The following is a 230,686-nucleotide window of genomic DNA, read 5'->3' as shown; positions in this document are numbered from 1 at the left end:
ACTATAACCAGTTGAAACCCTTCAGCGGCGCGGTCGCGGGCAAGGTCGTCAATGTCGATGGCGACCCCGATATCGGCGCCCCGCCGGAACTCGCCTTCTTCCCCAACTGGATGGCCGACCAGGCCCAGCAATACCGCAACAAGCTGACCGATCCGGCCTATGACAAGCCGACCGACGGGCTGGAATCACTCCGCGCCGCCGCCGAACAGGCTGCACTGACCGGCGACCATGGCCAGGCCATGAACAAATACGAGGCCGCGGTCTCGGTCCTGCCTGACGACGGCCAGCTTTGGCTCGGTCTGGCGCGTGAAACGCTTGCCATACAGCCGGCCAGCGGCACCTCCGAATCCTACAATCTGCCGGTCAAAGGCACCTCCGCCGCCATCAACGCCTACAAATTGCTGCGCACCACCAAGACCCGCGCCGAAGTGCTGGCGCTGCTCGGCAACGGCCTCGACCGCCGCGATCTCTACCGTCCGGCCCTGCAGGCTTATGAAGCCAGCCTCGCGCTGGTCAGTTCGCCGGCGGTCAAGGCCGAATATGAGGATCTCAAGGCCCGCAAGGGCTTCCGCGTCATCGATCACTCGATCGACGCCGACACCAGCGCGCCGCGCATTTGCGCGCAGTTTTCCGAGGAGCTGGTGAAGACCGGCGTCGACTACGCCCAGTTCGTCACCGTCGACAACCAGCCGCCCAAGGGCGTCGAGGCCAAGGACAAGCAGATCTGCGTCGAAGGCCTGGAGCACGGCCAACATTACGAAGTGACCTTCCGCGCCGGTCTGCCGGCCGCCATTGGCGAGGTCACCGCCGCTCCGGTCGTGCTGTCGATCTATGTGCAGGACCGCGCGCCGTCCGCCCGCTTCACCGGCGACAGCTTCGTGCTGCCCGCCGGCGCCCGCCGCGGCATCCCGGTCGTCACCGTCAACATGAATGCCGCACAGATGAAGCTCTACCGCATCGGGGATCGTTCGCTGGCGCAGCTTCTGTCCGGCTATCAGTTCCTGAAGCAGCTCGACGGCTATGATATCTCCAGCATTTCCGACCAGATGGGTGAGCCGGTCTGGCAGGGGCAGCTCGATATCGCCAACGACCTCAACAAGGACGTCACGACTTCGTTCCCGGTCGACGAAGCCTTGCCGCAGCGCAAGCCCGGCGTCTACGTGCTGACCGCGCAAGCGGTAAATGAAAATGACGAGGACAATTACAATTCGCTTGCCACGCAGTGGTTCGTCGTCTCCGACATCGGCCTGTCGACCTATACCGGCCAGGATGGCCTCAATGTCTTTGCCCGCTCGCTCGGAACCGCCAAGCCGATCGCCGGCGCCGAACTGACGCTGCTGGCCAGGAACAATGAAATCCTCGGCACAGCCACGTCGGACGCCGAAGGCCATGCTGTCTTCAACCCCGGCCTGACGCGCGGCGACGGCGGCATGGTGCCGGCCGTTCTGATGGCCAAGCAGGGCGACAACGATTTCGTCTTCCTCGACATGGGCCGCGCCGGCTTCGATCTGTCCGATCGCGGCGTCGCCGGACGCGCCGCACCGGGCGCGCTCGATGTCTATGCCTGGACCGAACGCGGCATCTACCGCGCCGGCGAGGATGTGCATGTCGCAGCCCTTGCCCGCGACGGCGCCTCCAAAGCGGTGGAAAACCTGCCGCTGACCTTCATCTTCACCCGTCCCGACGGCGTCGAGAACCGCCGCATCGTTGCCGATGGCGTCTCGGCCGGCGGCTATGCCGTCGACCTGCCGCTGGAAGCCAACGCCATGCGCGGCACCTGGACGGTGTCGATCTATACCGATCCCAAGCAGGCGGCCGTTTCCAGCCAGATGTTCCTGGTCGAAGACTTCGTGCCGGATCGCATCGAGTTCGACATGAAGTCCGACAAGCAGGAGATCGCCCAGGGCGAAACCGCCAACATCGACATTGACGGCCGCTTCCTCTATGGCGCGCCGGCCGCCGGCCTCGCGCTCGAAGGCGAGCTGACGCTGTCGACGGCGCGCGACTGGGACCGTTTCGCCGGCTATTCGTTCGGCCTTGCCGACGAGCAGTCGGCCGAGCCTTCGGTCACCCCGTTCACCGGTCTGCCGGTGGTCGGCGACGACGGCAAGGCGACCTTCCCGGTCACGGTCGACCAGTTGCCCGCGACCACCAAGCTGGTCGACGCCAAGGTCACGGTTCGCATGCGTGAAACCGGCGGCCGCGCCATCGAACGCTCGCTCAACATCGGCATCCGCCCGCAAGGCCACATGATCGGCATTCGTCCGGATTTCGCCGACAATGAGGTGCCGCAGGGCGGCACCGCCAAGTTCAGCCTCATCGCGGTCGACCCCGACGGCAAGCGCGAGACGCTGAAGGGCGCGCAGTGGTCGCTGGTCAAGGTCGAACGCAATTACCAGTGGTACCGCAACAACAACTCGTGGAACTACGAACCGGTCACCTTCACCAAGTCGATCGCCAACGGCCAGGTCGATCTCAGCGCCGATGCCGAGGCGACCGTGACGATGCCGGTCGACTGGGGCCAGTACCGGCTCGAGATCGAGACTGCCGATCCCGAGGGCCCGGCGACCAGCTATGAGTTCGACGCCGGCTGGTATGTCTCCTCGACCTCCACCGAAACGCCTGATGGGCTCGAGATCGCTCTCGACAAGGACAGCTATGCCGTCGGCGACGTGGCCAAGCTGAAAGTGTCGCCGCATTTTGCCGGCGAACTGCTGGTCACCATTGGCGCCGACAAGCTGCTCAAGACCGTCACGGCAACCATGCCGGCCGGCGGCAGCACGGTCGACATCCCGGTCGGTGACGACTGGGGCGCCGGCGCCTACATCACCGCAACCCTGTTCCGGCCCGGCGATGCGCAGGAAACCCGCATGCCGGCGCGCGCCATCGGCGTAAAATGGCTGACGGTCGACCCAGGCTCGAAAAAGCTCGCCGTCACCCTGACGCCGCCGGACAAGACGATGCCGCGCCAGCAGCTGTCGATCCCGGTTTCGGTCGCCGGCGTAGCGCCGGGCAGCAATGCCTATGTCACGGTCGCTGCCGTCGATGTCGGCATTTTGAACCTCACCAACTACAAGGCGCCGGATCCGGAGGGCTGGTATTTCGGCCAGCGCATGCTCGGGCTCGAAGTCCGCGACATCTATGGCCGTCTCATCGACGGCTCCCTCGGCACCACCGGCAAGCTCAGGACCGGCGGCGACGGCGCCTCAATGCAGCCGCAAGGCAGTCCGCCGACCGAAAAGCTGGTCGCCTTCTTCTCCGGCCCGGTCCAGCTCGACGCCGACGGCAAGGCGAGGATCGACTTCGACATCCCGCAGTTCAACGGCACCGTGCGCGTCATGGCCGTCGCCTGGACCAAGGAGGCCGTCGGCCATGCCACGACCGATGTCATCGTGCGCGATCCGGTGGTGATCACTGCCGGCCTGCCCCGCTTCCTGGCGCCTGGAGATGCAGCTATCATGCGGCTCGACGTCGCCGACACCGACGGTCCGGAGGGCGACTATGCCCTGTCGATCGCCACGACCGGCGACCTCTCGACCGGCGACAAGCCCTTGCCCGAAAAGCTGACGCTGGCCAAGGGCAAGCGCCAGACGCTGACCGTGCCGCTGATTGCACAGACGGCGGGCAATGCCTCGATCACCATCAAGCTCGCCCATGGCGACGGCACCGCCGTCGAGCAGACGCTGTATGTTCCGGTGCGTCCGGCGCAATTGCCGGTCACCACCCGTCTGGTCGTCGACCTCAAGGGCAATGGCGGCTCGCTGCGCGTCGACAAGGAGCTGCTCGCGGCAAGCCTGCTCGACGGCGCCTCGATCAGCGTCGGCGTTTCGCAGGCTGCGGCCTTCGACGTGCCGTCACTGCTGATGATGCTCGACCGCTACCCCTATGGTTGCGCCGAGCAGACCACCAGCCGCGCCATGCCGCTTCTCTACGTCAACGATCTGGCGTCCGGCGTTGGCATGCAAAGCGATCCCGAACTGCACGGCCGCGTGCAGGCCGCCATCTACAAGGTGCTGAGCTACCAGGCTTCGGCCGGCAGCTTCGGCCTGTGGGGTCCGGGCTCCGGCGATCTGTGGCTCGACTCTTACGTCACCGACTTCCTGACCCGGGCGCGCGAGCAGAACTACGACGTGCCGGCCCTGGCGATGAGCCAGGCGCTGAGCAATCTGCAAAACTCGGTCGGTTACGACCAGGACGTCCAGGATCGCGGCAGCGAAATCGCCTACGCGCTCTATGTTCTGGCCCGCAACAAGAAGGCCTCGGTCGGCGATCTGCGCTACTACGCCGACACCAAGCTCGAAGCCTTCTCGAGCCCGATGGCCGTCGCCCAGTTGGCGGCGAGCCTGGCGCTCTACGGCGACGCGCAGCGTTCGGAAGCAACCTTCCAGACGGCGCTGCAACTGGCCAAGTCGACCACCGAATACGACTACTACCGGTCCGACTATGGCTCGCGGCTGCGTGATGGCGCCGCGATCCTGGCGCTCGCCGCCGAATCGAAGCCGGTGCCGACCATCGTGCCGGAGCTGATCCGGCTGGTGGCAAGGGAACGCGCCGATGCCCGCTGGACCAGCACGCAGGACGAGTCCTGGATGCTTCTGGCGGCCCGCGCGCTGAAGTCGGGCAACGACTCGATCACGCTCTCGGTCAACGGCGCGCCGCATGCAGGTGGATATTCCAACCACCTCAGCGGCACCGACATTGCCGACAGCCCGCTGACCATCGCCAACACCGGCGCCACGCCGCTGCAGGCGGTCGTCACCACGGTCGCCTCGCCGGTAGAGCCCTTGCCGGCCGGCGGCGACGGCTTCACCATCGACCGCACCTACTACAAGCTCGATGGCACCGAAGCCAACGTCACCGAGGCGACGCAGAACGAACGCTACGTGGTCGTGCTCAAGGTTTACGAGCAGAACCGCTGGCCTTCGCGCCTGCTGATCACCGACCTGTTGCCGGCCGGCTTCGAGATCGACAATCCGGGCCTTGTCTCCAGCGCCCAATTGTCGAACTTCACCTGGCTGGCGCAAACGGACGCAGCCCATCTCGAATTCCGCGACGACCGTTTCGTCGCGGCATTCAATCCCAATGACGGCGATGGCGACCGCAACATCATGCTGGCCTACGTCGTGCGTGCGGTAACGCCGGGCACCTATGCCCATCCGGCAGCCACGGTGGAGGACATGTACCGGCCGCAATATTCGGCCCGCACCGCCACCGGCATGATGGAGATCAAGGCGCCGTAAGGCGCCTTGACGAAGATGAACACGCCGATGTCCGCGACCATCTCCTTCTCCCCGCTATGCGGAGAGAAGGAGCCGGCAGGCGGATGAAGGGCACCACCATGCTCTCCAGAAAATTTCTCCGTCGAACAGGCATCGCCGCCGCCTCCCTCGTCGGCTTTGCGGCGATCGCTGCCGCTTCTCTCTGGGAACTCGACCGCGCTTTTCCGCCGCCGCTGCCCGGAAGGCTCACCGTCTCCACCGAGGTCCAGGACCGCGACGGCCAGCTGTTGCGCGCCTTCGCCACGCCGGACGGTTACTGGCGGCTCGACACTCATCTCGACCAGGTCGACAAGCAGTTCGTCGACATGCTGGTCACCTATGAAGACAAGCGCTTTTGGGACCATGATGGCGTCGATGTGCTGGCGCTGGCGCGCGCCGCCGGCCAGTTCGCCACCAGCGGCCATATCGTCTCCGGCGGCTCGACCCTGTCGATGCAGCTTGCCCGGCTGATCGAGCCACGCGAAAACCGCAGCCTCGGCTCGAAGATCAAGCAGATGCTGCGTGCCATCCAGATCGAGCGGCGGCTGTCTAAGCAGGAGATCCTCGAACGCTATTTGACGCTGGCGCCTTATGGCGGCAATCTCGAAGGCGTGCGCGCCGCGTCACTCGCCTATTTCGGCAAGGAGCCGAAGCGGCTGACGGTCTCGGAAGCCGCCCTGCTGGTTGCGCTGCCGCAATTGCCGGAAAAGCGCCGGCCCGACCGCAATCTCACCATCGCTCATGCCGCCCGCGACCGCGTGCTGACCCGCATGGTTTCGGCAGGCCTGCTTGGCGAGCGCGAGGCCGCGCGCGCCGCCCTCGACGATGTCTCGGGCCTGCGCCGCAAATTGCCGGCGCTGGCGCCGCACGCCGCCTACGCCATGCTGCCCAAGGCCGTGCCCGGCAAGCCACTGCAGCTTACGATCCGCAAAAGCGTCCAGCAAGGGCTGGAACAGGTGGCGCGCGATGCCGCGATCAAGCTTGGCCCGCGCCTGTCGGTCGCCATGGTGATGGCGGACGCACGCACCGGCGACATTCTTGGCGAAGTCGGCTCGGCCGATTTCTTCGATGCCAGCCGCTCCGGCTGGATCGACATGACCAGGATCGTGCGTTCGCCCGGTTCGACGCTGAAGCCGTTCATCTATGGCCTCGCCTTCGAGCAGGGGCTGGTGGCGCAGGAAATGCTGATCGAGGACAGTCCGGTCGATTTCGGCGGCTACCGGCCAAAGAATTTCGACATGGGCTATCAGGGGGATGTCTCGATCCGCCAGGCGCTGCAGCTGTCGCTCAACGTTCCGGCGATCCGCGTGCTCGACTCGGTCGGCCCGGCACGGCTGATGGCGCGCTTCCGCCAGGCCGGCGTCAGCCCGGTGCTACCGGTCAACGAGGCGCCGGGCCTCGCCATCGGCCTCGGAGGCGTCGGCGTAACGCTGCGCGATCTCGTCCAGCTCTATACCGGCCTGGCCAATGGCGGCAAGGCAAACACGCTGCATGACGGCACCGAGCCGGCCAACGACGAGCGCGCCACCGCCACCATCCTCGACGCCCAGGCGAACTGGCAGATCACCGACATATTGTCGGGCGTAAAGCCGCCTGAGGGCGCCTTGCAGCGCGGCATCGCCTACAAGACCGGCACGTCCTACGGCTATCGCGATGCCTGGTCGGTCGGCTTCGACGGCCGCTACGTGCTGGGTGTGTGGGTCGGCCGCGCCGATGCCGGTGCGGTGCCCGGCCTGTCCGGCTATGTCTCGGCCGCCCCCATCCTGTTCGAGGGCTTCGTCCGTTCAGGCCTGACCGCCGTCCCGTTGCCCAGCCAGCCGGCCGGCGTCGTCAAGGCCAGGCGCGAAGACCTGCCGGTGACATTGGCGCGCTTCGGCGCCGGCGCCGACGGACTGGTGCAGGCAGGCCCGACGGAACCGGCGCCAACGATCATTTTCCCGCCCAACGGCGCCCGCGTCGATCTCGCCACCAATTCCGCCGAGGCCTCGCCGCTGGTGCTGAAACTGCAAGGCGGCCGCGCGCCGTTCCGCTGGCTGGCCAATGGCAAGCCGCTCGTCGGCATCGACCGCCGCCGCACTGCGACCTGGCTGCCCGACGGCGCCGGCTATTCGACGCTCACCGTCATCGACGCCGTGGGACGCGCGGCAAGCGTGAAGGTGTTCGTTGAATAGATGGCGCCAAGCGATTCAGGGGATTGGGCTTCTTCGCCCGAGACGCGGCGCGAGGCACCCCCCTCTGGCCTGCCGGCCATCTCCCCCGCAAGGAGGGAGATTATTCGCCTCGCTGCCTTCGCCAATCTCCAACGGTCGAGTAGTAAGCGCGAGGTCCAAACCGCCAATCTCCCCCCTTGAGGGGGAGATGCCCGGCAGGGCAGAGGGGGGTGCCTCGCGCTGTCCTTCGTTGGCAAGCTTCATGGCGGCAACGCTGATGATCCTCGTTGCACCCCCCGCCCACGCCGATCCCCTGCCCGCCGGCTTCGTCCGCCTGGCCGATGTCGATCCCTCGATCCGCCAGGACATCCGCTATGCCGGCCTGGAAAATTTCCTGCATCGCAAGGCCGATGGCTACGACGCCCCAGTCTGCATCCTCACGAAGCAAGCTGCGCAAGCGCTGTCCGGCGTGCAGAAAGCGCTCGCCGCCGACGGCCTGACGCTGGTCGTCTTCGACTGCTACCGCCCGGCCCGCGCCGTTGCCGACATGGGCAAATGGACCAGAGAGGGCGGCCCGCCCGATCCGCAATGGTACCCTCTGGTGCCGCGCGGCGACCTCATCGCCAAGGGCTATATCGGCGAATTGTCCACCCATTCGCGCGGCTCGACCGTCGATGTCGCCATCGCCCGCAGCGACGGCAAGAACAAGTCATCCGCCGCTTGCGGCGCGGCCGGCGCCGGCACGCTCGGTTTCGGCACCAGCTTCGACTGTTTCGACCCGGCAAGCGAAACCGCCCATCGCCCATTGGCGGCAGAAGCGGCGGCAAACCGCAAAAGGCTGCTCGACGCCATGCGCGCCGGCGGCTTCAAGAATTATGCGCGCGAGTGGTGGCACTACACGCTTCGGGATGAGCCGTATCCAAAGCTGCGCTTCGATTTTCCCATCACTGCGGGCTGAACCGCCCGGTGCTACACCGAGCCTTCCCTCGCTCGGCCTTGCTTCTGCGCTGTCAGCTCCTAGATAGCGTCAAACCGGCCGGATTCGGGTTAGACCAATATGAGGAAAATATTTCCTTCCGAAACCCAATATCGGCGAAAATTTCCTTCGGGGGGACAAAAAATGCAACGTTGAATGCATCTAATTTCTATCAATTCGATAGAGTTCAGCCGTCATCAACGGAGGCGGAAATGACCAAACCTCATTTCAAGAAACTGCTCGGCGCACTGGTCGCCACATCGATCCAGTTCGGCACGCTCGGTTTCGCGTTTGCCGATACGACCATTCTGAACGTGTCCTACGACCCGACACGCGAACTCTACAAGGCCTATGACGAAGCCTTCGTCGCACACTGGAAGGCCGAGACCGGCGAGACGGTCACCATCCAGCAATCGCATGGCGGCTCCGGCGCCCAGGCCCGCGCCGTGATCGACGGCCTCGATGCCGATGTGGTGACGCTGGCGCTCGAAGGCGACATCAACGCCATCGTCACCAAGTCGAAGAAGATCAACCCGGACTGGCGCAAGAAGTTCGAGAACAATTCGGCGCCTTACACCTCGACCATCATCTTCCTGGTCCGCAAGGGCAACCCGAAGGGCATCCACGACTGGAGCGATCTGGTCAAGGACGGTGTCCAGGTGATCACGCCGAACCCGAAGACGTCGGGTGGCGCCCGCTGGAACTACCTTGCCGCCTGGGCCTATGCCAACGCCAATGATGGCGGCGACGAGGCCAAGAACAAGGAATTCGTCGGCAAGCTCTACGCCAATGCTCCGGTGCTCGACACCGGTGCGCGCGGCTCGACGGTCACCTTCGCGCAAAAGGGCATCGGCGACGTGCTGATCGGCTGGGAAAACGACGCCTATCTGGCGCTCAATGAATTCGGAGCCGACAATTTCGAGATCGTCTATCCCCCGACCTCGATCCTGGCCGAGCCGCCGGTGGCGATCGTCGACGCCAATGTCGATGCCAAGGGCACCCGCAAGGTCGCCGAAGCCTATCTCGGCTGGCTCTATTCCAAGGAAGCCCAGACGATCATCGCCAAGAACCACTATCGTCCGGCCAAGCCCGAGCTGGTGGATGCGGCTGACATTCCGAAGACGCCCGAAATCAAGCTGATCTCCATCGACGATCCGCTTTTTGGCGGCTGGAAGAAGGCACAGCCTTATCATTTCGGCGATGGTGGTATATTCGACCAGATCTACAAGCCGGCCCAGTAGGATTTAGATCAGGACGACATGACCATAGCACCCGCCAAGGCGGGGTGGCGATTCAGACAGCCGAGTGTCATTCCGGGTTTCGGATTGACGCTCGGCTTCTCGCTTGCCTACCTCACGCTCATCATCCTCATCCCCCTGTCGGGCCTGATCTGGCGCTCGGCAGCCCTCGGCTGGACCGATTTCTGGGCGATCGCCACCGACCGCCGGACCATCAACGCACTCGAAATCAGCTTCGGCACAGCCTTCATCGCAGCCGCCGTCAACGTCGTCTTCGGCACGCTCGTCGCCTGGGTGCTGGTGCGCTACCGCTTCCCCGGCCGCCGCGTCGTCGACGCCATGGTCGACCTGCCCTTCGCGCTGCCGACCGCGGTCGCGGGCATTGCGCTGACCACTCTTTATGCGCCCAATGGCTGGATCGGCCATCTCCTGGCGCCGCTCGGCATCAAGGTCGCGTACACGCCGCTCGGCATTGTCGTGGCGCTTGTCTTCATCGGCCTGCCGTTTGTCGTGCGCACGGTGCAGCCGATCATGGAGGAGATCGACAAGGAAGTGGAGGAGGCCGCTGCGACGCTCGGCGCCAACCGCTTCCAGATCATCACCCGCATCCTGTTTCCCGGCCTGGCGCCGGCCATCATCACCGGCTTCTCACTCGCTTTCGCGCGCGGCGTCGGCGAATACGGCTCGGTCATCTTCATCGCCGGCAACCTTCCCTACAAGTCGGAGATCGCACCGCTTCTGATCGTCATCCGGCTCGAGGAGTACAATTATCCGGCGGCCACCGCGATCGCGGCGATCATGCTTTTGCTGTCGTTCGTGATGCTGCTGGTCATCAACCTGGCGCAGTCATGGAGTCGCAAGCGCTATGGCTGACCCCGAGATCAAATCCTACGAACCGCATCACGAGAGCCGGTCGGCGGCGGTGACCGAAAGCCGGCCGGTGCGGCTGCTGCTGATGGCGGTGGCCTTCGCCTTCCTCGCCATCTTCCTGCTGCTGCCGCTGATCATCGTCTTCCACGAGGCGCTGGCGAAAGGCATTGGCGCCTACACGGAATCGCTCTCCAATCCCGATACGCGCTCGGCGATCCGGCTGACGCTGCTGGTGGCGGTGATCGCCGTTCCGCTCAACGTCGTCTTCGGCATTTCGGCTGCCTGGGCGATCGCCAAGTTCGAGTTCAAGGGCAAGGCTTTTCTAACCACGCTGATCGACCTGCCCTTCTCGGTCTCGCCGGTCATTTCCGGCCTGGTCTATGTGCTTTTGTTTGGCGCTCAGGGACTGTTCGGTGAATGGCTGAAGGCGCACGGCATCCAGATCTTGTTCGCCGTGCCCGGCATCGTGCTCGCGACCATCTTCGTCACCTTCCCCTTCGTTGCCCGCGAACTGATCCCGCTGATGCAGGAACAGGGCAACGGCGACGAGGAAGCCGCGCTCTCTCTGGGCGCCAATGGCTGGCAGACCTTCTGGTACGTGACGCTGCCCAACGTCAAATGGGGATTGCTCTACGGCGTGCTTCTGTGCAACGCCCGCTCGATGGGCGAATTCGGCGCGGTCTCGGTCGTGTCGGGCCACATACGCGGGCTGACCAACACCATGCCGTTGCATGTCGAAATCCTCTACAACGAGTACAACGCCGTCGGCGCTTTTGCCGTCGCTTCGCTGCTTGCCGGCCTGGCGCTGGTCACGCTGGTCTTGAAAACACTTCTCGAGATGCGCTACGGCGCCGAGATCGCCGCGACGCGCGGGCACTGACTAAATGCATATCGCCCAAGACTGGGAACCGGTTTTGGGACAACGACATGCACCAAATTACTGAGGGATCTACATGGAAGTTCGCGTTGCCAACGTACGCAAGGAGTTTGACCGGTTTCCGGCCCTCCATGACGTATCGCTTGACATCAAGTCGGGTGAGCTGATCGCGCTGCTTGGGCCATCCGGCTCCGGCAAGACGACGCTGCTGAGGCTTATCGCCGGCCTGGAGCGGCCGACGCGCGGAAAGATCTTCTTCGGCGACGAGGACGCCTCGCACCGCTCGATCCAGGAGCGCAATGTCGGCTTCGTCTTCCAGCACTATGCGCTCTTCCGGCACATGACGGTCGCCGACAATATCGGCTTCGGCCTCAAGGTGCGGCATGGACCGTCGCGACCACCGGCGGCCGAAATCCGCCGACGCGCCTCCGAACTGCTCGATCTCGTTCAGCTTTCCGGCCTGGAAAAGCGCTATCCGGCGCAACTTTCCGGTGGCCAGCGCCAGCGCGTGGCGCTCGCCCGGGCCATGGCCATCGAGCCCAAGGTGCTGTTGCTCGACGAGCCGTTCGGCGCGCTCGATGCGCAGGTGCGCCGGGAACTCCGCCGCTGGCTGCGCGAGATCCATGACCGTACCGGCCACACCACCGTCTTCGTCACCCACGACCAGGAAGAGGCGCTCGAGCTTGCCGACCGCGTCGTGGTGATGAGCCAGGGCCGCATCGAGCAGGTCGGCTCCGCCGACGAGATCTACGACACGCCGAACTCGCCCTTCGTCTACTCCTTCATCGGCGAATCGAGCATGCTGCCGGTCAAGGTTGAGAATGGCGAAATCTGGCTCGCCGACCGTCCGATCGGCGTGTCGGCGCCGCACGCACCCGAGGGCGATGCGACGCTGTATTTCCGCCCGCACGATATCGAACTGCTCGACGGCTGCAGCGGCTGCATCGCCGGCACGGTCGCGGCCAGCCGCCGCGTCGCCGGCACAAGACGCGTCGAACTGGAAATCGGCGGCGAGCGCCAGCGCGTCGAGATCGAACTGCCTGTGGACCATCCTGCGGCGCAGAAGAGCCGGGTGGCGTTCAGGCCAAGGCGCTGGAAGCTTTTCCCGGCGGCATAGACATCGATCCGGCGCTACTCCAGCCAGTTCTCGAGCGTCAGGCCCTTGATCCGACGGAACTCAGCGGTGTTGGCCGTCACCAGTGTCGTCCCCAACACACAGGCATGGGCAGCAATGAAAAGATCATTGTGGCCGATTGGCTGGCCTCTGGCCTCCAGCTCGGCACGAAGTGCTCCGTATTCGTTATCCATCGGCACATCGAGCGGCAGCACAGGTAACTCGGCGAGCAATTGCTCGACCTTGGCGAGCAGCTTGGCCGATCCCTTGCGGGCGCAGCCATAACGCAGCTCCGAGGCGACAACGATGCTGGTGCACAGGGCACCGTCTCCCGCGCGAACCGCCGTACTGGCGGCTTTGCCGGCCGGATTTCGGATCATGTCGCTGATGATGTTCGTGTCCAGCATGAACCGCATCAGAAGATGTCCTCGGGCCCCACGGGCGCATCATGAATCTCGGGAAAGTCGTCTTCAGGACCAAGCGGCGGCTCTTTCGCCCATTGGGCAAGGAGCGCGACGAGGCCGGGTTTGCGGACCGGCTCGATGATCAGCCGGTCGCCATCGCGGCTGATCAGGACCTTCTCGCCAGGCAGCTCGAATTCGACAGGGATGCGAACCGCCTGACTGCGGTTGTTGCGAAACAACTTCGCCTCCCTGGGCGGTGGTATCGAGTGACGGTGCTGCGGCATGGCAGCCTCCCCTGTCTGTTCCACTTGTATATGCCATTTGTATATGCCATTCGGCTTCGAATTGCAAACCACAGAAAACCCCAACGCACCGGCATTTCGCCTGGAATGAATTTTCGCCGATAACCTGCTTCAGCGATTTCTTTTTCGCTGCAACGCCATACGTCTGCCCCGTGTGCCTCGCAGTACACCCTCCGGCCCGGCTATGTTCTGGCAACGCATTGCACATCGGAGCCTGTTTTCATGAAGCGTTTTTTGCTAAGCGTCGCCACCGGCCTGGTCCTCGCCTCTTCGCCGGCCTGGTCGGCCGACAAATTGCTCAACGCTTCCTATGATGTCGGCCGCGAATTGTTCGCCCAGGTGAACAAGGCTTTCGTCGCCGGCCATCCGGGCGTCACCGTCGACCAGTCGCATGCCGGCACCTCGGCGCAGGCGCGCGCCATTGCCGAAGGCCTCGGCGCCGATGTCGTCACCTTCAACCAGGTCACCGACATCGACTTTCTGGTCAAGAAAGGCCTCGTCTCCGCCGACTGGCAGAAGGATTTCCCCGACAACGCCTCGCCCTTCTATTCGCTCCCATCCTTTCTCGTCCGCGCGGGCAACCCCAAGCGCATCAAGGACTGGAACGACCTCGTGCGCGACGACGTGCAGGTGATCTTCCCCAACCCCAAGACCTCGGGCAATGCGCGCTACACCTATCTGGCCGCAACCGCCTACGCCAAGGAAGCATTCAAGGGCGACGACGCCAAGGTGAAGGAGTTCGTCACCAAGCTGTTCAACAACGTGCCGATCTTCGACACCGGCGGGCGCGCCGCCACCACCACCTTCGTGCAGCGCGAGATCGGCGACGTGCTGATCACCTTCGAGTCGGAAACGCGCGGCATCCGCAAGGAGTATGGCAACGACAAGTTCGAACAGGTCACGCCAACGGTCAGCCTGCTCGCCGAATTCCCGGTGGCGATCGTCGACAAGGTCGCCGACGAGCACGGCAGCCGTGACCTCGCCAAGACCTATCTCGACTTCCTCTACACGCCCGAGGGCCAGACCATCGCGGCTGAAAATGGCCTGCGCGCCCGCAACGCTGAAGTCTCGGCAAAATACAAGGCCGACTTCCCCGATGTCCGCCTGCTGACGGTGGAAGACGTCTTTGGCGGCTGGGACAAGGTACAGAAGGAGCACTTCGCCGCCGGCGGTCTGCTCGACCAGACCTATGGCAGCCGCTGATATCAGCAGCGTTCGACCTCACCTCACAAGAAAGCCGGCGCTTTGCCGGCTTTTTCGTTTTCGCGCGCCGACAAACGGCTTTCAGGCGGAGTCTGTCGCGATCGGCGAAAAACGTTACAAAGAATGAACGCCTTTGTGCCTAACGTCTCAACCGGGCGGCTTGTTCTACGCGAAACCGGGTTGTTCAGGCGAAACGTCATGATTTGCACACAAACAACCGCCAGATGCGGGTGGTTGGGGTTTTCATGAACTGAAGCGGGCATGCTTACCAAAAAAGGCAAATACGGCCTCAAGGCCCTCGTGCATCTTTCCGGCCTGCCGGTCGGCCAGCTTGCATTCGTCAACGACATCGCGATCGCCAACAACATCCCGAAGAAATTTCTGGATGCCATTCTGGGCGAGCTGCGCAATGCCGGTTTCGTCCTCAGTCGCAAGGGCAAGGAAGGCGGTTATCGCCTCGCCCGGCCGGCTTCCGAAATCAAGATCGGCCACGTCGTGCGCGTGCTGGACGGCCCGCTCGCTCCCATACCCTGCGCCAGCCGCACGCAATACCAGCGCTGCGAGGATTGCGACGAGGCGACCTGCCAGGTCCGGCACATGATGCTGGAAGTGCGCCAGGCGATCGCCGAAGTGCTGGACAATCGCAGCCTCGCCGCCATGCGCGACGCCGACAATGATGATTTTCCGGTCGAGCTGACATCGCAGATCTAAATTAGAGCATGGTCCCGAAAAGTGGGAACCGGTTTTCGGACAAGATCATGCTCAAATGAGAGTCCTCAGACCAGGCCGAGCTTGCCGGCCAGGCCGACGCGCTGGATCTTGCCTGTGGGACCCTTGGGTATCTCCTGAAGAAACAAGATGTGGCGCGGCACCTTGAACTCGACAATGCGGCTGCGCGCGAAATCGCGTATCTCATCGGCGTCGGCGATGGCGCCCTCGGCCAGCACGATAGCCGCACCCACCTCCTCGCCGAGCATGGCATGCGGCACGGCGAAGGTCACCGCCTGCGCCACCAGCGGATGATCGAGCAGCACATTGTCGACCTCGAGCGGCGAGATCTTTTCGCCGCCGCGGTTGATGATCTCCTTCAGCCGCCCGGTGATCTTCAGATCGCCATCCTCGTCGATGAGACCCTGGTCGCCGGTGCGGAACCAGCCATCGCTGAAGGCAGCTTCATTGGCCACCGGATTGTCGAGATAGCCATCATGGATGTTGGCGCCGCGCACCGCGATCTCGCCCTTTTCACCCGCCGGCAGGATCGTCCCCTTGTCGTCCAGGATCGTCACCTGCGGACCCGCAGGCAGGCCGACCGAGCCTGGCTTGCGGCGTGCCGGCGGCAGGCCGTTGGATGTCATCTGGTGCGCCGCCTCGGTCATGCCATAGGCCTCGACCACCGGACAGCCGAAGACGCGCTCGAGGTCGCGGAACACGGTGTCGGGAAGCGCTGCCGAAGACGAGCGGATGAAGCGCAGCCGCGCAGCCGCGATGGTTTCGCCATTGCGGGCGGCGCGCGCCAGGATCGCCTGATGCATGGTCGGCACCGCGCTGTACCAGCTCGGCCGGAAATCGCCCAGCCAGCCGTAGAATTTGAGCGGGTTGAAGCCCGGCGTGCAGACAACAGCGCCGCCGACTGCCAGCTGTGCGCTGAGCGCCGCCATCAGCCCGTGAATGTGGAACAGCGGCATCACGTTGAGACACATATCGTTTGCCGACAGCGCCAGGGTGCTGGCGATGTTGGCCATCGATGCCTGCAGATTGCGCTGCCGCAAGCCGACGATCTTCGGCCGCGCCGTGGTTCCCGATGTGTGCAGGACAAGCGCGAAATCGTCGGGCCCGTTGAGCTGCACCTTGTCGCGGCGTGCCTCGCCGGCAGCCGCAAGTTCGGCGTCGCCCAAGAGGAGAAACTCGCCGGCCTTGGCGCCGTCAGTCACGACGACGTCGAGCACCGCAATGCCGAGCCCCTTTGCGGTGTTGCGCGCGGCATCGCCCATGCCTTGTCCGCACAGCAGCAGCTTCACATCGAGATCGCCGAGATAGAAGCGGAATTCGTCTTCGCCGTAAGCCGGATTGAGCGGCGCAGCCGTCGCCAACGCCGAGACCGCCAGGAAACAGGCCGCCATTTCCGGGCCGTTGGGCAAGACGATGCCGACGGCCGTGCCGCGGGCAACGCCACGCCTGGCGAGATCGCCGCAGAGCTTGTCGACAAGATTGGCGAGGCCGGCAAAGCTCAGGGATGGCCGGTCCGGCGCCATCAGCGCCACAGCAGCCGGCTGCCAGGGCTCCAGTTGAGGAAGTGCTACCGATAGGGCCTGTTTCAAGTTCGAACCCTGAATGGCGTTCACCATGGCCTTGCCGGCGCCGATTGCGCGCCCGTGGCAGACGCAGTAAAGCGATTTCCGGACGCACGCAAGAACAGGTGGACACCGATCGGATGAGGCTGCCGTGGCTGGGAAAATCCCGGAAAGCCGACCGGACACCATCGTCCGCCGTCATTTATCATACGGAAATCATCGCCGACATCCTGGTGCCCCAACGCGCCGAGAATGTTCGCTTCTTCAGCCGCAAGCTGGTCCGCGCCGGCAAGTTGCGCACCTTCAACAACAGGGATTTCCGCGAGCTGCTGCTGGCCGCCTTCTATCTCGGGGTCGCGGCATTGCTGCCGGTCAATTGGTGGGCCGCGATCTGCAGCCGCGTATCGGGACTGCGCCTCAAGCGCCACATCCGCAAGGATTTCGTGCGCTACGCCGCCGCGACGCGCGCCGTGCTCGGCAATGGCATCGATGCGCAAAGGCAGTTCAGGGCCTTGCTCTGCGCCAACCACCGTCGGCGTCTGCTGCTTGCCGCGCATCTCATCGGCCGCCGGTGGTCGCCTGATATCCGGCTGGAAGGCCTGGAAGGTCTGGAAGCGGCGCTGAAGCGCGGCCACGGCGCTATCATCTGGTGCGATCAGTTCACGGCCCAGACCATAATCGGCAAACGCGCTCTCCATGAAGCCGGAATCGAGACACACCAGCTCAGTGTCAGGGCTCACGGCATATCCGATTCGACCTTCGGCTTGCGCTTCCTGAACCCGCCGATGGTTCGGGTCGAGAACCGTTTCCTGAAAAGCCGGATCGTGTTCGACCGCAGCGACGCCTACCAGGTCACCGGCCGGATCCAGAAGATCCTTGGCAGCAACGGCGTGGTGTTGGTGACCAACACGGTGCATGCCGGCTCGACATTCACCGAAGTCGGCCTTGGCGAGAGCGGCTGGACCCACCTCGCCTCGGCGCCGACGAATTTCGCTGCCAGAGGCAAGGCGGCGCTGTTTTCCATGTCGACCTTCGAGACCGATCCGTTCCGCCAATACCGCGCCGTCCTAAGTCCCGAACTGGTGCCGGCCCCGGCAGAGGCCGGCGAGCCCGCGACCAGAGCCGGCGGCGCCAAGAACACGGCGCTTCAGGCCGAGTACATATTGCTCAAGCGCGACCGCTTGCTGGAGGCGTTGAAACTCTATCCCGAGCAAATGATGGTCTGGTCAGGCCATGACCGGTTCACCGAACGGCCGGAAACCGCCTTGCCCGACGAGGGTGGTTCATGATTTTGCGCCGGCCAGCAGGCTGGCAACGGCGGTGACGATCTCAGCCACTGGAAGTGTGGCGTCGGCCGTCAGCGCCCGCTCGTCGGCGCCAGGCGGTTCAAGGATGGCGAACTGGCTTTCGACCAGGCTTGCCGGCATGAAATGCCCCTTGCGGCTGGCGACACGCTGCTTGGCGGTAGCGGGATCGATCTCCAGATAGATGAAAACGATATCCCGGCGGAAGCCGCGCAGACGATCGCGGTAGCTGCGCTTCAGCGCCGAGCAGGCGGCAACCACGCTTTGGCCGCTGCCGGTCAGGTCGGCGATCCGCTCGCCGATGGCATCGAGCCAGCCCTCACGCAGTTGATCTGTGAGCGGCTCACCGCTCGCCATGCGGGCGACGTTTTCGGGCGGGTGCAGCCTGTCGCCCTCGACAAAGACGGCCCCTTCCTCTGCTGCCAATGCTTTGCCGACAGCCGACTTTCCGCAGCCGGCGACGCCCATCACCACAATGGCCCGAGGCACTGAGCCGGTAGCGCCCATTGGCGCCTGTGCCGTCTCTTCGTCCACGGTCAGCGGCTTGCCGGCGCGCGGCCGTAGAGCAGGAGCATGGCGACGATGACCAGGCCATAGACGATCTGCCGCCCCGCCTCCGGCATCTGCATGACCGAGAGTATGGACTGCAGGAGGGTGATCAGAATGACACCGGCGACGGTGCCGAGATAGGAGCCGCGGCCACCCAGGATGGAGGTGCCGCCCAGAACCACGGCGGCGATCGACGGCAGGAGATAGGCATCGCCCATCGATTGCGCCGCCTTGGAGGCATAGCCGGCGAGAAGCACCCCGCCAAAGGCGGACAGCCCGCCTGAGATAGCGAAGGCGATCATCACCACGCGCCTTGTATCGATGCCGGAGAGATAGGCGGCACGCTCGCGGTTGCCGATGCCGTAGACGGTGCGGCCGAAGCTGGTGCGGGACAGCACGAACACCATCGCAGCGCCAATCAGCGCCCAGATGATGACGGCGTTAGGCACGCCAGGAATGGTAAAACCTGTCGCAAGATAGCGCATGGCGCCGGTGGCCGAATCCTGTGGCGAGTAGCCGCCGGTATAAACGACCATGAGCCCTTGCGCGACAGCGTTGGTGGCGAGCGTGATGATCATCGAGGGTATGCGCAGATAGGCGACGCCAAAGCCGTTGACGATGCCGATCAGCACCCCGCAAAAGATGCCGAACGGGATGGCCAGCGCCACACCGATCGGGCCATAGGCGGCAGCCGCACACGCCATCATCGCGCCCGCCGCCACCGCCCACGGCACCGACAGGTCGATTTGGCCTAGCAGGATGACCAGCATCATGCCTGTGGCGATGACGCCGAGGAACGAGGCCACCTTGAGCTGCTGCAAGAGATATTCAGGCGACAGAAAGCTCCTGGAATAGAGGCTGCCTAGGAACAGCAACAGCACGATGCAGGCGAAGGCCGTCAGCACCGCCGGATCGGCGCGGCGGATGAATTTCGGCACGCGGCCGGCGATACCGCCCAATGTCGTTTCGCTCACAGGAACCACTCCAGCCGGTTGCGGACCCGAAACAGCGCAAACGCGCCAAGGCTGACCGCGACCAGCAGGATCACGCCCTGGAACAGCGGCTGCCATAGCGGGTCGAAATCGAACACGAACAACAGGTCGCCGATGGTGCGGAAGGCCAGCGCGCCGAAGATGGCGCCGATGGCGCTGCCTTTCCCGCCGAACAGCGAGACGCCGCCCAGCACCACCGCGGCGATCGAAAACAGCGTATAGGCGTTGCCGCTGGCATAGGCTGCATCGCCGGTATAGGTGAAGAAGGTCAGGAACAGTCCGCCGATCGCGGCCAACAGGCCTGCGAGCGCGTAGGCAGCGAACTTGCCGCGCCTTATCGGCACACCGGACATGTAGGCCGCCGTCTCCGAGGATCCGGCCGCATAGGCCGCGCGCCCGAGCACCGAGCGGCTGAACGGTACCCAGACCACGAGCACGACGGCGAGCAGCACGACCAGGCTCGCCGGCACCACGCCCAACAGGCGTCCGGTCAGCGCGTCGGCGAGACCTTCGTTGACCGAACCGCCGGGAAACGGCCTCAGCAGCAGCGCGATGCCGAAATAGACCGCACCCGTGGCGATCGTGGCGACGATCGGCTGCAGGCGGCCGTAGATGACGATGGCGCCGTTGATCGCTCCGCAAAGGAGCCCGGTGCCGAGCACGGCGATGACGCCGAAAGCGGTCTCGAGGCCGGTGCCGATGACCAGCCAGGAGGCGAGGCAATTGGTCAGCGTGAAGATCATGCCGACGGAGAGGTCGATGCCGGCGGTGATCACGACCAGTGTCTGCGCCATGGCGACGAAGGCGAGCAGCACGCCCTTGTTGGACGCCGTCTGCACGACATTGGCGGTGAAGCCCGCCGGATGGTTCGAGGTGTAGATGACGAACATGACAATGAATATGCCGAGTGCCATCAGTGTTCCGCGCTGCTCGGCCAGCCAGTAGCGCCACTCTTTCACGCGTCCGCTCCCTGTCTTGCGCCGGCATCGTCTCTCGCGCCGTCATCGCCGTGGATGTTGAGCGCGCTTGCAATGAGCGCCCGCTCGGTGATCTCGGCCCCGACCAGCTCGCGCTTGACCGCGCCGTCATAGAGCACCAGCACGCGGTCGCAGCAGCCGATCAGTTCGTCATAGTCGGTCGAATAGAACAGGATCGCCGCCCCCGCATCCGCCAGCTTGCGCATCAGTTGATAGAGTTCCTGCTTGGTGCCGACGTCGATGCCGCGCGTCGGATCGTTGAGCAGGATGATACGCGGCTGGCGCATCAGCCATTTGGCGATGACCACCTTCTGCTGGTTGCCCCCCGACAGCGCACCGACCGGAATGTCGAGGCCGCCCGTCTTGATCGCCAGCAGCCCGACCATGTCGTCGATCAGCCGCTGTTCGGCGGCGCGGTCGATGATGCCGGCCTTGGACAGCCGGTCTAGGGCGGCAAAGGAGAGGTTCTCGCGCACCGTCATCGGCAGCATCAGGCCTTCGGTCTTGCGGTCCTCCGGGATCAGCGCCATGCCGATGCGGTCGTCGCGCGCCGCTTGGGGGCTGGCGATCGAAACAGGCTTGCCGTCGATAAGGATCTGGCCGCCGAGGCCGCGCAGCACACCGAAAAAGGCAAGCAGCAATTCGCGCTGGCCCTGGCCGTCCAGGCCGCCAAGGCCGACGACCTCGCCTGCCCCGACCGTCAGCGAGACATTGTCCAGCCGGTCCGTCCAGGACAGCTTGCGCGCCTCCAGCACAGGAACGGCGGCGGCTGCGGTGCGCGCGGGTTTGGGCGGGAAAATATGGCTGTATTCGCGCCCGATCATCAGTTCGACGACTTCGTTGTCGCTCTTTGTGCCTGCCTTGTAGCTGGCGACATTGCGGCCGTTGCGAAACACCGTGCAGTGGTCGGCAAGCTCGGCGATCTCGTTCATGCGGTGCGAAATGTAAAGCAGCGCCAACCCTTCCGAGCGCAACCGCTTGAGCACGCTGAATATCCTGGCGACGTCCGTCGCGGTCAGCGCCGAGGTCGCCTCGTCGAGGATCAGGATGCGCGGCTTCCTGGCCAATGCCTTGGCAATCTCGACCATCTGTCTTCTTGAAAGCGGAAGATCCTTGACCAGCGCCAATGGATGGATATCGGCCGCACCTGCGCGTGCCAGCGCATCCTCGGCAATGCGGCGCTGCGCCTTGCGGTCGATCATGCCGAAACGCTTCGGCGGATCGGAGATGACGATGTTGTCGGCAACGCTGAGTTCGGGAACCAGCGACAGCTCCTGGAAGATGCAGACGATGCCGGACTTGTTTGCAGCAGCAGGCGAAGCGAACGTCACCTCGCCGCCGTTCAGCATCATGCGGCCTTCGTCGGGCGCGACGACGCCCGCCATGACCTTGATCAGCGTCGATTTGCCGGCGCCGTTTTCGCCGAGAATGGCGTGGATGCTACCGGACGCGACCGAAAGCTCGGCCTTTTCCAGCGCCCGCACACCACCATAGCGCTTGGATATGCCTTCCATCCGGAAGAGCGGAACCGCACCGTCCATCGGCCCTCCCGAGGCAGTTTGACTTCAAGGGATATCGAGTGGCCGGCGCCGCGGAGATCCCGCGGCGCCGGATATGCCGCCTATTGGTCAGCCCTATTGGTCAGCTTTGGTCTGGCCCATGATTTCCTGCGCGGTGAAATTGATGCCGCAGGTCGGGAAGGAATTGCCGACGAAGAAATTGTCGGACTGGTCGGGGAAGAAATCCTGACCGGCCTTGAAGTTCGGATCCTCGACGATCGCCAGCGGCAGTTTCACCGCCTGCGGCACGACGTTGCCTTCGAGCGCGGCAATCGCCGTCTTGATGGCGACCGCGACCTGCGCCGGACCGGTGCCGGCCGATGAGCATTTCAGCCCGTCACCGGCATGTGCCGCGCAGAACTTGCGGAAACCGTTCTCGGTCTCCCCGCCGAACGGCACGAAAGCATGCTTGGCATCGATCATCGCCTGCACGATGCCGGTGTCGCCGCCTTGCCCGGTGATGCCGTCGAACGGGCCGTTGGTGGCAATGGCGTCGGCCGTGGCTTTCTGCGCCACGCCGTCGTCCCATTTGCCGACCACCTCGGTGACGTCCCATTTCTTGCCGGAGGCATCGAGCGCTTCATGGATGCCGTTGTGACGGTCGGTGTCCACGGAAGTTCCGGCAACGCCGCGCACTTCGAGCACCTTGCCGCCATTCGGCACATGGCCGACCAGCCATTTGCCCCACAATTCGCCAAGGCCCTTCTGGTCGACATTGACGTTGATGGCGTCCTTGGTGTCGAGAATATTGTCGAAGGCGACGAGGATGACGCCAGCTTCCCTGGCGCGCTTGATGACCGGCCCGAAAGCGGTCGGGTTCTGGGCGTTGACGACGATCGCGTCATAGCCGGAATCGATGAAGTTGTTGATCGCCGAAATCTGAGCCGGCACGTCCTCGCCGGTCGAGACGACCTTGAATTCCTTCAGTTTCGCGGCGACCTCCGGCTGGGCCGCATAGGCCTTGGCGGTCTGCACCATCTGGATGCGCCAGGTGTTGGCGATATAGCCATTGGCGAGCGCGATGCGGTATGGGCCGTCTTTCTTGGGGTACTTGAAGAACTGCGTATCGGCCGCCCAGGGCGCAAAGCAATCCGGCTCAGCCGACGGTCCCTTGACAACTTCCGGGTCGGCCATGGCCGACGAACTCAGCATGACGAATGCAGTGGCGGCAACGATGCCACCAACAAGTGACTTGATCATCGATATTCCTCCCAGTTGTAGTTTTGTTTGCTGCTGCTTGTTTATTTGATGCTGTTTGTCGTGGTGTGTTTTCCACGCCTGCCGAAGGCCCTCCAGCCTGGCCGGCGCCACGTCTCAAGGGCCCGAAGCCGGCCCGATCCCCTCCCCCTCGCCGCTTCACAGGCGAGAAACGAAACTAGCATATTATACATAATAAACAAGCATGAGCTGTTGCTTATGTATAATAAACAGGGGCGGCCTTTCATCAAAACGTCTGCCCGACGAAAATGGTAGCGCTACCATGACGTTGTGTAAAGCACCATTTGCTGAGGCAGCCAAAGCGTGTTCAGCGTGCGGTGCTCTCGCGGGGCTTGAGTTCGAAACCGAGATCGACGACCCGCTGCTCAGGCCTTCGTCCTGCGATCGCCGCCAGCGCCATGGCGACAGACCGACGGCCGATTTCATAGCGAGGGGTGCGGATACTGGTGAGCGGCGGGAACGCCGCCTGCATCATTTCGAGGTCGTTGAAGCCGACAATGCCGATTGTTTTCGGCACGTTGAGCGCGGCGCTATGGCATTCGAACAAAACGCCGAGCGCGATGTCGTCATTGTTGCAGAAAACGCCGTCGAGCGCCGGCATCTTGGCCAGCGCATCGCGAAGCAGCTCGCGGCCGAGCGTCACGCTGGACAGTAGCGGAGTGGTGGTGACGAGCCGCGGGTCGAACAGGCCGGCCTTCTCCATTGCCGCGCGATAGCCGGCAAGCCGCCGCTGCGAGCGCGGGTCCATGCGTGCGCCGATGAAGCCGATCCGCCGGCAGCCCGCCTCGATCAGATGCTCGGTCGCGGTGCGGCCGCCGTCGAAATGCGAGAAGCCGACCAGCATGTCGACCGGATCGGGCCCGGTCTCCATCACCTGCACCACCGGGCAGCCCGCGCTCTCCAGCAGCTTTCGCGAGGTCGGCGTCTGGTCGATGCCGGCCACGATCAGCGCCGCCGGGCGCTGCGGTGCGAACACCTGCAGCAGGCGCTCCTCCTCGAGGCCGGAATAATGGGTGTTGCCGAGCTGGACGCGGAACGGGCCGTCCGACAGGCTGTCATAGATGCCGCGCACCACTTCTGCGAAGACGTTGTTGGTCAGCGACGGCACCAGCACGCCGAACACATCGGCGCGCGCCGAGGCCAGTGCCCGTGCATTGGGATCCGGGACATAACCAAGTTCGTCGACAGCGGCCTGGATCTGGCGCCGCAGATCCTGGCTGACGCGTTCCGGTTCGCGCAGCGCCCGCGACACGGTAATGGCGCCGACGCCGGCCTTGCGCGCCACATCTGATAGGGTCGGGCGGCCGCCCCCACGACGCGAGCGCGGCTTGGTCATGGACATCCTCCACGTGCCAGGCCCCGGCCGCTGCGCCCTTGCGAAACCATGTTCAGCTTTTCCACTGCCACCATGCCAACCGGCTGCTGCCGCACCCACTCGCCTGCTGGCGTCGCGCAGCCAATCGCCCTTGTCAAGCAACAGGGCAATCCTGCCTTCCTAAGCCATCAGGGCAGCACTGCGTTTTGCTTTCCACAGCAGCAGCCCGATGGCCACTATGTTCAGCAAGTTCCACGCGATCCCGTTGAGGAACGCGGCGGCGTAAGAGCCGGTCAGGTCGTAGATCCAGCCCGACATCCAGCCACCGATCGCCATGCCGAAGATGGTCGCCATCATGACGATGCCGATACGCTGGCCGGCCTCCCTGGCGGGCAGGTATTCGCGCACGATGATGGCATAGCAAGGCACGATGCCGCCTTGCGACAGGCCGAACACCAGCGACACGACATAGAGCGAGGCAAGCCCATCGAACGGGATGTAAAACAAAAGCGACAGGCATTGCAGCACGGAACCGATAAGCAGGGTTTTCACGCCGCCGATGCGGTCGGCGACAAAGCCGGAGGCGAGCCGGCTGACGACACCCGCCGCCATCATGATCGACAGCATGTCGGCGCCATGCGCAATGCCGTAGCCAAGATCCATGCAATAGGCGACGATGTGCACCTGCGGCATCGACATCGCCACGCAGCAGCCGAGACCGGCAACGATCAGCAGCACCTGTAACGCCGCCGGCGACAGCGAAATCGACTGCACTGGCCGGCTTCCGGGCGAACCGGCGGCAGCCGCCGCCGGAGCAGCGCGCCGCAACAACAGCACCAGTGGCACCATGGTGACCAGGCAGAAGACACCGATGCCGGCATAGGTGAAGCGCCAGCCTTCCGCCTTGATCAGTGTCGGCATGATGGTTGGCCAGAGCGCTCCGGCGAGATAGTTGCCAGCCGCCGCAGCTGTGACGGCGACGCCGCGCCGACGGTTGAACCAGTGCGAGATGTCGGCGATCAGCGGCCCGAAGATCACCGATGTGCCGACACCAATCAGCACGCCCTGGGCAAGGGTGAATTGCAGGATAGAGGTCGACAGCGCGGCGAGCAGCAGGCCGGCGGCGAGAGCCACCGAGGATAGCAGTGCCGGGATCCAATACCCCATGCGATCGACCGCGCGGCCAACCAGCACATTGCCGGCGGCGAAGCCGACCATGGTTGCGGTGTAGGGCATCGATGCCGCGGCGCGGTCAACGCCGAACTCGGCCTGCACGGCCGGCAGCACGACGACGACGGCCCACATGCCGACCGCACCGATCGTCGCCAGCAGCATGGAGATGGCAAGCCGCATCCAGGCGTAGCTGCTGTCGATGCCGGGGCTATCCGCCTGATTGGCGACGATCGGGGTCAAGGCGTTTCCTGTTTACGGTCCTGGGAAGTCGACCGTTGTGTCGCCACTATCGGCGCATTCACCGCGACGGGCAGCGCCACAGGGCCATGATCCGTGGCTCCAGCGGCCCGGCGACTTTCTCGGGAACCGGCGGCGGCCTGCTCGAGTTTTTGCGACAGGAAGGAGTTTGTCATGACCGCGAAAAAGAAATGGTCGGCCGAGGTGACCGAGCACAGCGATGCGATGGACCTCGAGGACCACATCTTCGAAGCCGACGACGCCAGGAAGATCGCGGCCTCGCTCAAGCGCTCGGCCGAGCACAGCGACCGCCGCAAGGCCGAGCCGTTTCAGTCGGCCATGTCGATGCTGAATTTCTACATCAACCGCGCCGGCAAGAACCTGCCGCAGGCGCGCCGGAAAGTGCTCGAGGACGCCAAGGACGAACTGCGCGCGGCCTTCGGAAGGCCGCAGCAGGATTAATGCATGTCGCTCAAAAGTGGCGCCGGTTTTGAGACAACGACATGCAAAGACCTAAGCGCGTCGACTTAGTCCGTTCAAACGGGACGCGCTTTAGCGCTCCCGATTGGCTCTACCAAATTCACCTCAACTGGACCTAGTGACAGGTCCTCTTTCCCCTCAGTTTGCCGGCCTCGGCTTTGTGTTTCCCCGAGCCCTTTGAAGTAGCGGCATGACGGTCAAGATCGGCATCAATCCCATCACCTGGAGCAATGACGATGTTCCCGCACTCGGCGGCGATACGCCGCTCGCGACATGCCTGTCGGAAACCAGGCAGGCCGGCTATCGCGGCACCGAACTCGGCGGCAAATTCCCCAGGCGAAGCGACGAGCTTGGACCGATCCTGTCTTCTTACGGACTGGAACTCGTCTCCGGCTGGTATGACGGCCGCATTCTGGACCGCACGGTCGACGAGGAATTCGCCGCCCTCACCTCGCATCTGACCCTGCTGCGCGACCTCGGCGCCAAGGTCGTCGTCTATGCCGACACCTCGCGCGGCCGTCATGACGGCATTTTCGCGCCGATCTCACAGCGTCCGCGCCTCGCTGACGGCGAATGGACCGCCTATGGCGAGAAGCTGACCGAACTCGCCGACCGCATGGCTGCCTTCGGCGTCGGCATGGCTTTCCATCACCATATGGGCACGATCGTCGAGAGCGATGACGAGGTCGACAGGCTGATGGCCGCAACCGGCAAGAGCGTCGGCCTGCTGTTCGATACCGGCCATTGTCTGTTCTCAGGCGGCGACCCGGCCTCCCTCCTGAACCGGCATCTCGACCGCATCGTGCATTTCCATTGCAAGGACGTCCGCGCGGCCGTGCTGGAGAAGGCACGGCGCGAGGACATGAGTTTCATGGCGGCAGTGATGGAAGGAATCTTCACCGTGCCCGGCGATGGCTCCGTCGATTTCCTGTCGCTGCTGCAGCCTCTGGCCAGCCATGGCTTCGAAGGCTGGATCGTCGTCGAGGCCGAGCAGGATCCGGCCAAGGCACACCCCTTGACCTATGCCACGAAAGGTTACGCTTCGCTTCTCAAAACGGCCTGCGCGGCCGGGTTCGACGTGGCAATACGAGACATGGCCTAACCACCGCCGGGGGGCTGGTGGTTGGGCCGGTTGGGCGCGCGCCTCGGTAGGGGTAGCGACGCGAAAGCGCCCGGCGATCCGCGCCGCCGCCCTCCCTTGGCGGCGCGGATCGCACAGTTCTTGGCATCGAAATTTTTGCCCCCGAGTTGCCGGCCCGGCGTTTCCAGCTTGAGGCTGGGGACGAGGCATGCCTTGATGCAGATGGAGGAGCGACATGGCATTCGAGGCGGCACTCGGCATGGAACGGCTTTGCACCATCCGTGAGATCGCCGAGAAGGCGGAACTCGGCGCGGCAACCGTTCACCGCGCGCTGAAGAACAGCCGCGAGGTCCGTCCCGAAACCAGACGGCTGGTGCTGGAGACTGTCTGCCTGCTTAACGAAGAGAAGATCGCCCGCGCCGCCAGGTTGGTCGGAGACTAGCTTGGCCGACCATATGCGCCTTTCCCTCGACATCATGTCGGTCGACCGCGGCTCGGACGAACCGATGCACCGGCAGATCTACGGCGCCTTGCGGCGCTTCATCCTCGACGGCCAGATCCAGCAGAACACGCTGCTTCCTTCGACACGCTCGCTGGCCGAGGATCTCAAGGTCGGCCGCAACACGGTGATCGCCGCCTACGACCAGCTGCTCGCCGAAGGGTTTATAGAGGCGCGCGCCGGGTCCGGCACCTGGGTGGCGCCGATCCAGCAGAAACGCCCGCCGGCCGCGCTGCGCGCCGGCCTCGCCGCCCCGCAAAAACTCTCGCGGCGCGGTCAGACCATCGTCAACGGCCCGCAGCCGCCACGCAATGCCGGCGTCATCAACTTCCATCCGGGCGTGCCGGAATCGGCATCCTTTCCCTTCACCATCTGGTCGAGCCTTCTGGTGCGCAATGCGCGCAGCCGCGATGAGAATTTGCTCGGCTATATCTCCTTTGCCGGCCATCCCGGCCTGCGCCAGGCCATCGCCTCGACCATAAGCCTGTCGCGCGGCATCAATTGCACCGCCGACCAGGTCATCATCGTCACCGGCGCGCAGGCAGCACTCGACCTCGCTTCGCGCGTGCTGATGGACGAAGGCGACCATGTCTGGATGGAGGAGCCCGGCTATCTCGGCGCCAAGAGCGCCTTTCTCGCCAGCGGCGCGCAGCTTGCGCCCTTGAAGGTCGATCGCCTTGGATGGCATCTCGCAGACCCAGAGCTGCCGCCGCCGCGCCTGATCTATGTGACGCCATCCTGCCAGTGGCCGTTCGGCACCATCATGCGCATCGAGGAACGGCTGCAGCTGCTCGACATCGCCGAGCGCCACGGCGCCTGGATCGTCGAGGATGATTATGACGGCGAGTACCGGTACCGTGGCCGGCCGGTACCGGCGCTGCGCGGCCTCGATCACGCCGACCGGGTCGTCTATATCGGCTCCTTCGGCAAGACGCTGATCCCGGCGCTCCGCATCGGCTATCTCATCGTGCCGCGCGAACTGTCGGTCCCCTTCGACCGCGCCGTCTCGATCACCGGCCAGTTCGCGCCGCTGATCCTGCAGGCGACGGTCAACGACTTCATCACGCAAGGCTATTTCGCCACGCATCTGAAGCGTATGCGCCGGCTCTATGCGCGCCGGCAGGCCAATTTCGTAAAACTGTGCCAGGAGCATCTGGCCGAATGGCTGACTGTGACCGAGAACGATTCCGGCATGCAGCTGCTGGCCAGTTTTATCCGACCCTACAAGGACAGCGACGTCGTCGCCGCTGCCGTCAAGGAGGGCCTCGACGTGCAGGGCATCTCGATCAACTACCATTCGAGCGAGCCGGAACACGGCCTGCTGCTCGGCTATGCCGCGATGGACGAACGCCAGATCCTGCGCGCAGTGCTGGCGCTGCGCGCCGCCTTTATGCGACTGGACCGGCAATAAGCCGGTCCAACGCGGCTCTTCAATTCACGCTGTCGAATTTCTGCAGGTCCACCGGTGCTGCCTTGCGCACCTCGACATCGTCCAGCGAGGCATTCTCCAGCGCCACACGGGCCGCCGCATCGATGTTATGGATCATGTCGTCGATGTCGGCGTCGCCATGCGCCGGATTCATCGCGATCATCACCGTGCGGTTGAGGATGTCGAGAGAACCCTTGCCGAGGTCGTCGGCATAGGTCAGCCGCAGGCCCTTGTTTTCCGGCAGCGTGTACGGATTGAGCGCCGGATGATGCGCGCCCTCATGCATCAGCACCTGGTCCCACTGGGTGAAATTGTGGCGGCCGGTCTTGCCGGCAATGACGCTCGGAATGGTCTTCGAAAAAGTCTGCGCCGCCTGTTCGCTGGGCAGCAGATACATTACCTGTGCCGCGCAATCGTCGTCGGGGCTGTTCATCGGCGACGGCGTCAGGCCGAGATTGCCGAGATGGCGCGTGCCGGCCAGCACCTTCTTCTTCTCCGCCCGCATCGCCTCGATGATGCCGTCCAGACGGTCGAGCTGGACATTGAGCATTGCACCCATCAGTTCCGAGGCGCGCGCCCCGATGCCGGCGAACGGCTTGATGCTGTCGCTGCGGCCCTGCCAGTAGAAGTGGCAGGGGTCGATGGCGCAGCGCGCGCGCTCGGCCACTTTCGGATCGCTGGTGGCGATGCCGCCGCCCTCGCCCGACGTGATGTTCTTGAAGTAGTTGAAGGAGTAGGCGCCGGCATGGCCGATGGAGCCGAGCTTCTTGCCCTCATAGCCGCCGCCAATGCCCTGGCAGACATCTTCCAGCACGAGCAGACCGCGTTTTTTAGCGATATCCATGATCGCGTTCATGTTGCAGGCCGCACCCCACATATGCACCGGGATGACCGCCTTGGTGCGCGGGCCGATGGCGTCGCGCAGAGCGGCCGGGTCAATGGTCAGGCTCTCGTCGATGTCGACAATGACCGGAATGGCGCCGACCGACAGCACTGCCGTTGCGGTCGCCATATAGGTGTGCGCCGGCACCAGCACCTCATCGCCCGGGCCGATGCCGAGGCCGATCAGGCCGGCGGCGAGCCCATAGGTGCCGCTGGCGGCCAGCGCAAAATGCTCGACGCCGAGATGCCTGGCATAGCGGGCCTCGAAGCGGTTGCACTCGCTGTTCTCGCCATAGCGAAACAGCGCACCCGAGCGGATCACCCTGGCAATGGCTTCGATCTCTTCTTCGCCGGCAGTGTACATGGCAAGTCTCCACATCGCTGATGGTATGAAAGCAGTACGCCTGCGGCCGCTGTTTGAAAGAACCACTCCGCTGCGATCTGACCAAGCCATCCCGGTTGCTTGATGGCCGGGTTTGACGCCGAATGTGGGCATATCGAATGAAATCGACATTCCAGAATGCAGGCCCGCGGAAAAATCGTACCCATCCGAATTCGTCGAAGTGGCCCTGTCGGAAAGCCGGCATTGGGCGTTCCATCGCGTCCAGTTGGGCAAACGGTCGGTTCCATGCAGCACGGGACACACTTTGGAAGACCCTCGAAACCGGCGTGCCGGCAAGATGGTGGCCGGCAAGATGGTGGCCGGCAAGACGGTGGCCGTCCATGACGCGACAGCTCGTCCTGCATGAAGACGATGTCGGCATGTGCCATGGCGCCAACAGCGCCTTCCTCGAACTGACCGCACACGGCGCCTGCAGCTCCGGCGCCGTGATGGTGCCGTGCCCATGGTTCCCTGAGATGGCCGAAGCGGCAGCCGCCGATCCCCGGCTCGATCTCGGCGTCCACCTGACGCTGAACAGCGAAAAGCAGCACTACAAATGGCGGCCGCTGACGTCGCCGTCGCGCGCGGCCGGCCTGACGGACGAGTTCGGCTATTTCTGGCCCGATGTAGCGACCACCCGCCGCAAGGCAGCACCGCAAGCGGTGGAAACCGAGCTTCGCGCGCAGATCGACACCGCCTACCGCGCCGGCATCGACGTCACTCATCTTGACGCCCATATGGGGGCAGCGCTGTCGCCGGAGTTTTGCGACGTCTACATCAAGCTCGGCCTGGAATATCGGCTGCCGGTGCTGTTGACCAAAACGCTGTCGGCCTATTCGCCCAACGACAATCTGGTCGGCGTCACCGAAGCGGCGTTCCAGCGCGGCGTCACTGGAGCCCGCGCCAAAGGCTTTGTCATCTTCGACGCCGCCATTCAGACGACCTGGGGCCGTCCACGCTCCAAGCCGATAGAGCCAGCCTACAAGGCATTGGTCGAAGGGGTCCGTGAAGGCCTGACCTTCTTTTGCCTGCACTTCAACGCGCCGGGCGAGCTCGAACTGATCGAGCCGCGCTCCGCCTATATCCGCACCGAGGAATATGAACTCTTCCGCGACCAGGCTTTTCGCGACTGGCTCGGCGCGCAGGACATCGACATCATCGGCATGAAGCCGTTGCGCGAGGAACTGCGTGCACGGCTCGGGGCATCGACACCGGCAAAGGCCCGCAAAGCGGCCACCCGGTCAGCGCCGTAAGCCGATCCGTCGGCCAACAGCGCAAAGAGGGATTTGGAACTGCAACGACAATGGGAGAATGACATGAAGACTGTTCTGAAACTGGCGCTCGGCGCGCTTGTCTCGATGAGTATGCTGGCGGGCGTCGTGCAGGCCGCGGGCCTGAAGGACCCGAAGGATGTCCGCATCACCTTCGTGGTGCATGGCTCGGCCTCCGATCCCTACTGGTCGGTGGTCAAGCGCGGCGTCGACGATGCGGCGGCGCTCACCGGCGCCAAGGTCGAATATTATGCGCCGCAAGTGTTCGACGTGGTCGAACAGGCCCGCCTGCTCGACGCGGCCATCGCCACCAATCCCGACGGCATCGCCGTCTCCATTGCCGACGCCAATGCGCTTGGTAAATCGGTCAAGGCCGGCCTTGCCGCCAACATTCCGATGGTCGTCCTGGATTCCGGCGAGAAGGAAGGCGCCGAACTCGGCACCTCTCTCTACGTCGGCACAGTCTCCGAATATGATTCCGGCAAGAAGGCGGGCGAGCGGCTGGCCAAGGAAGGCACGCTCAAGGTCGTCTGCATCAACCACGAGGTCGGCAATGTCAGCCTCGACCAGCGCTGCCAGGGGTTGAATGACGGGCTGAAGCCGTCAGGCGGCGGCACCGAGGTGCTTACCGTGTCGCCCGATCCGGCCGACATCCAGCGCCGCACCGAGGCCTATCTGTCGGCGCATCCCGACACCCAGGCGGTGTTTGCGCTCGGCGCCACCGCCGCCAATCCGCTGATCCCGTTCTTCCGGCAGAAGGAACTGTTCGGCAAGATCAAGCTCTACACCTTCGACATCAGCCCCGAAGTCCTGGATTCCGTCGTCGCCGGCGAAATGGGCTTCGGCATGGACGCCCAGCAATATCTGATGGGATACCTGCCGGTGATCTATCTGGTCGAGCATGCCACACATGGCTTCTGGCCGCAGAACAACGCCTACACCGGGCCGCTGTTCATCGACTCGCCCGACAAGGCCAAGGCGATCCTGGCGCTCGCCAAGGACGGCATCCGCTAAGGCAAGACCAAAACGGATCGGGGAGCCGCCATGCGCTCCCCGTCTCTGGTCGAGATTGCGAAGTGAGCGATTGGGGAGCCTAATGGCTGTTGTGGAAGACAAGGCGATACCTCCAGAAGCGCCGGCCCCCGGGGTACTGGGCAAGGACCGTTTCGGCATGACGTCGAAACGGGCTGCCGGCACTGACGAGCGGCTGGCCAGCACCGGCCGGCTGACGCAATGGCTGCGCCGGCCCGAAGCCGGTGCCGCCGGCGGCCTCATCGCCACCGTCATCATCTTCGCCCTGCTGCCGGGTGCGTCGAACCTCTATTCGCTACAGGGGTCGATGACCTTCCTGACGCTGGCAGCCGAACTCGGCATCATCGCCACGGCCGCAGCCCTTCTCATCATCGCCGGCGAGTTCGATCTCTCCGTCGGCTCGATGGTCGGCTTCGCCGGCGTCGTCATCGGCCTGACCGTCAAATACTGGGGCTTGCCGCTGTGGGGCGGCATCGCCTGCGCCTTCGCTGTCGCCATCCTCACCGGCTACGTCAACGGCCTGATCGTGGTGAAGACCCGCCTGCCCTCCTTCATCGTGACGCTGGCGTCGCTCTACATCCTGCGCGGCCTGTCGATCGGCATCACCCGCGCCGTCACCGGCCGCACGCAGATCCCCTACATCCTCGACGGCGCGCCGGACCCGGCAACCGCGGGCCTGTTCAACGGCCATCTCCTGACCGGCTTCTTCCAATGGATGGGCACGCAAGGTTGGATCGCCACCCGCACCGACGGCATTCCCTTCGTCGTCGGCATTCCGATGTCGATCGTCTGGTGGCTCGGACTGACAGCGCTTGCCGGCTATGTCTTGACCCAGACCAAATACGGCAACTGGATCTTCGCCACCGGCGGCGACCTCAATGCCGCCCGCAATGTCGGCGTGCCGGTCGACCGGGTTAAGATCGCGCTGTTCATCTACACCGCCTGTGCCGCGACCTTGCTTGCCACCATCCAGGTGATGGAGGCCGGCTCCGCCGACACCACGCGCGGCCTGCTCAAGGAATTCGAGGCGATCATCGCCGCGGTCATCGGCGGCGTGCTGCTCACCGGCGGCTACGGCACCGTCTATGGCGTGCTGTTCGGCGCGCTGATCTTCGGCCTGGTGCAGATGGGCATCTTCTACACCGGCATCGACACCGACTGGTTCAAGGTCTTCCTCGGCATCGTCATTTTGATGGCCGTGCTGGTCAACAACTACATCCGCCTCAAGGCGCTCGGACGCGGAGGCGGCAAATGACCTACCCAAACCCGTCCCCGGCCATCCAGCCAGCCATGGAATTGCGTGGTGTGTCGGTCAATTTCGGCTCGGTGCGCGCGCTGCAGGATATCGACATCAAGGTCTATCCCGGCGAGGTGCACTGCTTGCTGGGCGACAACGGCGCCGGCAAGTCGACGCTGATCAAGGTTCTGTCGGGCGTGCACCGGCCGACCAAGGGCGAGATTTTCGTCGACGGCAAGCCCGTCACGTTCCGCAGCCCGCGCGACGCGCAGGACCTCGGCGTCGCGACGGTCTTCCAGGACCTCGGCATGATCTCGCTGATGTCGATCACGCGCAATTTCTTCCTCGGCCGCGAGCCGACCAGAAGCCGCCTGCCCTTCTCGCGCTTCGACAAGGAGCGCGCCAACACAATTGCCCGCCAGGCGATGGCCGATATCGGCATCGACGTGCGCGACCCGACGCAGGCCGTCGGCACGCTGTCGGGCGGCGAGCGCCAATCGGTGGCAATCGCGCGCGCAGTCCACTTCGGCGCAAAGGTGCTGATCCTTGACGAGCCGACCTCGGCGCTCGGCGTGCATCAGGCGGCCATGGTGCTGAAATTCATCATCGAGGCGCGCATGCGCGGGCTGGCGGTGATCTTCATCAGCCACAACATCCACCACGCCTACCCTGTCGGTGACACTTTCACGCTGCTCAACCGCGGCCGCAATCGCGGCACATACGCAAAGTCCGAGATCTCGCGCGACGAGGTGATTTCCATCATGTCGGGCGGCGAGGATCTGAAGGCGGTGGAAGCTGAGATTGCCGGGCTGTTGGCGCAGATCGGCAACCGGCCGGCCGCCGCACCCTGAGCCTGGAACACTTTTGCAGAGAGTATTAACAGCATGAGCAGGATACGCGTCGGCGTCATCGGCGCCGGCATGATTTCGCAGGTCGAGCATATTCCAAACCTGTTGCGGCTCGGCGACCTGTTCGAACTGGTCGGCGTTGCCGACCCGTCAAGGATTTCGCGGGAATATGTCAGCGAAATTCACGGCATCGCCAATTTCGAAACGCCGGAGCAACTGTTCGGCCAGAAGCTCGACGCCGTCGTCATCGGCTCGCCCGACCCGCTGCATCACGAGCAGGTACTGGCCGCACTCGGGCGCGGCCTGCATGTCTTCTGCGAAAAGCCGCTCTGCTATTCCCCGGCGGAAATCGCCGAGATCATCGCCGCGCGGGACAAGGCCGGCAAGGTCATGCAGGTCGGCTATATGAAGCGCTTCGATCCGAGCTACCGGCTGGCGCTGGCCTCGCTGCCCGGCACGGCAAAGACGTTGCGGTCCGTCTCGGTCGAGGTCAACGATCCCGATGCCTGGCCGTTCATCGCCCACCAGCGCTACAAGCGCGGCAACGACATTCCCGAGGAGCTGATTGCCGCCGCGCAAAGCAAGCAGAAACAACAGGTCGAGCGCGCCATCGGCCAGCCCATGACCGATCTGGCTTTCCGTGGGTTTACCGGCGCTTACAGCTCCGCCTTGATTCACGATGTGAATGCCGTGCACGGCCTGCTCGACGCGCTCAGCGTGCCGGAGGGCGAGGTTGTCGGCGCGCAGATCTTCGCCAATGGCGATGGCGGCCAGGGCGCGGTAAAACTGCTCGACGGCCAGGCGCTGTGGACGATGACGCATCTCACCGTGCCGAAGCTCGCCGACTACAAGGAACGCATCACGCTCTTCTTCGACGATGCCAGCCTTGAGCTCGAATTCCCCTCGCCCTGGCTCAACCATCATCCGACCCGGCTGACTGTGAAGACCTCGGACGGCCACACACTGTCGACAAGGGATCTGCGTGCCGGCTACGGCGAAGCCTTCGTCGAGGAACTGCGCGGCTTCTGGGGTGCGATCGTCAATGGCGACGAGGTGGTCAACCGCCCCGAGCACGCCGCCCGCGACCAGGCGCTGCTGGTCGCGCTGACCAGGCAGCACCTGGCCACTTCGCAGGCCGGCTGAGCGCTCGCAGGATGTGTTGAGATTCAGGTCAGGCCGCGCCGAAAACGTTGGATTTCGAGAACCGGAGCGGAGCGTACTTAAGTACGTGAAGCGCGCAAGCCGGCGTTTGCAGGCCGGCCTCACCTGAATATCAGCATATCCTACCGGGTGTTGATGACGCCGTCGGTATTGGCGAGCAGCTTGCGCACCGCGTTGCGGGCCGCCTCCGGCCGCTGCAGGCGGATGGCCTTCTCGATCGCCTCGTGCAGTTGCTGTGCATGCTGCAGATCGTCGAGTTCGCGCGTCGTATAGGTGAACAGATGATCGAAGGCGGATTCGATCAGCACGCCGAGCGGCACCAGCAGATCGTTGCCGGAGGCGCGCAGGATGGCCAGATGGAAACGCGTATCGGCGCGCGTGCGCTCCTGCAGGCTCGGCGCCTCGCCCATCTCGCGGCAGGCCTGGCTGATCTCGGCCATCTGCTCCTCGGTGCGTCGCATGGCGGCGAAGGCAGTCGCTTCTGGCTCGATGATATGGCGGAATTCCTGCACCGTCTTCAGGAACACCTCACGGTCGGGCGCGGTCGCGTACCAGGCGAGCACATCGCGATCGAGCAGGTTCCAGCGCTCCCTGGGCTCCACCCAGCTGCCGATCTTGGGGCGCGATGCCAGAAGGCTTTTGGCCATCAGCATCTTGATCGCCTCACGCACCGCCGAGCGGCTGACGTTGAAGGTTTCGGACCATTTGGCTTCATTGGGCAGGATGGTGCCCGGCGGATAGTCGCCGCGCACGATCCGAAGCCCGATTTCGCTGGCCAGTGACGCATGCACGCTGGTGCCGGGCATCCGGGTCGCGTCAGCCCGGCGAAGGGCCGCCGGGCGCTCGGCGGATGCCCCCTTTTCAGGCTTCGTTCCCTTATTCGGCTTTCCGTCCCTCATGCCTCCACAAAGTCCGGATTTCGAAAGCTGTCAAGCAGAGTGCCGGGCGCAGACGGCAAAGCCTGCGCCTGTGCACAGATCAGGTTACAACCTTGCCCCAAAGCCCAATTTGCCAGCCCTATTTGACGTATTTGCGCCAGCTGTGCTCGGGACGGAAGCCGAGCATGTCCCTGGCCTTGCGGTTCGAGAGCAGCGTTTCATATTCGCCGAGATCCGCTTTGACCGGCACGTCGGGGTAAAACCGCTTCAAAAGTTCGGCCGTCGGCAGGTCGGACGAGGTGTCGTCATTGGCGGCGTTGAACACCTGGAAGCCGAGCCCGTCCGTTTCAACGGCGCGCAGCGTGATCTGGCCGAGATCGCGCGCGTCGACATAGCTCCAGGCGATGCGCTTGCGAAAGCCCGGATCGGCAAACCACTTCGGAAACAGCGAATATTCGTGCGGCTCGATGACGTTGCCGATGCGCAAGGCATAGATATCGGTGCCGTTGCGCTGCGCAAAGGCGCGCGCCGTGTGCTCGTTGACGACCTTGGACAGAGCATAGCTGTCCATCGGATCGACGTCGTATTCTTCATCGAGGGGAAAATATTTGGGGTCGCGCGGTTCATTGGCGAACACCACGCCGTAGGTGGTCTCGCTGGACGCGATCACCACCTTGGGGATGCCAAGCTTCACCGCCGCCTCGATGACGTTGTAGGTGCCCATCGCATTGATGCGGAACACCTCATTGTCGGTCGTGATCATGATGCGCGGTATGGCGGCGAAATGCACCACGGCATCGACCGGCTGCGGCCGCAGCGACGGGTCGAATTCATGCAGGCCCATATAGCTCGACAGCGCGTTGAACACCTGGCCGCTGTCGGTGATGTCGGTGATCAGCGTGCGCACCTTGGGATTGTCGAGCGGCTTGGTGTCGATGTTGAGCACCTGGCAGCCCTGTTCGACCAGATATTGCACGACATGGCGACCGGCCTTGCCGCTGCCGCCGGTGAACATGATCCGCTTCGTCATTTTCGTCTCCAATGCCTAGGATTTCCGTGTATTGTCAGACAATATGGCATTCCGCAACCACCCTCGCCCGCCAGACGGCGGCGCCCAATATCAATCATCGCAACAGGACTTCAAGACATGACCACGACCGCCGCGAGCGAAAAGATCGGCTTTATCGGCCTTGGCCTGATGGGGCACGGCATTGCCAAGAACATCGTCGACAAGGGCTATGGCCTGACCTTCCTCGGCCGCAAGAACCGCAAGCCGGCGGAGGACCTGATTGGCCGGGGCGCCAAGGAGGCGGCGACTTCGCGCGACGTGGCGGCGGCGTCCGACATCGTCTTCATCTGCGTCACCGGCTCGCGCGAAGTGGAAGCCATCATCCGCGGCCCCGGCGGCCTCAAGGAGGGCTTGAAGAAGGGTTCGGTCGTCGTCGACTGCTCGACCGCCGATCCGGTCTCGACGGTGGCGCTGGCGGCGGAACTGAAGGAGATCGGCGTCGACTTCGTCGATGCACCGCTCAGCCGCACCCCGAAGGAAGCCTGGGAAGGCACGCTCGACGCCATGGTCGGCGCGCCCGACGCGCTGTTTGCCCGTGTGAAGCCGGTCATCGAAACCTGGGCCGGCCGCATCGTCCATATTGGCGATACCGGTGACGGCCACCGCATGAAGCTGCTCAACAACTTCATCTCGCTGGGCTATGCCGCGATCTATTCCGAGGCGCTGGCGCTGGCCGAAAAGGTCGGCATCTCGCCACCGCGTTTCGACAGCGTCATCCGCAACGGCCGCATGGATTGCGGGTTCTACCAGACCTTCATGCGCTGGACGCTGGAGGGCGACCGCGACGCACATAAATTCACCATCGCCAACGCCTTCAAGGACCTGACCTATCTGGAATCGATGGCGGGTGCGGCCGGCATCGCCAACCCGCTCGGCAACGCCACCAAGAACTCCTTCGCCGGTGCCTATGCCACTGGCCCGGCCGAGCAATTCGTGCCGATGCTGGCGACATATATCGGCAAGGTCAACGGCGTCGACCTGATGCCCAGCAAGGACGGCAAGAAGCAGACGATTTGAAGGCGGCGAAAAGCCTGTGTCAGCGCCTCGACCGGCCGATAACATCGTCGGTGTTGGCGAGCAGTTTGTGCACCGCATTGCGCGCGGCCGCAGGGCGCTGCAGGCGGATGTTCTTCTCGATCGCCTCATGCAGCGCCTGCGCCCGCCGCTGATCGCTGGTCTCGCGTGTGACGAAGACAAAGAGATGATCGAGCGCCGACTCGATCAGAACGCCAAGCGGCACCAGCAGATCGTTGCCCGAGGCGCGTAGTATGGCGAGGTGAAAACGCGTATCGGCGCGGATACGCTCCTGCAGGTTCAGAGCCTCGCCCATCTCACGACAGGCCTGGCTGATCTCGTCCATCTGCTCGTCGCTGCGCCGCGTGGCGGCAAAGGCCGACGCTTCCGGCTCGATGATGTGACGGAACTCCTGCACCGTGCGCAGGAAGGCCTCCCGGTCCGGCCCGGTCGCGTACCAGGCCAGCACATCGCGGTCGAGCAGGTTCCAGCGTTCCCTGGGCTCGACCCAGCTGCCGATCTTGGGCCGTGAAGCCAGCAGGCTTTTGGCCATCAGCATCTTGATGGCTTCGCGCACCGCCGAACGACTGACATCGAAGGTCTCGGCCCATTTGGCCTCGTTGGGCAGAATGGTGCCGGGCGGATAGTCGCCACGCACGATTCTGAGGCCGATCTCGCCGGCCAGCGAGACATGGACGCTCGCTCCCGGAAAATGCGCGGCACCGGCCCTGCGCATGACAGCCGGACCGCGGCTGGCTTGTGCCTTGGCCCGCTCGGCTCGCTTCTTTGATTTCTCGTCCGGCATTCACGTTCCAATGCGTCGGCCGTCTGCGTCCGGACTGGTCCGAACCTGCACGGCGCGCCGATCTCGTTGCCGAAAATCCAAACTACAAGCGCGTCAAAGCCGGAGCCTGCTGCCCCAACCGTTGCGTCCGTTCGGGAAGAGACGGGGCGCCCGTCAAAGGGCGCCCCGAAATCGAGAACCTACTTCTGGATGCAGGTGTCGACCGTGTCCTTGGTGCATTCGTCGAGGCCGGTGAACACCGGATCGGCGACGGCCTTGCCTTCGACCAGATCGATCATCACCGATGGTGCCTTGTAGCCCATTTCGAACGGCCGCTGACCGACCAGAGCGGTCACAAGGCCGTCACGGGCGATCGCCACTTCATCGCCGATCGTGTCGGCGGCGCCGATGACGAAGTCGTTGCTGGCGATGCGGTCCTTGAGCGGCCCGAACAAGTCACGATAGGGCTGCGGTGCGCCAAACAGCGGCCAGCCGCCCATGATGCCGAAGGCGTCGAGCTTGGGGTTGGCGGCGAGGATGTCGGTCATCGCCTGCACGCCCTTGGCGCCGTCGTCATTGGTGAACACCGGGCAACCGGCAACTTCGGTCCAGCCGCCTTCGCCGGCAAGTGCCGCCAGGCCTTCCTTGCCCGACAGCGCGTCACGCATGCCCTGCGCCCGGCGCAGGATGTTGTCGGCCGCGGGATTGCCTTCGATGGTACAGATCGTGCCGCCGTTCGGCTTGCCCTTCTTGATGTACTCGCCGATCTTGTGACCCATCAAATAATTGTCGGTGCCGAGATAGGTCTTGCGCAGCGCGGCATCTTCCTTGCTGAGATCGGCGTCGAGCGTCATGATCGGGATCGTCGGATTGGCGGTCTTGATCGTCTGCGCGATCAGCGGCGCGTTGGATGGCGAAATCGCCATTGCCACCGTGTCGGCCTTGCTCAGCATGTCCTGAACGATCTGCGCCTCGCCGGCCTCGTCGGAGGTCGATGCCGGGCCGGTGTAGAAGCATTCATATTCCGAGCTGGCATTTTCCTTGTTCCATTTCTCGCAGCCCTGGTGGATGGCTTCGAAGAATGGATTGTCGAGACCCTTCACCACGATGACGAGCTGTTTCTTGGCCAAAGCCGGCCCGGCGCCCAGCGCCATGGCGGCGACGGCGGCGAGCAAAAGTGTTTTCCTCATGTCAGTCCTCCCTTGAAACAGACGGACACGGCGTGCCCGCCACACAGATCGACCGGATGCTTAATGACCGAGGTTCGTTTCACGAGCACTCGTGTCGCCAAGACAGATCGATAAGCATTTCCAGATGCGGCATTGGCCGGCTCAACACATGGGTGGCGCCGCAACCTCGACCGATAAACCTCCGCCGATTCCGCCCGGCTAACCGCCAGCGGCATCGGCATAATCTCCTCCGACGCTTAGCTAATATCGGCTTGCGGCCAACGTCAATGCTATTTGTCCTACAAAACGGATTTTTGGATAACCAAGGCTTCAATTCGTCCGACAATTGATTGACGAGCGCCGGCTTTTGCGTAAAAGAACGCTGACGCTGTTTCCGGGAGGAGATGGGGAGAGCGGGGCCAAAGCAGCGCCGGCATTCACGCCGGGAACAGCAGCGGGTCGCAAACACGGGGAGGCAAAGACTGGTGGCGGTTCTCGAACTCACCAACATCTCGAGGCATTTCGGCGCCATCCAGGCGGTCAACGACGTATCGCTGTCGATCGAGCCCGGACAGGTGGTCGGCCTCATGGGCGACAACGGCGCCGGCAAGTCGACGCTGGTCAAGATGATCGCCGGCAATTTCCGCCCCAGCCATGGCGTCATGCGCATGGACGGCAAGGAGTTGATCCTGCACAAGCCGGCCGAAGCTCGCCAGCACGGCATCGAGATCGTCCACCAGGACCTGGCGCTGTGCAACAATCTGACCGCTGCCGCCAATGTCTATCTCGGCCGTGAATTGCGCCGCGGCGTCGGCCCTTTACGCATCCTCGACTATGCCGCCATGTACAAGCGCGCCGGCCAGCTCTTCGCCGAGTTGAAGTCCGAGACCCGTCCGCGCGACCTCGTCAAGCAGATGTCGGGCGGCCAGCGCCAGGCAGTAGCGATTGCCCGCACCATGCTGTCGCAGGCCAAGATCGTGTTGATGGACGAACCGACGGCCGCGATCTCGGTGCGCCAGGTCGCCGAAGTGCTGAACCTGATCCGCCATTTGCGCGACCAGGGCATCGCAGTGGTGCTGATCAGCCACCGCATGCCTGACGTGTTCACCGTCGCCGACCGCGTCATCGTCATGCGGCGCGGCCGCAAGGTCGCCGACAAGACGATTGCGTCAAGTTCGCCCGAGGAAGTCACCGGGCTGATCACCGGCGCCATCGAACAGGTTTGATCTCAGCGAATTTCACCACGCACAGCACATGAAGGTCGACGATGGCACTGACAATTGACCAGCCGATCGAACAAAAGCAGCAATCCTTGCCGGCAAGACTGTTTGCCAGCCAGACCTTCTGGGTGGTGATCGCGGTCATCCTGGCCTGCCTGTTCCTGTCTTTTGCCACCGACGCCTTCGCCACGTCGAAGAACCTTTATAACATCACTCGCAACATCACCTTCGTCGCCATCATCGCGCTCGGCATGACCTTCGTCATCATCACAGGTGGCATCGACCTGTCGGTCGGTTCGGTGCTCTGCCTGTCGTCGATGGTGCTGGCCGTCACCATGCATGCCGGCTACTCCATAGAAGTCGGCATCCTCGCCTCGATCGCCACCGCGCTCGCCATAGGCGCCTTCAACGGCATCATGATCGCCTATCTCGGCTTTCCACCCTTCGTGGTGACGCTCGGCATGCTGTCGATTGCCCGCAGCCTGGCCATGGTCGCCTCCAACAACACCGTCGTCTTCCAGTTCGGCCCGGATCACGACAAGCTTCTGGCGCTGGGCGGCGGCGCGTGGGTGTTCGGCATCGCCAATCCGGTCCTCTACATGATCCTTCTGGCGCTGATCACCGGATTCACGCTGCGCTGGACCAAGTTTGGCCGCCACATCTTCGCCATTGGCGGCAATGAGCACGCGGCGACGCTGACCGGCGTTCCCGTCAAGCAGATCAAGGTCGCCGTCTATATGATCTCGGCGCTGGCGGCGGGAATTGCCGGCATCATCCAGACCGGATGGCTGGGTGCCGTCACCACCAATCTCGGAACCGGCATGGAACTGCAGGTCATCGCCGCCACCGTGATCGGCGGCGCCAATCTCGCCGGCGGCGTCGGCACCGCTTTCGGCGCCATTGTCGGTGCCGCGCTCATCGAAGTGATCCGCAACAGCCTTGGTCTGCTCGGCATCAATGCTTTCTGGCAAGGCGTGTTCATCGGCGGCGCCATCCTGCTCGCGGTGCTGTTCGACCGGATCCGCAACTTCAGGCGCAATGACTGAATGTTTTTGGACTGAATCTTCCGGCTGGAAACCGTTGCTTTGACATCGAAATCCCTGTTCGACCTCAACGGGCGGTTGGCGCTGATCACCGGCTCCGGCCAAGGCATCGGCCTGGCGCTGGCGCGCGGCCTTGCCGAGCATGGCGCAAGTGTCGTGCTCAACGGCCGCGATGCCGGCAAGGTTGCCGGGGCCGTCGCCGGCTTGCGCGACGCCGGCTTCAAAGCGCACCCCTCGACCTTCGACGTGACTGATTTTCGCGCGGTCGATGCCGATGTCGCCCGCATCGAGGCCGAGATCGGCGCCATCGACATCCTGATCAACAATGCCGGCGTGCAGTTTCGCGCCCCGCTCGAGGACTTTCCCGAGGAGCAGTGGGAGCGGCTGTTCAAGACCAATGTCTCCGGCGCCTTCCATGCCGGCAAGGCGGTCGCCCGCAACATGATCGCGCGCGGCAAGGGCAAGATCATCAACATCGGCTCGGTGCAGAGCGAACTCGCCCGGCCCAACATCGCGCCCTATACGGCCACCAAGGGCGCAATCCGCAATTTGACACGCGGCATGTGCACCGACTGGGCGAAATACGGCTTGCAGGTCAATGCCATCGCCCCCGGCTATTTCCGCACCGAGATGAACCAGGCGCTGGTCGACAACCAGGAATTCTCCGCCTGGCTGGAAAAGCGCACGCCGGCCGGCCGCTGGGGGTATGTCCACGAACTGATCGGCGCCGCCGTGTTCCTCGCCTCCGACGCCTCATCCTTCGTCAACGGCCATACGCTTTATGTCGACGGCGGCATGACGGCTTCGGTTTGACGGGAAACCCTATCGCTCAGTCTGAAAATCCACCACTACGGCCGGCAGCACACAGCGGCTTTCGCCCCGCGCCTTGACGCGAGCCCGAACTCAGCCGCACAATCCCGTCGCAGGCGAAGGGAGGCCAGTCGTCTGCGGGAGGTATAACCCATGACGGACGCGATCAGGCTCTATTGGGGCCGGTTCGGACATGTTTCTGTCCTGAATGTCGCCAGCGACTTCGTCACCCATGCGCATGTCGAGGCCCACATCATCATCTGGCTGGAGGGCACGGCCGGCGAGATGACCGTCGGCCGCGAGACGGTGCCGCTGGGTCCCGGCACCGCCGCCGGCATCAATTCCTACCAGCCGCACAGCCACATTCTGTCGCAGAACGGCAGGCCCGGCCTGTTCCTCGCTTTCTACATCGATCCGGATTGGGCGCGCCGGCGCCGCGACCTGCCTTCGTCGGCGCCGTTGTTTGCACAGGCTGCGATCACGCTCGAACCCTGGCTGCACCAGGCCGCCGCCAACCTGCTCGACCATTTGAGCGATAATGAAAGCATCGACGACGTCGCCAATTACGAGATCGAGCGCTTCATCGATAGCCTGCTCGACGCCGCCGACGCCTCGGCGCCGCAGGAGGCGCGGATCCGGGTCAACACAATGCAGGATTTCCGCGTCCGCAAGGCAATCCAGCTGATGAAGGCCAATGTCTGCGAACGCATCTCGTTCGACGACGTCGCCCGCAGCGTCGGCCTGTCGCGGCCGCACTTCTTTGCTTTATTCAAGGAACAGACCAATCTGACGCCCAATGTCTACTGGAACACGCTGCGCATGGAGGAAGCCGTGCGGCAGCTGCAGTGGTCGCAGGAGCCGCTGATCTCGGTCGCCTGCAATCTCGGCTTCACCACCCAGGGCAATTTCTCGCGCTTCTTCCGCGACCATGTCGGCGTGCCGCCGACGCTTTACCGCGAGGCGGCGCGGGCCATGGCCTGAGCCAAGCCGCTCGTTTTTCAGACTCCTTGATAGGGCCGCAAGACCCATTGATAAGCGCAGCGCCGGCCGCCGCCCTACCCTGCAGCGTATCGAATTCGTAGGGGAATGATCATATGGCTGAAGTCACCGTCTCCAGCGTCATCGACGCGCCGGTCGAAAAGGTCTGGGCGCGCATACGCGACTTCAACGGCCTGCCGGGCTGGCATCCGCGCATGGTCAAGAGCCATATCGAAGACGGCAAGAGCGCCGAAACCATCGGCTGCGTGCGTAGTTTCGAGCTCGCCAGCGGCGCGCGTATCCGCGAAAAACTGCTCGACTTCTCGGATGCGGATTTCCGCGTCAGCTATTCGATCCTCGAAACGCCGCAGCCGTTGACCAATCACAAGGCGACGCTGCAATTGCGCCGCGTGACCGACGGCGACCGCACCTATGCCGAATGGACAGCAACTTTCGACGCGGCGCCCGAAGAGGCCGACAAGATCGCCGCCGGCATGGCCGCCAATGTCTTCCAGGGTGGCTTCAATGCGTTGAAGAGCCATTTTTCTGGCCAGAGCTGAACCAGGGGAGACTGCCATGGCGCTTGCCCTCCAGACCTTTTCGGCCGTCAGGGATGCCAACGCGGCGCTGAAGGCGCCCGGCACCCGCTATCTCGGCGGCGGCACACTGGTCGTGCGCGCCGCCAATGAAGGCGATATCTCCGTCTCCGGCCTTGTCCGCTCGACCGATCCGACCCTTTCCGGGATTACCGTTGCCGGCGGCAAGGTCCGCATAGGCGCTTCGGTGACGATGGCGGCTATCGCCCGCCATCCGGAGCTTGCGGCGCTGTCCAAGGCCGCGCGCGCCGTCGGCGGCCCGGCGATCCGCAATATGGCGACTGTCGGCGGCAATCTGTTCGCACCCGCGCCCTACGGTGATTTCGCTGTCGCCCTGCTGGCGTTGGATGCGACGGTCGGCACCGATGATGGGGAATTGCCTATCGAGGATTTTCTGGCCAGGCGGGACGACAGCCGCGCCATCGTCACATCAGTCGCCTTCGCGTTGCCGAAGGCCGAGAATTTCCGCTTCCTGAAAGTGTCGCGGGTCAAGCCGAAGGGCGTCTCGGTACTCAGCATCGCCGCCGTTCTCGAACAGGCCGGCGACGGCACTGTCTCCTCGGCGCGGATCGCGCTCGGCTGCATGGCAGACCGGCCGATGCGCGCCCGCGCTGCGGAAAAGGCACTGATCGGCAGCAGGCTCGAGCAGGACGGCGTCGCAGCGGCGCTGGCTGCAGCCGGTGAAGGCACTTCGCCAATCACCGACCCGATCGCCAGCGCCTGGTATCGCGCCGAGGTTCTGCCGGTCCATCTCGGCCGGCTGCTGCTTACTTAACCACCGCTTGGGGGGCGCGCGTCTGTCCGATCAACCGGGCAGGCGCGCTGGGAGGAAAAACATGGCAAAGGTTCCGGTTCAGTTCACGCTCAACGGCTCGGAGAAGGCCGAATTTGTCGACAGCGGCACGACACTGCTGCACGCGCTGCGCGACAAGATCGGCGACACCTCGCCCAAGGGCGGCTGCCACCAGGGCACCTGCGGCGCCTGTTCGGTCATCATCGACGGCGAACTCCGGCTCTCTTGCCTGACCCTGGCCGAGACCTGCAGCGGCGCCGACATCCGCACCACATCGGGCCTCGCTGAGGCCGGCGTGCTGCACCCGCTGCAGCGTGCCTTCCTCGATGCCTTCGCCACGCAATGCGGTTTCTGCACGCCGGGCATGATCATGGCCGCCAAGGTGCTGCTCGACCACACGCCCAATCCGAGCCGCGAGGACGTGATCGAGGCGCTGTCCGGCAATATCTGCCGCTGCACCGGCTACGAGCCGATCATCGAGGCGGTGCTGACGGCGGCCCGAGCCAATTCGCAGAACGCGGCCTAAGGACAAAAAGAATGGAACTGCGCAAAAACTATTTCGCCGATCAGCGCAAGGACGGCCTGCACGAGATCGGCCATGGGCGGCCGCGGCTGGATTCGCCGGGACATGTGACGGGCAAGACCGTCTATTTCGCCGACCGCAACGTCCCGAATATGCTTCACCTGAAAATGGTGCGCAGTCCGCACCACCATGCCCGCATCCGTTCGATCGACACTTCCGAAGCGGAGAAGCATCCCGGCGTGGTGAAAATCCTCACCGCCAAGGATGTGCCGCACAATGTCTACACCATCCTGATCCTGATCCAGGTCGGACCGGAAGACGAGACGGTGCTGGCCGACGGCAAGGTACGCTGGAAGGGCGAGGCGGTGGTGGCGGTGCTGGCCGAGACCGAGCGCGCGGCTCAGGAAGCGGCAGCCAAGGTCAAGGTCGACTACGAGGTGCTGCCGGCCGTCTTCGACATGGAAGAAGCGCTGAAGCCTGGCGCGCCTTTGGTCAACGAATATCACGGCCAGAACTATTATCTCTATGACAGCGGCGAATGCCGCAAGGTGCGCTTCGGCGATGTCGAGGCGAGCTTCGCCGGCGCCGACCACATCCTCGAACAGAGTTATCAATCCTCGCCCATCGAGCATGCGCCGACCGAGACCACCGGTTGCGTCGTGGTGCCCGAAGGCAATGACCGCTTCACCTGCTACACCAACACCCAGGCGATGTTCTTCACCCTCGACAACGCCTCGATCATCCTGCAGATGCCCGGCTCAAAACTGCATTTCGTCGGCGGCACCGTCGGCGGCGGCTTTGGCGGCAAGGTCGACGTCATCGTCGAGCCGATCGCCATTCTTGGCGCCAAGCTCACAGGACGTCCCGTCTCCTTCATCTACAGCCGCGAGGAGGAGATGCAGATCTCGTCACCCCGAGCGGCCGAAAAGATAATCATCAAGGATGGCGTGATGAACGATGGCCGCATCGTGGCTCGCAAGGTGACCGGCTACACCGATGCCGGCGCCTATTCGCGCCACTCGCCTTATGGCGCGCAGAAGGGAGCGGCGCACTATCCCGGCCCCTACACCATTCCCAATGTCTGGATCGACACCTACTGCGTCTACACCAACCGCACCCCCTCCTCCGCGATGCGCGGCTTCGGCGTCACCATCGGCGACTTCGCGCTTGAGGTGCAGATGGACAAGCTGGCGCGGCTGATCGGCATGGACCCGCTCGAATTCCGCTTCATCAACGCCTATCGCGATGGCGACATGAAGGCGCATCGCCAGCCGACCGAAGGAGCGGCGCTGATCGAGTGCATGCAGGAGGCGTCGCGCGCCGCCAACTGGCCGGTGGCGGAGAAGTATATGGCGATGTCCTCCTACACGAAGGGAGCTTGAGATGGCGATAAGGCGCGGACGCGGCGTCGCCGCGATCAACTACCCGACGGGCATGAACCTTGGCGGCGACCCGACGCAGGCGCTGGTGCATTCGACGCCGACCGGCAATTTTATGGTCACACTTTCGTCGGTCGATCTCGGCCAGGGCCTGAAGCAGATCATGGCGCAGATCTGCGCCGAGACCATCGGCGTGCCGACCGACCGGGTCACCATCGACACCGCCGACACCGACACCGGCCCGCACTGCATGGGTACCTTCGCCTCGCGCGGCACCCACCGCGCCGGCAATGCCGTCATCCAGGCGGCCAAGGAAGCGCGCCAGGTGATGTTGGAAGTGGCGGCGGAAGAGCTGGAGGTCAACGCTTCCGACCTTGAGACTGACGGCCAGGGCAATATTCTGGTCAAGGGCGCGCCGCAAAAGTCGATCTCGATCTTCGATGTCGCCTTGTCGGCGCATTTCAAGCGCGGGCGCTCGATATCCGGGCGCGGCATGTTCCTGATCCCGCGCTCCTATCCGGAGAAAGAGACCGGCGCGATGAAGCCGTCGACCTGCTACGCCCATGCCTGCACGGTGGCCGAGGTCGAGGTGGATGACGAGACGGGCGAGGTTACGGTGCTGACCGTCAAGAACGTCTTCGAGATCGGCCGCGCGCTGAACCCGAAAATGGTCGAGCAGCAACTGGTCGGCGGTTCCTGGATGGGCATCAGCCACGCGCTCTACGAAACGACCGAGCCCTATTATCCCAACCGCGACCATGGCGGCACCGACTTCAACCAGTATCTGATGCCGGGACCGGGCGATCTCGCCCAAACCGAGATCATCGTGCTGGAGCGGCCTTCGGCCGACGGGCCTTATGGCGCCAAAGGGCCAGGCGAAATGTGCGCGAACCCGCAGATCCCCGCGGTTGCCAATGCCGTCTTCGACGCCGTCGGCGTGCGCATCGACACGCTGCCGATCACGCCGGAACGCATCTTGCGCGCGCTGAAAGCGCAAGCGGCGAACTGAGGATGCCAGAGGTGAACGCCGAGACTGTCGCGACCTCACCGGAGGCGGTGGCACGCCACCTCGCTGGATCGCGCTATCTCGCCGACGACAGCCTGGCGACTGCGATCTTCCTGGCCATACGGCTGGGCAAGCCGTTGCTGCTCGAAGGCGCGCCCGGCGTCGGCAAGACCGAAGCGGCCAAGGCGATCGCGCAGCTGCTGGGCCGCGATCTGGTGCGGCTGCAATGCTATGAGGGAATCGACGCAGCACACGCGCTCTATGAATGGAACTACCAGCGCCAGTTGCTCGCCATCCGCCATGCCGGCGAGCACGAGATCGACATCTATGACGACCGCTTTCTGATCGCGCGGCCATTGCTGCAGGTGCTGCGGGCGCCGGAGCAGCGCGTGCTGCTGGTAGACGAGATCGACCGCTCCGACCACGAATTCGAAGCGCTACTGCTGGAATTCCTCTCCGACTTCCAGATCAGCATTCCCGAACGCGGCACCATCCGCGCCGAAGCGCAGCCGATCGTCATCCTGACGTCGAACCGCACCCGCGAACTCGCCGAAGCGCTCCGGCGCCGCTGCGTCTATCACTGGATCGGCTATCCCGACGCCGAGCGCGAAGCCGCCATCATCATGCTGCGCGCCGGCGATGTCGCCGAGACCACCGCCCGCGCCGTGGCGGCCGCTGTGCAGGAGATCCGCGTCCGCCCGCTGGCCAAGCCGCCCGGCATCTCCGAGGCCGTAGAATGGGCCAACGCCGCCACCATACTGGAGAAAGGCGGCAGCCCATGGCCGCAAGCCTTCCGCCGAGCCATCGGTGTGCTTATCAAGGACGAGGAGGATTTGTCCGCGATCGCGCCGGAGCTTGGCCAGATTGTCGAGGAGGCGCTGGGGTGACGTGTGAGGTCAACAGCTCGTTCACAGCGAGGTGGCCTCACCTGGGCACTCTGCAACGCTGGCGGGACAGCGCCCCCCTCTGTCCTGCCGGACATCTCCCCCACAAGGGGGGAGATCAGCCGTCATCCTGGCTTTCGCCAATCTCCAGCGGCGCAGAAAGAACCGAAGCGCCAAAGCTGCTGATCTCCCGCCTTGTGGGGGAGATGTCCGGCAGGACAGAGGGGGGCGCGAAGGAATGATGCGTCAGGGAACCCTTCCTCTCGCCTCCGCGCCCTTCCTCGACTTCGCCCGGCTGCTGCGCCGCCACGCCTTTGCCGTCGCCCCCGAGCAGGTCTGCAGCCTCATGCAGGCCATAACCCTGCTCGGCCCGCGCTCCATGGCCGACATCCGCGAGGCGGCGCTCGCAACGCTTGCCCCCCCGCCCGACCGCCGCGGCGAATTCGAGGCGCATTTTCGCAATCACTTCCATGGCGATGGCCAACCCTCGATCGAAGGCGAGGAAGACGAGGAAACCCGCATCAAAGGCGATCACGGCACGCGCCAGGAGGAGAAACAGACGACGCGCCAGGAGAAAGGCGGCGAGCTGTCGTCGGGCCTGGAGCAACTGAGCACGCGCGATTTTCAGCGCGACGATGACAGGCTGACCGCCTTTCGCCGCAAGCTGTCGGCTGCCCTGCCCGCCCGCCGCTCCTTCCGCACCGTGCGCACCCATTCGCGCGGCAAGCTCGACCTGCGCCGCTCGCTCAGGGAAATCGTCAGCGCCGATGGCGATATCCCCTCGCCGCAGCTCCGCCGCCGCCAGACGGTGCCGCGCAAACTGCTGATCCTCATCGACGTCTCCGGCTCGATGAGGCTGCACACATCGGACTATCTCAAATTGGCGCACGCCGCCGTACAAGGTGCTGACCGTGCCGAAATCTTCACCTTCGGCACGCAGCTCACCCGAATCACGTCCGCACTGCGTATCCGCGATCGCGACCAGGCTCTCGCCCGAGCGGCGGCACTCGTAGACGACTGGGACGGCGGCACGCGCATGGGACCGACCCTGCTCGCCTTCCTCTCGGTGCCGCGGTTCTCGGCCTTCGCGCGCGGTGCCGCTGTGATCATCCTGTCGGACGCGCTGGAGCGCGGCGACCATGCCGATCTCGAGACCGCGATACGCCGCCTGAGCGCCCGCGCCTTTCGCCTGTCGCTGGCCACACCTTTGGCCGGCGATCCGCGCTTCCAGCCGGCAACGGCGGCGTTGCGCGCCATCTTGCCCGATCTCGACGATCTCATCGACGGCTCTTCGCTCGGGAGTCTCACCGATTTCATCCTGTCGCTCGCCCGCCCTGCCCCGGCGTCGTCGGCAATCTGGAAAAGGGTATCGTGATGCAGAAAGCCATCGACGCGCATTTCCACATCTGGCGCCAGCAGGATCAGCCCTGGCTGGTCGGCCCGATGGTGCCGCGCATTTTTGGCCCCTACGAGCCGATTCGCCGCGACTATCCGATCGAGGAATTTCTCGCCGATCAGCAAGGCGCAGGTGTCGAGAAGGCCGTCTATGTCCAGACCAACTGGGCCAAGGAGGATTTCGAAAAAGAAGTCGCCTTCCTGCAGAAGACTGCCGACGAGACCGGCTGGCCGCACGCTATCGTCGGCTATACCGATATGACTGTCGACGATGTCCGGCCCCAGATCGATCGATTGAAAAAGTACCCGCTGCTGCGCGGCGTGCGCATGCAGTTACACTGGCACGAGACGCCGGCCTTCCGCTTCGCTGCCTCGGCCGATCAAGTCATCGACCCCAAGGTACGCGCTAATGTGGCGCGGCTGAAAGACTATGGCTTGTCCTTCGACCTGCAGCTTTTCCCTGCCCAGATGAAGGATGGGCTGACGCTGGTCGGCGAGAATCCTGAGACCAACTTCATCCTCACCCATGCCGGCATGCTGACCGGCATGGAGCCGGAAACCACCGAGGCCTGGAAAGCCGGCCTGAGTACTCTATCAACAGCGCCGAACTTCTACGCCAAGCTGTCGGGCCTCGGCACCTTCGCCCACCGCAACGATCCGGCGTTGATTGCCTACATCGTCGACAATGCCATCGACATTCTGGGCGCTGACCACCTGATGTTCGGCTCCAACTTCCCGATCGAAAAACTCTGGACGACCCATGCCGAACTAATCAAGGCGCACCGCGCCGCGGTAGGCAAGCATGGCGCGGCCGCCGAGGCGGATATCTTCTGGAACACGGCGGAGAAGGTTTACAGACCGGCATAGCGCACGCTTCCCCTTCTCCCACAGGGGAGAAGGGAAATCCGCCCCTCACTTCACTTCAAACTCAGGATCGACCGGAATCTGCATCGCAGTCACCAGATGGTTGGTCTGCCCGGCCAGCCCGATGATCGACACCAGCTCGCCATGCTGCGCATCGGTCAAGCCTTTGGCGCGGGCGGCTGCCGTATGCGAATGGACGCAGTAGGAGCAGCCATTGGCGGTCGACACCGCGATATAGATCATTTCCTTGGTCAGCGGGTCGATGGCGCTCTCCGTGGCCATCACCACCTTCACCTGTTCCCATGTCCGTTTCAGCAAGGCCGGATCGTTGGCGAGCCCACGCCAGAAATTGTTGACGAAATCCGATTTGCGCGTCGCGCGGATGTCATCGAACACAGCCTTCGCAACCGGGATTTTTTCGACCTCAGCATCGCTGAGGAGTTTTGTGGCGGCCATGGCGTTTCCTTTCGTTGAATCGGTGGATCAGGTGGTTGAATCAGGTCTCGAGCAAGGGCGGCTAACCGGCTATTCCGATTCAGTTTTTGATGCTGACAGAACCATGGCGATTGCCGAAGCATCTCAGCTTCGTCATTCACGGGCGAAGCAGGCGCGAAGCGCCGTCGCGGAGAGACCCGAGGATGACGAAGGCGCTGAGGCCTTCGCCAATTGGCGACGTATGCGCACCCTCAAACACCGACCAGAAACCTAATGAACCGCCGCATACATGATCTTCTCCTCCGTCGCCTCGGCGGGCGAAAACTCCTCGACCATGCGGCCCTGCCGGCACACCAGAATCCGGTCCGACAGGTTCATGATTTCCGGCAGGTACGACGAGATAACGACGACGGCCAATCCCTCGTCGGCCAGCCGGTTGATGATCTGGTGGATCTCGGCGATGGCGCCGACATCGACGCCGCGCGTCGGCTCGTCGAAGATCACGATACGCGGCTGCTGCACCAGCCCCTTGCCGATCACCACCTTTTGCTGGTTGCCGCCGGAAAGCTCGACCACGCGGGCATTGTCGTTGATCGCCTTGATGTTCAGCGTCTTCGTCCATTCAGCGGAAAGCGTGCGCATCTCCTGCTGGTTGATCACCCAGGCCTTTTCGCGGCCCGCCGCCAGCAGCCCGCCGAACAGGTTCTCGGCGATGCCCATCGTCTCGAAAATGCCCTCGCTCTTGCGGTCCTCGGTAACATAGACGATGCCGTCGGCGACCGCCTCACTGGGCACGAGATAGCGCACCGGCCTGTCGTCGAGTTCAATCGCGCCACCGCGCAAAAAATCGCGCTTGTAGATGCCGGAGACGATCTTGAAGGTCTCGGTGCGGCCGGAGCCGATCAGCCCGAACACGCCGGTGATCTGTCCCTCGAAGATCGAGAAGGAGGTGTTGCGCACGACATTGCTCATCGAAACGTCCTGCACCGACAGCACCTTCTTGCCGGCCTTGCGCAGCCTGGCCTCGTCGCGCTGGCGATAGATCTGTCCCGACAGTGTACGCCCGACCATGGCGGCGACGATCTTGTCGCGATCGAAGGCCGATGTGTCGTCGGTTATGACCAGCTCGCCATCGCGCAGGATTGTGATGCGGTCGGCGATCATCAGCGCCTCTTCCAATGCATGGCTGATGAAGACGATCGAGACGCCGTTCGCCTTCAGCCGCCGGATCAGTGCGAAAAAGTGCCGCTTCTCCTCCGGCGTCAGCGTCGCCGTCGGCTCGTCGAAGATGATGATCTCGGCATTGTGGTGAACGGCGCGCGCGATCTCGACCATCTGACGCTTGGCCGCGCCCAGCGTCGCCACCATGGCGTTGGGGTCGACCGGAAAGTTCAGCGACTGCAAAAACTGCTGCGCCGAAATGTAGGTGCCGCGCAGCCGGTTGAGGAATTTTTCGGTGCCGAGATAGAGGTTTTGCGCCACCGTCATCGACGGCACCAGGCTGGTCTCCTGGAACACCATGGCGATGCCGGCCTCGAGCGCCGCATGCGGCGAGGCGTAGGCGATCTCGCGGCCTTTGTGGAACATCTTGCCTGAGGTGGCGTCGACGACGCCGGCGATGATCTTGGTCAGCGTGGATTTGCCGGCGCCGTTCTCGCCGAGCAGCGCGTGGATTTCGCCCTTGCGCAGTTCGAAGCTGACTTGTCTGACCGCGGGCACGCCGCGATAGTTCTTGGTGACATTTTCCAGGCGCACGATCGGTTCCATCAGAGACCTCCTGCGTCGATGGCCAGCACGCAATCGCCGCCCCTGGAGGCGATGAACAGGCGGCCGTCCGTTTCCGCCACGCTGCAGATGCCATGGCGCGTGCCGTCGGCGCGGCTGTGCAGGCTGAATTGCGGCTGCATGTTCTGATCGAGCCTGACCACCAGCCCATAGGAGCGGCTCGGCGACCAGGGCTTGTGGATGCCCATGGTGCGGATGCCGCCGCATTGCAGCGGTTCGAGGAAGCTGCGATTGGAGGCCAAAGCCGGCGCGATCCAGTAGGCCGGCGCCACCTGGTCTAGCATGTCGCGCCGATAGTGGGTTTCCTGGAGAACGAATTCGATCAGCCGGTTGCGTGGCGCGAACAGAGCCAGCCACGCGCCGCCATCGCCGGCCGGCGCGAGGCGCGCGGGATAGCCGGGCAGATGCGTCAGCACGGTCGAGCGGCTACCGGTCGCACCATCGAAGCGAACGAGCTGATGGCGCCAGCTTTCGCTGACCAGCACATCCCGCCCAATGGGATGCAGCCCATAGGGAAAGGCGATATCGCCGGCCACTTTGCGGAACTCGGCGGCGGCTGCGTCCCGCCTCCAAAGCGATCCGGACGCGCCCTTCTTCATCAGGTCGGCGGCCCATTGCGACGGCGTGTGCTCAGCCGAGCCATGGGCCAGCCACAACGTGCCGTCGTCTGCATAGGCAAGCGCGGTGATGCAGCTGACGCCGGCCGGCAGCGAAACCTCCTTGCCGGCAACCAGCAGCTTGCCGCTTTCCAACCCCACCGTCAGTTCGCCCGACAGTGATAGAGCCAGCGCCGTGATGGGGGAAAGAAAGGTCCCGACAACCTTCGGCTCCACCCCTGCGGCAAGCGAATATACCGCATTGCCGCTGGAAACGAGCAGCCGGCCATCGGCAACCAGAAGATTGTCGGGCTCCGTCAAATGGGCGAACACTGGCGCCTCGTCCAGCCGCGTGTTGGGACGGAAGGCACCGTCGAGCGGTGGGATGGTCACCGCCTTGCCACGAAACAGGTCGAGCACAGGATCGAGGATCATGGCTGCGTTCCCCAATAAGAAGCGGAGCTGGTCCAGGTCGGGTCCGCGCCCGCAATCTTGTAGCGGCCGATGCGGTTGTTGAGGATGCCGCCGACGAACAGGAAACCCTTGTGCTCGCGCATCGAGGTGACCATCGGATGCGCGCCGCCGGTGAGGTCGCCCATCGCCTCGATAATGCCGCCCTTGTCGTTGAATTTCACCACGCCGCCGGTGTTGATGTTGGGGAACAGCCACTCGTCCTGCGGCAGCCGGCGCGTCATGCGCTTGCGCATATCGGGATGGCGCAGCGACAGGTCGAAGCTGGGCGTGCGCATGCCGAGCCATGCCATCCAGTAATTGCCGTCGGAGGCGCGGTTGATGTTGTCGGGATAGCCCGGCATGTCGCGGATGACGCATTCGTCGGCGCCCGCCTTTGGCCCTTCCAGCCAGTAGCGATGCACGCGGCAGGCCCAGCTCTCAGCGAAGAACAGCGACTTGCCGTCATGCGCCATGCACACACCGTTGGTGTAGCGGTAGCCGTCGAGCAGTGTCTTCGTCGAACCGTCCTTCGGGTCATAGACCAGCAGCCGGCCGGTGGCGCGGTTCTCGATCGAGTCCAGTGCCCAATCGTGGGCGTCATAGCGCTTGGTGGAATCAGTGAAATAGATGCGCCCGTCCGGCGCGATGTCGCAATCATTGGGGTCGCGCAGCCGCGCATCGTCGACGATCGAGGTCCAGGAGCGCGACGTCTCGGCCGACAGGCGCTTCACTTCCCGATCCGGCGAGACGGAATAGAGCCCCATGGCGCCGACGCAGCTGATCAGATTGCCCGATTTGTCGAAGGCCAGGCCCAGCGGAAAGCCGCCGATGTGGGCAAACACCTCCGATTTCACATAGTCCGGCGCGAAGAAGCGGACGATCTCGCCATGGCGCGTGCCGCAATAGAGGTGATCGTCGCGGTCGAGGATGACGTCTTCCGGCCCTTCCAACTCGCCGAGCCCGATATGGTCGGCCGCCGACAGCCGGTTGTCGAGCGCGTAGGGCGTGCCTGAGCCCGGCACCGCAGACTGTGTCTCGCCCATCTTGAGATAGACCGGCGCGACATAGACTTCGTTGAGCACCTTATGGCGGTTCTTCAGCCAGCGGATGTCGATCGTCACCGCCACCGCCAGCATGATGCCCAGCACCATCTGGTTGGTGCCGGTGCCATAGCCCAGCCGGATCAGCCCGTTGGTCATGGTCAGCACGATGATGGCGCCCATCAGCCCCTTGATGACCGAGCCGCGGCCACCACCCAGGCTGACGCCGCCGACCACCGCCGCCGTCAGAGCCATGATCTCCAGGTTGAGGCCGGTGCCCGGCCCTGCCCCACTCAGGCGGCAAGCGATGAGGAAGCCGCCGATCGAGGCGCAGAAGCCGGAAAAGACATAGGTCATGAACACGGTGCGGCGCACGCGAATGCCGGCATTGTGCGCCGAGCGCCTGGAGCCGCCGACCGCCAGCACATGCCAGCCCGGCCGTGAGCGCGTCAGCGCGATATGCGTGACGATGGCAAGAATGATCGCCAGCCACACCGAGACCGAAAGCCCCCAGAAGGTGCTGTCGCCGATGAAGTCGAGCACATCCGATGTCGCCTGGGAAAGCTGCACGTCGGCGGCATAGGTGGTGACGAGAATATCGAACAGCGCCCGGCCAAAAATGAAGGTGACCAGCGTAGTCAGAAAGGCGCGCAGCCTGAGATAGCCGACGAGGTAGCCGTTGACGGCGCCGAAGATGAGCCCGGTGGCAAGCGATGCCGCCAGCGCCAGCCAGATAGACTGTTCGAGGATGAAGAAGACATAGACGGCGGAGAAGCAGGACAGCGCGAAGATCGAACCGACGGACAGATCGATGCCGCCGCCCAGCATCACCACCGTCATGCCGGTGACCACCATCGAGAACTCGCCGAGCTGGCGGGTCGATTCCTGTAGCGAGGTCAGCTTGAAGAAGCCGGGAATGATCGAGCCGAACACGCTGAGCGTCGCCACCAGCGCCAGGAACGGAATGGCGTTGTCGGTCCAGCGTTTTGTCAGGATTTCGCCGACCAGATGGTCGGGCACGAGATTGTAGCGCCAGGACTGGAGGCGTTCGCGAAAGGACATCGGCGGCTGCTATTCCATGAGGGAACGAGGTGACCGGATTGTCCAGCCACCTCGTTTATTTCAGTCGAAAAAGCGCGGCTTACTTCGCCGCCGCTTCGGCCTGCAGTGCCTTCAGGTCCCAGCAGCTGTCGGGCTTGAGGTCGGCCTTGGTCGTAGCCTTCTCCAGTGTGTAGATGTAGGTGTGCGACGTGCCGGCCGGCTGGCCGCTCTGCAGCAGGAACTTGATGATAGCGTTCATGTCGCCGGACTGGCGAGCCAGATCGGTCATCACCACGGCGCCGTAAGTTCCGTCCTGCAATTTGTCGCAATCGGCCGCCTTCTCGCCGCCGCCGGTGGTGACCAAAAAGACCTTGCCGTCGAGCTTGGCGTCGCGGATGGCGGCGGATGCGCCGGTGGCGTCACCATCCCAGAAGTCGATGATCGAGCAGATGTCGGGGTTCTGCTGCAGCATTGTCGTCGTCACGTTGCGCGACGTCGTCGGATCCCAGTTGGAGTCGGGCTTGGCCACGACTTTGAAGTCGGGGTGCTTCTCCAGCACCTTCATGATGCCGGCATACTGGTAGAGACTGGACGAGTTGGCCTGATCACCCTGCACAAGGCCGATCTTCTTCGACGAATTCTCGCCGCAGCCCTTGATCGCCGCTTCGGCCTCGAGTTGGCCGAGCCGGTCCCAGTCACTGCCGACAAAGGCGTCGGCCGGGAAGTTGGCGGGATTGTCGACCAGTATGACGTAGGTTCCGGCAGCCTGCGCCTTCTTCATCAGCTTGGAATAGGAGTTGAGATCCGGCGCATGGATGATCAGCACGTCCGGCCTTGTGTCGGACGAGATCGCGTCGGTGATCGCCTGTGCACCGGCATCGACGACCCAGTTCGGATCGCGTGTTTCGAAGGTGCCGCCCCAGGCCTCGACTTCCGTCTTCAGATAGTGCGACCAGCCCTGCGCAAGGTCGAAGCCCATCGCCAGCGGCACCAGCATGACGCGCTTGCCCTTGAGCGCCTGCGCGTATGCGGCCGGGCCCGGATCGTCGGCGGCGAAGGTCGGCGCGACGAAGGCGGTAGCGGCAAGCGCCGTGGCGGCCGCCATCAGTGTTCTGATCAGTTTCATGTCACATCCTCTGTTTTTCACTTATTGCCGGCCGGTCGGCATGACCCGGTCGGGTACCCCTTAGATGTCGCCCTGCTGCGCAGTCTGTTCGTCGCGCGGGTTGATGATGCCGTCGACGATGATGGCTCCGAGCAGGATCGCCGCCTTGATCAGGTTTTGATACAGCAGCGGAATGTCGATGATCGTCATCGCGTTCGACAGGATGCCGATCAGTGCAGCGCCCACCAGCACGTTGCGCACCCCGCCCCGCCCGCCGGAAAGGCCGATGCCGCCGATCACCGCCACCAGCACGATGTCATAGAGCAGCGTCGAGTTGACGACGCGGGTGTTGATCGAATGCAGGCTTGCCGCCGTAAGCAGGCCGGCGATCAGCGCGACAAAGGCCGAAACCACATAACGCAGCACCAGCATTGGCCGCACCGGAATGCCGATATTGCGCGCGGCGACCGGATTGTCGCCGGCGAAATAGATGTAGCGGCCCCATTTGGTGTAGCGCAGGAACACGAAGAACAGGAAGGCGAGCCCGGCGAAGACGAACACTTCGATCGGAATGTCGAGGAAACGCAGGCCGCCGAGCAGCTCCACCCAATGGCCCTGAGGCACCGGCACCGCATCCTGCGTGATCAGTTGCGAGCGGACATAGCCGAAGACAAAGGAGCCGGTCGCCAGCGTCACGAAGATCGCCGGCACGTCGGCATAAGCGACGAGAAAACCGTTGAGCAGGCCGATGGCGAGCACGCCTGCCAGCACATAGGCGAAGGCGAGCCCATCAGGCGTTCCGGCGTTGAGCAATTGTAGATACCAGGCGACCGACATCGCCATGATCGCCACCGCCGACAGGTCGATGCCCCTGCCGATTATGACGACCGCCATGCCGAGCGCCAAAATGCCCAGCACCGACACCGAGCGGACGATGGCAACGAGATTGTTGGCAGCGATGAAACCAGGCAGCCCAATGGCAGCGGCGACGAACAGCACCACGGCGATGGCAAAGACAATGCCTTCCTGATTCAGGCTCCTGACATTTGGCCAGCCAATCGTGTTCATGTCTGCATTCGCCCCGATGGCAGCTCTGCCACCCCTTCCGAAGAAAGCTAATCGGCTCGGCGCCGCTTCGTCAAATGAATCCGCGCTCGGAACGCCCGTTGGCAGTGATAATCTTCCAGTGGACGCACCGATTGCTAGAACTGGCGCAATCCTAGGAAAAGGCTGCGCTTTTGGCATTTGGTTGCGCCATTGCGTGTATGCGCGAAGGTGCCGTTCTGAGGCGAAAGCACGAGGCGGAATTAATTGCCGCCTGAGCGGCGAAAATTGCGAATTCAGGTCCTGGTCATGTGGCCTGAAACTTCGGCGCCTGCACCGGGCGGCAGCACGAGGAACCGCAACGCCGCCACCAGCCCGATGGCGCCGATGATCAGGAAGGCGATGCGAAAATCGACGAGGTCGAGCGCCGGCCGGTCCCTGACGATCTGCGACAGGTTGAGAATGGCAGCCGCCACCGCCACGCCGAACAGCATCGATATCTGCTGCAGCATGGACGACAAAGTCGCCGCCGAGCTGCGCTGCGCCGCATCGATATCGGCGAAGGCCAGAGTATTCAGCGCTGTGAACTGCATCGAGCGCGTCAGGCCGGCGATCAGCATCAGCGCTACCACCAGCGCCTGCGGCGTCTCCGGCGAGATCGCCGCGCAGGCCATGATCGAGGCCGAGGCGATCAGGCCGTTGACGACCATGACCGTGCGAAAACCAAAGCGCCGCAGCGTCGGCGTCGTCACCGTCTTCATGCCGAGATTGCCGAGGAAATAGGCCAGGATCATCAAGCCGGCATCGACCGGCGAAAGGCCAAAGCCGACCTGAAACAGCAGCGGCAAAAGGAACGGCGTGGCGTTGATCGCCACGCGAAAAATGGTGCCGGCGGCAAGCGTAGAGATGGCGAAGGTCTGCACCCTGAACGCGCTGAGATCGAGCAGCGGATGCGGCGCGCGCCGGAGATGCCGCACCGCCAGCCAGCCGATGACGATGCCGGCGGCAATCAGCAGCACGGCGGGCAAAGCGCCGTCTTCCGGATGTGCGATGCGCTCAAGGCCGTAGAGCAGCAGCGCGAGCCCCAGCGACGTGAGGAAAAACCCCGGCCAATCCAGCGGCTTGGGATCGGCCGCGCGGTCGCCCGGAATGAAGCGCGCGACCAGCGCCAGCCCGACCAGCCCAAGCGGGATGTTGATGAAGAAATTCCAGTGCCAGGAGAGATAGGTTGTGATGAAGCCGCCAAGCACCGGCCCGACCACGGGCGCAAACAACGCCGGCCAGGTGATCAGCGCCGTGGCGTTGAGCAGCTCCGACTTCGACGCATTGCGCAGCACCAGAATGCGCCCGACCGGCGTCATCAGCGCGCTGCCCAGGCCTTGCACGACACGGGCGGCAACGAACTGAGGCAGATTTTGCGAGAAGCCGCAGGCCAGCGAGGCCAGCGTGAACAGCACAATCGCCAGCAGGAAGATGTTGCGCGCGCCGAAGCGGTCGGCAAGCCAGCCCGACAGCGGCACGAACACCGCCATGGTCAGCATGTAGGCGGTGATGCCGATGCTCATCGCCACCGCCGTCACGCCGAAGGATTGTCCCATCTGCGGCAGCGAGGTCGAGATGATCGTCGAATCCAGCAGCTGCATGAAAAACGCGATGGCAACGATCAACGCCACGCGCCGCGCATTGCTGGCGGTTGCGGCGGAGGCCTCGGTGTCGGGAACGGCAGTCATAGCGAACCGCGTTGAACAGCATATGGCTGGCCCCGTCCAGAGCTTATCCAACAAACTTCCGTGTCGGCTCGCAGCCTGTTATGGATGGGCGGGCGGCCAAGGACATTGCATGAAGCCTATCTATATCGACTACCTCAATGCCCTAGATATCGAAGCCCTGGAGATGACCGACGGCGAAATCATTGCCGCTGTCGAAGCCGGGCTTATCGCGCAAGGCAATGGCCAGACGGTGATCGAGCCGCGCGTCCATCTTGAACCCGACCCTTCCTTCCATGGCCATTTCAACGTTCTGCGCGGCTACGTTGCGCCGCTCGATACGGCGGGCGTGAAAATCGTCGGCGACTATGTCGACAATTATCTGCACGGGCTCCCTTCAGAATTTGGCATTCTAAACCTGTTCGATCCGCGCACCGGCACGCCGCGCGCCATTCTCGACGCCACCGTCATCACCGACATGCGCACCGGCGCCGTCACCGCTATCGGCGCCAAACATCTGGCGCGCAAGAACTCCAAGGTGCTGGCCCATATCGGCGCACGTGGCACCGCCTATTGGAATGTCCGCCTGCTCGACCATCTCTTCGACTTCGACGAGATCCGCGTTCATTCGCGCCGCCCGAAAAGCCGCGACGGCTTCGCTGCCAAACTCTCGGCCGATCTCGGCAAGAAAGTTACCGCGGTTGCCGACTGGGAGAGCTGCGTCAAGGGCGCCGACATCGTCGTCGAGGCCTCGCGGCTGCCGGAGCCGCAGCCGCTGCTCAAGACCGAATGGATCAAGCCCGGTGCGCTGGTCGTGCCCTATGGTACGATGAGCGCGGTGGAGCTGTCATTGACCGACATCATGCAGAAAATGGTCGTCGACGACTGGGGCCAGTGCAAAGGCGGCAAGTTCGGCTCGCTGCGCGCCCATGTCGAGACCGGGCGGCTGGGCGAAGCGACGCTGCACGCCGAGCTCGGCCAGATCGCTGCCGGTCTCAAGCCGGGACGCCAGAGCGACGACGAGACGATCCTGTTCTGGCATCGCGGCCTGTCGCTGTCCGACATTGCGCTGGGCAAGGCGATGCTGGCCAAGGCTGCTGATAAAGGCATCGGCCAGAGGCTGCGCTTCGCATGAGCGCGCTCGTCCTCACCGGCGCCGGCGTCAGCGTCGAGGACGTTGCGCAGGTCGCCCGCGGCGGCCGCAAGGTCGAGGTTGAACCGACAGTCATCGAGAGGCTCGACAAAGCGCGAAAAGTGCTCGATCAGGTCGCCGCGTCCGGTCAGCAAATCTATGGGCTCAACACCGGGCTCGGCGCCAATCTCGGCACATCGGTCGAGGGCGATGCCAGCGCCTTCCAGCGCCAGTTGCTGGAAGGGCGAAGCGGCGCTGTCGGCGAACCGTTGCCCCAAGAGGCGGTGCGGGCGACCATGCTTGCGCGCGCAGCGATGCTGGCAGTCGGCGGCTCCGGCATTTCGCCGGCGGCTTTCACCGCCCTTGTCGATGCGCTCAATGCAGGCGTGCATCCGGTAATGCCGCAGTTGGGCTCGATCGGCGCCGGCGATCTCGTGCTGATGGCGGCGCTCGCCCGTCTGCTGACCGGCGACGGCGAAGCTGACTATCAGGGTCGGCGCATGCCGGCGGCCAAGGCGTTGATGATGGCGCGGTTGGCTCCGATCAGCCTGGCGCCGAAAGACGGCCTGTCGCTGATCAACGCCTCGGCGGTATCAGCCGGCACTGGCGCGTTGGTACTGGCCGACGCGCTGTCGGCCTTTGCGCAACAGCAGCAGGCCGGCGCGCTGACCATGGAAGGGTTTGGCGCCAACCGCACCATCCTCGATCCGCGCCTGCATCTGGCGCGGCCGGCAGCCTGCCAGCAACTCGCGGCCAAGGGCCTGCGCGACCTGCTTGCCCGTGACGAGGAGCCGGCGCCGACCACCTTGCAGGACCCGTTGTCGATCCGCTGCATGCCGTCGATCCATGGTGCATTGATCCAGGCGATCGATCAGGCGCGGCTGGCGCTGGAGATCGAACTCAATGCCGCCGCCGACAATCCGCTGGTGCTGGGCGATGACGGGCTGGTTCTGTCGACCGGCAATTTCCACACCGCATCGCTGGCGCTTGCCTTCGAGACGCTCGGCCTGGCGATCGCGCAATGTGCCGCGGCAAGCGTTGCCCGCTTCATCCAGCTCGCCGGCTCCGGCCGCAACGGCCTGCCAAAATATTTGTCACCGGTCGGCGGCGCCTCGGCCGGTTTCGTGCCGCTGCAAAAGACCGCAACGGCAATCCTGGCCGGCATCCGCCACAAGGCCAATCCGGTGATGCTGGATTTCCTGGCCGTGTCCGAAGGCGTAGAGGACCACGCCACGCAGACGCCGCTTGCCGTGTCGAAATGCGCCGGGATGATCGCGCTGTGGCGACGGCTGATCGCCTTCGAACTGATGGCCGCCGCACAGGCCGTGGACCTGCGCGACGGTCTCAAGCTGGCGCCCGGCACAGCAGCGGTCCATACCGCGGTGCGCGCGCATGTAGCGATGCTCAGGGAGGACCGGCCGCTGGGAACGGATGCCGAGGTGCTCCATGCCATGCTCGCTGACGGAACATGGCAAGGTGCAGCGATGATCGGCAAGGAGGCCGAGTAGTTAGCCCTTTGCGTCCACCCGTTTCATGAACAGGCTGAGCTCGGCCGGATCCATGCGCACGACATGCCTGTCTTCCGGATAGGCGCCGCTATCGACGTCGGCAACGTACTCGGAAAACGCCGCGACGCGTTCCGCCTGCAGACGATCGTACTCGGCGGCGAAGTTGCGGTAGACCTTGGAATGGCGCGGCATGTGGCCCCGGTTCTGGCCAAGAATATCGTCGGCAAACAGATATTGCGCGTCGCAGCCGGTGCCCGCACCCATCGACAGCATGATCAGCGAGGTCCGTTCCGAGATCGCCTTCGCCACCTCGATCGGCACCACTTCGATCTCGGCGCCGAGAGCTCCAACGGCCTCATACTGCTTGACCGCCTCAAAAATCTGCATGGCGGTGTCGGCGGTCTTGCCGACGGCCTTGAAGCCGCCGGTCCAGGTGGCGCGGGACGGAATGAGGCCGACATGGCCGATGACGGGGATCGCGTCGTCGGCGAGCCGCTTCACGGTGGCGAAACCGGCGCTGCAATAAACGGCGTCGGCGCCGGCCTTGTAGAGCCGGAACGCCCAGCGCAGGAAATCGTCCGCCGTGCCGATCTCATAAAAATTCTCGCCCGGCATGGTGAACAGGCTGGGCGCCGCATCGCGATACTCAGGGTTGAGCACCAGCTCGGGCGGCACCGAGACGATATCGACCCCTGCCCGCTCGGCAGCCTCGGCCTCGTCCATGGTCAGGACGCGCAGCATGGTCAGCTGGCGCTTGCCCTTCATGGCGCGCAGATCGGCGACGGTCGGTCTCTTTCGGCTCATCGGGATGTCCCTGTTGGCTGGTTGCTTTTCCCGGTCACCTTACCGGCCCCGTGACAGGCCGGATAGAAGGCGGGTGGTTTATTCGCTACTCGGCCGCCGCCGACATATCGAGCTCGTGAAATTCACCGCGATAGGGCCGCGCCGTCGGCGGCAATTCGCGCTTGAGGAAATAATCCTCGTACCGCAGCTGCTTCAGCAGCACCGGCCAGACCTCGCGATAGGCATGCCACATGGACGGGTTCGCCGCCGGCAGGTCGTGCTTGACCAGCTCGTGCAGCCTCGGCAGCGCATGGTAGGGCACCATCGGAAACATGTGATGCTCGACGTGGTAATTCATGTTCCAGTAGATGAAGCGGCTGACCGGGTTCATGTAGACGGTGCGCGTGTTCAGCCGGTGGTCGACGACATTGTCGGCCAACCCGATATGCTGCAGCAGGCCGGTCAGAACCATGTGCCAGCTGCCATAAAAACGCGGCAGGCCGATCAGCACCAGCGGCAGCCATGAACCCAGCGCGATCGCGAGGGCGATCGTCGCAACGTACACGGCGACATGCCAGCGCGCCGCCGTGATGGCCTTGCCCTGTTCGGTCTCAGGAATGTAGCTCTTTTCGTCGTCCGACAGCTTGCCCAACGCCTGGCGCGCCAGGATCGGCAGCGAATAACGGAAATCGAGAATGCCGGTGAAGGCAAGCGCCGCCTTGACCAGATTTGGCGGCCGCATTACCGCGATCTCGGCGTCACGGCCGACGATGATCGTGTCGGTGTGATGCCGCGCATGGCTCCAGCGCCATTGCACCGGATTGCGCACCACCATGAAGCTGGCGATTTCGTAGATCGCATCGTTCATCCAGCGTGTGCGGAAGGCGGTGCCATGGCCGCATTCGTGCCAGCGCGAATCGCTCGACGATCCATAGAGCACGCCATAGACGAGCAGGAACGGCACCACCCACCACGTGCCCCAGAACCACACGATGCCGGCGGCCGAGCCCAGGATGGCTGCGATCCAGATCACTGTATCGCGGATCGCCGGCCCGTCGGAGCGCTGCATCATTTCCTTCATTGCCTTGCGCGGCACGTCGGTGTGATACCACTCGGCCGAGGCCAGCCCGGTCTCGATCGCCCGGCGGGTGCTTTCGCCGACCAGGCCGTAATCGCGCTTTGTCTTGGCCGCCGTCGCCATCACCGTCTCGCCTACCTCAAAGCCCGTTGGCGCGGAACTTCCCGTCGAGAAATGTTTTCGCCCGCGGCACGTCGTCCTCGGTCAGATGCTCGATGATAACAGGGATGTTCGGGTGCTTCTCACTGAGCCGCTGCAGATAGAGATCGTAATTCAGCGATCCCAGCCCGGGCGCCGGCAGCTCGATCTCGCCGACGCCGCGGAAGGTCAGCCCCTCATGCGCGTCCGCGTCGCCGATATCGGCATGCTTCTCGGTCTTGTCGCTGCCTGAGCGCTTGACGTCCTTGGCGTGCGCGATGCGGATCTTGTCGGCCAGCGTGTCGAACACCTGGTTCAGCACCTGGTCCATGCGGTCGATATTGTGCGCCTCGAAATAATTGGTCGGATCCATCAGCAGGCCGAGGCCCGGATGGTCGACCTGCGCGAACATTTTGACCGTCTCCTCGACCGAACCGACGACATTGTTGACATAGGTTTCGAGCAGGAACACCGCGCCATGGTCGTAAGCCGTCTGGGCAAGATCCGAGATCACCTTGCGGCATTCCTCGAAGCCTTCCTCGGTCTTGTTTTTGGGATGATGCACCCAGTCGGATTCGGTGTTGTAGGTGCCGGTCTCCGAGATCACGTAGGGCGAGCCGAAGTCGCGCGCATTGCGGATGATTTCCTTGAGATAGCCGACGCGCTTCTCGCGCTCGGATTTGTCGGGATGGATGATGTTGGTGTAGCCCGAGATGCAGCAGACCGGCAGATTGTGGTCGCGAAACGTGTCGCGCACTGTCCTCGCCTTGTCCCCGGTGATCTGCCCGGCCGTGAGATCGACATCCCTGAAATGCATGTCGAGCTGCACTGTGTTGAAGCCGAGTGCACGGATGCGGCGGGCGGCCTCCGCGAGCTCATAGGGGAAATAGCCGGTGAAGATACCTGCCTGCATCATGATGTGAACTCCTCCCGGTAAGCGATTCAGCCGCCACACTATTCGGCGGCATGTTCAGTCGATCGATATCTCGGACAGTTTGACGGTGCGGCCTTGCGCCATCGAGCGGTAGCCCGCCTCGACCAGTGCCATTGTCTTGACGTTATCGGCGACGGAGAGCGCCGGCGGCGCGCCTGTCTTCACCGCATGCTGCAATTGCTCCATCACGCCGATGAAGGCATGCGGGAACCACATCGTGTCCCAGCTCGGGCTGACCCATTCGCCGCCGGTCGTCTTGGTCGACGCATAGGTCAGCGTCGAGGCCACGCCTTTCGGCCAGCCGATCGTGCCTTTGGCGACACCCTTGATGCCGTCGACGCGCCAGTTGATGTGCTGGTCGTCCTCATAGCCCTCCTGGCGCGGTCCGGACCAGACATCCTCCAGCGACACGGCGAGCACGCCGGAGGGAAAGCGCAGCGTCGAGATGGTGATGCCGTCGGTATGTTCGAATGTCGTGCGCGGGTCCTTGCGTGTCAGCGTGGTGATTTCCGAGGGATCGCCGAACAGGAAGCGCAGCACGTCGAGATGATGCACGCTCATATTGGCGAGCGTCAGCCGGTCGTAGTCCTGAAGGAAGGTCTGCCAGTGCGGGATCGCATGCATGTCGATCTGCGCGAAGACGATGTCGCCCAGCGCGCCGCTGTCGATGATCTGCTTCAGGACGCGCATCGACTGGTCGTAGCGCATGTTCTGGTTGACCGAGAGGATCTTGCCGGACTTTGCGGCTTCGTCGCGCAGTTTCACGGCTTCATCGACCGACAGCGCCAGCGGCTTCTGCGCCAGGATCGCCTTGATGTGAGGCTGCTTCAGCGCATGGCGGATCAATGCCGGCTGCTGGTCGGGTGGAAAGGCAAGGTCGACGATCTCGATCTCGGGATTCTCGATCAGTTGTTCCGGCGTGTCGTGGATGGTCGGAATGCTCCAGCGTGCAGCTACCTTCTCGGCGCTGGCCTTGGTGCGCGAAGCGATGGCGACGACTGGGAAACCGGCCTGCGCATAGGCGGCAAGATGGCATTCGGCCATGATCATGCCGGCGCCGATGCAACCGATCCGGTATCCGCTAGTGCGAACCCTCACATCCGGCTCGAAACCCTGGCCTGCCATCCATTCCTCCCTGGAGGACGGATATAACGCCATGGCCCGTCGATCAGCCAAGGTCCGCTCCATCAATTCCCATCAGAACGATGCCGGGGTGACGGTGCGAACTAGTTAGCGGCAATCAGCACAGTGCTTTCCGGCGACCAGCTGAGCATTACATTCTGGCCCTCGGCCAGCCGGTCACTGCCGGTATTCTGGACGATGACTTTCAACGTCTGGCCGGCGCGCTCGACGAAATAGGTGCTGTTGTTGCCGGCGAAGATGCGCTTGGAGACTTGCCCCTTCAGCGTGTTGGCATTGCCGCTCGATGCCCCGGCATCGGTGGCGATACGAATGCGTTCGGGTCGCACGGCGCAGCTGGCCTTTGTGCCGGCGGCAAGCCGACCACCCACCCCGGCGGCAATCGCCGTGCCATCAGGCAGCCGGATGCCGTTGCCGGTCGCATCGCCGCGAAGGATATTGGCGTCACCGAGGAAGGTGGCGGCGAATTCGCTCTTCGGCCGGTCGTAGATTTCCTCCGGCGGCCCTTCCTGCACGAGCCTGCCGTCCCGCAATATGCCGATGCGGTCGCTCATCGTCAGCGCCTCTTCCTGGTCGTGGGTGACGAAGATGGTGGTGATGCCGATCTCGCGCTGGATGCGCTTCAGCTCGATCTGCATGTCGACGCGCAGCGCCTTGTCGAGCGCGCCGAGCGGCTCGTCGAGCAACAGCACGCGCGGCTTGGTGACGATGGCGCGCGCCAGCGCCACACGCTGGCGTTGGCCGCCGGAGAGCTGGTGCGGCCGGCGCTCGCCGAGCTTGCCGAGCTGAACCAGATCGAGCGCGCGCTGCACTTCGGTGGCGATCGTCGCTTTCGTTTCGCCGCGCACCGACAGGCCGAAGGCGACATTATCGGCGACGCTCATATTGGGAAACAGCGCATAGTTCTGGAACACCATGCCGATGCGTCGCTTTTCGACCGGCACGCGTTCCACACTCTCACCGCCAATGGTGATGCGGCCAGTATCGGGAAAGTCGAAGCCGGCGATCTGGCGCAGCAGCGTGGTCTTGCCGCTGCCCGAGGGGCCAAGCAGCCCATAGAAACCGCCATCGGCGAAATCGATGGAGACGTCGTCCAGCGCCTTGTGCGCGCCAAAACTGCGGGAGACGTTCGATACCTGCACGCCGGCCATTATTTCTCTCCGCCGAATTTGAAGAAGCGCGCCGTGAGCAGCATCAGCGCCATCGACACGACGATGATGATGGTCGAGACCGCGTTGATCTCGGGCGTGAAACCCTTGCGGATCGCGGCGTAGATTTCGACCGGCAGCGTCGTCTGCCCCGGGGTCGCCAGGAAGTAGGAGACGACGAACTGGTCGAACGACACGGCAAATGCGAACAAGCCGCCGGCAATGACGCCGGGCATGATCCACGGCAGCGTCACACGCCTCGTCACTTGCCACTGGTTGGCGCCGAGCGAGCGCGCCGCCTCTTCCAGCTCCGGTGCAAAAGTCTGCAGCCGGGCCGAGACGACGACGATGACATAGGGCAGCGCCAGCGCCACATGGCCGAGCAGGATGGCGAACAGGCCGCGGCCAATGCCGACGCCGAAGAAGAAGATCAGCATCGCCGTGCCGGTGATCAGCCACGGAATGGCGATTGGCGGAAACAGCAGCGCCTGCAGCACTTTCTTGCCGCGGAAATCATAGCGGAACAGCGCTAGCGAAGCGGCCGAGCCAAGCACCACTGAGATGAGCGTGGTGATGACCGCGATCTCGAGGCTGTTCCAGGTGGCCGCGATCAGCTGGTCGTTCTGCCAGAGCGAGGCATACCATTCCGTCGTCCATTCGAACGGCAATTGGTAGAAGGGCGAGACGTTGAACGACATCAGCGCCATGATGATGATCGGCAGATAGAGGAAGGCGAGCAGCAGTCCGATGTAGAAGCGGCCTAGTCCTTCGAGGATGCGGGTCGTCATCATCAAGCAGCCCTCCGCAGCACCGGCGAGGCAACCGCCAGGATCACCAGCACCACCGCCAGCAGGATGAAGGAAAGCGCCGCCCCCAGCGGCCAGTTGAAGACGGCGACGAACTGGTCCTCGATCACCGTCCCGTAGAACGTGCCGGTGCGGCCGCCGAGAATGCGCGGCTCCATGAACGAGCCGACGACCGGCACGAAGATCAGTGCCGCACCTGCCACCAGGCCAGGCATCGACAGCGGGATGATCACCCGCTTCAGCACCTGCAGCCGCGAGGCGCCGAGCGAACGTCCGGCCTCGATCAGCGAGTCGTCGATGGCCTGCAAAGTGAGATAACAGGTCAGCACCATATAGGGCACGTAGGAGTGCACCAGGCCGATGATGATTGCGGGATAGGAATACATCAGGTCGATGTTGATCTTGAACGGCAGCACGGCGTTGAGCGCCGTGTCGAGGATGCCGCCCTCGCGCAGCACCATCGCCCAGGAGAAGATGCGCACCAGCCCGTTCGACCAGAACGGCAGGATGACCAGCAGGAAGATCGCCTCGCGGCTGCGCCCCTTCAGCACCTTGGCCAGCACATAGGCGGCGGGGTAGCCGATGACGACGCACCACAAAGTCACTTCGAGGCCGAGCCGCAGCGAAGCGAGCAGCAGCGTCAGGTACAGGCTCTGCGAGAAGAAGGCGGCGTAATTGCCAAGGGTGAACGCCCACGGCTTTCCCGACAGCGGCAGGTCGGTCATGAAGGAGAAGAATACCATGGCCGAGAGCGGCAGGAAGATCGCCACCGTCAGCCAGAGATAGGCCGGCGCCAGCAGCGGCAGGGCCGATCTCAGCCCGCTGCGCGACGCGACCGCACCCTGTACTGCCATGATACCCTCCTCCCCAGGATTGAAGGGCCAGCCGGCGCCAACCGCCGGCTGGTCCGGACGTGAGCGTTACTTCACGTCGACTTTGAGCTGCTGCCACAGCGCCAGATAGGCCTCGCGCTGCGCGTCGGTGATCGGCGCCTGGAAGTGGATGCGCTTGGCCACCTCGGGATCGCCCATCACCTTGCGGTTGAAGGAGTCTTCAGGCAGCGCTTCCACCGCCTTGGTGTTGGCCGACACCGGCGCGCCGACCTTGGTGACCCATTCGACATAGAATTTCGGATCGATCATCCAGTTGATGAAGGCCTGCGCACCCTCGACATTCTTCGAGCCCACGGGAATAGAGAACGCGTCGAGCCAGGCGACGGCGCCTTCCTGCGGAACGACCAGCGAGACCGGCAGCTTGAAATGCGTCTTGGCACGGTCGGCCGAGCCGCTCCAATAGGTGCCGATGTCGATCTGGTTGGAGGCGACCATCTGGTTCCAGTCGTTCTCCGAGCTCCAGAACGTCTTGATCTGCGGCATCAGCGAGGTCAGCTTCGCCTTGACCGCTTCCATATCCTTGATGTCGTTGATATTCTGACCGGTGGCGATGGCGCCGAACTGCACCGCTTCGACAGCGTCGTCGCGAATGACGACCCGGCCCTTATGCGCTGGGTCCCACATTTCGGCGATCGAGGTCGGTGGCTTGTCGAAGGACTTTTCGTTGATTGCCAGCGCCGTCAGGCCCCACACCCACGGCACGCCATAGACCTTGCCGTCATGGTCGAGCATCGGCGATTGCGCCTTGTCCTTGCTGATGTCGGCATAGTTCGGCAGCTTCGAGACATCGATCGGCTGGATCAGCTTTTCCGCCATCGCCTGATCGTTGAAGGCGGCGTTGATCATGACCACGTCATAGAGGCCCGGATTGGTGCGGATCTTGGTCAGCATTTCCTGTTCGGAATTGAAGAAGTCGTTGACGACCTTGTTGCCGGTCGCCTTTTCGAAGGCTTCGATCGCCCACGGCTCGTCGGCGCCGTAGCCCTTCCAGTTGAGCACATGCACTTCGGCGGCACTGGCGGCCAGCGTGAGCGCGGAGGTGATGACGGCGGTCGCCGTCAGCAGGGCAGTCAGTCTTGGCATGCGCATGTTCGTTCCTCTCTTGTTTGCCCGCTTGGCGGGTCAGGCTGTCTGATGGGCCTTCTGGTTCTGGCCCGGCTCGCCCGTGGCGGCCTGGCTCAGGAAAGTCTGGATCTCGCTGTCGGTCGGCGCCGATGAGCCGCCATGGCGGGTGACGGAAAGTGCTGCCGCCGCATTGGCATAGCGCGCCGCCTCGAAGGGATGCACGCCGCGCGAGAGTGCACTGACGAAACCGCCGATATGGGTGTCGCCGGCGCCATTGGTGTCGATGGCATCGACCTTGAAGCCGGCAATGGTCTGCGTCTCGCCATTGACCAACCTCACGAAACAGCCCTTGGCGCCGGCGCGGATAACGACGCCTTCGGCCTTTGGGCAGTGGTCGGCGAGCAGCCGGGCGGCGAGTGCCTCGACATCGCCTTGCCCAGCGATCTCGACCGCTTCCGTCATGTTGCAGCTCAGCCATGTCGTACGGGCAAGTACCCGCGACAGGATGGGACGTGGGATATCCGCGATGACCGGCGTTGGATCGAAAACGAAGGGAATGTTTTCTGGCAGCGCCTCGATCCAGTCGGTCAGCGCGTTGTGGCTTCCGAGATAGCTCAGCGTGTAGCCTGACGTGAACACCCAATCATCAGACGTGACCACCACGGCCCTCATCATCTCGAGGCTGAGAATGCTCTCCGCACCGGGCCACGACACGAAGGTGCGCTCGGCATCGCCGGAGATCATGGCGACGCAATTGCCGCTGTCCATGACCGGCGATGGCGACGTCAGCGTTATGATGCCTTCGGCCGCAAACGCGGTGCGCAAAAAATCGCCATTCGGTCCGCTGCCGAGCTGGCCGCCGAACACCACCGTCATGCCGGTGCGGCTGGCCGCGACCATCATGTTGAAGCCGCCGCCGGCGACCTGCGCAAAGCTCGACGCGGTCTTCTCGCAGCCCGGCGCCGGCAAGGCGTCGATGCGGTAGACATAGTCGACGACGGCGCTGCCGATATGGACCAGACGCCCACTCATGCCGCGGCATCCTTGCTGGCCTTTGCCGTGCGCGCCGCGACGAGGTCTTCGGCAAGCGAGCGCACCTCCCCCATATCTATGCCGACGAGCCCGGCAATGTGTTGTTGCGGCAGTTGCGAAAAGCCGACGCAGGCGCCGGCCATGCCTGAGGCAATCGCGCCGATCGTGTCGGTGTCGCCGCCGAGATTGGCGCTGATGATTGCCGCTTGCCAGGGATCGCCCTGCGCGACTTCAAGCACGGCGAAAGCTGCCGGCACGGACTCCTGGCTGGCCACACCGGTGCCGACGAGATCGGTGATGAGCCCGATCGCATCCCGCATGGTCTTGCCGCGCACGAGCTCCTGCGCCCAGGCGATACGCGCGGCGATATCGCCACCAGTCACCCAATGTCCGAGCCGGGCGCCTCGCCGCGCGGCTGCTACCGCGCTGTCGGAAGCGGCACGCCAGTCGCCACCGGCGACGCCGTGGCTGGCGGCGGCGGCAACTGCTGCGGCCGAAGCGATGGCGATCGAGGTGTTGTGCGTGGCACGGCAAGTTTCGGCGACCTTGGCGACGAAAGCGTCGAGCGGTTCCAGCGGCATCATGATGCCGACCGGCGCGATGCGCATGGCCGCGCCATTGGTGTCGCCCCGGCTTCCCGCCTCTTCCGCCGGCACGCCGTCATTGATGGCGTCGATGGCGCGCTTGGTCGATGGTCCCAGCAGGTCATAGCTGCCGCGCGCCTTGACCTCGCGCTCCCAGTCGAGCAGTGCGTTCACCCAGCGCGCATGATCGAAGCGGTCGCCGGACTCGACGAGAATGCGACCAAGCAGCAGGGCCTGTTCGGTATCGTCGGTGATGGTGCCGGCAACGAGCCCCTTCGACACCGGATGATCGGCAAACGGCGCCACGAAATCCTCGACATGGCCGTATAGCTCGGCGATCCGCGCCGGCGACAGAAGCTGCGTCGGCATGCCCAGCGCATCACCGAGCGCCCCACCGACAAGCGCGCCCATGGCGCGATCGAGCGTGTCGTTGGTTCTGTCCGGCATCGCTCAAAACCTCATATGCAGCGCGAAATGCGCCGGGTTGAGCAGGCTGGTTACATATTCGATCGGCCGGTCGTCGGCCGCACGCGTCAGCCGGCGTCCGCGCAGGAACGGCGTGCCTTGCGGGCAGCCGAGAATGGCGGCGTCTTCGGCATTCAGCATCTCGATGCCGACCCATTCCTCGCCATGGTCTGGGATGAGGCCGGCGCCGCGCAGCGTCTGGTGCAGCGAGCCTTCGCGCAGACCGCGCAGCGGCACGTCCTCCAGTTCGGGCGACAGCGGCAGGCGGCTGCGTTCGATGGAGATCGCATGGCCGTCGCTAGCATTGGTGCGCACCCGGTCGACGGCGATGAAGAACGGGCTTTCGATGCCAAGCAGCGCGGCAAGATCGGCATCCTCGATCACTTCAAGCCGCAGCGTCCGCGTCTCGGCATTGGCGCCGGCATTGGCCAGCGCCCGCGACCAGCCAATGCTGTCATCGACCGGCTTGCCGTCGAAAGTGACGAAGGAGCCGATGCCGACCTTGGTCGTGATCAGCCCACGGCTGGACAACTCCTCGAGGCCCTTGCGGACCGTGTTGCGGCTGACGGAAAAGCGCTGGACGAGTTCGTTCTCGCTTTGCAGGCGGTCGCCGAAGCCAAGCACGCCGGAGCGGATCTCATGTTCGAGAACGGTGGCGATCTGCTCGGGCTTGCCCGTGCCGGGAGAAAGTTGAACCGCGCGCCGCTTCATATGGGTACCTGTTCAATAAACCTGTATAGTCCTGTTCGATATTGGAGTTGAAGGGCGACGTCAACGATATATTTGGATTCACGCATATGCGTTGTGCTCAGGAGGTGCCCCGGGCATCGTTTGTTCGCATGGCGACGCTAACCGCGCAGGGCGTCCCGTCTCCGAGACAGAGCGGGGGCAGCGCTTCCCTCAGGCGATTAGCCTTGCGCTCACACGAAGAAAAATTCCTCAATCCGTTGCTTGGCCGTCCGCAGCGCTGGCAGGATATCCCGCTCCATCGCCTCGACGGAGAACCGCGCCGACTGCGTCGAGACGTTGATCGCCGCCACGGTCTTGCCGGCGCGGTCATAGATCGGCACCGCTATCGAGCGCAGGCCAAGTTCCAGCTCTTCATCGACGACGGCAAAGCCATCCGCCCTCGCCGCGTCGATGGCCTTGGCCAGCGCGGCGCGGCTGGTGATCGTCTTCGGCGTGCGCCGTTCGATCCTCGCCTCTGCAAGCAAGGCCTTCAGCTCATCCGCGCCCAGCCCCGCAAGCAGGACGCGCCCCATCGAGGTGCAATGCGCCGGCAGCCTGGTGCCGACATCGAGCGAAACGCTGAGGATGCGGCGGCCAGGAATGCGCGCGACATAGACGACTTCCTCGCCCGACAGCACCGCCGCGTTACAGGCCTCGTCGAATTGGCCCGCGACGTCGCGCATGATGGATGCCGCGAATGTCCACAGCGAGGCGCCGCCGAGCCAAGAGCGCACGATGGCGAGCAGGCGCGGCGACAGCGAAAACTGCCGGCCGGATTGCGTGGCATAGCCGGTGGCGGTCAGCGTCAGCAGGAAGCGACGCGCGCCGGCGCGGGTCAGCCCCGCCTCCTCCGCCATTTCGGTCAGCGTCATCCCGGCCGGATGCCGGGCCAGTATCTCCATGACTGCAAGGCCGCGCTCCAGCGAGCCGACATGGTCGCGCGTCTTTGCCTTGTCCTCCATGCGGCCTCCGCAAGACAATGCGCCGCCTTGACTCGTCTCGGCGGCGCGATGTAAAAATATCTCATACAAAACAAATGTTCGCAATACGAACTTTTTGAACTTCGGAGTTCTTGGCGATGGTCAATTTCCTGCCGCTCAAACAGGCCGTGGCTGAGAACCTGCATGATGGCGATACGGTCGCCTTCGAAGGCTTCACGCATCTGATCCCGACGGCGGCGGCGCATGAGGCCATCCGCCAGGGCTTTCGCGACCTGACGCTCATCCGCATGACCCCCGACCTGATCTACGACCAGATGATCGGCATGGGCATGGCCAAGAAGATCATCTTCTCCTATGTCGGCAATCCCGGCGTCGGCCTGCTGCGCCGCGCCCGCGACGCCATCGAGAACGGCTTCCCCCGGTCGATCGAGATCGAGGAGCACAGCCATGCCGGCATGGCCAACGCCTACGAGGCGGGAGCTGCCGGCCTGCCTTGCGCGGTGTTCCGCGGCTATCGCGGCGCCGGGCTGGCGGCAGTCAATCCCAACATCCGCTCGGTCACCTGCCCGTTCACCGGCGAGGTGCTTGCCGCCGTTCCTTCCATCCGACCGGACGTGACCTTCATCCACGCTCAGAAGGCCGACAAAAAAGGCAATGTTCTGGTCGAAGGCATTATCGGCATCCAGAAGGAAGCGGTGCTCGCGGCCAAGCGCGCCGTGGTGACGGTAGAGGAAGTCGTCGACAATTTCGACGACCTGCATCCCAACCTCACCGTGCTGCCGCGCTGGACCATCGCTGCGATCTCGGTGGTATCAGGCGGTTCGCATCCCTCCTACACGCACGGCTACTATGCCAGGGACAACGCCGCCTATCTCGAATGGGACGACATCGCCGCCGACCGTGAAAAATTCCAGACCTGGATGCAGGCCAATGTCCTCGATCGCACGGCGGACGATTTCGCCGGCCGCGTAAAGCATCTGAGGAGCGCGGGATGAGCGGCTTTACTCCCAATGAGATGATGACGATTGCCGCCAGCCGAGCCCTGAAAAACGACGATGTCTGCTTCGTCGGCATTGGCGCGCCGTCAGCCGCCTGCAACGTCGCGCGGCTGACGCATGCGCCCGACATCACGCTGATCTATGAAAGCGGCACCATCGGCACCGCGCCCGATGTTTTGCCGCTGTCGATCGGTGACGGCGAACTTTGCGATACCGCCGTCACGACCGTCTCGGTGCCGGAGATGTTTCGTTACTGGCTGCAGGGCGGCCGCATTTCGATCGGTTTCCTCGGTGCCGCCCAGCTCGACAAGTTCGGCAACATCAACACCACCATCATCGGCGACTATGCGCATCCCAAGACCCGCCTGCCCGGCGGCGGCGGCGCGCCGGAGATCGCCATCTCGTCGAAGGAGATCTACATCACCATGGCGCAGTCCAAGCGCGGCATGGTCGAGAAGATCGACTTCTTCACCTCCTTCGGCCATGGCGATGGGGGCGATCACCGCCAGCGCCTAGGCATCGACACCGCTGGACCGACGCTGCTGATCACCGACCTCGCCATCTGGAAGCCCGACCCGATGAGCAAGGAATTCACCGTGGTGTCGCTGCATCCCGGCGTGACGCGGCAGCAGGTGCAGGACAGCTGCGGCTGGATCGTAAAGTTCGCCGAGGCGCTTGACGAAACGCCGGCGCCGACGGAACTCGAGCTGACGACATTGCGTGACCTGCAGGCCCGCACCAAGGCGGCGCATGAGGGAAGCGGAAAAGAAAAGGCTGCATGACATGACCGAGGCATTCATCTGCGATTACATCCGCACCCCGATCGGCCGTTTCGGCGGCTCGCTGTCGTCGGTGCGGGCCGACGATCTCGGCGCCATTCCGCTGAAGGCGCTGGTCGAGCGCAATTCCGGCATCGACTGGCAGGCCATCGACGACGTCGTCTATGGCTGCGCCAACCAGGCCGGCGAGGACAATCGCAATGTCGCGCGCATGTCGCTCCTGCTCGCCGGATTGCCGCAGGAAGTGTCAGGCTCGACCGTCAATCGCCTCTGCGGGTCCGGCATGGACGCGCTCACCATCGCCGCCCGCGCCATCAAGGCGGGCGAAGCCGAGTTGATGATCGCCGGCGGCGTCGAATCGATGAGCCGCGCCCCCTTCGTCATGCCCAAGGCCGAGACCGCCTTTTCGCGCCATGCCGAGATCCACGACACCACCATCGGCTGGCGTTTCATCAACCCGCTGATGAAGAAACAGTATGGCGTCGATTCCATGCCGGAGACCGGCGAGAACGTCGCCGAGGATTTTTCAGTGTCGCGCGCCGACCAGGACGCCTTTGCCGTGCGCAGCCAGGACAAGGCCGTCGCGGCACAGGCCAATGGCCGGCTGGCGAAGGAGATTACCCCGGTGACGATCCCACAGAAAAAGGGCGATGCGATTATCGTATCGAAGGATGAGCATCCCCGCGCCGGCACCACGGTCGAGTCGCTAGCCAAATTGCCGACGCCGTTCCGCCAGGGCGGCACCGTCACCGCCGGCAACGCGTCCGGCGTCAATGACGGCGCGGCAGCGCTGATCATCGCCTCCGAAGCGGCTGTGAAAAAATACGGCCTGACGCCGATCGCCCGCGTCCTCGGCGGCGCTGCTGCCGGCGTGGCGCCACGCATCATGGGCATCGGCCCTGCCCCGGCGACACAAAAGCTCTGCGCCCGCCTCGGCCTGACACCGCAGCAATTCGATGTCATCGAGCTCAACGAAGCTTTCGCCTCCCAAGGCATCGCCGTGCTCCGCCAACTCGGCATCTCCGAGGACGCGGAGCACGTTAATCCGAATGGCGGCGCCATCGCGCTTGGTCATCCCTTGGGCATGTCGGGCGCGCGTATCACTGGCACCGCGGCACTGGAACTGCGCGAGCGCAGCGCCCGCTATGCGCTGGCCACCATGTGCATCGGCGTCGGCCAGGGCATCGCGGTGGCGCTCGAACGGGTTTGAGTTTGCACCGCCCTTAATAGGGCAAACCGACATAGTTTTCAGCCAGCGCGGTCGACGCCGCTTGCGAATGCACGAGATAGTCGAGCTCGGCTTCCTGGATGCGCTGGCCGAACTCGCCCGTATCGGGAAAGCGGTGCAACATCGTCGTCATCCACCAGGAGAAGCGTACCGCCTTCCAGACCCGCGCCAGCGCCTTGGCCGAATAGGCGTCAAGCCCGGCCTGCGATTTGTCCAGATAGAATTCGCGAAGCCCGGCAAAGAGATAGCGCACGTCGCTGGCGGCAAGGTTGAGCCCCTTGGCGCCCGTCGGCGGCACGATATGGGCGGCGTCGCCGACCAGGAACAGCCGGCCGAAGCGCATCGGCTCGGCGACGAAGGAGCGCAGCGGCGCAATCGATTTTTCGAAGGACGGGCCGGTAACGACCGCGGCTGCGGTCTGTTCCGGCAGGCGACTGCGCAATTCGTCCCAGAAGCGACCGTCGCTCCAGGCGTCGACCTGTTCGTCAGCCGGGACCTGCACATAGTAGCGGCTGCGATGCGTCGACCGCATCGAGCACAGCGCAAAGCCCCGCTCATGGTTGGCGTAGACCAGTTCGTGATCGGCCGGCGGCACTTCGGCCAGCACGCCGAGCCAGCCGAAGGTATAGGTCCGCTCGAAGGTTTTCAGCGCCCGCCCAGGCGCCGATTTGCGGCTGACGCCGTGATAGCCATCGCAGCCGGCGATGAAGTCGCAGTCGATGCGATGGCCGACGCCGTCCTTGCTATAGGTGACGTAAGGCGCCTCGCCATCGAAACCATGCAGCGCGACGTTGGCCGCCTCATAGACGGTGGTCAGCCCGGCCGCCTCGCGCTTGTCCATCAGATCGTGCGTCACTTCGGTCTGGCCATAGACGGTGACATGCTTTCCCCCAGTCAGTGCCGTGAGGTCGAGCCGGTGCAGGCCGCCGCCGAAGGCAAGCGAGATGCCGGCATGCAGCAGGCCCTCGGCATGCAGCCTTGCAGCTGCGCCCGCCTCTTCGAGCAACTCGACGGTGCCTTGTTCGAGCACCCCTGCCCGCACCCGGCCAAGCACATGCTCCCGGCTCGAACGTTCGAGGATCACCGTCTCGACGCCAATGGTGCCGAGAAGCTGGCCAAGCAGCAGCCCGGACGGTCCGGAGCCGACAATGACGATCTTTGTGCGCATCAGTGTCCCAGGCTTTCGATCTGTCCGGCGAGTTCCGCGGCAAGCCGCAAGGCGGCCGCGGTCGCAACCGCTATTTGCGGCAAGAGCAGCCATTCCAGCGTCCAGGCCGCGCCCGAGCGCTCCTGCTCATGCACCAGCGCCTGGTGCATGCCGGAAAGCTGCGTGGCGTTGAAGCGGGCCAGCGCCACCAGCGCTTCGGCCTTGACCGGATTCTGCTTGTTCGGCATGGCCGATGAGCCGCCACCGCCGGATAGTTTGATCTCGGTGCCGCTCTGCGCCATCAGGGCGACGTCCTGGCCGAACTTGCCGAGGCTGCCGGTGATGAGCGACAGCAAACCGGCGAACTCGGCCAGCGCATCGCGCTGGTTGTGCCATTGCGGCGCATCGCCAAGGCCAAGCTTTGCGGCAAGGGCGGCGCGCACTGCGGGGCCTTTGTCGCCGAGCTTTTCCAGCGTGCCGGCGGCGCCGCCGAATTGCACTACTAGCAGACCCTTGGATTGCTCCGAGAGTCTCTGCTGATGCCGTTGCAGCGGCGTGCGCCACACCGCCACGCGGTCCGACGCCTGAATTGGGATCGCCGGCTGCATGCGCGTCATCGCTGTCAATGCACGGCTGCCAAAACGTTCTTCCAGCCCCACCAGCCGCAAAATGTTTTCAGTCAGCAGCAGGTCGAGATGTTCAATGAGCCGGCGCAGCCGAAGCACCAGGCCAGTGTCGATGACGTCCTGGCTGGTTGCGCCGAAATGCACGCCGGCGTCGTGCGGCGCGCCGACCGCTGCCTTCAACTGGCGCACCAGTTCGGGCACGATCACGCCATCCTTCGCCACACCGGCCCGCAGCCGCGCGGTGTCCGGCTTGTATGACAACAGGGCAGGTATAATCGCCGCGGCGGCATCCGTGCCGATAATCCCGCTTTCGGCTTCCGCTTGCGCCAGCGCGCGCTCGAAATCGAGCATGGCGGCGATTTCCGCGTCGACCGAAAAATGCCGAGCCGCCTCCTCGTCGCCGAGCAGGCCGGAGAGCAGCGGATGGTCGAAGGGCGATACGGTCATGTCATTGGTCTCCTAGCTGTCGAAGAAGACCGTTTCCTTCTCCCCTTGGAGATGGACGTCGAAAATATAGTTGTCGCCTTGCCGCTCGGCGATCAGCGTCGGCACTCGCACCTTGTGCTCGATGCGGGCCAGGATCGGATCCTCGGCATTGGCCTTGGCCTCGTCTGAGAAATAGAGCCGCGTATGTAGGCCGATATTGATGCCGCGCGCGACGATCCACAAGCTGATATGCGGCGCCATCAGCCGCCCGTCGCCATACGGCACGCGTCCCGGCTTGATCGTCTGAAAACTGCACAGGCCGGTTTCCATGTCGGTCGGCTGACGGCCCCAGCCCTGAAAATCCGGATCGGCATCGCCGCGCAATTCGGCCGGCGAATTGTAGAAGCCATTGGCATCCGCTTGCCAGATTTCGATCAAGGCATCCCTGAGCGGCGTGCCGGTGCCGTCGAGCACGCGAATGCGCAAACCGATGCGGTCGCCCTTGGCGTTGTCGTTGAGCATCGTGGCGCCCAAGTCTGTCGGGTAGACGCCGCCGATACCACCGAAATTCGGCGTCAGCCCGATATGCACGTAGGGCCCGGCGGTCTGCGACGGACTCTCCTTCAGCCGGGTCAGCGATTGCGCCATCAATTGCCCTGCGGACGGTTTTCGAACAGCGAGGCGCGGCGTCCGCGCAACACGATGTCGAACTTGTAGGCGCGCGCGTCGAACGGGATCGTCGCCTGCATGTCGAGCGCGGCGACCAGCGTCTCAATCGCCGCCTTGTCGCGGATACCGCGCACGATCGGGCATCGCCAGATCAGCGGGTCGCCCTCGAAATACATCTGGGTGATCAGCCGCTGTGCGAAGCCGTGGCCGAACACCGAGAAATGGATGTGCGACGGCCGCCAGTCATTGGGCCCGTTCGGCCAGGGATAGGGACCTGGCTTCACCGTGCGAAAGGCATAACCGCCATCGGCATCGGTGATGGTGCGGCCGCAGCCGCCGAAATTCGGATCGAGCGGCGCGAGATAGCCGTCCTTCTTGTGGCGGTAGCGGCCGCCTGAATTGGCCTGCCAGAATTCGAGCAGCGCGCCTGAGACGCCCTGGCCGCGCTCGTCGAGCACGCGGCCATAGACGATGATACGCTCGCCGATGGCGCTCTCTCCGGGCTTTGCGAAATTGTGGATCAGGTCATTGTCGAGTTCGCCCAGCATGGCGTGGCCGAACACCGGACCGGTGATTTCCGAAGCCGTGTTGTCGAAGGCCAGCAGCGCCTTTTGCGGCGAGCGCAGCACCGACGTCTTGTAGTCGGGCGTCAGCGCCGGCGGATGCCAGCCGCGGTCGCGCTGGAAGAAGGCTCCGCTCTCGGGCCTGCGGTTCGAGCCGGCATCAGCTGGCATGGCCAGCCCTGCTTCCGTCCATTTCCGAAAACACCTCCTTGGCGATCCTGAAGGCGCGGTTGGCGGCCGGCACGCCGGCATAGATCGCGACATGCAGGAACGCTTCGCAGATATCGTCGCGCGACGCACCGGTGTTGGCGGTGGCGCGCACATGCATGGCGACCTCTTCATCATGGCCAAGGGCGGCCAGCAGTGCCAGCGTCACGATCGAGCGTTCGCGCCTGCTGAAGCCCGGACGCGCCCACACAGTGCCCCAGGCTGCCTCGGTGATCAGCTCCTGGAACGGCCGGTCGAAATCGGTGACGGCATCCTCGCTGCGATCAACATGCGGGTCGCCGAGCACCGAGCGCCTGACGGTCAGCCCGGTCTGATATCTGGTTTCGTTTTTGGGCAGTTCATCCATGGGTCTGCTTTCTCAGGGGAAGCGCCGCGACGAAATCGCGGATCAGGGTGGTCAGCGCCTTGGGCTGTTCGACGCAAGGGATGTGCGCGGCGTCACGAATGATTTCGAAATGTGCGCCTGGGATCAGATCGGCCAGCCAGCGGACGAGATCCGGCGGCGTCGAGCCGTCCTGGTCGCCAACGACGCAAAGCGTGGGTACCGCGATCCCCTGCGCGGCCTCGGTGAAATCGGCATCGCGCACCGCGGCGCAGGTGCCGACATAGCCGGCGACGGCTTGCCGGGTCATCATGTTCCAGTAGCCGTCGAGCTCGGCGACACGGTCCGCGTGGAAGGCAGGCGTAAACCACATTTTGAGCACGGCATCGGCGATGGCCTGGATACCTTTGCTTTCGACCGTTTCGATGCGGGTGTTCCAGCTGTCGGCCGTGCCGATCTTGTGGGCGGTGTCGCACAGGATGAGGCCGTCGACGATTTCGGGGCGCCGGGCATAAAACCCTTGCGCAATCAGGCCGCCCACCGACAGGCCGCACAGCACCGCATTGTTCAGTTCGAAATGATCGATCAGGCCCGACAGATCATCGACATGCTCGTCGATCGAGCTGACGCCACCAATGTCGGACAGGCCATGGCCGCGCTTGTCGTAGACCAACACAGGCATTTCGCCACCCAGTTCGGACAACACCTCGTCCCAGACGCGGAAGTCGGTGCCCAGCGAATTGATGAACACGATCGGCCGCGCATTTCCCTTCGCCTTGATATGGCGATGGTGCAGCGTGATGCCGCCAATGTTGACGAATGGCACGATTTCGATCCTCCGTGTTCACATTGCACAAGGCATTTGGTTTGGTAAAATGATATTTTACGCCGTTTCATTAACTGCTAGGTTATGAGAACATGTCCGAAAGCCGCATAAGGTTCCGTCACCTGCAGGCATTCCTTGAGGTAGCGCGGCAAGGCAGCGTGGCGAGGGCGGCCGACTTTCTCCATGTCAGCCCACCGGCCGTGACCAAGACGTTGCGCGAATTGGAGGAGGCGCTTGGCATCGCTGTCGTCGAACGCGACGGCCGCGGCATCAGGGTGACACGGCTTGGCGAAATCTTTCTCGGCCATGCCGGCACGGCGATCACGGCACTGAAGCGCGGCGTCGATTCCGTCCGCCAGGACGGCGCCATCAACCGGCATCCGATCCGCATCGGCGCGCTCCCGACAGTGTCGGCCAAGGTGATGCCACGCGCCATAAGCCTGTTCCTGAGTGAAAATACCGGTGCTGCGATCAAGATCGTCACCGGCGAGAACGCGGTCCTGCTGGAACAGTTGCGCGTCGGTGCGCTCGATCTCGTCGTCGGCCGGCTTGCGGCGCCGGAAAACATGACCGGCTTCTTCTTCGAGCATCTCTATTCCGAACCGGTGCTGTTCGTGGTGAGGGCCGGCCATCCGCTGCTGCAGCCGGGCCAGGACATCTTCGCCCGGCTCGATGAATTCCCGGTGCTGATGCCGACGCGGGAGTCGGTCATCCGCCCCTTCGTCGACCGCCTGTTCATCACCAACGGCATGACGGCGCCTGCGACCGAGATCGAGACCGTCTCGGATTCCTTCGGCCGTGCCTTCCTGCGCCAAAGCAATGCGGTCTGGATCATATCGACAGGCGTCGTCGCCAACGAACTCTCCAGCGGCGCCTTCGTCGCCTTGCCCGTCAACACCGAGGAAACCAAAGGGCCGGTCGGCCTGACGATGCGGACCGACACTGCGCCTTCGCCGGCCTTCACCATCCTGCTGCAGACCATTCGCGAGGCGGCCAGCCAGAACGCCTGAGCACCTTTCGCCAATCTGGCGCAGAGCGGGCCTTCAGCCGTATTTCCATAACCTGTTGGTTAACGAAACACCGCAAAATAAATTTTACCAAACCAAACACCTAGGGCACTGTGACGATGGGAGGATCGAAATCGTGCCGTTATCGGCATTGGCGGCGTTCCGCTGCCGCCTCAAGGCCTGCCGGGGCGATCTCCGATCTTAAGAACGGGCGGCATCGATTTTGAGCAGGCCGGCGGTGACCTCCAGGTGCCGTCAGGAAAGGGAGGAATACCAGCATGACCTCAAGCAAATCCGGCGTCTCGCGGCGCCAGTTCATCGCCACATCGCTCGCCGGCGGCGCGGCACTTGCGCTCAGCCGCGGCCAGGCATTCGCGCAGGCCGCCGACACGCTGAAGGTCGGCTTTGTCAGCCCGCGCACCGGGCCGCTCGCCGGCTTCGGCCAGACCGACGGCTATGTGCTCGATCTCGCCCGCAAGGCGCTCGCCAACGGCCTCGACATCGGCGGCAAGAAATACAGTGTCGAGATCATCGACCAGGACACGCAATCCGACCCGTCGCGCGCCGGCCAGCTCGCCAAGGACCTCATCAACAACCAGGCCGTCGACCTGATGCTGGCGGTGTCGACGCCGGAGGTGATCAACCCGGTCGCCGACGCCTGCGAAGCCGCCGGCGTGCCTTGCCTCTCCACCGTTATGCCGTGGGAGGCCTGGTATTTCGGCCGCGGCGCCAAGCCCGGCGAACCCTCGCCGTTCAAATGGACCTATCATTTCGGCTTCGGCGTCGACGAGTTCTTCCGGACCTACATCTCGCAATGGAACCTGATCGAGACCAACAAGAAGGTCGGCGTCATGTATCCCAACGACGCCGACGGCAATGCCATCCGCACCCATCTGGCGCCGTTGCTGGCAAAGCAGGGTTTCACCATCGTCGATCCCGGCGCCTACGAGACCGGCACCACCGACTATTCCTCGCAGATCGCTCTGTTCAAGCAGGAAGGCGTCGAGATCTTCAACTCCTTCCCGATCCCGCCGGACTTCGCCGCCTTCTGGCGCCAGGCCGCGCAGCAAGGCCTGATCAAGCAGATCAAGATCTGCCAGGTCGCCAAGACCGGGCTGTTCCCGTCCGACATCGAGGCGCTCGGCGATCTCGGCAACAAGATTTCGAGCGCCGCTTACTGGCACAAGGCCTTCCCCTACAAGTCGCCGCTGACCGGCGTTTCGGGGACCGAACTGGCCGACGGTTATGAGGCCGCCAGCGGCAAGCAATGGACGCAGCAGCTCGGCGCCTCGATGTCGCTGCTCGACGCCGGCTTCGAGGCCCTGAAGGCAAGCACCGACGCCAAGGACAAGGCGGCCGTCGCCAAGGCGCTGAGCACGCTCAACACCGAGACCATGATCGGCAAGGTCGACTTCACCAGCGGCCCGGTCGCCAATGTCTCTCCCGGCCCGATCATCGGCACCCAATGGGTGGCGGCCAAGGAAGGCGGCAAATTCCCGCTCGACTACGTCGTGACCGAGAACGCCACCGACCCGAAGGTTCCGGTCGAGGCCAAGCTCCAGCCGTATAACGGCTGACGGACGGCTACGGGGGTCGCATCGTGAACGGTTCAGCAAACGCCGCGATCCTCCGCGCTGCCGGCATCCAGAAACGCTTCGGCGCGCTGGTGGTGCTCGACGATGTCGACTTCGCCATGAATGCCGCTGAGGCCGTCGGCATCGTCGGCCCGAACGGCGCCGGCAAGACGACGCTGCTCAGCATCTTGTCAGGCGCCTTCCCGCCGAGCGCCGGCACGGTCGCCTTCAAGGGCGGCGACGTGACGGCGCTGCCGGCCACGGCGCGCTGTCGTCTCGGCCTGGTGCGCACGCACCAGGTGCCGAAACCGTTCAGCGGCATGACCACGTTCGAAAACGTCTTCGTCGCCGCGTCGCATGGGGCGGGTCTCGCCCGCGACGAGGCCTATGAAGCGGCGTTGGCGTCGCTGAAACTGTGCGGCATGCTGGGCGTCGCCAACCGACGCGCCGAGACACTCGGCCTGCTCGACCGCAAGCGGCTGGAACTGGCCCGCGCGCTTGCCGCAAGGCCGACCCTGCTTCTGCTCGACGAGATCGGCGGCGGACTGACCGATGGCGAGGCGAGCGAACTCGTCGATACCATCAAGGAATTGCGCCGGCGCAAGATCGGCATCGTCTGGATCGAGCACATCGTCCACATCCTGCTGCAGGTGGCCGAGCGGCTGATCTGCATGGATGCCGGAAAGATCATTGCCGATGGCGAGCCGCAAGCCGTGATGGCCGATCCCGAAGTCGTGCGCGCCTATCTCGGTGGAGGCCCGAAATGAGCCTGCTCGCAATCGAGAATCTGGTCGTCCGCCACGGCCTGTTGCAGGCGGTGCGCGGTGTGAGCTTTACGATCGAGCGCCGCGAAACGCTGGCGCTGGTCGGCGCCAACGGCGCCGGCAAGACGACGCTGCTCAGGGCAATCGCCGGCGCGCATCAGCCGACTGCCGGCCGTGTGCTGCTGGACAGCGCCGACATCACCGGCGTGCCGTCGCACAAGCGCGTCGGCATGGGTGTGGCGCTGGTGCCGGAAGGACGAAAGCTGTTCGTGCAGATGACGGTCGAGGAGAACCTTCTGCTCGGCAAGACCGCCGGCCGGCCCGGCGACTGGAGCGTGGAAAGGGTGCTCGACACGTTCCCCAATCTGAAGCCGCGCCGCCACGCCAAGACCGGGCATCTCTCCGGTGGCGAGCAGCAGGCCACCGCCATCGGCCGCGCGTTGATGAGCAATCCGGAGCTGCTGCTGCTCGACGAGGTCTCGCTCGGCCTGTCGCCGCTGGTGGTCGATCGCGTCTACGCTTCGCTGCAAGGGCTGATCAGCTCCGGCACGACGATCATCCTGGTCGAACAGGACCTCAATCGCGCGCTCTCGGTCTCGGACAAGGTCATCTGCATGCTCGAAGGACGCGTCGCGCTGGAAGGCCCGAGCAAGGGCATGTCCCGCGATGAAGTGACGAAAGCCTATTTCGGCCTGCACAGAAAAAGCGCCGGGAGTGTGCCGGCATGAGCAACCAGATCGTCCAGGGCATCCTGCTCGGCGGCTACTACGCGCTGATCGCCTGCGGCCTCTCCTTCATGTTTTCGGTGATGCGCATCATCAACCTCGCGCATGGCAGCCTGGCCGTGTTTTCCGCCTACGCGCTGTGGTGGCTCGCCTCGCAATTCCATATCTCGCCCTTCGTCGGCCTGCTCATCGTGCTGCCGCTGATGGCGGCCATCGGCTGGGCGCTGCAGCGCTTCCTGCTCGAGCGCAGCGCCCGCGGAGGCGCGCTGCTGCCGATCCTGACCACGTTCGGCCTCGCCATCGTCATCGACAATGCGCTGTTCGAGCAGTTCGGCGCCGACACACGTTCGCTGGCGCCCTATATCGGCAGCCTCTCCTACGATTCCTGGGAATGGCCGGGCAGCATCTATGTCGGCAAGCTTGCCGTGATCATGTTCGCCGCCGCCGTCATATTGCTTGGCGGACTGCAGCTGTTCCTCACCCGCACGTGGCTTGGCCGCTCGATCCGCGCCACGTCGGAAGATCCCGACACGGCCGGTCTCGTCGGCGTCGATGCGCGCCGCGCCAACGCCCTCGCGGCCGCCATCGCCATGGTCACGGTCGGTCTTGCCGGTGCCTTCCTCGGCATGCGCGCCACCTTCGATCCCTATACCGGCGCACCTCAATTGCTGTTCGCTTTCGAGGCGGCGGTGATCGGCGGCGCCGGTTCGCTATGGGGCACGCTGGTCGGCGGCATCGTTCTGGCGCTCGCCCAGACGCTCGGCGCGCAGATCCATCCGCAAGGTTTTCTGATCGGCGGCCATGTCGCCTTCCTGATCGTGCTGTTCATCCGGCTCTCCACCTCCGGCCTCGGCCTGCGCGGCCTGCTGCGCCTGCCCGCGAGGAAAGCATCATGAGCTCGGTTTTAAACGCCCCCGTTATCGAGCGCGGCACCTCCGCCTCGCGCATCTCGGCGATTGCGGTTGTCGTCATCATCGCGCTGCTCGCTGTTGCGCCGCATTTCCTGTCGGCCGGCGCCGTCGACCGCATGACCGCCTTGTTCATCTATGTGATCCTGGCGGCGATGTGGAATGCGCTGGCCGGCTTCGGCGGGCTGGTTTCGGTGGGACAGCAAGTGTTCTTCGGCCTCGGCGCCTATTTCACCATCCGCCTGGCCGATGCAGGCCTCAACCCGTTCGCTTCTCTGTTTGTCTCGGCGATCATTGTCGGCGCGATCTCCTGGCCAATGTCGCTGTTCATGCTGAAGCTGAAGAACGGCGAGTTCGCCATCGGCATGTGGGTGATCGCGGCGCTCACCCATCTGCTGGTCAATCTCGACCGGCTGGTGCAAGGCGAGACCGGGACGTCGCTGATCTCGCTCAACATCTATGACGCCGGTTCCAGGCGGGCGACGATCTACTGGCTGGCGCTGGCCGCGATGACGGCGCTTCTTGCCATCCTGTTTAGCCTGCTGCGTGACAGCACGGGTGCGGCCATCCGCGCCATCAGGGACAATGAGGAGGCCGCGGCATCGGTCGGCGTGCGCGTCACCGGAACCAAGCGGCTGCTCTTCGTGCTCGCCGCCTTCGGCATCGGCATGGCCGGCGCGCTGTGGTTGGCCACGTCGATCACCTTCCAGCCGAAAACCTACTTCAACGTCCAGTGGACCGCCTACATGATCTTCATGGTGCTGGTCGGCGGCATCGGCACCTTCGAGGGCGCCATTCTGGGTGCGCTGCTGTTCTTCCTCATCGAGACCTGGTTCGGCGGCGCCGGCGTCTGGTATCTGATCGGCCTCGGCGCCACGGCGGTGCTGTTCTCGCTGTTCCTGCCGCGCGGCCTGTGGGGAACGCTGGAGGAGCGCTTTGGCCTGCGCCTGCTACCGGTCGGCTACCGGGTCAGGCTGCCGGCAAACGCCGGCGATAGTGACGCGGCGCCCTCGCCGCAACAGGCCGCAACGCATCCAGAAAAGGCGTGACCATGCTGTTCGGCAAGACCATCCTCATCACCGGTGTCGCCTCTGGTATCGGCGCTCTCACGGCCGAACTTGCCGGCCAACTGGGCGCTGACGTGATCGGCGTCGACGTGCGTGAACCGGCAGCATCGGCCGGCAGTTTCGTCAAGGCTGACATCTCATCCAAGGCCGGCGTCGACGATCTCCTCGGGCGCCTGCCGCAGCGCATCGATGCGCTCTGCAATGTCGCCGGCCTCCCCGGCAACACCGGTGCGGTGTCGACACTGGCCGTCAACTTCTACGGCCTGCGCGCGCTCTCGGAAGGCCTCGCACCAAGACTTCGTGAAGGCGGCGCCGTGGTCAACGTCGCCTCGATCGCCGGCTATGGCTGGCGCGCCAATCTCAACCGCGCGGCATCGATGGTCGGCATCGAAGGCTTTCCCGATGTGGCGAAGATGATCGCCGACCATCAGGTGAAGAACGAGGAAGGCTATCCCGTTTCCAAGGAGCTGCTGCTGTTGTGGACGCAGCGCGCCGCACATCAGGACCTGTTCAGGAGCCGCGGCATCCGCGTCAATGCAGTGAGCCCCGGCCCGGTCGAGACGCCGATCCTCAAACAGTTCCGCAATGTGCTGGGTGACGCCCGCGTGGACAGCGACATCGCCAGGGTCGGGCGCGCCGGAACCTCGGGCGACATCGCGCCTGTCGTGCTGTTCCTGTGCTCGGACGGCGCACGCTGGGTCAACGGCGTCAATGTGCCGGTTGACGGTGGGCTTGAAGCATCGATCAATGCCGAGGTACTCGGCTTCTAGACCATGATCCCGAAAAGTGGGAGCCGGTGTTCGGATCAGATCGTGGTCGATAATAGATAGAAAAGACGCTCGACGGCGAGCGAGGGAGAGAACAATGGACATCGGACTACTGATCGACGGCGACAAAAGGGATGCCTCCGGCTCAGCCTCTTATGAGCGCATGGACCCGTTCACCGGCAAGCTGGCGACCCGCGCTGCCGCAGCCAGCATCGCCGACGCCAATGCCGCGGTGGAAGCCGCGGCCGTTGCCTTCAAGAGCTGGTCGAAGACCGGACCGGGCGAGCGCCGCGCTTTGCTGTCCAGGGCAGCCGATGTCATGGATTCCAAGGTCGGCGAGTTCACCAAATTGATGATGGAAGAAACCGGCGCCACCGGCCCTTGGGCCGGCTTCAACGTCATGCTCGCCGCCAAAATGCTGCGCGAGGCAGCCGCCATGACGACGCAGATTTCGGGCGAGGTCATCCCCTCCGACAAACCCGGCACGCTCGCCATGGCGATCCGCCAGCCCGCCGGCGTCTGCCTCGGCATCGCGCCGTGGAATGCGCCGGTCATCCTCGGTACCCGCGCCATCGCCATGCCGATCGCCTGCGGCAACACGGTTGTGCTGAAAGCCTCCGAAATGTGCCCCGGCACACACCGGCTGATCGGGCAGGTGCTGGTCGAAGCGGGCCTGCCCAAGGGCGTCATCAATGTCGTCACCAATGACCCCAAGAACGCAGCGGCAATCGTCGAAACACTGGTCGCGCACCCGGCCGTAAGGCGTGTCAACTTCACCGGCTCGACCAAGGTCGGCAGGATCATTGCCGAACTCGCCGGCCGTCACTTGAAGCCGGCGCTGCTCGAACTCGGCGGCAAGGCGCCGCTGGTCGTGCTCGACGATGCCGACATCGACGCCGCGGTCAATGCGGCGACCTTCGGCGCCTACATGCATCAGGGCCAGATCTGCATGTCGACCGAGCGTCTGGTCGTCGATGAAAAGGTCGCCGACGAATTCGTCGCCAAGCTCGCCGTCCGCGCGGCGCAGCTGCCGGCCGGCGACCCGCGCGGCCATGTCGTGCTCGGTTCGCTGATCAGCGGCCAAGCCGCCGACAAGATGGAAGAACTGGTTGCCGACGCCGTCGCCAAGGGCGCCAGGCTTGTGGCCGGCGGCAAGCGCACCGGAACCGTAGTCGAGGCGACATTGCTCGACCACGTGACGCCGGCGATGCGCGTCTATTCGGAAGAATCCTTCGGCCCGGTCAAGCCGGTGATCCGCGTCAAGGGCGAGGACGAAGCGGTACGTGTCGCCAACGATACCGAATACGGCCTGTCTTCAGCCGTGTTCAGCCGCGACATCCGCCGTGCCATGGCGGTTGCCGCGCGCATCGAAGCTGGCATCTGCCACATCAACGGCCCGACCGTCGGCGACGAGGCGCAAATGCCGTTCGGCGGCGTCAAGGGTTCAGGCTACGGCCGCTTCGGCGGCAAGGCCTCGATTGCCGAGTTCACCGACCTGCGCTGGCTAACCATCGAGGATCCGGGGCAGCACTATCCGTTTTGACTGCACCTTCTCCGACAGGGGGAGAAGGGAAGGAGCCCTCAGGGCCGGTTGCCTGGCGAGCCAACGGATTCCCGCATCAAAACCCGGCAAGGCTCGAGCCGCGCGATCGGCGGCCCCTCCCGGAGTTGTAAATCGTTTAATGGTGGGTATTTTACCCCTCAAGCACATGCCGCCGGAAGGCGGCAAGCGGTTTTGGGGACTACCACAAGTGCAAAGCAAGAATACGCGATACGCATCGCGCCGGGGAGGAGTCGTTATGCCAAACAAAGCCCTGCCGCTGGTCATCAGCGCGCCGGAACCACGCACGCTCGACCTGATCTTCACCCCACCGCAGCTGGCGCGCCTCAAGGCGCATTACCGCGTCGTCGAGACGACGGCCGAGGGCGTGGCGAACTTGCCCGCCGACGTGCTGGCCGAAGCCCGCTATATTATCGGCCAGCCGCCGATCTCGCCCGAGACCTTGGACCAGATGCAGGCGCTGCGTTGCGTCTTCAATGTCGAGACCAACCTCATCAACAACATGCCCTATGAGACGCTGTTTGCGCGCGGCATCCATGTCGTCACCACCGGCCTCGTCTTCGCCGAGCCGGTGGCCGAGCTTGGCCTCGCCATGGCGCTCAACCTCGCCCGCAACATCGTCGATGCCGACCTCGCCTTCCGCAAAGGCGAGGAGCTGTGGGGCGGTGACGGCAATTTGACGGCGCGGCTTCTGTCCGGCGCCGATGTCGGCATCATCGGCTTCGGCGATCTCGGCCGTGCGCTCAACCGACTGCTGTCGGGTTTTCGCACCCGCACCAAGGTCTTCGACCCTTGGCTGCCGCCGTCGATCCTGATCGACAATGGCGTGAAGCCGGCTTCGCTGGACGAGGTGCTGACATCAAGCGATTTCGTCTTCGTCGTCGCTTCGGTGACCTCGGAGAACCAGGGTTTCCTCGGCGCTGAGGCCTTTGCAAGTATGCGCAAGGGCGCCGCCTTCATCCTGCTCAGCCGCGCCGGCGTCGTCGACTTCCCTGCCCTGATGGCGGCGGTGAAAAGCGGCCACATCGTCGCCGCCAGCGATGTCTTCCCTGAAGAGCCGCTGGCGCAGGACCATCCGGTCCGCACGATCCCCGGCTTCCTGCGCTCCGCCCACCGCGCCGGTGCGCTTGACATCGCCTTCAAGCGCATGGGCGACATGGTTCTGGAAGACATGGACCTGATCGACCGCGGCCTGCCGCCTCTGCGCTCCAAGCGCGCCGAGCGCGAGACGGTGTCAAGGATGCGTTCGAAGCCGGCGGACAGGAACTAGTTGTCGCGAGAAATCCGCCTGAGATGGATTTCGCAGTTGGCCAAAACCCCTTTGTCATCGCCGCTCAGGATGACCGGGAACCTTCCGGCATTGGCGTTTTTCAGCCGGATCGCTCCCATTCGATCCAGATCCTACTATCGATACCCCGCCAGGCGTAGCCGGCGGGGTATTGATTTTGAAAGCAATCGGGCTGTGGGAGGCCTGGCCTACTCCAAGGAGGCTCGTCACGATTCGCGTCGGTGGCGGGCCTTTTTATTCACTCCCGAGCAAAGCCGGAGGCGGTCTGCCCGCCTCGCTCTATCCGGCAGCAACGCCGGCTGCCGAGCGATTGGCCAGCACCAGCCCGACCTCGCCGACAACCTGATCGACGCGCTTCAGGATGGGTTCGGCCCGCAGCACGCCGTCGGAAAAGTCCTTGTCCGTGGCATAGACCCCTGTCGGCAGCGTCAGCGCCTCGAAGAAGCCGAACAACGGCCGCAACTGGTGCTCGACGATCAACGCGTGGCGATCGTTGCCGCCGGTGGCAAGCAGCACCACCGGCTTGCCGCGCAAGGAAGCGGGATCGAAGAGGTCGAAGAAGTGCTTGAACAGGCCGGTGTAGCTGCCCTTGTAGGTCGGTGACCCCACCACCAGCACATCGGCATTGACAACGCTGTCGAAGACTGCCCGGGCCTGGCCGTCGAGATCGCGCGCCCATTTGGCAGCGCCGAGCGACGGGCCGAGGTCTTCGATGTCATAGGTGCTCGCCGACAGGCCATGCTGGCGCGCAATATCCCTGACAACCTGGTCGACAAAACCACGCGTCTTGGACGGCCTGGTGAAATTGCCGGAAAACCCGACGACGGTTGGATTGGGCATGTTTCTCTCACCTCTCGCGGCGGGGTTTCATACCGCATATTTACAGGCTTGCGCCTGCCGCAAGAAGCAAATGACTGACCTTGCAGCACCATAGTGAGGAATTTTTTTCCGTTTGCCCGCTCGTCTCAGGCCGCGAGAAGCGGGCCATAGGATTCCAGGTAGAAGCCGGGCGACCTGGCGCAGGTCCGCACCGCCTCCCTGGCGGCAACCGTTTCCTGCCACCGCAGCAGGCGCTCGCATTCGGTCGGCATGACGAAGCCCAGATATTTCTCAAGCACGCACAGCTGTTCGAACCAGGGATAGAAGGCGATGTCGGCGGCGCTGAATTCCGAGCCCAGCAAAAACCGTTCGTCCGCCCCTCGCAGGGCGAAGGCATGCTGTTCCACAAAGCGCAGATCGTCGGCAAGCTGGGCCTTGATCCGCTTATGAACCATAGCGTCGGAACTGTGCATCATGGTTGCCGTCCGGGCGTAAAGCTGCGTGTCGGCGAAACTGATCCAGATGCGCGCCTCAGCGCGGGCATGAGCATCCCTGGGGAAAATCGGCCGTTCGGGGAATGCATCATCGAGATATTCGCAGATGATCGCCGACTCCCTGACATATTGCCCCTGATGGCGCAGCAGCGGCACCTTTCCCGTCGGCGTGAGTTTCAGGAACCACGCCGGCTTGTTGCGCAGATCGATTTCGATTTCCGTCGCCTGCAGGCCTTTCTCGGCAAGGGCGAGCCTGACACGGTGCGCATAGGGACAAAGCTGCGCGACAAAAAGCTCGATTGGCGGCATGAATAACTCCTGAGTTTCGTTATCGCCGACAAGCGGCCTGTCGGGCATAGCTAGGTCCAGTAAGGCCGGCGCGCTATTCGACAGCGTCTGGATTGATATATCGATCGTCTGTTTCTGGAGCAAAGCGTGGACCTCCTGGCTACCCTCATGCGCGAATTGCACTTCGCAGCCGCCGGGTACCGGCGCCTCGAACTGGCCGCGCCCTGGGCGATCTCGTTCAGCCAGGCTGGACTTCGCGGCATTCACGTCGTCATCAAGGGGCGATGCGAGGCGGTGTTCGGTGAGGAAGATGTCGAGCCTCTCGATGCCGGCGACCTGATCATTGCACCGCGCGCCGATCCGCATGTGCTGCGGTCCCCCGGCGCGCTCAAAAGCGCGAACGTCCCCGCCGCCGAACTGGCGACCCAAACCGCAGCCGGGCGTATTCGCAGCGGCGGCGAAGGCGAAAAGACCGTCATCCTGTGCGGCGCCTTCGCCTTTCGCGACGCCGACCATCCGGCACTTGCCGGCCTACCGCGCATCGTTCACATCCGGGGATCGAATGGCCGTCTGCCCAAATGGCTGCGTGGCTATGTCGAGGCCTTGCTGGTGGAAGCGACCGACGAAGGTCCCGGCAGCGACGTGGTCATGGCTCGCCTGTCTGGGGCCATCGTCACGCGCGCCTTGCGCTCCGGTCTGGAAAGCATGGACAATCCAGGTTGGCTGAGGGGATTGCAGGACCCCGCGATCGCCAGAGCGCTCGCGACCCTGCATGAAGCCTATGGCCACGGCTGGACGATCGAGACCCTGGCACGCGCGGTCGGGCTCTCCAGGGCAACCTTTGCCGCCCGCTTTCGCGATCTCGTCGGCGAAGCGCCCATGGCCTATCTCTTCGGCTGCCGCATGCGGCAGGCCAGCCGGCTGCTGCACGAGGGCAAGAGCCTGGGCCAAGTCGCCGAGGCGGTCGGCTACAGCTCGGAAGCCGCCTTCTCCACCGCCTTCAGGCGCCACGCCGGCGTCTCGCCCGGCCAATTCAGGAAACGGAAGGATCTGTAAGGCAGAGCGATATTGGCGGCGGCCGCGCCTCGCGCTAGGGCTTTGCCAGCACTATGTCTGATCATATCCCGACGCGGTTCGCCGCCGCTTTGCCCAGGAGATGCTTCGTGCCCAAAGGTTCTGACCTGCTTGTTGCCGCCCTCGAGAATGAGGGCGTCGATCGCATCTTCGGCATTCCCGGCGAAGAAAACCTGGACGTCGTCGAATCCATCCGCAAATCCTCGATCCAGCTCATCCTCACCCGTCATGAGCAGGCGGCGGCGTTCATGGCCGCCACCCATGGCAGGCTCACCGGCAAGCCAGGTGTGTGCATCACCACGCTGGGACCCGGCGCCCTGAACCTGACGACGGGTGCCGCCTATGCGCTGCTCGGCGCCATGCCGATGATCATGATCACCGGGCAGAAGGGCATCCGGTCGTCGCGCCAGGCCCGCTTCCAGATCGTCGACATCGTCGCCGCGATGAAGCCGCTGACCAAGCTGTCACGCCAGATCATCTCGGCGAAGACCATTCCCGCCGTGGTGCGCGAAGCGTTTCGGATTGCCGAAGAGGAGCGTCCGGGGCCGGTGCATCTGGAACTGCCCGAAGACATCGCGGCCGAGGAGTGCGACGATGTCGCGCTGATCCCGCCGCATCCGGTCGAGCTTCCGCTGGCCAGCCCGCTGGCGCTCGACCGTGCCGCCGAGATGATCATCAAGGCGCAACGGCCGCTGGCGATGCTGGGCGCCGCCGCATCGCGGCCGCGCTCGACGTCCGACCTCGCCCAGTTCGTGATCAGGACCGGCATTCCCTATTTCACCACGCAGATGGGCAAGGGCACGGTGCCTGGCGGAACCGAGCTCTATATGGGCACCGCCGCGCTGTCCGAGCGCGACTATGTGCATGAGGCCATCGAACAGGCCGACCTCATCATCACTATCGGCCACGACACGATCGAGAAGCCGCCCTTCATTATGGGCGACAAGGGACCGAAGGTGATCCATGTCGGTTACCAGCCGGCCAATGTCGAGCAGGTCTATTTCCCGCAGACCGAAGTGGTCGGCGACATCGGCGCTTCGCTCAGGCTGCTTGCCGACCGGATCGAGGGCAAGATCCCCAACGCGCAGGCGCTACTGCCGCTGCGCGAAGGGATTTTGAGCCGCATTGCCATCCGGGCCACCGAAGACCGTTTCACGCCGCAGCGCTTGGTGCACGATGTGCGCGCGGTGATGCCGGCCGATGGCATCCTGGCGCTCGACAACGGCATGTACAAGATCTGGTTTGCGCGCAATTACCGCACGCGCGTCGCCAACACTTTGCTGCTCGACAACGCCCTGGCCACGATGGGCGCCGGCCTGCCGTCGGCGATGACGGCGGCGATGCTCTATCCCGGCCGCCGCGTCATGGCGATCTGCGGGGACGGCGGCTTCATGATGAACAGCCAGGAGTTGGAAACCGCCGTCAGGCTGAAGCTCAACCTCGTCGTGCTGATCATCGAGGACAATGCTTTCGGCATGATCCGCTGGAAGCAGGCGGTCGACCAGTTCCCCGATTTCGGCATGACCTTCGGCAATCCCGATTTCGTCAGATATGCCGAAGCCTATGGCGCCAAGGGAACCAGGGTCGGCGCCGTCTCAGAAATACAATCGACGCTTGAACAGGCTTTTGCCGGCGGTGGCGTCCATCTCGTCGTCGTTCCGATCGACTATTCGGAGAACGAGCGCGTGCTGGTCGAGGAACTGCGCCACCGGTTGCCGGCGCCACCGGAGGCCTGACGGTGGAGTAGATACCGCCGCAGCAGCGCTCAGGCGGCCCGGACCTTGGCGCTCCCACGCGCCCAGGCCGGCAGCCAGTCGCCATGTGTCGCCAGCAACTCATCGACCAGCGCCCAGATCTGGTCGAGATCGAGTTCGGCCGCCGTATGCGGGTCCATCATCGCCGCGTGGTAGATGTGCTCGCGGTTTTCGGTCATCAACGCCTGCACCGTCAGTTCCTGCACATTGATGTTGGTGCGTATCAACGCGGTGAGTTGCGGCGGCAGCTCGCCAATATAGGTCGGCTGGATGCCGGAGGCGTCCACCAGACACGGCACCTCGGCGGCGCAATTGTCCGGCAGCGAGGTGATGCAGCCATTGTTGCGGACATTGCCGTAGATCACCGAAGGCTCCCCGGTCCACACCGAGTTCATGATCGAGGACGCGTATTCCTTCGATTGCTCGACCTCGATGCGGTCGGCCGAGCGATAGGCCTCGGCCTGGCCCTTCCAGCGCTCGATCTGTTCGATGCAGCGCTTGGGATATTCGTCGAGCGGAATGCCGAATTTCTCGATCAGGTCGGGGCGGCCTTCCTTGATGAAATAGGGCGTGTATTCGGCGAAATGCTCGGAGCTTTCGGTGACGAAATAGCCGAGCCGCGTCAGCATCTCGTAACGCACCTTGTTGGGGCAGCGCGGGTTCCAGCCCGGCTTCGGCGCCCTGCCCTCGCGATAGGCGCGGATCAGGTCCGGATAGAGGTTGCGGTAGGACCCATCCGGCTGCCGGTGCTCGAACTTCAGGTAGAAGGCCATGTGGTTGATGCCGGCCGAGCGGTAGCGTATCTCGTCGTAGGGAATGTCGAGATCGTGCGCCAGTTCCATCGCCGTGCCTTGCACCGAGTGGCAGAGGCCTACCTGTTTAATGTCAGGAAATTTCTCTGAGATCGCCCAGGTGTTGATCGCCATCGGGTTGACGTATTGCAGCATGATCGCGTCGGGGCAGACGGCCAGCATGTCCTCGCAGATCTTCCACAGATGCGGCACGGTCCGGAGGCCGCGCATGATGCCGCCGACGCCGAGCGTGTCGGCAATGGTCTGGCGCAGGCCGTATTTCTTCGGCACCTCGAAATCGGTGACGGTGCAGGGCTCAAAGCCGCCGATCTGGAAGGCGACGACGACGAAGTCGGCACCGGCGAGCGCCTTGCGTTGATCGGAATAGGTCTCGGCCTTCGCCTTCACGCCCAGCGTCGCGATCAGCTTGTTGACGACGATGGCGCTCTCTTCCAGCCGCTGCGGATTGATGTCCATCAGCGCGATCGTCGCGCCTGACAGCGATGGCCGCTGCAGCACGTCGCCGACAATGTTCTTCATGAACACGGTCGAACCCGCGCCAATGAAGGTGATCCTGGGATGTCTTGCCACTATTAAGCCTCCGGCACTTTGCTACGCCACGTCGAAGGCGGCCCTGACGAGCCGTTCGGTGTAGGCGGTCTTGGGATGGGTGAGGACCTCGTCGACGGGTCCCTGTTCGACGATCTTGCCGTTCTGCATGACGATGACACGGTGGCAGAGCGCGCGCACGACCTTGAGGTCGTGCGAAATGAAGAGATAGCTAAGGCCGCGTTCGTCCTGCAGCTTGCGCAACAAGTCGATGATCTGCGCCTGCACCGAAAGGTCGAGCGCCGATGTCGGTTCGTCGAGCAGGATGAATTCGGGCTCCAGCGCGATGGCTCGGGCAATGGCGATGCGCTGCCGCTGGCCGCCGGAAAATTCGTGCGGGAACCGCGACAGGATATCGCCGGGCATGCCGGCGCTGACCAGGGCGTCGCGAACCCGATCGACCCGCTCGCGCCGTGTCGCGCCGATCCTGTTGACGACCAGCCCTTCCTCGATGATCTGGCCGATCGTCATGCGCGGGTTGAGCGAGGAGAACGGATCCTGGAAGACGACCTGCATGCGCGAGCGCAGCGGCCGCATCCCGGCGCGCGACAGGCCGTGGATCGGCTGGCCGTCGAAGCTGACCTCGCCGCGCTTGGCCTCGGTGAGCCTGAGCAAGGCGAGACCGAAGGTGGTCTTGCCGGAGCCGGATTCGCCGACCAGCCCCAGTGTCTCGTGGCGGCAAAGCTTCAGGCCGAGATCGTCGACGGCGACCAGCTCGCGCCAGTCCGGCTTCAGGAAGCTGCCATGGCGTAGCATGAAGCAGACGCGCATATCGCGGGCCTCGAGGATGGTGCCGCTGTTTTCCGGGAGCGGCTGCGGCTTGCCGTGCGGCTCTGAAGCGAGCAGCCGCTTGGTATAGGCATGCTGCGGGTCGGCGAACAGCCGCTCGGTGACGTTGTGCTCGCACATCTCGCCATGCTGCATGACATAGACATAGTCGGAGAATTTTCGCACCACGGTGAGGTCGTGGGTGATCAGGATGACCGCCATCCTGAGTTCTTTTTGCAGATTGCGGATCAAATTGAGGATCTGCGCCTGCACCGTGACGTCGAGCGCCGTCGTCGGCTCGTCGGCAATCAGCACATCGGGGTCGTTGGCGAGCGCCATGGCGATCATAACGCGCTGGCGCTGCCCGCCCGACATCTGGTGCGGATACTGCTTGATGCGTGCTTCCGGCTCGGGGATCTGGACATGCCGCAAAAGCTCGAGCGCCCGCGCCCAGGCTTGCTTGCGGCTGACCTTTCGATGCACCCTGATCGCCTCGACGATCTGACTGCCGACCGTATAGATCGGGTTGAGCGAGCTCATCGGCTCCTGGAAGATCATCGAAATGCGATTGCCGCGCAATTTGCGCCGAGCGCTCTCGGGGAATTTCAGTATGTCCTGCCCGCAATAGTCGATGGTGGATTTCGGCGACACGGTGGCCCGCTTTGACAAGAGCCCCATGACAGCGCGCGCCGTCACCGACTTGCCGGAACCGGACTCGCCGACGATGGCGATCGTCTCCCCGCGATAGAGCTGGAACGAGACATCCTTCACCGCGTCGACGACGCCGTGCTCGACCTTGAAGGCGACCTCGATGTTGCGGGCATCGATGATGGGTTGGTCGTGGCGGCCGGCATGGTCGAACCGGACGGCTGGTGCGAAGGTGGCTGCGAGCGCAACGGTCATCCCGGCCACCTCAATAGGGATCGACGGCATCGCGCAGGCCGTCGCCCAGCGCGTTGAAGGCAAAGACGGTGATCAGCACGAAGCCGACCGGCGACAGGATCCACGGATAGGTGCCGATGACCGAATAGGTAGCCGTGTCCTGCAGCATCAGCCCCCATGAGATCAGCGGCGGTTTCACGGCGAAGCCGAGGAAGCCGAGAAAGGCTTCGAGCAGCACCACCGTCGGGATGGCGATCGTCACGGCGACGATGACGTGGCTCATCACATTGGGAAAAATGTGCTGCATGATGATACGCATGTCGGTGGCGCCAACCGCCATGGCAGCGCGCACATAGTCGATCCGCGCCAGCGCCAGCGTCTTGCCGCGCACCTCGCGCGACATCTGCGCCCAGCCCAGCGCCGACATGACGATGATGACGAAGGCGAGGAAGACGTTGGTCGGCGCGGTCACCGGGATCAGCGTCGTCAGCGCAAGATAGAGCGGCAATTGCGGGAAGGCGAGCACCAGCTCGACGAAGCGCTGCATCCAGACGTCGAAGCGGCCGCCGAAATAGCCCGAGACCATGCCGACCGTGGTGCCGATGACGGTGATGATGAACACCACCGTCAGCGCGATCATCAGCGAGACGCGCGAGCCCTGGATGGCGCGCGACAACACATCCCGGCCGAATTTGTCGGTGCCGAGAAAATGCACCGGCTGGCCGTCGGCCGAAGCGAAGAAATGCCGGTTGGCGGGGATCAGTCCAAGCAGCCGGTAGTCGGCGCCCTTGACGAAGAAGCCGAGCAGGCGCGGATGCTCGTAATCCGGCCCGACGACCGGCTGGAAGGTGACCGGGTCGAGGTCTGCAGAATCCGCCAGCGCATAGACCCGCGGCTGGAGCACGAAATTCCCGTCTCTGTCGTGAAAACTCATCACTTGCGGCGGGGCGAAAGCGACATCGGTCACCTTGGGGTCCATCGGCGCGAAGAAATCGGCGAATAGCGCCATCAGCACCAGAAGCACGACCAGGATCAGCCCGGCCATGCCGGTCCAGGAGCGCCTCAGCCGGCGCCAGACCAGCGCCATATAGCTCTCATTGCCGCGTGGGGTCGCAATCGCGGTTGCTTCAGCCGGGGGCGGCGGCGGGGATGGGTCACGCGCCAGCATCTAGCTCTCCCTGAACTGGCGTACGCGCGGATCGAGCAGCGCGAGCAGCATGTCGGCGATGATGTTGCCGACGATCAGCGTTGCCGACAGCACCATCATGAAGGTCGCCGTGACATAAACGTCGCCGACCGCCATCGAGCCGACAATGGCGGGCCCGACCGTCGGCAGCGCAAAGATGATCGCCGTCTCGATCTCGCCGGTCAGCATGTAGGGCAGCACCACGCCCTGATACATGATGAGCGGGTGCAGCGCGTTGGGCACGGCATGGCGCATGACGACGGCGCTGCCGGTCAGGCCCTTGGCCTTGGCCGTCTCGACATATTGCGCGTTCAGCGTATCGAGCAGATTGCCGCGCATGACGCGCATATTGTAGGCGAGCCCGCCGAAGGTGGCGATCGCCACCACCGGCCAGACATGCTTGACGAGATCGGCGAATTTCGCCCACGACCACGGCGCGCCGCCATATTGCGGCGAGAAGAAGCTGCCGATCTCCGACACGTTGAACTGGAAGACCAGGAGATAGACGATGATCAGCGCCATCAGGAAGCGCGGCACGGTCATGCCGAGGAAGGAGATGGCCGACAGCGCCGAGTCGATCCATGTGTATTGCCTGGTCGCCGCCCAGATGCCGAAGGTGATGCCGAGCACCGACGCCAGCAGATGGCAGACCAGTGCCAGCAGCAGCGTGCGCGGCAGCCGCTCGCCGACCACGGCGGCGACCGGCTTGTTGTAATAGAGGCTGTAGCCGAAATCGCCGCGGGTGATGATGCCGGCGACCCAGTTCAGGTACTGGACGGGCAGCGGTTTATCGAGGCCGTGCTCGACCCTATAGGCCTGCGCCTGCGCGTCGGCTTCGGCAAAAGACGCCCCGCCCTGGTTGATAAGCTGCGAGCGGATATAGTCGGCATAGTCGCCCGGCGGCGCCTGGATGATGGCAAAGGTGACCAGGCTCAGGATGACCATGACCGGGACCGCCGATGCTATGCGCATGGCCAGGAATCGCAGCATCGGACCGTTTCTCCTCCTTTGATCTAATCTGTTGCCGCTGACCTTACTCCGTCCCGGCCGCGCGCAGCGCGGCCGGGCGTCAGCCAGGGGAGGAAACTCAGTTCGTCGGACCCTTGTCGCCGGGCTTGCCGGGAAGCTGGTCGGGAAAGAGTTCGTATTTCTGCTGCTTGTCGGCGGCGACGAAGACGCGTTCGCGCACGATCGAATCCTCGGCCCAGTTGAACATGAAGATCGGCGTTCCCTGCGGGATGTTGGAGAAGCGCTTGTTGATGATCAGGGCGCCGGGATATTCGGTCAGTCCGATATTGTAGACATGCTCCGTCGAGATCTTCTGGAACGTCTTCATCAGGCTGGCGCGCTCGTCATTGTCTGACGAGGAGACGAACTTGTTGACGATGTCGACAAGCTCCTTTTCGAACGGCATCAGGTCGACCACGCCGCTTTCGGGCGCGCGGTGATCCCAGCTGGTCTTGGGTCCGACGGGCGCGAGTTGCACGGTGTTCTGCACGACGGAAGTCAGCTCCTGCTCGTTGCGCCTGATCAGCCAGTCGAAGCGGCCGGAATATTGCGAGGCATCACGCTGGGTGCCGTTGAGGCCGTTGAGCACGACCCTGATGCCAAGCTTTTCCATCTGGCCGACGACGCCTTCGGCGAGGCTCTTGTCAGTGCCGTAGTCATTGTTGACCAGCATCACGATCTCGACATTCTTGCCGCCGGCGGTCCCGACCGGGAAGTTCACGAAGCCGTCGCCATCCGTATCCTTGAGACCAGCCTTGGCCAGTTCCGCCTTGGCGCCCTCGATGTCGAAGGGATAGTAGACGGTCGAGTTGCGGTCATAGAAGCTGGTGCCCGAGGAAAAGCCACCGGGGTAGATAGCGGTGAACGGCCCCTTGACCAGCGAGTCGCCGAGCGCCTTGCGGTCGAGCGCCATGGTGATGCCCTTGCGGAAGTCCTCATTGCGGTTGAGCTCGCGGATCGCCTGGCCGCGTTCGTCGGGATTGCCCCAGCCATTGGCGGAAAAGTTCATGCGCAGATTGTAGCCGATCAGGCGCGGGCCAAAGGCGAGCCGGGCCGGCGCGTCCTTCTCCGCCGCTCGCTTCAGCGAAGCGACGAAATTCTCCGGCTGCTCGAGGTTGGAGAAGTCGGCGGCCCCTGCCACCGCCTGCACGTCACGGTCGGCCCAGGTCGACAGCTTGTAGTGCAGTTCGTTGAGATAGGGCAGCTGGTTGCCCTTCTCGTCGACCTTCCAGTAGTAGGGATTGCGGCGCAAGACGATGATGTCGTCGGGCCTATACTCCACCGGCACCCAGGCGCCCATCACCGGAATGTTCATATATTCCGGCGGGAACGCGTTCTTGAACTGCTCGTAGGTATTCTTCGAGTACTTCGGATGCTGCGGCTTCAGGATATGCGCTGGGCCGGGGCAGAAGGTGCCGTAGGCCATGGCATAGAGATACTGTTTGGGGAAAGCGTCCTTGAAGGTCCACTCGACGGTGTAATCGTCGACCTTCTTCAGCGTCGTGCCGACACCGAAGGTTTCCGCTGTGGCGCCGTTCAACGGCGAGACATTGGGGTCGACGACCTCATCGTCCCAGTAGAACATGACATCGTCGGCATTGAAGGCAACGCCGTCAGACCATTTGGCGCCTTCGACCAGGTGCATGGTCAGCGTGTGGCCATCCTTCGACCAGTCCCAGCTCCTGGCGAGGTTGGGCAGCGGCTCGGTGTCCTTGGCCTCGACCTGGAACAAAGGCGCGGTGCGCGTCAGGCATTCCGAAAGGCCGATGTCGATGCCGCCCCATCCTTGGGTCTGGCCGGCGCCATAATTCCAGCCTTCCGGCCGGCCGCCAATGACGTGGCGCATGGTGTCGCCATAAACGCCGATGCCGTCCGGCATGTTGCCGGTCTTGAACACCAGCGGCTCCTTCGGCAGGCGATCCTTGACCGGCGGCAGCTTGCCAGTCTTGACGTATTTCTCGGTGACCCACTCGGGCTCGTGATATTCGGGCAGCGCCTTGAACTCCAGGATGGAATCGCGGGCGACGTATTTGATCTTGCCCTCGGCGGGAAACGCCGCCGGCGCCGGCGGCGTGGTCGGCTCGGACGCGTATGCACTGCCAAGCGCCAATGCCGAGACGCTCAGCGCCAGCCCGGCGAGAATGCCAATTCTTCGCCCGGCGAGAATGCCAATTCTTCGCCCGGCGAGAATGCCAATTCTTCGCCCGGCGAGAATGCCAATTCTTCGACCGGCGAGAATGCCAATTCCACGAAAGTTCCTCATTGTGTTCCTCCCAGATGTTTCGACGTCTGCTGCTGCCCGCATCTATTCATGACGGCTGATTTGCGAACCGGCCTCCCGCTGTCCGCCTGCCAGCATTCTCAGCCGGCCTGTTTCAGGGCCGTTTTTTCGGCGCGCAGTTCCTCGATCGAGCGCACTTTGCGCCGCGCCGCACCCGCCCAGTCGCGGGTTTTCACCGTCGATTTCGAAAGCCGCTCCTTGGCGGCCGGCACGGCATCGGCGTATTGCGGCAGCCAACGCGCCTGGGCGACGACCATCTCGTCGACCATCTGCCAGACCTCTTCCGGCGTCGACACCGCACCCACCAGCGGATCGTGCAGCACCGCGAGCTTGAGCAGGTCAATGTCGCCCGTAACAGCCGCATGCACCGACATGCGCTGAACGTTGATCGAAGCCATGCAGGTGGCCGCGCAGGCTTCCGGCAGCGTGATGCCTGACGCCATGTTGATGCCGAAGCGATCGACGAAACCGGGCGATTCGATGATCGCGTCCTGCGGCAGATTGGTGATGATGCCGGTGTTCTTGACGTTGAAGTGGCCGCGATAGACGCGGTTCGTCTCCAGCGCTTCGAGAATATGGCTGGCATGCTCGTTCGAGCGCTTCGATACGTCGAGCGGCTTCGACGCCGCTTCGAGGAATTGCGGATATTCCGTCTCGAACCAGTTGCGGGTTTCCGTGGAGTAGCGAAGATAGCCGCCGGTCTCGCCATGGATCCAGTCGGACATGTCGATCCAGCGGGTGATTTCGTCCGGCCGCTTGCGATACCAGGGCAGATATTCGGAGAGATGACCGTTGCTTTCGGTGGAGTAGACGCCGAAGCGCTTCAGCACGTCGATGCGCAGCTTTTCCTGCTGCGAATAGACCGGATGCGCCTCGAAGGCAGCCACCAGTTCGTCCTTGCCGATCTTGCGGCCGTTGAGCCGCAAATCGATGAACCAGGTCTGGTGGTTGATACCGGAGCAGACATAATCGAGTTCGCTGTGCGACTTGGCGCCGAGCACTTCGGCGATCTGTTCGGCGCCGTGCTGGACACCGTGGCAGAGGCCGACCGTATCGACCTTGCCATATTCGATCGCCGCCCAGGTGTTCATCGCCATCGGGTTGGCATAGTTGAGGAATTTGGCGCCTGGCTCGGCGACCTCCAATATATCCTTGCAGAAGTCGAGGATGACCGAGATGTTGCGCTGGCCGTAGAGGATGCCCCCGGCGCAAATCGTGTCACCGACGCACTGGTCGATGCCGTATTTCAAGGGAATGCGGATATCGTCGGCATAGGCTTCGAGCCCGCCCACCCGCACGCAGCTGATGACGTAGCGCGCGCCTTCCAGCGCCTTGCGGCGGTCGGTCGTCGCCGTCACCCTGGTCGGCAGCTTGTTGGCCTCGACGATGCGGTCGAGGATCGCCTTGATCATTTGCAGATTGTGTTCGCTGAGATCGGTCAGCGCGAATTCGATGTCGCTGAATTCCGGGACGCACAAAATATCGGTGAACAGCTTCTTGGTGAAGCCGACGCTGCCGGCGCCGATAATAGCGATTTTGAAACTCATCACCTCACCTCGATGCATTCGAATGCCGGGTAAGGAGCAACAGGAAAGGGAATGGCGGCTCGCCTCGGCGCGCATGCCATTCGAGCCGGAATTCCGGCTCGTTCTCCTCCCCGCCCGCTCCTCGACCGCGGGTCTTTCGCGTTCTCAGGATTTGGATTATGCCGTTATTCCAGGGCGCGGCCAGAGAACGATTATGCTTTCGAGGGTAATTTTGTGCTGCATGATCTGATCGCCAACGGACAGTTGATGCGCACCATTTCGCTGCCGCGCGGCCGCCAGCGCCTGCATGCCATGCCGACCAGCACCGGCTATGAAGTACGCGAGGGCGTGACCTATGACTGGGATGGGCGCAAGCGCGGCCAGACACCGTTCACCGTGCTGCAGCACACGATCAGCGGCACCGGCCAGCTGCGCTACGAGAACCGCAACTACCGCCTGCAGGCCAACGACACGCTGCTGGTGCTGGTGCCACACAACCATCGCTACTGGCTGGAGAAGGGCGACCGCTGGGAATATTTCTGGATCTCGATGAATGGCGAGGAGGCGCTGCGCGTCCACAAATCCATACTCAGCGTCTCCGGCCCGGTGTTTCGGCTGCAGCCGGAGACGATCGATCATCTCGCCGATTGCAGCCTGCGCCTGATCAAGGGCGGCGCTTCGCCTGGCGCTGCTTCGGCAATCGCCTATGAGGCGGCGATGGCGCTTTACGACGATGTCTTCGGCTCGCACGCCTTCACTGAGAAACAGAGCGTCATGCAGCCGGTCATCGATCATATCAACGCCAATCTCGACAAGCCCTTGCCCGTGGCCGAGCTCGTCCAGATCAGCGGCCTCAGCCGCGCCCATTTCTCGCGCTGCTTCGCCGAGAGCGAAGGCGTTCCGCCGGCCGAGTTCGTGCTGCAGCAGCGGCTGCAGCGGGCGGCGAAGCTGCTAACCAAAGCCGATTTCCTGCCGGTCAAGGAGGTCGCCATCCTGTGCGGCTTCGAGGACGCCAACTATTTCTCGAAAGTCTTCCGCCGGCTCTACGGCATCAACCCGACGCAGTTCCGTACCACCGGCATGTATGCCAGCCTGGGCAGCCTTCGATAGGATTACCCGATGCGGTTGCCGCTTGCGGGATCGAATAGATGCAGCGCCACCGGATCGGCAGACAGCCGCACCGTATCGCGCGGTCGGATAGTGCTGCGTCCCATGACGAAGACACAAACCAGCTGGTTGGCGAGCCGGACATAGAACTGCGTCGACAGGCCGAGCGGCTCGACCACCTCGACTTCTGCCTTGAGCGGACCATCGTCGGCAAGCTGGATGTGCTCCGGCCGTAGCCCGACGGTGAGCACATCGCCATCCTTCGATGGCAAGCCATCAGGCAATCTCAGCTTCTGGCCGTCGGCCAGCACCGCATCCACCTTGCCGCCCTTGGCGACTGTCGCCGGAAAGAAATTCATGCCGGGCGAGCCGATGAAGCCGGCCACAAAAGTGTTGATCGGCCGATCGTAGAGTTCGAGCGGATGGCCGACCTGCTGGACGTAACCGTCATGCATGACGACGATGCGGTCGGCCATAGTCATGGCTTCGATCTGGTCGTGGGTGACATAGACCGATGTGGTCTTGAGCTGCTGGTGCAGCGCCTTGATCTCGGCGCGCATATGGACGCGCAATTTGGCGTCGAGATTGCTGAGCGGTTCGTCGAACAGGAACACTTTGGGATCGCGCACGATGGCGCGGCCCATGGCGACGCGCTGGCGCTGGCCGCCGGACAGTTGCCTGGGCAGACGTCCGAGGAAACTGTCGAGGCCGAGGCGCTTGGCCGCCGCCCCTACCCTGCCGTCGATCGTCGTCTTCTCCGCCTTCTTCAAAAGCAGGCTGAAGCCCATGTTCGACGACACGTCCATGTGCGGATAGAGCGCGTAGGACTGGAAAACCATGGCAATATCGCGGTCCTTCGGCGCGACATCGTTGACCAGCCGATCGCCGATATGGATCTCGCCGCCCGACACTTCCTCCAGCCCGGCAATCATGCGCAAAAGGGTCGACTTGCCGCAGCCGGACGGGCCGACCAGAACGACGAACTCGCCATCGGCGATTTCGAGGTCGACGCCGTGCAGGATGCGCAGCGAACCGTAGTCCTTCTCGACGTTTTGCAGCGTGACGGAAGCCATCGATTATCCTTTGACCGCGCCGGCGGTGAGGCCGGTGACGAGATAGCGTTGCAGGAAGGCGAAGAAGATGCAGACCGGGATCAGCGCCAGGATCGACGCCGCCATCATCTGCCCCCAGTCCACGGCGAACTTGCCGATATAGGTGAGCAGGCCGACGGCAAAGGTCTTCTGGTCGTCGCTGGAGATCAGCATCAGCGCGAACAGCAATTCGCTCCAGGCGGCGGTGAAGACGAAGCCGAGCGTGGCGCCCATGCCGGGCAAGGTCAGCGGCACGATCACCTTGCGCATCGCCTGCGCCCGCGTGCAGCCGTCGATCATCGCCGCCTCCTCCAGATCCTTCGGAATGCCGTCGAAGAAGGACTGCATCAGAAAGGTGGCGAAGGCGGTGTTGAAGGCGGTGTAGATGATGATCAGACCAACCAGACTGTTGGTCAGGCCAAGCTCGCCCATGACGCGGTAGATCGGCGGAATGACCATCACCAGCGGGAAGGTTTGCGTCAGCAAAAGCATGATCGCCAGCGTTGCCTTGCCGCGAAAGGTGAAGCGCGACATGGCGTAGCCGGCGAGCGTGGCGATGACCGTGACGAGCGCCGCCGTCGACACCGATACGATGACGCTGTTGAGGAAATAGCGGGGGAAATCCGAGGCTTCCAGGACAGTGATGAAGTTGCGGAAGGTGGTCTGCGACGGCCACAGCGTGATGCCCTCGGAATAGAGCAGCCGCTCCGGCGTTACCGAAATCTTCAGCGTCCAGAAGATCGGAAACAGCGCAAAGATCATATAGGCGGCAATCGCCGCGTAGAGGCCGATGCCGCTGAAGATGCGCGAGGAGGTGGAGCGTCCGGCAATCATCAGACGTGCCTCACCAGCAAGCGGCGGATGGCGATCAGCGCGATCGCATAGGCGATCAGCAAGATCAAGAGCAGCACCGCCACCGCGGAGGCATAGCCCTTGTCCAGCGACTTGAAGGCACTGACATAGATGTAGACCGGCACCGTGCTGGTCGAGCCTGCCGGCCCGCCCTCGGTCATGACAAAGATCAGATCGGCGAAGGTGGCGATCCAGATCGTACGCAGCATGACGGTGATGACGATGGTCGGCGCCAGGAACGGCAGCGTCACCTTGGTGAAGCGCTGCCAAGGCGAAGCGCCGTCGATTGCGGCCGCCTCATGCAGTTCCGACGGGATCGACTTCAGCGCCGCCAGCAGCGTGATGGCGAAGAACGGAATGCCGAACCAGATGTTGGCGATGATCGGCCCCCACATGGCGGTCGCCGGATCGGACAGCACATTGGTCGGCTCGGCCTTCAGCCCGAGCGTGAAGAGCCAATGCGGCAGTGGTCCGATGATCGGATTGAACAGCCACGCCCAGGTCAGGCCCGACAGGAAAGATGGCACCGCCCAGGGCAGGAACACCACCGCCTGCACGAACTTGCGCCCGACAAACGGTTTGTCGAGCAGCAACGCCAGACCCAGGCCGAGGAAGAACTGGAAGAACAGGCTGGCGACGGTCCACCACAGCGTGTTGACCAGCGCCTGCCCCAGCACCTGGTCGGTCAGCATCGCCTGATACTGGCCTAGACCGACATATTCGGATTTGAAGGCGGAGAACTTCCGGAACGAATAGCTGATGCCGATGATCAGCGGCACCAGCAGCACCACGACCAGCAGAACGATCGCCGGGCTGAGATAAAGCCAGGGCTCGATTGCTGCATGCGTCAGCCGCTTCTTTCGCGGCCGGCCGGCGGATCGTATTTCGGACACGGCATAAGTCATTAGCGCTCAACAATCATGGGTGGGTGCCGACAGCGGCAACAGCACCCTTCTCCCCGTTCACGGGGAGAAGATGCCGGCAGGCAGATGAGGGGCGGCGCCAGCCTTGGGGTGCTCGCGCTGCCCCTCATCCGGGCCTGTCTGTGCATGTCGTTGTCCCAAAACCGCTACGCACTTTTGGGCGACATGCATTCGGGCCACCTTCTCACCGTAAACGGGGAGAAGGTGGAAGAACTACTTCTTGTTCTTGGCCAGCCAGTCCTGCTGTTCCTTGGTCAGGAACGCGGCCCATTGATCGGCAACGTCCTTGGCCGACTTCTGGCCGAGCAGCACTTCCTGGAAATTCTTGATCGCCACCTGGTCGACGAAATTGCCGAGGTTCTCCAGATGTGTCGGCGGCGTCACCATTTCATATTTGGAAGTGTCGCTGAGTTCGGTGAACCAGCCTTTGAACTGCTCGGTCTTGAAGTGGGCATCCTGGTCGGCGCCATTGTGGATCGGCACGACGCCGACTTCCTTGGCCCATTCGAGATTGTCCTTGGGCGACAACAGCGTCGCCATCAGCTTCCAGGCATCGTCCTTGTGCTGCGAATTGGCGAACATCGCCCAGCCGGCATAGCCCAGCGTCGGATAGGATTTGCCGCTTGGCCCCACAGGCAGCGGCGCCACGGCAAAATCGTCGGCACTCATCTTGTCGGCAATGCCGATCAGCGCATCCGGATCCTGGTTGAGCATGGCGCAGGTGCCGGAATAGAAGCCGGTGACGGTCTCGTTAAAGCCCCAACTCACCGCATCCTTGGGCGCCAGCCCGTCCTTGTACATGTCGGCCAGCATCTGCAGGCCCTTGACCGAGCCCTCCTCGTTGATGGTCGAGGTGCCGTCCTCGTTGAAGTAGCCGCCCTTGCCAGCGGCGATGTTCATGAACATGTGCATGCCGTTGAAGGCGCCCGGCCCACCGCGCAAGCAATAGCCGTACTTGCCTGGAATGGCGGAGATCTTCTTGGAGTCGGCGATGAAGTCGTCGAGTGTCGCCGGCGGGCCGTCGAGACCGGCCTCCTTGAACAGCTTCTTGTTCCAGAACAGCGCATTCACATAGTAGCCGTACGGGATCATGAACTGGGTGTTGTTGACGGTCGAGCCGAACTGCTTGGCGCGGTCGCCGAGCGTTTTGGCATCATCCCATTTGGCCATGTAGGGACCGAGATCCTCGAGCTGGCCGTTGGTGGCGTAGAGGCCCATCCAGCGCTCCGGCATCTCGACGATGTCGGGCGTATCGCCGGCCTGCACCATGGTGAGGAATTTCTCGAAGGCCTGACCCCAGGGCAGCGAGACCACCTCGACCTTGACGCCGGCATTGGCGGCCTCGAACTCGGCGATCTGCTTCTTCAGGAATTCGGTGCGCTGCGGGCTGGTGATGACCTCGACCAGCTTGAGGGTGGTGTCGGCCAATGCGCCGCTGGCGGACATCGCCAGGCCGGCAGCGGTGGCAAGCATGATGCTCAGTCTTTTCATGTTCAGAACTCCCATTTTGAACCCAGTCATTTTTTTGCTTTGTCGAAGGCCTGGCCGATGTCGGCCCAGAGGTCTTCGACGCTTTCCAATCCGACATTGAAGCGGATGGTTCGGGGGCTGACGCCGAAGCGCGCCATCGAATTGAGACCCGGCGTCTGCTCGAGCGAGGCCTTTGCCGGCACGACCAGGCTTTCATGACCACCCCAGCTGACGCCGATGCGGAAAAATTTCAGCGCATCGACGAAAGCGGGAATGTCGACATCCTCCGTCACCTCGAAGGAGAACAGCCCGGCATAGCCGGCAAGCGTCTTCTTGCCGGGATGGTTGGAATAGGCGGGATGATTGACCCGCTCGACCTTGTCATGCGCCTTCAGCCGCTCGGCGATGGTGAGCCCGCTCTTCATGTGATGCGGCAGCCTCAGCGGCAGCGTGCGCAGGCCGCGCAGCAAAAGCCAGCCCTCGAAGGGCGACAGCTTTGCGCCGAGCTGCGAATAGGTCTGGTCGTTAATATGCTTGATGTGAGCGGCCGAGCCGGCCACCACGCCGGCGACGGTGTCGCTGTGACCGCCGAGATATTTCGAGGCGGAATGCAGCACCAGATCGACGCCGTGCAGGATCGGCTTCTGGAACACCGGCGTCGCCCAGGAATTGTCGATGGTGGTGACGATGCCCTGCTCTTTCGCCAGCCGCGTCAGATGTTCGAGATCCTGCAGCTCGAACGTCATCGAGGTCGGGCTTTCCAGGTAGAGCAGTTTGGCGCCGGGAAGAGCCGCGGCCACCGCATCCGGATCGGAGCCGTCGACATAGTCGACCTTGATGTGCAGGCGCGGGAACAACCGCTCGAACAGTCGGTAGGCGTCACCATAGCAGTTGCGCACCGCAACGATGCGCTCGCCGGCGCCGACAAAGGCAAGCAATGTCGCGCTGATCGCCGCCATGCCGCTGGAGAATCCGCGCGCGGCTTCCGCACCTTCGAGCGCTGCGACGCGTGACTCGAATTCCATCACCGTCGGGTTGTCGCCGCGCGAATAGATCGGCTGCTTCCTGCGCCCGGCAAAGGTGTCGGCCATGTCGGCATAGCTGGCGAAGGTGAACAGCGAGGTCTGGTAGATCGGCGGCACCACCGCATTGCCAGGGAACGGGTCGTCATGCGCCAGAAGCGTCGCCGCCTCGGCGAGATAGTCGCTGCCGGAAATGCCTGGGTCGAAGCTGTGCTCGTTCATGTGCGGACCGAAAGTTTGAGGTTGGCGGCGCCGCGCTTCAAATCGTCCTCGACCGTGGCGATCAGTTTCAGCGCTTCGGCCCGGGCGCCTTCCGGATCGTGCGCGGCGATGCAGTCGAACATGGTGCGGTGGTAGGGAAAGCTTGCGTGGCCGAAATCGCGCACGCCGAGCGGATGTTCCCAGAAGCGGTGGAACAGTTCGTGCATGGCGGCGATAATCTGCTCGAACAGCGGATTGCCGCAGGCGCGGTAGATCGCCTGATGGAATTCCCAGTCCTCTTCCGACGACATGCCGGCGCGGCTGAGAAACTCTTCCTCCATGATGTCGAGCTTGCGCTCGATCTCGGCGAGGTCGTCCCTGTCGGCACGAATGGCGCAAAGGGCGGCGGCTTCCGCTTCCAGCGCGCGGCGGATTTCCAGCGTGCGCATCAGGCCGGTGAAATCATTGCCGCCGGCAAGCGTCAGCGGCATGTGCAGCATGTCGAGCGAGACGGCGGCCTTGAGATAGGTGCCCGAGCCCTGCCGGCGCTCGACCAGGCCAAGCCCTTCCCAGCGCGTCAGCGCCTCGCGCACCGTATTGCGGCTGACCTTCAGACGCTCAGCGAGGATGCGTTCGGTCGGCAGCCTCTCACCGGGTTCCAGCTTCTCGCGCATGACGAAGCCGGCCAACGCCTTCAGCACCGCGTCGTCGCGGGCCGTCGTCTGGATCGGCGGAAGGCTGAATTGGGTCACCGGGGCTATTACCGAAGTGGTTCAATGGTCCAACCAATTTCTGCACAGACGAAGGGACCTGTCAACAGTGGAAACGCAGCAAGGCCGAAGGGCCAGGGGATGCACCTTCGGCCTTGCTGCTTCAGCCGTGGATGCGCGCCGGCGCAGCGGCGGCGCGAGCCTCGCGCCAGCGAGCGAAGATTGCCTCGCGAACCCGCCTCGAACCAGAGAGGCGCTTTTTTGCCTGCGCCAGCACCGCAGGCGACGCCTCGGCGGGCGTGCCGGACCGAAAGGGAGGAGCCGGGGCGTATTCGAGCGAGAGCTGCACGATCTCGGCCTCCTCCTGTCCAAGCAGCCTCGCAACCAGCGCCAGGCCGAAGTCGATCCCCGAAGTGACGCCGCCGGCGGTGATGAGCTTGCCGTCTTCGACGATACGCTCGTCGACCGGGATCGCTCCGAACTCGTCAAGGAAATCATGCGCATACCAGTGCGTGGTCGCGCGCTTGCCCCTCAGCAGTCCGGCCGCCCCAAGCACCAGGGCACCGCTGCAAACGGAGGTGATGTAGCGCACCTGCCCCGCGCGCTCCCATACGAAATCGAGGACTGTCTGGTCCTCCAGCAGCGCGTTGACCCCACCCCCGCCCGGAATGCACAGCACGTCGAGAGGCCGGCAATCGTCGAAGGTCGCGGTTGGCGTCAGCGAGAGGCGCGTCGATGACGTCACCGGGTTGCGATCCTTCCAGATCAGCTCCACCTCGGCATCCTTGGCCGATGCCAGGACTTCGTATGGGCCGGTGAGGTCGAGTTGTTGGACGTTGGGGAATACGAGGATGCCGAAACGAAGGGGCATGGAAATCTCCGTGGGTTGACTTCGGGCAATCTACGGCATCATGTTTTGGCACGATTGCCATTCATCCCTCGCTTCGGGCCAAACCAATGCGCCGTATCGAAGTACTTGCCTATCCCGACATCCAGCTCCTCGACGTCAGCGGACCGCTCCAGGTCTTTGCCAGCGCCAACGACTTCAAGAGGCAGTCAGGTGAACCAGCGCCCTACGAGGTCGTGGTCGTCGCCGCCTCGCCGCGGATCAGGACATCGGCGGGTCTCGTGCTGGAGACCGCAGCGCTGCCGGCGCACGGAGGTGAGATCGACACGCTGGTCGTGCCCGGCGGATGGGGCGTCAACGCAGCCTGCGAGGATTCCGAACTGGTCCAATGGATCGCCGGTCGCTCGCGCGATGCCACCCGAACCGCTTCCGTCTGCAGCGGCGCCATGCTGCTGGCGACGGCTGGCCTGCTCGACGGCCGCCGCGCGGTGACCCATTGGGGACGCTGCGCGGAGTTCGCCCGGCGCTTTCCCGCGGTCCGGCTCGAACCCGATCCGATCTTCATCCGCGACGGCAATGTCTGGACATCCGCCGGCGTAACGGCGGGGATCGATCTCGCCCTCTCCCTCGTCGAGGCCGACCTTGGCCGGCACACGGCGCTCGGCGTGGCGCGCGAGTTGGTGGTCTTCCTGAAACGTCCCGGTGGCCAGGCGCAATTCAGCCAGACTCTCAAGCTGCAGCAAGGCGACGGGCGCTTCGACCGGCTGCATGGCTGGATCCTCGAAAATCTGGCCGGTGACCTGTCGCTCACGCAGTTGGCCGACCACGCCAATATGAGCCCGCGCAGCTTCTCGCGGCGCTATCGCGAGGCCACCGGCCGGACACCTGCCCGCGCGATCGAGGAGATCCGGATCGAGGCGGCGCGGCGGATGCTGGAGCGTGGCCAGCCCGTCAACCAGACGGCCCGCCGCTGCGGTTTCGGCTCGGAAGAAACCATGCGGCGCGGCTTTCTGCGCGTGCTGGGCACCAATCCGCGCGCCTATCGCGAGCGTTTCTGATCGCGACTGCTTGCTCCATTAGGCCGGCGGTCGATGCCGTAGAAATAGAGCCTCTCTAGCATTCAGGCGGGATGCTGTAGCTGGCTGAGCCCGCCATCGACGACGAGGGTCGCGGCGTTCATGAACGGGCACTCCTCGGAAATCATGAACACAGCGGCCAGCGCGATCTCGCGCGCCGAGGCGATGCGGCCGCCGGGATGCAGCGCCAGCGTCCTGGCGCGCGCCGCAACCGGATCGGCAAAACTGTTCCAATAGTCGGCTGCCTTCTGCGTCTCGACATAACCGGGCGCCAGCGCGTTCACGCGCACGCCCTGCCCGGCATATTCCAGCGCCAGCGACTTGGTCAGCCCAAGCAGCGCGTGCTTGGCCACGGGATAGGGGAAGGTATGAGGGATGATGGTGAAGCTGTGCGTCGAGGCGATGTTGAGGATCGCGCCACCGCCATTTGCGATCATTGCCGGCAGCACCGCCTTGGCGCAGTTCCAGGCGCCTTTGACGTTGACATCGAAATTGCGGTTCCACTCCTCCTCAGTCGCCTCGAGCGGCGTCGAGAACACATTCATCCCCGCATTGTTGATCAGCGCGTTGATCGGCCCGATCGCGTCGGTCGCCCGGCTGACGGCAGCGGCAATCGCGGCCCCGTCGCTGATGTCGGCTGAGACATGCCCGACATGGCCCTGCGGCGCTGCTAGGCCGGCGACCGCTTTGTCCAGCAGCGCGCCGTCGCGATCGACCAGGAACAGCCTTGCCCCTTCGGCGAGGCAAGCTTCAGCGATGGCAAGCCCAATGCCTTGCGCGGCGCCGGTGAGGAAGATGCGTTTGCCGGACAGGCGCTCAGCCATGGCTGTCACTCCACTGGAAGATGGTCAGCGCCGGCCCAGTGCCGACGAACGCAGATTGTCGAGCAAAACGGCAAGCAGCAGGATCACACCGCGCACAATGTATTGGTAGAACGCCGGGATGTTGAGCAGGTTCATGGCGTTTTCGGCGATGCCCATGATCAGCACGCCGACGATGACGCCCGACATGGTGGCGCGGCCGCCGGCAAGCGAGACGCCGCCGAGCACGCAGGCCGAGATGACCGAGAGTTCAAGCCCGACCGCGGCATTGGGCTGGCCCGACGTGATGCGCGAGGCCAGAAGGATGCCGGCGATGCCGCAGACCACGCCCTGCAGAGCAAAGATCCAGATCCGCGTCCAGTCGACATTGACGCCGGCCAGGCGCGAAGCCTCCGGGTTGCCGCCGATGGCCAGCGTGTTCTTGCCGAACACGGTACGATTGAGGACAAAACCGAAGATGCAGAACAGCACGGCCAGGACCCAGACCGGCGTCGGAATGCCGAACAGCTTCGACAGCGCCAGTTGGTAGAAATCCGGGCTGTTGATGCCGACGGCGCGGCCGTCCGATGCGATCAGCGCAAGGCCGCGCACGATCTGCATGGTGGCAAGCGTCGTGATCAGTGCGTTGATGCGGAATTTGGCGATGACGACGCCATTGATGAAGCCGACGAAGGCGCCGCAGGCGATTGCCGCGAGAAGCCCGAGCAGGATCGAACCGGTATAGTTCGACGCCATCACCGCGACCATGCCGGCAAAGGCGACGATGGAGCCGACCGAGAGGTCGAAGTCGCGCGCGGCAAGGCAGAACATCATGGTGCAGGCGACAATGCCGACGGTGACCACCGACTGCAGCAGGCCGAGCATGTTGCGGTCAGTCAGAAAATTCGGCACCAGCAGCGACACCAGCGCGAAGGCGACGATGAAGATCACGACGAGGCCCTGTTCGCCGAGCAGGATCTTCTTCAACTGATCGGTCATGGCAAAGATCCTCAGGATGCGATCGCGTCGGGGGTTTTCTGATCGGGAAGAGCGGCGGCCAGGATCGCTTTTTCGGCGAACTGGTCGCGCGCGAGTTCGGCGCTGACCCGCCCGCCGCACATCACCAGGATGCGGTCGCAAATGCCCATCACTTCCGGCAATTCGGACGAGACGACGACGATCGCCATGCCGTCTTCGGCAAGCTGGTAGAGCAGTTCGTAGATTTCCGCTTTGGCGCCGACGTCGATACCGCGTGTCGGCTCGTCGACGATAAGCACGCGCACGCCCTGCTCCGACAGCCAGCGGCCGAGAATGACCTTCTGCTGGTTGCCGCCGGAGAGGTTGATGATGTCCTGCTTGCGCGACGGCGTGCGCACCTTGAGCTTCTTGATGAAGGTCTCGGCGGTGGCGATCTCGCTGGCGCGGTTCAGGATTCCGAAGCGCGTGTGATGACGCCGCGACGAGATGTTGATGTTCTCCTCGATCGAGCGGCCCTGGATGATGCCGTCATGCTTGCGGTCTTCCGAGCACAAAACGATGCCGGCGCGGATCGCGTCATGCGGATCGGTGGCATGAACGACCTTGCCATCAACGGTAATGGTGCCGCCTGAGCGCGGGTCGGCGCCGAAGACCAGCCGCATCAGTTCGGAGCGGCCCGCGCCGATCAGACCGAAGAAGCCGACGATCTCGCCCGCCCTCGCCTCGAAGCTGGCGGGCGTCGTCAGTTTTACTCCGCAAACAGCGTCGACCTTCAGCCGGACATCGCCAGCCGGGCGTGGGCGAAACCCCCAGATGTCGGAGATTTCGCGGCCAACCATTTCGGCGACGACCTGATCGCGCGTGACGTCTTTCAGTGACGCATGGTGCGCCGCGAGCTTGCCGTCGCGCAGCACGGTCAGGCTGTCGCAGAGGCGGAACACTTCGTCCAGCCGGTGCGAGACATAGATGATGACCTTGCCCTCGCCGCGCAGGCGGTCGATCAGGGCAAACAGAATTTCGCTTTCGCGCGACGACAATGACGAGGTCGGCTCATCCAGAGCGATGACGCGCGCGTCGAGCATGATCGCCTTGGCGATCTCGACCATCTGCCGTTCGCCGATGGACAGCGTCTTGACCTTGCGGCTGATATCGATGTCGATGCCCGCCGATTTCAGCTTGGCGCCGACGTCTTCCAGCATTCTGGCGCGGGCGATGATGCCGGCGTTGGTGGGGAAGCGGCCAAGGCTGAGGTTTTCGGCAACAGTGAGCTCAGGAACCAGCTGTAGCTCCTGGTGGATGACGATGACGCCATTGTCGAAGGCATCTCGCGTCGTTGCATAGGCTTGCATCTTGCCGTCGATGAGGATCTCGCCGTCATCGGCATGCTGGTCGCCCGACAGGATCTTGATCAGCGTGGATTTGCCGGCGCCGTTCTCGCCCATCAAGCCATGCACGGCGCCCTTGTCGACGCTGAACGAGACGCCGGACAGCGCCTTGACGCCCGGATAGGTCTTGGTGATTTCCGAGAAGTCGAGAAAGGACATGGGGCGCCTATCCTTTTGCCATGCCAAACAGGCGGCGACTGTGAGCCGCCGCCTGTTTGTACAGGGAGGATTATTCGATGCCGAGACCCTTGCGGACCGTCTGGTAGTCGTCGCGCTTGGCCAGCGCACCGGCGGTCAGGATGAGCTTCTCGGGTTCCTTGTTGTTGGCGACCCAGTCATACATGTTGAGCGCAGTCTCGTAGCCGTGACGCTTCGGCGAGATGATCACCGTGCCGACGAAGCCGGTGGCGGTCGGCTTCTTGAACTCGTTGATCGCCGAATCCGCGCCGCCAATGCCGACGCCGATCACGTTTTCGGCCGGGATGCCGACGCTTTCGGAAGCGCGCACGGCGCCGAGAACGGCTTCGTCGTTGAGGCCGAAGGAGACCCACTTCTTGATGTCGGCATGGGCGTTGAGTACCACCGTCGCCGCATTGAGCGCAGCCTCGGTATCGGTCTTGGCCTGCGGCGCGTCAAAGATGATTTCGGCCTTGAAGCCGTTGGCCTTGAGCACCGAAATGGCGCCTTCGACCCGGTCGACGGCGGTCGGCAACTGATCATAGGAGACGCGGATGGCGCCAACCTCGTCGGCCTTCCAGCCGCGCGCCTTCATTTCGTCGACGATCGCCTGGCCGACGGCCTCGCCGATCTTGGTCGCCGAAATGCCCATATGCGGCACGTCTTCCAGCGCCTTCCCGTCTGCGCCGACCAGACGGTCATCAACCGTCATCAGCTTGAGATTGTTGGCGGCGGCCTTGGCGACGATGCCGGGGCCGAGCTTCACATCAGGCGTGCAGACGATGAAGCCTTGCGCGCCCTGCGCGCCGAGATTGTCGATCGCCGACATCAGCTTCTCACCGTCCTCGGCGCCGATCTTGACCAGGGTAAAACCCTTCTCCTTGGCGGCCTGGTCGGCGAACTTCCATTCGTCCTGGAACCACGGCTCCTCGGGCTGTTTGACGATAAAACCTATCTTGGTGTCCTGAGCATATGCAGCGATGGTCGTGACGGACAGCACGGCAAGGGCGCCCGCGACGAGCGCGGTCTTCAGAAGTCGCATGATTACCTCCCAGCGATGGCCGGGCGCTCAGCCCGGATGCAGAGTCTCTAATTCTTTTTATCATACTCGTCAATTGATCTGGTATGATAATTGAGCTACATGCTCTGACCAGGGATCGCTGGCGCAAATCATCCGCATCCGGTAAGGCCGGGGACGCGAGATCAGTGGTTTCGCCGCCTTGGAGGAGGGCTGAGGTGACCGACACTTCGAAGAAGGCATCAGGCGACACCCGCCGCCCGCGCGTCATGCCCGATGTGACCAAGGCGCTTGCCTCAGACATCTTTTCCGGACGCTATCCCGCCGGCTCGTCCCTGCCGACCGAAAACGAACTCGGCGTCGAATATGGCGTCAGCCGCACCGTCATCCGCGAGGCCTTGAAGGTGCTGGCCGCCAAGGGGCTGGTGCTGTCGCGGCCCCGCATCGGCACGGTTGTATGTGAACAGGACAACTGGAACATCATCGACCCGCAGGTGCTGGCCTGGCACGCGCCGCATGCACTGGACGACAAATTGTTCGACGCCATCCTCGAGACGCGCCGCGCCATCGAGCCGCTGGTAGCTGAACTGGCGGCGACTCGTGCGACGCTGCAGGAGATCGCCGATCTCGAAGCCGCCTGGCGCGGCATGGCCAATGCCGGCGAGGATCTCGCCGCCTTCTCGCGCTCGGACATCACCTTCCACCAGATCGTCTATGCCGCGAGCCACAACCCGATCTTCCGCCAGATCGGCAATCTGATCGACACCGGGCTGAAATTCTCGCTTGAAGCAACGGCGACCATTTCGCTCGCTCGGCGCATGGAAGCAGTGGCGGCGCACCGCGAGGTGGTGGAGGCACTGCGCATGCGCGATGCCGCGGCGGCGCGTGCGGCGGCAGGCCGGATCCTCGACCTTGCGGCGCGCGACCTGGTCAGCGCCAAGAAACTCAAGAACAACTGAGACCAGCATGAAAATCATCTCGCTCACCACCTACATCGTCCCGCCGCGCTGGCTGTTCCTGAAGATCGAGACTGATGCCGGCGTCACCGGCTGGGGCGAGCCTGTGGTCGAAGGCCGTGCGCTGACGGTCGAGGCAGCGGTCAAGGAACTTGGCGATTATCTGATCGGCAAGGACCCGCGCCTGATCGAGGACCATTGGACGGTGATGCATCGCGGCGGCTTCTACCGCGGCGGGCCGATCCTGATGAGCGCCATTGCCGGCATCGACCAGGCGCTATGGGACATCAAGGGCAAGGCGCTCGGCGTGCCTGTGCACGAACTGCTCGGCGGCAAGCTGCGCGACAGCATCAAGGTCTATTCCTGGATCGGCGGCGACCGGCCGGCGGAAGTGGCTGATGGCGCCAGGGAAGTGGTGGCGCGCGGTTTTCAGGCGCTGAAGATGAATGGCACCGAGGAACTGCAGATCATCGACAACCATGACAGAATAGATGCGGCTGTCGAACGAGTCGCCATGGTGCGCGAGGCCGTTGGGTCCAACATTGGCATCGCCGTCGATTTCCACGGCCGCGTCCACCGGCCGATGGCGCGCATGCTGGTCAAGGAGTTGGAACCCTACCGGCTGATGTTCATCGAGGAGCCGGTGCTGAGCGAAAATCGCGAGGCGCTGAAGGAGATCGCCGCCCTCGGCTCGACGCCGATCGCACTCGGCGAGAGGCTCTACAGCCGCTGGGATTTCAAATCGGTGTTCGAACAAGGCGCCGTCGACATCATCCAACCCGACCTCTCGCATGCCGGTGGCATCACCGAATGCCGCAAGATCGCGGCGATGGCCGAGGCCTATGATATTGCGGTCGCGCCGCACTGCCCGCTCGGCCCGATCGCGCTCGCCGCCTGCCTGCAGCTCGATGCCGTCAGCTACAACTGCTTCATCCAGGAACAGAGCCTCGGCATCCACTACAACGCCGCAAACGATTTGCTCGATTATGCCGCCAACAAGGACGTCTTTCGCTACGAGGATGGCTATGTCGCAATCCCCGATGGTCCCGGCCTCGGCGTCGAAATCGACGAGGACTACGTCAAGGAAAGGGCCAAGGAAGGCCACCGCTGGCGCAACCCGGTCTGGCGTCACAAGGACGGCTCCTTCGCCGAGTGGTAGCCCGGCCGACCTTGCGGCCAGGCCTTCAGGACCTCAAGCTCAATTTCGCGGTGGCGCCAGCGTAACGCAGGCCTCTGATGGGCCGCAGCGCCGAGCACCAGCGCATGGGAACCGTCGGCGCCGGCAAGCCGCAACTCGCTGACCGCCTGGGTTGCCGCAAGCGATCGAAAGCAGTCGCTATCCATGGAACATGGCGGATGTCCTGTTCTCATCGACCTTTTCTTGGCCCGCCAGCCGCGTCACCTGCCCGCGGCGTGCCGGCCTGCGTTCCTGCCGGAGAAGATGCAGCTGCCGAGAAATGTCCCTTCCAGCGCATTGTAGCCGTGATAGCCGCCGCCACCGCCGCCGGCCACCTCGCCTGCCGCATAGAGCCCGGCAATGGGTTCGCCATTGCCGTCGAGAACCTGCGAATTGAGATTGGTGTGCAGGCCGCCAAGCGTTTTGCGCGTCAGGATGTTGAGGCGCACCGCGATCAGCGGCCCGTGCCTGGGATCGAGTATCTTGTGCGGCTTGGTCACCCGGAAGATCTTGTCGCCAATGTAGTTGCGAGCGCCGCCGATGGCTGTGACCTGCGCATCCTTGGTATAGGCATGGTCGACCTCGCGATCGCGCGCCACGATCTGGGCGTTGAGCCGGTCGTAGTCGAGCAGATTGTCGCCTGACAGCGCGTTCATCCCGGCGACCAGGTCGGCCAGGTTGTCGCGGACGACGAAGTCCTCGCCCTTTTCCAGGAACGCCGCCACCGATGGCGGCGCCTTGCCGCCGCGCCGGTTCTTCAGCACGGCCCGAAAATCCTTGGCCGTAAAGTCGAGGTTTTGCTCCGAACCCGAGAGCACGAACTCCTTCGAAGCGATCGTCTTGGTCAGCACGAACCAGGAATAATCGTGTCCCGTCGACAGGATACGCTTCAAGGTGCCGAGCGAATCGAAGCTCGGGAAGAACGGCGCCTCCATGCGTTGTCCGAGAGCGTCGAACCATAGCGGCGACGGCGCAGACAGGATGCGGATGCCGTGGTTCGGCCAGATCGGATTCCAGTTCTTGATCCCCTCGACATAGTGCCACATGCGGTCGGCGTTGATGACGGCCCCGCCGGCGTCCTGGGTGATCGCCACCATGCGGCCGTCGACATGGTGCGGCACGCCGGCAACCATACGCTTCGGCGCCGGCCCCAGCCGCCCGACCGGCCAGACCTTGCGAACCAACTCATGATTGCCGCCGATGCCGCCGGAGGTGACGATCACGACACCGGCCGAAAGGTCGAAATCGCCGACGGCCGTGCGGCTCGACTGCTTGCCGCGCTCGACATCGGATGCCTCCAGGATTTCGCCCGCGACGCCGGTGACCGCGCCGTTGGTCTTGATCAGCCGGCTGACCTGATGACGGAATTTCAAAGTGATCAGCCCTTTGGCGACGTGCTCGCGCACGCGCCTTTCGAACGGCGCGACCACGCCCGGCCCAGTGCCCCATGTCAGGTGGAAGCGCGGCACTGAATTGCCGTGGCCATTGGCCAGCGCGCCGCCGCGCTCGGCCCAGCCGACCACCGGCCACCAGCGCATGCCCATGGCGTAGAGCCACGGCCGCATCTCGCCGGCGGCGAAATCGACATAGGCTTCCGCCACTTTCCTTGGCCAATGGTCCTCGGGCCGGTCGAACTGGGCAGAACCCAGCCAATCCTGCCAGGCGAGGTCGCGGCTGTCCTTGATGCGCAGGCGGCGCTGCTCGGGCGTGTTGACCAAAAACAGGCCGCCGAGCGACCAGAATGCCTGGCCGCCGAGAAAACCGCCACCCTCTTGCTCGACGATGATCACGCGCTTGCCGGCATCGCCGAGTTCCGCGGCTGCGGCCAGGCCGGCCAGCCCGCCGCCAACGATGATTGCGTCCGCGTCAGCCATTGTCGTAGCTCCTGTGCCGGCTTTTGTTTTCGAGATCGGATGCTCGTTGCTAGCCGCGCAGCGCGTTCCAGATGATGCGCGGCAGCTTCAGGAGGCTCGGCTGGTAGTTGAACTCGGTGATCAGGCGGCCGACCATGTGTGCCCTTTTGTGGGTCAGGAACCAGGCCGGCTTCGGCATGATGCGGAACGGCGCTTCGAGCACGCTGCGTTCCGGTCTGTCGAACAAATAGGTGTTGTGGACGACGCCGATGCCGCTCTGCACGTCGTCGAGCGTGTGGCCAGGGAAAGCACCCCAGGTCGGGCGCAGCAGCGCGAACAGAACGCCGCTCCAGGAATTGATGCCGATGCCGCCATAGCGCAGTTCGGCAATGATTTCCTCGAAGCGCTGCCGGCCGATCTCGGCGATCGTCCTGGGATGGATGAGGATGTTGGCGGCAAGCGTGCCGTGCAGCTTTTCATTGGCGTAGGCGACAGCGGCGCGCAGATAGGATTCCGCATTGCCCGCCGGCAGCCGCATGACGCTGAGCGCCGGCGCGAACACCTCGGCATTTTCGAGATAGGTATCCGTGCCCGGCCGGAACGGCACCACCACGCAGGCCGGCCCGCCGGGCCGCTCGAATTTCTGTACGCTGTCGGCATGCGCCTCGAAGGCGGCGAGGCGCTCGGTCGCGCCGGGATAATAGGCCGGGCGCGACGGGGCTTTCTGCATCACCTTTTCGAGGGCCGCCAGAAGCGCGTCGGATTTGTCCCAGCGTTCGGGCAACACGAGCATTTGGCAGGCGATACAGTTGAAACCGGAATTGTTGAGCTTCTGTGTGGCGATCAGTTCGGCATGGTAGGCGATGTCGGCATTCGACCATGGGCCGGGCACCACGATGGTCGGCGCCACGCCGCCAAGCTCAGAGGTGATACGCCGGCTGTTGCGCGGCGTGCCCGCCGCCTTGTTCTTGCGGCCCTCCTCGCCGGGACCCCAGACGATCGCGTCATGCGAGGCGGCGGCACCGGTGATGTGGATGTCGTCAACGAGATCGTGGTTGCACAGATACGCACCGACATCGGCGCTGCCGCGCACGATGCGCAGCGCACCGAATTCGATCAGCGGCCGCAGCGCCGGCCGCAGGAAATCAACGAGGTAATCATTGACCGGGTTCATCTTGAGCAGGACGACCTGATGTTCGACGAGCAGCTTGTGCAGGCAGTCGAGCGGCGCGATCGAGGCGACGTTGCCGGCGCCGAGCACGAGCCCGATCTTGCCCTTGCGGCTGGTGCGCGGCGCGTCATAGGCCGATGCGGTGTTTGCGGCGAGGTTCGCCTTGGTCACGCCGGGCTGCATCCAGATCTCTGCCTTCAGCCCGGTGAACAGCACCTTGTCCCAAAGCGAATTCGGAACCACCGTCACCGCCACCTGTCCGCTAGGCAAGGTGCGGACCGGCAGTCTGTCAAGGAACTTCTTGCCCTCCATCAGGCTCAGCGTGTGGATGAACTGGTTGCAGCCATCCATCAGCGCCGCCGGGCCAGCCAGCCATTCCTCACCTTCCAGCGGCGAGCCGGTCGGGATGCCCTTCTTGCGCGTCGCGGTTTTGACCCACGCCTCGGCGACCTCGCGGATGTGATCCTTGACCTGCCGCAGCAAGGCGATCCGCTCGCCATTCGAGGTCTGCGCCCAGTCGTCCTTCCTGGCGTCGAGATCGGTGAGCGCGAGGTCGAGTTCGGCTGCCCATTCAGGCTGCACGGGCTGGGTTTTGACTGCCTTGGCAACCATCCTATCCTCCTCCACTTCGATCTCTTTGTTTGACGCAATTCCTGTGGGAAAACCGCTTCACACTTTTCCTGGAATTGCTCTACGAAAACGGCAGTGCGGCCCATTGCTCGACGAATTTCCCGCCGGAATAGACCTGGATCGAACCGAACTGCTGTAGCACGAATTCGCTCTGCGTCGGACGCAGGAAGGCGTAGTCGTCAGGCCCGACATTGACGTTGTCGGGCAGCGCCATGAATTGCTGATTGGTCGAAAAGCCGAACGTCTTGTCGGTCTTCATCCCCACGGGATGGACGGGCTTCGCCATCCATTTTCCGCCATAGAGAAAACAGCCGCGCCGCGGCAACAGCCCGAGCTTCTGCAGCAGCCAGGAGCGCTGGTCGAGGCCCGGCGCCTGGACATCGACCACTTTCAGGATCGGCGTCGCGATGAATGCGGCAGGCCGCAATTGGCTGAGGCTCGGCACATCGAAATCGGTCGGCAGCATAAAAGCCGATCCGATGGACAATTCATTGGCGCCGACCCAGCTGTCATAGAGCAATGCGGTGCTGCTGCCGCCAAGATTGAGGATCTTGCGCTGGTCGGCGGCAAGGCAAGCGACATATTGGCGAAACAGGCTGATCGCCTTGACGCGCGCCTTGGCCGGTCCTCCCAGCAGTTTGGGGATATGGCCGATATGCGCCTCGTAGGCCATGACGCCTTCGCATTTCAGCCGCGGGTAATTCGCCAACGCGGAAACTGCCCGGGCCAGTGAGTCGGGATCGCTGATACCGCCGCGATGAAGGCCGACATCGACCTCGAAGCAGACGCGCAGCTCGCGGTCGAGCTCGGCGGCAAGCGAGCCATAGGCGGCCAGCCGCTCCTCGGTATCGATCAGCCAGACGATGCGCGACGTAGCTTCGCCGAGCCCGGCGAGAACGCCCTTCGTCAGCGCGTGCCTGGCGCCGGCAACCGGCATCGGCTTGCCCAACAGGAGATCGACTTGGGGAAACACTTTCAGCATCTCGGCGCTGATCGGCAGATGAAAGGTCATCAGCCTGTCGGTCGCAAACGCCGCGCGGATATAGTCGATCAGCGGCAGGCATGGCAGCGACTTGTCGACGAGGCGCAGATCGAGGCCCGTGGCGAACTTCGCCTTGATCGCAGCGATGTTGTGATCGAGCCGGTCGAGATCGAGCACCAGGCAAGGCTGAAAGATCCCGGCTGCCCTGAGCGCGCCCGACATTTCCGCGAAATAGGTGTCGGTCAGGCTCATGCCGCGACGCCGAGCAGCCTGGCAATATAGGGCGACACGAAGCGGTTGTCCGGGTCCATCTCGCGGCGGACCGCCATCGCATCGTTCCAGCGCGGATAGAGCGCGCTCAATTCCCTTGATGTCAGGCTGTGCATCTTGCCCCAATGCGGGCGGCCGCCGCGCTTCCTGAAGATCGGCTCGGCGGCGTTGAAGAACGCCATCGGATCGCGCTCGACGCCGTGATGGATGGCGATGGAACAGGTTGGGCGCTTGTAGAAGGGGCTGAGCCAGACATTGTCGGGCGCGACGACGCGCACCTCCATCGGAAAATAGACCTCTGGAAACCGCGTCTCGAGCAGCGCAATGATTTCGCTGAGTGCGGCCGCCCCTTCCTCGAACGGCAGGTGGTATTCCATCTCGTTGAACTTGACGTTGCGCTCGGAGGTGAAGACCTTCAGCCACTCCTCGATATAATCCTCGGCTGGCACCTTGGCGAAGGCCGAGCCGATGAGACGGCGGCGCAGCCAAGGGAGCCAGCTGAGATAGTCGCGCAGTTTTCTCAGCGTCGTCACCGCATCGTCGTCTTCCGTCGGCGGACGCACCGTCGCCGGCGCCTCGGTGATGTCGCTGGCAATCAGCAGCGCCTGTTCCGAAAACGGCACGTAGTAGAACTCGGCCGAACGATGCGCCGTCATGGTGCTTTCGAATTGCGCAAGCACATCGGCGATCGGCGCCGTCCAGCGGCGGTGCCGCATCCGGTAGCTCGCCACGTTGCGGATCGTCACTTCGGTGACGGCGCCGAAAGCGCCGAGCGAAGCGCCCATGGCTTCGATCATGTCGGGGCTCTTGGCACGGTCGAACTCTTTCACGGCGCCACGCCCGTCGACGATCTGCATCGCCTCGAGCTGGGTATGGTAAGCGCCGAGCGTGATGCCCGAGCCGTGGGTGGCGGTGCCCAGCGCCCCGCCGAACGCCTGCTTGTCGATGTCGCCCATGTTCGGCAGCGCCTGGCCGACGCCGTGCAACAGCTTTGCCAGCGCGCCGATCTTGGTGCCGGCGCCGACCCGTGCTGTCAGCCTTTCGGGATCGTGCGACCTCAGGCCCTCGAAGCGATCAAGCGACAGGATCGTCCCGTCATTCTTAACCAGAGGCGTGAAGGAATGGCCCGTGCCAGCGAATCGAACTGGTCCCGGCGCGTTGCGAATGGCACCACTCAGCTCATCGAGACTCTGCGGTTCGGCAAAAGCCTGCGGCGTGGCCGTGACATAGCCCGACCAATTGCTCCACTGGCTGATAGCCTCTCCCAAAATTGCCTCCCTGGGACACCGGCTTTGCCGGTCTTTCTCCTAGCGCTAGATAATATGATACATACTCAGCTTTTCAGATATGATACATTGTCAGCTTTCTGTCAACCTGGCAATCGGAGGTGTCTTGCGTGGTCCGTGTTCAAGTGCATGGCCTTTCGCCATGATTGGGCGCATTCCGGGTAGTGAGATTATCTCTAGGCAATTAAAAGGACAAACAATGACACAAATATAATTAAAACGATCTGCTTAAATCTCATCACAAGAGCTTTGCGCTCATCCCGTTTTAGCCTGATCTTTATTTCATGTCCGTCATACTTTATATATCCATAAAACATGCCGCATGCTAACAAAACCAAAAAAATACCTCTCCTACCGTGGCTTTCTCGGAAGCCACTGCTGCCAAACGCAACCACCCATCCGCCAATTCCGTAAATAACCAATGTTGAAGTGAATAAAACGAAAAGCATCGAGAAAACGTATAGTTTCTTTAACGCATTCCGACGACCGTCGTGCCCATCCATCACTACAGTTCCCTTGCTTGCAGGAACGTAAATCAATACTGCATTATTCGTGCTTCATACTTGATTTCCGAGTACCCCTCTAGCTCACCTCGGGGCAACGGAACTTCACTACACAATAGCACGCCGCCAGGTCGTGGGGCGAACGGCTAGGTTGCTCGTCCGTCAGCGAGCCGCGCGCCGTACTAAGGGCCATGCAAATCCATGAGGGCAACCGGCTGTATCACGAGCCTCACCGCGACCGGGCGATCGTGATCGAGCGTGGTATCTGATTGTCATCGGACGACATTCCGCGCCGGCCGCATTATCTACAGCGACGCACGCTGAGCCGGCGTCGGCATTGAACGCAGTTCGTTGCCCCTTCAAGCCAGCCCAAACGTTTCCACGGCCCGCATGATGCCGCGCAATTCGGCCAAGCCCTTCAGGCGGCCGATCAGCGAGTAGCCGGGATTGATCCTTGTCTTGCCGATATCGTCGGCGAGCAGGTGGCCATGGTCCGGCCGCATCGGGATTTGCCAGTCGGCGCGGCCCTCCTTGCGGCGGCGCGCCTCCTCCTGCATCAGCGCCAGGATGACATGCGCCATGTCGGTGCCGCCTTCGAGATGCTCGGCCTCGTAGAACGAGCCGTCATCCTCGATGGTGATGTTGCGCAGATGGGCGAAGTGGATGCGGTCGGCGAATTCCTTGACCATGGCGACGATGTCGTTGTCGGCACGCGTGCCGTAGGACCCGGTGCAGAACGTCAGCCCATTGGCCTGGCTGTCGACGGCATTGAGAATGAAACGCGCATCCTCGGCGGTCGAAACGACGCGCGGCAGGCCGTAGAGCGAAAACGGCGGATCGTCGGGGTGGATACACATGCGCACCCCCTCCTCTTCCGCCACCGGAATGATCTCGCGCAGGAACCACGCGAGGTTGTCGCGCAACTCCTTCGGCCCGATCCCGTCATAGTCCGCAAGCGCCTCGCGAAAACTGTCGCGGTCATACTTGCGCTCTGTAGCCGGCAGGCCGGCGATCAGATTGCGCTCGATCTGGTCGATCTTCTCGGGCGGCAATTCCTTCAGCCGCGCTTCCGCCTGCGCAATACGCGCCGGCGTGTAGCTGTCAGCACCGTTCTTGCGCTTCAGCACGAACAGATCGTAGGCGGCGAAATCAACGGCATCAAAACGCAGGGCGTAGCCTGTCGTCGGCAGACGGTAGGCTAGATCGGTGCGGGTCCAGTCCACCACCGGCATGAAATTGTAGCAGATCGTGGCGATGCCGGCCTTGGCCAGCGCGCGGATCGAATCGCGGTAATAGCCGGCATAGCGCCCGCGTTCCTGCGCGCCGATCTTGAAGGAATTGTGGACCGGAACGCTCTCGACGACCGACCAGGTCAGTCCTGCTTCCTGGATAATGCGCTTGCGCTCCAGCACTTCGGCCTCAGGCCACGCCCGGCCGTCATAGATATGGTGGAGCGCCGAGACCACGCCGGTGGCGCCCGCCTGCTTGACATGATCGAGCGTCACCGGATCATCGGGCCCATACCAGCGCCAGCATTGTTCCATTTCGGCTTTCCTTCTGCGACAGGTTGGCAACTTATTGTTGGACCCCGATGGGAGTCGATAGAAAATGGAGGAGTTTTTAGAAATGACGGATTTCGACGGCAAGGTCGCCCTGGTGACCGGGACGACCGGAATCGGCCTGGCAACCGCCACACGCCTTGCGGCCGGTGGCGCCGCAATCATCGCCTGCGGCATCGACCGCGCCGCCAACGCGGCGATGAAAGCGCAACTAGAAAGTGCTGGTGCCGCGGTGCTGGTCATCGACACCGATGTGTCCGTCTCCGATCAGGTGCGCGACGCGGTCGCGGCTGGCGTCGCGAAGTTCGGCGGCCTGGATGTCATCGTCAATTCAGCCGCCGTCCATCCCTATGGCACGGCGACGACCACCGACTGGGAAACCTGGAACCGAACGATGACGGTCAATGTCGGCTCGATCTACCTGACCGCGCATTTCGGCATTCCGGAAATGATCAAGCGCGGAGGCGGCGCCATCGTCAACGTCGCCTCGGTGCAGGGCTTTGCCTGCCAGCAGAACGTCGCCGCCTATGCCACGACCAAGGGCGCCATCCACACGCTGACGCGCTCGCTGGCGCTCGACTACGCGGCATCAGGCATCCGCGTCAATTCGGTCAGCCCGGGCTCGATCCGCACGCCGATCCTGGAGAAGGCTGCGCGCGGTGACGGCGGCAGCGATGCCGATGTCGAAGAGGCCTACAAGCGCTTCGGCGCGGCGCATCCGCTCGGCCGCATCGGCGAACCGGAGGAAGTGGCGGAACTCATCGCCTTCCTTTGCTCGTCGAAGGCCGGCTTCTGCACCGGCGCGGACTACAGGATTGATGGCGGACTGACCGCCGGCATCGGCGTCAGATAGAGCACTGATCGTGCTCTGCACGCTTGCCGGCGATCTCGAGCGCTATGTACCGCCTCTATAGCTTCCACGTCCGCCTGGCATTGCCCGAAAGCAGCTTCGCCCGTTCGTCGGGACTGGCTCCCGCGATCAGCGCATGCGTCGCTGTCACCCAGGTCGCAAGGCCACCGCCAAGCGTGCACACCGGCCAGTCGCTGCCCCACACGACGCGGTCCCAGCCGAAGCAGCCGATCGTGTGCTCGACATAGGGGCGCAAGGTCTCGACGGTCCATGAGCCGGCATCGGCATAGGCGACGACACCGGAGATCTTGCCGATGACATTGGGACGCCGCGCGATCTCGGTCATATGCTCGCGCCACGGATGTTCCGCACTGGCCTTGATGTCGGGCACGCCGCAATGGTCGAGCACGAACTGCACATCCGGCGCCAGATCGGCGAGCGCAACCGCCCTTGGAATCTGATGCGGCAGGACGACGAGGTCGAAGGTCAGGCCGGTGCCGGCAAGCCGCTTGATGTTTTCGCGAAACAGCGCGCTGTCCGAAAGCTCGTCCGGCATGACATGCAGCACGCGGCGGAACCCCTTGACGAAGGGATCGGCCTGCTGGCGCCCGAGATAGGCGGCGAAGCCGGCCTCCTCCGGGCGGCAGGAGGCGATCGCCCCGCGCAACAGACTGCCCTTCTCCAGCGACTGCGCCTTCACATGGCTGGTCTCGGCCTGGATGTCGGCTTCATCGACGTCGACCTCCATATGCAGCGCGGCCTCGATACCGGCGCGGCGGGCCTGGATCGCATATTCTGCGTGCGGGAAATCGCGGTTGAGCGCCGGCTCGCGGCTGAGCCAGGGATAGCGCAGCGCCGACAGGTCGATCAGGTGCAGATGAGTGTCGATGATCATGGCTGTCCTCCTCGGTGATTTCAGATCATCGCCAAATGCCTAAACCCAGCGCATGACACAAGCTTTGGCTCAGGCCCGCTTCGGGATCTCTTTGTCCTCGAGCAGCAGCGTCAGCCCCATGGCGACGAAATAGAGCGCCGCCACCCAGATGAACATCACGTTGAAGCCACTGGAGTAATGGTCGAGCACCACTTCGCGGATCGCGCCCGGCAGGCTCGATGCGAGGTGCGGCGTCAACCCGTTCAGGCCACCCGGCAGCAGGGCGGCGGCGTCTGCAGGAAGCTCGGCTGTCTGCCGGTTCAGCGCCCAGATCATCACCGCGCCGTTCAGCGCCAGACCCAGCGATGCTCCGAGCGTCCGCGCCTGGGTGATCAGCGACGTCACCGCGCCGATATCCTGCAGCGGTGCCGCCGCCTGGATCGCCACGATCAGCACCTGGAACTGCAGGCCCATGCTGATGCCGAACACAGCCATCATCGTTGCCAGCACCCAGATCGGCGTGTGCTGGTTGGTGAGGACAAAGCCCAGCATCAGAAACCCGCCAATACCCATGGCGACCACCGGCATCCATTTGTAGCGTCCGGTTGCGGCAATTACCCGCCCGGCGACGATCGAGATGACCATCGATGTCAGCGACGCCGGCAGGAACAGGAAGCCGACTTCGGCCGGGCTGAGACCCGTCAGCGTCTGCATGTAGAGGGCGAAATAGAAGAACATGCCCAGCGTCACCGTTCCGGCGACCAGCGACACGCCCGAGACGATGCTGACCGTCGAATTGCCGAACAGCCGCAACGGCACGATCGGCTCTTCGGCCCGGCGCTCCACCATGATGAACAAGGTGATGGCGACCAGCGCGAGGAGTGGTAATACGAAGGTGAGCAGGTCCGGCCCGCTGGGGTCGAGCACATGATAGCCCCAATAGACGATCGCCGTCGTGCCGGTGGCGAGCAGCACGCCGCCGAGATAGTCGATGCGGTGCCGCTTTTCGTTGAACCGGCTGCGCATGGCGAAGGCCAGCACCGCCAGCACGATGATCCCTATCGGCAAATTGACCAGGAACACCCAACGCCAGCCGAACAGGCTGGTGATGTAGCCGCCGGCCAGCGGGCCGAGCACCGACGACAGCGCGAACACCGCCGAACTGTAGCCCTGATATTTGGCGCGGTCGCGCGGCGAAAACAGTTCGCCGATCATGGCGAAGGCCGAAACCATCAACCCACCCCCGCCGATACCCTGCAGCACGCGCGCGGCGATCAAGCTCTCCATCGACCATGCCATGCCGCAGACCAGCGAGCCCAGCAGGAACAGGCCGATCGCCGTCAGCACGACATTCTTGCGGCCATACATGTCGCCAAGCTTGCCGTAGAATGGCGAGACCGCGGCGGTCGAGAGCAGGTAGGCGGCACCGACCCAGCCGAACAAATGCAGATTGCCGAGTTCGCCGGCAATGGTGGGCAAGGCGGTGACGACGATCTGCATGTCGATGGTTGCCATGAACATGGCGATCAGCGCGCCGAAATAGACGATCAAGGTCGTAAGGTCGGGCCTGACTTGGGCCTCCACGGGCCGCGCGTCCGGCAGCGTCTGCTCGACAGTCATCGGTGTCTCCGTAGCTTGGGGCGCGATTTATGTGCCCACAGCCGAGAGGTGTCAACCAGATATGTGCGCTCAGCATATAATTGACATCAGCATATATTCTTGCTAACGCGCTATGGATGAGCAGCAACGCATCCAGCAGTCCGGACCGATTTCCATCCCTGTTCCAGACGCGCGGCGATCGGGACCTCGCCGGTCTGGCGCGCGGCAGCGGCCTGTCCGAACCGGCGGCCGAGGCCGTGGCCGCCATCGATGCGGTAATGAGCAAGGTGCGCCGCTCGATCCAGCGCCGCGACTTCGGCCGCATGATCCTGGCGCGCGTAGACCCTTCGCTGGAAGTGAGCCATCTCGATGCGATCAGCGCCATCGCGAACAATCCGGTTTTCAGCGCTACCCAGCAGGATGAGGTGACGGTTGGCGTCATCGCCGAGCGCCTCGAGATCGATCCGTCGCGCGCCAGCCGCATCGCGGCCGACCTCGTCGAACGCGGCTATGCCTGCCGTGTCGCATCGCAACGCGATGCCCGCCGCATCTGCCTCAAACTCACCGCCAAGGGTGAGCGCCTCGTGGCGGCGGTGCGCCAGACCAAATGGCGGATTTTCGCCGGATCGCTGGCACAGTGGGATGAGCAGGACCTAGTAAGGTTCGCCACCTTGCTGGAACGCTTCGCCGGTTGGGCCATGGACGAAGCCGGGATGAAAAGATCCGCCGAGGCCGTCAAGCAGTTGATGGACGAGATGCTGCCCGAAACGAAATAGGCGGCACGGCGTGGACGCTCACCCATGTGTGCGAGCCGTTCGATAGCCCTTGACGCTCAGGTCGCCTCGGATCGTTATCGGTCGAAGAAACCGGCGTCCTCTTCCGACAGGTATTTCTTCGCCGCTTTGGCATCGATGTCGAGGCCGAGTCCCGGAGCTTCGAGCAGGTCGACCATACTGTCCCTGACGATCTGCCCCTTGGGCAGGCCGATGACGATGTCCTCCCACCACGGGTCGGAGGCGCTGGGATATTCGAAGGCGATGTAGTTGGCCGGCAGCGTGGCGCAGACATTGATCAGCGCGCCGAGGCCCAGCAGACCGTTCGCCGTGCCGTGCGGCGCCATCATGATCGAGTGCATATAGGCATGCTCGGCCACCCATTTGAGCTCGGCGATACCGCCTATATCGGCAGGATCCGGGCCGATGACGCGCACCGCCTGTGTTTCGATCAGTTCCTTGAAATTATGGCGCAGATAAATCTGTTCGCCCGTATGGATCGGGGTGGACGTCGATGTCGTGAGTTCGCGGTAGGCCTGCGGATTGACCCACGGCACGTAGTCGCCGGTCAGCATATCCTCCAGCCACATCAGATTGTATTTTTCGACGGCCCGCGCGAAGCGGATGGCGTCGGGCAGGAACCAGCCGGGGCCGCAATCCAGCGCCAGCGAGACCTTGTCGCCGAGCACATCCTTCATGGCGATGACGCATTCGATCATATGCGCCATGCCGCGCTCGCTGATCTGCCCCTGGTCCATCGCGCCGTGATAGGTCGGCGGCTGACGCACGCCGTAGTGGAAGTCGGGGACGCTGGTCTTCATGTTGGAATGAAAGCTGATGCCTTGCTTGACCATGAAGAAGTTTTCCGGCCGCTCCATCATCCATTTGACGTCGGCCGCGTAATCCTCCGGCCTGTCGCCGGTGCGCTTCTTGCGGATGGAACCGTTATAGACCCGCACCTTGTCGCGCACCTTGCCGCCGAGCAGCTTGTAGACCGGAACGCCTGCCGCCTTGCCGGCGATGTCCCACAGAGCATGCTCGATAGCGCTGACGGCGGCGCCATAGGGCTTGAACGAGCCGCGCTGGCGGATTTTCAACATCACGCGTTCGACATCGGTCGGGTCCTCGCCGATCAGCGCGTCGCGGAAATGCAGCACCCAAGGCTTGAGATAAGGCTTGGTGTACTCAACCTCGCCGAGGCCATGGAGGCCTTCGTCGGTGACGATGCGCACGATGGGATGCTTGCCGATGACGGCGCACCTGAGATCGGTGATCTTCATGATGTCCTCTATTTCACCGACGAGAAGGCGGTTGGCGCGAGAAACTGGCTGGAAATATTGGCCAGGATCGGGCCATCGCGCTCGGACTCGTCGCGGGCCTCGAGCCATGCCCGATCGGTGGTGAAGGCCTTCCATTTCACTTCGCGCTCGGCAAGGGATTCCCAGGCGATGAAATAGGTCAGTCGATTGCTGCTTTCGCCGACCACCGTGGTGAAGAACCCGGCCTGGCGGATGCCGTGCTTGTCCCACAGCGCCAAGGTATGGTCGTTGAAACGCTTGAGCAGCGCCGGCAGCTGGCCCGGCACGCAGTCGTAAATGCGAAGTTCGTAGATCATGGTCCATCCTTCTGTTTACCTCTCCCTCCGAGGAGAGAAGTGTAGAGTCAGCTCCAGGTGCGGTCCCAGGAATATTCGTCGTCCCAGTGATCGGTCGGTTGCCAGATGCCGGTGACGCCGGGCTGCAGGTGCTGGCTGATCACTTCGTCGACGATGTCGTCGATGCCCAGACCAGGCTTGTCGGGCACGGTGATGAAGCCGTCCTTGACCAGCGGCTTGGGCAGGCCGGTGACGATATCGTCCCACCAGTCGACTTCGACGCTGTGATATTCGAGCGCCATGAAGTTTTCCGTGGCTACAGCGACATGCGCGGCGGCCATTGCCGCGATCGGGCTTTCCGCCATGTGAATGGCCATGGCGACGCCATGCTCCTGCGCTGCGTCGCCGATCTTCTTGGTCTCGAGAATGCCGCCGGTGGTCAGCAGATCCGGATGGATGACCGAGATGCCGGCGTTGAGCAGCGGCTGGAATGCTTCCTTGAGGTAGATGTCTTCACCGGTGCAGATCGGCACGGAGGTCGCCTGCTGCAACTGCCGATACTGCTCGGTGTACTGCCAGGGGATCACGTCCTCGAGCCAGGCCGGTGCATACTTCTCGATCCGCCGGGCCAGACGGATGCCGTCCTGCAGCGAGATGTGGCCGACATGGTCGATGGCGAGCGGGACCTCGTAGCCGATCACCTCGCGGACCTCGTGAATATATTGATCGAGCAGGTCGAGGCCCTTTTCGGTGAAATGGAGGCTGGTGAAGGGATGCGGCACGTTCTGCGCATCATAGGCGGCGTTGCGCGCCCGGCGCTCGTCCAGCGTGCGTGCCGGACCGCGCGCGGCATGGCTGCGGAAACCGTCGAGCACGCCGGCCGGCGCCACCACTGCGCCCGATATGTGCGCGATCTGCGCCAGACCGAGATCCATCTTGAGGAAGGTGAAGCCAAGATCCATCCGCGCCTTGAGCCGCTTGCCGGTCTCGGTGCCGCTGGGCTTGTCCGCGTCGGTGTCGCAATAGACCCGCACCTTGTCGCGGAACCGTCCGCCAAGCATCTGGTAGACCGGCACGCCGTAGGCCTTGCCAGCGAGATCCCACAGCGCGATCTCGACTGCCGAGACACCACCACCTTGCCGTCCATGGCCGCCAAATTGCTTGATGCGGCGGAACAGCCGGTCGACGTCGCAAGGGTTCTCGCCTAGCAACCGGCTCTTCAACATCAGCGCATAGGTCGCGCTGGCGCCGTCGCGCACTTCGCCCAGGCCGACAATGCCTTGATTGGTGTAGATCTTGATCAGCGCCGAGGTGAACGGCGCGCCGACGATCTCGGCGACCCGCAGGTCGGTGATGCGCAGGTCGCTCGGCCTGGAGTTCGTATTTACCCGATTGAGCGCCTCGCCGGCGCTACCCGTCTTTGCCATGGCTTATCCTCGTTCTGATGGTGGCGCCCCGCACCCCCGGCCTGCATAAGCGTTGCTAGCCAAGCTCTATCTCGTGGGCCTGCAGGTAGTCTCGGTTCATCTCGACGCCCAGACCCGGCTTCGACGCCAGCTTGAGGCTGCCGTTCGAAACATCGAGTGGCTCGTCGATGAGGTGGTTGTATTTATCGAGATTCCACTCCGACGTTTCGAGCTTGTAGAAGTTGGGAACCGTCATCATCACCTGCGCTCCCGCAACCACATTGATCGGTCCCGCGGCGTCATGGGGCGAGACCGGGATGTAGTAGGCTTCGCACAGGGCGGAAATCTTCTTCAGTTCGGTAATGCCTCCGGTCCAGGTAACGTCCGGCATGATGTAGTCCGCAAGCCTGTTCTCGAGCACCGGCACGAAATCCCATTTGGTGTGGCCGCGCTCGCCCCACGAGGTGGCGGCACTGACCTTCTCACGCACTTGCTTGAGAGCATTGAGGCTTTCTGGCGGGCATGGCTCCTCGAACCAGTCGATCTGGCCGGCTTCCTCGAGGCTTCGGCAGAGGCGAATGGCGGTGGGGACGTCGAAGCGGCCATGCGCGTCGATGAGAATGTCGACATCGGGCCCCGCCGTTTCACGGATCAAAGCCGTTAGTTCGGCAGCCTCGCGCTCGTCCTTGCGGGTCATGCTGCCATCGAGGTAGCCGTCCCGCTGTTCGCGCGCCAAGCCATCGGCGATGCGGCCCTGGTGGGGGAAAGGATCGAACTTCAGCCCGGTGTGTCCGGATTCGACGATGTCTCGAATTTCGCGGACCACAGCCTCCTTGCTGGTAAACTTGGCCTGGTTGGGGTGGGTATAGAGCGCGATTTCATCGCGTACCGGACCGCCCAGCAGCTCGTAGATCGGCTTGCCTAGAACTTTGCCGCGAATGTCCCAGAGCGCTATGTCGATAGCGCTCACGCATTCGACTGCGGCGCCGCGGCTGCCCATATAGGTGAAGCTGCGGAAAATCTTGTGCCAGAGATGCTCGATGCGCGCCGGATCCTCACCTGTGACGGCAACACCGATCTGCCGCAGGATCGTGCACAGCGCGCGGTTGGCGAGCCTTGTGGTGGTGGTGATTTCCCCCCAGCCACTGACCCCTTCGTCGGTCGTCACCTCGACGAACAGGAACTCTCCCCAATAGGAAGCATCGGACTTGATCAGCCACGGCCGAACGCTCGTGATTTTCATCTCTCAACTACCTCTGTCTGATGGCCGGACCAATGATTTTCTGGGCTGGAAGTTCTATCCGGCCCGAGCGGCGTTGCGCGCACGCATCTGTTCGAGAACGTGCCGGCCGGAACCCTCGACATGGCGGGCAATGAGTTCGGCCGCCTCGTCGGCATTTCCCGCTTTGATATGCGCGATGAGCTCGCGGTGTTCACGCATGATGGCGGCCCGCCGCGCGAGCGTGAAATTGAAACGCCGGCTCACCGCCCGCAGCACTTCGCGATGCTTCCACCAAAGCTCGGCGGCATGGCGGTTGTAGTGGCGCTGGTACATTACGGTGTGGAAGGCGGTATCAAGTTCACTGTGCCGCAATGTGTCGGTGAAGTTGTTCTCTTCGATCAGAGCCTGGATGCGTTCGAGTTCGGCGATGTCCTCGCCGGTCGCCATGTTCACGAACCATCGCGTCAGGGCCGGCTCGATCAGGACGCCGATCTCGTAGATATCCCGGACAAAATCCTGGTCTATGGGCCGGACGCGCGCGCCACGGTTGGCGACAAAGGTGACGAAGCCCTCCCCTCGCAACAGCTGCAGCGCCTCGCGTACGGGGTTGGTCGAGGTGCCGTGACGCCGGGCGAGATCGGTAACCACAAGTCGTTCGTTGGCGGCGAGCCGTCCCTCGATGATGTCTTCCCGGATCAGCTCATAAAGCGAGGCGCCCTCGCTGGACGCCGCGATGGGATCAATCCCCGCGGGTGGCTCTGCTTTGAAATCACTTGTTTCGGCCAAAGCCGGCTCCCCCGATTAGTACATCACATGCTCGATATCATACACGCGTTTTGCAAACAATGTACGATCGGGTGCGTTGACAGGCAATCCACGATCTGAAAACGTACCAGATGATCGAAGGGATACATTGAGCAGAAGGACACATCCCGCACGGTCGAACGAGCCCTTGGCGCACGGCGGCATGGGAGAATCTGGGAGGATACTATGACGAGGATTACACTCGGCGGTGCCGTCCTGCGCGGCACAATCGCCACTGCTTTGATGGCGTCGCTCATGTCGGGATCGGCGCTGGGTTCGCCGCCAGTCGATTTGAGCAAGTGGTCGCCGGAATATGTGCGCTCCATCGCCGGCACACAGGATTTCGACACGGCCGCCGATTGCGGCAAGGTCACTCCGCTCGACTACAAGGGGCGACTGACGTTCTGGTATCAGGGCGTGTTCGAGGGCGACCCCGACCTGCTGCGTCAGTACTACAAGGATTTCTTCGAGACCTTCCGCAAGACCTATCCGAACATCCAGCTCGAGGATCAGGCCCTCACCTACAACGACCTTCTCGACAAGTTCCGCACGGCGCTGCTGGGCAATGCCGCGCCGATGGCGGTCCGCCTGCAAATCCTGGGCGGAACCGAGTTCGCCTCGAAGGGTTATCTGCAGCCGCTCAAGCCGGAAGATGTGGGCTATCCCACAGAGGATTTCTGGCCCGGCGCCATGAAGGCGGTAACCTGGGATGGCGTGACCTACGGCATTCCCACCAACAATGAGACGATGGCGTTCATCTGGAACGCCGACATTTTCAAGCGTGCGGGCCTCGATCCGGACAAGGCTCCAGCGACCTGGGACGACGTCGTCAAATATTCCAAGCAGATCCATGACAAGCTCGGCATTGCCGGCTACGGCCTCGTGGCGCGCAAGAACGCCGGCAACACGCCGTACCGCTTCATGCCGCAACTATGGGCCTATGGCGGCGGTGTCTTCGACGAAGCCTCCGCGAACCCGACCTATAAGGAGGTCGAGCTCAATAGCCCGCAGAGCAAGGCGGCGTTGCAAGCCTCCTACGACATGTATGTTCGCGACAAGTCGGTTCCGGTCTCGGCCCTCACCAACCAGCAGGCCGATAACCAGCCCCTGTTCGTCGCCGGCCAACTCGGCATGATGGTCTCGCACCCGTCCGACTATAACGTCATGCTCGACCTGCAGAAGAAGGCAACGGGCGCCGACAAGGACAAGGCGCAGACCGTCATCGACAACATGCGCTATGGCCTGATTCCGACCGGCCCCGACGGCAAGCGCGCCGTCGTGTTTGGCGGCTCGAACATTCACATCCTGAAGCCCGAATATGTCGAGGGCGGCAAGGTGGACGAGCCGGCTGCAAAGGCCATCATCTGCATGTGGACGAGCCCTGAATGGTCGCTGAAGATGGCGTATGCCGGCTCGAACCCGGGCAACCTCAACGGCTTCAAGACCAAATGGATGAAGGAACGTCTGGACAACATCAAGTTCCTCGATGTCACGACCTCGATGTTGCCATACGGCATCCCGTTCCCGGCGCTGCCGCAGTCGCCCGAGATCATGAATATCATCGTCCCGGACATGCTGCAGAACGCCCTGACCGGAGCGATGACCGTCGACCAGGCAGCGGACGACGCGGCCGAGAAGGTGAAGAACCTGATGGACGGACTCTAGTCCGGGCCTGACCTGCGATCCGACCGGCTGTGCCGATAGTGCGTGCAGCCGGTTTGCTCCGAAGAACAAGGGCACGCCATCGTGACGATCGTGACCGGCAAGGCCGAGGCTCGCCAAAGATTGCAACCCGGTAGCTCCGGGGCGCTGCGGAATACCTGGGAGCACCGTGCCGACTACGCATACGTGCTTCCAGCGATCGCCGTGATGCTCATCGTCATCGCCTATCCGATCTACTACACGGTCGAGCTGTCGTTCTTTAAAACGCCGCCTGGCCTGCAGCTCCGCGACAAGACCTTCATCGGATTGGACAACTACACGGCCATCCTCACCAGTCAGGTGTTCTGGAAAGTCACCTTGAACACCCTGATCTGGACGATCGCATCCACCTTCGTTGCCTTTGCCTTGGGATTTGCCGCTGCGCTGGCCCTCCACCGCGAGTTTATCGGCCGGGGTGTCCTGCGCGCTATCCTGATCATTCCCTGGGTCATCAGCGCGGTTGCCGCCTCCTATATCTGGAAGTGGATTTACCATTCGGACTTCGGCATCATCGGCGCGGTGCTGGTCGGCCTCGGATTGGCTGACCGGCCGCCGAACTTCATCGACAACGTCAGCACGGTGCTGCCCTCCTTGATCGTCGTCAACATCTGGCGCGAGTTTCCGTTTGCCATGATCATGATGATGGCCGGTTTGCAGACGGTCCCCGACCAGTTGCTGCGCGCCGCGGAAGTCGACGGGGCCAATGCATGGCAGCGTTTCTGGCACGTCACCTTCCCGCATCTGCGCAACGTCTCTACGGTGACAATTCTGCTGCTAGCAGTGGCCAATTTCAATTCCTTCATCATCCCGTGGATCATGACCGGTGGCGGGCCGTCGAACGCTTCGCACATCTGGATCACCCACATTTATGAGCTCGCCTTCGGCCGGCAGCGATGGGGCGTCGCATCGGCCTATTCGGTGCTCCTGTTCCTCATGCTGATGGTGCTGGGCTACTTCTACGTTCGTGCGCTGGCCGGCAACGAGCGCAAGGAGGGCGGCGCATGAGCACGATTGTCGAGACAGTCCCTCAACGTCCGGCCCGGCGCCGCATGCGCATCGACGGATGGCGTTGGGCCGGGCGCATCTTCCTCGTGTTCATGCTGCTTTACACCGCGTTGCCGATGATCTGGATGCTGATCACCTCGATCAAGTCCGGCTTCGCGGCGATGCAGTTCCCGCCGCAATGGTGGCCGGAAGAGCCTACCCTGGCCAGCTACCAAAAGCTGCTGGATCCGCAAAACAGCGTCGGCCAGGACTTCCTGCGTTTTTTCTGGAACAGCCTCTACGTGTCCACGGTCACCACAATCCTTTCGGTGATCGTGGCCGTTCCTGCGGCGTACGCGTTTTCGCGCTTTCGTTTCCCCGGTCGAAACTTCCTGTTCTTCACCGTGCTTTTGCGCAACATGTTCCCGGCGGTGATCTTTCTCGTGCCGCTCTTCATCCTGATGCGCGCGATCGGGCTGGTGAACACGCATGGCTCGCTCATTCTCACCTATCTCACCTTCGGCCTGCCGCTGGCGATCTGGCTGCTCAAGGGCTTTTACGACAACATTCCGGTGCAGCTCGAGCAGGCGGCGCGGATCGATGGGGCGACCCGGTTCCAGGCCTTCATCCTGATCGTGATGCCTCTCTCGACGCCCGGAATCATCGCCACAGCTATCTATTCCTTCATTGGCGCCTGGAACGAGTACATCTATGCCTACACCTTCCTTTCCAAGAACGAGCAGTTGACCCTGCCGGTCGGCATACAGCGTTTCTTCTCGGAGAATACGACGGACTTTCCGGGCCTGATGGCGGCCAGCTTCATGATGAGCGTGCCCGTCGTGGTGCTGTTCCTCCTCCTGCAACGATACTTCGTACGCGCCCTTACAGAAGGCGCGGTCAAACACTAGAGCCGGATGATTTCAGGTCTGTTCGACCTCAAATCTGAATCCGCCTCTAAATCAAAGAGATAGAGCATGATGTCGTCCGAAAACCGCTTCACACTTTTCGGCATCATGCCGTAGGGAGTTGCCGATGGCCCACGTGGTCCTGAGAGATCTCGTCAAGACCTATGGCGGCTTCAAAGCTGTCAACGACGTTTCGCTGACGGTCAATGACGGCGAGTTCGTTGCGCTCGTCGGCCCTTCGGGCTGCGGCAAGACAACCACGCTCAATCTTGTCGCGGGATTGATCCCGGTCACATCGGGCGACATCGTCATCGGCGACCGCGTGGTCAACGACCTCGACCCCAAGGACCGGGACATCGCGATGGTGTTCCAGAACTACGCGCTCTACCCGCAGAAATCGGTCTACAAGAACCTGGCGTTCCCGCTGCAGATGCGCAAGCTGCCCAGGGACGAGATCGACAGGAAGGTCAAGGAAGCGGCGCGCGTGCTCGACATGACGCACCTGCTCGAGCGCAAGCCGCGCGAACTTTCAGGCGGGCAGCAGCAACGTGTCGCCTTGGGGCGCGCCCTCGTCCGCGACCCTGCCGTTTTCCTCATGGACGAGCCGCTCTCCAACCTCGACGCCAAACTGCGCGTCCAGATGCGCTCGGAGATCAAGCGCTTCCACCAGGACCTCAAGGCGACCATCATCTATGTCACGCACGACCAGCTCGAAGCCGTGACCATGGCCGACAAGATGGCGGTGATGAACGGCGGCTACCTGTTGCAATACGATTCTCCGGCGCAGGTCTTTGCCCATCCGGTGAACATGTTCGTCGCCAGCTTCATCGGCAGCCCGGCGATGAGCCTTGTTCCACTGGAGGCATCGACAGCAAACGGCAACACTGCGTTGACCGGCGCGGAGGGCTGGAGCCTTGAGCTCTCGCCGCTCAACGCCCGGAAGGTTGCGGGGGCAACGTCGAGGAAAGTCGTGCTCGGCGCACGTCACTCGACCATCAGGCTGCACAAGAGCGCGGTGCCAGGCAGCGTCCCGGCCAAGGCCTATACAGTGGAGCCGACCGGAGACGTCACCTTTGTGCAGGCGTTGCTGTCAGGCGCCATCGTCAACATCAGCGTGTCCCCCAACATCGCGGTCGCACCTGACGAGCAGATCTGGCTCGAGTTCGACCAGGAGCGGCTGCATCTGTTCGATGGCGAAACTGAACTGGCCCTCAAGGCCGGCTGAGACAAGACGGGGTTCATTGGGAACGTTGGGGATGGCTGAAAAGCTCAAGATCACCGCGATCAAACCCTATCCTGTGTGGGTTGGAACGCGCAATCAGATGCTCGTCAAGATCGAGACCGACCAAGGCGTCTTCGGCTGGGGCGAGAGCGGCTTGAGCGGGCGCGAAAAGGCCGTTGCCGGCGCGGTCGAGCATTATCGCGAGTTTCTCATCGGCCGCGACCCGATGCAGATCGGGCGGATCTGGCAGGAGACATATCGCAGCCAGTACTTCGAAGGCGGGCGCGTTCTGCAGGCGGCGATTTCCGCCATCGACGTCGCCCTGCACGACATCAAGGGCAAGGCGCTGGGGGTGCCTGTCTACGAACTGCTGGGCGGCAAGCAGCGCGACCGCATCCCCACCTTCGCCTCGACCGGAGACGAGGCCGAGGGCGACGTCGCCATCGAACGAGCCCGGGAGCTGCGCGCACGGGGGTGGCAGGCGATCCGCTTCTTCCCCGCAGGGCAAAGCAGCAGGGACATCTTCGAACCCCGCGAGTCGATCGGCGCTACCGCGAGCATGCTGAACAAGGCGCGCGAGGCGCTTGGCGACGACGTCGTTCTCGGCATCGACTATCATCATCGGCTGTCGGTGGCAGAGGCGGCGAGCTTCTGCAACAAACTCGGCCGCGGCGTGCTGGATTTCCTCGAGGAGCCGATACGAGACGAGACACCTGAAGCCTACGAATCCCTGCGCAGGATGACCGACATTCCCTTTGCCATCGGCGAGGAATTTGCCAGCAAGTGGCAGTTCCTGCCCTACATCGAGCGCGGCATCCATCAGTTCAACCGTCTCGATGTCTGCAATGTCGGCGGGCTCACCGAGGCGATGAAAGTCGCCGGCTGGAGCGAGGCGCACTATGTCGACCTGATGCCGCACAATCCGCTTGGTCCGGTGTGCACGGCCGCGACCCTGCATCTCGCCGCCGCCGTACCCAACTTCGCGTGGCTCGAGACCAGGGAACCCGAGACGAAGCTGGGCTTCGACAATTCCGACTTCTTCCCCGTGCAGCCACGGCTCGACGGTCCCGACTATCCGGTCAGCGACCTGCCGGGCCTCGGCGTCGAGGTCAACGAAGCGGCGGTCCAGGCGGAGGCTTTTCGTTTCTGGGAAGCGCCTCACCTCAGGCGCCGCGACGGGTCTGTTACGAACTGGTAGTCCCCTTTTATCCGGAGTCCACAATGACGCATACCCCTGACATCACGCGACCGCCCAAAGACCTCATTGACGCCCTGAGGGAAATCGGCGCCGCGACGGTTGCCGGCACGCTAGGCCACATGGGTTTCCGCAATCCGCACATGGTCGGTCCGGTGGCGCAGAACCATGGGAAGTCGATCGTCGGGCCGGCGCTGACGCTGCAGTTCCTGCCGCAGCGGCCGGACCTCTTCAGCGAGGGAGAATACGCCGACCCGGAAACGCAACTGCACCGGCACGTGCTCTACCACGCGCAGGAAGGCGATGTGGTCGTCGTCGACGCGCGCGGTGACATGAGCTCGGGCGTCTTCGGCGATATGATGTCGACCTACTTCAAGGGCAGAGGCGGCGCGGGCATCGTCATCGATGGATGCATGCGCGACCGGCCGAATGTCGAAAAGCTCGATCTGCCGCTATGGCTGCGCGGCTGGACGCCCAACTACCATGTGCAAACCAGCATCTATCCGAACGCCGTCAACGTTCCGATCGCCTGCGGCGGTGTCACGGTGATCCCCGGCGACATCATAGTGGCGGACGACGACGGCGTGGTAGTGCTTCCCGTCGCAATGGCCGCAAAGGTGATCGAGGAATCCCGGAAGCATCACGATTGGGAAGAGTTCTCGCGAGAGAAGCTGATGCAGGGCGCACCGCTGCAGCGCTACTATCCGCTGCATGACGATGCCCGCGGCGAATATGAGGAGTGGCGCAAAGCCAATCGCCCGGCGGATTGAAGCAGGCATTCAAGACGATCCATATGTGCGGTGAAACTTGATGTGCGCCCCGACAGACTACTGGGAAGCCGTCTCAGCCGGGACCGCGCCGCCGACGAACGTCCCGATCAAGAAAGGCGCTTTCGTCGGGCGAGGCGGCGGCTCCGACACGGAAGGCGAACGACGTGACCCGCGTCGCATTGATGTCGATACCGCATCGGAAGCTCAGATGGTACCATGTCGTTGCCGTCCGGAAAGCGGTGTCGGGGGCGTCAAGAACATTGCCGGCCTTAAGCGGAATGCTTGGGATCAATTGGGGAGAATAAGAGGCGTCGTTCAACTCTTGCTCCAGAACGCTGGCGCAAAGTCTGGCGGCCCGTTGATCGCGAGGCACGTCGGCCATCGAGTTCGTTGCGAACACATCACCGGTGGCGCCTTGCGAAAAGAGTTTGCGAACGCCCGGAAGGCCCGAATATGGCCGCGGTGTAGCCGCGGCCACGTCCGTGGAGTTTGGCTCTTCGGTGATTCCGCGTCCTGACTTCGTAGCCTTTGCGGGGCGGGGTTTCGGCACGTTTTCGGGTTTGGTCCGAGGCGCCTGAGCCGACGCGGGAAGCTCGATCTCACCGTTGTCCCCAGGGGCAGCCAAAGGCATTGCGGCCGCGGATGCCTGTTTGTCAGAGGGTGGGGTCGCAGCCTCCTGTTTGTCCGCTTCCGGCTTCTCATTAGTCTTGGCTGACTCTGTCGGCTCTCCGGGGTCTGGCGCTGGGGCGGGTTTACTCTCCGCATCCTTTGGCGCGACAGCCGACTGTGGCTCGTTATCCTTGGCCGGCGATGGCACATTGTCTTGAGCGCTGCCTCCATTCAAGGATTTTTTGGGGCCAGTGTCTTTGTCGCCGAACTGAAAAACAGGCTTCAGGACCTCGATTGGCGGCAGCTTTTCCGGTGCCGGCTTTTCAACCTTCTGCTCCGGCGGCTTGTCGGGTTGCGGTGGACGCGGCGCGGGAGCGGGTTTCGGCTTCGGCGGTTCGGGTGGCGGGACGAGTGCGACATTGACCGGTTCCTCCTCCTGCGGCTGCTGGGCAGGAACGGGCAGGCCATAGACCAGGAACGCGGTGATGAGCGCATGCAGGACCAGCGATGCGGGCAAGGCCCACAGCAAGGTCCGACGCCGCTCGGATTTCTCGGTCTTCATCCCTCACGATGTGGAGCGAAACTGCGGCGGCATCAAGCGTGGCAACCGTATTGGCGCATTCAGCCGCAGCTCAGCAGTGAGGAGACGACGCCTGATTGCTTCTCGCCGCCGGCTCCATTCTCTGCATGCCCGCCACCAATCTCAGCGACGCAGGCTGGCGTCGCGGGCACGCTCGCGGAGCTCTTCGCGAGAAAGGCCCGCATCCGCCAATATGCTGTCTGGAAGCCGCCTCAAGTTCGCAAGCGTCTGGCGATAGGCAAGCCAGCGGGCGAAACGGTGTCGAAGTTCATGCAACATGATCGTCTCCTTGGCGAGCGGGATACCCACGCTCTTGGATTGGTCGAAAACGCAAAGCAATCGCGCAAAGCGTATGCACGATCGAACGGATTGGGCTGACTTCCTGGCCACCGAGGCGTGCCTGTCATTTTCCTGCCAGGGCAGGATTATCCAACGCCTCCAATGGCTGCATACTTGCGCATGATGTCCGCTTCGCGCTACAGCCACGGTCGCAAGGAGTTTTTCATTTCTGCAAAATGGATATTGGCTGGGACGATCTGAGGTTGTTTCTCGACGTTGCGCGGCTGGGTGGCCTGAGCGCGGCTACGGCAACCACGCGCCTCAGCGCAGCCACACTCGGACGACGCGTCACCGCGCTCGAAAAGCAGATCGGCGAAGCGCTGTTCGTACGGCAGCAGACCGGCTACCGGCTAACCCCGGTCGGTGAAGAACTGCTGCGGCGCGCCGAAGACGTCGAAGCAGCAATGCAGTCGCTGACCCGCTGGCGCGAGGGAAACCTGCCCGACCGCATTGTCCGCGTCTCGGCCGGGCCTTGGACCTCGGCCTTCGTTTCGGCCCATATCGGCGAAATCTGGACGGTCGATGACGGCATCAGGGTGGAACTCGTCACCACCACCGACCGGGTCGACATCGGTCGCCGCGCCGCCGATATCGGCATCCGCAGCGAGCGTCCAACCGAACAGTGGCTGGCCGGCCGCCAGAGCGGCAAGGTCGCGTATGCCATTTATTCCGGACGCCACCTGATCAACGGCATCGCTGCCGGCTTGTTCGTCGGCGTCACCGGCGAAGGAGCAAACGTCGCCTCGGCGCGCTGGCTGCAAGCCCATCACGGCGACCGCATCGCCGTGCGAGGCAACAACACCCATTCGGTGCGAGAACTTGTGGCCGCGGGCGCCGGCCTTTCCGTGTTTCCGTGTTTCGTCGGCGACAGCGATCCGCGGCTGGTTCGCGTCGCTCAGCCTATCCCCGAACTCGAAACCGACCAGTGGATCGTCACCCATCATGAGGAACGCCACTCCCCGCCAGTACGAAAGATTGCCGACCGGATTGCCGCTCTGATGCGGGCCTATCAGCCGTTGTTTCGCGGCAAGATGCCGATCCGCTAAGCCTCAGGCGTCGATCGGCCGCCAGATTCTCAAGGTTCTGGCGCGTGAGGCGGGCGCGTGAAGCTTGAAGGGGTTGGATCCCGGATTGTGGATTTTCGCTGGCCAGAACGGGCCAATTCCGGAAATTGGCTGGAGACTCGTCCAAAAGGTCCCACATCTTGTCTTGCCGCAAAGTTCACCCTCTGATTCCCTGTGCCAAGGCGATAGAACCTGATTCTTGCACCTGGCGTGTTCAAGCGGCGCGTTCCGGGAACTTTTTGTCGATCAATTCCAAGGAGACAAGACGATGAGCACCGCGGCAAGGCCCGTCATCTCGGAAATGCGGCCGAAGATAACCGTCATTGGTGTGGGCGGTGGCGGCGGCAACGCGGTCAACAACATGATTGCCGAAAATCTGCAGGGTGCGGAGTTCATCGTCGCCAACACCGATGCCCAGGCACTGACCATGTCGAAAGCATCGCGGCTGATCCAGCTGGGTGCCCATGTCACGGAAGGCCTGGGCGCCGGGTCGCTGCCGGCGGTCGGCCGCGCGGCAGCCGAGGAATCGATCGACGAGATCAGGGACCACCTTGCGGGAACCCATATGTGCTTCGTGACCGCCGGCATGGGAGGCGGAACTGGAACCGGTGCCGCGCCCGTCATAGCGAACGCTGCACGGGCAGCCGGCATCCTGACCGTGGCCGTCGTCACCAAGCCGTTCACCTTCGAAGGGAAGCGCCGCATGCAAGCCGCCGAAGAGGGCATCGAGCAGCTTCGCGAATGCGCCGATACCGTGATCGTTATTCCGAACCAGAACCTCTTCAGGATCGCCGACGCAAAGACGACTTTCGCGGACGCCTTCGCCATGGCTGATCGCGTCCTTTATTCCGGCGTCGGCTGCATAACCGATCTCATCGTCAAGGAGGGGCTGATCAATCTCGACTTCGCCGACGTGAAGTCGGTGATGCGCGACATGGGCCGCGCAATGATGGGTACCGGGGAAGCCACGGGCGAGGACCGCGCCAGGAAGGCCGCCGAAGCGGCGATAGCAAACCCGCTTCTCGACGAAGCCTCGATGATCGGCGCCAAGGGCGTCCTGGTCTCGATCTCGGGCGGCATGGACATGACGCTGTTCGAAGTCGATGAGGCCGCCACCCGCATCCGCGAGGAGGTCGACGCCGACGCCGACATCATCGTCGGCGCCATATTCGACCGGGCACTCGCCGGAAAATTCAGGGTCTCAGTCGTCGCGACAGGATTGCGGCAGGGCCTGGAGATACCGCAGTAGGCAGGATCCGGGCTGCTGATTTATGAGTCTGGTGGACCGTGGTCATGGGCTTCGCCACCGAAAAGTCGGCCCGCAAGCCCGCACCATCGAACTTGCCGGTGAATTCGCGTTGCCGGCCTAGAGACCGAATTTGTTTCGAGGCCGCTGCCACGAATGCGCGAACTCGCATCAGCGCCGCCGCGGAACCGCTCCCAACTGCAACCGCGCCGCGAATGCGCTTCGACCCGGATCCCCAAAAGGCCATACAGATTGACCACGGCAGACATTTCGCCTGCGATATGGCCAGCATCTGCTGACCACATGATCGGCCCTTTTTGATCGGTGATGCGGGCTCGCTGGATATGGCACAATAAAACCGGCATGGTCAGACGTCGGGAGCATCCAGTGGCGGCCAGCCTCGCAAGCACTATTTCGAAGAAAAACTCAGGTCTACCCGACAGGAGCATGCTCCATGGCTGACACGCCGACACCCGATGCTTCGTTTCTCGCGGCCCTGACGACAGAGCATTTCGTGCAGCAGACAGCGATCAGCACGTCCATAAGTGAAATGGCGTCGCGAACGACCATCTACATTATGTCTCTGTCGAGCGCTCTGGTGGCAACGGGCTTTGTTACGCAGTCCTCCGAGTTCTTCCTGCCGTTTGTCGCGGTTGTGCTGCCATCGGTCTTTTTACTGGGTGCCTTTACCGTCTTGAGGTTGGTCGACATCGCCGCTGAGAACATGCAGGCCCATATCGGCATTGCCCGGATCAGAGCCTACTATCGAACTTTGGGCGACGAGGCTGCCTTCCAGTTTTCCAAGGAATTCGGCCGCTGGCCCGAAAATGACGCCGAACCTTCTCTTCGTACTGGGCCTCTCCTGGCGTACCTGACCACTGCAGCGACTATGATCGCATTCATAAATGCCATCGTCGCTGCGGCGGGCGTTACTCTGCTTGCGTTTCGTGTCGGTGCAGAACTATTGCTCGCGCTGTGTCTTGGTGCTGGAACAGCAATCGGCTTGATGACGATTTTCTATTTATACCAGCGCCTTCGGACGAAAGGCATGGTCCGCATTGCCAAACCCTATGGTTCTGAAAAAAGCGTGCTTTGAGCGGGTAATGAATGTGGTGTTTGTCTGAACGCCGCCGGCATGGCAATTCCGATCTCATTGACGACCAATGCTCCACGCTCTTCGCAGGCTGTTCGCAATGGCGAGCCCTTTCGGGATCGAGATATTTGCGCAAACTTTTTTGCCCGGCATGCGTTGTTCGTTCTCCGAGCACAGGAGAAAGCCATGCAGACTAAGTCGCAGACTTCAGCTGAAGCCGCCAAGCAACGCCATATCCAGCGTGGTATCGACGCCAAAGACGAGACGAAGAGCAATGGCAAAATGCAACACGCGATGCAAGCCGGCGCCCGCAAATATCCCGAGCCGCCTTTTCCCGAGCAGCATCAACCCAAACCGGGGCATGAATGGGCGATCGAGCCCGCTCCGCTCTACGATGCGCCTTACTACCTCGGATCGAAAAAACTCGACGACAAGGTAGCGCTTATCACGGGTGGTGATTCCGGCATCGGCCGTTCGGTGGCAGTCTTGTTCGCCCGCGAGGGCGCCGACATTGCGATCGTATACTTGAGTGAAGACAGGGACGCCGAAGCGACCAAAAACGCCGTCGAAAAGGAAGGCCGGCGTTGCATACTGATAAAAGCCGATGTCAGTGAACGCGAGCATTGCCGCAACGCCGTGGCGCTGACGGTCGAAAAATTCGGCAGGATCGACGTGCTGGTCAACAACGCCGCTTTCCAAATCCATTCCAGTGACTTCAACGACCTGACCGAGGAACATTTCGACACGACGCTGAAGACTAATCTTTACGGCTATTTCCATATGGCGCAGGAGAGCGTGCCGCATATGGAGCCGGGCTCCGCGATCATCAATACCGGTTCGGTGACCGGCATCGACGGTTCCAAGCAACTGGTTGACTATTCGATGACCAAGGGCGGCATTCATGCCTTCACGCGAGCGCTTTCGGGCAATCTGATCGGCAAGGGCGTCCGGGTAAACGCGGTCGCGCCAGGTCCGGTGTGGACGCCGCTCAACCCTTCGGACAAGGAAGCCAACGACGTCTCGAAATTCGGCGCGGATACGCCGATGAAACGGCCAGCGCAACCGGAAGAACTTGCCCCGGCTTACGTGTTCCTCGCCTCGTCGCATTGCTCGAGTTACATCACGGGAGAGATCCTGCCGGTGGTCGGTGGCTACTGAGGTCGCGGAACGTATTTCATTGCATTGGGCTACCGAGTAGACGGCACGCGACGACGTCGTCTCCAGGGAGACGCTTGCCGCGCTCGGTCGCTTCAAGAAACGCGTGATCGGTGCCGTGCGCCGCCGCTACACGGCACCCGCCACGGCTCCGGAGCAATAACGCTCCGTGTTGGTCGAAATCCTCGCTCGCGTTTTCAATTTTCTGAATTTCCGCTTGGAACTCTCCCGCCGGCATACCGTTCAAACATCATTGAGCCGGGAGAACGACCATGCCACGAGGCGACAAATCGAAATACAGCGACAAACAGGAACGCAAAGCCGACCACATTGCCGCAGGCTATGAGAAGCGCGGTGTTTCCGAGAAGGAATCCGAGCGCCGGGCATGGGCGACCGTCAACAAGGACGATGGCGGCGGCAAGAAAGAAGGCGGCTCGGGTCGTGGTAAACACACCGGACACCCCGCGGCCCACAAGGGTGGGAAAAGCGGCGGCAAGGCATCGGCTTCACGGTCAGCCGCAAGCCGATCGGAATCGGCAAAGAAGGCAGCGGCAACCCGCAAGCGGAATGCCGAGCACCATGCCCATTAACTGCCCCGCAACAGGTTCGGAGCGCGATGAAACCCAAGCTCGTCAATCAGGTCAGCGGGCAAAGAATTTTCGTCGTGGTGCTCGACCTCGGCGACGAAGGCTTCGGCGCGCTGACAGCCTTCGCAACCGACCAAAACCTCGGCAGTGCCTCTTTGACTGCGATCGGAGCGTTCGGCGCCGCCTTGATCGATCTTAATGCGTGAGGTTGGCAAGCGCCTGCCCGGCTCCTTGGCCATCCATGGCGGATGTCTCTGTGGCAGGATCCGATTCAGCGCCGGGATCGAACCGAGGGTTCACTACTGCCACTGCGATATGTGCAGACGAGCGACCGGCAGCGCGTTTGCAGTTCTTGCCTGGATGCCCTGCCAAAGCCTGAGCTGGAATTCCGGAACGCCAACATATCGAAGGTCTTCGCCGATCGCGCAAAGAGGCTTCTGCCCAGAATGCGGGTCGCCGCTCAGCCTTTGCTACGACGCGTCGCCAACCGAGATCGCGCTGCACGTCGGTACCTTCGATGATCCGGCTCACCTGGTGCCTCGGTACAACTACGGTTCAGCGCAGCGCCTTGGTTGGGTGTGCTGCGGAATAGACCTACCGGACCGCGACACCGAGGAGCGCTGGTAGCGCCGCCTGTTGCGAATGACCCAGATTGCCGATCAGGAATGCGGCCCTTGTCGCCGTGCCCCGAAAGTGCGGTCTCGATCTGCCCGGCCTACCGACGTGGCCAGACCGTCGACAAGCCCTAAGCGCTAGCCGGTTTTGATCCTTTGGGGGGCCGCATTCTCTATCGCGAGGAAAATCGCTTCGAACAGATCCTCGTCGCGGAAGGGCTTGCCGAGCAAGGGCACGTCGGCCGGCCGATCGGCAATCTCCCGGGCATCGGCATAGCCCGTGATCATGACCGCTGGCCAGTCCGAGCGCAAATTGCGCGCGAAGCGGATCACGTCGACGCCGGATACGAGTGGCATGGCGAAGTCGGTGATAATGACGTCGAACTGGTTGGGAGTGCGCTCCATCATGGCCAGCGCCTCCGCCCCTCCTCCCGCGCAGGTCACCTCGAAACCACGTTGGCGAAGGGACTCGGCGGTCAATTGCCGCAAAACATGGCTGTCGTCGATCAGGAGGATTGATGGGTGCTCCATCCCGGCATCGGCGAACGCTCGTTCAATGTCGGGTTCCACCGCAGGATCGACCGGCTGTTCGGTCGAACGTGGCAGCCAGAGTTGCATGGTAGTTCCGCGGTTGACGACGCTTTCTATGCGAAGTGTCCCACCTGACTGCTTCATGAAGCCGTAGACCGTGCTGAGGCCGAGGCCCGTTCCCTTACCGACCGGCTTGGTGGTGAAGAACGGTTCGACGACTTTGGCGACAAGATCGGGGGGTATGCCGGATCCGGTGTCCTTGACGGCGATCAGGACATAGTCGCCCGGCGGAATATCCTCTGTTTGCGTCACGATCGATCGATTCTGCGCATGCACGGTTATTGTCCCGCCAGAGGGCATGGCGTCACGCGCGTTGAAAACCAGATTCATCAGGGCCAATTCAAGTTGGCCTGCATCGACATGCACCGGCCAGATCGTGTCATCGATCTGCCAGTCGAAACGGATCAACCCCCCCAGTACGGGCGCCACCAATCCATTCATCGTGTCGCCCAGCGCAGCAAGGCGCACCGCTTCCGGCTTCAGGGTCTGGCGCCGCGAGAATGCCAGCATTCGCGCGACAAGGTCAGCGCCTTGTTTTGCAGAACGCCGCGTCAGGTCGAGTACCTGTTGCGCCTGATCATCCAACGTAGCCCGGCGTTCAAGCAGCCCTAACCCACTGAGAATTGCGGCGAGCAGGTTGTTGAAATCATGCGCCAGGCCGCCGGTTAGCTTGCCGATAGCGTCGATGCGCTGGGATTGAAGCAGCTGATCCTCAAGACCGCGCCGCTCCGTGATGTCAAGCAATGTGCCGATAATTTCCGGTTCACGGCCATCTGACCCGTCCGACATCACGCCCTGGTCGAGAAAAATGCGATACTCGCCATTGGCGCAATGCCAGCGGAACTCGCACGTATAGGAGCCGGTGGTTTTGGCCGCCAGCAGCGCTTGCTTCAATCGCGGCAGGTCGTCGGGATGAACGCGGTTGAGACCGAACTCCGGATCCGATGTCAGGTATTCAGGCGCAAAGCCGGTCAAGCGCTCGACGCCCTCCGTAACAAAGCGCGCCGCGAAGGGTGGCTCGGCTGCCCGAGCATGAAAGCAGACCGGCAACGAATTCAGGATGGCATCCTGCCGTTGCTCGGCGCTGCGCAGCGCGCGTTCGGCCTGAAGCTTGTCCTTGTGCGCCTGCAACGCCTGCGCCAATAGTCCCTGCTCGACCTCCGCCTTGCGCTGGATCTCGAGCGTCTTCTCGTGGAGTTCGACGAAAACCGCGACTTTCGAACGCAGCATGATCGGATCGAATGGCTTGAACACATAGTCGACCGCGCCGGCATCATAGCCGCGCAGCATATGCGCATCCTCCTTGTTGATGGCGGTCAAGAAGATGATTGGGGTGCGCTTGGATTGCTCGCGCTGGCGGATAAGTGCGGCCGTTTCATACCCGTCCAACCCTGGCATGAGGACATCCAGGAGAATGACGGCGAACTCCTCTTTCAGCAAAAAGCGCAGAGCCTCTTCGCCCGATTGGGCGCAGATGACCTCTCCGATAGTCGCGAGCACTTCGCTGATCGCCAGCAGATTGCGCTCATCGTCGTCCACCGCCAGGATACGGGCTCTTGCCGGCCCTTCGGCAAGAGCTGCCACCTCAAGTTTCCTTACCCTGTTTCTTGCCAGCTTTTGCATCGAACGGCCGTCAGTTCGCTGCCAGGAGAATTTTTTCCGGGCTCTCGACACGGGATCGGGCACGTCCGATCCAGACACGAAGCAGCGCCAGCAGGAGATCCAGATCGACGGGTTTGGCGATGTAGTCGGAAGCCCCGGCATCCAGACATTTTTGCCGATCCCCCTTCATCGCCTTTGCGGTGACGGAAATCAGCGGGATATGAGCAATCGCCGGTGTGCCGCGAATCCGCCGCATCGTCTCGTAGCCGTCCATCTCCGGCATCATGATATCGATCAATGCCACGTCGACATCGGGCGCCTGTTCAAGAAGCGCGATGCCATCACGGCCCCGCTCGGCATGCAGAACCTGTATGTCATAGGTCTCCAGAACACTCGTGAGCGAATAAATGTTACGAATGTCGTCGTCGACGATGAGAACTTTCGCCCCGGCGAGATCGGACTTGCCGTTGTGTTCAGTTCCTGCCCAGGCCTCTTGGCGACCTTCTCCCGGCAGCGTTGCCGAAATATGCAGCGCCAATTGAGCGAAGTTCTCCGCCCGCGGTGCTTCCGCCAAGGCCGGGTTCAATGCCAGTACCTGTTCAAGCGCGTCCGGGTGAGGTGTAAAGAACAGCAGCTGCGGCAAGGCTTCGCCGAATTGGCCGGTGATCTCGTCCAGCGCCTTTGCGTTGTCCTTGGCGGAGCGTCCAAAGCCGAGCACGACGGCATCATAGAAGGCGAGGCCAACGTCTTCTGCATTTGCCGCAACACGACCGATCGCGGTGACCGACGTTACGCCGTCGCGGATTGCCTCGACCAGAGCCAGACGCCGCTCCGGGTCAGGGTCCACGACCAGAACGCGGCGCTGAACGCGGAGCTTCTTCGAGTGGATATCCTGAAACACCTTCATCAGCTCGTCCGAGGAAACGGGCTTGGTGGAAATGCTGGACGCCCCCTTGCGTGCGAGACTGTCGATGTCTTCGGCACCCGAGATGACATGGATAGGAATTCCCCTCGTCTTCTGGTCATGCCGCAGCAGATCGAAAAGCACCCAGCCATCGATATCCGAAAGTCCGAGATCAAGTGTGATTGCGTCGGGAACGAGCTTGCGGGCCAATGCCAGCGTGCCGGAACCTGCAGTCGACAGAACGCCTTTCAGCCCGGCCGACCGGGCGAGGCCAAGCAGCAACCCGCCAAAGGTCGGATCGTCTTCGACGATCAACACGATCCGATCGGTGGGTAGGATTGAATCGCGGTCGTCGATCAGCTCTGCCGAGGGCGGACTGCTGAGCAGAGCTGTCGCAGCAACCGCCTCCGCCGCCGGAGCCAAGGTCGACTGTACTGTCGTCACGCGGGGGCCGTCGAACGGGATGATGAGGGTAAATGTCGACCCCTTGCCCGGCGTGCTTTCGACCCGCAATTCGCCGCCAAGCAAGCGAGCGATCTCGCGGCTGATCGAGAGCCCAAGGCCGGTGCCGCCATACTTGCGGCTGGTGGTGCCGTCGGCCTGCTGGAAGGCCTCGAAAATCAGCTTCTGTTTGTCTTCTGGAATGCCAATGCCGGTGTCGGTGACGGCGATCGCGAGAGCCTTCACCGGCTGCGTCGCGCCATTGCGGCGGCCGGCCTTTTCAACCCGGAAGTTCAGGCTGACCTCGCCTTCCGAGGTGAATTTGAATGCGTTGGAAAGCAGGTTGAGGACAATCTGCTGCAAGCGTTTCTCATCTGTGCGGACCGTGTCGGGAAGCGCCGGATCGACCTTGATGGTGAAGCCAAGTCCCTTGTCGGCTGCCAGCTGACGAAAAGTTCGTTCCATATGCTGGCGAAGATGCGTCACCGGCATATCGTTGATGTCGATGGAAACAGTGCCCGACTCGATCTTCGACAGATCGAGGATATCGTTGATGAGGCTGAGAAGATCGGTTCCTGCCGAATTGATGGTGCGGGCGAACTCTACCTGTTTTTCGTTGAGGTTGCCGTGCTGGTTGGTCGCCAGCAGGTTTGACAAAATGAGCAGCGAATTGAGCGGCGTGCGCAGTTCGTGGCTCATATTGGCCAGGAATTCGGATTTGTATTTCGACGTGAGCGCCAGTTGCTCGGCTTTTTCCTCCAGCGCGCGTCGCGCCATCTCGATTTCGAGATTCTTGTTTTCGACCTGCTTCTTTTCGTTCTCGAGCAGCTGCGCCTTTTCCTGCAGCTCCTCGTTTGTCGCATGCAGCTCTTCCTGCTTTTTTGTCAGCTCGGTTTGACGCGCTTGCAATTCCGACGTCAGCAGTTGCGACTGCTTGAGCAGGCCCTCCGTGCGCATCGTCGCAGCGATGGTGTTGAGAACGATGCCGACGGATTCCATGAGCTGGTTGAGGAACGACTGGTGTGTGTCACGAAACTCGCCGAACGAGGCGAGCTCGATGACGGCTTTGACTTCATCCTCGAACAGGGCAGGCAGGATGATGACATTGGCTGGCGAGGCGCTGCCAAGACCAGATGTGACCCGAAGGAATTCTGGCGGCACATTGTCCAGCATGATGGCGCGCTTGTCGGCGGCACTTTGCCCAACCAGGCCCTCTCGCAGATCAAGCCGCTGCTTGATGGCAGCCTTGCTCTCGGCGCCATAGGAAGCCGCCAGCTCAAGATAGGATTCCTCCTCGTCGCGATTGGTGACGTAGAACACCCCATACTGGGCGTTCACCAGAGGAGCGAGTTCGGACATGATGAGCCGCGAGACGGTGGCAAGGTCGCGCTCGCCTTGCAGCATGCGCGAAAACCGGGCGAGATTGGTCTTCAACCAGTCCTGCTCGGCATTCTTCAGCGTCTGATCCTTCAGATTGCGGATCATTTCGTTGATGTTGTCTTTCAGCGCGGCGACCTCGCCGGAGGCTTCGACGCTGATCGAACGGGTAAGATCGCCCTTGGTCACCGCCGTCGAAACCTCGGCGATGGCACGCACCTGGGTGGTCAGATTGGCAGCGAGTTGATTGACATTGTCGGTCAGGTCGCGCCAGAGGCCGGCGGCACCTGGCACACGCGCCTGACCACCGAGCTTACCCTCGATGCCCACCTCACGGGCGACGTTGGTCACCTGGTCGGCAAAGGTGGCAAGCGTCTCGATCATGCCGTTGATGGTGTCGGCCAGCAGGGCGATCTCTCCCTTCGCGTCGACCGTCAGTTTGCGCCTGAGATTGCCTTGCGCGACCGCCGTCACGACATCGGCGATGCCGCGCACCTGATTGGTCAAGTTCGTCGCCATCAGGTTGACGTTGTCGGTCAGGTCCTTCCAGGTACCGGCAACACCTTCGACGCGCGCCTGGCCACCAAGCTTGCCCTCGGTGCCAACCTCACGCGCGACTCGGGTGACCTCGCCGGCGAAGGAGTTCAACTGGTCCACCATGGTGTTGATGGTCGACTTGAGCTCCAGGATTTCGCCCTTCACATCGACGGTGATCTTCTTCGACAGGTCGCCGCGCGCCACGGCGGTCGTGACTTCGGCGATGTTGCGCACCTGGCCGGTCAGATTCTCGGCCATCGAGTTCACATTGTCTGTGAGATCCTTCCACGTGCCGGCAACGCCGCGCACCTGCGCCTGGCCTCCCAACTTGCCTTCCGTGCCGACCTCGCGTGCCACGCGCGTGACTTCCGAAGCGAAGGAATTAAGCTGGTCCACCATTGTGTTGATGGTGTCCTTCAGCTCCAGGATCTCGCCGCGGACATCGACGGTGATCTTCTTCGAAAGGTCCCCGAGCGCCACGGCGGTGGTTACCTCGGCGATGTTGCGCACCTGGCCGGTCAGGTTGGCCGCCATGGCGTTGACGTTTTCGGTCAGATCCTTCCACGTGCCGCCGATGCCGCGCACCTGGGCCTGGCCGCCGAGCTTGCCATCGGAGCCGACCTCGCGCGCCACACGTGTCACTTCCGAAGCGAAGGAATTGAGCTGGTCGACCATCGTGTTGATGACGTCCTTGATCTGCAAGATCTCGCCCAGCGCGTCGACGGTGATCTTCTGGGTCAAGTCGCCGGTCGCTATGGCCGTTGCCACCTTCGACACGTCACGCAACTGCACCGTCAAATTGCCGGCCATGGCGTTGACGTTGTCGGTCAGATCCTTCCAGGTGCCACCGACGCCTTCGACATGCGCCTGGCCACCAAGCTTGCCTTCCGATCCCACTTCGCGGGCCACACGCGTGACCTCAGAGGCGAAGGAGTTCAGTTGGTCGACCATCGTGTTGACGGTGTCCTTGAGCTCCAGGATCTCGCCTTTGACGTCGACGGTGATCTTCTTCGACAGGTCGCCGCGCGCCACGGCGGTGGTGACTTCTGCGATGTTTCGAACCTGGCCAGTCAGGTTGGCGGCCATGAGATTGACGTTGTCGGTCAAATCCTTCCATGTGCCGCCGACGCCCCTCACCTCTGCCTGGCCGCCCAGCTTGCCTTCGGTGCCGACCTCGCGTGCCACGCGCGTCACTTCCGAGGCAAAGGAGTTCAGTTGGTCGACCATCGTGTTGATGGTGTCCTTGAGTTCCAGGATTTCGCCTTGCACGGCGACCGTGATCTTCTTGGACAGATCGCCCGACGCGACCGCCGTGGTCACCTCGGCGATATTGCGCACCTGACCGGTCAGGTTCTCGGCCATCGAGTTGACGTTGTCGGTGAGGTCCTTCCAGGTGCCGGCGACGCCGCGCACCTGCGCCTGGCCGCCAAGCTTGCCTTCGGTGCCAACCTCGCGTGCCACGCGCGTGACCTCGCCCGCGAATGAATTCAGCTGGTCCACCATCGTGTTTATCGTGGATTTCAGCTCGAGAATCTCGCCCTTCACGTCCACCGTAATCTTCTTCGACAGGTCGCCCAAAGCCACCGCGGTCGTCACTTCGGCGATGTTGCGCACCTGGCCAGTCAGGTTCTCGGCCATGGAATTCACATTGTCGGTCAGATCCTTCCACGTACCACCAACACCCTCAACGCGCGCCTGGCCGCCAAGCTTGCCTTCAGTGCCGACCTCGCGCGCCACGCGCGTCACTTCCGAAGCGAAGGAATTAAGCTGGTCCACCATCGTGTTGATGGTGTTCTTCAGTTCTAGGATTTCGCCCTTGACATCGACTGTGATCTTCTTCGACAGGTCGCCCGACGCGACCGCCGTCGTAACCTCCGCGATGTTGCGCACTTGCCCGGTCAGGTTCGTGGCCATCGCGTTGACGTTGTCGGTCAGATCTTTCCACGTGCCGGCGACGCCCTTGACCCGGGCTTGGCCGCCGAGCTTGCCTTCCGTACCGACCTCGCGCGCCACGCGCGTCACCTCAGAGGCGAAGGAGGCCAACTGGCCGACCATGGTGTTGACGATCTTGCCGATGCGCAGGAATTCGCCGCGCAGCGGTCGGCCATCAATTTCGACCATCATGGTCTGCGAAAGGTCGCCCTTGGCGACGGCGCCGATAACGCGCGCAACCTCAGCCGTTGGCTGAACCATGTCTTCGATGAGATCATTGACTGAACGGACACTGGATTCCCAACTGCCGGTGGCATTGCGAACCCGGCCGCGCTCGCCTATCCGCCCCTCCTTGCCGACGACCCGGCTCAAGCGCTCGAACTCGCGCGTCACTTGGTCGTTGAGGTCAGCGATCTCGTTGAAAGTCTCAGCTATCTCAGAATCGAGGCCTTCATAAACATTGTCGATGCGGACGGAGAAATCGCCGCGCCGGAAGGCTTTCAGAGAATTCAGGATGCTTCGACGGTCCAATTGCTTCTTGGATGCCTGCACGGTCACAGCGCCACTCCCAGCCCTATGGATTTATACGGATAAAGTTGCCCCCGCGGCCAATGGTGGATCGCGCCGCAAGACCCCAAACGCGGCATCTTCAATTTTGTTCCATCGTGCCGTGAATTCCAGGCCGACGGTTGCGCCTTGGTTTGAATGCGGTTGTGGATTTATCGTGCTTCAGCCGACCACGACACGTCATAGCCGTTTGCCATTGCCAGAGAGGCATGAATTGCGTTGCGCAACTCGGAAGGCGAGGCAGCCACCCGGTGGTCGAAGCTCACGGCAATTTTCTTGCCGGACATGGCATGGACCATAAGCCCGACAATTCCTCGTCGTCGCAGCGACACTCAGGAAACTTGCGCGGATTCCATCGACCGCAAACGCCGTCGACACAATGTCGTCAGCGCGATTGCCAGCGACTAGGTTTCAAGGTCAATGACTTCGCTTTTCAGCAAATCACCCTCCCAGCGGAAGGCCGACGGCAGAGGCGCCGGATGTCTCGCAAAGATTGCTAGATGCCGGCATCGAGTCTTCGGCGCTGTATCCTGTCCATTCTATGACGGTTGGCCGCGCTGTCGATAGCTCTGCAAGGCTTTGTACGCTTCCAGACACTGATTCACGCGAGCGAGCAGATCAGGCAATCGTGCCGTTCATATACGTTTTCCGGTTCACTGTAGTGCCGTCCGCCAACTGAAACAGTCCGCCCGACCAGAATGACGATTGTCGGCCCTTTCACTTGAAGCCCCCCAGATCAGCGAGTGAGTTGTGGCCAACACTCCAACACCTCCGCCATGCTGGCCGCCTCAATCTGCTCACTGAAGCGGGAATGGTAGACTTCCATCAGTGCGTCATGGGTCTGGTCGGCAGAGCTGCAGATGGCATCGGTGACGAGAATGACGCGAAAGCCACGATCGATGGCGCCAAGCACGGTCGCGAGAACGCAAACGTCGGTTTCGCCACCGGTGATCACGAGCGCACGCACGCCGGAGCCACTCAGCAGCGCGTCGAGCCGCCCCTCGGTCCAGGGCGAATAGACATGTTTGTCGACCACCGTCGCCGGCGGTACAAATCGTGCAAGTTGAGGCATCAGCTCGATCAGGCGCGGATCGATGTTGGAAAGGGTTACCTCCGCCCACCGACGATAGTAGTTTGCCCACATTCCCGGCGCCTCGCCCGGGCGGGCGGCAGGAATGAAGCGCGTGAACAGGGTACGGCTGGCATGTCTGGCGACCAGTTCTTCGATCGCCGGGACCACCTTTTCAGCCCACGGCACGGGCCAAGGTCCACCCGGCGCAAACAGGCGCTGCATGTCGACGCACAGATGCAGGCCATCGTCGCCTATTGGTCCGTGAATCAATCCTTGGGCGGCCACTGGTGGATTCCGTCGGGTTTGGGTTACTGGCCTGCCTGCCGCGCTGCATCGGCCTCAGCCACATCAACAGTGTAAAGCAATTCACCGTTTTCGTTGGATACCCTCACAAGCCAGCCGGACAGAGCGTCCGTGCCAGGCTGCAGGTCGGCGAGAAGATCGATTGCGCAGCGGATAGCTTCGGACCGGGCCGCCTCAAGGCTCGCCATCCTCGACGGCGGTATGCGTCGGCTGGTTTCGCCATCGCGATACTCAAAGACATATACGTCGCCGGCGCCGTCGCTTGCAGAGGTTATCTCGACCTGGTCGAAATTGCCGTTGCTGCTCGCGTCATATTCATTGGCTGCGAGATCAAAGGTCGCTGTCTGGACCAGGATTGCCTTTGCGCGGGCAAGCACGTCATCTTCAGCTTGTATCCCGACGTTTGCCATGTCCACCGTAACGCAGTCGCCGCCCTCGCCGCAAAATATCACCCGGCGAACCGACTGCCCGTCTGGCGCCCTGGCATTCACCACTTCGGTCCGAACGACTTGCATGACACTCTCCTGCCTGTGTCTGACAATGTTCATGGTGCGCTTTCGGTTCCTGCGGATGCAGGCGCCGGCCCGGCTGTCGAGACCGACAGGACTTCCCCGCCGGACATTGACGTGCACCGAGCCCCCGCCGCAGGAACAATTCGAACGGAAACGCGTTGCCCTAGCTGGAAACGGGATAAGCGCAAAATGGCCGCGCCACGTGCTGCCTGGAAGGGCTTCTTGAAGGTTGGTTCGGTTACTTGCGGCGTGAAGATTGTCGGCGCAACCAGCGAAGCATCCAAGATCCATTTCAAGATTTTGAACCGCAAGGACGGTCTGCCGGTCAGGAGCGTCTACGCCGACGAGGAGACCGGAAAGCTGGTGGATGCAGCGGATCAGGTGAAGGGTTTCGAGATCGAAAAAGACGAATTTCTCCAGATCGAACCTGACGACATAAAGGCGTTGAAGCTGACGTCGAAGCACACGCTCGAAGTCGGCGAATTCGTATCGATTGACGATATCGATACGCGCTATCTCGAGAAGCCCTACTATCTGATCCCGGCCGACGGCGCCGCAATCGAAGCATACGGAGTGATCCGCGATGCCATGAAGAACAAGGGCGTGGCCGCTCGATCCTGCGTGGTGCTCTACCAGCGCGGCCGCGAAGTGCTGATTCAGCCCTATGGCAAGGGCATGGTGATGACCGAGCTTCGCAACCACAACGAAATGGTTTCGGAAAGCACTGTGTTCGATGGATTGGCCAAGCAGAAATACGACCCCGATCTGCTCGAAATCGCCGGCATGCTTATTGACAAAAAAGTGACGACCTTCGATCCCTCGAAATTTGAAGACACCTATGAAGACGCGCTGATCGCCATGATCGATGCAAAGCGCAAAGGCAAGAAGCTGCCGAAGCCCGCACCAAGGCCACAGGAGAATGTCATCAACCTCGCTGAGGTGCTGAAGAAGAGCCTCAAACAGGAAGGGCTGGCGAGATCCACAAAGAGAGCCTCACCGAAACGCAAGACAGCATAGTTGATAACTGCCCAGCCAGAAGGTCCGCACAGCAGCTCCAGCCGCCCTTAATAGCTCGGAACAATTCTCGCGGTTGCCCGTTGGCCACCAAGGACGATGCCTTATGGCCGAGATCAAGAACGTCGACAGGGCAGTCCTCAAAGAGCCAGAGGCAGCGGATGCCAACATTGCGCTCAAAGGAGCCGGAACGCAGGACTCTGATCGGGCGCCGACAAGCCCCAGGACCGCTGGCCATCGGTAAAAATACATGGGGTGTGAAAAGACCCTTTCGCCTCCAGACGCGGCGACGCGCGACCTGTGGCGGGCCGAACCCCACGCCCAAGCGAAACCCGGAGAATAGATGTGCCCCCCAAACCAGAGCCAACCGAAGAGCCGCCAGTGGATGCGCCGACGTGGACGCCGGACACACGCGAGCCTGAGCCGGATCTTCTTCCCGACGAAGTGCCAGTTCCTAATCCGGACGAGAACCGTGATCCGCCAAAGCGAGGCGTGGTGACAGACTGAACAACGAGTTTGGTCCGGCATCCTCCTGCAAAGGCGTTTATCTCGCCGCCGGGTTCAAGATCGCCAGTGAAATGCGACTGGATTTGGCTGCGCCGAATGCTTGACGGATTTGGTCTCGATGGTGTGGACCTGTCGACGCCTCGCCAAGCCTCATTTTCCAAGTATCTGTTCGAACGTGCATTGCTTCGGGCTTTTGTCAGGACGCCATCGCAGAAATTTGGTGCCATGACGGAAACGATCGCCGGTGACATGATCGAACCGCACCTCCGCCACCAGTTCGGGCCGCAATGGCTCCCATTGTCCGCTTCTTTCCGTGCTCCACCGACTGGGACCGCCCGGCGCTTTTCCCGTGAAGCCAGGAGCCGATCGCAAAGCTTCAAGTTGTCGCGTAAGCTTGGCCCTGTCCTCCCGGGCGATCGTCGAAGTGAACCCGACATGGTCGAGTTGCCCCTGGTCATTGTACAGGCCAAGCAACAGGGAGCCGACTTCACGCGAATTCGCCAGGTAGCGGAACCCTCCGACGACACAATCGGCCGTGCGCAGGCGCTTGACTTTGACCATGGCGCGCTCGCCGGGTCGATATTCGTCATCGAGAAGCTTGGCAACGACCCCGTCGGTCGAACCTTGTCCGGATTGGCCAAGCCATCTGCCTGCCGCCGCCAAATCACGCGTCGCCCGAGACAGTTCGAGATCCTTTCGCGCGGCCGACTTTACGAACAGTTCGAGTGCAGCGCGCCGAACCGAGAGCGGCTGCTGCATCAAGGCGCCCTCGGAGGTCGCCAACATGTCAAAGAGGATCAGCTTTGCCGGCGTCGCGACCGACAGTTTCCGGATCCTGCTTTCCGCCGGATGCAGCCGCATCTGCAAGGCGTCGAAAGAAAGAGAGCCTGCAATTTCGATGACGATCTCACCATCGACCACGAACTCTTTTGTTTTCAGTTCATGCAACATCGCGACGACTTCCGGGAAATACCGCCCTAACGGCTTGCCGGATTTTGCACGCAACTCCACGGCCGCGCCGGATTTAAAGGCCAGGCAGCGGAACCCGTCCCATTTGGGTTCGTATTGCCATCGGCCAGCATCGGCCGGCAACGTGTCGGCAGCCTTTGCTTCCATCGGCGCCGTGCTCAACGCCACGCCGAAAGACGATTTTACACTCGTCGGCAGATCGCGAGAGATGGCAGATTCGCCCGTCATGAAAGTTCCGTGGACAACGATGGAGATCGACTCAACGCAGCACTGGTGCCGGCTTTGGAAAAAATCATGCTCCAACAGGGTTAGGTCATGATGAGATTTCAACCAATCTCATCATGACCTGGGACGGTCTACTCGGCAGCCTGCATGTTGATCTTGCTTTCCGCCATTTCGGTGAGCTTGCGATCGGTCGCCTGCTCTTCTTTCAGGTTCTTGGCCAATACGTTGGCGCAGTCACTGCGGCCAAGCTGCTTGGCCCAGGCGATGAGCGTGCCATATCTGGTCATCTCATAGTGTTCGACCGCCTGCGCCGACGCTATCAGCGCCGCGTCTAGAACCTCCTTGTCGTCGACGTCGCCGCTCACATCGTCGGCTTCCTCCAGAATGCCGTCTATCGCCGGGCAGTTGACCTCCTTGGCCTTGACGCCATGCAATTCGAACACCTGTTCGACGCGCTCGATATGGCCTTTGGTCTGCTCGAGGTGTTTTTCGAATCCGGCCTTCAATTGCGGATCGGTTGCCTTGCCGATCATCTTCGGCAGCGCTTTCTCGATCTGCTTTTCGGCGTAATAGATGTCGCGCAGCGTGTGCACGAAGAGATCGTCGAGTGTCTTGATGTCCTTCGAAAAGAAGCCCATGGCCTTACCTTTCATTGTGCAGAAGTTCGGGTTCGGCGGCGGCTTGCCCGCCACCCGCGGAGGCCGGGAACTCGTCCCGGCTTGCTGGTCAACGCACCGGTGCCGGAGGAGTTCCTGATTCCGAGCCGGCCGTTACTCCTTTTCGGGACGCTGCGATCCATCTCCGGAGGAGCTTTGACCCGATCACACGTTCCATGGTCCAGACGAGGACCCTCAGGCGCACGCCGGCGCGGAAAAACTGACGGCCAGGAGAGCCGAAACGTGCTGTGCGCCGCAAGCTCTCGCAGGCGATGGCTGCTTCGGCAGATGCAATGCCAGCGCCGGGCGCGCACTATTGTCGGGAGAACTCTTGGTCAAGTATGCGAAGGCCCTCTTCATATTTGGCCGCCGACGCTCCGACCTGCCTCGACTGCCAGATGTTGTCCTCCAGATCGGCGCGTTTTACGGGGAGCGCCACTGGGTTCGACGCAGCCCGCCGGACAAAGGCGAAATACTCCTCATCCGGACTGCGCGACATGGCATCGACCGCCGCGGCAATTGTCGGTCCGAAGCCTGCTTCTTCGAGCTTGGCGCGGGTCCAGCCTTCGCCTTTCTCCAGAACGTCATGAAGGTAGGCAACAGTCTTCTGATCGATTGTCTCGACAGCGTCGACGACACGGCGGCAATGCTCGATATAGGGCCGCCCGGTCTTATCGCGCTGCGACGCGTGAACCTCCTCCGCAATCTTTGCCGCCTGGTAGAAAATGCTCATCGCGCCTGTCCTTACCGTGATTGTCTCTGCCTGATGAAACCTATTCGACGATATGTGGCGTGTGTCGCTTGTCCTCGGCAGGGTCGACATCGATACGGGCCTTTTCCGGATCGAAAGCGCCGTGACCTGCAATAGCCAGAGCGGCCGCATCGGGCGTTTCGTAGGCCCACATGAAATCGTCGGAAGAACTGCCGACGGCGTGGACACGCCAGTAGCTTGCGGTGCCTTTAAGCGGGCACCGGGTGGTGGTGTCGGTCTTTTCGAAAAGATCGAAATAGATGTCCTCGAAGGGGATATAGAAAACGGGCTCGTGCCCGTCTTCACGCAGGACCTTCGCCCGCTCCGTAGCTGCGACGATGGCGTCGGAAAACCGCACCGTCACCGTGCCGGAAAACGGTTCTATGGCCAATCGGCCAAGGTTTTGCTGTGAAGTTGCGCCTGAAGTTTGCATCTGAATTTCTCCCTGGCGATGACCGCAAGATGCCTGGAGACGAAATGCGCGGCGGCGCTTCAGGTTCCGGCATGTCCGATGAAGCTGAATGGCGGGCCGGACTTAAAGCGCCTACCGGTTTCCGTATCCAGCAGTTCTCGTTGGTAAGGCGCGGTGAAATGCTCGTCCAACCCATTCGAAGACTTTGGAAGGACGACACGGTCGTCGCTTCCGTGGAGCGTCAGGGCTGGCACCGAAATGATCTTCGCCGCTACTTGCCGGCGGGCGAGTTCGTGGCTGGAGATGCTCCAGCTGTTTGGCCGTCGTCAGCTGCCGCCTCATGTACGGGCTCCGGGGCGGCCTCAGTTGCTGCCAAGTGGGCCGCAAGGTCCCTATAGACCTTGTCCCTGCCGCCATCGTGTTTAGCGATCAGGCCAAGTAGGTCATGACGGCTTAGCTTTGCAATCTTCATTAGGAATTCGAATTCGTGCTTCGGAATCGAGGCTGCTAGGCGATCGAGTTTGGCCCGCCGGGTCTCTTTGGACACATGTGCTCCTATGTATCCACCCATGCGAGGTACGTACTCGGAGGCCCGCCATTGTCTTGATGGCGGGCCTTCGGGCGGCCGAAGCCGCTAGGTCCATTGGCTACTTGTTGCAATTTTGCACGGTCGAGGTCGTTGCGCCACTTGCAGTGTTGTTATCGATGTCATTGCCTGCGGCGTCCTTGCAACGGTCGGTCATGCCGTTCGATTTTGTAGTCGAGTTTGTGGAATTCGGATCGGTTGGCACGGCCGCATTTCCGCTGCCAGTGCCATTGCCAGCGGCGCCGCCGCTGCCAACAGTTCCAGTACCAGTTCCATTACCCGTGCCAGCCGTGCCGCCAGCACCCGTTCCATTTGTCTGCGCCAGGGCGGAACCGGCCAAGGCAATAGTTAGCACCGACGCGGCTAGAATTTTCTTCAACATTGGAGTCTCCGTGTTTGAATCGCCGAATTGCGATCGCTTTCCCAACGACAGGTTTTTCTCATTGTTCCCGGCGTAATGGATTGTGATCCGCAGCAGCCTTCGTCGAGGTGGATACTCTTGCCGGCGCACGAATTGTGATGAGACCTGACAAGGCAGGATGGGCTTTGTTCAACACCAAAGCGATATGTTGGGCGCGGCTGCATGCATCCGACGCGATCGCGATGCGGAATGTGGGCAAGACGGGTTACAACAGAAGCGGCGATCAGAGCTGCGAGCGAACCGGCCGCCTTGATGTTAATCTGATGGTTGAATCTCAAGACCATTCCGACGCAGGAGCAGAACGCATGCCGGCTCGATCCGAAGGATTTACAATCGCTCTGGCTCACAACGGGGATGCACGAACGCAGGCGGCCGCTGCGCTCTATCGACACAACATCGAACAAACCGGAATCGATGACCGGGCAGTGATCGGCGCGGAGCTTACCGACCCCTCGGAAAAGTTCTGGGGTGGAATTTGGGGCAGAACGGAACTGGGGCTCCTGTTTCTCGACATGTTCTTCTTGCCTGAAAAATTGCGTGGCCGATCCTATGGATCACAGCTTCTTATGGCGATTGAGGAGGAAGCCATTAGGCGTGGATGCAAGAGAGCCGTCGTCGAGACGAGCAGTTTCCAGGCGCCTCAATTTTACCGGCATCATGGGTTTGAGGAATTCGGCAAGGTCGAATTCGTTATTCCAGGACACGCCCGCATCTTCCTTCGCAAGAACCTGCAGTAATCTTTGCGGAGGCGCCATCTGCACGAACGGCTGTTCGCCGGCAAAACGCCGGCGCCTTAGCCCTCCCAGCCGTAGCCATCTACTCCCGAAGGTCCTTTTGCCCTTTCCATCCGGGAAGCTCGGTCATCGGGCATAGCAGCCGCGGTCGCGCCGGATCGGAGATATCGAGTTTATCCCAGGGAATGCGGTACAGGCCGTCGCGGCGGCGCAGCCGAAACAGGTCGAGCATCGCGATGCCGATGGTCGAGGCCGACAGACGCTCGAACGCGGCGTAGATGCCAACGTGGAATTCAGTAACGACGAGCTCGTCGCCACGCTGTTCGGCGAGAATCTCTTCGATGTGACCGATGCTCTTTCCGCGCTGCGAGAGCACGCGTCGCCCGGCAAGATGTTCGAGGTTGACTGTCCTCATCATCACGCTCCTGGGATGCGCCCGATGACATGATCGCGCAACCAGTCCTGCCAGGCGAAAATCGACGTCTCGCCCACCTCGATGTCACATTCGATGTCGAGCCCGTTGTCCTGCACCTTTTTCCACGCAATCCTGTGTGGCACGGCGTGGCGTTTGCCACCCACCCTCGTCGCCAGTTGCGCCATCCATTCCCCGGGCCGCGCGCCAAGGCGGCGCGCCAAAGTGATGGAGCCGAGTTCTATCGCGACAATCCTTGGTGGTTTGCCCCGCCGCAACTCGGCCACCACTCCGTCGACCTTGCCGATCTTGACCCGCCGGCGGTCGAACACCTGCTTGTCCAGGAGATCACGCATCAATTCCATCATGTGCCTCCGAATATCTGCAGCGGAATCGTCACCACGGCGAGCACGAAGGCAAGCGCGATAATGAAGACAACGGCGGCATTCGAAATGATGCCGTTGCGATGTTCGCCGACATAGCGTTCGTCATTCAGCAGGAAGAGAAATGGAACTACCGTCAGCGGAAGGCTCGCCGCCGTTACCGCCATGGAAAAGATGGTCAGCCTCAGTGGGTCGAGGCCAAGCATGATCGGAATGGCGGCCAAAAACAATGATGCCGTATAGACGGCACTGAAGCCCGGATCATCGCGCGGCTTGCGATCCTCGCCCCAGGTCCAGCCAAAGCCCTGTGCCACCAGATATGCCTGTTGCAACCCTACTTCGAGTGCGGCGCCGAAACAGGCAATGGCGAGCGAGGCAACGAATAGAACGAACCCCCAGAAGCCGAATATAGGGATCAGCATCAACGGCAGTTGGTGATAGTCGTCCACCTGGTCGATGCCGCGCGTCGCGAGAACGAGAGCAGCGACGATCAACACGCCGATCGAAATGGTCCCACCGAAGGTCATGCCCAGCCCGGCGATGGCACGATTGGCTCCCAGGTGGCTTTCATCCCATTTGTCCTCGATAGCTCCCGAGGAATAGAACATGAAAAGATAAGGCGATATCGACGCGCCGAGAATGCTGGCCGCCATGAACCAGTAATTGATGGCATCGTGAGCCGGCAGCGAAGGCACGGCGCTGCCAGCGACCGCTGTCCAGTCGGGCTTTAACAACACCGCACCAACCACGAAGCACAGCGTCACGAGGCCGAGGACCGAAACGCCTTTCTCGATAAAGCCAAACGTGCCTTTCCACAGCAGCAGCCATGCCAGCAACGCCACCGGCAGTGCCCACCACTGGAAGCCTATGCCGGTGGCAAGTTCGAGTGCGATGGCCACACCGCCGATCTCAGCGGACAGCACCATGAAATTGACGAGAAGGACGACGAGCAACGGCCATAGGAAGACGTTGAACCCAAATCTTTCACGAATGCCCTCTGAGATCGTGTGATGGCTCATCGCGGCGAACCGACCGGCCATTTCAACCAAAAAGATGATGCATATGGTGCCGAGAACTATGGCCCAGATTAGCTGGAATCCGAAGGCGGCACCCGCCTGCGCCGCCGTAGCCATCGACCCGACTTCGAGGAAACCTCCGACACTGGTGACGACGCCAAGCGATATTTCCAGAAGCTTCTTCACGGCTTTGGTCCGAAAGCGCTGGTGTAAGCGGCGGCGAGCGAGCGCATGGCCGCCCGAAGATCCTGTTGTGCGCTTTCCACCTCAGTGCGATTGTTCACCCGCAATCCCGCCTCGGCATGCGCCACCGCCACCGACAAACTGTTGACTGCTGCCGTCAGTCCTGCTCGCCCGGCTGGTTCAGCGGTCTCGGCCGATCGAATTTGCGCCTCGACATCGGCCAGCGTTTTTCCGACCGAGTGCAGTGCGGCCGTGGCATAGGCGGACGGTGCCGCTCCCTCCACCCAGGCATCCAGCACCATCGATACGGTCTGTGCCGCGGAGGCCGCTGTTCGTGATTGCTGCGCCACCTGATTGGAAGACGAGCATCCGGCCAACCCGGCTAGAATCAGAAGCAAGCACAGGCAGCCAACCGGAAAATGACGGTCGTTATGGGGTACAGCGCGCGTTGGATGCGCCACTCGGATTTCCTCCCCGGCCCGAACCAACTGCGTCCGGCATCAATGATCTAGAGCGCTCGGAGAGCTCGTCAAACGAAACCGACGACGAGCTTGTGAGGTCGGCTAGTCCCACGTAACAAAACGCTCCATCCCGGACAGCCGTGAAAGTGGGGGGGCCCGCGCTTCTCTTTGGCGCGGAGAAGCGCGGGCAGATCGGGCTGAGGGGATGACCCGATCGCGCAGCATCAACATGGGAGGGCAACAACGCTGCACGGTTCGAACTTCCAACTGGGCCACTTGTTCCAACTTCAACTGATCCGTTCTGAGTACTCAATCCATGCGTTCGGGGGGCCTTTTTTGAAGGTAGGCCATCGCGAGTTCTCATGGCGTAGAACGGTTTTTGTCGCAACGGCCCATCCATGAATGCGCGCGACGACCGCGATGACGACCGTCGCCTGACCGTCATGACAGCGCACGATCAATCCAGCCCAAACGCCGCGGAACAATTGTGCCCGCTCGTGGTTCCGATGGCACGAAGATGGAGGATATGATGACGGACGCCAAACTCGCTGTGGTGACCGGCGCCTCGAGTGGCATCGGAAGGGAACTCGCAAAGCTGTGCGCTAAAGACGGTTACGACCTGATCATCGCCGCCGACGAGCCGGCTATCCGGCAGGCGGCAGAGGCACTAGAGACCCACAATGTAACGGTCGAAGCCATTGAGGCCGATCTGGCGACCGTCGAGGGCGCCGATCGGTTGATCTCCCAGATCGGCGATCGCGATATCGACCTGTTGTTTCTCAATGCGGGACGCGGGCTCGGCAACGGCTTCGTCGACCAGGACTGGCGAAAAGTCCGCCGGATCATCGACACCAATGTCACCGGAACGGTCTATCTGGCGCATGAACTCGGCGCCAAGATGGCCCGGCGAGGTCGCGGGCGCATCCTGTTCACCGGGTCGATCGCCGGCTTCATGCCCGGAACATTCCAGGCCGTCTACAACGGCACGAAGGCGTTCATCGATTCCTTCTCGATCGCGCTCCGCCATGAGCTGAAAGATAGCGGCGTGACGGTCACCGTGCTGATGCCTGGCCCCACGCAGACGCGATTCTTCGAGCGCGCTGAAATGATGGATACCAAGGTCGGCTCCGATGAAAAGGACAATCCGGCCGATGTCGCCAAGACGGGTTACGAGGCGATGATGGCCGGTGATGAACAGGTCGTCAGCGGTTGGAAAAACAAGCTGCAGGTCGCCGCCGCGCATGTCACGCCGGCAGCCACTTTGGCCGAACAGCACCGTAGGATGGCCGAGCCGGGGTCGGCGTCCAGCGACTGAGCTGATATTTCGCGTCATCAAACGGGCTGGCATTCGCAGAGACCGCATGTGCTGCGCGAGGCAATCTATCGCTGCCGCAGGGGCGGCACAATCTCGGTTCCCGGCGTCTGTGTTGGCCTGGTCGATCACATCCCGTTTGGCGGCGATGAATGAGGGACCGGCTTTCCGGATGGGCCAGACGCATACGCAACGCTACCTGGAACCTTTATTGGCGATGGTCCAGAACGGCGAAATCGATCCCTCCTTGTGATTACCCACCGGACAGATCTGAAAGCAGGGCCGGATCTCTACAAGACGTTCCGCGACAATCAGGAGGTTGTGTCAAAGTGGTGATGCGGCCTCACGGCCGAGACGGGCAAAGGCGACCCACACCTCACTGCAATCACAAGGGAACATTCGCGTCGACGGCCGGTTAGGTGCCACTTCCGTAACGGTCACCTGCCGTCAAAGCGAGCCCATGATGAACCACGACCAGCATGACAATGTACCAGATGCAGCGCGTAGACTTGTCGTCGGAAGCATGGCAGGAGGAATTCTCGCCGCTTATGCTTCCACGGCGTCAGCCGATACGGGAACAGTGCCTGCTAAAGCAGGCCCTGCGAGTCCGATGCTCAAACAGAATCCGGTGACGCAATATCCCCAGCCGCCGTTCAAGCCACAGGAACAGAAGTGGCCGGGGTTGGCGAGCAAGATGGTGCCGCGCCCGGATCACGGCGAAACGACCTACAAGGGATCAGGCAGGCTTGCCGGTGGCAAAGCGCTGATAACCGGCGGCGATTCCGGTATTGGTCGTGCGACGGCGATTGCATTCGCGCGCGAGCGTGCGGACGTTGCTTTCGGCTACCTCCCCGAAGAACAGGAAGACGCCGACGAACTGGTGGACCTAATAAAAGCGGCAGGTCAAAAGGCTTGCCGGCGATATCCGCAATGAGGCCTTTTGCAGAAAGCTGGCCGATGAAGCAGCAACGCCCCTCGGCGGTCTCGACATCCTGGTCAGCAACGCTGCCCGCTCACTAGAGTCCACGGTCCTCAAAAAGGGGCGCCGAGCTCACCGCTCCTTAGGCGTGGTGGGCTTTCAGACTGTCTACAGGAGGAACCAATGGCTGGCGATGAAATAGAAAGAAGGCGACTGCAGATGTTGATCGAACAATATCTGGAGACCCGTAAGCGACGGCACGATTTCGTGTCGATCGCGAATGCCGAACTCGCGATCAAGGCGGTCATGCCGCATTGCCCGGTGTCAAGCGCAGCGTTGGCAGAAATGATAGCCGCTGGCGCCGTCACTTACGGCCTTGGCGTCCTATTCGACGCGAGGCAAACCGAGGGCGAACTGCCCGTCGTTTGATAGGCTCATCGCCTGACCAATCGTCGCGCGGTCGCCAAGCCCAGCTCTGGAATACGCCAGACCGGGAGCATGTCAATCGTGCCGGCCGGATCGCAGGCACCTGCTGGCGACGCCGTCTCGGGCCTGGACCCGAATGTCGTCGCATATCTGGTGAAAAACCAGTGTCTTTGTCACACGAGAAGTGCGTTACCGGGCTTCTCGTTGGGTTGGCACCGTTCCGCTGTCCTGGCGTCTTGCCAAAGACGTCGGTTGAACACCGAGCATATTTCGCACGGCCTCGACCAGCGCGGCAGCCCACACGGGTTTTGACAGCATCTTGTGATGACGCAAATCCTGCGGAATGTCGGATGTTGTGTACCCACTGACGAAAACAAACGGAATTCCGCGTTGCGCTAGAAGAGGGACAAGGGCAGCGCTGGTCTCGCCGCCGAGACCAATGTCCAGGACCGCGGCAGATATGACTTCACTCTCGATCAGCTTTTTCGCGCGAGCAACGGACGGCACTGGCCCGGCGATGGCGAAGCCGGCCTCTTCCAGAATTGCGCGGTGCTCCTCCGCGACCAGCCATTCATCTTCGACGATAAGGATACGAGATGCAGTCACGTTTCGCTCTCCCGATGATCAAACGGAAACTCAATCCGCAAGCTCAAACCATCGGAACCGAAAGATGTTTCAAAATTTCCGCCAAGCCGATACTCAATTTCGCCCTTCACCAGCGAAAGACCAAATCCCGTCTTCTCAGGCGGACTGACAGCGGGACCGCCGCTTTCTAACCATTCGAGCTGAAAACCGTGATCCGACGCCGACCAAGTCACGGACACCACGCCGTTTGGCACGGACAAGGCGCCATATTTTCCAGCATTCGTGGCAAGTTCATGGATCACCATGCCAAGCGACAGGCCCTGCTGAGGCTTGAGGCGAATGTCCTCGCCTGTGGTGTTGATGCGTTCCAGCCCGAACGGCTCGACTTCCTGCCGCACGATTTCCTCGACCGAGACCTCTTTCCAGCTTTCGCGCGAGAGCACTCCGTAGGCCCGCGCCATGGCGCGCAGGCGACCGATGAGCGCTTCGGCGAAAGCCTCCGAAGAGGGAGCATTTTTCAGGGTCTGACTGGCAATGCTGACCGTAACAGCCAGCATGTTCTTGACCCGATGGTTGAGTTCCGAGATCAATACCCGCTGGTGGGCTTCGGCTTCAGCCATGGTCGTCACATCGACAAAGGTCACCACCACGCCCTGGATTTTCCGCGCGCTGTCGCGGTAGGGGATCAGCCGCACGAGATAGTGGATGCCGTTGCTATCGCGCGGCAGCTGGTGCTCGATCATCTCGCCGGCCCTGAAAACCTGGGCAATATGGTCGCGCAGGTGCGGATAATCGAGCCGGCTGGCAAGATCGGTCAGCGGTCTTCCGATGTCGGTCGGCAGCAAGTTGAAGAACGAAGACGCCGCCGGCGTGAAGCTGCGGATAACCAGCTTGGTATCGAGAAAAACAGTCGCGATCTGTGTGCTCTCGAACAGGTTCTTCAGATCGCTGTTGGCACGATCGAGATCCTCGATCTTGGAAACCAGTTCGGCATTGATGGTGTTCAATTCCTCATTGAGGGACTGCATTTCTTCCTTGGAGGCCTCGAGCTCCTCATTGGAGGACTGGGCCTCTTCGTTGACCGAGACGAGTTCCTCATTGGAAGATTTCAACTCCTCCAACGCGGTCTCATATTCTTCGATCGTCGATTGCAGGCGCTCGCGCGTATCGCGGAGCTCGCGTTCGAAATCAGCAATCCCAGATGCCACCGGCTGTCGAACCTTTAGAGCCTCCAGCCGGGGCTGCGGCTGGCCCACCGGCTCGAACAGGACGAGAAACAGCGGCTCGCCGCTGCCGCGATCAGTCAAGGGCTCGATCGTCAATGTGACGAATTGGACACGATCTTCATCTTCTTCAATGGCTATCGCTTCGCGCACAACCGTGCGCCGGCCCTCGGCGGCTTCCCGCAAAGCGCCGCGCAATTCCAGACGCAGGCCGCTGCGTGCCATTGTGAGCAATTGTCTGCTCGGCACCCCTTGCGGCGGCTCGAGATATTTGCCGGTTCGGACCGAGTAATAGACTACATCTCCATCACCATTGACGACGACGTGAGCCGGAGCGAAGCGTTCGAGAACCTGCGCTTCAACGGTTTGCCTTAGGGAATAAGACAAGCCGCGGCGGGCATGTGTGTCATTGGCGCTGGAAAAGTTGGTTGCAGGCGCAGCATTCAACAAGATCGGCAGCCGCGGCGGCGCCGAATGTTCTCGTGCCTTGAAGATCCGTTGTTTCTTGTCGACCGGTGCAAACAGGTCGGCATGCTGGCTTATGCTTTCGGAGGTGCCAAGGAACAGATAGCCACCGGGCTTCAGCGAATAGTGGAAGGTCGGAATAACCTGCTTTTGCACATCGGGGCCGAAATAGATCAGGAGGTTCCGGCACGACACCATGTCCATGCGCGAGAAGGGTGGATCGCGGATGACGCTGTGCGCCGAGAAGATGCAGAGATCACGTACGCTCTTGCTCAAGATGAAACTTGTGCCGTCATTGCTGAAGAAGCGTTCGCGACGTCCAGGCGAAACGCCCGCAAGCAATGACTCCGGATAGCGCGCCGAACGTGCGATGCCCAGCGCCGCGTCATCGATGTCCGTGGCGAAAATCTGGATGCGCGGCACAGCCGAAAGTGTATCCATATGCTCGCGCATCAGCATTCCGATCGAGAAGACTTCCTCGCCGGTTGCGCAGCCGGGCACCCAGACGCGGATCGTATCGTTGGCGTCCTTGCCTTCGAAAAGTTTGGGGATGACGGTTTCTTCCAGGGTCTTGAAAGCGTCCGTGTCGCGGAAGAAATTTGTCACGTTGATCAGCAGGTCGCGAAACAGCGACCGCACTTCCTCCGCATTTGAACGAAGCAACTCTATATAGGCATCGATCGCGGTGTTCTGCGTTATTTGCATGCGTCGCCTGACGCGACGCAAGAACGTCTTGGCCTTGTAGCCCGAGAAATCATGTCCCGAATGGCTGCGCAGGATCGCGTAGATTTCCTCCTGGCCCTTGCGGAGTTTCAAAGCACTGGCCTTGCCATCGTCAGCTTCAAGCTCGTCGAGCAGTTCAAAGCTGTGGGCAAATTCCATGAGTTTCGCACCCATCTCATCGGCTGGGATGGCGATATCGATCAGACCGGAACTGATCGCGCTGCGCGGCATGTCGGGATTGCTCGGACCCGACTCGTCGGAGAGTTGCGCCAGCGTCAGGCCGCCATTCTCCTTGATTGCCTTGATGCCCAACGTACCGTCGGAATCGCCGCCCGACAGGACGACGCCGACGGCGTATTCGCCCTGATCCTCGGCCAGCGCGCTGAAAAAGATATCGATGGGCTTGCGCTCCCTGGACACCGAATTCGGTTGGCGCAGCTTTAGGCTGGAATTTTCGATGGTGAGGATCGCGTTGTGCGGCATCACGTAGACGGTGTCAGGATGGATACCCATTCCATCTTCAGCGACACGAACCGGAATTCCGGTGTAAAGCGCAATCACTTCGTGCAGCAGACTTTCCCGTTCGGGGCTAAGATGCGTGACGATCACGAACGCCATCCCGCTCGAAGACGGCATCCCGCGAAAAAATCCTTCCATGGCGGCAATGCCGCCCGCAGAGGCGCCAATACCGACTATGGGGAACCTCGGCAGCTTTTGCATCAATTGTCCTGCTTCAGTGAAATGCAACGCGGCAGCGCTGATTTCGATCCAATGTGTAAACCGTTCCTGGTCGAATTCCCATCCCGCACCGCCGATCGCCACGGAACCGATGGACGCGACCGCCGTTTAAAGCCCGGAGGGCTGCTATGTTATTAGGCATGCGAATTCTGCTCGTCGAGGACGAATTCTTGCTGGCAAGCGAACTTGCCTCTTATTTCAGCGATTGTGGGGCGACCGTTTTGGGGCCGGTGTCGTCAGTCAGCCGGGCTCGACGATATATCGATTCAGCGGATGGGGCGGTGCTGGACATCGACCTCAACGGTGAGACAGTTTTTCCCCTCGCCGACGAGCTGACGGACAGAGGCATCCCGTTCGTATTCTTCTCCGGAAACGATCAGATCACCCTGCCGGAGCGGTTCCGATACACCCAAAACCTCTCCAAGCCGGCCGGGTTCAGGACGGTTGCCGGGATCCTCGCCGCGCAATCAACAGCGCTTGGTGAAGACAATGTTTTCCGCGCTCTTCCAAAACTGAGGCTGTCCGCGCGGCTGCTGCTGGGCGACCCACAGGCGGCCGATCGCCTCGTCGAACGGACATTGAAGGCGGCGCTGGAGGAGCGGTTGTCGACGCGGCATGACCTTCCCTTGAGCGAATGGCTCAATACGCTCATGGAGGAGGTGCTCCGCAACGACAGGTCTGGAATCATGAATTAAGATTGTCCGATGGTTTGCCGCAGGCCGCCCTGTCGACCGCCCCCGCTACGGTACCCCTCCCCAAGAGCGCTTCGCTTCGTCTTGCAAATACGGCCGCATTCCTGCTAGAAATCGTCGTGGCCAAACCTCCGCAAACCAAACCTGACTCATTCCGCGATCCTGTTGAGGGCGACGCACTCGCAGCGTTGCTCGACGAAATCGCGGAAGAGGAAACACCTGAACGGCTGTTGAAACTCGCCCTTGAGCTGCAGCAGCAACTGCTGTTGTCAAAGCAGCTGAAAAACCCCAACTGAACGGCCTGCAGCTAGGCATCTTGATTTGCCTCGAGTTCCACGATGGCGTCATCGCCTCGTTCGCCAGACCCCTGGTGCGGTAATCTTTCAGCGCTCGATGTGGGCGAAAGCCAGTCTCAATAGCTCAGCCGTTCTGCGCCCAGAAAGCCCTGATCCCATCATGGCGCCGATGAGACGACCTGGAAAATCAGGGCCGACTTGGGTCGCAGCCCAAGGTCGATCACTGCTGCCCTGGCATCTCGGTATTTTCTTGCGGGTTCTTTTTAACGCCGGGCGCGGGTGATGTCTCGGCGGGGGCATTGCCGCCTTGGTTCTGTTCCGGGGTGCGCTTTACTGGCGATGTCTGCCACGATCCGCCTGAAAGGGGTATGAACACAAAGAAGGCTAGCAGGGCGACGAAGATCACAGCCGCAATGACGACGCCCCACCCGAGTACATTTCGGGTGCCACGCTGTTCTTCCTTCCGGGACACATGCTCCGTCATCACTGGACTCCTTTGTGTCGTTCGATGAGGTACAAATTTATCGTGCAGATCGACCGCACGGTCTGCCCTTCCCCGACGCGTGCCGCCGGCACAGCCGAAGAAGCTGAAGCTAATCTTCTCCACCTTTTCGGCTGCCTGGTTTGGCGGCCCGCTTTGGCGCATTCGGCACTGCCGGTTTCCGCTCGGGTGCAGGCGGATTGATCTCCTCGCGCGCCAAACGGGCTTTGCGCAATCGCGCCGTTTTCTCTTCCCGCGCTTTACGCTCGGCTTCCATTACGCCTTGTGCGTAGAGAGTGGCTCGTGCGTCTCTGTCGTTTGCGGATCCACTGGCCGCCATCGTCAGCCCTCCGCCTTGTAATTTCTTGCTTCCTTCTTGGCGCCGTCTTTGCCGTGCTCGGCTGCAAGCTCTTTGGCCTGCCCGGGTGACACGTCGGTGGCTTCGGCCAACTTGATTGCCTCTTTTCCAGAGAGATCACTGTCCTTTCGCGTGGGGTTCCTTGTCATCGCAGATCTCCTATCAGAGCCCAAACGACCGGACCGGCGGTGTGTTCCGTGGAACCTTCGATAGTCCACCGATTGAGGCGGGCTATCGCGCTTCCGTCAAACGAGCGAAAAGGTTCTGATGCGGACGGACAAGATACACGATCAGCTTCAAGGCCTTTCGAACTGCTAGGCAAGCCGGGTTATGGCCGGGCTATGACCGTGTGGGACGCGTGACACACGGACGGGTTCAGGCATCGATGCCAGGCGCTAGTTCTCGCCCGCGAGCGTGGCGAGAAATGACCGCCGCCATTCTGCTGCGTCATTGTGCGTGATGCGCTTGAGCAGTGCACTATGCCTTGCAATTCTTTCCCCAAGCGGCATCGCGAGCGCTTTTGCGATCGCGTCGGCAACCTCGTCGACCGCATACGGGTTCACGATCAAGGATTCGGCAAGTTCTTCGGCCGCACCTGCAAAACGCGACAATACCAGCACTCCGGGATCGGCTTCGTCCTGCGCGGCTATGTATTCCTTGGCGACGAGGTTCATTCCGTCACGCAGGGGCGTGACCAATCCGACCTGGCTAGCGCGCAACAGGCCAGCAAGCCGAGAGCGTGATACGGCACGGTGGATGTAGCGGATCGGGGTCCAAGCCAAATCCGCGTATCTTCCGTTGATCGCGCCGGCGGTTGCCTCAAGCTGGGCCCGGATGTCGGCATAGGCGCTGACCTCCTCGCGCGTCGGCGACGCAATCTGCAAATAGGTTGCCGCTCGCTCGTGTTCCGGATGCCTTTCCAAAAGACGAGCGAATGCCTGCATGCGGCCGGGGAGACCCTTGGAGTAGTCCAGCCGATCGACGCCGATGATTTGCTTGAGGCCCAGAATCTGGCGGCGCATGGAATCGATCTGCACATCCTCCGCCGCCTCATTGGCCATGCGTGCGATTGAATCGACGTCGATGCCTATCGGAAAACACCTCGATAACACCGTGCGGCCGTTCATCTCAGCCGAACCATTGATATCAAAAGTAGTGGAGTTGGCCGCCTGCACTGAGCGCCGGAAATTCCCCACGTCCGTTTCGGTCTGGAACCCCACGACGTCATATTGAAGCAGATCATCGATGAGTTCTTCATGGTCGGGCGTGGCTACAAACAGGTCGGGCGGCGGGAACGGTATGTGAAGAAAAAACCCGATCCGATTCCGGACTCCCAGCCGCCGCAACTGGGCGGCCAAGGGGATAAGGTGGTAGTCGTGAACCCACACCAGGTCGTCGTTGCCCGACAGCAGTCCTGCGAGCGCCTTCGCGAACCGCGCATTGATCTGCCGGTAGGCGTGTAGAAACTCTGCCCGGTGGTTCACCAGGTCGAGTCGGTAATGAAAAAGCGGCCACAGCGTGCTGTTGGCATAGCCATTGTAATAGAGCGAATACTCCTCATAGGGCAGGGTAAGCGCAGCCGTCTCGATCTTTCCCACGCGTTCCAAGCGGATCAGCGGTTCGTCGCTCGCGGCGTAGTCCTGATACTCAGCGCTTGCTCCTAGCCACAGGCCTCCACGCTCGGCCAACGCATCCCCGATGCCTACAGCAAGTCCGCCGGCTTGCGACAGATCGCGAATGTTCCCCAGCCTGTTCGAGACGACAACCAGACGACGCGGGATGGCGCGATCGCCAGTTAGCTCAGCCTCCCCACCTAAGGCGTCGCGCTCAAGGGGATCACCAACCGTTTGCGAGGCCTCGTTGAAAATTTCATCCGGTCGCTGCAACAAGAGCAAATCCTGAGCGTGAAGATCGCTTGGGGAACGGTCCGCGCGTGCGATTGTTCCCGACGTAAGTGTCCAGCCGGACTCGCTGGATCACATTCTCGGCCCGCTCGGCGCCTTTTTCAGCGGCTCTCGCAGGATCGTCGTCGGACGCACCGGTGATGAGACCCCGATCCAGCACGCCGAGCAGCCGCTTTGGCGACGGCCGGACTTACCGCTTTGGTATTCATGCCGCCGGATCCCCTCATATCAACTCCCCACCTTGGCAAAAGCCCCAACTGACCAAACCGTCAGTCCACCTCGATTACCTTGCGCGTCGGCTTTCGTTGGCGGGGCGGCTGCTTTGCGGCTACGGGCGCGGGCGGGGTCTGCGCTATCGATGCCTCCAACAACTGTCGCTGTTCTCTAAGCCGCGCCGTCTTGGCTTCCCTGGCATGCCGCTCCGCTTCCAACAGCAACTTGGCTTCTCGATCCGCCCTCTCGATCTTTTCCCTGTCGATGCGTCGTGTTTTCAAGGTCGCCTCCTTTGGTCAGACGGCGAACAAAGTGCGGACCTGAAAAAATGTTCCCAACAAATTAAGGCCTGATCTGCCTCAAATGATATTGACGAGCAGCCCGCCGGTTGCGCGCATCTGCGGCTCTGTGACGTCCAAAGGAACTGCTTGCCGTCTGCGGCGTTACGCCACCATGCTGGCCGGAAGATTACCATGGACGACAAACCCCGAACGACGATCAGAAAACCGGCCCGGATTGATCGAGGGCATTGCTTTTGCGGAGCCATCACAGCTGAATTCAGTGGCGATCCCTTTTGGATTTGTTTCGACCACGACGATGACTGCCGACGAGCGATCGGCAGCCCACTGACGATCTGGATTGGCTATCGTCCAGATCAGGTCCATTGGCTCGGCCCAAAACCAAAAACATTCTCGAAAACCAGGGGCGTCGTGCGCTCCTTCTGTTCGGAATGTGGCACCTCGATTGGGTACACCGATGAAGGCTTGCCAAACGAGTTCTACATCTCGATCGGATTCATGGACGCGCCCGAGAAGTTCCATCCCCAAGCCCAGGCCTATTGGGAAATGCGACTGCCGTTCATCAGGATGGATGACGGTTTGCCTCGCGTCGAGGGCTACACCCGAGCGCGCGACCCCGCCCTGGGCAATCCCAGAGACCGGTGAGGCAGGAGGCTGGATCTCGGGCGTCGTACCTGCAAGCCAGCGCCAGGGCTGGCGGAACGCGGCCGAACCATTGAAATGAGAGAGATCTCCAAACGGACAAATGCCCGAAACCAATTTCACCGGCGTGGGTTGAAGATGGACATGGGGGACTTGTTTTCACAGTCTGACGACAAAGAAGCGGATGTTTGAAGGATTCAAGCTAGAGACTGTGGATCTGCCCGAGTCCTCACTGCGAGTCAGGTATGGAGGTTCAGGCCCGCCGCTTCTTTTGCTGCATGGCCATCCTCGGACGCACGTTACCTGGCACCGGGTAGCCCCACTTCTCGCCGCCGACCACACAGTTGTCTGCCCCGATCTGAGGGGCTTTGGCCAGTCCTCGGTACCGGCGGACGCCGTGGATCATGCTGGATCCTCCAAGCGTGCCAAGGCCAGGGACTGCATTGCTCTCATGGGACATCTCGGCTTTCGCCGGTTTGCCATCGCAGGCCATGACCGCGGCAGCTACACAGCGTTCCGAACAGCCATGGATCACCCGCCGGCGATCAGCCATCTGATCGTCATGGACAGCGTCCCTATCCTGGAAGCCCTCGAACGCTGCGACGCCCGCTTTGCGAAGCTCTGGTGGCATTGGTTCTTTTTCGCACAGCCGGACAAGCCCGAACGCGCAATTATGGCCGATCCTGACGCATGGTATGGCGGCTCAGCCGAGTCCATGGGGGCTGAGGCCTATGTCGACTACAAGGACGCAATCCACGATCCGAATGTTGTTCACGGCATGCTTGAAGACTATCGGGCAGGTCTGGCCATCGACCAATTGCACGATGCCGACGACAGGAAAGCTGGTCGCCGGGTCGCGTGCCCGACCTTGGCGCTTTGGTCCGCCCGCGATGACCTTGAGGCACTCTACGGCAACGTGCTCGATGTTTGGCGACCCTGGACCACCGAACTGAAGGGCCAACCGATCGAAAGCGGACATCATATGGCCGAAGAAGCAGCCGACGCGGTAGCCGCAGCTGTCATGGCGTTCTTGCGCGAACCGACGTCGTCATGCGGCGAGCTTTGCTGAACCAATCCGTTTGATGGCACTGCTGATCGACCGTTCGCCATCATCGTAGTCAGCCCAGGCGACGGTCTTTTTCAGGTGGCCCGGGACCGTGCGAACGGTGTATTTTTTCGGATCGAGATCCGCCTTCACCTGACTCCAAGTCAGCGGCATGGATACAGTCGCGCCTTCCCTGGCGCGAGGGGAGAGAGGGGCGACGGCTGTCGCCATGCGATCATTCCTGAGATAGTCGAGAAAAATCCGGGATGTCCGCAGCTTCTTGGCCATGTTGACGAGGTAGAGATCCGGGCTATCTGCCGCCATCTGGATGCAGACGGCCTTTGCGAAGGCCTTGGCCTCGGCCCATGTCGTCTTGCTGCGTTCGGCCGCCAATGGCGTCACGACATGCAAGCCTTTGCCGCCCGTGGTTTTGCAGAAGCTCACCAAGCCCAGATCTTCGAGACGATCGCGCATTTCCTTGGCTGCCGCGACCACCTTCGCAAAAGGGACTTCCGGACCGGGGTCAAGGTCGAAGACAAGTCGGCCAGGTATTTCGGGATGACCCGGCTGGCAGTTCCAGGGGTGAAGCTCAAGGCCGCCTATCTGGGCGATCGCGGCCAGACCCTCGACGCGGTCGATTTGCAGATACGGTTTGTGGTCGCCGAAGACTTTCACCAGTTCCAGCAGATTGGATGTGCCTGGCATTGCGTGGCGCTGGAAAAACTGCTCGCCGGCGTAGCCATCCGGCGCGCGCACGAGTGAACAGGGACGACCTTTGATATGTCTGATCATCCAGGGGCCAACGGTCTCGAAATATTCTGCAAGATCGAGCTTGTCGACGGGCTGACCGTCGCCGGCATTCGGCCAAAGCGGCTTGTCCGGCTTGGAAATGATGACGCCCATGACAACCGGGCTTTTTCCTGTCTTGCCAGTCACCTTGGCAGGGTCGGCAATCGGCGTCTCTTGAGGATCGGCTGGACGCTCGGCCTCGACGTCTTTTGCGGGCTTGTCTTCACGCAGGCCTTTGAAGGCGGCCTGCCTGATATTGCCACCCCCGGTCCAGCCGGCGAACTCGATTTCCGCGACCAATTCCGGCTTCGTCCAGAAGACGGTTGAATTCCTTTTCGGTGCGCCATCGCCGGTAAACGGCGACGTCGCGGCTTTCATCTCCTGCAGCCTCGGCATCAGCTGCTTGACCTTTGCCTCGCTGAATCCGGTCCCCACACGGCCGATATAGGCGAAATGTTCACCGCGATTGACGCCGACGAGCAATGACCGGAATTTGCCGTTGGTCGTCGACCAGCCGCCGATGACCACCTCATGCCCGGCGCGGCATTTCGATTTTGCCCAGGTGTCCGTCCTCCCCGAAACATAGGTTGCATCGGCCTTTTTGGAGACAATCCCCTCAAGCGAAAGGCGACAGGCAGAACGCAGCACCGCGTCGCCGCCATTGCTGAAGTGCTCGACATAGCGGATGAGATTTTGCGCGCCGCGATCGACTTCGCCGAGCATCTCGCTCAGACGTTCCTTCCGTTGTGAGAGAGGCATCTTTCGCAGATCGACGCCATTTGCGAAGAGCAGGTCAAAAGCAAAGTAGATCAGGTCTTTCGTCCGGCGCTCCGACAGCGCCGCCTGCAGTGCGGCAAAATCGGGCGCGCCGTTCTCGTCAAGCGCTACGATTTCGCCGTCGATGATGACGTTGGGGAGGCTGGCGGCCTCCTTTGCGATGGCGCCAAATTTCTCCGTCCAGTCAAGACCCTTGCGGGTCTTAAGGGCGATGTCCTTGTCTTCCACGCGCAACTGGACGCGATAACCGTCAAACTTGATTTCGTGAACCCAGTTCGTCCCGGCCGGCGGCCGGGAAAGCGTTGCACAAAGCTGTGGTGGGATGAAGTCGGGCATCTTCGCCGCTGAGGCAGGACCGGCTCGCTTCGGCCGCGGAGCAGGCTTTGCCGACCTAGCGGCGCGCTTGTCGGCCGCATGGCCGCGCTTGCTGTCCCAAACGGCATCCGCATCGGCCAACGATGAACCTTTCATCATGAACGGCTTCGGACCTGCCCCCTTCCCCGCTGCAATCCTCTCCATGCTCCGACCCGAGGCGACGGATCGATCCTGAGCCAGCACCGCATCGCCATTGCCCTCTGTCGCGTATTTGTCGCGGTGTTTGATCAGCAGCCAGTTGGTCCGCTTCCCGCCATTGCGGTCATGCTTCATGCGCACTAGGACGAAACTTCCATGCAGGCGCTTGCCCTGCAGCGTGAATTTCAGGTCGCCTTTTTCCAACGCCTTTTCGGGAGACATGGCGCCTTCCGGTTCCCAATATCCGCGATCCCACAACTGCACCGTGCCGCCACCATATTGTCCTTTGGGAATCGTGCCTTCGAAGTCGCCGTACTCCAGCGGGTGATCCTCAACCTCCACGGCAAGTCGTTTGTCGTGAGGATCCAGTGATGGACCTTTGGTCACAGCCCATGATTTGAAGACCCCGCCAAGCTCGAGGCGAAGATCATAGTGCAGCCGCGTGGCCGCGTGTTTTTGGATGACGAACCGGAGTCGGTTCGAACCCGCAATCGAGCTTTCGCCGCTGGGCTCTTTCGTCTTCGCGAAATCCCTTTTGGCCCGGTAGGTTGAAAGCTCGCCCGTTTTCATGGAAGTGCCCCGACTAATGACGCAACGCCGGGACTCAACGCAGTGGGTGAGATTTGGTTCGGTTCATAGCCGAGACGACGCCGATGCTGCTTTTCCGCTTCAGAGTGGCATCGGCGTCAAATGAGGCCTTCACGGAGACTCCAGGTGTCGTCACCGCTGACGTTAAGGTTCCTTGGTTTGCCCAACCATTTTTGCAAGCTCTGAAAATGGTGGGATGTCCAGTTCGCCTTGCGCGTTGTTCGCGATCTGCAGAAGCCGGATCGGGAAGCAGATCGCGTCACGGTTGGCCGGTGACATGTCTTCGTAGGTCCGCTCGTCACCTGTCATGGACGCCTCTGCCTTTCGCAGGGCGGTATCGATCTCGTCAATTGACAGCAGACCTTTGTGAACGAGCAGGTTGTTGATTGACGCGACCGCCATCATCAACCCTTCAAGCTGAAGATTGGCAACGTTCATGGCTTGACCGCGTTTCCGCCGCCCGGCCTCGCCGGGGCGTTCTGGCCATCGGATTGGTGCGTCTTGTCATCCACCTCATTGACTGGCCGCGTCAGACCGACCCCACTCTTGGGTTTCTTGTTGCCGGCCGCATCCTGAGAGAACGCATCCGAAGGATCAGGACCTGTTCTAGCCGGGTACTTCGTTGCGCCGGTCTCGCGACGGTTTTCATTATCAGGCATTTTTGATCACTCCAATCGGATGACCGATAACCATTACGAGCCCGGCGAGTTCCGGCGCCGCATGGAACATTTCTGGCCGTTCGTGCAGAGACAAGCGGGCGTGTCTCTGCAATCGCGCCTCGCGCACTGGCGGCAGGTCTCGCTTTCGTTGCCGACAGCACTAGGTTGCTCGTTGAGGTAAAAGGAATTCCCCATGCGGGTGGCACGCGAAGCCTGGGTTCTTGGCAAGGAGAGCATCCTCGGATTCATCAACGACAATGCCCTCAGCCACGGTGCGGCGATGGCGTTCTATGCCGTTACGTCCCTGGCCCCGATCTTGTTGATCGTTGTTGCGATTGCTGGACTTGTCTTTGGGCATGAAGCAGCTCAACTCGCTCTGTCGGCCGAAATCGCAGGCGTGATGGGATCGCAAACCGGCGACCTTCTGCGCAGCACCATCGAAAGCGCTTCTCACAGAACCGCCGGCACTCTTGCCACCTTGGTGGGCATCGTCACCCTCTTCGTGACAGCCTCCGGGGTGTTTGGCGAAATGCAGCTTTCGCTCAACACAATCTGGAAGATTGACCCACCACCCATGTCTGTGTCGCGATTGGTGCGGGCGCGGGCGGCCAGCCTGGGCCTGGTTGCGGCGTTGGGATTTCTACTGCTTGTGTCGTTGGCGGCAAGCGCCGCCATTTCCGCGCTTGGCGCTGTCATCAACGCCCATCTGCCGTTCGGCACGATCATTCTCGCGTCGATAAACGGCGTTGTATCCTTCGTGCTGATTTCCGCTCTGTTTGCCGCGATCTTCAAGATCCTGCCGGACCGGTCGCTCGCTTGGCGCGATGTCGCAATTGGCGCGGCAGTGACCGCTTTGCTCTTCACCATCGGCAAGTCGCTGATTGGCTGGTATATCGGAACCAGCGCGATCGCATCCTCCTATGGCGCGGCGGGTGCACTGCTGGTCGTGCTGCTTTGGGTTTACTATTCGTCTGAGATCTTCCTGCTCGGCGCCGAGTTCACGCGGGCCTATTCCGTCCGTCTCGGCAGTCGGTCCGACCTTCAACCGATAGTGGAGGCAGAGAGCCCGTCGCGACAGACATCGAACCCTGGGCCAACTATCCAACGCGAGGTGCAAGCCTGGATTGTGATCACGGGTTTGCTGACCTTCGTGGCGACACGGGTCTGGCCATCGCGGCGATCTTAGCTGCTTCCCACCAATTCTGTTTCTTTGGAACGCAACCCGGACACCGGAATTGCATAGGAACAGGAGGTTGCCCATGCCAAAATTTCGCTTTGAGACGACAGTATCCGGCCAGACTACTGCTTTCCAGGAAGAGCTAGCGAGTGCGGAGATGGCCAGTCCAAGAGCAATAGAGATGGCGCGCGTAGCGGTGGCGGCGGAACCTGGGTCAGGAACCAAGCAATCGGGATCGACTATCAAGGTCTACGATGAAGCCGGATATCTGGTCGCCACAGTCAATTTTTCCGACGTGTTGCCGAGTGATCCGGACGCCGGACAGCATGGGACTGGCGACGCGGTTGTCGAAGAACCGGGTGTGATGCGGTCTGGCTGACCCGTGGTAGATCAGGGTTTCACGTTTCGCTCACGCGATCCCCGGCAGGGCAATTTGCTGAGATCGCGAGGTCCTCGGCCATCGTCGGATGCTAGAGCTGAGATTCGATCGGGAGGTGACGGACGAAGACCGCCAGGATACGGCGAAAAAATCCGGCTTCTGGTTCATGCGTATAGTCCTGAATCTTGCCTTCGCCGCATCCATGCCAATGCAGGACATTGTGTTTCAGTTCGAGCCGATAGCTTGTTTCCGGAGATATTTCCGATTGGAATCGATGCCGCAACTCGGCGACCAATTTCGGATCCTCAAACAGCACGCCCATTTCCGAGTTCAAGGACACTGACCGTGGATCGAAATTGAAGGAACCGACGAAGCCGATATTGTCGTCGACGGTGAAAGCTTTCGTATGCAGACTGGCGCCCTTCGAGCCAAACACCGAGATTGCCGAGCGCCGGTTGAACGGCTGAAGCTCGAAAATATTGACGCCATTCCTCAGCAGCCGCTTGCGATAATTTGCGTAAGCGCCATGGACTGCGGCGACGTCCGTGGCGGCCAGGGAATTGGTCAGAACCGAAACGTCAACACCGGCGCCGACAAGGTCCAGCAAGATCGCTGTGCCCCTTTTGCCGGGGATGAAATAGGGCGACACAATTTCCAGACACCCGCGCGTGGATTGGATGATCGGACGCAGCTCTTTCATAAGCCAGCTGCGACGTCTCCAACCACGAACCTTCTCCGGCGGATCGGAAATGACCCGCACGCCATCCACCCAATGAACGTCGTTGCTGGCCGCAATAAACTCCGTGATCGAGCCCCGGTTGCCGATGCCGTTCAAGAATTTGGGATCGGGGCCGGTATCGCTTCCTTCAAGCCATTTGGCATGCTCATGCTCAGCCACTGATCCCAAGGTTTTGATTGGCTTGGCTTCATTGCAAGCCCAGAAGGCATCGAATATCGCCGCGGTTTGCCGTACCGCAGGCCCCAGGAGCAGCAGATCGAGGTCCCGGAAATTGGTTTCTGCCGCATCGAAATAGGCATCGCCAACATTCCGACCGCCGACAATGGCAAATTTGTCGTCAACGATCCAAGCCTTGTTGTGCATCCGTCGTGTCAATGCAAAGAGCCGCAACAGCACTTCCACACCACGCATGATCCGGCCGCGCCTGATACCGCTCGGATTGAACAACTTCAATTCGATGTTTGGATGGTTGTTCAGCGCCAGATATGCCGCATCATTTTTACGCGGATTGACGTCGTCAAGGAGCATGCGCACCCGAACACCGCGCTCAGCAGCTCGAAAAACCTCGCGAAGCAGCAAGCGGCCGGTGTGGTCATCATGCCAAAGGTAATACATCAGGTCGAGGCTGCGCTCAGCGCTCCTTGCCGCCAGCACGCGCACGGCGAAAGCGTCATAATTGTCCGAGACAAGCAGCAAGCCGCTCTTGCCGGCCTTGATGTTGTGGTCTGCGGTTCGCGAAACCGATACGTCCATGAAAATTGCCACCTTTGGACGGCGCTCGCGCCATCCCGCTCAAATCATAGCTAGAACCATTCTGAGGTATTCTGGTTGCATACGCAGCGTCCAATCACCCAATTCCTGGATGCAAGCGGGGCCCAGCAATCAAGCGGCTGCAGAGCGGTCAGGAGGCTTGAGAGGCGTTGCCCCGACTGCTCTGCTGCCGCCGCGGAACTTGCTTCTCCTGTAGTCCCAGCCCCTCACACCGTGAACTGTTGGCGAGAGCCCGATGGCGTGCGCCCCGCCGCGGCTCTTCGACGAGAATGACGTGGTCGTTGTTCTCACTGAAGCGCACGACCCTTTAAATTTAGATATCTCCATTATGCCGGAACCGGGTTCGGGTTTCCGAGTTAAGAAAATGCTCGCGACGGGCAATTTTCAACAGAGGAGACGGCACAATGCCCACTGCCAAGAAAGCCAATGGCAACAACAAGGACCTGGAGGACCTTTTCCTCGATGGCCTCAAAGACATCTACTATGCCGAGAAGAAAATTCTGAAAGCCTTGCCGAAGATGGCCAAAGGCGCATCCGAAGAGCAAGTTTCGGCAGCATTCGAGAAGCACCTCGCTGAAACCGAGGGGCAGGTCGAACGTCTGGAGGAGGTCTTCGAGATTCTCGGCGCTGCCGCGCGCGGCAAAACCTGCCCGGCGATCGACGGCATCCTGGAGGAAGGATCTGAAATCCTTCAGGAGTACAAGGGTTCGACTTCGCTCGATGCAGGGCTCGTCGGTGCCGCGCAAGCCGTGGAGCACTACGAGATCGCCAGGTATGGAACCCTGATCGCCTGGGCTACGACGCTCGGCAAGGACGACGTGGTTGCGCTCCTCAATGCGACACTTGAAGAGGAGAAGGCCACCGACGAGGCGTTGACTGCCCTCGGTGAAGCCGGCGTCAACGAACGAGCGGCAGAACGGAAAGCGGCTTGATTGATCGCCTACCCAACCGCCTCGGCGACCCATGTGCCGAGGCGGTCCCGGGAGATGAAGGACATGATCACGCATATCTACAAAGGACTGGAATGTTTCCTGCTTGAGTGTTCGGCCGCGCTGGTCAGGCGCCGCGCGCTTGGCGGTTCGCGCAGCGGTCCTCGGCAGCTGCGAGAACAGCGCAGAGATGAGTTCAGGGCCCGCAAAGCCGCCGAATGAGCGCCAAGATGGAGAGTCGGATGGGCTTCTTTGGAAAATATTTCTCAGGACTGTTGAGCAAGAAATCGACTGACGGCAAGGGGAGCGGCGATATGCGGAAAGCTACCGGCGCGGGTCCGGCAATTGCCGCGCATTCCAAAGATGCAAAGACATCCGCTGCTTCCGGTCAAAGCACCAATGCTTCGAGCAAAAATGCAGATGGACGATGACAAAAGGCAAGATTTGGCTACCGACTCTAGGTCGCATCGAAGCGGCGCAAAGACGTTAAATCGTCGAGATGACCCGCATCGCAACCTTCAACGTCAATGGCGTCAACGGCCGACTGCCAGTGCTTCTCAAGTGGCTTGGCGAAACCGGCTATGACATCGTCTGCCTTCAAGAACTGAAGACCTCTGACGAAAAATTTCCCGTCGATGCGATTAGAAACGCCGGCTATGGCGCAATCTGGCACGGACAGAAGTCCTACAATGGCGTGGCAATCCTCGCTCGCGGGATTGAGCCGCTGGAACGTCGTCGAGGTCTGCCGGGCGATTCCGACGATTCGCACAGCCGCTACATCGAGGCAGATGTGAATGGGCTTGTTGTCGGCTGCCTGTATTTGCCCAATGGCAATCCAGCGCCGGGGCCGAAGTTCGACTACAAACTTCGCTGGTTCCGACGTTTGATCACCTATGGCCAGGTGCTGCTCGGCGATAGCTCACCGACCATCCTGTGCGGCGACTATAACGTCGTTCCAGGCCCGATCGACGCGGCGGTGCCGGGGCGCTGGGTTGGCGATGCCGTTTACTTCCCCGAGAGCCGGAGCGCGTACGCCGAAATGCTTGCTCAGGGCTGGATCGATGCGGTTCGTCGCATTCATCCAGAAAAGGGAATTTACACCTATTGGAACTTCTCCTACCGCGGCGGGTACGATCGGAGTTCCGGGCTCCGGATGGACCATCTCTTGCTGAGTTCATCCCTATTGGATCGCCTGAAGAATGCCGGAGTAGATGCCGAAACGCGTGCATGGGACAAGCCGAGCGATCATGCGCCAGCCTGGATAGAACTTGATTGAGCTTCCTCGGCAAGGAGCCTGAAGACCTGGTGGCGCTCCTTCGTGATTACATTTGGCCGCGCATGTCTATCGTCAACAATGAGGACTGCCGGCGCCAAGCGATCAAGGACGCAATGATGACAACCACTCAAAAGGAAGCTGAACTGATTGCGCGCCTTGCACGCCAGCATGGCGTCACTGATGGCGCTGTCATGGCTGTCCTTGAGGCGTTGCGGCGTGGTGGTGGAACCATGGCCCAGTTCAGCCACGTCGACTTCGGAGGAATGTCACAATGGTCCTCCGGCATGACGATGGTCGGCGACATGTTCGATGACAGCCTCAAGGCGAAGCTCAACACTATCGCGGCGGAGCTCTCGGCCTACCTGCGCGATCATCCCGCCAAGCCACAACGCGACGACACGAGCTATCGTTCTGCAGCTATGGCCCACGCCGGCTCATGGTGGCCTGAGGAGCTTGGGAGCCCGTCTGCCGCTGGTTCTCAAAACAATATGCGCTACGCAGCGTTTCCTGAGCAAAGCCGCCTGGTCATCGACGATCATGGAAAGATGGAGATTTATGACACAGGCGACCATCGCATATCCGGTGTTTCGCAGAGCCAGAGCACGGACTCCACCCTGACCTTTGTCAGCCAGCACGGCGTGGTCCGCGTATCTGATCTCAAGCGCGTATCTGCGACGTAGGTCAGGGCCGCTTCAATGCAGACAGTCACGCTCATCGGCTATCTCGCGACCGTCTGCTCGATGAGCAGTTTCACCCCGCAAGCCTGGAAAATCATCAGGACACGAGAGACAAGCGGCATCTCCGCACCGATGTATGCCATCACTGTGTTGGGCTTCGCCTTGTGGCTGGCCTTCGGCATCATGAAGGCAGAGTGGCCGATCATAATCACGAATGGCGTCTGTCTCCTGCTGTCAGCCTTCATTCTCACAATGACAGTCCTGCCGCAGGCTGAGAAAGACGCAGTTGCCAAGGCTTTCGACCCCGACGACTAAAGCGCGTCGCGTTTGAACGGACTCAGAAAACGCGCGCTTTGGGTCTTTGTTTTATGCATCTCGTCGTCTCAAAACCGGAGCCACTTTTGAGCGACATGCATTAGCGCTTCCAACTTTTCAGAAGCGGACCTTGGCTACCATATGCAGGATCCTTGCGCGGACGCCCCACCTTGGGGATGGTTGCGAGCGCATCGCTATGCTGATCCTTGCTCCTACATTCGTCATAAGTCCCAAACGGAGGATACGCGCCGACAACCAAAAAATCATCGGATGCCGAGAGGCATTGGTGCCCGGTGCCTGCCGGGAGGACCGCGACGTCGCCAGCCTTCAGCGACAGCGTTCGTCCTTTCTTGCCCCCAAACCGGACTTCAGCATTTCCGCGGGCAATGCCCAGAACCTCGTGTATTTGCGAATGATAGTGAACATAATCATAGATGCCGTTTCGCCAGCTATCGCCCCATCCGTTTGCCTCGAAAAGCACCTCCATGACGGCTGCTGGATCAAGTCCTTCGGGCAATTCGACGGCGCCTCGATAAACGACGAGCGGCCATGCTGGATGATTGGGTACAAGTCCATCATCCTTGAACCAGAACTCATTCGACTTTCGCTGCCTCACAAATCCGGCGACAGCTTGCTTGCGCGGTCTTGCGAAACCGGTGACGTTCTCGATCACTTTCTTGCTGGTTTCCAAAATGCTCATCGACGCTGCCTCTAAAGCAGAGGTTAGTTTAGCCGCTCGCTCAGAGCTCGACCTTTGCGTTGTCGCCCACATTCGGCTTGGCGCCGGTAACGGCCGCAAACACCATCGTTGCGGTAGCCATGATTAGCCCCGGGCTGTCCCACAATTCGCCTTCGTCGGGTTTGACCGTTATCAGACGAATCTCGGGATCATCGGCATTATCCCACCAGGCTGCGTCAGTTTTCTCCCAGAGTTCGGTGATCTTTTCCCTATCATTTGTCACTGTGGCCGGGCCTGACATCGTGACGTATTTGTAGTGGCTGTTGTCACTCCAGGCCAATGTGACCTTTGGATAGGTCGACAGTTGCTCGCTCTTGGCGCTGTCGTCATTGACGAGGAAGTATATGGCGTTTTCTTCACGGACCACACGCGCAGATAGCGGACGGGCTCGATTGTACTCGCCGTCCCAGGTCACAAACATGCAGACGTCGATGTCCTCGGCGAGTTCCCAGATGCGGTCTGTTGCCTCGGCGGGCGTGAGGTCCGTCTGCTGCTCTCGGCGGTTAGCCATAAGCGTCCTCCTGCGGGTGAATATCCTCGCTTACAACTCACGTCCCGCCACGACGTTCCAACTCACTGGGTCCTTCGGCTTGCTAAAGCGGTGGAACTTTCGAAATTGCCGGAAGTTTGGATGGCAAACGCGAGGCCATGATGGCGGACAAGACGCTTCGAACATCAAGACGGACACCCGAGCAGGACGCTAAGGGTCAGTCGGAAAAGGACCACAAGGGCGGCGGAAACGATGGCGTCGCCAGCGCCGATCCGCGGGTGATCTCCGGCAAAAAAGACGGCGACGCGACATTCCCTGTCAAGGGACCGAAGAAATAGCTATGAGCCCATTAGTCGGGCATCTGGCGGTGTCATCGATGCGCGGAGACAATTGACGAACGGGCTGACATCATTTCGCGATGACACTTTGCTACCGTCACCGACGCGGATCACCTTCAACCCTCCGGAGTTCCATGGCCGCATGACGCGCATCCGCCTCAAGGCGCTAATGGCAGCCTGGAATCACGCGACCTTTGAAAAGAGAGCGACGTCGCATCTGGCCAAACCATAGCGCCATCGGTGATCGGTTGTGGCAACCCGGCTCTGGTAGAACAGTGAAAGCTGACTGCCATCGATCATCACTGTCGAGTGGCCGTTCTCGCCCGGTTGACCTGGCTCCAACACCGGGCCGATCGAAACGTAAGGGCCGCTGACCTCGTCGGCGATGGCAAAAAACACCCGTTGCCGGTTTCCCCGAAGGCCATTCGGAAGAAAGCAAGTGGCGTTGAGAAGCACCCGGCCGTCCGGCAGCTCGATCAGTTGCGCGCCCTCAATGCCCCATTCGTAGTCGGGATCATCTCTGGTGTTATGGTGGGGAACATCGTTGTGGTCGAGGATTTTGCCGATCCGCTTCCACGGACCGAACCACGAGTCGGACTGGCTACGTGCCAGATAGATGTCGGGCTGAGGCACCCTGGTGAATTTTGGCATAGCCGAATAAACCAGGTAGCGCCCACCGCCAATGACTGCTGGATGCGGATCGTAAATGCCGTCCTCTTCCGTGTCCGGGATGGCCAGAATGGCCGGACTGAGGACTACCCAATGGAACCCGTCGTTGGAAACCGCATGCTCGCAACGGCCACCCGACTTCATGAATTCTGTCTGGATGAACATGTGGAAGACGCCGCACTCGTGGGTCACACCGGGAGCCGCAACACCAGTACCGTTGATTGGAAGTTCGATCGGCTCATGCTCGGCCCACGGCCCATAAAGATCGGGCGCCGTGGCATGCAAGATTCTCCACGTCTCGGTGGTGACCGTGCCGCTTGACCCGAAGACGTGCCAGACACGGCCATCGAAGACAGGACACGGGTCCTTGAGATCATCCACGCTTTGCGGATGAAACAGTGGAAAAACGTTGGTTTCAAAGTTGATGTTCATGTCAGCCCCGGAATTCGCCTCGGCAGTCGGAGACGCGCAGAGATACAGGCGAATCATTGATGTTAGGCACATTCTATAGCCAACGAGTTCAACGCAAATACGGCAATGCCGCTGTCCACCAGCATTCCTCGCTGAACCACGCTTTCAGTGGCGGCCGGGTTCCGACAGCCGCCCTCGCCTCCGCACCCAGATCCCGCTTCGTGCGTGGACCAAGCGGGCGACCGGGCCTTCTTCATTTCAGTTGGAACAACTCACCTGATCGAAAGTTAGGAGCTGGAACTAAGTAGTTCTCTCCATTCGCGATTAACAAATGTTAATCGTAACATAAATAGTGTCACAGAGGGAGTATGTCAATGGAAGCGGCCTTTGGCGGGGTAACCGGCAGTCAATATGTTCGTCGCGAAAATATACTGGTTTGCTTCTCCCACTTACGATGGAATTTTGTTCACCAGCGTCCGCAGCATCTCCTCACTCTCGCATCCGCTCAGCAGAGAGTGGTCTACTTTGAAGAACCCGTTTTCGAAGAATTGCCGCAGCCGCTGATGCGGACGAGCGTGGGATCGGAAAACATTCTGATTGTCACACCAGTGCTGCCGCTTGGCACGTCGGCCGCGAAAGCAGATGCCGTCCAGCGGAGATTTGTGCAGCAGACCATCGCTTCTATGCCGCATAGCCGGCTGATCGCCTGGTACTACACCCCAATGGCTCTTCGCTTTACGGAATTCCTCGACCCAGACATATGCGTCTATGACTGCATGGACGAACTCTCTGCGTTCAGGAATGCGCCCCCCGAGCTGGGCCAGATGGAAAAGGAGCTTCTGCGTCGCGCGGATCTGGTTTTCACCGGTGGTCTAAGCTTGTTCGAGACCAAGCGTCACCTCCATCCCGCCATCTTTCCATTTCCGAGCAGCATCGATGTGAGGCACTTTCACACCGCAAGACGGCCAGGAAGGGACCCAGCCGACCAGGCGGGCATTCCTTCCCCGAGGGTTGGATATTTCGGCGTCATCGACGAGCGGCTGGACGTCGATCTCGTGGCGCTAGCGGCAAAGACAATGCCGGACGTGCATTTCGTCATGCTCGGTCCGGTTGTCAAGATCGACCCTGCAAGCCTGCCGCAAGCCGAAAACCTTCATTGGCTTGGCCCGAAAGCCTACTGCGATCTGCCCGACTATCTGCGCCATTGGGACGCCGGATGGATGCCGTTTGCCCTCAACGAGGCGACGCGTTTCATCAGCCCGACCAAGACGCCGGAATTTCTCGCGGCGGGTCTGCCGGTGATCTCGACGGCAATCGTCGACGTGGTGCGCAGTTACGGTGCTGCCGGGCTGGTGGAAATCGCCGACTGTGACGATCTGGAAATCAAGCTGCGCTCCGTCCTTTCGCGACCGCGTCAGATGCTCCTGCAGCAAGTCGATGCCTATCTTGCGGACATGTCCTGGGAACGGACATGGAATGCCATGGCAGCTCACATTGAGCGCGCCTACCAACGCAAGAAGGTCGTGCCCCTTCGCAGGAGTGCATAGCCATGTTCGATTGGCTGATCGTCGGCGCGGGTTTCGCCGGCAGTGTGCTTGCCGAACGGATAGCGTCGCAGCGTCAGGAAAGCGTTTTGCTGATCGATCGCCGCAGCCATGTGGGAGGCAACGCCTATGACTGCTACAATGAAGCCGGCATCCTCATCCATCGCTACGGCCCGCACATCTTCCACACCAACAGCCAAACGATCGTGGACCACCTTTCGCAGTTCACGCAATGGCGGCCGTACGAGCACAGGGTGTTGGCGGCCGTGGACGGGCAACTGGTTCCCATACCGATCAATCTCGACACCATCAACCGGCTTTACGGGCTAGACCTGACCTCGGCACAGCTGGAGGATTTCTTCGCGTCGCGACGCGAAACGGTGGAGGATGTCCGAACGGCTGAGGACGTCGTCGTCAGCACCGTGGGGCGCGAGCTCTATGAAAAATTCTTCCGCGGCTACACAAGAAAGCAATGGGGCGTCGATCCCAGTCAGCTGAGCAAATCCGTGACGGCACGAGTGCCGACCAGGACCAACCGTGACGACCGCTATTTCAGCGACAGCTTCCAGAAAATGCCGGCCGGCGGGTACACGCGGATGTTCGAACGCATGCTCGATCATCCGAACATCAAGATCATGCTGCAGACCGACTTCCGTGAAATTCGTGAGAAGATACCGTTCAGGCGCATGGTTTATACCGGCCCGATCGATGAATATTTCGGCTGGCAGCTCGGGCACCTTCCGTATCGTTCGCTTCGTTTCGAGCACGTTACACTGGATTGCGAGCAATTTCAGCCGGTTGCCGTGGTCAATTATCCCCAGACGGAAGATTACACGCGCATTACCGAGTACAAACATCTGACCGGCCAGCAGAGTTCGCGGACCAGCCTGACCTACGAATACCCCACGGACATCGGGGACCCGTACTATCCCGTGCCCCGGCCCGAAAACGAAGTGCTCTACAAGCGCTATGAAGCGCTCGCGGCAAGCTGCCCAGACGTCTGGTTTGTTGGTCGGCTTGCAACTTACCGCTATTACAACATGGACCAGGTAGTCGGACAGGCTCTGGCCACCTTCTCGCGCATCCAAAAAAGCCTCCCGGCCTGGGCGCGCACGGACGAGCCGTTGTTGGCCGAGCCGAGAAGATAGTTTCTTTCAAGACGGAAGATCGGGCGGGTATCAGAAGGAGAAACTCGATGGATACAAACTTCAAGTCGGAAAGCCGTGAGATATTTATCGTCGGCTTGCGCAACGCGCACGCCATGGAAAATCAAGCGCTGTCGATCATGAAGCCTCAGGTCGAGCGTATAGAGAACTATCCGGAGGTGGCCGATCGCTTGCGCCGGCACATTCAGGAAACCGAAGGCCAGATCACGAGACTCGAGTCCGTCCTGGAGGGCCTTGGCGAGGAGCACTCCACCCTCAAGGACACCGCCTTGTCGATGGTTGGCAGCGTGGCCGCCATTGGACATTCGATGGCCGGCGACGAGATCATCAAGAACAGCCTGGCGAATTTCGCATTCGAGAACTACGAGATTGCTGCCTACAATTCGCTGCTGGTACTGGCCGACGCTGGGGGCTTCCAGGATGCTGAAAGGGCCCTCAAGCAGAACCTGAACGAAGAGGAAGCCATGGCCAACTGGCTCAAGGAAAATCTGAGCGACGTTACCATGCGGTATGCCAGGCTGCGCGAGGCCGGGGCGACTGCAAAAAGCTGATGCACCGCACCGGCGCGGGCGGCGTTTCGAAACAGACGCTCGCCCGCCCCTCCCTCGTTTGAGGCCTCTTCAAGGCGTCGTGTCCGCCACGAGAAGAGCTTGCTGACGGGCCAGTTCATCTGCTGTGGGTTTGCGCAGGTGTCGCCTGCCGTCAGCCTGGATGACGGAAAACAAACCGACCTCGGCATGTCGCGAATTGTCCCAGCCCGGGTAGGCCGTTATCGGGTACAGGCAAATACCCTCGATCGGCGCTCCGAGACTGATTGCGGAACGCACCTCGTCGCAGACATAATGGAGCCAAGCCGGCCCGCCGGATCCCTCGGAGCCGGTCTCCGCAATGAACATCGGCTTGCCGTATCGATGAGCAACTTCTAGCAACATTTCCGACAGGGCGCGGTACTCGTGGTGTCCCATCGGAATCGTCGGCCCGTTTACGTACCATTGATTGTGCGGGTAAAAATTCAAGCCCACGACATCGACAACATCTTCGCTCCCGCCCAACTCAGGTTCGACGCGGCCCAGCAACATGTCGTAAGCTTCGAACTGTCCCTGTCGGGCGTTTTCGGCCCGGCGCCGTTCGCTGCGGGTCCGGTCACGAGGGGCGATATGGATAAGCGGCTCGGCCCAGACAAATCTGCAGGCGGGATCGATCTCCCGCATTGCACGAACACCCGCGATGGCGGCCTTGACGAGGTGCCGCTTGAACCATCCACGTTTGTTCGGCCCCACGCGCGGGAAATAGCCGACCTCGACAGCCCATGCGAAAAACGAGATTTCGTTGATGGGGCACAACAGAGGCGATGTTCCGGTGATCGAACGGTGTACCTTGACGGCTTCTGCCGCGAACGAGGCATAGGCGTCGATGAAATGCAGCGAGCCCTGATCGACATGGTCCGGAGATCCGTAGTGAAAGATGTCCCAGATTACCTGAACACCTGCCGATCGGGCTGCCTCGACCATTGGCGCCCAACTTGACCAGTCATAGGTTCCGGGAGCGGTTTCGATCAAATGCCAACGCAGGCCGTCGCGGATGGTGCGAAGGCCGAGTTCGGCGCAGCCGCGGTAGTCGCCCAGGGCATGCAAATTATGCGAGGTCGCACGAATAAGATCGAGGCGAACGCCGTCCTTGCGCCGGTGCGAGGAGCATTCAAAGCCTGCCATGAAAAAACTGGCGAAGCGCGAAGCTTCCGGAACCGAGGCCTCCGTCTGGCGTCCCACTTCGCTCATTTTTCGAAGTCTCCTTTGGGCAATCGGCTTCGAACTCGGCCGCCTTGTCCGGACCGGGAACCGCGTTGGCGAAATACCGAATTCAGTCGGGCGCGCCCCATGTTCGTTGCTCAGTCCAGCTCGTCCTTGCGTGGCCGGGTAGTGCCGAACCCATTGGTAGAGCCTTTGTTCCGGTGGTGAACTGTCCGGGCGCCGCGTGCAAATGAGGAACAAGGAGGCCCGTCCCAAGTTCGGGGCGATGTACAGCCGCCGTCATCCACTCGAGCGGCTGCTCGGCAACAACAGAGGCATGGGATCACATGACCGTTCAGATTCGACTTTCCGAGATCGACCACGCCAGGCGCGAGGATCGTGGCGACGGCGCTTGGAGCATCGCACCGGACCTGGGTTACTTGCGGCTAGCAATCGTCAATGTCGTGTTCTTCGGCGCACCGGGCAGCGGAGATCGGAACTGGGTGCTGATCGATACCGGGTTGCCGACGTCTCGCAGCAGCATTCTAGCGGTCGCGGAAAAGCGGTTCGGCGTCAACGCACGGCCGGCTGCAATCATCCTGACCCATGGCCATTTCGACCATGTGGGAACGGTTCTAGAACTCGCAAATGGCTGGGACGTGCCTGTCTTCGCCCATCCACTCGAGCACCCCTATTTGGACGGAACCACATCCTATCCGCCACCGGATCCCTGGGTTGGGGGTGGACTGATGGCGCTGCTTTCACCGCTTTTTCCACGCGGGCCAATCGATCTTGGCAGCCGTTTGCAACCCTTGCCCGCCGATGGATCGATCCCCGGAATGCCCGGATGGCAATGGCTGCACACACCCGGACATGCCCCTGGGCATATCTCGCTCTGGCGCGAGCAAGACCGCTCGCTCATCGTAGGAGACGCTTTCATCACCACCGGTCAGGAGTCGGTCTATGAAGTCGCCATTCAGGATCTCGAGATGCACGGTCCGCCGCGCTATTTCACGCCAGACTGGGATGCAGCGGAAAGGTCCGTGAAGCATCTGGCTGCCTTGGGCCCCCAGATGGTCATCAGTGGACACGGTGCGGCTGCTGCGGGAGTGGGCATGCGTCAGGCTCTCGATAATCTGGCTGAGCGGTTCAGGGTATTCGCCGTCCCGCCGAAATTGAAATTCGTGCGAGAGCCAGCGTCGCCGATAGCTAGGCCAATCGAGCCGCCATCGTTCTGAATGGCCAGATTGGGCCAAGGCGGGACCATCGGACAGAGTAACTCGGTCCAGCGGAACAAACCCGGCCGGCGACAGTTGGGGCACTCGCTCAGGTGGCGACACCCTGCGAAGTGCCGCGAGGTTCCGCGCCATGGGGAGGCTCAGATGGAAACCCGACGAACGCATGCCTCTAGCCCGCGTTCCCGCAAAGAGAGATTGCAGAGCCGGTGTTGTTGCCATCCAGCCCTAAGTTGACACGCCAACTGCTCTGGATCGTCGGAGGCGCATTCTTGCCCGGTTGCGCGGGGGGAGTGCTCGATCCCCAAGGACCAATTGGTGTCGGCAATCGCACGATCCTTTTGAACTCGCTGGCGGTGATGCTGGTGATCGTTGTTCCCACGCTTGTTGCACTTCTGGCATTCGCCTGGAAGTTCCGCGCCTCGAACAGCAACGCCCGCTATAACCCGGAGTTCACCTATTCGGGACGCGTGGAGTTGATCGTCTGGTCGATCCCGACGCTCACCATCCTGTTCATTGGCGGTCTGATCTACTACGGATCGTATCAGCTCGATCCGCGCAAACCGATCCCTTCTAGCCAGCCGCCGCTCGACATTCAGGTGGTGGCGCTCGACTGGAAATGGCTGTTCCTCTATCCCGAGCAGGGCGTGGGCGCTGTCAATCAACTGGTTATTCCCGCCGGTGTTCCAGTGCGTTTCAAGTTGACCTCGGCCAGCGTGATGAACACGTTCTTCGTGCCCCAGCTTGGCAGCATGGTCTACGTCATGAACGGCATGCAGACCGAATTGCATCTGCAGGCCGACCGCGAGGGCAGCTTTTTCGGCCAGTCGGCGCACTTCAGCGGCGACGGCTTCTCGGATATGAATTTCAGTGTGAGCGCGGTTTCAGCCGATGCCTTCACCCGCTGGGCGTCATCGCTGCGTGGCGGGGGCGGCGTGCTCAACGCCAACGCCTATCGCGAACTCGCCCGGCAAAGCACAAATGTGGCGCCGGCTTCCTTCGGTCATGTCCAGCCTGGGCTGTTCGAAGCGGTCGTTCAGCAGACGCTCCCACCGGGTCCGGGGCCTGCTGAGAGCGCAGCCAGCGGCGAGCCACAGGTGAGCCCAAGGGCATTACCCGCGGCGGCGGCAACGATGACCCATCATCCACAAGGCGCAGAATGACGATGCTGGGCAAGCTCGACTGGTCGGCCGTTCCTTTCGATCAACCCATCCCCCTCGGCGCAGCCCTTGGCGTCTTTCTGGCAGCAGCCGCCGTGCTTGGCTGGATAACGGTGAAGGGGTACTGGCCATATCTGTGGAGCGAGTGGATAAGCTCGGTCGACCACAAGCGCATCGGCGTGATGTACATTGTGCTGGCGATGCTCATGCTTCTTCGTGGTTTTATCGATGCTATCATGATGCGCACACAACAGGTGCTGGCGATTCACGGGCCGGGCTACCTCCCGCCGGAGCATTACGACCAGATCTTTTCCGCGCACGGCACGATCATGATCTTCTTCGCCGCGATGCCGTTCATGATCGGCCTGATGAATTTCGTCGTGCCGCTGCAGCTTGGCGTACGCGATGTCGCTTTTCCGACGCTCAATTGCGTCAGTTTCTGGCTGACGGCTTCCGGAGCCCTGCTGGTCAACATCTCGCTTGTGATCGGCGAGTTCGCGCGCACCGGCTGGCTGCCCTATGCCCCTTTGTCGGAAACCACCTACTCGCCGGGCGTCGGTGTCGATTATTATCTGTGGGCGATCCAGATCTCCGGCGTCGGCACGCTGCTCACCGGTGTCAACCTGGTGACGACTATCCTCAAGATGCGGGCGCCGGGAATGGGCTATCTGCGAATGCCGATGTTCTGCTGGACCTCGCTCGCGTCCAACCTGCTCATTGTCGCAGCCTTCCCGATCCTTACCGCCACGCTCGCAATGCTGACGCTGGACCGGTATCTCGGCTTCCACTTCTTCACCAACGAAGCCGGTGGAAATCAGATGATGTTCGTCAACCTGATCTGGGCGTGGGGCCATCCCGAAGTATACATCCTGGTGCTTCCCGCCTTCGGAATCTTTTCCGAGATTTTCTCGACTTTTTCATCGAAGCCGCTGTTCGGATACCGTTCGATGGTCGCGGCCACGATGTTCATCTGCATCGTCTCGTTCATGGTCTGGCTGCATCACTTCTTCACCATGGGTGCCGGAGCGGACGTTAATGCCGCCTTCGGCATCGCCACGTCGGTCATTGCCGTGGGAACCGGTGTGAAAATCTACAACTGGCTCTTCACCATGTATGGCGGGCGCGTTCGTTTCGACACGCCGATGCTTTGGGCACTGGCTTTCGTGACCACCTTCACCGTCGGCGGCATGACTGGCGTCCTGCTTGCCGTCCCGCCGGCCGACTTCGTGCTACACAATTCCCTTTTCCTCGTCGCGCATTTCCATAACGTCATCATCTCCGGCGTGTTGTTTGGAGCATTCGCCGGCTTCACCTACTGGTTCCCCAAGGCGTTCGGCTTCCGTTTGCACGAAGGCTGGGGAAAGGCGGCATTTTGGGTCACCTTGGCCGGCTACATGCTGGTCTTCGTACCGCTCTATATTGTCGGTCTGCTCGGCATGACGCGGCGCCTGCAACATATCGATATGGACCTTTGGGCACCGTGGCTGGTGGTGGCCGCTTTCGGCGTGGTGGTGATGATCGCCGGCGCGGCGCTGCAGATCACACAGCTTTTCGTTTCGGTCCGGCATCGCGACAAGTTTCGCGACGAAACCGGCGACCCGTGGGACGGGCGTTCGCTGGAGTGGTCGACATCTTCTCCTCCTCCTGTCTTCAATTATGCACGGCTGCCTCACGTGGAAGACGAAGAGCCCTACTGGAGCATCAAGCAACGAGGGATCGAACAGAGCTCGGACGAGGAAAAGGCATATGAGCCGATCGAGATGCCTCGCAACAGCCCGACTGGCTTCGTCACCGCCTTCTTCAGCACACTGATCGGCTTCGCGCTGATCTGGCATATATGGTGGCTGGCGATCGTCGGCTTCATCGGCGCCTACGCAACCTTCGTCGTATTCGCCTGGCGCGATCATGGAGACTACGAGATCCCTGTCGACGAGGTCGCCCGCATCGATCATGACCACAAGGCAGCCCAGTTTGCCTGGCTGCGCGGGTGGGAGCGCCCGGCATGAGCGATCACGCATTCTCCGGCGACATCAGCGCCGGCACCCAGGCACGGGACCCGTATCGGCTTAATCACACCGGTCGGCATGCGGTGCGCTCTGCGACGGGCCACGGAGAAGGCGGCCCGGCCTCAAAGTTCGTCACGGTGACCTACGGCTTCTGGATCTTTCTCCTGTCCGACATCATCATGTTCTCGGCATTTTTCGCCACCTACGCCGTGCTCGCCAAGGCAACCGCCGGCGGACCGACAGGCAAGGATCTGTTCGAACCGACACGGGTTGCGGTCCAGACGGGCCTTCTGCTCACTTCGAGCTTCACCGGCGGCGTGGCAACACTCGCCACCCGTCGCAGATCAATGGCTGCCACGCAGTTCTGGCTTCTCGTCACGGGGTTGCTCGGGGCAGCGTTCCTGTTCCTGGAACTACAGGAGTTCGCGGCAATGATCGGCGAGCAGGCAGGCCCCTCGCGCAGCGCATTTCTTTCTGCCTTCTTTGCGCTCGTTGGCTGCCACGGTGCCCACGTCGGTCTCGGCCTGCTCTGGCTGGGAACGATGATGGCGCAGCTGTGGGTCAAGGGCTTTCGGCCCGACATCTTGCGGCGGCTCCACTGCTTCGGGCTCTTCTGGCACGCCCTCGACATCATCTGGGTTGCCATCTTCACCCTGGTCTATCTGCTGGGAGCATCGTCATGACCGAGTTCGAGAGCAAGACCGGCGAGTTGCAGGACCGCCGCGATTCAGCGCCGGGCGAGGAACACATAAGCGAGCACGAAACGGCTGGGGGCCTCTCGGGCTATGTGCTCGGCTTCGGCCTGGCTATCCTGCTCACGATCGCGTCATTCCTGGCGGCGCGAACCGACCTGATTTACCAGCCCGCGGTCATCTCGGCCCTGGTGGTGCTCGCCGTTGCGCAGATGGGCGTGCATCTTGTCTTCTTTCTGCACCTGACCACCGGGCCGGACAACACCAACAACATCCTGGCGCTGGCCTTCGGCGTGCTGATCGTCGCGCTGGTGGTTCTGGGCTCTATCTGGATCATGGCCCATCTGAATGAAAACATGGCTGCCATGACACCCCATCAAGCCGGAACCATGCCTTGAACGCTCCCCGCGAACGCACGGCCGCCCGCAGCGCCATTCGCACGGATGGCCCCAGGAGACAAAAGGCTCGTCAGATCTCGTGCTTTGGCTGGGCTGCGCGTAGGGCATCAAGCGCTAAGCGAACCGCATCGATGCCTGAGACGCTGGGCTGGATAGGCCTGAAAATCAGGCGGCCGTTCCGGTAGTCCAGGCCCAACGCCTTGCTGTTCCGCCATTGGGACGCCGACGGCTTGTTCCGAGGGGTGATCGCGATGGCCTCGGGACCGACATCGACTTTGCCGACGCCCAATTCCGACGCTGCTATTCGCAACCTGGTAAATTCCAGCAAAAGGGCTACTTCGCCAGGCATGTCTCCAAAGCGGTCCTCGAGCTCTTCGCTGAATGTATCGAGGTCCGGCTCCGAACGGATGCGGGAGAGCCGCGCATAGAGGCCAACGCGCACCGTAGGCTCGTCGACATAGCTCTCGGGAAAAGCCCCCTTTCCCGAGCCATTGATCTCGGCAAGTTGCTTGCTGAAGTTGGCCCCTCCGCCAGCCGCCGAGACCGCCCGCTCCAGCAAGTGCTCGTACAAGCCCACTCCGATCAGCTTCATATGCCCGGCCTGGTCTTCGCCGAAAAGATCTCCGGCGCCACGCAGGTCGAGGTCTCTTTGACTGATTGCCAGGCCGGAGCCGAGCCGATCGAGCGCAAGCATCGTCGAAAGCCGGGCCCTGGTGCCGTCGGCCAGTTCAACGCCAGGCTGGGTCAGAAGAAACGCAACGGCCTGCACCGCCCCCCTTCCGACCCGGCCCCGCAACTGGTGCAACTGCGCCAGACCGAACCGGTCGGGGCGCCAAACGATGATGGTGTTGGCCCGCGGCACATCGAGGCCGCTCTCGATGATGTCGGTGCTCAACAAAATGTCGCCATCACCGTCGGCGAATCCGACCATGACTTCGTCCAGCTGTCTCCCCTTCATTTCACCATGCGCCGTCTTGACCCCGAGTTCCGGCACCAGTCTGTTCAGCTGGTCACAGGCCGGGGCAATATCCTCGATCCGCGGGACCACGAAGAAGCTCTGTCCACCCCGGTGAAATTCACGCAGGAGGGCCGCGCGCACCGATGCTGGATCGAACGCTGCCAAGATCGTGCGAACGGGACGTCGTTTGGCGGGCGGAGAGCTTAGAACGCTGACGTCCTGGATGCCCGACAACGCCGATTGCAGCGTCCGGGGTATCGGTGTGGCGCTCATGCTCAGCGTATGGAGGCGAGGCGTCATGGTCCGCAGGGCCCGCTTCAACTTGACCCCGAACCGGTGCTCCTCGTCGATCACCAGCAGTCCAAGATTGGCGAAGGTGACGCTCCTGGACGCCAGGGCCTGAGTACCCACAACGACCGCAACCTGGCCGCTCCGCAGACCCTCTTTTGCCGCTCTCGCCTCCGCTGCCCCGACCATCCTAGAAAGGTGGGCGACCTGCAGGCCGGTTCCTGCGAAGCGGCGGCTGAACGTCTCATAGTGCTGTCGTGCCAACACCGTTGTCGGCGCTATGATAGCAACCTGTTTCCCGCAGAAAGCCGCGGCGGCGCAAGCACGCAGGGCGACCTCTGTCTTGCCGAAGCCGACATCGCCGCAGACGAGCCGGTTCATTGTTCTTCCCGACGAAAGATCATCGAGCACAGCGCGGATGGCGGCCGCTTGGTCGGGCGTCTCCGTATAGGGAAATCTCGCCGCAAAACGGGCCAAGTCCGTGCGGGAGGGCTTTATGATCTCGGCAGGCTGGCTGGACCTGATTTTGGCAAGACTCAAGAGGCGTTTGGCCAGCCTGTCGATCTCGCGCAACGCAGCTTCGCGTCGCTTCGGCCAGCCCTCGCCTTTGAGGCGATCAAGCGACACTGCCTCCGGTTCCGAGCCGTAGCGCCATATTCGTCCAAAGTCGTCGACCGGAACCAGCAAGGAAGCCCCGCCATGATATTCCAGTCTGACGACATCCTGTTGCTGGCCAGCCAACTCGACCTGTTCGACCGCGGCGAGCACGCCCAGGCCATGGTCTTCATGGACGACGACATCGCCAATGCGCAACTCGGGTTCGAGTATGCCCGTGGTCGCGCTCCCGCTCGCCTTTAACGCGGGCCCAAACAGGTCGGATGCGGCCACCACGGCGATATTGGATTGCGCGTCGACAAACCCTTCGTCGAGGACGAATTCAGCCTTGAGAACAGAGCCCCTCGCGGCCGAAAGGATTTGCGGCAAGTCGGCCGCTTCCTCTGCCCGCCGGCCTAGTCTCCTATCGAGCAGGCGATCTGCTCGCTGCAGTTCAGAGGCATCGCCGGTGAACACTACTCTGACTCCGGCACTCGTCTGCCCTCTGATGAATTCCGCGAAATCATGCCCGGGTCGGGCCTGGCGGAAGAATTTGGGAACTCCCACGGCAGAAACGGCTAGTCTCACGCAGCAGCGGTTAAGCAGAGCAGCGTCCCACTCTTCACGGGATAGGTAAAATCGTCCCGGCAAACGTTTTTTCGTTCCGGCTGCCTCCTGCCTGGCACGACGTGCATCCTCGACCAGATCCAGAATTCTGCCGAGCGGCTGCCCGTCGGTCCCTTCAAGGAAGGAGATCGAAGCGCTGGATGCCGCATCGAAGACGGATGGCATAGCGCCATACGATGCGACCAGGCGCTCCTCCATCGACGTCGTGCGCATCGCTGTCAACTCAGGATGCTCACCAGCTTTAAAGATCAGCTCGGATGCCGGTCCGACCGTAATCGAGTCTCGAACCTGATCGCTGAGCTGACTGAGCGGGTCGTAGGTCTTGAGCTGCCGGATGCAGGCATCGGGATCAACGATGACGCGAACGGGGCCATCCGCGCCAGCAGGGAAAATATCGATGAGATCGCCCCGAAAGGCTATCTCACCCGGTTCGTCGACCCTCTCGTCGACGACATAGCCAATGGCTTCGGACCAGGTTCTGAAATCGTCACGGTCGAGCTTTTGTCCCACCTCCAGAATTGTGAAACCGCCAGCGATGACCGGAGCAGGCGGCACCCGCTGCAGAATGGCTTCGAGCGACATTACAGCGATGCGCGGGCGATCCGGCTTCGTTGCGATCTCACGCAACGCACGAAGCCTTCGCCCCATATTGGCGCGTGTGGGCCACACCCTGTCGTAAGGCAGGCAATCCCAGGACGGCAGCAAGATTATATCCGCGTCAGGCAGGAACTGACGCAAGGCGCCGGCGATCTCCTCGGCACTGCGTTCCGAGGGAGCTATATGGATGATGTGCTTGTCCCGACTGGTCTCCAGGCCACGGGCCAGCGCTACCGCGATTGCTGAGGATGGCGGTCCGCCGTGCTCTATCGCAAACCCGCTGTCATCCGTGTGATCGATTTGTTCGACATCCGTCCGCGAAATATGCCTGTTCACTGAAATCTCACCTTGCCACTGAGACAACGTCAGCGGAGCCACCCCGTTCCTGGCGGCGCATCAAAGAGTTCCAGGACGGGCTGCGGGTGCAGCCCTTGAATGGGCGGAGCGACAGGGTCAAAGCTGCGCCGTGATCGGCGAACTCCTGGGGCTGGCTGCCCAGCGGGAAAATTTCTAGCCGAGCCTATGTCATAGGTTAATGCATTGCTGCCTTGCTCACCTATGGCTGTCCTAAAAAACTGGTGCTTCGATCATTCCGGGATCTTCAACCACGCTCGACGCTGGCAAAACGCTCCAGGCATGGGACCATGCCGCACGGCGGCGCCTTCTGCCGCCGCGCATATGTCCCCATGCCAGTCGGAACTTTTGGCGCGGATAATAGTTCGATCACCAACATCAGCCAGGTAGTCAATTTGTTCCCCACCTCATCCTCGGATGTACTCATTCGCAAGCTTCAGACCATCTCGGATCTTCGAGAGGCCGACATCGGCGTTCTGAAAGGCATTCCGATCCAGGAGAAGGAATATTTGGCCAACCACGATCTGGTGCGTGAGGGCGACCGTCCTGTTTACTCGTTTGTCGTTCTTGATGGCTTGGTCGGTTCCACCAAACATACGGGCGAAGGAAAGCGACAAATCACATCATTCTTCGTCGCCGGCGACATTCCTGATCTGCATGGGCTGCATCTGTCGGTCATGGATTGTAACTTCTCGACCCTTACGCCGGCGCGAATAGGTTTCATGCGGCATGACACCCTGCGTGCCGTTTGCGACCAGCACCCTCGCATCGCCACCGCTTTTTGGCGGTCGACGTTGATAGATGCCGCGATTTATAGGGAGTGGGTCATCAATGTGGGAAGACGCGAGGCATACACCCGCATGGCTCACATCCTGTGCGAACTGATTTTTCGCTTGCGCTCCATGGGGCGCATTGAGGATCACGTGGCGGATATCCCCATTACACAGGCGGCCCTTGGCGATGCGCTGGGTTTGTCCACGGTCCACGTCAACCGGATGCTCCAGGAACTACGACGCAGAGGCCTCATTGCCACCTCGGGATCAAAAGTTCACGCACTGGACTGGGCTGGCCTCACTCACGCAGGAGATTTCGACACGACCTACCTGCACCAAAGGAACCCCGCAGATTAGCAGTGACGGAAGCTCTCCGATGGCACGATTTTTCTTCGACAGCGGCGATGGCGATCTCATCTTCGAGGACGAAATAGGTGTCGAATGCGCTGGCCTCGAAGAGGTCCGCCGCGCGGGATTCGAGGGCCTTGTCGACCTCACGAGAGAGTCACTGAAGAGCGTCGACGGGCAGCAATTGTTTATCGAAGTGCGTGATGAAAACGGCGCCAAGATTTTGCGGCTGAGCCTCTCGCTTCGGGTAAAATCGAACGTATAAATTTGCACTCTACGCGCAGCGTTAGGCGAGCGGACTGGGACTGCAAACATCCACTGGCATGTCGTGTCTCAAAACCAGGCCACTTTTGAGCGACATGCATTAACCCATAGATTGTGCCTCGATTTGTGTACAGGACAGGGAACCATCAAAGAGCCGCCGAGTTCGTCCAACGGACAAGCCCGGAATCTAACGTGGAAGAAATCGGCAAGGCACAACAAAAGGTCATAGCCCGCCTCATACGGGAGTGGATTTCATCGGACGCCAATCGTCGCCAGCTTCGCCAGTTGCTGGATCTGCCGACAGATGCGGACATGCCCAGCGAGCATCGGTCATTGCTTGATGAACTCGACCGAAAGCTCAACCAATGAGCGCCCCTGCTTTCGGGAGGGCTTCCGAGTGGATGCGAGCCGGTGGCGAGGGAAAGGAGCTGAGGTCGACATCTGGTTGAGGCCGCCGACATTTGACCCAAGCAGACGCGAACGCTTTACGCCGGACGGCGCCGATTGGCCGAAGAAAGAATGTTCGGTGGTTTCGTGGAGCCGCGGTCCGATTCCTAGAGGTGAGTTTCTGCACCTTGCTGCGCGTTTAAAAGTTGAGAAACGGCAGTTACGATCTGCGGCAGAAAAAAGGGCTTGGTGATCATTATGCTGTTGGGCACACCTTCCGCTCCCCAGTGTACCGCGCTGTCGCCACTGATATAGACAACCGGGATGGTCGAGTTGGACCTTCGCAAGTGCCGAGCGACCTCCCACCCCGACTGTCCTGCTCCCAGACGGATGTCCGTGAGCACGGCCTTGAACTTGGTCGGATCGGGGTCGAAAGCCGCCAGCGCCTCGGCGGCACTCCGAGTGCCGACGACCTGGAAGCCGGCCTCCTCCAAAGCTGACTCGAGGTCGAGCAGGATCATTGTCTCATCTTCGACGATCAGAACAGCACCTTCGCTCATCCGGAATCTCCCCAAGCCGCCACCGCTAATACGAGTTCGGCGTCAACTTGGTTCCATCTGACGCGCAGCAGCCTGTTGGTATCGAAGCTCTACGCTGCCTCGATTGCGCGGCGGACTTGTGACGTCGGGAAGCCACCCTGGAAAAGGCCGACACCGGCTTAGCTGCTTCGACAGCCTTGGACAATGAGGCTGAATTACATGTTGTAGCCGACGCTTAACCGTTGCCAACGAGGTCGCTTTGATCAAGCGTTCTCCTGATCTCCAGAAGCTTGCTGGATCTGCGTCATCACCTTTTGGGGATCCACATTCTCGGCGAGTTCCGGCAGCTCTTTGTCGGCCGGGGTCGAGATATTCAGACGCGCCGTCAAGGCAGCCACCATCTCGATCAGCCGCGTGGTTTCATGTTCGTTCAGAAGGCTGATCTGCAAATCCAGTTCGGCTCGCCGCTCGCTGTGTGCGGCCATTCTGTTCTGATTGATCAGCACGAAAGTAGACAGGAAGATTGCCTCAACCGAGGCGACCATGGCTAGGATCACGAAAGTCGGGTCCCAAGCTGGGACGGCTGGTATCGCGCCAAGGTTCGCGAGGACCCAGACGACAAGAATTGCAAGGTGCAGATAGACGAAAGTCATGCTTCCCGCGAAGCGCGAAACGGCGCCGGCGACCCACGCTTGAACGCCTTGGTGCTCCTCTTGCTGTCGCCTGTGCTCCACCAGGGCCTGTATGTTCTGGTGGAGCACCGACTGCATGTCGGCTGGACGTTGGTCGCTCATTGAAAGCCCCATTTGGAGATCATTCCGTGCAAGCGGCGTCGCTTATCGCCGGTGGCTCCCACGAGGCCGGATCTGCCTTGAACTCGACGGCACGAGACTTGGGTCGCTGCCGACGGCCCCCTTGGGACAAGGCGTGCCCTCCTGCAATAGTGTGCACCATGCCGACCACTGCCTGCGGGGCGCTCTGATGAACCATATGGCCGGCGCCCGGAACCACCTCAAGGAGAGACCCACCGACTTCCGCGTGCAAGCGTCGTGCATCGCGTTGCGCGTCGAACAACCGGTCCCCGGATCCCGCCATGATGCCGGTGGGCACGGCAATGTCCTTATAGTTGGCCTTTCCCAACAAGGACGCGGCCAGCATCGATGCTGTCTCCAGAGAAACCGCCCGCAATTGGGAAGGGCGGCTGGCGACATCTTTGGCGAGTGCGGCGAAGTCGCCGGCGACGACGGCGGGTTTAAAGATCTTCTCCATTGCCCAATGCCAAGCAAGCCTTACAAGCGGCGGCAGCAAGGTGTGACGAAACGCGGTGCCGATCACAGGCAATGCAGGGAGTGCGGCCAGTGCAAGATCCAGCCGCGGTGGCGGATAGTAGTAGCCCGAGACCAGCACGATGCCGGCGACCGACGGAGAATGCCTGCGCGCCAATTCGAGGGCGATCCAAGCTCCCCAGGAATGTCCAAGCACGAGGTATTTCTCTATACCCAGCCCGCAGGCGGCGGCATGTATAAGGTCGGCTTGGTCGCGAGCGGACCAACGCCGGCCGCGCGGCCGTGAGCTTCGCCCAAAACCGGGACGATCAAATGCAAGCACCCGATAGGTCTTTGCCGCCTCATCGAAGATGCCGCTCGACTTGAAATCCTCCGCCATGGATCCATTGCCATGCAGGAGAAGCAGCGGCATGCCGGTTCCGGCTTCGATAAAATGCAGGCGCACACCATCGATCTCCATCACACGTCCGCATGCCCGGCCGGCAATCGCACGTTTGGCGCGGATGGCGTTGTATGCCGCCAGCGCCGCCAACGAGGCCGCGAGCAACCCGGTCGCGAGTTTCGGTCCATCTCTGTCGAACGCCATGCCCGTGCCTGTTGGAAACTATCTGCCGACCCCAACTCTCGGGGCGAAAGCTTGTTCCGCCAGACAAGACAACGCTGTACAACCGGCTCAAGCGGCTAAAGTAGGCCTTCTCCATGGAGTTGGGACCGTTAAGCCTGGGCAGCACTGCTGCCTCCCATTTTCCAATCACCCTGCCAACGTGCGCGCACGGCAATGATCAGCATGGCCGCTTCCGTCATCCCGGTCTGGAAAAGTCTGACCAGCTCTCTCGCGATGGATTCTGCCGCGGTAGTGTCCGACGAAATCTCAAATTCCTGACACAGCGCGTCGAAAACCGACCGAAGCGTTTTCAGGTCGTCTGGATAGAGAGCGTCCGTATTCGTAAGAATGGGTCGGTCAAGCATCAAACGTCTCCAAACGAGTGAAGTGCGGTTCGGGCACCCAGCCAGCGGGAGCTCGTCAAGTGCCCGCTGGTTTCCCCTTTATCCGCCACAGCGCGCCAAGCTGTCATTAACCTATGACCGGTGCGGCGTGTTCGGCTGACCGGCCCGCCAAAGAAACTGCCGTCCTGCGGGGAACTCTTGGCCGCAGACTGCATTTAAGTCCGGGCAAAACGGGGGCGAAATGGGGGCCACTTCAAGCAATCCGCGATCTGAACTGCAGCGCTTCGAGCTTTTGGCAGCGCTGGGCGACCGTATTCGCGAGATTACGGATCCCGCAGAACTGGCCTACGCAGCCGCGGAACTGCTGGGGAACCATTTTGGCATCAGCCGAGCCGGATACGGCACGATCGATCTAGAGAAAGAAACGATCACCATTGACAGGGACTGGAACGCGCCAGGCATCAAAAGCCTGGCTGGGACGCTGAATTTCAGGAACTACGGCTCGTATATCGAGGATTTGAAGCGAGGCGAAACCGTTGTCTTTGAAAACGCCGAGACAGATCCGCGAACCAGCGGCCATGCGGAGGCACTCAAAGCCATCAGCGCCCAATCCGTCATCAACATGCCCGTTACCGAGCACGGCGGGCTGGTGGCGCTGTTATACCTGAACCACTCCGCGCCCAGACGCTGGGCGACGGAGGAAATAGCCCTCATTTCGGCAGTGGCGGACCGGACGCGTACGGCGATAGAACGCCTTCGCGCCGAACTGGCCCTCCGTGAGAACGCCGAACGCCTTGCTTTTCTCGACCGCCTCGGCAGGGAGATAGCCCTCGCGGCCGACGCCGATGCTGTCATGCAGATCACCACTCGGCTCCTCGGCGAACATCTTGGCGTCTCGATTTGCGCCTATGCCGACATGGAGCAGGACCAAGACCATTTCACCATCCGCGGCGATTGGAGCGCACCTGGCTCGCCCAGCATCAGGGGATATTACAGTCTTGCCGATTTCGGTCGCCTGGCTGTCACCAACCTCAGCGCCAACAAGCCGCTTATCATCAACAACAACCTTGAGGAAATTGCTCCCGAGGAAGCGAAGACCTTTCAGGATATCGGGATAACGGCAACCATCTGTATGCCTTTGGTCAAACAAGGCCGACTGACTGCCCTGATGGCCATCCACGACAAGCAGCGCCGCGTCTGGTCGCAACGCGAACTGTCCTTGCTGACCGAGGTGACGGAGCGGTCCTGGGCTCACATCGAGCGCGTGCGCTCGGAACAGGCGGCACGGGCGAGCGAGGAGCGGCTGAGGCTTGCCACCGACGCGGCCGCTATTGGCACCTGGGATTACGATCCCATCAGCGGAGTGCTGCGTTGGGACGACCGGTGCAAAGCCCTTTTTGGTTTGCCGCCGGACGCGGAGGTGACATATGAAAGCGCCTTCCTGGCGGGCCTCCACCCGGAAGATCGCGCACGGGCCGACGAGGCCGTACGCCAGTCGCTCGCGCCGGGCACCCCCTCCCGCTACGACATCGAATACCGGACGATCGGCCTTCGGGATGGCAAGGAGCGCTGGATTGCCGCAACGGGGGAAGCGCTTTTCCAGTCCGGCCGTGCGATCCGCTTCATCGGCACCGTGGTCGACGTCACCGCGCGAAAGCGGGTGGAGCATCAGCTTCAGTTGATGAACGCCACTGCGGCAGCCGTGGCGGCCGAGCTTGACGTGGAGCGAATTGTCCAGACGGTAACCGATGCCGGCGTGGTGCTGTCGGGCGCACAATTCGGAGCTTTCTTCTACAATGTGATCGACGACAAGGGCGACAGCTATGTGCTCTACGCCCTGTCGGGGGCACCTCGTTCTGCTTTCGAAAACTTTCCGATGCCGCGCAACACCGCGGTGTTCGAGCCCACTTTCCGCGGAACAAGCGTGGTGCGTTCCGACGATATCCTCACCGATCCGCGCTACGGCAAGAACTGGCCCCGCAAGGGAATGCCGGAGGGCCATCTGCCGGTGCGTTCCTATCTCGCCGTGCCGGTCGTCTCGCGTTCGGGCGAGGTGCTGGGTGGCCTCTTCCTTGGCCATCCAGAAATCGGCGTCTTCGCCGAACAGCAAGAGGCGGCCTTGCTGGGGCTTGCGGGCCATGCCGCGACGGCAATCGACAACTCCCGACTGTTCAAGGCGCTGCAGACACTCAACGGCACGCTCGAACAGCGTGTCAAAGATGAAGTAGCGGAACGCGCCAGAGCAGAAGAGCACCTGCGCCAAGCCCAGAAGGTGGAAGCTGTCGGACAGCTCACCGGTGGCATCGCGCACGACTTCAACAATATGCTGGCCGTCATCATCGGCGGCCTGAACCTTGTGCAGCGCAAGCTCAGAAACGGCGATACCAACGTCCACCAATTCGTAACCGGCGCGATCGATGGAGCACAACGTGCCGCAGAACTTACCAGGCGACTGCTCGCCTTTTCCCGCCAGCAACCACTGGCGCCGAAGCGGCTGAATCCAAATCGCCTCGTCTCCGGTATGAGCGAATTGCTGAACCGGACGCTTGGCGAGACCATTCAGATCGAGACCGTGCTCGCTGCGGGCCTATGGCATGTCGAGGCCGACGCAGGGCAATTGGAAAGCGCGCTGCTCAACCTTTGCGTCAACGCAAGGGATGCCATGCCTGCTGGCGGCAAGCTGACGATCGAGACATCAAACGCCCACGTCGACGATCGCTATGCCAGGGAGAACGCGATCCCCTCCGGCCAGTATGTGATGATAGCGGTCACCGATACAGGAACGGGCATGACTGCTGATGTTGTCGCAAGAGCCTTCGATCCGTTCTTCACCACCAAGGGGGTCGGCAAAGGCACTGGGCTGGGACTCAGCCAAGTCTATGGGTTTGTTCGCCAGTCCGGCGGCAGTGTGAAGATCTATTCCGAGCAGGGCATCGGAACCACCTTGAAAATATATTTGCCGCGCTCGCACCATGGCGTGCTCGACAGCCAAATCGACGTCGTGGCAGGCGAGCACCCCGGCTGTGCAGACGAGATCATCATGGTTGTCGAGGATGAAGATCGCGTCCGGCTGATGGCCGCGGAAGCGCTGCGGGAACTGGGCTACTCCGTGCTGGAAATGCAAGGTCCACGCGAAGCGCTGGTGGCCGTCGAAAGCGGGCAAGTGCCGTCGCTTCTGTTCACCGACGTGGTGATGCCGGAGATGTCGGGCCGGGAGTTGGTGGATCAGGTCAAGACAATGCACCCGTCGCTAAAAGTGCTCTACACCACCGGCTACACACGAAATGCGATTGTCCACAACGGCACGCTCGATTTCGGAACCGAACTTTTGACCAAGCCCTACACGATCGACGAATTGGCAGAGAAAGTCCGGAAGGTGCTGGATCGAAAGTGAACGGGCAACAGCCCGCGACGCTCGCCGTGTGACCGAACCCGGCGTTTGCCGCTAGGTGTGCAGCGAAACGGGCCGGACACCGACATCATATTGACGTGGCCCGGCTTCACTTTTCCGAGCCAGTATCCCTCCAGATTTTGTCTACCTCTTGCCCATCCGCGGCCTTGCTCATTGCCGTGATGGCGCAGCACGATCGAAATCTCGTTGCCGCCGGTCACCAGTCGGAGAATCCCAGCGAGAAATATATGCGGCCTCTGGCTCCCTGCGATGCTCAACACTGAAGCTGCCGTAAAAATGCTCGCTGGCCGATGGCCGGATGGAACAATCAACTTGCCGGGATGTTCGGATGATCTAACCGGAGAGATGTCCATGTTCATGCACAACAAGCGCCTGCAATACACCGTTCGCGTCTCGGAGCCGAATCCTCGCCTGGCCTGCATGATCATGGAACAGTTCGGCGGCGCCGATGGCGAGCTTGCAGCGGCCATGCGCTATTTCACGCAAGGGCTTGGCGAGGACGATCTTGGCCGTCGCGACATGTTGCTCGATATTGCGACCGAAGAACTCAGCCATCTCGAAGTGGTGGGATCAATCGTCACCATGCTCAACAAGGGGCTCAAGGCACAGCTGGCCGAGGGCCAAATGAAGGAAGCCGACCTTTACCTGATGATCGGCGCCAGCGGCACAACAGCCAAGGAATCAATTCTGTTCGGCGGCGCTCCCGCGCTGTGCGACTCAGCCGGCGTTCCCTGGACTGCGGCCTATGTCGACTCGCGCGGTGAACCTACGGTGGATTTGCGGTCGAATATCGCCGCCGAAGCCCGCGCCAAGATCGTTTACGAACGCCTCATCAACATCACCGACGACCCGGGAATCAAGGACGCGCTCGGCTTCCTGATGACCCGCGAGATCGCGCACCAGAAGTCGTTTGAGAAAGCACTCTACGCGATCGAAAACAATTTCCCTTCCGGCAAGCTCCCAGGCGTAGAGAAGTACGCCAGCATGTATGTCAACACCTCTCAAGGCGACGGCGATGTCGCTGGCCCATGGAATTCCGGCGAAGAGTGGGATCGGATCGATGACCTTGAAGAGGTGATGCCCGTCGACGGCGGAGACGGCCTGGCAACTGTCAAGCTGGGGGCCAAAGACCTGAAGGTGGTGGCCAGGATGGCCGACCGTACGCTTTCCGATCCGGCTTCCGATCCGACAACAGGCGCTGATCTAGGGGCTGGCCCGGGAGCTGGCCGTACCAAGAACGCCGATTTTGGCGGCGCGGCAAGCATTCAGGAGGCCCCGGCCGTGGCAGAGGCTGCTGTCAAACGCGCACGTAGGCGTTAGCACAGAGCCGACATCATTGCGGGCATCTATGTTCCGCGATGCGGCCGGAAGCTAACACCGACGAAGGCAGGGCATCCGACCAGCAACGGACTGGCCGGAGCGCTCGCATCGACATCTGTGCTGAATGTGGGTGAAGCAACCATGGCCACCGCCGCACCACGATCAGATTCGGAGCGTGCGGGCCAGCCGGATAAGGTCCGTCCCGACGGTTGCGAGAACCGGTGCATCGTGACAATCGGAGCATCGGCCGGCGGCGTCGACGCGCTGAAGAGACTTGTCCGCGATCTTTCGCCGGACATCCCGGCGGCTCTCCTCGTCGTACAGCACGTTGGTCCCACGAGTTACCTCGGCGACATTCTCGGTCGCGCTGCCAACATGCCCGTTGCAAATGCCTCCAACGGCATGAAGGTTAAAAACGGGCACATCTTCGTTGCACCGCCCGGAGCTCACCTTCTGTTGCATGACGATCATATGCTGCTGCGGCGCGGGCCGCGCGAGAACCTGGCGCGCCCCGCCATCGACCCCCTGTTTCGATCGGCGGCCTGCAGCTTTGGCGGCAGCGTGATCGGCGTCGTGCTCACAGGCAGCCTCTCCGACGGCACCGCCGGCCTGCACGCAATCAAGATGTGCGGAGGCGTCAGCGTAGTCCAGGACCCCGGCGACGCTGCGGTACCCGACATGCCGCTGAGCGCCTTGCAGAATGTGGAAATCGACCATTGCGTCCCTCTGTCCGAAATGGCTGGCCTGTTGCACAGGCTTGCTTCCGAAATCGCAGGACCGACACCAGAAATCCCGTCCGGCATCCGCCTTGAGGCAGCGATTGCAGCTCAGGAGCACAGCACAATGGAACTGACCGAAGGCCAGCTTGGCGCCCCCTCGACATTTGTCTGCCCCGAATGTCATGGCCCCCTATGGGAGATAGAAGACGGGCCGATTACCCGTTACCGCTGCCACACCGGACATGCGTTCGGGGCAGACGTTTTGATGCAGGCCCAGGCTGACGATGCGGAACAGGCTCTTTGGAGCCTTCTAAGAGCGCACCAGCAGCGGGCTGAGTTGGCGAAACGTACGGCAAAACGCGAAGCCGCGCGGGAAAGACACAGCCTGGCCAGCCAAATGGCTGCGCGGGCCGCGGAATACGAAGCCGACGCGAAACTTATTGAAGAGATCATCCATCGTCGAACGCCGTGACAAGGCAACAGGGTTTGTCAGGCGGGTACGTCTGCGCTGTCCCGATCGCGGTTTTCCCGGATCAGCCGCGTTGCCTCATTGCTTGGCATGTGGCCACGGATGTCCAGGTCCCATGCTTTGATTGAACACCTGCACCCAAATCCAACCGCATGAATTTTATGCAAAGCAGGAACATAGAAGCATTACGCGAGTTAGGCACTGACGCATTGGACGTATCCTCGCATTCTGCGGTCTGCCGGGGTGGTCCTTGTTATGTGAACGAATGCCAGGACAATGTATCGCTATCAGCTTTTCGTACCTCTTTTTGGCCTGCTGTTGCTGATGGGTGGCCTGTTCCACGGGCACGAGGCCATGGCGCAGGAACCCTGTCCGGCCGACCACGACAAGCTGCTTGCAGCCCTCAAAGCCAACGTGAAGGCAAGCGGCGGACCAGCCAATGGCGGCTTTGAAACCAACGAATGGGCAGCCATCGTTGCCCGTGACGGCACTGTCTGCGCGATTGCGTTCAGCGGCCCCACCCCCGACTCGCAATGGCCGGGAAGTCGGCTCATAGCAGCGGAGAAGGCCAACACGGCCAACGGTCTCAGCCTGGCTCAGATGGCCCTCTCGACGGCCAATCTCTATGCGGGGGTGCAGCCCGGGGGACCGCTATTTGGCCTGCAGGAGACCAATCCCGTCAACCAGGCCGCGGCCTATACGGGCGATCCCAAAACGTTCGGAAGCGGCGGCGACCCGCTCGTCGGCAAGCCGATCGGAGGCGTCGTGGTGTTTGGCGGCGGGCTTGCCCTCTACGACGGCAAGAGCATTGTCGGCGGCCTCGGCGTTTCAGGCGATTCCTCATGCGCCGATCACAATGTGGCCTGGCGTATCCGCGCGGCGCTCGGCTTCGACAAGGTCCCGGCAGGCGTCAATCCAAATCGCAAGGATGCCATTGTCTACGATCTGGACCCCGGCGGCAAAAGCGCTTCGGGCTGGGGCCATCCGCTTTGTGCCGGAACGGAGGCCGACATCGCGGCCGAACTCGGCGCCGGCGTGGGAGGCTCGATCAATAAATGAAAGCTATGCCGCAGTTGGCATTAACGCGCGTTGACGTAGAACGACATACCCGCAAATTGGCAGCCGGGAATTCCTTTGGCGCTATCCTTCTGGTGACGCTGCTCGCCTGCCTGCCGCTTTTGGGCGCTGCGTCCGAGCCACCTAAAACACCAGCGATCGTACCACCAGCCGCAGCCTCGCCACCCGATGACGGCCAATGGACGATGCCGGCCAAGAACTACGCGTCGACGCGCTTCAGCGAACTCTCCGAGATCAACGAAGGCAACGTCAAGAACCTGCAGGTCGCGTTCACGTTCTCGACAGGCGTGAACAAGGGCCAGGAAGCAGCGCCGCTGGTCGTCGGCAACACCATGTATATCGTGACGCCCTTTCCCAACTTCGTCTATGCGCTCGATCTCTCCAAGCCCGGCGCCCCGATGAAGTGGAAGTACGAACCCAATCCCGAGCCGGCGGCACAGGGGGTGGCCTGCTGCGACGTCGTCAACCGAGGGGTGGCATTCGCCGACGGGCGCATCTTTTTCAATACGCTGGACGGCCACACGATTGCCCTTGATGCGAACACGGGCAAGCCGATCTGGAACACTCATGTCGGCAACATCAACATCGGCGAGACCATCACCATGGCGCCGCTTGTGGTGAAGGGCAAAGTGCTGGTCGGCAATTCCGGCGGCGAGATGGGCGTTCGCGGCTGGGTAAAGGCGCTCGACGCCGGCGACGGTCATGTCGTCTGGATCGCCTATAGCACCGGGCCGGACAAGGACGTGCTGATCGGATCGGACTTCAAGCCGCACTACGACATGGACAAAGGCAAGGATCTTGGCGTCACGACGTGGCCGCCGGAAGCCTGGAAGATCGGCGGCGGCAACATGTGGGGCTGGATTTCCTATGATCCCGATCTGAACCTGATCTTCCACGGCACCGGCAATCCCGGACCATGGAATCCGGATTTGCGGCCGGGCGACAACAAGTGGACGTCTGGCATTTTCGCGCGCGATCCAGACACCGGCGCGGCGAAATGGTTCTATCAGTGGAGCCCGCACGACCTCCACGACTATGACGGCATCAACGAGCAGATCCTGCTCGACATGACCTGGCAGGGCAAGCCGCGCAAGGTGCTGATCCGGCCGGAGCGCAACGGCTATCTCTACATCCTCGACCGGACAACCGGCGAGGTGCTGTCGGCAAAACCCTTTGGTCCCGTAAACTCCAGCAAAGGTGTGGACCTGAAAACCGGTCGGCTGATCGTAAATCCGGACAAGAAGACCGGCACCGGCAAGGTCGTTCGCGATATCTGTCCGACGGCGTCTGGCCTCAAGGACTGGCAGCCTTCCGCGTTCTCGCCGAAGACCGGCCTGCTCTACATCCCGCACAACAATCTGTGCATGGATGAAGAAGGCGTCGAGGTGAACTACATCGCCGGCACGCCCTATGTGGGCATGAACGTCCGCATGATACCAGGGCCTGGCGGTAATCGCGGCGCCTTCACCGCCTGGGACATCGCCGCGGAGAAACCGGCCTGGAGCCTCAAGGAGAATTTCCCGGTGTGGAGCGGCGCGGTAGTGACCGCCGGCGACGTTGTCTTCTATGGCACGATGGAAGGCTGGTTCAAGGCGGTTAGCGCCAAGACCGGAGACCTGCTTTGGCAGTTCAAGACCTCGTCCGGGATCATCGGCCAGCCCATCACCTATCGCGGTCCCGACGGGCACCAATATGTCGCCATCCTCTCAGGCGTCGGCGGCTGGGCCGGCGCCATTGTATCGGGCGATCTTGACCCGCGTGACGCCACCGCCGCGCTCGGTTTCGTCAATGCCATGAAGGATCTGAAGAACGCGACAACCTCGGGAGGCACGCTTTATGTGTTCCGGCTGCCTTGATGAATTGTACTTGACCGTAGGTCCGGCGCGAAAGGGGTGTCAACGACTGGCGATCGGCATGGCCGCCATCGCCTTCGTGTTCTTGACGGCCACAGCCGACGCACGTGAGTTGAGGGTCTGCGCCGATCCGAACAACATGCCGTTCTCCAACGCGGCCGGTCAGGGCTTCGAGAACAGGATCGCCGAAATCGTTGCGTCCGATCTCGGCGCCAAGCTGACCTATACCTGGTGGGCGCAGCGTCGCGGCTTCATCCGCAACACGCTGAAGGCGCGCCTGTGCGATCTCGTGCCGGGCACGCCGAGCAACCTCGAAATGCTGCGCACCACCACGCCCTACTACCGATCGTCCTATGTCTTCGTCACGCGCAGGGACGGCCCCGACGTAACATCGTTCAATGATCCGCGGCTGCGCGACATGCGGATCGGTGTTCAGCTCATCGGTGACGATGGCGCCAATTCGCCTCCGGTCCAGGCGCTTGGCCGCCGCGGTATCGTCGGGCACCTCGTTGGCTATCCCGTGTATGGCGATTATTCCGCCCCCAACCCGCCGGCGCGCATCGTCGAAGCGGTGGCGAGTGGCGAGATCGACCTTGCCGTGGTCTGGGGCCCCCTCGCCGGCTACTTCGCCGCAAGGCAGAAGGTGCCGCTCCGCATCACGCCGGTTGCGCCCCGCATCGACGGACCGCAACTGCCGATGATCTACGACATCTCGATGGGCGTCCGCCGCGAAGACGATGCGCTGCGCGGCGATGTCAATGGCGCCCTGTCCAGGCACAAGGGCGAGATAGATGCCTTGCTGTCACAGTATGGCGTGCCCCGCCTCGATCCCTCGGGGAGCCCGGTGCGATGAGAGCCGCGGTGGCCATGCTCCTGTTTCCAGTCCTGGCGCTCGCTGCCTGCCAGCGCGAGGAACGTGACACGCGCCCGCAATCGGCGCTCGGATCGGGCGAGCAGCCGACGCCTGTGACCACGCTGGAGCCCGGCGGACAGCGGCCCCCCGCCAGCGACAACAAGGCGGCGAGCTTCGAGGCCAACGCCTTCCACATGAGCGAAGGGAAACGGCTTTTCGGCTGGTTCAACTGTTCGGGATGCCACGCCAATGGCGGCGGCGGCATGGGGCCGGCCCTGATGGACCAAAAGTGGCTCTATGGCAGCTCGATCGAAAGCATCCATGCCACGATCCGCGACGGTCGGCCAAACGGCATGCCGAGCTTCCGCGACAAGATTCCCGACGACCAGATCTGGGAGCTCGCGGCTTTCGTGCGCTCGCTGAGCGGCAACGCGCCGTCTTCCGCCGCACCGCAACGCAATGACGACATGATGGCGCATCCTTCGGAAAACCGCATGCCCGACGCGGCCACGCTGGGGAAGTCGCCGTGAAACGTCTCGTCTCGATGGCGTTCGCCACCGCCGGGGCTCTGTTGCTCCAGGGATGCGCGGGCTGGCAATCCGCCCTCGACCCGAAAGGTCCCGCGGCGAGCGAACTGGCATGGCTGATCTGGTTCTTCACTGCGCTCTGCGCCGTGGTGTGGGTGCTGGTGATGATCGCCCTCGTCGTGCCCTTGATGATGCGGTCGCGCGCGCAGGCGGAGCCGCTCGCGATCGAGGCCGGCGCCGACGACCGGAAGCTGCGCGCGGTGATGACCGCCGTCGGATTGACCGCCATTGTCCTGATCGGACTGACCTTGCTGAGCTTCTTCGCCAACAGGACGCTCGCCGCGATCGGCTCGGATGCCGCACTGACCATTCGGGTCACCGGCCATCAATGGTGGTGGGAGGTGCGCTATGAGGATGCCACGCCAAGCCGCATCCTGACCACGGCGAACGAGATCCATATCCCCGCCGGGGAGCCGGTGCGGCTTCTTCTGACCTCGACCGACGTCATCCATTCCTTCTGGATCCCGAGCCTTTCGGGCAAGCTCGACCTCATTCCCGGCCACATGAATGTGCTCGACCTCAAGGCAGACAAGCCTGGTGTTTACCGAGGTCAATGCGCCGAGTTCTGCGGGGCGCAGCACGCAAACATGGGCACCTTCATCATCGCCGAGCCGCGTGCGAAGTTCGACGCCTGGTGGAACGACCAGTTGCAGCCGGCCGCTACTCCGACAGGGGACGAGGCCAAGGCCGGCCAGGATCTGTTTCTGAAGCGCCCTTGCGTGATGTGTCACAGAATAGGCGGCACGCCTGCCGGAGGTACGGTCGCCCCCGACCTCACCCATATAGCCAGCCGGCAGACCCTTGCCGCCGGGACATTGACGATGACCCGCGGCAATCTCGCCGCCTGGATAGCCGACCCGCAGGGCATCAAGCCCGGATCCCACATGCCGGTGGTGGAGCTCAGCGGCGACGAACTCAACGCCATGGTCGCCTACCTCGAGGCGCTTAAATGAGCAGCGCGGACCTCACAAGCGAACGCGACCTGCCGCCGGAGCGTGAAACCTCTACCACGGGCGACGTCGCACCCGAGCATGACGGACCGCGCGACACCGGCATGGACGATGCCAGCCTGGATCGCTGGCTGGCGCGGACATGGCGAACGCCCCCCGGCATCATCGGCGCGCTGTCGAGCGTCGACCACAAGGTCGTCGCACGGCGCTATCTGATCACCGCCTTCGTGTTTCTGTGCCTGGGCGGGCTCAACGCCGTCGCCATGCGCATCCAGCTCTCAGGGCCGCAGCGCGGTCTGATCGGCCCGGACCTCTACAACCAGCTGTTCACGATGCATGGTGTGACCATGATGTTCCTGTTCGCCGTGCCCATCGTGCAGGCGACAGGCATCTATCTCGTCCCGCTGATGGTCGGCAGCCGCAACATCGCCTTTCCCCGCCTGAACGCGTTCAGCTACTGGATCTATGTTTCGGGCGGCATATTCGCCTGGGTGTCTTTCGCGCTCAACATGGCGCCCGACGTCGGCTGGTTTGCTTATGTGCCGCTGTCAGGCCCCGAATTCGCGCCAGGCAAGCGGGCCGACGTCTGGGCCCAGATGATCACTTATACAGAAGTATCCTCACTGGCCGTCGCGGTGGCAACCATCGTCACCGTGTTCAAGCAGCGAGCCCCCGGCATGTCGCTGGACAGGATTCCGCTCTACGTCTGGGCAATGCTGGTTACCTCCTTCGTCGTCGTCTTCGCCATGCCCGCGGTGATGATCACCTCGACCTTCCTGATCCTCGACCGGCTGGTTGGCACACATATCTTCAACCCGGCCGAGGGCGGCGACGCACTGCTCTTCCAGCATCTGTTCTGGTTCTTTGGCCATCCCGAGGTCTACATCATCTTCCTGCCGGCGACGGGCATGGTCTCCGCGATCATCCCGGTCTTCGCCCGGCGTCCCGTGTTCGGGCATCTCGGGCTGGTCCTGTCGCTGATCGCCGTCGGCTTCCTTTCGTTCGGCCTCTGGGTCCATCACATGTTCGCGACGGGACTACCCAAGCTCGGCGCCAGCTTCTTCACCGCGTCGAGCATGCTGATCGCCATCCCCAATGGCGTTCAGATCTTCTGCTGGCTGGCGACCTTGTGGGACGGCAGGCCGGTGATCCGCACGCCGCTGCTGTTCGTGTTCGGCTTCTTTTTCATCTTCGTCATCGGCGGCCTCACCGGCGTCATGCTCGCTTCGGTGCCGCTGGACCTCCAGGTGCACGACACCTATTTCGTCGTCGCCCATTTCCATTACGTGCTGATCGGCGGTTCGGTCTTCCCGCTGCTGGGCGCGGCCTACTTCTGGTTCCCCAAGATCAGCGGCCGCATGATGAGCGAGCGTCTCGGGCGCTGGCATTTCTGGCTGGCTTTCATCGGCTTCAACGCGGCTTTTTTCCCAATGCATCTCGTCGGGCTCTGGGGCATGCCACGCAGGGTCTACACCTATCCGGCCGAGCTTGGCTGGGGCAACATCAACCTGTTCATCAGCGCCGGCGCGGTGCTCTTTTTCCTCAGCTTCGTACTGTTCACTTTCAATCTTGTACACGGCACGTTGAAGGGCGCGCTGGCCGGAAACAATCCCTGGGATGCCGGTACGCTCGAATGGGCGACGTCTTCGCCGCCGCCAAGCTATAATTTCGCGCGGATACCGATTGTCACACACGTCGAGCCGCTCTGGGCCGAACGGGAGGCGCTGCCTGTGGCGACCGGACTCCGCGTCGATGTCCGTGAGCTGTTGATCTCAACCGTGGCGGAAGCCCACCCCGACATTCGCGAGAAATCGGCGACACCGTCGATCTGGCCGCTGCTGGCAGCAATCGCTGTCGGCGGTACGTTTGTCTATTCGATCTTCACGCCCTGGGCGATCGTCTGGGGCGCCGCGCCCATCGCCATCACCTTGATCGGCTGGTTCTGGCCCAAGGACGACCCGGAGGATGAGGGATGAGTGAGCGTCCCAGCTTGGATCTTTCGGACCTCCCAACCTTTGGACATGGTCCGCGCAGCCCGACCTGGTGGGGAACGCTCGGCTTCATGGCGCTGGAAGGCATGGGCTTTGCGTTGGCCGCCGGCGCTTATCTCTATCTCGCCACTTTGTGGCCCAACTGGCGTCTAAGCGCCCCGCACCCCAACCATTGGCCCGGAACGATCGTCACCATCCTGTTCATCATCAGCGTGGTGCCGAATCACATCCTCCACGGCCATGCCAAGCAATGCGCGATCGTGCCGGTGCGGATCGGGCTGGTGGTGATGTCGCTGCTCGGTCTGGCCCCGCTTGTCGTGCGCTGGTTCGAATTCCCGGCGCTGAACATCTACTGGGACACGAACGCCTATGGTTCGATGCTCTGGGTGCTGCTCGGGCTGCATACCACACACCTGATCACCGATGTCGGCGACACCATCGTTTTGACGGTGCTGATGTTCACACGCCATGGCTATAGCGGCCGGCGCTTCGGCGATGTCGGCGACAATGTCTTCTATTGGGATTTCGTGGTGCTGACCTGGATCCCGATCTATCTGCTCATCTACTGGATGCCGAGGCTAGGCTGATGCGTGCGTTGAAAATGGGAACGTCCTGGGGTGGTCTTCTGTCGGGGCCGATGGCTTGGGCAATCTCGACGCAGCTGAACTACGCACTCGTACCATGGCAGTGCAACCGCCAGGTGCCGGTGGTGCTTCCCGTGGCACTGGTGCTCGCCGTGCTTTCGCTGCTCGGCGGTGCCTTGTCATGGCGGGCGAAGCGGCAGGGCGGCGCCGCCTTCAAGCCTGAGCGCACGCGCAGCACCGAGCAGTTCGTCGCCGATCTCGGCATGCTTGCGGCATTGCTGTTTGCCCTCGTCATCATCATGCAAGGCAGCGCAGCTCTCATTCTCGACGAGTGCCTGCGATGAGCTTCGACGCGTTCTTCTCGACCTCGATCTGCTACGGCACCGGCGCGCCCGAGGCCGGATGGACGCTCGCATTTCCCATCACGTTTCCGCTGGCCGCCATTGCCTTCCTTTATGCCATCGGAGCGACTCGGTTGTGGCGCCGCAGCAGCCGAGGCCGTCCCGAGCGGATGCGGCAGGCGTTGTTGTTCGCCGCCGGTTGGGGCGTGCTGACGGCAGCACTGGTCAGCCCCATCCATGCGCTCGGCGAGCGGGTGTTTGCCGCCCATATGATCGAGCATGAACTGCTGATGGCGGTCGCGGCGCCCCTCCTTGTCGCCGCTTGCCCAGGGGCGGTCCTGCTCTGGTCCTTGCCGGCCTCACTTCGCCGCGGAACGGGCAAGCTCACGCGCGCAAAGACGCTGCAATCGGTTTGGGCCCTGGTGATCCGCCCCCTCAACGCGACGATCATTCACGGCGTCGCCATCTGGATCTGGCACATTCCGGCGTTGTTCCAGGCAGCGCTCCAGCAGGGCTTTCTTCATTATGCCCAGCATGCGAGCTTCCTCGGCACAGCCTTGCTGTTCTGGTGGGCGCTCCTACCGCGCCCCGGTCGACAGCAGACCTCTGGCAACTCCGTCATGCATCTTTTCTTCACCTCGCTTCATACCGGCCTGCTCGGTGTCCTGCTGCTGATGTCGCCCAAACTCTGGTATCCGGAGAATGGCGCCGGCGCGGCATTGTGGGGAATGACCGCGATCGAGGACCAGCAGCTCGCCGGATTGGTAATGTGGGTTCCGGCCGGCTTGATCTATGGCGGCGCCGCCCTGCTGCTCGCCGGCCTCTGGATAAGCAGCAGCGCAACCAGGGAGGCAACACATGCGCTCAGACCTGGGTAGGCTGATCGGGGGCGCCCTTGCCGCAATCCTGCTGCTGACCGCGGCTGTCGCAGCGGCGACTTTGTGGTCCGACCGGCGCGACCGTGTCCGGCACGAGTCGGATGCGGCGACCGGGGGCGTAGGCGCTCGCGCCATTCCAATCATGACGGCGAATG

Annotated in this window: 214 protein-coding genes and 1 pseudogene (2 of these 215 running past the window's edge); 110 read left to right on the top strand and 105 right to left on the bottom strand. The window is 62.3% G+C overall.

The window, feature by feature from the left end; genetic code table 11:
- The 7 genes from NKK50_RS01350 to NKK50_RS01320 all read left to right on the top strand — a co-directional run.
- Nucleotides 1-5,240, top strand: the 3' portion of a protein-coding gene (locus tag NKK50_RS01350; RefSeq protein ID WP_352543032.1) for an alpha-2-macroglobulin family protein. 247 nt of this gene lie to the left of the window's left edge; the window shows 5,240 of its 5,487 coding nt (coding positions 248-5,487); its start codon lies off the left edge, out of view; the stop codon is at nt 5,238-5,240.
- An 83-nt stretch (nt 5,241-5,323) separates the two neighbouring features.
- Entirely contained in the window at nt 5,324-7,429 is a 2,106-nt protein-coding gene (gene pbpC / locus NKK50_RS01345) for a penicillin-binding protein 1C (protein WP_031197935.1), read from the top strand.
- A gap of 241 nt (nt 7,430-7,670) precedes the next feature.
- Nucleotides 7,671-8,366, top strand: coding sequence for a M15 family metallopeptidase (locus NKK50_RS01340; RefSeq protein WP_023714805.1), 696 nt, complete (start codon nt 7,671-7,673; stop codon nt 8,364-8,366).
- 230 nt (nt 8,367-8,596) lie between these two features.
- Nucleotides 8,597-9,625, top strand: coding sequence for a sulfate ABC transporter substrate-binding protein (locus NKK50_RS01335; RefSeq protein WP_023673082.1), 1,029 nt, complete (start codon nt 8,597-8,599; stop codon nt 9,623-9,625).
- 18 nt (nt 9,626-9,643) lie between these two features.
- Nucleotides 9,644-10,495 carry a sulfate ABC transporter permease subunit CysT gene (gene cysT, locus NKK50_RS01330; RefSeq protein WP_023687973.1) on the top strand — a complete coding sequence of 284 codons (852 nt, stop codon included), beginning with the start codon at nt 9,644-9,646 and terminating at the stop codon, nt 10,493-10,495.
- Entirely contained in the window at nt 10,488-11,372 is an 885-nt protein-coding gene (cysW, locus tag NKK50_RS01325) for a sulfate ABC transporter permease subunit CysW (protein ID WP_023690809.1), read from the top strand. The genes cysT and cysW overlap by 8 nt, the downstream gene beginning before the upstream one ends.
- Nucleotides 11,373-11,445: 73 nt before the next feature.
- Entirely contained in the window at nt 11,446-12,486 is a 1,041-nt protein-coding gene (locus tag NKK50_RS01320) for a sulfate/molybdate ABC transporter ATP-binding protein (protein WP_023673079.1), read from the top strand.
- Between the two features lie 14 nt (nt 12,487-12,500).
- Here NKK50_RS01320 and NKK50_RS01315 read toward each other — a convergent pair whose 3' ends face one another.
- Together NKK50_RS01315 and NKK50_RS01310 are read right to left on the bottom strand one after the other, a co-directional pair.
- A complete protein-coding gene (locus tag NKK50_RS01315; RefSeq protein WP_023725412.1) occupies nt 12,501-12,899 on the bottom strand; it encodes a type II toxin-antitoxin system VapC family toxin in 399 nt (132 codons plus the stop codon).
- Nucleotides 12,899-13,171 carry an AbrB/MazE/SpoVT family DNA-binding domain-containing protein gene (locus tag NKK50_RS01310; RefSeq protein WP_023687970.1) on the bottom strand — a complete coding sequence of 91 codons (273 nt, stop codon included), beginning with the start codon at nt 13,169-13,171 and terminating at the stop codon, nt 12,899-12,901. Before NKK50_RS01310 ends, NKK50_RS01315 begins: the two co-directional genes overlap by 1 nt.
- A gap of 240 nt (nt 13,172-13,411) precedes the next feature.
- On the opposite strand from NKK50_RS01310, the gene NKK50_RS01305 reads away from it, so the two are divergent.
- The gene (locus NKK50_RS01305; protein ID WP_023752963.1) at nt 13,412-14,392 is read left to right on the top strand and encodes a sulfate ABC transporter substrate-binding protein; all 981 of its coding nucleotides are present in this window, start codon (nt 13,412-13,414) and stop codon (nt 14,390-14,392) included.
- Nucleotides 14,393-14,653: 261 nt separating this feature from the next.
- The gene (locus NKK50_RS01300) at nt 14,654-15,103 is read left to right on the top strand and encodes an RrF2 family transcriptional regulator (protein WP_023673075.1); all 450 of its coding nucleotides are present in this window, start codon (nt 14,654-14,656) and stop codon (nt 15,101-15,103) included.
- A 65-nt stretch (nt 15,104-15,168) separates the two neighbouring features.
- Here NKK50_RS01300 and NKK50_RS01295 read toward each other — a convergent pair whose 3' ends face one another.
- On the bottom strand, nt 15,169-16,710 hold the full coding sequence (locus NKK50_RS01295) for an acyl--CoA ligase (RefSeq protein ID WP_050485897.1): 1,542 nt from the start codon (nt 16,708-16,710) through the stop codon (nt 15,169-15,171).
- Nucleotides 16,711-16,823: 113 nt separating this feature from the next.
- On the opposite strand from NKK50_RS01295, the gene NKK50_RS01290 reads away from it, so the two are divergent.
- A complete protein-coding gene (locus tag NKK50_RS01290) occupies nt 16,824-17,972 on the top strand; it encodes a lysophospholipid acyltransferase family protein (protein ID WP_023744560.1) in 1,149 nt (382 codons plus the stop codon).
- On the opposite strand, the gene NKK50_RS01285 is transcribed toward NKK50_RS01290, so the two are convergent.
- From NKK50_RS01285 to NKK50_RS01255, 7 genes are all read right to left on the bottom strand, one after another.
- On the bottom strand, nt 17,967-18,521 hold the full coding sequence (locus NKK50_RS01285) for a gluconokinase (protein ID WP_023733120.1): 555 nt from the start codon (nt 18,519-18,521) through the stop codon (nt 17,967-17,969). The two genes, NKK50_RS01290 and NKK50_RS01285, sit on opposite strands and share 6 nt — an antisense overlap.
- 2 nt (nt 18,522-18,523) lie before the next feature.
- Nucleotides 18,524-19,510 carry an ABC transporter permease gene (locus NKK50_RS01280; RefSeq protein ID WP_023696194.1) on the bottom strand — a complete coding sequence of 329 codons (987 nt, stop codon included), beginning with the start codon at nt 19,508-19,510 and terminating at the stop codon, nt 18,524-18,526.
- On the bottom strand, nt 19,507-20,487 hold the full coding sequence (locus tag NKK50_RS01275; RefSeq protein WP_023690800.1) for an ABC transporter permease: 981 nt from the start codon (nt 20,485-20,487) through the stop codon (nt 19,507-19,509). The genes NKK50_RS01280 and NKK50_RS01275 overlap by 4 nt, the downstream gene beginning before the upstream one ends.
- Nucleotides 20,484-22,046, bottom strand: coding sequence for a sugar ABC transporter ATP-binding protein (locus tag NKK50_RS01270; RefSeq protein ID WP_023744559.1), 1,563 nt, complete (start codon nt 22,044-22,046; stop codon nt 20,484-20,486). The genes NKK50_RS01275 and NKK50_RS01270 overlap by 4 nt, the downstream gene beginning before the upstream one ends.
- 93 nt (nt 22,047-22,139) lie before the next feature.
- Nucleotides 22,140-23,264 carry a sugar ABC transporter substrate-binding protein gene (locus NKK50_RS01265; protein ID WP_023833938.1) on the bottom strand — a complete coding sequence of 375 codons (1,125 nt, stop codon included), beginning with the start codon at nt 23,262-23,264 and terminating at the stop codon, nt 22,140-22,142.
- Nucleotides 23,265-23,589: 325 nt separating this feature from the next.
- The gene (gene gntR / locus NKK50_RS01260; protein ID WP_023712085.1) at nt 23,590-24,618 is read right to left on the bottom strand and encodes an HTH-type transcriptional regulator GntR; all 1,029 of its coding nucleotides are present in this window, start codon (nt 24,616-24,618) and stop codon (nt 23,590-23,592) included.
- Nucleotides 24,619-24,777: 159 nt separating this feature from the next.
- Nucleotides 24,778-25,950, bottom strand: coding sequence for an MFS transporter (locus NKK50_RS01255; protein ID WP_050587434.1), 1,173 nt, complete (start codon nt 25,948-25,950; stop codon nt 24,778-24,780).
- Nucleotides 25,951-26,181: 231 nt separating this feature from the next.
- Here NKK50_RS01255 and NKK50_RS01250 point away from each other — a divergent pair, with 231 nt between their 5' ends.
- The 4 genes from NKK50_RS01250 (at nt 26,182) to mocR (ending at nt 29,478) form a co-directional block, all read left to right on the top strand.
- The gene (locus tag NKK50_RS01250) at nt 26,182-26,469 is read left to right on the top strand and encodes a DUF3175 domain-containing protein (RefSeq protein WP_023673065.1); all 288 of its coding nucleotides are present in this window, start codon (nt 26,182-26,184) and stop codon (nt 26,467-26,469) included.
- Nucleotides 26,470-26,677: 208 nt separating this feature from the next.
- On the top strand, nt 26,678-27,589 hold the full coding sequence (gene iolE / locus NKK50_RS01245) for a myo-inosose-2 dehydratase (RefSeq protein ID WP_023673064.1): 912 nt from the start codon (nt 26,678-26,680) through the stop codon (nt 27,587-27,589).
- 214 nt (nt 27,590-27,803) lie between these two features.
- On the top strand, nt 27,804-28,010 hold the full coding sequence (locus NKK50_RS01240; protein ID WP_023673063.1) for a LacI family DNA-binding transcriptional regulator: 207 nt from the start codon (nt 27,804-27,806) through the stop codon (nt 28,008-28,010).
- Nucleotide 28,011: 1 nt separating this feature from the next.
- Complete coding sequence (gene mocR, locus NKK50_RS01235) at nt 28,012-29,478, top strand: rhizopine catabolism transcriptional regulator MocR (protein ID WP_023673062.1); 1,467 nt, start codon at nt 28,012-28,014, stop codon at nt 29,476-29,478.
- A 19-nt stretch (nt 29,479-29,497) separates the two neighbouring features.
- On the opposite strand, the gene NKK50_RS01230 is transcribed toward mocR, so the two are convergent.
- The gene (locus tag NKK50_RS01230) at nt 29,498-30,742 is read right to left on the bottom strand and encodes a DegT/DnrJ/EryC1/StrS family aminotransferase (RefSeq protein ID WP_023673061.1); all 1,245 of its coding nucleotides are present in this window, start codon (nt 30,740-30,742) and stop codon (nt 29,498-29,500) included.
- 359 nt (nt 30,743-31,101) lie between these two features.
- On the opposite strand from NKK50_RS01230, the gene NKK50_RS01225 reads away from it, so the two are divergent.
- The 5 genes from NKK50_RS01225 to NKK50_RS01205 all read left to right on the top strand — a co-directional run bounded on the left by NKK50_RS01225 (nt 31,102) and on the right by NKK50_RS01205 (nt 36,291).
- The gene (locus NKK50_RS01225) at nt 31,102-32,013 is read left to right on the top strand and encodes a polysaccharide deacetylase family protein (protein ID WP_023673060.1); all 912 of its coding nucleotides are present in this window, start codon (nt 31,102-31,104) and stop codon (nt 32,011-32,013) included.
- 63 nt (nt 32,014-32,076) lie between these two features.
- Nucleotides 32,077-33,045 carry a rhizopine catabolism ABC transporter substrate-binding protein gene (locus NKK50_RS01220; protein ID WP_023687959.1) on the top strand — a complete coding sequence of 323 codons (969 nt, stop codon included), beginning with the start codon at nt 32,077-32,079 and terminating at the stop codon, nt 33,043-33,045.
- A 157-nt stretch (nt 33,046-33,202) separates the two neighbouring features.
- Nucleotides 33,203-34,318, top strand: coding sequence for an ABC transporter permease (locus NKK50_RS01215; protein ID WP_023687958.1), 1,116 nt, complete (start codon nt 33,203-33,205; stop codon nt 34,316-34,318).
- Nucleotides 34,315-35,151 (top strand): ATP-binding cassette domain-containing protein, encoded by an 837-nt coding sequence (locus tag NKK50_RS01210; protein WP_023712088.1) that lies wholly within the window; start codon nt 34,315-34,317, stop codon nt 35,149-35,151. Before NKK50_RS01215 ends, NKK50_RS01210 begins: the two co-directional genes overlap by 4 nt.
- Nucleotides 35,152-35,184: 33 nt before the next feature.
- Nucleotides 35,185-36,291 (top strand): Gfo/Idh/MocA family protein, encoded by a 1,107-nt coding sequence (locus NKK50_RS01205; RefSeq protein WP_023744558.1) that lies wholly within the window; start codon nt 35,185-35,187, stop codon nt 36,289-36,291.
- Nucleotides 36,292-36,431: 140 nt separating this feature from the next.
- On the opposite strand, the gene NKK50_RS01200 is transcribed toward NKK50_RS01205, so the two are convergent.
- Together NKK50_RS01200 and NKK50_RS01195 are read right to left on the bottom strand one after the other, a co-directional pair.
- Nucleotides 36,432-37,208: a FadR/GntR family transcriptional regulator gene (locus NKK50_RS01200; RefSeq protein WP_023725423.1), complete on the bottom strand. Its 777-nt coding sequence runs from the start codon at nt 37,206-37,208 to the stop codon at nt 36,432-36,434.
- 118 nt (nt 37,209-37,326) lie between these two features.
- Nucleotides 37,327-38,217 (bottom strand): NAD-dependent epimerase/dehydratase family protein, encoded by an 891-nt coding sequence (locus NKK50_RS01195; RefSeq protein ID WP_023744557.1) that lies wholly within the window; start codon nt 38,215-38,217, stop codon nt 37,327-37,329.
- Between the two features lie 117 nt (nt 38,218-38,334).
- On the opposite strand from NKK50_RS01195, the gene NKK50_RS01190 reads away from it, so the two are divergent.
- Nucleotides 38,335-39,273 carry an NAD(P)-dependent oxidoreductase gene (locus NKK50_RS01190; protein ID WP_023756378.1) on the top strand — a complete coding sequence of 313 codons (939 nt, stop codon included), beginning with the start codon at nt 38,335-38,337 and terminating at the stop codon, nt 39,271-39,273.
- 19 nt (nt 39,274-39,292) lie between these two features.
- Here NKK50_RS01190 and NKK50_RS01185 read toward each other — a convergent pair whose 3' ends face one another.
- Complete coding sequence (locus NKK50_RS01185) at nt 39,293-40,075, bottom strand: FadR/GntR family transcriptional regulator (RefSeq protein WP_023712091.1); 783 nt, start codon at nt 40,073-40,075, stop codon at nt 39,293-39,295.
- Nucleotides 40,076-40,254: 179 nt separating this feature from the next.
- A complete protein-coding gene (locus tag NKK50_RS01180; protein ID WP_023673050.1) occupies nt 40,255-41,244 on the bottom strand; it encodes a sugar-binding protein in 990 nt (329 codons plus the stop codon).
- A 464-nt stretch (nt 41,245-41,708) separates the two neighbouring features.
- Between NKK50_RS01180 and NKK50_RS01175 the strand changes: the two genes are divergently transcribed.
- The 12 genes from NKK50_RS01175 to NKK50_RS01120 all read left to right on the top strand — a co-directional run bounded on the left by NKK50_RS01175 (nt 41,709) and on the right by NKK50_RS01120 (nt 52,717).
- Nucleotides 41,709-42,449, top strand: coding sequence for an ATP-binding cassette domain-containing protein (locus NKK50_RS01175; protein WP_023696206.1), 741 nt, complete (start codon nt 41,709-41,711; stop codon nt 42,447-42,449).
- A 41-nt stretch (nt 42,450-42,490) separates the two neighbouring features.
- Complete coding sequence (locus NKK50_RS01170; RefSeq protein WP_023673048.1) at nt 42,491-43,489, top strand: ABC transporter permease; 999 nt, start codon at nt 42,491-42,493, stop codon at nt 43,487-43,489.
- 39 nt (nt 43,490-43,528) lie between these two features.
- A complete protein-coding gene (locus tag NKK50_RS01165) occupies nt 43,529-44,299 on the top strand; it encodes an SDR family oxidoreductase (protein WP_352543031.1) in 771 nt (256 codons plus the stop codon).
- Between the two features lie 150 nt (nt 44,300-44,449).
- Complete coding sequence (locus NKK50_RS01160) at nt 44,450-45,277, top strand: AraC family transcriptional regulator (RefSeq protein WP_023673046.1); 828 nt, start codon at nt 44,450-44,452, stop codon at nt 45,275-45,277.
- A gap of 113 nt (nt 45,278-45,390) precedes the next feature.
- A complete protein-coding gene (locus NKK50_RS01155) occupies nt 45,391-45,834 on the top strand; it encodes an SRPBCC family protein (protein ID WP_352543030.1) in 444 nt (147 codons plus the stop codon).
- Between the two features lie 16 nt (nt 45,835-45,850).
- Complete coding sequence (locus tag NKK50_RS01150; protein WP_023714813.1) at nt 45,851-46,645, top strand: FAD binding domain-containing protein; 795 nt, start codon at nt 45,851-45,853, stop codon at nt 46,643-46,645.
- Between the two features lie 61 nt (nt 46,646-46,706).
- The gene (locus NKK50_RS01145) at nt 46,707-47,189 is read left to right on the top strand and encodes a (2Fe-2S)-binding protein (RefSeq protein WP_023714814.1); all 483 of its coding nucleotides are present in this window, start codon (nt 46,707-46,709) and stop codon (nt 47,187-47,189) included.
- Between the two features lie 11 nt (nt 47,190-47,200).
- Entirely contained in the window at nt 47,201-48,568 is a 1,368-nt protein-coding gene (locus NKK50_RS01140) for a xanthine dehydrogenase family protein molybdopterin-binding subunit (RefSeq protein WP_023833943.1), read from the top strand.
- Nucleotide 48,569: 1 nt separating this feature from the next.
- A complete protein-coding gene (locus tag NKK50_RS01135; protein WP_023699673.1) occupies nt 48,570-49,574 on the top strand; it encodes a xanthine dehydrogenase family protein molybdopterin-binding subunit in 1,005 nt (334 codons plus the stop codon).
- 2 nt (nt 49,575-49,576) lie between these two features.
- A complete protein-coding gene (locus NKK50_RS01130; RefSeq protein ID WP_023714817.1) occupies nt 49,577-50,458 on the top strand; it encodes an AAA family ATPase in 882 nt (293 codons plus the stop codon).
- 235 nt (nt 50,459-50,693) lie between these two features.
- The gene (locus NKK50_RS01125) at nt 50,694-51,830 is read left to right on the top strand and encodes a vWA domain-containing protein (RefSeq protein WP_023833944.1); all 1,137 of its coding nucleotides are present in this window, start codon (nt 50,694-50,696) and stop codon (nt 51,828-51,830) included.
- The gene (locus NKK50_RS01120; RefSeq protein ID WP_023714819.1) at nt 51,830-52,717 is read left to right on the top strand and encodes an amidohydrolase family protein; all 888 of its coding nucleotides are present in this window, start codon (nt 51,830-51,832) and stop codon (nt 52,715-52,717) included. The genes NKK50_RS01125 and NKK50_RS01120 overlap by 1 nt, the downstream gene beginning before the upstream one ends.
- A gap of 45 nt (nt 52,718-52,762) precedes the next feature.
- Here NKK50_RS01120 and NKK50_RS01115 read toward each other — a convergent pair whose 3' ends face one another.
- Nucleotides 52,763-53,170, bottom strand: coding sequence for a carboxymuconolactone decarboxylase family protein (locus NKK50_RS01115; protein ID WP_023699677.1), 408 nt, complete (start codon nt 53,168-53,170; stop codon nt 52,763-52,765).
- On the opposite strand from NKK50_RS01115, the gene NKK50_RS01110 reads away from it, so the two are divergent.
- Nucleotides 53,169-53,423, top strand: coding sequence for a hypothetical protein (locus NKK50_RS01110; protein WP_352543029.1), 255 nt, complete (start codon nt 53,169-53,171; stop codon nt 53,421-53,423). The genes NKK50_RS01115 and NKK50_RS01110 overlap by 2 nt on opposite strands.
- Here the strand turns inward: NKK50_RS01110 and NKK50_RS01105 are convergent.
- From NKK50_RS01105 to NKK50_RS01080, 6 genes are all read right to left on the bottom strand, one after another.
- Nucleotides 53,420-54,916, bottom strand: a complete 1,497-nt coding sequence (locus tag NKK50_RS01105; RefSeq protein WP_352543028.1) for a sugar ABC transporter ATP-binding protein — start codon at nt 54,914-54,916, stop codon at nt 53,420-53,422. The genes NKK50_RS01110 and NKK50_RS01105 overlap by 4 nt on opposite strands.
- Nucleotides 54,916-55,965, bottom strand: coding sequence for a hypothetical protein (locus NKK50_RS01100; protein WP_352543027.1), 1,050 nt, complete (start codon nt 55,963-55,965; stop codon nt 54,916-54,918). Before NKK50_RS01100 ends, NKK50_RS01105 begins: the two co-directional genes overlap by 1 nt.
- Nucleotides 55,962-58,085: an ABC transporter permease gene (locus NKK50_RS01095; RefSeq protein ID WP_352543026.1), complete on the bottom strand. Its 2,124-nt coding sequence runs from the start codon at nt 58,083-58,085 to the stop codon at nt 55,962-55,964. Before NKK50_RS01095 ends, NKK50_RS01100 begins: the two co-directional genes overlap by 4 nt.
- A 79-nt stretch (nt 58,086-58,164) precedes the next feature.
- On the bottom strand, nt 58,165-59,190 hold the full coding sequence (locus tag NKK50_RS01090; RefSeq protein WP_023668177.1) for a sugar ABC transporter substrate-binding protein: 1,026 nt from the start codon (nt 59,188-59,190) through the stop codon (nt 58,165-58,167).
- A gap of 60 nt (nt 59,191-59,250) precedes the next feature.
- A complete protein-coding gene (locus tag NKK50_RS01085; RefSeq protein ID WP_023699681.1) occupies nt 59,251-60,237 on the bottom strand; it encodes an ABC transporter permease in 987 nt (328 codons plus the stop codon).
- 272 nt (nt 60,238-60,509) lie between these two features.
- The gene (locus NKK50_RS01080) at nt 60,510-61,943 is read right to left on the bottom strand and encodes a DHA2 family efflux MFS transporter permease subunit (RefSeq protein ID WP_023833946.1); all 1,434 of its coding nucleotides are present in this window, start codon (nt 61,941-61,943) and stop codon (nt 60,510-60,512) included.
- Between the two features lie 109 nt (nt 61,944-62,052).
- Here NKK50_RS01080 and NKK50_RS01075 point away from each other — a divergent pair, with 109 nt between their 5' ends.
- Nucleotides 62,053-63,054, top strand: coding sequence for an ornithine cyclodeaminase family protein (locus NKK50_RS01075; protein WP_023829197.1), 1,002 nt, complete (start codon nt 62,053-62,055; stop codon nt 63,052-63,054).
- Nucleotides 63,051-64,559: an HAL/PAL/TAL family ammonia-lyase gene (locus tag NKK50_RS01070; protein WP_023815628.1), complete on the top strand. Its 1,509-nt coding sequence runs from the start codon at nt 63,051-63,053 to the stop codon at nt 64,557-64,559. The genes NKK50_RS01075 and NKK50_RS01070 overlap by 4 nt, the downstream gene beginning before the upstream one ends.
- Here NKK50_RS01070 and NKK50_RS01065 read toward each other — a convergent pair whose 3' ends face one another.
- The 12 genes from NKK50_RS01065 to NKK50_RS01010 all read right to left on the bottom strand — a co-directional run bounded on the left by NKK50_RS01065 (nt 64,560) and on the right by NKK50_RS01010 (nt 76,316).
- Complete coding sequence (locus tag NKK50_RS01065; RefSeq protein ID WP_023682254.1) at nt 64,560-65,363, bottom strand: 3-methyl-2-oxobutanoate hydroxymethyltransferase; 804 nt, start codon at nt 65,361-65,363, stop codon at nt 64,560-64,562.
- An 85-nt stretch (nt 65,364-65,448) separates the two neighbouring features.
- Nucleotides 65,449-66,543, bottom strand: a complete 1,095-nt coding sequence (locus tag NKK50_RS01060; RefSeq protein WP_023736018.1) for a fatty acid desaturase family protein — start codon at nt 66,541-66,543, stop codon at nt 65,449-65,451.
- A gap of 16 nt (nt 66,544-66,559) precedes the next feature.
- Complete coding sequence (locus tag NKK50_RS01055; protein WP_023705643.1) at nt 66,560-67,474, bottom strand: sugar phosphate isomerase/epimerase family protein; 915 nt, start codon at nt 67,472-67,474, stop codon at nt 66,560-66,562.
- A 54-nt stretch (nt 67,475-67,528) separates the two neighbouring features.
- Complete coding sequence (locus NKK50_RS01050; protein ID WP_352543025.1) at nt 67,529-68,617, bottom strand: Gfo/Idh/MocA family protein; 1,089 nt, start codon at nt 68,615-68,617, stop codon at nt 67,529-67,531.
- 101 nt (nt 68,618-68,718) lie between these two features.
- On the bottom strand, nt 68,719-69,783 hold the full coding sequence (locus NKK50_RS01045) for an ABC transporter ATP-binding protein (RefSeq protein ID WP_023714829.1): 1,065 nt from the start codon (nt 69,781-69,783) through the stop codon (nt 68,719-68,721).
- Complete coding sequence (locus tag NKK50_RS01040) at nt 69,783-70,571, bottom strand: ABC transporter permease (RefSeq protein ID WP_023696229.1); 789 nt, start codon at nt 70,569-70,571, stop codon at nt 69,783-69,785. The genes NKK50_RS01045 and NKK50_RS01040 overlap by 1 nt, the downstream gene beginning before the upstream one ends.
- The gene (locus tag NKK50_RS01035) at nt 70,571-71,440 is read right to left on the bottom strand and encodes an ABC transporter permease (RefSeq protein WP_023685260.1); all 870 of its coding nucleotides are present in this window, start codon (nt 71,438-71,440) and stop codon (nt 70,571-70,573) included. Before NKK50_RS01035 ends, NKK50_RS01040 begins: the two co-directional genes overlap by 1 nt.
- A 66-nt stretch (nt 71,441-71,506) precedes the next feature.
- Entirely contained in the window at nt 71,507-72,568 is a 1,062-nt protein-coding gene (locus tag NKK50_RS01030; protein WP_352543024.1) for an ABC transporter substrate-binding protein, read from the bottom strand.
- Between the two features lie 33 nt (nt 72,569-72,601).
- On the bottom strand, nt 72,602-73,576 hold the full coding sequence (locus tag NKK50_RS01025) for a PfkB family carbohydrate kinase (RefSeq protein WP_352543023.1): 975 nt from the start codon (nt 73,574-73,576) through the stop codon (nt 72,602-72,604).
- Entirely contained in the window at nt 73,573-74,607 is a 1,035-nt protein-coding gene (locus tag NKK50_RS01020; RefSeq protein WP_023749931.1) for an ADP-ribosylglycohydrolase family protein, read from the bottom strand. The genes NKK50_RS01025 and NKK50_RS01020 overlap by 4 nt, the downstream gene beginning before the upstream one ends.
- A 3-nt stretch (nt 74,608-74,610) precedes the next feature.
- Nucleotides 74,611-75,336 (bottom strand): GntR family transcriptional regulator, encoded by a 726-nt coding sequence (locus NKK50_RS01015; RefSeq protein WP_023687928.1) that lies wholly within the window; start codon nt 75,334-75,336, stop codon nt 74,611-74,613.
- 209 nt (nt 75,337-75,545) lie between these two features.
- The gene (locus NKK50_RS01010; RefSeq protein ID WP_023690763.1) at nt 75,546-76,316 is read right to left on the bottom strand and encodes an IclR family transcriptional regulator domain-containing protein; all 771 of its coding nucleotides are present in this window, start codon (nt 76,314-76,316) and stop codon (nt 75,546-75,548) included.
- A 116-nt stretch (nt 76,317-76,432) separates the two neighbouring features.
- Here NKK50_RS01010 and NKK50_RS01005 point away from each other — a divergent pair, with 116 nt between their 5' ends.
- The 3 genes from NKK50_RS01005 to pcaF are packed head-to-tail and all read left to right on the top strand — an operon-like array spanning nt 76,433 to nt 79,282.
- Entirely contained in the window at nt 76,433-77,290 is an 858-nt protein-coding gene (locus NKK50_RS01005; RefSeq protein WP_023696235.1) for a CoA transferase subunit A, read from the top strand.
- The gene (locus NKK50_RS01000; RefSeq protein ID WP_352543022.1) at nt 77,287-78,075 is read left to right on the top strand and encodes a CoA-transferase subunit beta; all 789 of its coding nucleotides are present in this window, start codon (nt 77,287-77,289) and stop codon (nt 78,073-78,075) included. The genes NKK50_RS01005 and NKK50_RS01000 overlap by 4 nt, the downstream gene beginning before the upstream one ends.
- Before the next feature lies 1 nt (nt 78,076).
- Entirely contained in the window at nt 78,077-79,282 is a 1,206-nt protein-coding gene (gene pcaF, locus NKK50_RS00995; protein ID WP_023712109.1) for a 3-oxoadipyl-CoA thiolase, read from the top strand.
- Between the two features lie 13 nt (nt 79,283-79,295).
- Here pcaF and pobA read toward each other — a convergent pair whose 3' ends face one another.
- The 6 genes from pobA to pcaD are packed head-to-tail and all read right to left on the bottom strand — an operon-like array spanning nt 79,296 to nt 84,107.
- Nucleotides 79,296-80,468, bottom strand: coding sequence for a 4-hydroxybenzoate 3-monooxygenase (pobA, locus tag NKK50_RS00990; protein WP_352543021.1), 1,173 nt, complete (start codon nt 80,466-80,468; stop codon nt 79,296-79,298).
- Nucleotides 80,468-81,520, bottom strand: coding sequence for a 3-carboxy-cis,cis-muconate cycloisomerase (locus NKK50_RS00985; RefSeq protein WP_352543020.1), 1,053 nt, complete (start codon nt 81,518-81,520; stop codon nt 80,468-80,470). The genes pobA and NKK50_RS00985 overlap by 1 nt, the downstream gene beginning before the upstream one ends.
- Nucleotides 81,521-81,532: 12 nt before the next feature.
- Complete coding sequence (gene pcaG / locus NKK50_RS00980; RefSeq protein ID WP_023712112.1) at nt 81,533-82,147, bottom strand: protocatechuate 3,4-dioxygenase subunit alpha; 615 nt, start codon at nt 82,145-82,147, stop codon at nt 81,533-81,535.
- A complete protein-coding gene (gene pcaH, locus NKK50_RS00975; RefSeq protein WP_352543019.1) occupies nt 82,147-82,902 on the bottom strand; it encodes a protocatechuate 3,4-dioxygenase subunit beta in 756 nt (251 codons plus the stop codon). The genes pcaG and pcaH overlap by 1 nt, the downstream gene beginning before the upstream one ends.
- Complete coding sequence (pcaC, locus tag NKK50_RS00970; RefSeq protein ID WP_023685273.1) at nt 82,892-83,305, bottom strand: 4-carboxymuconolactone decarboxylase; 414 nt, start codon at nt 83,303-83,305, stop codon at nt 82,892-82,894. Before pcaC ends, pcaH begins: the two co-directional genes overlap by 11 nt.
- Entirely contained in the window at nt 83,298-84,107 is an 810-nt protein-coding gene (gene pcaD / locus NKK50_RS00965) for a 3-oxoadipate enol-lactonase (protein ID WP_023687922.1), read from the bottom strand. Before pcaD ends, pcaC begins: the two co-directional genes overlap by 8 nt.
- Nucleotides 84,108-84,199: 92 nt before the next feature.
- Between pcaD and pcaQ the strand changes: the two genes are divergently transcribed.
- The 9 genes from pcaQ (at nt 84,200) to NKK50_RS00920 (ending at nt 93,750) form a co-directional block, all read left to right on the top strand.
- Entirely contained in the window at nt 84,200-85,117 is a 918-nt protein-coding gene (gene pcaQ / locus NKK50_RS00960) for a pca operon transcription factor PcaQ (RefSeq protein WP_023685275.1), read from the top strand.
- Nucleotides 85,118-85,392: 275 nt separating this feature from the next.
- On the top strand, nt 85,393-86,691 hold the full coding sequence (locus NKK50_RS00955) for an ABC transporter substrate-binding protein (protein ID WP_023739488.1): 1,299 nt from the start codon (nt 85,393-85,395) through the stop codon (nt 86,689-86,691).
- 89 nt (nt 86,692-86,780) lie between these two features.
- Nucleotides 86,781-87,455, top strand: a complete 675-nt coding sequence (locus NKK50_RS00950) for an ABC transporter ATP-binding protein (RefSeq protein WP_444848975.1) — start codon at nt 86,781-86,783, stop codon at nt 87,453-87,455.
- Nucleotides 87,452-88,180 carry an ABC transporter ATP-binding protein gene (locus NKK50_RS00945; RefSeq protein WP_023696244.1) on the top strand — a complete coding sequence of 243 codons (729 nt, stop codon included), beginning with the start codon at nt 87,452-87,454 and terminating at the stop codon, nt 88,178-88,180. Before NKK50_RS00950 ends, NKK50_RS00945 begins: the two co-directional genes overlap by 4 nt.
- The gene (locus tag NKK50_RS00940) at nt 88,177-89,073 is read left to right on the top strand and encodes a branched-chain amino acid ABC transporter permease (RefSeq protein WP_023829185.1); all 897 of its coding nucleotides are present in this window, start codon (nt 88,177-88,179) and stop codon (nt 89,071-89,073) included. Before NKK50_RS00945 ends, NKK50_RS00940 begins: the two co-directional genes overlap by 4 nt.
- Nucleotides 89,070-90,134: a branched-chain amino acid ABC transporter permease gene (locus NKK50_RS00935; protein ID WP_023829184.1), complete on the top strand. Its 1,065-nt coding sequence runs from the start codon at nt 89,070-89,072 to the stop codon at nt 90,132-90,134. The genes NKK50_RS00940 and NKK50_RS00935 overlap by 4 nt, the downstream gene beginning before the upstream one ends.
- 2 nt (nt 90,135-90,136) lie before the next feature.
- Complete coding sequence (locus tag NKK50_RS00930; protein ID WP_023833950.1) at nt 90,137-90,922, top strand: coniferyl-alcohol dehydrogenase; 786 nt, start codon at nt 90,137-90,139, stop codon at nt 90,920-90,922.
- 94 nt (nt 90,923-91,016) lie between these two features.
- Complete coding sequence (locus NKK50_RS00925) at nt 91,017-92,462, top strand: aldehyde dehydrogenase (RefSeq protein ID WP_023829182.1); 1,446 nt, start codon at nt 91,017-91,019, stop codon at nt 92,460-92,462.
- A 256-nt stretch (nt 92,463-92,718) separates the two neighbouring features.
- Nucleotides 92,719-93,750: a hydroxyacid dehydrogenase gene (locus tag NKK50_RS00920; protein WP_023729450.1), complete on the top strand. Its 1,032-nt coding sequence runs from the start codon at nt 92,719-92,721 to the stop codon at nt 93,748-93,750.
- A 297-nt stretch (nt 93,751-94,047) separates the two neighbouring features.
- Here the strand turns inward: NKK50_RS00920 and msuE are convergent, their stop codons facing one another.
- Nucleotides 94,048-94,608: an FMN reductase gene (msuE, locus tag NKK50_RS00915; RefSeq protein WP_023685284.1), complete on the bottom strand. Its 561-nt coding sequence runs from the start codon at nt 94,606-94,608 to the stop codon at nt 94,048-94,050.
- A 125-nt stretch (nt 94,609-94,733) separates the two neighbouring features.
- On the bottom strand, nt 94,734-95,390 hold the full coding sequence (locus NKK50_RS00910; protein ID WP_023833952.1) for a glutathione S-transferase family protein: 657 nt from the start codon (nt 95,388-95,390) through the stop codon (nt 94,734-94,736).
- 147 nt (nt 95,391-95,537) lie between these two features.
- Here NKK50_RS00910 and NKK50_RS00905 point away from each other — a divergent pair, with 147 nt between their 5' ends.
- Together NKK50_RS00905 and NKK50_RS00900 are read left to right on the top strand one after the other, a co-directional pair.
- Entirely contained in the window at nt 95,538-96,425 is an 888-nt protein-coding gene (locus NKK50_RS00905; RefSeq protein WP_023704666.1) for an AraC family transcriptional regulator, read from the top strand.
- Between the two features lie 107 nt (nt 96,426-96,532).
- Nucleotides 96,533-98,179: an acetolactate synthase large subunit gene (locus NKK50_RS00900; protein WP_023826427.1), complete on the top strand. Its 1,647-nt coding sequence runs from the start codon at nt 96,533-96,535 to the stop codon at nt 98,177-98,179.
- 29 nt (nt 98,180-98,208) lie between these two features.
- On the opposite strand, the gene NKK50_RS00895 is transcribed toward NKK50_RS00900, so the two are convergent.
- The 6 genes from NKK50_RS00895 to NKK50_RS00870 form a co-directional block, all read right to left on the bottom strand.
- A complete protein-coding gene (locus tag NKK50_RS00895) occupies nt 98,209-99,579 on the bottom strand; it encodes an alpha-glucosidase/alpha-galactosidase (protein ID WP_352543018.1) in 1,371 nt (456 codons plus the stop codon).
- A 21-nt stretch (nt 99,580-99,600) separates the two neighbouring features.
- The gene (locus NKK50_RS00890) at nt 99,601-101,268 is read right to left on the bottom strand and encodes an ABC transporter ATP-binding protein (RefSeq protein WP_352543017.1); all 1,668 of its coding nucleotides are present in this window, start codon (nt 101,266-101,268) and stop codon (nt 99,601-99,603) included.
- Nucleotides 101,269-101,278: 10 nt separating this feature from the next.
- Nucleotides 101,279-102,415 (bottom strand): ABC transporter permease, encoded by a 1,137-nt coding sequence (locus NKK50_RS00885; RefSeq protein ID WP_023687914.1) that lies wholly within the window; start codon nt 102,413-102,415, stop codon nt 101,279-101,281.
- Nucleotides 102,416-103,423, bottom strand: a complete 1,008-nt coding sequence (locus NKK50_RS00880) for an ABC transporter permease (protein WP_023696253.1) — start codon at nt 103,421-103,423, stop codon at nt 102,416-102,418.
- Between the two features lie 97 nt (nt 103,424-103,520).
- Nucleotides 103,521-105,704 (bottom strand): ABC transporter substrate-binding protein, encoded by a 2,184-nt coding sequence (locus NKK50_RS00875; protein WP_502896530.1) that lies wholly within the window; start codon nt 105,702-105,704, stop codon nt 103,521-103,523.
- 98 nt (nt 105,705-105,802) lie between these two features.
- Nucleotides 105,803-107,269: an alpha-glucosidase/alpha-galactosidase gene (locus NKK50_RS00870; RefSeq protein WP_352543016.1), complete on the bottom strand. Its 1,467-nt coding sequence runs from the start codon at nt 107,267-107,269 to the stop codon at nt 105,803-105,805.
- Nucleotides 107,270-107,515: 246 nt separating this feature from the next.
- Here NKK50_RS00870 and NKK50_RS00865 point away from each other — a divergent pair, with 246 nt between their 5' ends.
- Entirely contained in the window at nt 107,516-108,358 is an 843-nt protein-coding gene (locus tag NKK50_RS00865) for an AraC family ligand binding domain-containing protein (protein ID WP_081725414.1), read from the top strand.
- A 2-nt stretch (nt 108,359-108,360) separates the two neighbouring features.
- On the opposite strand, the gene NKK50_RS00860 is transcribed toward NKK50_RS00865, so the two are convergent.
- From NKK50_RS00860 to NKK50_RS00830, 7 genes are all read right to left on the bottom strand, one after another.
- Nucleotides 108,361-109,428, bottom strand: a complete 1,068-nt coding sequence (locus tag NKK50_RS00860) for an ABC transporter ATP-binding protein (protein WP_023752117.1) — start codon at nt 109,426-109,428, stop codon at nt 108,361-108,363.
- Nucleotides 109,429-109,431: 3 nt separating this feature from the next.
- Nucleotides 109,432-110,280, bottom strand: coding sequence for a carbohydrate ABC transporter permease (locus NKK50_RS00855; protein WP_023668128.1), 849 nt, complete (start codon nt 110,278-110,280; stop codon nt 109,432-109,434).
- The gene (locus NKK50_RS00850) at nt 110,280-111,203 is read right to left on the bottom strand and encodes a carbohydrate ABC transporter permease (RefSeq protein WP_023748105.1); all 924 of its coding nucleotides are present in this window, start codon (nt 111,201-111,203) and stop codon (nt 110,280-110,282) included. The genes NKK50_RS00855 and NKK50_RS00850 overlap by 1 nt, the downstream gene beginning before the upstream one ends.
- 231 nt (nt 111,204-111,434) lie before the next feature.
- On the bottom strand, nt 111,435-112,712 hold the full coding sequence (locus NKK50_RS00845) for an ABC transporter substrate-binding protein (RefSeq protein ID WP_023685297.1): 1,278 nt from the start codon (nt 112,710-112,712) through the stop codon (nt 111,435-111,437).
- 26 nt (nt 112,713-112,738) lie between these two features.
- Nucleotides 112,739-113,935: a PLP-dependent transferase gene (locus tag NKK50_RS00840; RefSeq protein WP_352543015.1), complete on the bottom strand. Its 1,197-nt coding sequence runs from the start codon at nt 113,933-113,935 to the stop codon at nt 112,739-112,741.
- Nucleotides 113,932-114,666, bottom strand: a complete 735-nt coding sequence (locus NKK50_RS00835; protein ID WP_023691356.1) for a FadR/GntR family transcriptional regulator — start codon at nt 114,664-114,666, stop codon at nt 113,932-113,934. Before NKK50_RS00835 ends, NKK50_RS00840 begins: the two co-directional genes overlap by 4 nt.
- A 121-nt stretch (nt 114,667-114,787) precedes the next feature.
- Nucleotides 114,788-115,495: a DJ-1/PfpI family protein gene (locus NKK50_RS00830; RefSeq protein WP_352543014.1), complete on the bottom strand. Its 708-nt coding sequence runs from the start codon at nt 115,493-115,495 to the stop codon at nt 114,788-114,790.
- Nucleotides 115,496-115,581: 86 nt separating this feature from the next.
- Between NKK50_RS00830 and NKK50_RS00825 the strand changes: the two genes are divergently transcribed.
- The gene (locus tag NKK50_RS00825; protein WP_352500328.1) at nt 115,582-116,529 is read left to right on the top strand and encodes a GlxA family transcriptional regulator; all 948 of its coding nucleotides are present in this window, start codon (nt 115,582-115,584) and stop codon (nt 116,527-116,529) included.
- 62 nt (nt 116,530-116,591) lie between these two features.
- On the opposite strand, the gene NKK50_RS00820 is transcribed toward NKK50_RS00825, so the two are convergent.
- From NKK50_RS00820 to NKK50_RS00805, 4 genes are all read right to left on the bottom strand, one after another.
- Nucleotides 116,592-117,371, bottom strand: coding sequence for an SDR family oxidoreductase (locus NKK50_RS00820; protein ID WP_023691358.1), 780 nt, complete (start codon nt 117,369-117,371; stop codon nt 116,592-116,594).
- Between the two features lie 24 nt (nt 117,372-117,395).
- Nucleotides 117,396-118,346, bottom strand: a complete 951-nt coding sequence (gene araH, locus NKK50_RS00815) for an L-arabinose ABC transporter permease AraH (protein ID WP_023668120.1) — start codon at nt 118,344-118,346, stop codon at nt 117,396-117,398.
- A gap of 11 nt (nt 118,347-118,357) precedes the next feature.
- Nucleotides 118,358-119,869 (bottom strand): L-arabinose ABC transporter ATP-binding protein AraG, encoded by a 1,512-nt coding sequence (araG, locus tag NKK50_RS00810; RefSeq protein ID WP_023833960.1) that lies wholly within the window; start codon nt 119,867-119,869, stop codon nt 118,358-118,360.
- A gap of 70 nt (nt 119,870-119,939) precedes the next feature.
- Nucleotides 119,940-120,929, bottom strand: coding sequence for an arabinose ABC transporter substrate-binding protein (locus NKK50_RS00805; protein WP_023833961.1), 990 nt, complete (start codon nt 120,927-120,929; stop codon nt 119,940-119,942).
- Nucleotides 120,930-121,123: 194 nt separating this feature from the next.
- Between NKK50_RS00805 and NKK50_RS00800 the strand changes: the two genes are divergently transcribed.
- Both NKK50_RS00800 and dgoD read left to right on the top strand, forming a co-directional pair.
- Entirely contained in the window at nt 121,124-121,864 is a 741-nt protein-coding gene (locus NKK50_RS00800; protein WP_023687899.1) for a FadR/GntR family transcriptional regulator, read from the top strand.
- A gap of 7 nt (nt 121,865-121,871) precedes the next feature.
- Nucleotides 121,872-123,020: a galactonate dehydratase gene (gene dgoD / locus NKK50_RS00795; protein ID WP_352462644.1), complete on the top strand. Its 1,149-nt coding sequence runs from the start codon at nt 121,872-121,874 to the stop codon at nt 123,018-123,020.
- Between the two features lie 239 nt (nt 123,021-123,259).
- Here dgoD and NKK50_RS00790 read toward each other — a convergent pair whose 3' ends face one another.
- The 5 genes from NKK50_RS00790 to uxuA all read right to left on the bottom strand — a co-directional run bounded on the left by NKK50_RS00790 (nt 123,260) and on the right by uxuA (nt 131,277).
- A complete protein-coding gene (locus tag NKK50_RS00790) occupies nt 123,260-124,912 on the bottom strand; it encodes an FAD-binding dehydrogenase (protein WP_352543013.1) in 1,653 nt (550 codons plus the stop codon).
- 49 nt (nt 124,913-124,961) lie between these two features.
- Entirely contained in the window at nt 124,962-126,674 is a 1,713-nt protein-coding gene (locus tag NKK50_RS00785) for an aldehyde dehydrogenase family protein (RefSeq protein ID WP_023830834.1), read from the bottom strand.
- A 79-nt stretch (nt 126,675-126,753) separates the two neighbouring features.
- Nucleotides 126,754-127,926, bottom strand: coding sequence for an alanine racemase (locus NKK50_RS00780; RefSeq protein ID WP_031193055.1), 1,173 nt, complete (start codon nt 127,924-127,926; stop codon nt 126,754-126,756).
- Nucleotides 127,923-129,212, bottom strand: coding sequence for a D-arabinono-1,4-lactone oxidase (locus NKK50_RS00775; protein WP_352462646.1), 1,290 nt, complete (start codon nt 129,210-129,212; stop codon nt 127,923-127,925). Before NKK50_RS00775 ends, NKK50_RS00780 begins: the two co-directional genes overlap by 4 nt.
- A gap of 880 nt (nt 129,213-130,092) precedes the next feature.
- Nucleotides 130,093-131,277 (bottom strand): mannonate dehydratase, encoded by a 1,185-nt coding sequence (gene uxuA / locus NKK50_RS00770; protein ID WP_023725470.1) that lies wholly within the window; start codon nt 131,275-131,277, stop codon nt 130,093-130,095.
- 82 nt (nt 131,278-131,359) lie between these two features.
- On the opposite strand from uxuA, the gene NKK50_RS00765 reads away from it, so the two are divergent.
- On the top strand, nt 131,360-132,145 hold the full coding sequence (locus tag NKK50_RS00765; RefSeq protein WP_023725471.1) for an SDR family NAD(P)-dependent oxidoreductase: 786 nt from the start codon (nt 131,360-131,362) through the stop codon (nt 132,143-132,145).
- Nucleotides 132,146-132,200: 55 nt separating this feature from the next.
- Here NKK50_RS00765 and NKK50_RS00760 read toward each other — a convergent pair whose 3' ends face one another.
- Together NKK50_RS00760 and NKK50_RS00755 are read right to left on the bottom strand one after the other, a co-directional pair.
- Entirely contained in the window at nt 132,201-133,037 is an 837-nt protein-coding gene (locus NKK50_RS00760; RefSeq protein WP_286442641.1) for an amidohydrolase family protein, read from the bottom strand.
- A 69-nt stretch (nt 133,038-133,106) separates the two neighbouring features.
- The gene (locus tag NKK50_RS00755; protein ID WP_352543012.1) at nt 133,107-134,636 is read right to left on the bottom strand and encodes an MDR family MFS transporter; all 1,530 of its coding nucleotides are present in this window, start codon (nt 134,634-134,636) and stop codon (nt 133,107-133,109) included.
- A 116-nt stretch (nt 134,637-134,752) separates the two neighbouring features.
- Here NKK50_RS00755 and NKK50_RS00750 point away from each other — a divergent pair, with 116 nt between their 5' ends.
- Nucleotides 134,753-135,391 (top strand): MarR family winged helix-turn-helix transcriptional regulator, encoded by a 639-nt coding sequence (locus NKK50_RS00750; RefSeq protein ID WP_023744514.1) that lies wholly within the window; start codon nt 134,753-134,755, stop codon nt 135,389-135,391.
- A gap of 74 nt (nt 135,392-135,465) precedes the next feature.
- On the opposite strand, the gene NKK50_RS00745 is transcribed toward NKK50_RS00750, so the two are convergent.
- The 5 genes from NKK50_RS00745 to NKK50_RS00725 are packed head-to-tail and all read right to left on the bottom strand — an operon-like array spanning nt 135,466 to nt 140,396.
- A complete protein-coding gene (locus tag NKK50_RS00745; protein ID WP_023833965.1) occupies nt 135,466-136,668 on the bottom strand; it encodes a mandelate racemase/muconate lactonizing enzyme family protein in 1,203 nt (400 codons plus the stop codon).
- Between the two features lie 8 nt (nt 136,669-136,676).
- A complete protein-coding gene (locus NKK50_RS00740; protein WP_023702115.1) occupies nt 136,677-137,003 on the bottom strand; it encodes an NIPSNAP family protein in 327 nt (108 codons plus the stop codon).
- Nucleotides 137,004-137,050: 47 nt separating this feature from the next.
- Complete coding sequence (locus NKK50_RS00735; protein ID WP_023833966.1) at nt 137,051-138,409, bottom strand: mandelate racemase/muconate lactonizing enzyme family protein; 1,359 nt, start codon at nt 138,407-138,409, stop codon at nt 137,051-137,053.
- Nucleotides 138,410-138,464: 55 nt separating this feature from the next.
- Nucleotides 138,465-139,631 (bottom strand): mandelate racemase/muconate lactonizing enzyme family protein, encoded by a 1,167-nt coding sequence (locus NKK50_RS00730; protein ID WP_352543011.1) that lies wholly within the window; start codon nt 139,629-139,631, stop codon nt 138,465-138,467.
- Nucleotides 139,632-139,685: 54 nt separating this feature from the next.
- Nucleotides 139,686-140,396 (bottom strand): GntR family transcriptional regulator, encoded by a 711-nt coding sequence (locus NKK50_RS00725; RefSeq protein WP_023833967.1) that lies wholly within the window; start codon nt 140,394-140,396, stop codon nt 139,686-139,688.
- Nucleotides 140,397-140,600: 204 nt separating this feature from the next.
- Here NKK50_RS00725 and NKK50_RS00720 point away from each other — a divergent pair, with 204 nt between their 5' ends.
- From NKK50_RS00720 to NKK50_RS00695, 6 genes are all read left to right on the top strand, one after another.
- On the top strand, nt 140,601-142,079 hold the full coding sequence (locus NKK50_RS00720; RefSeq protein ID WP_031204070.1) for an ABC transporter substrate-binding protein: 1,479 nt from the start codon (nt 140,601-140,603) through the stop codon (nt 142,077-142,079).
- 81 nt (nt 142,080-142,160) lie between these two features.
- Nucleotides 142,161-143,120 (top strand): carbohydrate ABC transporter permease, encoded by a 960-nt coding sequence (locus tag NKK50_RS00715; protein ID WP_023729477.1) that lies wholly within the window; start codon nt 142,161-142,163, stop codon nt 143,118-143,120.
- Nucleotides 143,117-144,007, top strand: a complete 891-nt coding sequence (locus NKK50_RS00710) for a carbohydrate ABC transporter permease (protein WP_023729478.1) — start codon at nt 143,117-143,119, stop codon at nt 144,005-144,007. The genes NKK50_RS00715 and NKK50_RS00710 overlap by 4 nt, the downstream gene beginning before the upstream one ends.
- Nucleotides 144,008-144,131: 124 nt before the next feature.
- Nucleotides 144,132-145,229, top strand: coding sequence for an ABC transporter ATP-binding protein (locus NKK50_RS00705; RefSeq protein ID WP_023729480.1), 1,098 nt, complete (start codon nt 144,132-144,134; stop codon nt 145,227-145,229).
- 31 nt (nt 145,230-145,260) lie between these two features.
- Complete coding sequence (locus NKK50_RS00700) at nt 145,261-146,424, top strand: mandelate racemase/muconate lactonizing enzyme family protein (RefSeq protein ID WP_023729481.1); 1,164 nt, start codon at nt 145,261-145,263, stop codon at nt 146,422-146,424.
- A 23-nt stretch (nt 146,425-146,447) separates the two neighbouring features.
- Entirely contained in the window at nt 146,448-147,191 is a 744-nt protein-coding gene (locus NKK50_RS00695; RefSeq protein ID WP_023702107.1) for a ribonuclease activity regulator RraA, read from the top strand.
- A gap of 73 nt (nt 147,192-147,264) precedes the next feature.
- Here NKK50_RS00695 and NKK50_RS00690 read toward each other — a convergent pair whose 3' ends face one another.
- The gene (locus tag NKK50_RS00690; RefSeq protein ID WP_023744509.1) at nt 147,265-148,362 is read right to left on the bottom strand and encodes a DUF930 domain-containing protein; all 1,098 of its coding nucleotides are present in this window, start codon (nt 148,360-148,362) and stop codon (nt 147,265-147,267) included.
- 141 nt (nt 148,363-148,503) lie between these two features.
- Nucleotides 148,504-148,659, bottom strand: coding sequence for a YjiS-like domain-containing protein (locus NKK50_RS00685; RefSeq protein WP_023744508.1), 156 nt, complete (start codon nt 148,657-148,659; stop codon nt 148,504-148,506).
- 236 nt (nt 148,660-148,895) lie between these two features.
- Here NKK50_RS00685 and NKK50_RS00680 point away from each other — a divergent pair, with 236 nt between their 5' ends.
- From NKK50_RS00680 to NKK50_RS00650, 7 genes are all read left to right on the top strand, one after another.
- Nucleotides 148,896-149,765, top strand: coding sequence for a LysR family transcriptional regulator (locus NKK50_RS00680; RefSeq protein WP_023744507.1), 870 nt, complete (start codon nt 148,896-148,898; stop codon nt 149,763-149,765).
- A 286-nt stretch (nt 149,766-150,051) separates the two neighbouring features.
- Nucleotides 150,052-151,032 carry a cell division protein FtsZ gene (ftsZ, locus tag NKK50_RS00675; RefSeq protein ID WP_023702103.1) on the top strand — a complete coding sequence of 327 codons (981 nt, stop codon included), beginning with the start codon at nt 150,052-150,054 and terminating at the stop codon, nt 151,030-151,032.
- A 451-nt stretch (nt 151,033-151,483) separates the two neighbouring features.
- The gene (locus NKK50_RS00670; RefSeq protein WP_023702102.1) at nt 151,484-152,125 is read left to right on the top strand and encodes a hypothetical protein; all 642 of its coding nucleotides are present in this window, start codon (nt 151,484-151,486) and stop codon (nt 152,123-152,125) included.
- A gap of 183 nt (nt 152,126-152,308) precedes the next feature.
- Nucleotides 152,309-153,280 carry an SDR family oxidoreductase gene (locus tag NKK50_RS00665; protein ID WP_023744506.1) on the top strand — a complete coding sequence of 324 codons (972 nt, stop codon included), beginning with the start codon at nt 152,309-152,311 and terminating at the stop codon, nt 153,278-153,280.
- 269 nt (nt 153,281-153,549) lie between these two features.
- Nucleotides 153,550-153,867 (top strand): hypothetical protein, encoded by a 318-nt coding sequence (locus tag NKK50_RS00660; RefSeq protein WP_023687854.1) that lies wholly within the window; start codon nt 153,550-153,552, stop codon nt 153,865-153,867.
- A gap of 26 nt (nt 153,868-153,893) precedes the next feature.
- Nucleotides 153,894-154,070 (top strand): PCC domain-containing protein, encoded by a 177-nt coding sequence (locus NKK50_RS00655; protein ID WP_023744504.1) that lies wholly within the window; start codon nt 153,894-153,896, stop codon nt 154,068-154,070.
- Complete coding sequence (locus tag NKK50_RS00650; protein ID WP_156936373.1) at nt 154,063-154,491, top strand: GFA family protein; 429 nt, start codon at nt 154,063-154,065, stop codon at nt 154,489-154,491. Before NKK50_RS00655 ends, NKK50_RS00650 begins: the two co-directional genes overlap by 8 nt.
- A gap of 125 nt (nt 154,492-154,616) precedes the next feature.
- Here the strand turns inward: NKK50_RS00650 and NKK50_RS00645 are convergent, their stop codons facing one another.
- From NKK50_RS00645 to NKK50_RS31300, 5 genes are all read right to left on the bottom strand, one after another.
- Entirely contained in the window at nt 154,617-156,692 is a 2,076-nt protein-coding gene (locus tag NKK50_RS00645; protein ID WP_023744503.1) for a PAS domain-containing hybrid sensor histidine kinase/response regulator, read from the bottom strand.
- A gap of 10 nt (nt 156,693-156,702) precedes the next feature.
- Entirely contained in the window at nt 156,703-162,414 is a 5,712-nt protein-coding gene (locus NKK50_RS00640; protein ID WP_031195793.1) for a HAMP domain-containing protein, read from the bottom strand.
- A gap of 167 nt (nt 162,415-162,581) precedes the next feature.
- On the bottom strand, nt 162,582-162,716 hold the full coding sequence (locus NKK50_RS00635; protein WP_280790991.1) for a hypothetical protein: 135 nt from the start codon (nt 162,714-162,716) through the stop codon (nt 162,582-162,584).
- Nucleotides 162,717-163,165: 449 nt separating this feature from the next.
- Nucleotides 163,166-163,786 (bottom strand): cysteine hydrolase family protein, encoded by a 621-nt coding sequence (locus NKK50_RS00630; protein ID WP_023687850.1) that lies wholly within the window; start codon nt 163,784-163,786, stop codon nt 163,166-163,168.
- A 23-nt stretch (nt 163,787-163,809) separates the two neighbouring features.
- Nucleotides 163,810-163,992 carry a DUF6894 family protein gene (locus NKK50_RS31300; RefSeq protein WP_502882005.1) on the bottom strand — a complete coding sequence of 61 codons (183 nt, stop codon included), beginning with the start codon at nt 163,990-163,992 and terminating at the stop codon, nt 163,810-163,812.
- 513 nt (nt 163,993-164,505) lie between these two features.
- On the opposite strand from NKK50_RS31300, the gene ku reads away from it, so the two are divergent.
- The gene (gene ku, locus NKK50_RS31295) at nt 164,506-165,333 is read left to right on the top strand and encodes a non-homologous end joining protein Ku (protein WP_023681176.1); all 828 of its coding nucleotides are present in this window, start codon (nt 164,506-164,508) and stop codon (nt 165,331-165,333) included.
- 654 nt (nt 165,334-165,987) lie between these two features.
- Here the strand turns inward: ku and NKK50_RS00620 are convergent.
- The 5 genes from NKK50_RS00620 to NKK50_RS00600 all read right to left on the bottom strand — a co-directional run bounded on the left by NKK50_RS00620 (nt 165,988) and on the right by NKK50_RS00600 (nt 169,818).
- Nucleotides 165,988-167,034, bottom strand: coding sequence for an ATP-dependent DNA ligase (locus NKK50_RS00620; protein ID WP_023815880.1), 1,047 nt, complete (start codon nt 167,032-167,034; stop codon nt 165,988-165,990).
- Nucleotides 167,035-167,162: 128 nt separating this feature from the next.
- Complete coding sequence (locus NKK50_RS00615; RefSeq protein WP_023668075.1) at nt 167,163-167,669, bottom strand: YciE/YciF ferroxidase family protein; 507 nt, start codon at nt 167,667-167,669, stop codon at nt 167,163-167,165.
- Nucleotides 167,670-168,000: 331 nt separating this feature from the next.
- The gene (locus NKK50_RS00610) at nt 168,001-168,420 is read right to left on the bottom strand and encodes an HD domain-containing protein (RefSeq protein WP_023744501.1); all 420 of its coding nucleotides are present in this window, start codon (nt 168,418-168,420) and stop codon (nt 168,001-168,003) included.
- Between the two features lie 40 nt (nt 168,421-168,460).
- Entirely contained in the window at nt 168,461-168,871 is a 411-nt protein-coding gene (locus tag NKK50_RS00605) for a DUF427 domain-containing protein (protein WP_023704637.1), read from the bottom strand.
- Between the two features lie 626 nt (nt 168,872-169,497).
- A complete protein-coding gene (locus NKK50_RS00600; RefSeq protein WP_031195797.1) occupies nt 169,498-169,818 on the bottom strand; it encodes a hypothetical protein in 321 nt (106 codons plus the stop codon).
- A gap of 164 nt (nt 169,819-169,982) precedes the next feature.
- On the opposite strand from NKK50_RS00600, the gene NKK50_RS00595 reads away from it, so the two are divergent.
- Nucleotides 169,983-170,594: a GNAT family N-acetyltransferase gene (locus NKK50_RS00595; protein ID WP_023833971.1), complete on the top strand. Its 612-nt coding sequence runs from the start codon at nt 169,983-169,985 to the stop codon at nt 170,592-170,594.
- A gap of 79 nt (nt 170,595-170,673) precedes the next feature.
- Here the strand turns inward: NKK50_RS00595 and NKK50_RS00590 are convergent, their stop codons facing one another.
- From NKK50_RS00590 to NKK50_RS00575, 4 genes are read right to left on the bottom strand one after another with little or no spacing between them, the layout of a single operon-like run.
- Entirely contained in the window at nt 170,674-171,006 is a 333-nt protein-coding gene (locus tag NKK50_RS00590; RefSeq protein WP_023681169.1) for a hypothetical protein, read from the bottom strand.
- A gap of 2 nt (nt 171,007-171,008) precedes the next feature.
- The gene (locus tag NKK50_RS00585; protein WP_245260609.1) at nt 171,009-171,371 is read right to left on the bottom strand and encodes a hypothetical protein; all 363 of its coding nucleotides are present in this window, start codon (nt 171,369-171,371) and stop codon (nt 171,009-171,011) included.
- Complete coding sequence (locus NKK50_RS00580) at nt 171,368-172,588, bottom strand: NRAMP family divalent metal transporter (protein WP_023681168.1); 1,221 nt, start codon at nt 172,586-172,588, stop codon at nt 171,368-171,370. Before NKK50_RS00580 ends, NKK50_RS00585 begins: the two co-directional genes overlap by 4 nt.
- Nucleotides 172,585-173,046, bottom strand: a complete 462-nt coding sequence (locus tag NKK50_RS00575; RefSeq protein ID WP_050586847.1) for a hypothetical protein — start codon at nt 173,044-173,046, stop codon at nt 172,585-172,587. Before NKK50_RS00575 ends, NKK50_RS00580 begins: the two co-directional genes overlap by 4 nt.
- 529 nt (nt 173,047-173,575) lie before the next feature.
- On the opposite strand from NKK50_RS00575, the gene NKK50_RS00570 reads away from it, so the two are divergent.
- The 3 genes and pseudogenes from NKK50_RS00570 (at nt 173,576) to NKK50_RS00560 (ending at nt 175,706) form a co-directional block, all read left to right on the top strand.
- Nucleotides 173,576-174,361: an SDR family NAD(P)-dependent oxidoreductase gene (locus tag NKK50_RS00570; protein ID WP_023736051.1), complete on the top strand. Its 786-nt coding sequence runs from the start codon at nt 173,576-173,578 to the stop codon at nt 174,359-174,361.
- A 607-nt stretch (nt 174,362-174,968) separates the two neighbouring features.
- Nucleotides 174,969-175,371, top strand: a pseudogene (locus tag NKK50_RS00565) (SDR family NAD(P)-dependent oxidoreductase); the annotation flags it as partial.
- 89 nt (nt 175,372-175,460) lie between these two features.
- Nucleotides 175,461-175,706 (top strand): hypothetical protein, encoded by a 246-nt coding sequence (locus NKK50_RS00560; RefSeq protein ID WP_023687844.1) that lies wholly within the window; start codon nt 175,461-175,463, stop codon nt 175,704-175,706.
- A gap of 186 nt (nt 175,707-175,892) precedes the next feature.
- Here the strand turns inward: NKK50_RS00560 and NKK50_RS00555 are convergent, their stop codons facing one another.
- Nucleotides 175,893-176,309 carry a response regulator gene (locus NKK50_RS00555; RefSeq protein ID WP_081726066.1) on the bottom strand — a complete coding sequence of 139 codons (417 nt, stop codon included), beginning with the start codon at nt 176,307-176,309 and terminating at the stop codon, nt 175,893-175,895.
- Entirely contained in the window at nt 176,306-179,419 is a 3,114-nt protein-coding gene (locus NKK50_RS00550) for a CheR family methyltransferase (protein ID WP_023729494.1), read from the bottom strand. The genes NKK50_RS00555 and NKK50_RS00550 overlap by 4 nt, the downstream gene beginning before the upstream one ends.
- 158 nt (nt 179,420-179,577) lie before the next feature.
- Here NKK50_RS00550 and NKK50_RS00545 point away from each other — a divergent pair, with 158 nt between their 5' ends.
- Together NKK50_RS00545 and NKK50_RS00540 are read left to right on the top strand one after the other, a co-directional pair.
- A complete protein-coding gene (locus NKK50_RS00545; RefSeq protein ID WP_050588792.1) occupies nt 179,578-180,132 on the top strand; it encodes a response regulator in 555 nt (184 codons plus the stop codon).
- Nucleotides 180,133-180,134: 2 nt separating this feature from the next.
- Nucleotides 180,135-180,425 carry a hypothetical protein gene (locus NKK50_RS00540; protein WP_031204075.1) on the top strand — a complete coding sequence of 97 codons (291 nt, stop codon included), beginning with the start codon at nt 180,135-180,137 and terminating at the stop codon, nt 180,423-180,425.
- 220 nt (nt 180,426-180,645) lie between these two features.
- Here NKK50_RS00540 and NKK50_RS00535 read toward each other — a convergent pair whose 3' ends face one another.
- From NKK50_RS00535 to NKK50_RS00525, 3 genes are all read right to left on the bottom strand, one after another.
- Nucleotides 180,646-180,909 (bottom strand): hypothetical protein, encoded by a 264-nt coding sequence (locus tag NKK50_RS00535; protein WP_023681159.1) that lies wholly within the window; start codon nt 180,907-180,909, stop codon nt 180,646-180,648.
- Nucleotides 180,910-181,659: 750 nt separating this feature from the next.
- Nucleotides 181,660-183,153: an alpha,alpha-trehalose-phosphate synthase (UDP-forming) gene (locus NKK50_RS00530; protein WP_352543010.1), complete on the bottom strand. Its 1,494-nt coding sequence runs from the start codon at nt 183,151-183,153 to the stop codon at nt 181,660-181,662.
- 284 nt (nt 183,154-183,437) lie between these two features.
- Complete coding sequence (locus tag NKK50_RS00525) at nt 183,438-183,662, bottom strand: hypothetical protein (RefSeq protein WP_023668054.1); 225 nt, start codon at nt 183,660-183,662, stop codon at nt 183,438-183,440.
- Nucleotides 183,663-183,854: 192 nt separating this feature from the next.
- On the opposite strand from NKK50_RS00525, the gene NKK50_RS00520 reads away from it, so the two are divergent.
- Both NKK50_RS00520 and NKK50_RS00515 read left to right on the top strand, forming a co-directional pair.
- Nucleotides 183,855-184,325, top strand: coding sequence for a GFA family protein (locus NKK50_RS00520; RefSeq protein ID WP_023729497.1), 471 nt, complete (start codon nt 183,855-183,857; stop codon nt 184,323-184,325).
- Between the two features lie 181 nt (nt 184,326-184,506).
- Nucleotides 184,507-185,391, top strand: a complete 885-nt coding sequence (locus NKK50_RS00515) for an alpha/beta fold hydrolase (RefSeq protein WP_023733190.1) — start codon at nt 184,507-184,509, stop codon at nt 185,389-185,391.
- Here the strand turns inward: NKK50_RS00515 and ligD are convergent.
- From ligD to NKK50_RS00500, 3 genes are all read right to left on the bottom strand, one after another.
- Nucleotides 185,371-188,016, bottom strand: coding sequence for a DNA ligase D (ligD, locus tag NKK50_RS00510; protein WP_352543009.1), 2,646 nt, complete (start codon nt 188,014-188,016; stop codon nt 185,371-185,373). The genes NKK50_RS00515 and ligD overlap by 21 nt on opposite strands.
- Before the next feature lie 162 nt (nt 188,017-188,178).
- Nucleotides 188,179-188,472, bottom strand: a complete 294-nt coding sequence (locus NKK50_RS00505; RefSeq protein ID WP_023687836.1) for a hypothetical protein — start codon at nt 188,470-188,472, stop codon at nt 188,179-188,181.
- Nucleotides 188,469-188,693 (bottom strand): hypothetical protein, encoded by a 225-nt coding sequence (locus NKK50_RS00500; protein ID WP_352543008.1) that lies wholly within the window; start codon nt 188,691-188,693, stop codon nt 188,469-188,471. Before NKK50_RS00500 ends, NKK50_RS00505 begins: the two co-directional genes overlap by 4 nt.
- Before the next feature lie 193 nt (nt 188,694-188,886).
- Between NKK50_RS00500 and NKK50_RS00495 the strand changes: the two genes are divergently transcribed.
- Nucleotides 188,887-189,879 carry a YihY/virulence factor BrkB family protein gene (locus tag NKK50_RS00495; RefSeq protein WP_023752157.1) on the top strand — a complete coding sequence of 331 codons (993 nt, stop codon included), beginning with the start codon at nt 188,887-188,889 and terminating at the stop codon, nt 189,877-189,879.
- A 73-nt stretch (nt 189,880-189,952) separates the two neighbouring features.
- On the top strand, nt 189,953-190,249 hold the full coding sequence (locus tag NKK50_RS00490; RefSeq protein ID WP_023752158.1) for a hypothetical protein: 297 nt from the start codon (nt 189,953-189,955) through the stop codon (nt 190,247-190,249).
- Between the two features lie 91 nt (nt 190,250-190,340).
- On the opposite strand, the gene NKK50_RS00485 is transcribed toward NKK50_RS00490, so the two are convergent.
- A complete protein-coding gene (locus NKK50_RS00485) occupies nt 190,341-191,741 on the bottom strand; it encodes a phospholipase D family protein (protein WP_023752159.1) in 1,401 nt (466 codons plus the stop codon).
- 422 nt (nt 191,742-192,163) lie between these two features.
- Here NKK50_RS00485 and NKK50_RS00480 point away from each other — a divergent pair, with 422 nt between their 5' ends.
- The 6 genes from NKK50_RS00480 (at nt 192,164) to NKK50_RS00455 (ending at nt 194,956) form a co-directional block, all read left to right on the top strand.
- On the top strand, nt 192,164-192,691 hold the full coding sequence (locus NKK50_RS00480) for a YciE/YciF ferroxidase family protein (protein WP_023681150.1): 528 nt from the start codon (nt 192,164-192,166) through the stop codon (nt 192,689-192,691).
- 54 nt (nt 192,692-192,745) lie between these two features.
- Entirely contained in the window at nt 192,746-192,910 is a 165-nt protein-coding gene (locus NKK50_RS00475) for a hypothetical protein (RefSeq protein ID WP_352543007.1), read from the top strand.
- The gene (locus tag NKK50_RS00470; protein ID WP_245259911.1) at nt 192,907-193,119 is read left to right on the top strand and encodes a hypothetical protein; all 213 of its coding nucleotides are present in this window, start codon (nt 192,907-192,909) and stop codon (nt 193,117-193,119) included. Before NKK50_RS00475 ends, NKK50_RS00470 begins: the two co-directional genes overlap by 4 nt.
- Nucleotides 193,120-193,187: 68 nt before the next feature.
- Nucleotides 193,188-193,964 (top strand): exodeoxyribonuclease III, encoded by a 777-nt coding sequence (gene xth / locus NKK50_RS00465; protein ID WP_352543006.1) that lies wholly within the window; start codon nt 193,188-193,190, stop codon nt 193,962-193,964.
- Complete coding sequence (locus NKK50_RS00460) at nt 193,961-194,644, top strand: hypothetical protein (RefSeq protein WP_352543005.1); 684 nt, start codon at nt 193,961-193,963, stop codon at nt 194,642-194,644. Before xth ends, NKK50_RS00460 begins: the two co-directional genes overlap by 4 nt.
- Before the next feature lie 15 nt (nt 194,645-194,659).
- Nucleotides 194,660-194,956, top strand: coding sequence for a SemiSWEET family sugar transporter (locus NKK50_RS00455; protein ID WP_023687830.1), 297 nt, complete (start codon nt 194,660-194,662; stop codon nt 194,954-194,956).
- A gap of 100 nt (nt 194,957-195,056) precedes the next feature.
- Here NKK50_RS00455 and NKK50_RS00450 read toward each other — a convergent pair whose 3' ends face one another.
- Complete coding sequence (locus tag NKK50_RS00450; RefSeq protein ID WP_352543004.1) at nt 195,057-195,656, bottom strand: cupin; 600 nt, start codon at nt 195,654-195,656, stop codon at nt 195,057-195,059.
- 40 nt (nt 195,657-195,696) lie between these two features.
- On the bottom strand, nt 195,697-196,206 hold the full coding sequence (locus tag NKK50_RS00445) for a pyridoxamine 5'-phosphate oxidase family protein (protein ID WP_023700023.1): 510 nt from the start codon (nt 196,204-196,206) through the stop codon (nt 195,697-195,699).
- Nucleotides 196,207-196,346: 140 nt separating this feature from the next.
- Here NKK50_RS00445 and NKK50_RS00440 point away from each other — a divergent pair, with 140 nt between their 5' ends.
- Nucleotides 196,347-196,523 (top strand): hypothetical protein, encoded by a 177-nt coding sequence (locus tag NKK50_RS00440; RefSeq protein ID WP_155922451.1) that lies wholly within the window; start codon nt 196,347-196,349, stop codon nt 196,521-196,523.
- Between the two features lie 183 nt (nt 196,524-196,706).
- Here NKK50_RS00440 and NKK50_RS00435 read toward each other — a convergent pair whose 3' ends face one another.
- Nucleotides 196,707-197,624 carry a glycoside hydrolase family protein gene (locus NKK50_RS00435; RefSeq protein WP_023700021.1) on the bottom strand — a complete coding sequence of 306 codons (918 nt, stop codon included), beginning with the start codon at nt 197,622-197,624 and terminating at the stop codon, nt 196,707-196,709.
- 353 nt (nt 197,625-197,977) lie between these two features.
- Here NKK50_RS00435 and NKK50_RS00430 point away from each other — a divergent pair, with 353 nt between their 5' ends.
- Genes NKK50_RS00430 through NKK50_RS00420 form a run of 3 tightly spaced genes read left to right on the top strand, consistent with a single transcriptional unit; the run spans nt 197,978 to nt 200,864 of the window.
- Complete coding sequence (locus NKK50_RS00430) at nt 197,978-199,150, top strand: glycosyltransferase family protein (protein WP_031244114.1); 1,173 nt, start codon at nt 197,978-197,980, stop codon at nt 199,148-199,150.
- 2 nt (nt 199,151-199,152) lie between these two features.
- Nucleotides 199,153-200,295 (top strand): UDP-galactopyranose mutase, encoded by a 1,143-nt coding sequence (glf, locus tag NKK50_RS00425; protein WP_023668033.1) that lies wholly within the window; start codon nt 199,153-199,155, stop codon nt 200,293-200,295.
- Between the two features lie 47 nt (nt 200,296-200,342).
- Nucleotides 200,343-200,864: a ferritin-like domain-containing protein gene (locus NKK50_RS00420; RefSeq protein WP_352543003.1), complete on the top strand. Its 522-nt coding sequence runs from the start codon at nt 200,343-200,345 to the stop codon at nt 200,862-200,864.
- Nucleotides 200,865-200,933: 69 nt separating this feature from the next.
- On the opposite strand, the gene NKK50_RS00415 is transcribed toward NKK50_RS00420, so the two are convergent.
- The gene (locus NKK50_RS00415; protein WP_023691420.1) at nt 200,934-202,091 is read right to left on the bottom strand and encodes a hypothetical protein; all 1,158 of its coding nucleotides are present in this window, start codon (nt 202,089-202,091) and stop codon (nt 200,934-200,936) included.
- A 299-nt stretch (nt 202,092-202,390) separates the two neighbouring features.
- On the opposite strand from NKK50_RS00415, the gene NKK50_RS00410 reads away from it, so the two are divergent.
- The 5 genes from NKK50_RS00410 (at nt 202,391) to cyoD (ending at nt 207,534) form a co-directional block, all read left to right on the top strand.
- Nucleotides 202,391-203,281 (top strand): MBL fold metallo-hydrolase, encoded by an 891-nt coding sequence (locus NKK50_RS00410; RefSeq protein ID WP_023668030.1) that lies wholly within the window; start codon nt 202,391-202,393, stop codon nt 203,279-203,281.
- Between the two features lie 194 nt (nt 203,282-203,475).
- Nucleotides 203,476-204,441 carry a ubiquinol oxidase subunit II gene (gene cyoA / locus NKK50_RS00405; protein WP_198024395.1) on the top strand — a complete coding sequence of 322 codons (966 nt, stop codon included), beginning with the start codon at nt 203,476-203,478 and terminating at the stop codon, nt 204,439-204,441.
- Nucleotides 204,442-204,443: 2 nt separating this feature from the next.
- A complete protein-coding gene (gene cyoB, locus NKK50_RS00400; RefSeq protein WP_352514042.1) occupies nt 204,444-206,444 on the top strand; it encodes a cytochrome o ubiquinol oxidase subunit I in 2,001 nt (666 codons plus the stop codon).
- Nucleotides 206,441-207,127, top strand: a complete 687-nt coding sequence (locus NKK50_RS00395) for a cytochrome (ubi)quinol oxidase subunit III (protein WP_023668027.1) — start codon at nt 206,441-206,443, stop codon at nt 207,125-207,127. The genes cyoB and NKK50_RS00395 overlap by 4 nt, the downstream gene beginning before the upstream one ends.
- Nucleotides 207,124-207,534, top strand: a complete 411-nt coding sequence (cyoD, locus tag NKK50_RS00390) for a cytochrome o ubiquinol oxidase subunit IV (RefSeq protein ID WP_023668026.1) — start codon at nt 207,124-207,126, stop codon at nt 207,532-207,534. Before NKK50_RS00395 ends, cyoD begins: the two co-directional genes overlap by 4 nt.
- A gap of 70 nt (nt 207,535-207,604) precedes the next feature.
- Here the strand turns inward: cyoD and NKK50_RS00385 are convergent, their stop codons facing one another.
- Nucleotides 207,605-210,934, bottom strand: coding sequence for a DEAD/DEAH box helicase (locus tag NKK50_RS00385; protein ID WP_352543002.1), 3,330 nt, complete (start codon nt 210,932-210,934; stop codon nt 207,605-207,607).
- Nucleotides 210,935-211,146: 212 nt separating this feature from the next.
- Here NKK50_RS00385 and NKK50_RS00380 point away from each other — a divergent pair, with 212 nt between their 5' ends.
- The 3 genes from NKK50_RS00380 to NKK50_RS00370 all read left to right on the top strand — a co-directional run bounded on the left by NKK50_RS00380 (nt 211,147) and on the right by NKK50_RS00370 (nt 212,706).
- Complete coding sequence (locus NKK50_RS00380) at nt 211,147-212,082, top strand: Crp/Fnr family transcriptional regulator (protein ID WP_245260109.1); 936 nt, start codon at nt 211,147-211,149, stop codon at nt 212,080-212,082.
- Between the two features lie 19 nt (nt 212,083-212,101).
- On the top strand, nt 212,102-212,338 hold the full coding sequence (locus NKK50_RS00375; RefSeq protein ID WP_023668023.1) for a DUF6894 family protein: 237 nt from the start codon (nt 212,102-212,104) through the stop codon (nt 212,336-212,338).
- Between the two features lie 191 nt (nt 212,339-212,529).
- Complete coding sequence (locus NKK50_RS00370) at nt 212,530-212,706, top strand: hypothetical protein (protein WP_023687819.1); 177 nt, start codon at nt 212,530-212,532, stop codon at nt 212,704-212,706.
- 185 nt (nt 212,707-212,891) lie between these two features.
- Here NKK50_RS00370 and NKK50_RS00365 read toward each other — a convergent pair whose 3' ends face one another.
- From NKK50_RS00365 to NKK50_RS00350, 4 genes are all read right to left on the bottom strand, one after another.
- The gene (locus tag NKK50_RS00365; protein WP_023714651.1) at nt 212,892-213,284 is read right to left on the bottom strand and encodes a response regulator; all 393 of its coding nucleotides are present in this window, start codon (nt 213,282-213,284) and stop codon (nt 212,892-212,894) included.
- 242 nt (nt 213,285-213,526) lie between these two features.
- A complete protein-coding gene (locus NKK50_RS00360) occupies nt 213,527-214,057 on the bottom strand; it encodes a DUF1003 domain-containing protein (protein WP_023681128.1) in 531 nt (176 codons plus the stop codon).
- A gap of 19 nt (nt 214,058-214,076) precedes the next feature.
- The gene (locus NKK50_RS00355; RefSeq protein ID WP_023714653.1) at nt 214,077-215,135 is read right to left on the bottom strand and encodes an alpha/beta fold hydrolase; all 1,059 of its coding nucleotides are present in this window, start codon (nt 215,133-215,135) and stop codon (nt 214,077-214,079) included.
- Nucleotides 215,136-215,263: 128 nt separating this feature from the next.
- Complete coding sequence (locus NKK50_RS00350; RefSeq protein WP_023714654.1) at nt 215,264-215,518, bottom strand: hypothetical protein; 255 nt, start codon at nt 215,516-215,518, stop codon at nt 215,264-215,266.
- 220 nt (nt 215,519-215,738) lie between these two features.
- Here NKK50_RS00350 and NKK50_RS00345 point away from each other — a divergent pair, with 220 nt between their 5' ends.
- From NKK50_RS00345 to NKK50_RS00285, 13 genes are all read left to right on the top strand, one after another.
- Nucleotides 215,739-218,891, top strand: a complete 3,153-nt coding sequence (locus tag NKK50_RS00345; RefSeq protein WP_352543001.1) for a GAF domain-containing protein — start codon at nt 215,739-215,741, stop codon at nt 218,889-218,891.
- 369 nt (nt 218,892-219,260) lie between these two features.
- A complete protein-coding gene (locus tag NKK50_RS00340) occupies nt 219,261-220,229 on the top strand; it encodes a manganese catalase family protein (RefSeq protein ID WP_023691426.1) in 969 nt (322 codons plus the stop codon).
- A 141-nt stretch (nt 220,230-220,370) separates the two neighbouring features.
- Entirely contained in the window at nt 220,371-221,420 is a 1,050-nt protein-coding gene (locus tag NKK50_RS00335; RefSeq protein ID WP_023681123.1) for a chemotaxis protein CheB, read from the top strand.
- A gap of 351 nt (nt 221,421-221,771) precedes the next feature.
- Entirely contained in the window at nt 221,772-222,476 is a 705-nt protein-coding gene (locus NKK50_RS00330) for a heme-binding protein (RefSeq protein WP_023687812.1), read from the top strand.
- A complete protein-coding gene (locus NKK50_RS00325; RefSeq protein ID WP_023681121.1) occupies nt 222,473-224,350 on the top strand; it encodes a methanol/ethanol family PQQ-dependent dehydrogenase in 1,878 nt (625 codons plus the stop codon). Before NKK50_RS00330 ends, NKK50_RS00325 begins: the two co-directional genes overlap by 4 nt.
- Complete coding sequence (locus NKK50_RS00320; RefSeq protein ID WP_502896525.1) at nt 224,331-225,200, top strand: substrate-binding domain-containing protein; 870 nt, start codon at nt 224,331-224,333, stop codon at nt 225,198-225,200. Before NKK50_RS00325 ends, NKK50_RS00320 begins: the two co-directional genes overlap by 20 nt.
- Nucleotides 225,197-225,730, top strand: a complete 534-nt coding sequence (locus tag NKK50_RS00315; RefSeq protein WP_023681119.1) for a c-type cytochrome — start codon at nt 225,197-225,199, stop codon at nt 225,728-225,730. Before NKK50_RS00320 ends, NKK50_RS00315 begins: the two co-directional genes overlap by 4 nt.
- The gene (gene coxB / locus NKK50_RS00310) at nt 225,727-226,740 is read left to right on the top strand and encodes a cytochrome c oxidase subunit II (RefSeq protein WP_352497970.1); all 1,014 of its coding nucleotides are present in this window, start codon (nt 225,727-225,729) and stop codon (nt 226,738-226,740) included. The genes NKK50_RS00315 and coxB overlap by 4 nt, the downstream gene beginning before the upstream one ends.
- On the top strand, nt 226,737-228,713 hold the full coding sequence (gene ctaD, locus NKK50_RS00305; protein WP_352497971.1) for a cytochrome c oxidase subunit I: 1,977 nt from the start codon (nt 226,737-226,739) through the stop codon (nt 228,711-228,713). Before coxB ends, ctaD begins: the two co-directional genes overlap by 4 nt.
- Nucleotides 228,710-229,315 (top strand): cytochrome c oxidase subunit 3, encoded by a 606-nt coding sequence (locus tag NKK50_RS00300; protein WP_023681116.1) that lies wholly within the window; start codon nt 228,710-228,712, stop codon nt 229,313-229,315. Before ctaD ends, NKK50_RS00300 begins: the two co-directional genes overlap by 4 nt.
- On the top strand, nt 229,315-229,656 hold the full coding sequence (locus tag NKK50_RS00295; RefSeq protein ID WP_023681115.1) for a hypothetical protein: 342 nt from the start codon (nt 229,315-229,317) through the stop codon (nt 229,654-229,656). The genes NKK50_RS00300 and NKK50_RS00295 overlap by 1 nt, the downstream gene beginning before the upstream one ends.
- Nucleotides 229,653-230,531 carry a cytochrome c oxidase assembly protein gene (locus NKK50_RS00290; RefSeq protein WP_352497972.1) on the top strand — a complete coding sequence of 293 codons (879 nt, stop codon included), beginning with the start codon at nt 229,653-229,655 and terminating at the stop codon, nt 230,529-230,531. The genes NKK50_RS00295 and NKK50_RS00290 overlap by 4 nt, the downstream gene beginning before the upstream one ends.
- On the top strand, nt 230,512-230,686 hold the 5' end (the start) of the coding sequence (locus tag NKK50_RS00285; RefSeq protein ID WP_023712217.1) for a c-type cytochrome. 242 nt of this gene lie beyond the right edge of the window; only the first 175 of its 417 coding nucleotides appear in the window; its start codon is at nt 230,512-230,514; its stop codon lies off the right edge, out of view. The genes NKK50_RS00290 and NKK50_RS00285 overlap by 20 nt, the downstream gene beginning before the upstream one ends.

This window comes from Mesorhizobium sp. M0001 (assembly GCF_040324255.1).
In the GTDB taxonomy this organism is placed as follows: domain Bacteria; phylum Pseudomonadota; class Alphaproteobacteria; order Rhizobiales; family Rhizobiaceae; genus Mesorhizobium.
Note: the sequence above shows the minus strand (reverse complement) of the source record. Positions and strands in the feature narration are given on the sequence as shown.

Coding starts and splice junctions, on each gene's coding strand:
- NKK50_RS01035 (WP_023685260.1), bottom strand. CDS start 71,440: ATGGCAGTACAGGGTGCGGTCGCGTCGCGCAGCGGGCTGAGATCGGCC.
- NKK50_RS00435 (WP_023700021.1), bottom strand. CDS start 197,624: ATGAACATCAACTTTGAAACCAACGTTTTTCCACTGTTTCATCCGCAA.
- NKK50_RS00705 (WP_023729480.1), top strand. CDS start 144,132: ATGGCCCACGTGGTCCTGAGAGATCTCGTCAAGACCTATGGCGGCTTC.
- NKK50_RS00360 (WP_023681128.1), bottom strand. CDS start 214,057: ATGAGCGACCAACGTCCAGCCGACATGCAGTCGGTGCTCCACCAGAAC.
- NKK50_RS00940 (WP_023829185.1), top strand. CDS start 88,177: ATGAGCAACCAGATCGTCCAGGGCATCCTGCTCGGCGGCTACTACGCG.
- NKK50_RS00585 (WP_245260609.1), bottom strand. CDS start 171,371: ATGATGGAATTGATGCGTGATCTCCTGGACAAGCAGGTGTTCGACCGC.
- NKK50_RS00790 (WP_352543013.1), bottom strand. CDS start 124,912: ATGGCTGACGCGGACGCAATCATCGTTGGCGGCGGGCTGGCCGGCCTG.
- NKK50_RS00930 (WP_023833950.1), top strand. CDS start 90,137: ATGCTGTTCGGCAAGACCATCCTCATCACCGGTGTCGCCTCTGGTATC.
- iolE (WP_023673064.1), top strand. CDS start 26,678: ATGACGGTCAAGATCGGCATCAATCCCATCACCTGGAGCAATGACGAT.
- NKK50_RS00870 (WP_352543016.1), bottom strand. CDS start 107,269: ATGAGTTTCAAAATCGCTATTATCGGCGCCGGCAGCGTCGGCTTCACC.
- NKK50_RS00560 (WP_023687844.1), top strand. CDS start 175,461: ATGGCTGGCGATGAAATAGAAAGAAGGCGACTGCAGATGTTGATCGAA.
- NKK50_RS01155 (WP_352543030.1), top strand. CDS start 45,391: ATGGCTGAAGTCACCGTCTCCAGCGTCATCGACGCGCCGGTCGAAAAG.
- NKK50_RS01255 (WP_050587434.1), bottom strand. CDS start 25,950: ATGCGGCTTGCCATCTCCATGCTGCTGGCGACGATCGGTGCGGTCGGC.
- cysT (WP_023687973.1), top strand. CDS start 9,644: ATGACCATAGCACCCGCCAAGGCGGGGTGGCGATTCAGACAGCCGAGT.
- NKK50_RS01310 (WP_023687970.1), bottom strand. CDS start 13,171: ATGCCGCAGCACCGTCACTCGATACCACCGCCCAGGGAGGCGAAGTTG.
- NKK50_RS01050 (WP_352543025.1), bottom strand. CDS start 68,617: ATGGCAGGCCAGGGTTTCGAGCCGGATGTGAGGGTTCGCACTAGCGGA.
- NKK50_RS01045 (WP_023714829.1), bottom strand. CDS start 69,783: ATGGCCGGCGTGCAGGTATCGAACGTCTCCCGCAGTTTTGGCGCGCAC.
- NKK50_RS01220 (WP_023687959.1), top strand. CDS start 32,077: ATGAAGACTGTTCTGAAACTGGCGCTCGGCGCGCTTGTCTCGATGAGT.
- NKK50_RS00695 (WP_023702107.1), top strand. CDS start 146,448: ATGACGCATACCCCTGACATCACGCGACCGCCCAAAGACCTCATTGAC.
- araH (WP_023668120.1), bottom strand. CDS start 118,346: ATGACCGATCAGTTGAAGAAGATCCTGCTCGGCGAACAGGGCCTCGTC.
- cyoD (WP_023668026.1), top strand. CDS start 207,124: ATGACCGAGTTCGAGAGCAAGACCGGCGAGTTGCAGGACCGCCGCGAT.
- NKK50_RS00700 (WP_023729481.1), top strand. CDS start 145,261: ATGGCTGAAAAGCTCAAGATCACCGCGATCAAACCCTATCCTGTGTGG.
- NKK50_RS00840 (WP_352543015.1), bottom strand. CDS start 113,935: ATGAACGAGCACAGCTTCGACCCAGGCATTTCCGGCAGCGACTATCTC.
- NKK50_RS01065 (WP_023682254.1), bottom strand. CDS start 65,363: ATGAGCCGAAAGAGACCGACCGTCGCCGATCTGCGCGCCATGAAGGGC.
- NKK50_RS00480 (WP_023681150.1), top strand. CDS start 192,164: ATGCCCACTGCCAAGAAAGCCAATGGCAACAACAAGGACCTGGAGGAC.
- NKK50_RS01015 (WP_023687928.1), bottom strand. CDS start 75,336: ATGAAGCGGCGCGCGGTTCAACTTTCTCCCGGCACGGGCAAGCCCGAG.
- dgoD (WP_352462644.1), top strand. CDS start 121,872: ATGAAAATCATCTCGCTCACCACCTACATCGTCCCGCCGCGCTGGCTG.
- NKK50_RS00925 (WP_023829182.1), top strand. CDS start 91,017: ATGGACATCGGACTACTGATCGACGGCGACAAAAGGGATGCCTCCGGC.
- NKK50_RS00845 (WP_023685297.1), bottom strand. CDS start 112,712: ATGAAAAGACTGAGCATCATGCTTGCCACCGCTGCCGGCCTGGCGATG.
- pcaF (WP_023712109.1), top strand. CDS start 78,077: ATGACCGAGGCATTCATCTGCGATTACATCCGCACCCCGATCGGCCGT.
- NKK50_RS01010 (WP_023690763.1), bottom strand. CDS start 76,316: ATGGAGGACAAGGCAAAGACGCGCGACCATGTCGGCTCGCTGGAGCGC.
- NKK50_RS00645 (WP_023744503.1), bottom strand. CDS start 156,692: ATGCAAAAGCTGGCAAGAAACAGGGTAAGGAAACTTGAGGTGGCAGCT.
- NKK50_RS00805 (WP_023833961.1), bottom strand. CDS start 120,929: ATGCGACTTCTGAAGACCGCGCTCGTCGCGGGCGCCCTTGCCGTGCTG.
- NKK50_RS01200 (WP_023725423.1), bottom strand. CDS start 37,208: ATGAGGGACGGAAAGCCGAATAAGGGAACGAAGCCTGAAAAGGGGGCA.
- NKK50_RS01005 (WP_023696235.1), top strand. CDS start 76,433: ATGGTCAATTTCCTGCCGCTCAAACAGGCCGTGGCTGAGAACCTGCAT.
- NKK50_RS01145 (WP_023714814.1), top strand. CDS start 46,707: ATGGCAAAGGTTCCGGTTCAGTTCACGCTCAACGGCTCGGAGAAGGCC.
- NKK50_RS01170 (WP_023673048.1), top strand. CDS start 42,491: ATGGCACTGACAATTGACCAGCCGATCGAACAAAAGCAGCAATCCTTG.
- NKK50_RS00920 (WP_023729450.1), top strand. CDS start 92,719: ATGCCAAACAAAGCCCTGCCGCTGGTCATCAGCGCGCCGGAACCACGC.
- NKK50_RS00490 (WP_023752158.1), top strand. CDS start 189,953: ATGCCAAAATTTCGCTTTGAGACGACAGTATCCGGCCAGACTACTGCT.
- NKK50_RS01100 (WP_352543027.1), bottom strand. CDS start 55,965: ATGATCCTCGATCCTGTGCTCGACCTGTTTCGTGGCAAGGCGGTGACC.
- NKK50_RS00935 (WP_023829184.1), top strand. CDS start 89,070: ATGAGCTCGGTTTTAAACGCCCCCGTTATCGAGCGCGGCACCTCCGCC.
- NKK50_RS01270 (WP_023744559.1), bottom strand. CDS start 22,046: ATGGACGGTGCGGTTCCGCTCTTCCGGATGGAAGGCATATCCAAGCGC.
- NKK50_RS00765 (WP_023725471.1), top strand. CDS start 131,360: ATGACGGATTTCGACGGCAAGGTCGCCCTGGTGACCGGGACGACCGGA.
- NKK50_RS00570 (WP_023736051.1), top strand. CDS start 173,576: ATGACGGACGCCAAACTCGCTGTGGTGACCGGCGCCTCGAGTGGCATC.
- NKK50_RS01055 (WP_023705643.1), bottom strand. CDS start 67,474: ATGATGCAGGCAGGTATCTTCACCGGCTATTTCCCCTATGAGCTCGCG.
- ftsZ (WP_023702103.1), top strand. CDS start 150,052: ATGAGCACCGCGGCAAGGCCCGTCATCTCGGAAATGCGGCCGAAGATA.
- NKK50_RS00655 (WP_023744504.1), top strand. CDS start 153,894: ATGAAACCCAAGCTCGTCAATCAGGTCAGCGGGCAAAGAATTTTCGTC.
- NKK50_RS00885 (WP_023687914.1), bottom strand. CDS start 102,415: ATGCTGGCGCGTGACCCATCCCCGCCGCCGCCCCCGGCTGAAGCAACC.
- NKK50_RS01090 (WP_023668177.1), bottom strand. CDS start 59,190: ATGAAACTGATCAGAACACTGATGGCGGCCGCCACGGCGCTTGCCGCT.
- NKK50_RS00375 (WP_023668023.1), top strand. CDS start 212,102: ATGGCACGATTTTTCTTCGACAGCGGCGATGGCGATCTCATCTTCGAG.
- pobA (WP_352543021.1), bottom strand. CDS start 80,468: ATGCGCACAAAGATCGTCATTGTCGGCTCCGGACCGTCCGGGCTGCTG.
- NKK50_RS01290 (WP_023744560.1), top strand. CDS start 16,824: ATGAGGCTGCCGTGGCTGGGAAAATCCCGGAAAGCCGACCGGACACCA.
- NKK50_RS00535 (WP_023681159.1), bottom strand. CDS start 180,909: ATGACGGAGCATGTGTCCCGGAAGGAAGAACAGCGTGGCACCCGAAAT.
- NKK50_RS01225 (WP_023673060.1), top strand. CDS start 31,102: ATGACGCGACAGCTCGTCCTGCATGAAGACGATGTCGGCATGTGCCAT.
- NKK50_RS00755 (WP_352543012.1), bottom strand. CDS start 134,636: ATGACTGTCGAGCAGACGCTGCCGGACGCGCGGCCCGTGGAGGCCCAA.
- NKK50_RS00420 (WP_352543003.1), top strand. CDS start 200,343: ATGGATACAAACTTCAAGTCGGAAAGCCGTGAGATATTTATCGTCGGC.
- araG (WP_023833960.1), bottom strand. CDS start 119,869: ATGTCCTTTCTCGACTTCTCGGAAATCACCAAGACCTATCCGGGCGTC.
- NKK50_RS31300 (WP_502882005.1), bottom strand. CDS start 163,992: ATGGCGAGCCTTGAGGCGGCCCGGTCCGAAGCTATCCGCTGCGCAATC.
- NKK50_RS01130 (WP_023714817.1), top strand. CDS start 49,577: ATGCCAGAGGTGAACGCCGAGACTGTCGCGACCTCACCGGAGGCGGTG.
- NKK50_RS00545 (WP_050588792.1), top strand. CDS start 179,578: ATGCGAATTCTGCTCGTCGAGGACGAATTCTTGCTGGCAAGCGAACTT.
- NKK50_RS00945 (WP_023696244.1), top strand. CDS start 87,452: ATGAGCCTGCTCGCAATCGAGAATCTGGTCGTCCGCCACGGCCTGTTG.
- ctaD (WP_352497971.1), top strand. CDS start 226,737: ATGAGCAGCGCGGACCTCACAAGCGAACGCGACCTGCCGCCGGAGCGT.
- NKK50_RS00500 (WP_352543008.1), bottom strand. CDS start 188,693: ATGCCTGATAATGAAAACCGTCGCGAGACCGGCGCAACGAAGTACCCG.
- NKK50_RS01195 (WP_023744557.1), bottom strand. CDS start 38,217: ATGACGAAGCGGATCATGTTCACCGGCGGCAGCGGCAAGGCCGGTCGC.
- NKK50_RS01025 (WP_352543023.1), bottom strand. CDS start 73,576: ATGAGTGGGCGTCTGGTCCATATCGGCAGCGCCGTCGTCGACTATGTC.
- NKK50_RS00290 (WP_352497972.1), top strand. CDS start 229,653: ATGAGCTTCGACGCGTTCTTCTCGACCTCGATCTGCTACGGCACCGGC.
- NKK50_RS00850 (WP_023748105.1), bottom strand. CDS start 111,203: ATGACTTATGCCGTGTCCGAAATACGATCCGCCGGCCGGCCGCGAAAG.
- NKK50_RS01040 (WP_023696229.1), bottom strand. CDS start 70,571: ATGATGACGACCCGCATCCTCGAAGGACTAGGCCGCTTCTACATCGGA.
- NKK50_RS01160 (WP_023673046.1), top strand. CDS start 44,450: ATGACGGACGCGATCAGGCTCTATTGGGGCCGGTTCGGACATGTTTCT.
- pcaG (WP_023712112.1), bottom strand. CDS start 82,147: ATGGCGCAATCGCTGACCCGGCTGAAGGAGAGTCCGTCGCAGACCGCC.
- NKK50_RS00780 (WP_031193055.1), bottom strand. CDS start 127,926: ATGAGCCTGACCGACACCTATTTCGCGGAAATGTCGGGCGCGCTCAGG.
- pbpC (WP_031197935.1), top strand. CDS start 5,324: ATGAAGGGCACCACCATGCTCTCCAGAAAATTTCTCCGTCGAACAGGC.
- gntR (WP_023712085.1), bottom strand. CDS start 24,618: ATGACCAAGCCGCGCTCGCGTCGTGGGGGCGGCCGCCCGACCCTATCA.
- NKK50_RS00350 (WP_023714654.1), bottom strand. CDS start 215,518: ATGCTTGACCGACCCATTCTTACGAATACGGACGCTCTCTATCCAGAC.
- NKK50_RS00720 (WP_031204070.1), top strand. CDS start 140,601: ATGACGAGGATTACACTCGGCGGTGCCGTCCTGCGCGGCACAATCGCC.
- NKK50_RS00615 (WP_023668075.1), bottom strand. CDS start 167,669: ATGGGCTTCTTTTCGAAGGACATCAAGACACTCGACGATCTCTTCGTG.
- NKK50_RS01135 (WP_023699673.1), top strand. CDS start 48,570: ATGGCGATAAGGCGCGGACGCGGCGTCGCCGCGATCAACTACCCGACG.
- NKK50_RS01305 (WP_023752963.1), top strand. CDS start 13,412: ATGAAGCGTTTTTTGCTAAGCGTCGCCACCGGCCTGGTCCTCGCCTCT.
- NKK50_RS00830 (WP_352543014.1), bottom strand. CDS start 115,495: ATGCCCCTTCGTTTCGGCATCCTCGTATTCCCCAACGTCCAACAACTC.
- NKK50_RS00665 (WP_023744506.1), top strand. CDS start 152,309: ATGCAGACTAAGTCGCAGACTTCAGCTGAAGCCGCCAAGCAACGCCAT.
- NKK50_RS01185 (WP_023712091.1), bottom strand. CDS start 40,075: ATGCCGGACGAGAAATCAAAGAAGCGAGCCGAGCGGGCCAAGGCACAA.
- NKK50_RS01215 (WP_023687958.1), top strand. CDS start 33,203: ATGACGTCGAAACGGGCTGCCGGCACTGACGAGCGGCTGGCCAGCACC.
- NKK50_RS01230 (WP_023673061.1), bottom strand. CDS start 30,742: ATGTACACTGCCGGCGAAGAAGAGATCGAAGCCATTGCCAGGGTGATC.
- NKK50_RS01110 (WP_352543029.1), top strand. CDS start 53,169: ATGGCGTTTCCTTTCGTTGAATCGGTGGATCAGGTGGTTGAATCAGGT.
- NKK50_RS01315 (WP_023725412.1), bottom strand. CDS start 12,899: ATGCGGTTCATGCTGGACACGAACATCATCAGCGACATGATCCGAAAT.
- NKK50_RS01240 (WP_023673063.1), top strand. CDS start 27,804: ATGGCATTCGAGGCGGCACTCGGCATGGAACGGCTTTGCACCATCCGT.
- NKK50_RS01120 (WP_023714819.1), top strand. CDS start 51,830: ATGCAGAAAGCCATCGACGCGCATTTCCACATCTGGCGCCAGCAGGAT.
- ku (WP_023681176.1), top strand. CDS start 164,506: ATGGCCGCGCCACGTGCTGCCTGGAAGGGCTTCTTGAAGGTTGGTTCG.
- NKK50_RS01070 (WP_023815628.1), top strand. CDS start 63,051: ATGAGCGCGCTCGTCCTCACCGGCGCCGGCGTCAGCGTCGAGGACGTT.
- NKK50_RS00455 (WP_023687830.1), top strand. CDS start 194,660: ATGCAGACAGTCACGCTCATCGGCTATCTCGCGACCGTCTGCTCGATG.
- NKK50_RS00660 (WP_023687854.1), top strand. CDS start 153,550: ATGCCACGAGGCGACAAATCGAAATACAGCGACAAACAGGAACGCAAA.
- NKK50_RS01335 (WP_023673082.1), top strand. CDS start 8,597: ATGACCAAACCTCATTTCAAGAAACTGCTCGGCGCACTGGTCGCCACA.
- NKK50_RS01340 (WP_023714805.1), top strand. CDS start 7,671: ATGGCGGCAACGCTGATGATCCTCGTTGCACCCCCCGCCCACGCCGAT.
- NKK50_RS00505 (WP_023687836.1), bottom strand. CDS start 188,472: ATGAACGTTGCCAATCTTCAGCTTGAAGGGTTGATGATGGCGGTCGCG.
- NKK50_RS00785 (WP_023830834.1), bottom strand. CDS start 126,674: ATGGTTGCCAAGGCAGTCAAAACCCAGCCCGTGCAGCCTGAATGGGCA.
- NKK50_RS01140 (WP_023833943.1), top strand. CDS start 47,201: ATGGAACTGCGCAAAAACTATTTCGCCGATCAGCGCAAGGACGGCCTG.
- NKK50_RS00760 (WP_286442641.1), bottom strand. CDS start 133,037: ATGATCATCGACACTCATCTGCACCTGATCGACCTGTCGGCGCTGCGC.
- NKK50_RS01250 (WP_023673065.1), top strand. CDS start 26,182: ATGACCGCGAAAAAGAAATGGTCGGCCGAGGTGACCGAGCACAGCGAT.
- NKK50_RS00515 (WP_023733190.1), top strand. CDS start 184,507: ATGTTTGAAGGATTCAAGCTAGAGACTGTGGATCTGCCCGAGTCCTCA.
- NKK50_RS01180 (WP_023673050.1), bottom strand. CDS start 41,244: ATGAGGAAAACACTTTTGCTCGCCGCCGTCGCCGCCATGGCGCTGGGC.
- NKK50_RS00295 (WP_023681115.1), top strand. CDS start 229,315: ATGCGTGCGTTGAAAATGGGAACGTCCTGGGGTGGTCTTCTGTCGGGG.
- NKK50_RS00985 (WP_352543020.1), bottom strand. CDS start 81,520: ATGACCGTATCGCCCTTCGACCATCCGCTGCTCTCCGGCCTGCTCGGC.
- NKK50_RS01105 (WP_352543028.1), bottom strand. CDS start 54,916: ATGGAACCGATCGTGCGCCTGGAAAATGTCACCAAGAACTATCGCGGC.
- NKK50_RS01030 (WP_352543024.1), bottom strand. CDS start 72,568: ATGCGCATGCCAAGACTGACTGCCCTGCTGACGGCGACCGCCGTCATC.
- NKK50_RS00820 (WP_023691358.1), bottom strand. CDS start 117,371: ATGGCTGAGCGCCTGTCCGGCAAACGCATCTTCCTCACCGGCGCCGCG.
- NKK50_RS00955 (WP_023739488.1), top strand. CDS start 85,393: ATGACCTCAAGCAAATCCGGCGTCTCGCGGCGCCAGTTCATCGCCACA.
- pcaC (WP_023685273.1), bottom strand. CDS start 83,305: ATGGATGAACTGCCCAAAAACGAAACCAGATATCAGACCGGGCTGACC.
- NKK50_RS01265 (WP_023833938.1), bottom strand. CDS start 23,264: ATGATCAAGTCACTTGTTGGTGGCATCGTTGCCGCCACTGCATTCGTC.
- NKK50_RS00355 (WP_023714653.1), bottom strand. CDS start 215,135: ATGGCGTTCGACAGAGATGGACCGAAACTCGCGACCGGGTTGCTCGCG.
- NKK50_RS00320 (WP_502896525.1), top strand. CDS start 224,331: ATGTGTTCCGGCTGCCTTGATGAATTGTACTTGACCGTAGGTCCGGCG.
- NKK50_RS01085 (WP_023699681.1), bottom strand. CDS start 60,237: ATGAACACGATTGGCTGGCCAAATGTCAGGAGCCTGAATCAGGAAGGC.
- NKK50_RS00730 (WP_352543011.1), bottom strand. CDS start 139,631: ATGAAAATCACGAGCGTTCGGCCGTGGCTGATCAAGTCCGATGCTTCC.
- NKK50_RS00650 (WP_156936373.1), top strand. CDS start 154,063: ATGCGTGAGGTTGGCAAGCGCCTGCCCGGCTCCTTGGCCATCCATGGC.
- NKK50_RS00600 (WP_031195797.1), bottom strand. CDS start 169,818: ATGTTGAAGAAAATTCTAGCCGCGTCGGTGCTAACTATTGCCTTGGCC.
- NKK50_RS00495 (WP_023752157.1), top strand. CDS start 188,887: ATGCGGGTGGCACGCGAAGCCTGGGTTCTTGGCAAGGAGAGCATCCTC.
- NKK50_RS00475 (WP_352543007.1), top strand. CDS start 192,746: ATGAAGGACATGATCACGCATATCTACAAAGGACTGGAATGTTTCCTG.
- NKK50_RS00745 (WP_023833965.1), bottom strand. CDS start 136,668: ATGAAGATCACCGATCTCAGGTGCGCCGTCATCGGCAAGCATCCCATC.
- NKK50_RS00430 (WP_031244114.1), top strand. CDS start 197,978: ATGGAAGCGGCCTTTGGCGGGGTAACCGGCAGTCAATATGTTCGTCGC.
- NKK50_RS01190 (WP_023756378.1), top strand. CDS start 38,335: ATGACCACGACCGCCGCGAGCGAAAAGATCGGCTTTATCGGCCTTGGC.
- NKK50_RS00690 (WP_023744509.1), bottom strand. CDS start 148,362: ATGAAGACCGAGAAATCCGAGCGGCGTCGGACCTTGCTGTGGGCCTTG.
- ligD (WP_352543009.1), bottom strand. CDS start 188,016: ATGAAAACGGGCGAGCTTTCAACCTACCGGGCCAAAAGGGATTTCGCG.
- cyoB (WP_352514042.1), top strand. CDS start 204,444: ATGCTGGGCAAGCTCGACTGGTCGGCCGTTCCTTTCGATCAACCCATC.
- NKK50_RS00910 (WP_023833952.1), bottom strand. CDS start 95,390: ATGCCGCCAATCGAGCTTTTTGTCGCGCAGCTTTGTCCCTATGCGCAC.
- NKK50_RS00855 (WP_023668128.1), bottom strand. CDS start 110,280: ATGATTGCCGGACGCTCCACCTCCTCGCGCATCTTCAGCGGCATCGGC.
- NKK50_RS00710 (WP_023729478.1), top strand. CDS start 143,117: ATGAGCACGATTGTCGAGACAGTCCCTCAACGTCCGGCCCGGCGCCGC.
- NKK50_RS00605 (WP_023704637.1), bottom strand. CDS start 168,871: ATGCAAACTTCAGGCGCAACTTCACAGCAAAACCTTGGCCGATTGGCC.
- NKK50_RS00685 (WP_023744508.1), bottom strand. CDS start 148,659: ATGTTGCATGAACTTCGACACCGTTTCGCCCGCTGGCTTGCCTATCGC.
- NKK50_RS00860 (WP_023752117.1), bottom strand. CDS start 109,428: ATGGCTTCCGTCACGCTGCAAAACGTCGAGAAGGACTACGGTTCGCTG.
- NKK50_RS01115 (WP_023699677.1), bottom strand. CDS start 53,170: ATGGCCGCCACAAAACTCCTCAGCGATGCTGAGGTCGAAAAAATCCCG.
- NKK50_RS01150 (WP_023714813.1), top strand. CDS start 45,851: ATGGCGCTTGCCCTCCAGACCTTTTCGGCCGTCAGGGATGCCAACGCG.
- NKK50_RS00415 (WP_023691420.1), bottom strand. CDS start 202,091: ATGAGCGAAGTGGGACGCCAGACGGAGGCCTCGGTTCCGGAAGCTTCG.
- NKK50_RS00550 (WP_023729494.1), bottom strand. CDS start 179,419: ATGCAAAAGCTGCCGAGGTTCCCCATAGTCGGTATTGGCGCCTCTGCG.
- cysW (WP_023690809.1), top strand. CDS start 10,488: ATGGCTGACCCCGAGATCAAATCCTACGAACCGCATCACGAGAGCCGG.
- NKK50_RS00680 (WP_023744507.1), top strand. CDS start 148,896: ATGGATATTGGCTGGGACGATCTGAGGTTGTTTCTCGACGTTGCGCGG.
- NKK50_RS01000 (WP_352543022.1), top strand. CDS start 77,287: ATGAGCGGCTTTACTCCCAATGAGATGATGACGATTGCCGCCAGCCGA.
- glf (WP_023668033.1), top strand. CDS start 199,153: ATGTTCGATTGGCTGATCGTCGGCGCGGGTTTCGCCGGCAGTGTGCTT.
- NKK50_RS00315 (WP_023681119.1), top strand. CDS start 225,197: ATGAGAGCCGCGGTGGCCATGCTCCTGTTTCCAGTCCTGGCGCTCGCT.
- NKK50_RS00485 (WP_023752159.1), bottom strand. CDS start 191,741: ATGGACGTATCGGTTTCGCGAACCGCAGACCACAACATCAAGGCCGGC.
- pcaH (WP_352543019.1), bottom strand. CDS start 82,902: ATGCCAGCTGATGCCGGCTCGAACCGCAGGCCCGAGAGCGGAGCCTTC.
- NKK50_RS00365 (WP_023714651.1), bottom strand. CDS start 213,284: ATGAGCGAAGGTGCTGTTCTGATCGTCGAAGATGAGACAATGATCCTG.
- NKK50_RS00340 (WP_023691426.1), top strand. CDS start 219,261: ATGTTCATGCACAACAAGCGCCTGCAATACACCGTTCGCGTCTCGGAG.
- NKK50_RS00445 (WP_023700023.1), bottom strand. CDS start 196,206: ATGGCTAACCGCCGAGAGCAGCAGACGGACCTCACGCCCGCCGAGGCA.
- NKK50_RS00440 (WP_155922451.1), top strand. CDS start 196,347: ATGGCGGACAAGACGCTTCGAACATCAAGACGGACACCCGAGCAGGAC.
- NKK50_RS00865 (WP_081725414.1), top strand. CDS start 107,516: ATGCGCACCATTTCGCTGCCGCGCGGCCGCCAGCGCCTGCATGCCATG.
- NKK50_RS00410 (WP_023668030.1), top strand. CDS start 202,391: ATGACCGTTCAGATTCGACTTTCCGAGATCGACCACGCCAGGCGCGAG.
- NKK50_RS00875 (WP_502896530.1), bottom strand. CDS start 105,704: ATGAGGAACTTTCGTGGAATTGGCATTCTCGCCGGTCGAAGAATTGGC.
- NKK50_RS00620 (WP_023815880.1), bottom strand. CDS start 167,034: ATGACGGGCGAATCTGCCATCTCTCGCGATCTGCCGACGAGTGTAAAA.
- NKK50_RS00395 (WP_023668027.1), top strand. CDS start 206,441: ATGAGCGATCACGCATTCTCCGGCGACATCAGCGCCGGCACCCAGGCA.
- NKK50_RS00300 (WP_023681116.1), top strand. CDS start 228,710: ATGAGTGAGCGTCCCAGCTTGGATCTTTCGGACCTCCCAACCTTTGGA.
- uxuA (WP_023725470.1), bottom strand. CDS start 131,277: ATGGAACAATGCTGGCGCTGGTATGGGCCCGATGATCCGGTGACGCTC.
- NKK50_RS00470 (WP_245259911.1), top strand. CDS start 192,907: ATGAGCGCCAAGATGGAGAGTCGGATGGGCTTCTTTGGAAAATATTTC.
- NKK50_RS01075 (WP_023829197.1), top strand. CDS start 62,053: ATGAAGCCTATCTATATCGACTACCTCAATGCCCTAGATATCGAAGCC.
- NKK50_RS00335 (WP_023681123.1), top strand. CDS start 220,371: ATGGCCACCGCCGCACCACGATCAGATTCGGAGCGTGCGGGCCAGCCG.
- NKK50_RS01320 (WP_023673079.1), top strand. CDS start 11,446: ATGGAAGTTCGCGTTGCCAACGTACGCAAGGAGTTTGACCGGTTTCCG.
- NKK50_RS00740 (WP_023702115.1), bottom strand. CDS start 137,003: ATGATCTACGAACTTCGCATTTACGACTGCGTGCCGGGCCAGCTGCCG.
- NKK50_RS01060 (WP_023736018.1), bottom strand. CDS start 66,543: ATGGCGACGGCGGCCAAGACAAAGCGCGATTACGGCCTGGTCGGCGAA.
- NKK50_RS01080 (WP_023833946.1), bottom strand. CDS start 61,943: ATGACTGCCGTTCCCGACACCGAGGCCTCCGCCGCAACCGCCAGCAAT.
- NKK50_RS00670 (WP_023702102.1), top strand. CDS start 151,484: ATGGCTGACACGCCGACACCCGATGCTTCGTTTCTCGCGGCCCTGACG.
- NKK50_RS00325 (WP_023681121.1), top strand. CDS start 222,473: ATGAAAGCTATGCCGCAGTTGGCATTAACGCGCGTTGACGTAGAACGA.
- NKK50_RS00345 (WP_352543001.1), top strand. CDS start 215,739: ATGGGGGCCACTTCAAGCAATCCGCGATCTGAACTGCAGCGCTTCGAG.
- NKK50_RS01020 (WP_023749931.1), bottom strand. CDS start 74,607: ATGCCGGACAGAACCAACGACACGCTCGATCGCGCCATGGGCGCGCTT.
- NKK50_RS00450 (WP_352543004.1), bottom strand. CDS start 195,656: ATGAGCATTTTGGAAACCAGCAAGAAAGTGATCGAGAACGTCACCGGT.
- NKK50_RS00880 (WP_023696253.1), bottom strand. CDS start 103,423: ATGCTGCGATTCCTGGCCATGCGCATAGCATCGGCGGTCCCGGTCATG.
- NKK50_RS00825 (WP_352500328.1), top strand. CDS start 115,582: ATGCGCCGTATCGAAGTACTTGCCTATCCCGACATCCAGCTCCTCGAC.
- NKK50_RS00635 (WP_280790991.1), bottom strand. CDS start 162,716: ATGTCCGGCAAGAAAATTGCCGTGAGCTTCGACCACCGGGTGGCTGCC.
- NKK50_RS00330 (WP_023687812.1), top strand. CDS start 221,772: ATGGCGCAGGAACCCTGTCCGGCCGACCACGACAAGCTGCTTGCAGCC.
- NKK50_RS00590 (WP_023681169.1), bottom strand. CDS start 171,006: ATGAGGACAGTCAACCTCGAACATCTTGCCGGGCGACGCGTGCTCTCG.
- NKK50_RS00610 (WP_023744501.1), bottom strand. CDS start 168,420: ATGAGCATTTTCTACCAGGCGGCAAAGATTGCGGAGGAGGTTCACGCG.
- NKK50_RS01205 (WP_023744558.1), top strand. CDS start 35,185: ATGAGCAGGATACGCGTCGGCGTCATCGGCGCCGGCATGATTTCGCAG.
- NKK50_RS00905 (WP_023704666.1), top strand. CDS start 95,538: ATGCGCGAATTGCACTTCGCAGCCGCCGGGTACCGGCGCCTCGAACTG.
- NKK50_RS01210 (WP_023712088.1), top strand. CDS start 34,315: ATGACCTACCCAAACCCGTCCCCGGCCATCCAGCCAGCCATGGAATTG.
- pcaQ (WP_023685275.1), top strand. CDS start 84,200: ATGTCCGAAAGCCGCATAAGGTTCCGTCACCTGCAGGCATTCCTTGAG.
- msuE (WP_023685284.1), bottom strand. CDS start 94,608: ATGCCCAATCCAACCGTCGTCGGGTTTTCCGGCAATTTCACCAGGCCG.
- NKK50_RS00735 (WP_023833966.1), bottom strand. CDS start 138,409: ATGGCAAAGACGGGTAGCGCCGGCGAGGCGCTCAATCGGGTAAATACG.
- NKK50_RS00890 (WP_352543017.1), bottom strand. CDS start 101,268: ATGACCGTTGCGCTCGCAGCCACCTTCGCACCAGCCGTCCGGTTCGAC.
- NKK50_RS00750 (WP_023744514.1), top strand. CDS start 134,753: ATGAGCAGCAACGCATCCAGCAGTCCGGACCGATTTCCATCCCTGTTC.
- NKK50_RS01125 (WP_023833944.1), top strand. CDS start 50,694: ATGATGCGTCAGGGAACCCTTCCTCTCGCCTCCGCGCCCTTCCTCGAC.
- xth (WP_352543006.1), top strand. CDS start 193,188: ATGACCCGCATCGCAACCTTCAACGTCAATGGCGTCAACGGCCGACTG.
- NKK50_RS01300 (WP_023673075.1), top strand. CDS start 14,654: ATGCTTACCAAAAAAGGCAAATACGGCCTCAAGGCCCTCGTGCATCTT.
- NKK50_RS01095 (WP_352543026.1), bottom strand. CDS start 58,085: ATGTCCTTTCGCGAACGCCTCCAGTCCTGGCGCTACAATCTCGTGCCC.
- NKK50_RS00520 (WP_023729497.1), top strand. CDS start 183,855: ATGGACGACAAACCCCGAACGACGATCAGAAAACCGGCCCGGATTGAT.